Source organism: Klebsiella sp. WOUb02, assembly GCF_050058015.1.
Classification (GTDB): domain Bacteria; phylum Pseudomonadota; class Gammaproteobacteria; order Enterobacterales; family Enterobacteriaceae; genus Klebsiella.
Genome location: NZ_CP170110.1, coordinates 1,785,812 through 2,016,497 on the forward strand (window position 1 = coordinate 1,785,812; position 230,686 = coordinate 2,016,497).

194 protein-coding genes, 2 tRNA genes and 39 pseudogenes (2 of these 235 cut by a window edge) are annotated in these 230,686 nt (G+C 57.0%); 89 read left to right on the forward strand and 146 right to left on the reverse strand.

Translation table 11 applies throughout. The features are described 5' to 3' along the window. The 6 genes from ABOC21_RS15505 to hpxU all read right to left on the reverse strand — a co-directional run. Positions 1-570: the 5' portion of a pyridoxal-phosphate-dependent aminotransferase family protein gene (locus tag ABOC21_RS15505; RefSeq protein ID WP_426815182.1), read on the reverse strand. Its footprint begins 672 nt before the window's first position; only the first 570 of its 1,242 coding nucleotides appear in the window; the start codon lies at positions 568-570; its stop codon lies off the left edge, out of view. Positions 571-717: 147 nt separating this feature from the next. Then, positions 718-1,455, reverse strand: a complete 738-nt coding sequence (locus tag ABOC21_RS15510; protein ID WP_426815183.1) for an amino acid ABC transporter ATP-binding protein — start codon at positions 1,453-1,455, stop codon at positions 718-720. Beyond that, on the reverse strand, positions 1,436-2,092 hold the full coding sequence (locus ABOC21_RS15515; protein WP_426815506.1) for an amino acid ABC transporter permease: 657 nt from the start codon (positions 2,090-2,092) through the stop codon (positions 1,436-1,438). The genes ABOC21_RS15510 and ABOC21_RS15515 overlap by 20 nt, the downstream gene beginning before the upstream one ends. Beyond that, positions 2,092-2,757, reverse strand: a complete 666-nt coding sequence (locus ABOC21_RS15520) for an amino acid ABC transporter permease (RefSeq protein WP_426815184.1) — start codon at positions 2,755-2,757, stop codon at positions 2,092-2,094. Before ABOC21_RS15520 ends, ABOC21_RS15515 begins: the two co-directional genes overlap by 1 nt. Before the next feature lie 8 nt (positions 2,758-2,765). Continuing rightward, the gene (locus ABOC21_RS15525; protein ID WP_426815185.1) at positions 2,766-3,551 is read right to left on the reverse strand and encodes a transporter substrate-binding domain-containing protein; all 786 of its coding nucleotides are present in this window, start codon (positions 3,549-3,551) and stop codon (positions 2,766-2,768) included. Positions 3,552-3,765: 214 nt separating this feature from the next. Beyond that, positions 3,766-4,605, reverse strand: coding sequence for a MurR/RpiR family transcriptional regulator HpxU (hpxU, locus tag ABOC21_RS15530; RefSeq protein ID WP_426815186.1), 840 nt, complete (start codon positions 4,603-4,605; stop codon positions 3,766-3,768). 240 nt (positions 4,606-4,845) lie between these two features. Between hpxU and hpxW the strand changes: the two genes are divergently transcribed. From hpxW to hpxZ, 4 genes and pseudogenes are all read left to right on the forward strand, one after another. Beyond that, positions 4,846-6,429 carry an oxamate amidohydrolase gene (gene hpxW / locus ABOC21_RS15535; RefSeq protein WP_426815187.1) on the forward strand — a complete coding sequence of 528 codons (1,584 nt, stop codon included), beginning with the start codon at positions 4,846-4,848 and terminating at the stop codon, positions 6,427-6,429. 9 nt (positions 6,430-6,438) lie between these two features. Further along, positions 6,439-6,627 carry an oxalurate catabolism protein HpxX gene (gene hpxX, locus ABOC21_RS15540; RefSeq protein WP_426815188.1) on the forward strand — a complete coding sequence of 63 codons (189 nt, stop codon included), beginning with the start codon at positions 6,439-6,441 and terminating at the stop codon, positions 6,625-6,627. Next, positions 6,624-8,022 (forward strand): annotated as a pseudogene (locus ABOC21_RS15545) (AtzE family amidohydrolase). Before hpxX ends, ABOC21_RS15545 begins: the two are co-directional and overlap by 4 nt. Further along, positions 8,019-8,405, forward strand: a complete 387-nt coding sequence (gene hpxZ, locus ABOC21_RS15550; RefSeq protein ID WP_143716984.1) for an oxalurate catabolism protein HpxZ — start codon at positions 8,019-8,021, stop codon at positions 8,403-8,405. The pseudogene ABOC21_RS15545 and the gene hpxZ overlap by 4 nt, the downstream one beginning before the upstream one ends. A 51-nt stretch (positions 8,406-8,456) precedes the next feature. Here hpxZ and puuE read toward each other — a convergent pair whose 3' ends face one another. From puuE to ABOC21_RS15565, 3 genes and pseudogenes are all read right to left on the reverse strand, one after another. Beyond that, entirely contained in the window at positions 8,457-9,401 is a 945-nt protein-coding gene (gene puuE / locus ABOC21_RS15555) for an allantoinase PuuE (protein ID WP_426815189.1), read from the reverse strand. Between the two features lie 21 nt (positions 9,402-9,422). Continuing rightward, positions 9,423-10,163, reverse strand: a complete 741-nt coding sequence (gene hpxA / locus ABOC21_RS15560) for an allantoin racemase (protein ID WP_426815190.1) — start codon at positions 10,161-10,163, stop codon at positions 9,423-9,425. Then, positions 10,163-10,880: pseudogene (locus tag ABOC21_RS15565) on the reverse strand (GntR family transcriptional regulator). Before ABOC21_RS15565 ends, hpxA begins: the two are co-directional and overlap by 1 nt. Positions 10,881-11,022: 142 nt before the next feature. Here ABOC21_RS15565 and ABOC21_RS15570 point away from each other — a divergent pair. Both ABOC21_RS15570 and guaD read left to right on the forward strand, forming a co-directional pair. After that, positions 11,023-12,519, forward strand: coding sequence for an NCS1 family nucleobase:cation symporter-1 (locus tag ABOC21_RS15570; protein WP_426815191.1), 1,497 nt, complete (start codon positions 11,023-11,025; stop codon positions 12,517-12,519). Positions 12,520-12,628: 109 nt separating this feature from the next. Then, complete coding sequence (gene guaD, locus ABOC21_RS15575; RefSeq protein WP_426815192.1) at positions 12,629-13,954, forward strand: guanine deaminase; 1,326 nt, start codon at positions 12,629-12,631, stop codon at positions 13,952-13,954. 27 nt (positions 13,955-13,981) lie between these two features. Here the strand turns inward: guaD and uraH are convergent, their stop codons facing one another. Both uraH and uraD read right to left on the reverse strand, forming a co-directional pair. Beyond that, positions 13,982-14,308 carry a hydroxyisourate hydrolase gene (uraH, locus tag ABOC21_RS15580; RefSeq protein ID WP_426815193.1) on the reverse strand — a complete coding sequence of 109 codons (327 nt, stop codon included), beginning with the start codon at positions 14,306-14,308 and terminating at the stop codon, positions 13,982-13,984. Next, positions 14,305-14,823 (reverse strand): 2-oxo-4-hydroxy-4-carboxy-5-ureidoimidazoline decarboxylase, encoded by a 519-nt coding sequence (gene uraD / locus ABOC21_RS15585; protein WP_426815194.1) that lies wholly within the window; start codon positions 14,821-14,823, stop codon positions 14,305-14,307. The genes uraH and uraD overlap by 4 nt, the downstream gene beginning before the upstream one ends. A gap of 300 nt (positions 14,824-15,123) precedes the next feature. On the opposite strand from uraD, the gene hpxO reads away from it, so the two are divergent. Next, positions 15,124-16,278, forward strand: coding sequence for an FAD-dependent urate hydroxylase HpxO (gene hpxO / locus ABOC21_RS15590; RefSeq protein WP_426815507.1), 1,155 nt, complete (start codon positions 15,124-15,126; stop codon positions 16,276-16,278). On the opposite strand, the pseudogene hpxR reads toward hpxO, so the two are convergent. Then, positions 16,275-17,220: pseudogene (gene hpxR, locus ABOC21_RS15595) on the reverse strand (LysR family hpxDE operon transcriptional regulator HpxR). The gene hpxO and the pseudogene hpxR overlap by 4 nt on opposite strands. A gap of 127 nt (positions 17,221-17,347) precedes the next feature. Here hpxR and hpxD point away from each other — a divergent pair. Both hpxD and ABOC21_RS15605 read left to right on the forward strand, forming a co-directional pair. Beyond that, entirely contained in the window at positions 17,348-18,385 is a 1,038-nt protein-coding gene (gene hpxD / locus ABOC21_RS15600) for a molybdenum cofactor-independent xanthine hydroxylase subunit HpxD (RefSeq protein WP_426815508.1), read from the forward strand. Between the two features lie 12 nt (positions 18,386-18,397). Then, on the forward strand, positions 18,398-19,369 hold the full coding sequence (locus tag ABOC21_RS15605; protein ID WP_426815195.1) for a PDR/VanB family oxidoreductase: 972 nt from the start codon (positions 18,398-18,400) through the stop codon (positions 19,367-19,369). A 379-nt stretch (positions 19,370-19,748) separates the two neighbouring features. Here the strand turns inward: ABOC21_RS15605 and ABOC21_RS15610 are convergent, their stop codons facing one another. From ABOC21_RS15610 to ABOC21_RS15625, 4 genes are read right to left on the reverse strand one after another with little or no spacing between them, the layout of a single operon-like run. Continuing rightward, a complete protein-coding gene (locus tag ABOC21_RS15610; protein ID WP_426815196.1) occupies positions 19,749-20,069 on the reverse strand; it encodes a hypothetical protein in 321 nt (106 codons plus the stop codon). Next, positions 20,066-20,305 carry a hypothetical protein gene (locus tag ABOC21_RS15615; RefSeq protein ID WP_426815197.1) on the reverse strand — a complete coding sequence of 80 codons (240 nt, stop codon included), beginning with the start codon at positions 20,303-20,305 and terminating at the stop codon, positions 20,066-20,068. The genes ABOC21_RS15610 and ABOC21_RS15615 overlap by 4 nt, the downstream gene beginning before the upstream one ends. A 17-nt stretch (positions 20,306-20,322) precedes the next feature. Next, positions 20,323-21,048 (reverse strand): DarT1-associated NADAR antitoxin family protein, encoded by a 726-nt coding sequence (locus ABOC21_RS15620; protein ID WP_426815198.1) that lies wholly within the window; start codon positions 21,046-21,048, stop codon positions 20,323-20,325. A gap of 4 nt (positions 21,049-21,052) precedes the next feature. Continuing rightward, the gene (locus ABOC21_RS15625) at positions 21,053-22,114 is read right to left on the reverse strand and encodes a DarT ssDNA thymidine ADP-ribosyltransferase family protein (protein WP_426815199.1); all 1,062 of its coding nucleotides are present in this window, start codon (positions 22,112-22,114) and stop codon (positions 21,053-21,055) included. Positions 22,115-22,498: 384 nt separating this feature from the next. On the opposite strand from ABOC21_RS15625, the gene ABOC21_RS15630 reads away from it, so the two are divergent. Next, positions 22,499-22,834 carry a gamma-glutamylcyclotransferase family protein gene (locus ABOC21_RS15630; RefSeq protein WP_426815200.1) on the forward strand — a complete coding sequence of 112 codons (336 nt, stop codon included), beginning with the start codon at positions 22,499-22,501 and terminating at the stop codon, positions 22,832-22,834. Between the two features lie 76 nt (positions 22,835-22,910). Here ABOC21_RS15630 and ABOC21_RS15635 read toward each other — a convergent pair whose 3' ends face one another. From ABOC21_RS15635 to ABOC21_RS15645, 3 genes and pseudogenes are all read right to left on the reverse strand, one after another. Then, complete coding sequence (locus ABOC21_RS15635) at positions 22,911-23,936, reverse strand: LLM class flavin-dependent oxidoreductase (protein ID WP_426815201.1); 1,026 nt, start codon at positions 23,934-23,936, stop codon at positions 22,911-22,913. A gap of 176 nt (positions 23,937-24,112) precedes the next feature. Then, positions 24,113-24,550: pseudogene (locus ABOC21_RS15640) on the reverse strand (DeoR family transcriptional regulator); the annotation flags it as partial. Positions 24,551-25,456: 906 nt separating this feature from the next. Then, the gene (locus ABOC21_RS15645; RefSeq protein ID WP_426815202.1) at positions 25,457-25,660 is read right to left on the reverse strand and encodes an ECs_2282 family putative zinc-binding protein; all 204 of its coding nucleotides are present in this window, start codon (positions 25,658-25,660) and stop codon (positions 25,457-25,459) included. A 190-nt stretch (positions 25,661-25,850) separates the two neighbouring features. Here ABOC21_RS15645 and ABOC21_RS15650 point away from each other — a divergent pair. Then, positions 25,851-26,211, forward strand: a pseudogene (locus tag ABOC21_RS15650) (hypothetical protein); the annotation flags it as partial. A gap of 123 nt (positions 26,212-26,334) precedes the next feature. Here ABOC21_RS15650 and ABOC21_RS15655 read toward each other — a convergent pair. After that, positions 26,335-26,422 (reverse strand) — tRNA-Ser (locus ABOC21_RS15655). A gap of 143 nt (positions 26,423-26,565) precedes the next feature. After that, positions 26,566-28,194 (reverse strand): ABC transporter substrate-binding protein, encoded by a 1,629-nt coding sequence (locus ABOC21_RS15660; protein ID WP_426815203.1) that lies wholly within the window; start codon positions 28,192-28,194, stop codon positions 26,566-26,568. A gap of 267 nt (positions 28,195-28,461) precedes the next feature. On the opposite strand from ABOC21_RS15660, the gene yccA reads away from it, so the two are divergent. Together yccA and tusE are read left to right on the forward strand one after the other, a co-directional pair. Next, a complete protein-coding gene (gene yccA, locus ABOC21_RS15665) occupies positions 28,462-29,121 on the forward strand; it encodes an FtsH protease modulator YccA (protein ID WP_426815204.1) in 660 nt (219 codons plus the stop codon). 87 nt (positions 29,122-29,208) lie between these two features. After that, the gene (tusE, locus tag ABOC21_RS15670) at positions 29,209-29,538 is read left to right on the forward strand and encodes a sulfurtransferase TusE (RefSeq protein ID WP_426815205.1); all 330 of its coding nucleotides are present in this window, start codon (positions 29,209-29,211) and stop codon (positions 29,536-29,538) included. Here tusE and yccX read toward each other — a convergent pair. The 3 genes and pseudogenes from yccX to ABOC21_RS15685 form a co-directional block, all read right to left on the reverse strand. Further along, on the reverse strand, positions 29,535-29,816 hold the full coding sequence (gene yccX / locus ABOC21_RS15675) for an acylphosphatase (RefSeq protein WP_426815206.1): 282 nt from the start codon (positions 29,814-29,816) through the stop codon (positions 29,535-29,537). The two genes, tusE and yccX, sit on opposite strands and share 4 nt — an antisense overlap. Before the next feature lie 51 nt (positions 29,817-29,867). Then, positions 29,868-30,657: pseudogene (locus ABOC21_RS15680) on the reverse strand (helix-turn-helix transcriptional regulator). 22 nt (positions 30,658-30,679) lie between these two features. Continuing rightward, entirely contained in the window at positions 30,680-31,234 is a 555-nt protein-coding gene (locus ABOC21_RS15685) for a YbhB/YbcL family Raf kinase inhibitor-like protein (protein WP_426815207.1), read from the reverse strand. Positions 31,235-31,453: 219 nt separating this feature from the next. Between ABOC21_RS15685 and rlmI the strand changes: the two genes are divergently transcribed. Both rlmI and hspQ read left to right on the forward strand, forming a co-directional pair. Further along, positions 31,454-32,629 (forward strand): 23S rRNA (cytosine(1962)-C(5))-methyltransferase RlmI, encoded by a 1,176-nt coding sequence (gene rlmI, locus ABOC21_RS15690; protein ID WP_426815509.1) that lies wholly within the window; start codon positions 31,454-31,456, stop codon positions 32,627-32,629. 59 nt (positions 32,630-32,688) lie between these two features. Then, the gene (hspQ, locus tag ABOC21_RS15695) at positions 32,689-33,006 is read left to right on the forward strand and encodes a heat shock protein HspQ (protein WP_041144837.1); all 318 of its coding nucleotides are present in this window, start codon (positions 32,689-32,691) and stop codon (positions 33,004-33,006) included. A gap of 32 nt (positions 33,007-33,038) precedes the next feature. Here the strand turns inward: hspQ and ABOC21_RS15700 are convergent, their stop codons facing one another. Continuing rightward, the gene (locus ABOC21_RS15700) at positions 33,039-33,452 is read right to left on the reverse strand and encodes a CoA-binding protein (protein ID WP_426815208.1); all 414 of its coding nucleotides are present in this window, start codon (positions 33,450-33,452) and stop codon (positions 33,039-33,041) included. 154 nt (positions 33,453-33,606) lie between these two features. Here ABOC21_RS15700 and mgsA point away from each other — a divergent pair, with 154 nt between their 5' ends. Continuing rightward, entirely contained in the window at positions 33,607-34,065 is a 459-nt protein-coding gene (gene mgsA, locus ABOC21_RS15705) for a methylglyoxal synthase (RefSeq protein ID WP_426815209.1), read from the forward strand. A 31-nt stretch (positions 34,066-34,096) separates the two neighbouring features. Here the strand turns inward: mgsA and helD are convergent, their stop codons facing one another. Beyond that, positions 34,097-36,151: a DNA helicase IV gene (gene helD / locus ABOC21_RS15710; protein WP_426815210.1), complete on the reverse strand. Its 2,055-nt coding sequence runs from the start codon at positions 36,149-36,151 to the stop codon at positions 34,097-34,099. 122 nt (positions 36,152-36,273) lie between these two features. On the opposite strand from helD, the gene ABOC21_RS15715 reads away from it, so the two are divergent. Together ABOC21_RS15715 and yccS are read left to right on the forward strand one after the other, a co-directional pair. Then, entirely contained in the window at positions 36,274-36,720 is a 447-nt protein-coding gene (locus tag ABOC21_RS15715) for a YccF domain-containing protein (protein ID WP_426815211.1), read from the forward strand. Between the two features lie 17 nt (positions 36,721-36,737). After that, the gene (yccS, locus tag ABOC21_RS15720; protein WP_426815212.1) at positions 36,738-38,873 is read left to right on the forward strand and encodes a YccS family putative transporter; all 2,136 of its coding nucleotides are present in this window, start codon (positions 36,738-36,740) and stop codon (positions 38,871-38,873) included. Between the two features lie 13 nt (positions 38,874-38,886). On the opposite strand, the gene ABOC21_RS15725 is transcribed toward yccS, so the two are convergent. After that, the gene (locus tag ABOC21_RS15725; RefSeq protein WP_426815213.1) at positions 38,887-39,486 is read right to left on the reverse strand and encodes a TfoX/Sxy family DNA transformation protein; all 600 of its coding nucleotides are present in this window, start codon (positions 39,484-39,486) and stop codon (positions 38,887-38,889) included. A 474-nt stretch (positions 39,487-39,960) separates the two neighbouring features. Between ABOC21_RS15725 and sulA the strand changes: the two genes are divergently transcribed. Then, on the forward strand, positions 39,961-40,470 hold the full coding sequence (sulA, locus tag ABOC21_RS15730) for an SOS-induced cell division inhibitor SulA (RefSeq protein ID WP_426815214.1): 510 nt from the start codon (positions 39,961-39,963) through the stop codon (positions 40,468-40,470). A gap of 352 nt (positions 40,471-40,822) precedes the next feature. Next, positions 40,823-41,890, forward strand: coding sequence for a porin OmpA (gene ompA, locus ABOC21_RS15735; protein ID WP_426815215.1), 1,068 nt, complete (start codon positions 40,823-40,825; stop codon positions 41,888-41,890). A gap of 108 nt (positions 41,891-41,998) precedes the next feature. On the opposite strand, the gene matP is transcribed toward ompA, so the two are convergent. Beyond that, the gene (matP, locus tag ABOC21_RS15740; RefSeq protein WP_095095789.1) at positions 41,999-42,451 is read right to left on the reverse strand and encodes a macrodomain Ter protein MatP; all 453 of its coding nucleotides are present in this window, start codon (positions 42,449-42,451) and stop codon (positions 41,999-42,001) included. Positions 42,452-42,636: 185 nt separating this feature from the next. Here matP and ABOC21_RS15745 point away from each other — a divergent pair, with 185 nt between their 5' ends. Further along, positions 42,637-44,394 (forward strand): AAA family ATPase, encoded by a 1,758-nt coding sequence (locus ABOC21_RS15745; protein WP_426815216.1) that lies wholly within the window; start codon positions 42,637-42,639, stop codon positions 44,392-44,394. A gap of 69 nt (positions 44,395-44,463) precedes the next feature. Further along, a complete protein-coding gene (gene fabA / locus ABOC21_RS15750) occupies positions 44,464-44,982 on the forward strand; it encodes a bifunctional 3-hydroxydecanoyl-ACP dehydratase/trans-2-decenoyl-ACP isomerase (RefSeq protein ID WP_095095783.1) in 519 nt (172 codons plus the stop codon). A gap of 64 nt (positions 44,983-45,046) precedes the next feature. Here fabA and rmf read toward each other — a convergent pair whose 3' ends face one another. From rmf to rlmKL, 6 genes and pseudogenes are all read right to left on the reverse strand, one after another. Then, entirely contained in the window at positions 45,047-45,214 is a 168-nt protein-coding gene (gene rmf, locus ABOC21_RS15755) for a ribosome modulation factor (RefSeq protein ID WP_004871568.1), read from the reverse strand. A gap of 256 nt (positions 45,215-45,470) precedes the next feature. Further along, a pseudogene (gene pqiC, locus ABOC21_RS15760) lies at positions 45,471-46,035 on the reverse strand (membrane integrity-associated transporter subunit PqiC). Beyond that, a pseudogene (pqiB, locus tag ABOC21_RS15765) lies at positions 46,035-47,673 on the reverse strand (intermembrane transport protein PqiB). Before pqiB ends, pqiC begins: the two co-directional pseudogenes overlap by 1 nt. Then, positions 47,663-48,933: pseudogene (pqiA, locus tag ABOC21_RS15770) on the reverse strand (membrane integrity-associated transporter subunit PqiA). The pseudogenes pqiB and pqiA overlap by 11 nt, the downstream one beginning before the upstream one ends. Positions 48,934-48,947: 14 nt before the next feature. Beyond that, positions 48,948-50,855 (reverse strand): ABC transporter ATP-binding protein, encoded by a 1,908-nt coding sequence (locus ABOC21_RS15775; protein WP_426815217.1) that lies wholly within the window; start codon positions 50,853-50,855, stop codon positions 48,948-48,950. 12 nt (positions 50,856-50,867) lie between these two features. Next, complete coding sequence (gene rlmKL / locus ABOC21_RS15780) at positions 50,868-52,973, reverse strand: bifunctional 23S rRNA (guanine(2069)-N(7))-methyltransferase RlmK/23S rRNA (guanine(2445)-N(2))-methyltransferase RlmL (protein WP_426815218.1); 2,106 nt, start codon at positions 52,971-52,973, stop codon at positions 50,868-50,870. Between the two features lie 98 nt (positions 52,974-53,071). Here rlmKL and ABOC21_RS15785 point away from each other — a divergent pair, with 98 nt between their 5' ends. Continuing rightward, positions 53,072-54,181 (forward strand): YcbX family protein, encoded by a 1,110-nt coding sequence (locus ABOC21_RS15785; RefSeq protein ID WP_426815219.1) that lies wholly within the window; start codon positions 53,072-53,074, stop codon positions 54,179-54,181. 47 nt (positions 54,182-54,228) lie between these two features. On the opposite strand, the gene zapC is transcribed toward ABOC21_RS15785, so the two are convergent. After that, complete coding sequence (zapC, locus tag ABOC21_RS15790) at positions 54,229-54,771, reverse strand: cell division protein ZapC (RefSeq protein ID WP_426815220.1); 543 nt, start codon at positions 54,769-54,771, stop codon at positions 54,229-54,231. Between the two features lie 167 nt (positions 54,772-54,938). Continuing rightward, positions 54,939-55,949, reverse strand: a complete 1,011-nt coding sequence (gene pyrD / locus ABOC21_RS15795; protein WP_426815221.1) for a quinone-dependent dihydroorotate dehydrogenase — start codon at positions 55,947-55,949, stop codon at positions 54,939-54,941. 252 nt (positions 55,950-56,201) lie between these two features. On the opposite strand from pyrD, the gene ssuE reads away from it, so the two are divergent. From ssuE to ssuB, 4 genes are all read left to right on the forward strand, one after another. Further along, a complete protein-coding gene (ssuE, locus tag ABOC21_RS15800; RefSeq protein ID WP_426815222.1) occupies positions 56,202-56,777 on the forward strand; it encodes an NADPH-dependent FMN reductase in 576 nt (191 codons plus the stop codon). An 81-nt stretch (positions 56,778-56,858) separates the two neighbouring features. Beyond that, on the forward strand, positions 56,859-58,004 hold the full coding sequence (ssuD, locus tag ABOC21_RS15805) for an FMNH2-dependent alkanesulfonate monooxygenase (RefSeq protein ID WP_426815223.1): 1,146 nt from the start codon (positions 56,859-56,861) through the stop codon (positions 58,002-58,004). A 10-nt stretch (positions 58,005-58,014) separates the two neighbouring features. Then, positions 58,015-58,806 (forward strand): aliphatic sulfonate ABC transporter permease SsuC, encoded by a 792-nt coding sequence (gene ssuC / locus ABOC21_RS15810; protein ID WP_426815224.1) that lies wholly within the window; start codon positions 58,015-58,017, stop codon positions 58,804-58,806. Then, positions 58,803-59,576: an aliphatic sulfonates ABC transporter ATP-binding protein gene (ssuB, locus tag ABOC21_RS15815; RefSeq protein ID WP_426815225.1), complete on the forward strand. Its 774-nt coding sequence runs from the start codon at positions 58,803-58,805 to the stop codon at positions 59,574-59,576. The genes ssuC and ssuB overlap by 4 nt, the downstream gene beginning before the upstream one ends. A gap of 51 nt (positions 59,577-59,627) precedes the next feature. On the opposite strand, the pseudogene pepN reads toward ssuB, so the two are convergent. The 24 genes and pseudogenes from pepN to ABOC21_RS15935 all read right to left on the reverse strand — a co-directional run. Then, positions 59,628-62,246, reverse strand: a pseudogene (pepN, locus tag ABOC21_RS15820) (aminopeptidase N). A gap of 905 nt (positions 62,247-63,151) precedes the next feature. Next, the gene (locus ABOC21_RS15825) at positions 63,152-63,817 is read right to left on the reverse strand and encodes a DUF7736 domain-containing protein (protein WP_426815226.1); all 666 of its coding nucleotides are present in this window, start codon (positions 63,815-63,817) and stop codon (positions 63,152-63,154) included. Positions 63,818-63,819: 2 nt separating this feature from the next. After that, a complete protein-coding gene (locus ABOC21_RS15830) occupies positions 63,820-64,095 on the reverse strand; it encodes a hypothetical protein (protein WP_426811934.1) in 276 nt (91 codons plus the stop codon). Between the two features lie 9 nt (positions 64,096-64,104). Beyond that, positions 64,105-65,466: a hypothetical protein gene (locus ABOC21_RS15835; RefSeq protein ID WP_426815227.1), complete on the reverse strand. Its 1,362-nt coding sequence runs from the start codon at positions 65,464-65,466 to the stop codon at positions 64,105-64,107. Positions 65,467-65,651: 185 nt separating this feature from the next. Beyond that, the gene (locus tag ABOC21_RS15840; RefSeq protein WP_426815228.1) at positions 65,652-66,026 is read right to left on the reverse strand and encodes a hypothetical protein; all 375 of its coding nucleotides are present in this window, start codon (positions 66,024-66,026) and stop codon (positions 65,652-65,654) included. Positions 66,027-66,049: 23 nt separating this feature from the next. After that, the gene (locus ABOC21_RS15845; RefSeq protein WP_426815229.1) at positions 66,050-66,628 is read right to left on the reverse strand and encodes a tail fiber assembly protein; all 579 of its coding nucleotides are present in this window, start codon (positions 66,626-66,628) and stop codon (positions 66,050-66,052) included. Continuing rightward, positions 66,628-67,353: a tail fiber protein gene (locus ABOC21_RS15850; protein ID WP_426815230.1), complete on the reverse strand. Its 726-nt coding sequence runs from the start codon at positions 67,351-67,353 to the stop codon at positions 66,628-66,630. Before ABOC21_RS15850 ends, ABOC21_RS15845 begins: the two co-directional genes overlap by 1 nt. Before the next feature lie 57 nt (positions 67,354-67,410). Continuing rightward, positions 67,411-68,088, reverse strand: coding sequence for a YmfQ family protein (locus ABOC21_RS15855; protein ID WP_426815231.1), 678 nt, complete (start codon positions 68,086-68,088; stop codon positions 67,411-67,413). Next, positions 68,085-69,230 carry a baseplate J/gp47 family protein gene (locus tag ABOC21_RS15860; protein WP_426815232.1) on the reverse strand — a complete coding sequence of 382 codons (1,146 nt, stop codon included), beginning with the start codon at positions 69,228-69,230 and terminating at the stop codon, positions 68,085-68,087. Before ABOC21_RS15860 ends, ABOC21_RS15855 begins: the two co-directional genes overlap by 4 nt. Next, the gene (locus tag ABOC21_RS15865; RefSeq protein WP_426815233.1) at positions 69,220-69,669 is read right to left on the reverse strand and encodes a phage GP46 family protein; all 450 of its coding nucleotides are present in this window, start codon (positions 69,667-69,669) and stop codon (positions 69,220-69,222) included. The genes ABOC21_RS15860 and ABOC21_RS15865 overlap by 11 nt, the downstream gene beginning before the upstream one ends. Next, positions 69,666-70,244 (reverse strand): phage baseplate assembly protein domain-containing protein, encoded by a 579-nt coding sequence (locus tag ABOC21_RS15870; protein WP_426815234.1) that lies wholly within the window; start codon positions 70,242-70,244, stop codon positions 69,666-69,668. Before ABOC21_RS15870 ends, ABOC21_RS15865 begins: the two co-directional genes overlap by 4 nt. After that, the gene (locus ABOC21_RS15875) at positions 70,241-71,320 is read right to left on the reverse strand and encodes a phage baseplate assembly protein (protein ID WP_426815235.1); all 1,080 of its coding nucleotides are present in this window, start codon (positions 71,318-71,320) and stop codon (positions 70,241-70,243) included. Before ABOC21_RS15875 ends, ABOC21_RS15870 begins: the two co-directional genes overlap by 4 nt. After that, positions 71,317-72,717: a DNA circularization protein gene (locus tag ABOC21_RS15880; protein WP_426815236.1), complete on the reverse strand. Its 1,401-nt coding sequence runs from the start codon at positions 72,715-72,717 to the stop codon at positions 71,317-71,319. The genes ABOC21_RS15875 and ABOC21_RS15880 overlap by 4 nt, the downstream gene beginning before the upstream one ends. A 67-nt stretch (positions 72,718-72,784) precedes the next feature. Next, positions 72,785-73,240, reverse strand: a complete 456-nt coding sequence (locus tag ABOC21_RS15885; RefSeq protein ID WP_426815237.1) for a hypothetical protein — start codon at positions 73,238-73,240, stop codon at positions 72,785-72,787. 6 nt (positions 73,241-73,246) lie between these two features. After that, positions 73,247-74,971: a transglycosylase SLT domain-containing protein gene (locus ABOC21_RS15890; RefSeq protein ID WP_426815238.1), complete on the reverse strand. Its 1,725-nt coding sequence runs from the start codon at positions 74,969-74,971 to the stop codon at positions 73,247-73,249. Positions 74,972-75,021: 50 nt separating this feature from the next. After that, positions 75,022-75,159 carry a hypothetical protein gene (locus ABOC21_RS15895; protein WP_168377448.1) on the reverse strand — a complete coding sequence of 46 codons (138 nt, stop codon included), beginning with the start codon at positions 75,157-75,159 and terminating at the stop codon, positions 75,022-75,024. Positions 75,160-75,173: 14 nt separating this feature from the next. Beyond that, positions 75,174-75,452 (reverse strand): phage tail assembly protein, encoded by a 279-nt coding sequence (locus ABOC21_RS15900; RefSeq protein WP_426815239.1) that lies wholly within the window; start codon positions 75,450-75,452, stop codon positions 75,174-75,176. 3 nt (positions 75,453-75,455) lie between these two features. Beyond that, positions 75,456-75,824 carry a phage tail tube protein gene (locus ABOC21_RS15905; RefSeq protein WP_200519123.1) on the reverse strand — a complete coding sequence of 123 codons (369 nt, stop codon included), beginning with the start codon at positions 75,822-75,824 and terminating at the stop codon, positions 75,456-75,458. A gap of 3 nt (positions 75,825-75,827) precedes the next feature. Next, positions 75,828-77,345 carry a phage tail sheath subtilisin-like domain-containing protein gene (locus ABOC21_RS15910; protein ID WP_426815240.1) on the reverse strand — a complete coding sequence of 506 codons (1,518 nt, stop codon included), beginning with the start codon at positions 77,343-77,345 and terminating at the stop codon, positions 75,828-75,830. Further along, positions 77,346-77,525: a DUF2635 domain-containing protein gene (locus tag ABOC21_RS15915; protein WP_426815241.1), complete on the reverse strand. Its 180-nt coding sequence runs from the start codon at positions 77,523-77,525 to the stop codon at positions 77,346-77,348. Positions 77,526-77,528: 3 nt separating this feature from the next. Continuing rightward, positions 77,529-78,074, reverse strand: coding sequence for an ATP-binding protein (locus tag ABOC21_RS15920; RefSeq protein WP_426815242.1), 546 nt, complete (start codon positions 78,072-78,074; stop codon positions 77,529-77,531). Then, a complete protein-coding gene (locus tag ABOC21_RS15925; RefSeq protein WP_426815243.1) occupies positions 78,071-78,433 on the reverse strand; it encodes a head-tail joining protein in 363 nt (120 codons plus the stop codon). The genes ABOC21_RS15920 and ABOC21_RS15925 overlap by 4 nt, the downstream gene beginning before the upstream one ends. A gap of 5 nt (positions 78,434-78,438) precedes the next feature. Continuing rightward, positions 78,439-78,819 carry a hypothetical protein gene (locus ABOC21_RS15930; protein WP_426815244.1) on the reverse strand — a complete coding sequence of 127 codons (381 nt, stop codon included), beginning with the start codon at positions 78,817-78,819 and terminating at the stop codon, positions 78,439-78,441. 1 nt (position 78,820) lies between these two features. Next, a pseudogene (locus tag ABOC21_RS15935) lies at positions 78,821-79,696 on the reverse strand (major capsid protein); the annotation flags it as partial. 480 nt (positions 79,697-80,176) lie between these two features. On the opposite strand from ABOC21_RS15935, the gene ABOC21_RS15940 reads away from it, so the two are divergent. Further along, on the forward strand, positions 80,177-80,449 hold the full coding sequence (locus ABOC21_RS15940) for a hypothetical protein (RefSeq protein WP_426815245.1): 273 nt from the start codon (positions 80,177-80,179) through the stop codon (positions 80,447-80,449). 125 nt (positions 80,450-80,574) lie between these two features. Here the strand turns inward: ABOC21_RS15940 and ABOC21_RS15945 are convergent, their stop codons facing one another. The 9 genes from ABOC21_RS15945 to ABOC21_RS15985 all read right to left on the reverse strand — a co-directional run bounded on the left by ABOC21_RS15945 (position 80,575) and on the right by ABOC21_RS15985 (position 85,437). Further along, entirely contained in the window at positions 80,575-81,213 is a 639-nt protein-coding gene (locus ABOC21_RS15945) for a hypothetical protein (protein WP_426815246.1), read from the reverse strand. A 40-nt stretch (positions 81,214-81,253) separates the two neighbouring features. Then, positions 81,254-82,105, reverse strand: coding sequence for a hypothetical protein (locus ABOC21_RS15950; protein WP_426815247.1), 852 nt, complete (start codon positions 82,103-82,105; stop codon positions 81,254-81,256). Between the two features lie 315 nt (positions 82,106-82,420). Then, complete coding sequence (locus ABOC21_RS15955) at positions 82,421-82,804, reverse strand: hypothetical protein (protein ID WP_426815248.1); 384 nt, start codon at positions 82,802-82,804, stop codon at positions 82,421-82,423. An 86-nt stretch (positions 82,805-82,890) separates the two neighbouring features. Continuing rightward, a complete protein-coding gene (gene lysC / locus ABOC21_RS15960) occupies positions 82,891-83,235 on the reverse strand; it encodes an Rz1-like lysis system protein LysC (protein ID WP_426815249.1) in 345 nt (114 codons plus the stop codon). Positions 83,236-83,461: 226 nt separating this feature from the next. After that, on the reverse strand, positions 83,462-83,674 hold the full coding sequence (locus ABOC21_RS15965) for a hypothetical protein (RefSeq protein ID WP_426815250.1): 213 nt from the start codon (positions 83,672-83,674) through the stop codon (positions 83,462-83,464). Then, positions 83,671-84,123 (reverse strand): lysozyme, encoded by a 453-nt coding sequence (locus tag ABOC21_RS15970; RefSeq protein WP_426815251.1) that lies wholly within the window; start codon positions 84,121-84,123, stop codon positions 83,671-83,673. Before ABOC21_RS15970 ends, ABOC21_RS15965 begins: the two co-directional genes overlap by 4 nt. Then, complete coding sequence (locus ABOC21_RS15975; protein WP_426815252.1) at positions 84,107-84,427, reverse strand: phage holin, lambda family; 321 nt, start codon at positions 84,425-84,427, stop codon at positions 84,107-84,109. Before ABOC21_RS15975 ends, ABOC21_RS15970 begins: the two co-directional genes overlap by 17 nt. Positions 84,428-84,578: 151 nt before the next feature. Then, positions 84,579-85,088, reverse strand: a complete 510-nt coding sequence (locus ABOC21_RS15980) for a hypothetical protein (RefSeq protein WP_426815253.1) — start codon at positions 85,086-85,088, stop codon at positions 84,579-84,581. A 263-nt stretch (positions 85,089-85,351) separates the two neighbouring features. Continuing rightward, positions 85,352-85,437, reverse strand: a tRNA-Ser gene (locus ABOC21_RS15985). Positions 85,438-85,554: 117 nt separating this feature from the next. Between ABOC21_RS15985 and ABOC21_RS15990 the strand changes: the two genes are divergently transcribed. Next, positions 85,555-86,088, forward strand: a complete 534-nt coding sequence (locus tag ABOC21_RS15990) for a hypothetical protein (RefSeq protein WP_426815254.1) — start codon at positions 85,555-85,557, stop codon at positions 86,086-86,088. On the opposite strand, the gene ABOC21_RS15995 is transcribed toward ABOC21_RS15990, so the two are convergent. The 12 genes and pseudogenes from ABOC21_RS15995 to ABOC21_RS16050 form a co-directional block, all read right to left on the reverse strand. After that, positions 86,078-86,290 (reverse strand): hypothetical protein, encoded by a 213-nt coding sequence (locus ABOC21_RS15995; RefSeq protein ID WP_426815255.1) that lies wholly within the window; start codon positions 86,288-86,290, stop codon positions 86,078-86,080. The two genes, ABOC21_RS15990 and ABOC21_RS15995, sit on opposite strands and share 11 nt — an antisense overlap. Positions 86,291-86,381: 91 nt before the next feature. Continuing rightward, entirely contained in the window at positions 86,382-86,798 is a 417-nt protein-coding gene (locus tag ABOC21_RS16000; protein ID WP_426815256.1) for an antiterminator Q family protein, read from the reverse strand. A gap of 72 nt (positions 86,799-86,870) precedes the next feature. Next, on the reverse strand, positions 86,871-87,011 hold the full coding sequence (locus ABOC21_RS16005) for a YlcG family protein (RefSeq protein WP_426815257.1): 141 nt from the start codon (positions 87,009-87,011) through the stop codon (positions 86,871-86,873). Beyond that, positions 87,008-87,292, reverse strand: coding sequence for a hypothetical protein (locus ABOC21_RS16010; RefSeq protein WP_426815258.1), 285 nt, complete (start codon positions 87,290-87,292; stop codon positions 87,008-87,010). The genes ABOC21_RS16005 and ABOC21_RS16010 overlap by 4 nt, the downstream gene beginning before the upstream one ends. Before the next feature lie 2 nt (positions 87,293-87,294). After that, positions 87,295-87,892 (reverse strand): annotated as a pseudogene (locus ABOC21_RS16015) (DUF1367 family protein). A 93-nt stretch (positions 87,893-87,985) separates the two neighbouring features. Then, positions 87,986-88,243 carry a DNA polymerase III subunit theta gene (locus ABOC21_RS16020; protein ID WP_426815259.1) on the reverse strand — a complete coding sequence of 86 codons (258 nt, stop codon included), beginning with the start codon at positions 88,241-88,243 and terminating at the stop codon, positions 87,986-87,988. A gap of 66 nt (positions 88,244-88,309) precedes the next feature. Next, on the reverse strand, positions 88,310-88,729 hold the full coding sequence (locus tag ABOC21_RS16025) for a hypothetical protein (protein WP_426815260.1): 420 nt from the start codon (positions 88,727-88,729) through the stop codon (positions 88,310-88,312). Positions 88,730-88,751: 22 nt separating this feature from the next. Then, positions 88,752-89,039, reverse strand: a complete 288-nt coding sequence (locus tag ABOC21_RS16030; protein WP_426815261.1) for a hypothetical protein — start codon at positions 89,037-89,039, stop codon at positions 88,752-88,754. Continuing rightward, on the reverse strand, positions 89,039-89,983 hold the full coding sequence (locus ABOC21_RS16035) for a replication protein (protein WP_426815262.1): 945 nt from the start codon (positions 89,981-89,983) through the stop codon (positions 89,039-89,041). Before ABOC21_RS16035 ends, ABOC21_RS16030 begins: the two co-directional genes overlap by 1 nt. Continuing rightward, positions 89,980-90,777 (reverse strand): ParB/RepB/Spo0J family partition protein, encoded by a 798-nt coding sequence (locus ABOC21_RS16040; RefSeq protein WP_426815263.1) that lies wholly within the window; start codon positions 90,775-90,777, stop codon positions 89,980-89,982. Before ABOC21_RS16040 ends, ABOC21_RS16035 begins: the two co-directional genes overlap by 4 nt. An 86-nt stretch (positions 90,778-90,863) precedes the next feature. Further along, complete coding sequence (locus ABOC21_RS16045) at positions 90,864-91,085, reverse strand: CII family transcriptional regulator (RefSeq protein ID WP_426815264.1); 222 nt, start codon at positions 91,083-91,085, stop codon at positions 90,864-90,866. Positions 91,086-91,125: 40 nt separating this feature from the next. Further along, a complete protein-coding gene (locus ABOC21_RS16050; protein WP_426815265.1) occupies positions 91,126-91,353 on the reverse strand; it encodes a helix-turn-helix transcriptional regulator in 228 nt (75 codons plus the stop codon). 68 nt (positions 91,354-91,421) lie between these two features. On the opposite strand from ABOC21_RS16050, the pseudogene ABOC21_RS16055 reads away from it, so the two are divergent. From ABOC21_RS16055 to ABOC21_RS16085, 7 genes and pseudogenes are all read left to right on the forward strand, one after another. After that, positions 91,422-92,145, forward strand: a pseudogene (locus ABOC21_RS16055) (XRE family transcriptional regulator). A gap of 142 nt (positions 92,146-92,287) precedes the next feature. Then, positions 92,288-92,542 (forward strand): hypothetical protein, encoded by a 255-nt coding sequence (locus tag ABOC21_RS16060; RefSeq protein WP_426815266.1) that lies wholly within the window; start codon positions 92,288-92,290, stop codon positions 92,540-92,542. Further along, a complete protein-coding gene (locus ABOC21_RS16065; protein WP_426815267.1) occupies positions 92,539-93,051 on the forward strand; it encodes a hypothetical protein in 513 nt (170 codons plus the stop codon). The genes ABOC21_RS16060 and ABOC21_RS16065 overlap by 4 nt, the downstream gene beginning before the upstream one ends. 296 nt (positions 93,052-93,347) lie before the next feature. Further along, positions 93,348-93,653, forward strand: a complete 306-nt coding sequence (locus ABOC21_RS16070) for a hypothetical protein (protein ID WP_426815268.1) — start codon at positions 93,348-93,350, stop codon at positions 93,651-93,653. Positions 93,654-93,801: 148 nt separating this feature from the next. Beyond that, positions 93,802-93,912, forward strand: a complete 111-nt coding sequence (locus ABOC21_RS16075; protein WP_426815510.1) for a hypothetical protein — start codon at positions 93,802-93,804, stop codon at positions 93,910-93,912. Beyond that, on the forward strand, positions 93,905-94,111 hold the full coding sequence (locus tag ABOC21_RS16080) for a cell division inhibitor protein (RefSeq protein ID WP_426815269.1): 207 nt from the start codon (positions 93,905-93,907) through the stop codon (positions 94,109-94,111). The genes ABOC21_RS16075 and ABOC21_RS16080 overlap by 8 nt, the downstream gene beginning before the upstream one ends. An 84-nt stretch (positions 94,112-94,195) precedes the next feature. Then, positions 94,196-94,660 (forward strand): annotated as a pseudogene (locus tag ABOC21_RS16085) (hypothetical protein); the annotation flags it as partial. A gap of 136 nt (positions 94,661-94,796) precedes the next feature. On the opposite strand, the gene tnpC reads toward ABOC21_RS16085, so the two are convergent. The 3 genes from tnpC to ABOC21_RS16100 are packed head-to-tail and all read right to left on the reverse strand — an operon-like array spanning position 94,797 to position 97,191. Continuing rightward, complete coding sequence (tnpC, locus tag ABOC21_RS16090) at positions 94,797-96,410, reverse strand: IS66 family transposase (RefSeq protein ID WP_426811793.1); 1,614 nt, start codon at positions 96,408-96,410, stop codon at positions 94,797-94,799. Positions 96,411-96,430: 20 nt separating this feature from the next. Then, positions 96,431-96,778, reverse strand: a complete 348-nt coding sequence (tnpB, locus tag ABOC21_RS16095; protein WP_426811792.1) for an IS66 family insertion sequence element accessory protein TnpB — start codon at positions 96,776-96,778, stop codon at positions 96,431-96,433. Next, the gene (locus ABOC21_RS16100; RefSeq protein WP_426811791.1) at positions 96,778-97,191 is read right to left on the reverse strand and encodes a transposase; all 414 of its coding nucleotides are present in this window, start codon (positions 97,189-97,191) and stop codon (positions 96,778-96,780) included. The genes tnpB and ABOC21_RS16100 overlap by 1 nt, the downstream gene beginning before the upstream one ends. A gap of 84 nt (positions 97,192-97,275) precedes the next feature. Here ABOC21_RS16100 and ABOC21_RS16105 point away from each other — a divergent pair. From ABOC21_RS16105 to ABOC21_RS16140, 8 genes and pseudogenes are all read left to right on the forward strand, one after another. Further along, positions 97,276-97,425, forward strand: a pseudogene (locus ABOC21_RS16105) (TraR/DksA C4-type zinc finger protein); the annotation flags it as partial. Positions 97,426-97,428: 3 nt separating this feature from the next. Next, positions 97,429-97,668, forward strand: coding sequence for a DUF4222 domain-containing protein (locus ABOC21_RS16110; RefSeq protein ID WP_426815270.1), 240 nt, complete (start codon positions 97,429-97,431; stop codon positions 97,666-97,668). Between the two features lie 13 nt (positions 97,669-97,681). Further along, positions 97,682-97,930: an excisionase family protein gene (locus tag ABOC21_RS16115; protein ID WP_426815271.1), complete on the forward strand. Its 249-nt coding sequence runs from the start codon at positions 97,682-97,684 to the stop codon at positions 97,928-97,930. A 42-nt stretch (positions 97,931-97,972) separates the two neighbouring features. Further along, positions 97,973-99,262, forward strand: coding sequence for an Arm DNA-binding domain-containing protein (locus tag ABOC21_RS16120; RefSeq protein WP_426815272.1), 1,290 nt, complete (start codon positions 97,973-97,975; stop codon positions 99,260-99,262). A 258-nt stretch (positions 99,263-99,520) separates the two neighbouring features. Continuing rightward, positions 99,521-100,723, forward strand: coding sequence for a nicotinate phosphoribosyltransferase (gene pncB, locus ABOC21_RS16125; RefSeq protein ID WP_426815273.1), 1,203 nt, complete (start codon positions 99,521-99,523; stop codon positions 100,721-100,723). Between the two features lie 166 nt (positions 100,724-100,889). Continuing rightward, positions 100,890-102,290: an asparagine--tRNA ligase gene (gene asnS, locus ABOC21_RS16130; RefSeq protein ID WP_426815274.1), complete on the forward strand. Its 1,401-nt coding sequence runs from the start codon at positions 100,890-100,892 to the stop codon at positions 102,288-102,290. A 590-nt stretch (positions 102,291-102,880) separates the two neighbouring features. After that, positions 102,881-103,937, forward strand: a pseudogene (gene ompF / locus ABOC21_RS16135) (porin OmpF). A gap of 191 nt (positions 103,938-104,128) precedes the next feature. Beyond that, positions 104,129-105,320: pseudogene (locus tag ABOC21_RS16140) on the forward strand (amino acid aminotransferase). Positions 105,321-105,384: 64 nt separating this feature from the next. Here ABOC21_RS16140 and ABOC21_RS16145 read toward each other — a convergent pair. The 7 genes and pseudogenes from ABOC21_RS16145 to cmoM all read right to left on the reverse strand — a co-directional run bounded on the left by ABOC21_RS16145 (position 105,385) and on the right by cmoM (position 116,131). Further along, positions 105,385-106,032 (reverse strand): MBL fold metallo-hydrolase, encoded by a 648-nt coding sequence (locus tag ABOC21_RS16145; protein ID WP_426815275.1) that lies wholly within the window; start codon positions 106,030-106,032, stop codon positions 105,385-105,387. A gap of 13 nt (positions 106,033-106,045) precedes the next feature. Then, complete coding sequence (locus ABOC21_RS16150; RefSeq protein WP_045855436.1) at positions 106,046-106,597, reverse strand: YcbK family protein; 552 nt, start codon at positions 106,595-106,597, stop codon at positions 106,046-106,048. Positions 106,598-106,901: 304 nt separating this feature from the next. Continuing rightward, positions 106,902-108,693: pseudogene (ldtD, locus tag ABOC21_RS16155) on the reverse strand (L,D-transpeptidase). A gap of 184 nt (positions 108,694-108,877) precedes the next feature. Continuing rightward, positions 108,878-113,326, reverse strand: coding sequence for a chromosome partition protein MukB (gene mukB, locus ABOC21_RS16160; protein ID WP_426815276.1), 4,449 nt, complete (start codon positions 113,324-113,326; stop codon positions 108,878-108,880). Further along, a pseudogene (gene mukE, locus ABOC21_RS16165) lies at positions 113,326-114,031 on the reverse strand (chromosome partition protein MukE). Before mukE ends, mukB begins: the two are co-directional and overlap by 1 nt. Next, positions 114,012-115,334, reverse strand: a complete 1,323-nt coding sequence (gene mukF / locus ABOC21_RS16170; protein WP_426815277.1) for a chromosome partition protein MukF — start codon at positions 115,332-115,334, stop codon at positions 114,012-114,014. The pseudogene mukE and the gene mukF overlap by 20 nt, the downstream one beginning before the upstream one ends. Further along, a complete protein-coding gene (cmoM, locus tag ABOC21_RS16175; protein ID WP_426815278.1) occupies positions 115,331-116,131 on the reverse strand; it encodes a tRNA uridine 5-oxyacetic acid(34) methyltransferase CmoM in 801 nt (266 codons plus the stop codon). Before cmoM ends, mukF begins: the two co-directional genes overlap by 4 nt. Before the next feature lie 120 nt (positions 116,132-116,251). On the opposite strand from cmoM, the gene elyC reads away from it, so the two are divergent. Beyond that, the gene (gene elyC / locus ABOC21_RS16180; RefSeq protein ID WP_426815279.1) at positions 116,252-117,031 is read left to right on the forward strand and encodes an envelope biogenesis factor ElyC; all 780 of its coding nucleotides are present in this window, start codon (positions 116,252-116,254) and stop codon (positions 117,029-117,031) included. On the opposite strand, the gene ABOC21_RS16185 is transcribed toward elyC, so the two are convergent. The 13 genes and pseudogenes from ABOC21_RS16185 to ABOC21_RS16245 form a co-directional block, all read right to left on the reverse strand. Beyond that, entirely contained in the window at positions 117,008-117,901 is an 894-nt protein-coding gene (locus tag ABOC21_RS16185) for a YcbJ family phosphotransferase (RefSeq protein ID WP_426815280.1), read from the reverse strand. The genes elyC and ABOC21_RS16185 overlap by 24 nt on opposite strands. 141 nt (positions 117,902-118,042) lie before the next feature. Beyond that, positions 118,043-118,790 (reverse strand): annotated as a pseudogene (gene kdsB / locus ABOC21_RS16190) (3-deoxy-manno-octulosonate cytidylyltransferase). Beyond that, positions 118,787-118,969, reverse strand: coding sequence for a protein YcaR (ycaR, locus tag ABOC21_RS16195; protein ID WP_426815281.1), 183 nt, complete (start codon positions 118,967-118,969; stop codon positions 118,787-118,789). The pseudogene kdsB and the gene ycaR overlap by 4 nt, the downstream one beginning before the upstream one ends. Positions 118,970-119,113: 144 nt before the next feature. Beyond that, positions 119,114-120,344: pseudogene (locus ABOC21_RS16200) on the reverse strand (winged helix-turn-helix domain-containing protein). A gap of 57 nt (positions 120,345-120,401) precedes the next feature. After that, a complete protein-coding gene (gene lpxK, locus ABOC21_RS16205) occupies positions 120,402-121,382 on the reverse strand; it encodes a tetraacyldisaccharide 4'-kinase (RefSeq protein WP_426815282.1) in 981 nt (326 codons plus the stop codon). Continuing rightward, positions 121,379-123,128, reverse strand: a pseudogene (gene msbA, locus ABOC21_RS16210) (lipid A ABC transporter ATP-binding protein/permease MsbA). Before msbA ends, lpxK begins: the two are co-directional and overlap by 4 nt. A gap of 36 nt (positions 123,129-123,164) precedes the next feature. Beyond that, positions 123,165-125,431 (reverse strand): annotated as a pseudogene (locus ABOC21_RS16215) (ComEC family protein). Between the two features lie 209 nt (positions 125,432-125,640). Continuing rightward, a complete protein-coding gene (gene ihfB / locus ABOC21_RS16220) occupies positions 125,641-125,928 on the reverse strand; it encodes an integration host factor subunit beta (protein WP_004100704.1) in 288 nt (95 codons plus the stop codon). Between the two features lie 151 nt (positions 125,929-126,079). Next, positions 126,080-127,753 carry a 30S ribosomal protein S1 gene (gene rpsA / locus ABOC21_RS16225; RefSeq protein ID WP_010429251.1) on the reverse strand — a complete coding sequence of 558 codons (1,674 nt, stop codon included), beginning with the start codon at positions 127,751-127,753 and terminating at the stop codon, positions 126,080-126,082. Positions 127,754-127,888: 135 nt separating this feature from the next. After that, a complete protein-coding gene (cmk, locus tag ABOC21_RS16230; protein WP_041144795.1) occupies positions 127,889-128,572 on the reverse strand; it encodes a (d)CMP kinase in 684 nt (227 codons plus the stop codon). Positions 128,573-128,765: 193 nt separating this feature from the next. Further along, positions 128,766-130,049: a 3-phosphoshikimate 1-carboxyvinyltransferase gene (gene aroA, locus ABOC21_RS16235; protein WP_426815283.1), complete on the reverse strand. Its 1,284-nt coding sequence runs from the start codon at positions 130,047-130,049 to the stop codon at positions 128,766-128,768. Positions 130,050-130,121: 72 nt separating this feature from the next. Further along, the gene (gene serC / locus ABOC21_RS16240) at positions 130,122-131,210 is read right to left on the reverse strand and encodes a 3-phosphoserine/phosphohydroxythreonine transaminase (protein WP_426815284.1); all 1,089 of its coding nucleotides are present in this window, start codon (positions 131,208-131,210) and stop codon (positions 130,122-130,124) included. Positions 131,211-131,521: 311 nt separating this feature from the next. Continuing rightward, a complete protein-coding gene (locus ABOC21_RS16245) occupies positions 131,522-132,214 on the reverse strand; it encodes a DUF421 domain-containing protein (RefSeq protein WP_426815285.1) in 693 nt (230 codons plus the stop codon). A 138-nt stretch (positions 132,215-132,352) separates the two neighbouring features. Here ABOC21_RS16245 and ycaO point away from each other — a divergent pair, with 138 nt between their 5' ends. The 4 genes from ycaO (at position 132,353) to pflA (ending at position 138,728) form a co-directional block, all read left to right on the forward strand. After that, positions 132,353-134,113 carry a 30S ribosomal protein S12 methylthiotransferase accessory factor YcaO gene (gene ycaO, locus ABOC21_RS16250; protein WP_426815286.1) on the forward strand — a complete coding sequence of 587 codons (1,761 nt, stop codon included), beginning with the start codon at positions 132,353-132,355 and terminating at the stop codon, positions 134,111-134,113. Between the two features lie 383 nt (positions 134,114-134,496). Continuing rightward, on the forward strand, positions 134,497-135,354 hold the full coding sequence (gene focA, locus ABOC21_RS16255) for a formate transporter FocA (RefSeq protein ID WP_426815287.1): 858 nt from the start codon (positions 134,497-134,499) through the stop codon (positions 135,352-135,354). Positions 135,355-135,405: 51 nt separating this feature from the next. Next, a complete protein-coding gene (gene pflB / locus ABOC21_RS16260; RefSeq protein ID WP_426815288.1) occupies positions 135,406-137,688 on the forward strand; it encodes a formate C-acetyltransferase in 2,283 nt (760 codons plus the stop codon). Between the two features lie 299 nt (positions 137,689-137,987). Further along, on the forward strand, positions 137,988-138,728 hold the full coding sequence (pflA, locus tag ABOC21_RS16265) for a pyruvate formate lyase 1-activating protein (RefSeq protein WP_426815289.1): 741 nt from the start codon (positions 137,988-137,990) through the stop codon (positions 138,726-138,728). Between the two features lie 92 nt (positions 138,729-138,820). Here the strand turns inward: pflA and ABOC21_RS16270 are convergent, their stop codons facing one another. Beyond that, the gene (locus ABOC21_RS16270; RefSeq protein ID WP_426815290.1) at positions 138,821-139,669 is read right to left on the reverse strand and encodes a MurR/RpiR family transcriptional regulator; all 849 of its coding nucleotides are present in this window, start codon (positions 139,667-139,669) and stop codon (positions 138,821-138,823) included. A gap of 122 nt (positions 139,670-139,791) precedes the next feature. Here ABOC21_RS16270 and ABOC21_RS16275 point away from each other — a divergent pair, with 122 nt between their 5' ends. From ABOC21_RS16275 to ABOC21_RS16295, 5 genes are read left to right on the forward strand one after another with little or no spacing between them, the layout of a single operon-like run. After that, positions 139,792-140,067: a PTS sugar transporter subunit IIB gene (locus tag ABOC21_RS16275; protein WP_015584798.1), complete on the forward strand. Its 276-nt coding sequence runs from the start codon at positions 139,792-139,794 to the stop codon at positions 140,065-140,067. 17 nt (positions 140,068-140,084) lie between these two features. Then, positions 140,085-141,350 carry a PTS ascorbate transporter subunit IIC gene (locus tag ABOC21_RS16280; RefSeq protein WP_426815291.1) on the forward strand — a complete coding sequence of 422 codons (1,266 nt, stop codon included), beginning with the start codon at positions 140,085-140,087 and terminating at the stop codon, positions 141,348-141,350. Positions 141,351-141,362: 12 nt separating this feature from the next. Beyond that, entirely contained in the window at positions 141,363-142,160 is a 798-nt protein-coding gene (locus tag ABOC21_RS16285) for a transketolase (RefSeq protein WP_426815292.1), read from the forward strand. Continuing rightward, a complete protein-coding gene (locus tag ABOC21_RS16290) occupies positions 142,160-143,071 on the forward strand; it encodes a transketolase family protein (protein WP_426815293.1) in 912 nt (303 codons plus the stop codon). Before ABOC21_RS16285 ends, ABOC21_RS16290 begins: the two co-directional genes overlap by 1 nt. A gap of 52 nt (positions 143,072-143,123) precedes the next feature. Beyond that, positions 143,124-143,564 (forward strand): PTS sugar transporter subunit IIA, encoded by a 441-nt coding sequence (locus ABOC21_RS16295; protein WP_426815294.1) that lies wholly within the window; start codon positions 143,124-143,126, stop codon positions 143,562-143,564. Between the two features lie 56 nt (positions 143,565-143,620). On the opposite strand, the gene ABOC21_RS16300 is transcribed toward ABOC21_RS16295, so the two are convergent. From ABOC21_RS16300 to lrp, 9 genes are all read right to left on the reverse strand, one after another. Then, positions 143,621-144,772 carry an MFS transporter gene (locus ABOC21_RS16300; protein WP_426815295.1) on the reverse strand — a complete coding sequence of 384 codons (1,152 nt, stop codon included), beginning with the start codon at positions 144,770-144,772 and terminating at the stop codon, positions 143,621-143,623. Between the two features lie 273 nt (positions 144,773-145,045). Beyond that, entirely contained in the window at positions 145,046-145,909 is an 864-nt protein-coding gene (locus ABOC21_RS16305; RefSeq protein ID WP_426815296.1) for a dimethyl sulfoxide reductase anchor subunit family protein, read from the reverse strand. A gap of 1 nt (position 145,910) precedes the next feature. Further along, on the reverse strand, positions 145,911-146,528 hold the full coding sequence (locus ABOC21_RS16310; protein WP_426815297.1) for a DMSO/selenate family reductase complex B subunit: 618 nt from the start codon (positions 146,526-146,528) through the stop codon (positions 145,911-145,913). A 10-nt stretch (positions 146,529-146,538) separates the two neighbouring features. Then, positions 146,539-148,977 (reverse strand): dimethylsulfoxide reductase subunit A, encoded by a 2,439-nt coding sequence (gene dmsA / locus ABOC21_RS16315; RefSeq protein WP_426815298.1) that lies wholly within the window; start codon positions 148,975-148,977, stop codon positions 146,539-146,541. Positions 148,978-149,178: 201 nt separating this feature from the next. Beyond that, positions 149,179-150,471, reverse strand: a complete 1,293-nt coding sequence (gene serS / locus ABOC21_RS16320) for a serine--tRNA ligase (protein ID WP_426815299.1) — start codon at positions 150,469-150,471, stop codon at positions 149,179-149,181. Positions 150,472-150,563: 92 nt separating this feature from the next. Then, entirely contained in the window at positions 150,564-151,907 is a 1,344-nt protein-coding gene (locus ABOC21_RS16325; protein WP_426815300.1) for a replication-associated recombination protein A, read from the reverse strand. Between the two features lie 8 nt (positions 151,908-151,915). Next, a complete protein-coding gene (lolA, locus tag ABOC21_RS16330; RefSeq protein ID WP_426815301.1) occupies positions 151,916-152,527 on the reverse strand; it encodes an outer membrane lipoprotein chaperone LolA in 612 nt (203 codons plus the stop codon). A 132-nt stretch (positions 152,528-152,659) separates the two neighbouring features. Beyond that, complete coding sequence (gene ftsK / locus ABOC21_RS16335; protein WP_426815302.1) at positions 152,660-156,850, reverse strand: DNA translocase FtsK; 4,191 nt, start codon at positions 156,848-156,850, stop codon at positions 152,660-152,662. Positions 156,851-156,985: 135 nt separating this feature from the next. Then, positions 156,986-157,480 (reverse strand): leucine-responsive transcriptional regulator Lrp, encoded by a 495-nt coding sequence (gene lrp / locus ABOC21_RS16340; protein ID WP_000228469.1) that lies wholly within the window; start codon positions 157,478-157,480, stop codon positions 156,986-156,988. A gap of 531 nt (positions 157,481-158,011) precedes the next feature. Here lrp and trxB point away from each other — a divergent pair. The 5 genes and pseudogenes from trxB (at position 158,012) to infA (ending at position 164,197) form a co-directional block, all read left to right on the forward strand. After that, the gene (trxB, locus tag ABOC21_RS16345) at positions 158,012-158,980 is read left to right on the forward strand and encodes a thioredoxin-disulfide reductase (protein WP_426815303.1); all 969 of its coding nucleotides are present in this window, start codon (positions 158,012-158,014) and stop codon (positions 158,978-158,980) included. A gap of 113 nt (positions 158,981-159,093) precedes the next feature. Further along, positions 159,094-160,860: a heme ABC transporter permease/ATP-binding protein CydD gene (cydD, locus tag ABOC21_RS16350; RefSeq protein WP_426815304.1), complete on the forward strand. Its 1,767-nt coding sequence runs from the start codon at positions 159,094-159,096 to the stop codon at positions 160,858-160,860. Next, the gene (gene cydC / locus ABOC21_RS16355) at positions 160,861-162,582 is read left to right on the forward strand and encodes a heme ABC transporter ATP-binding protein/permease CydC (protein WP_426815305.1); all 1,722 of its coding nucleotides are present in this window, start codon (positions 160,861-160,863) and stop codon (positions 162,580-162,582) included. Positions 162,583-162,762: 180 nt separating this feature from the next. After that, a pseudogene (gene aat / locus ABOC21_RS16360) lies at positions 162,763-163,468 on the forward strand (leucyl/phenylalanyl-tRNA--protein transferase). Between the two features lie 510 nt (positions 163,469-163,978). Next, positions 163,979-164,197 carry a translation initiation factor IF-1 gene (gene infA / locus ABOC21_RS16365; RefSeq protein ID WP_002211347.1) on the forward strand — a complete coding sequence of 73 codons (219 nt, stop codon included), beginning with the start codon at positions 163,979-163,981 and terminating at the stop codon, positions 164,195-164,197. 136 nt (positions 164,198-164,333) lie between these two features. Here the strand turns inward: infA and clpA are convergent. Both clpA and clpS read right to left on the reverse strand, forming a co-directional pair. After that, positions 164,334-166,615: pseudogene (clpA, locus tag ABOC21_RS16370) on the reverse strand (ATP-dependent Clp protease ATP-binding subunit ClpA). A gap of 30 nt (positions 166,616-166,645) precedes the next feature. Beyond that, positions 166,646-166,963 carry an ATP-dependent Clp protease adapter ClpS gene (clpS, locus tag ABOC21_RS16375; protein WP_095095606.1) on the reverse strand — a complete coding sequence of 106 codons (318 nt, stop codon included), beginning with the start codon at positions 166,961-166,963 and terminating at the stop codon, positions 166,646-166,648. Positions 166,964-167,288: 325 nt separating this feature from the next. On the opposite strand from clpS, the gene cspD reads away from it, so the two are divergent. Beyond that, positions 167,289-167,510: a cold shock-like protein CspD gene (gene cspD, locus ABOC21_RS16380; RefSeq protein WP_426815306.1), complete on the forward strand. Its 222-nt coding sequence runs from the start codon at positions 167,289-167,291 to the stop codon at positions 167,508-167,510. A 68-nt stretch (positions 167,511-167,578) separates the two neighbouring features. Here the strand turns inward: cspD and macB are convergent, their stop codons facing one another. The 3 genes and pseudogenes from macB to ABOC21_RS16395 form a co-directional block, all read right to left on the reverse strand. Beyond that, the gene (gene macB / locus ABOC21_RS16385) at positions 167,579-169,525 is read right to left on the reverse strand and encodes a macrolide ABC transporter ATP-binding protein/permease MacB (protein WP_426815307.1); all 1,947 of its coding nucleotides are present in this window, start codon (positions 169,523-169,525) and stop codon (positions 167,579-167,581) included. Next, positions 169,522-170,637: a macrolide transporter subunit MacA gene (gene macA / locus ABOC21_RS16390; RefSeq protein ID WP_426815308.1), complete on the reverse strand. Its 1,116-nt coding sequence runs from the start codon at positions 170,635-170,637 to the stop codon at positions 169,522-169,524. The genes macB and macA overlap by 4 nt, the downstream gene beginning before the upstream one ends. A gap of 101 nt (positions 170,638-170,738) precedes the next feature. Further along, a pseudogene (locus ABOC21_RS16395) lies at positions 170,739-172,398 on the reverse strand (ATP-dependent endonuclease). Positions 172,399-172,783: 385 nt separating this feature from the next. Here ABOC21_RS16395 and aqpZ point away from each other — a divergent pair. The 4 genes and pseudogenes from aqpZ to hcr all read left to right on the forward strand — a co-directional run bounded on the left by aqpZ (position 172,784) and on the right by hcr (position 177,285). Then, positions 172,784-173,480 (forward strand): annotated as a pseudogene (gene aqpZ / locus ABOC21_RS16400) (aquaporin Z). A gap of 127 nt (positions 173,481-173,607) precedes the next feature. Further along, a complete protein-coding gene (locus ABOC21_RS16405) occupies positions 173,608-174,507 on the forward strand; it encodes a lysine exporter LysO family protein (RefSeq protein WP_426815309.1) in 900 nt (299 codons plus the stop codon). Between the two features lie 145 nt (positions 174,508-174,652). After that, positions 174,653-176,305, forward strand: coding sequence for a hydroxylamine reductase (gene hcp / locus ABOC21_RS16410; protein ID WP_426815310.1), 1,653 nt, complete (start codon positions 174,653-174,655; stop codon positions 176,303-176,305). Positions 176,306-176,316: 11 nt separating this feature from the next. Further along, the gene (gene hcr, locus ABOC21_RS16415; RefSeq protein ID WP_426815311.1) at positions 176,317-177,285 is read left to right on the forward strand and encodes an NADH oxidoreductase; all 969 of its coding nucleotides are present in this window, start codon (positions 176,317-176,319) and stop codon (positions 177,283-177,285) included. 46 nt (positions 177,286-177,331) lie between these two features. Here the strand turns inward: hcr and ABOC21_RS16420 are convergent, their stop codons facing one another. Next, the gene (locus ABOC21_RS16420) at positions 177,332-177,766 is read right to left on the reverse strand and encodes a DoxX family protein (protein WP_426815312.1); all 435 of its coding nucleotides are present in this window, start codon (positions 177,764-177,766) and stop codon (positions 177,332-177,334) included. A 151-nt stretch (positions 177,767-177,917) separates the two neighbouring features. Between ABOC21_RS16420 and poxB the strand changes: the two genes are divergently transcribed. The 4 genes and pseudogenes from poxB (at position 177,918) to ABOC21_RS16440 (ending at position 183,310) form a co-directional block, all read left to right on the forward strand. Then, positions 177,918-179,636: a ubiquinone-dependent pyruvate dehydrogenase gene (gene poxB, locus ABOC21_RS16425; RefSeq protein WP_426815313.1), complete on the forward strand. Its 1,719-nt coding sequence runs from the start codon at positions 177,918-177,920 to the stop codon at positions 179,634-179,636. Between the two features lie 116 nt (positions 179,637-179,752). Beyond that, the gene (gene ltaE, locus ABOC21_RS16430; protein ID WP_426815314.1) at positions 179,753-180,754 is read left to right on the forward strand and encodes a low-specificity L-threonine aldolase; all 1,002 of its coding nucleotides are present in this window, start codon (positions 179,753-179,755) and stop codon (positions 180,752-180,754) included. Between the two features lie 10 nt (positions 180,755-180,764). Continuing rightward, positions 180,765-182,200 (forward strand): annotated as a pseudogene (locus ABOC21_RS16435) (DUF2867 domain-containing protein). A gap of 96 nt (positions 182,201-182,296) precedes the next feature. Beyond that, positions 182,297-183,310 carry an NAD-dependent epimerase/dehydratase family protein gene (locus tag ABOC21_RS16440; protein ID WP_426815315.1) on the forward strand — a complete coding sequence of 338 codons (1,014 nt, stop codon included), beginning with the start codon at positions 182,297-182,299 and terminating at the stop codon, positions 183,308-183,310. Positions 183,311-183,317: 7 nt separating this feature from the next. Here the strand turns inward: ABOC21_RS16440 and ABOC21_RS16445 are convergent, their stop codons facing one another. Together ABOC21_RS16445 and ABOC21_RS16450 are read right to left on the reverse strand one after the other, a co-directional pair. Beyond that, on the reverse strand, positions 183,318-184,148 hold the full coding sequence (locus ABOC21_RS16445; RefSeq protein ID WP_426815511.1) for an N-acetylmuramoyl-L-alanine amidase: 831 nt from the start codon (positions 184,146-184,148) through the stop codon (positions 183,318-183,320). 2 nt (positions 184,149-184,150) lie between these two features. Continuing rightward, positions 184,151-184,472: pseudogene (locus ABOC21_RS16450) on the reverse strand (heavy metal-binding domain-containing protein). Between the two features lie 117 nt (positions 184,473-184,589). Here ABOC21_RS16450 and ABOC21_RS16455 point away from each other — a divergent pair. The 6 genes and pseudogenes from ABOC21_RS16455 to artJ all read left to right on the forward strand — a co-directional run bounded on the left by ABOC21_RS16455 (position 184,590) and on the right by artJ (position 189,117). Further along, on the forward strand, positions 184,590-185,108 hold the full coding sequence (locus tag ABOC21_RS16455) for a lipoprotein (RefSeq protein ID WP_426815316.1): 519 nt from the start codon (positions 184,590-184,592) through the stop codon (positions 185,106-185,108). A 223-nt stretch (positions 185,109-185,331) separates the two neighbouring features. Next, positions 185,332-186,060, forward strand: coding sequence for an arginine ABC transporter ATP-binding protein ArtP (artP, locus tag ABOC21_RS16460; RefSeq protein ID WP_426815317.1), 729 nt, complete (start codon positions 185,332-185,334; stop codon positions 186,058-186,060). Positions 186,061-186,080: 20 nt separating this feature from the next. After that, positions 186,081-186,812: an arginine ABC transporter substrate-binding protein ArtI gene (gene artI / locus ABOC21_RS16465; protein ID WP_045855432.1), complete on the forward strand. Its 732-nt coding sequence runs from the start codon at positions 186,081-186,083 to the stop codon at positions 186,810-186,812. Between the two features lie 6 nt (positions 186,813-186,818). Next, positions 186,819-187,535, forward strand: coding sequence for an arginine ABC transporter permease ArtQ (gene artQ, locus ABOC21_RS16470; protein ID WP_426815318.1), 717 nt, complete (start codon positions 186,819-186,821; stop codon positions 187,533-187,535). After that, positions 187,535-188,204, forward strand: a pseudogene (artM, locus tag ABOC21_RS16475) (arginine ABC transporter permease ArtM). The gene artQ and the pseudogene artM overlap by 1 nt, the downstream one beginning before the upstream one ends. 181 nt (positions 188,205-188,385) lie before the next feature. Then, the gene (artJ, locus tag ABOC21_RS16480) at positions 188,386-189,117 is read left to right on the forward strand and encodes an arginine ABC transporter substrate-binding protein ArtJ (RefSeq protein WP_426815319.1); all 732 of its coding nucleotides are present in this window, start codon (positions 188,386-188,388) and stop codon (positions 189,115-189,117) included. Between the two features lie 55 nt (positions 189,118-189,172). Here the strand turns inward: artJ and ABOC21_RS16485 are convergent. The 12 genes and pseudogenes from ABOC21_RS16485 to ABOC21_RS16540 form a co-directional block, all read right to left on the reverse strand. Beyond that, positions 189,173-190,648 (reverse strand): annotated as a pseudogene (locus ABOC21_RS16485) (sensor histidine kinase). After that, the gene (locus ABOC21_RS16490) at positions 190,645-191,361 is read right to left on the reverse strand and encodes a response regulator transcription factor (RefSeq protein WP_426815320.1); all 717 of its coding nucleotides are present in this window, start codon (positions 191,359-191,361) and stop codon (positions 190,645-190,647) included. Before ABOC21_RS16490 ends, ABOC21_RS16485 begins: the two are co-directional and overlap by 4 nt. Before the next feature lie 77 nt (positions 191,362-191,438). Continuing rightward, a pseudogene (gene rlmC / locus ABOC21_RS16495) lies at positions 191,439-192,570 on the reverse strand (23S rRNA (uracil(747)-C(5))-methyltransferase RlmC). A 42-nt stretch (positions 192,571-192,612) separates the two neighbouring features. After that, positions 192,613-193,102, reverse strand: a pseudogene (locus ABOC21_RS16500) (YbjO family protein). 60 nt (positions 193,103-193,162) lie between these two features. Further along, entirely contained in the window at positions 193,163-194,008 is an 846-nt protein-coding gene (gene potI, locus ABOC21_RS16505) for a putrescine ABC transporter permease PotI (RefSeq protein ID WP_426815321.1), read from the reverse strand. Continuing rightward, positions 194,005-194,958 (reverse strand): putrescine ABC transporter permease PotH, encoded by a 954-nt coding sequence (potH, locus tag ABOC21_RS16510; protein WP_426815322.1) that lies wholly within the window; start codon positions 194,956-194,958, stop codon positions 194,005-194,007. The genes potI and potH overlap by 4 nt, the downstream gene beginning before the upstream one ends. Positions 194,959-194,968: 10 nt before the next feature. Continuing rightward, entirely contained in the window at positions 194,969-196,102 is a 1,134-nt protein-coding gene (gene potG, locus ABOC21_RS16515; RefSeq protein WP_426815323.1) for a putrescine ABC transporter ATP-binding subunit PotG, read from the reverse strand. A gap of 168 nt (positions 196,103-196,270) precedes the next feature. Next, a complete protein-coding gene (gene potF / locus ABOC21_RS16520; RefSeq protein WP_426815324.1) occupies positions 196,271-197,383 on the reverse strand; it encodes a spermidine/putrescine ABC transporter substrate-binding protein PotF in 1,113 nt (370 codons plus the stop codon). Positions 197,384-197,730: 347 nt separating this feature from the next. Further along, positions 197,731-198,213, reverse strand: coding sequence for a YbjN domain-containing protein (locus ABOC21_RS16525; protein ID WP_426815325.1), 483 nt, complete (start codon positions 198,211-198,213; stop codon positions 197,731-197,733). A gap of 88 nt (positions 198,214-198,301) precedes the next feature. Then, the gene (gene rimK / locus ABOC21_RS16530; protein ID WP_426815326.1) at positions 198,302-199,204 is read right to left on the reverse strand and encodes a 30S ribosomal protein S6--L-glutamate ligase; all 903 of its coding nucleotides are present in this window, start codon (positions 199,202-199,204) and stop codon (positions 198,302-198,304) included. A 116-nt stretch (positions 199,205-199,320) separates the two neighbouring features. After that, entirely contained in the window at positions 199,321-200,043 is a 723-nt protein-coding gene (gene nfsA, locus ABOC21_RS16535) for a nitroreductase NfsA (RefSeq protein ID WP_426815327.1), read from the reverse strand. Further along, on the reverse strand, positions 200,027-200,317 hold the full coding sequence (locus tag ABOC21_RS16540) for a YbjC family protein (RefSeq protein ID WP_426815328.1): 291 nt from the start codon (positions 200,315-200,317) through the stop codon (positions 200,027-200,029). Before ABOC21_RS16540 ends, nfsA begins: the two co-directional genes overlap by 17 nt. 206 nt (positions 200,318-200,523) lie before the next feature. Here ABOC21_RS16540 and ABOC21_RS16545 point away from each other — a divergent pair, with 206 nt between their 5' ends. After that, positions 200,524-200,787: a GrxA family glutaredoxin gene (locus tag ABOC21_RS16545; protein WP_004859945.1), complete on the forward strand. Its 264-nt coding sequence runs from the start codon at positions 200,524-200,526 to the stop codon at positions 200,785-200,787. 6 nt (positions 200,788-200,793) lie between these two features. On the opposite strand, the gene ybjM is transcribed toward ABOC21_RS16545, so the two are convergent. Further along, positions 200,794-201,177 carry an inner membrane protein YbjM gene (gene ybjM / locus ABOC21_RS16550; protein ID WP_426815329.1) on the reverse strand — a complete coding sequence of 128 codons (384 nt, stop codon included), beginning with the start codon at positions 201,175-201,177 and terminating at the stop codon, positions 200,794-200,796. A gap of 269 nt (positions 201,178-201,446) precedes the next feature. On the opposite strand from ybjM, the gene ABOC21_RS16555 reads away from it, so the two are divergent. Beyond that, the gene (locus tag ABOC21_RS16555) at positions 201,447-203,132 is read left to right on the forward strand and encodes an aspartate:alanine antiporter (RefSeq protein WP_426815330.1); all 1,686 of its coding nucleotides are present in this window, start codon (positions 201,447-201,449) and stop codon (positions 203,130-203,132) included. 213 nt (positions 203,133-203,345) lie between these two features. On the opposite strand, the pseudogene ABOC21_RS16560 reads toward ABOC21_RS16555, so the two are convergent. Further along, a pseudogene (locus tag ABOC21_RS16560) lies at positions 203,346-203,892 on the reverse strand (TetR/AcrR family transcriptional regulator). A gap of 150 nt (positions 203,893-204,042) precedes the next feature. Here ABOC21_RS16560 and ABOC21_RS16565 point away from each other — a divergent pair. Both ABOC21_RS16565 and ABOC21_RS16570 read left to right on the forward strand, forming a co-directional pair. Then, a pseudogene (locus ABOC21_RS16565) lies at positions 204,043-205,246 on the forward strand (MFS transporter). Continuing rightward, on the forward strand, positions 205,246-206,058 hold the full coding sequence (locus ABOC21_RS16570; protein ID WP_426815331.1) for a Cof-type HAD-IIB family hydrolase: 813 nt from the start codon (positions 205,246-205,248) through the stop codon (positions 206,056-206,058). Before ABOC21_RS16565 ends, ABOC21_RS16570 begins: the two are co-directional and overlap by 1 nt. A gap of 41 nt (positions 206,059-206,099) precedes the next feature. Here ABOC21_RS16570 and ABOC21_RS16575 read toward each other — a convergent pair whose 3' ends face one another. After that, positions 206,100-207,335 carry an MFS transporter gene (locus ABOC21_RS16575; RefSeq protein ID WP_426815332.1) on the reverse strand — a complete coding sequence of 412 codons (1,236 nt, stop codon included), beginning with the start codon at positions 207,333-207,335 and terminating at the stop codon, positions 206,100-206,102. A gap of 323 nt (positions 207,336-207,658) precedes the next feature. On the opposite strand from ABOC21_RS16575, the pseudogene ybjG reads away from it, so the two are divergent. Further along, a pseudogene (gene ybjG, locus ABOC21_RS16580) lies at positions 207,659-208,253 on the forward strand (undecaprenyl-diphosphate phosphatase). Between the two features lie 120 nt (positions 208,254-208,373). Further along, positions 208,374-209,132, forward strand: coding sequence for a DNA-binding transcriptional repressor DeoR (gene deoR, locus ABOC21_RS16585; protein ID WP_426815333.1), 759 nt, complete (start codon positions 208,374-208,376; stop codon positions 209,130-209,132). 28 nt (positions 209,133-209,160) lie between these two features. Here the strand turns inward: deoR and dacC are convergent, their stop codons facing one another. Beyond that, the gene (gene dacC, locus ABOC21_RS16590) at positions 209,161-210,363 is read right to left on the reverse strand and encodes a serine-type D-Ala-D-Ala carboxypeptidase (RefSeq protein WP_426815512.1); all 1,203 of its coding nucleotides are present in this window, start codon (positions 210,361-210,363) and stop codon (positions 209,161-209,163) included. 256 nt (positions 210,364-210,619) lie between these two features. Between dacC and ABOC21_RS16595 the strand changes: the two genes are divergently transcribed. Then, complete coding sequence (locus tag ABOC21_RS16595; protein WP_426815334.1) at positions 210,620-211,240, forward strand: glutathione S-transferase family protein; 621 nt, start codon at positions 210,620-210,622, stop codon at positions 211,238-211,240. Between the two features lie 2 nt (positions 211,241-211,242). Here the strand turns inward: ABOC21_RS16595 and ABOC21_RS16600 are convergent, their stop codons facing one another. Together ABOC21_RS16600 and bssR are read right to left on the reverse strand one after the other, a co-directional pair. Beyond that, the gene (locus ABOC21_RS16600; protein ID WP_426815335.1) at positions 211,243-212,358 is read right to left on the reverse strand and encodes a PQQ-dependent sugar dehydrogenase; all 1,116 of its coding nucleotides are present in this window, start codon (positions 212,356-212,358) and stop codon (positions 211,243-211,245) included. 102 nt (positions 212,359-212,460) lie between these two features. Further along, entirely contained in the window at positions 212,461-212,844 is a 384-nt protein-coding gene (bssR, locus tag ABOC21_RS16605; RefSeq protein ID WP_426815513.1) for a biofilm formation regulator BssR, read from the reverse strand. A 1,163-nt stretch (positions 212,845-214,007) separates the two neighbouring features. On the opposite strand from bssR, the gene ABOC21_RS16610 reads away from it, so the two are divergent. Then, entirely contained in the window at positions 214,008-214,286 is a 279-nt protein-coding gene (locus ABOC21_RS16610; protein ID WP_426815336.1) for a hypothetical protein, read from the forward strand. A gap of 315 nt (positions 214,287-214,601) precedes the next feature. On the opposite strand, the gene ABOC21_RS16615 is transcribed toward ABOC21_RS16610, so the two are convergent. Then, complete coding sequence (locus ABOC21_RS16615; protein ID WP_426815514.1) at positions 214,602-215,081, reverse strand: hypothetical protein; 480 nt, start codon at positions 215,079-215,081, stop codon at positions 214,602-214,604. 282 nt (positions 215,082-215,363) lie between these two features. Here ABOC21_RS16615 and rimO point away from each other — a divergent pair. Further along, a pseudogene (gene rimO / locus ABOC21_RS16620) lies at positions 215,364-216,690 on the forward strand (30S ribosomal protein S12 methylthiotransferase RimO). Between the two features lie 87 nt (positions 216,691-216,777). Here the strand turns inward: rimO and gsiD are convergent. From gsiD to iaaA, 5 genes are all read right to left on the reverse strand, one after another. After that, positions 216,778-217,689: a glutathione ABC transporter permease GsiD gene (gsiD, locus tag ABOC21_RS16625; RefSeq protein ID WP_426815337.1), complete on the reverse strand. Its 912-nt coding sequence runs from the start codon at positions 217,687-217,689 to the stop codon at positions 216,778-216,780. Between the two features lies 1 nt (position 217,690). Then, the gene (gene gsiC / locus ABOC21_RS16630) at positions 217,691-218,611 is read right to left on the reverse strand and encodes a glutathione ABC transporter permease GsiC (protein ID WP_426815338.1); all 921 of its coding nucleotides are present in this window, start codon (positions 218,609-218,611) and stop codon (positions 217,691-217,693) included. A gap of 99 nt (positions 218,612-218,710) precedes the next feature. Next, a complete protein-coding gene (gene gsiB, locus ABOC21_RS16635; RefSeq protein ID WP_426815339.1) occupies positions 218,711-220,252 on the reverse strand; it encodes a glutathione ABC transporter substrate-binding protein GsiB in 1,542 nt (513 codons plus the stop codon). Between the two features lie 37 nt (positions 220,253-220,289). Continuing rightward, positions 220,290-222,146, reverse strand: coding sequence for a glutathione ABC transporter ATP-binding protein GsiA (gsiA, locus tag ABOC21_RS16640; protein WP_426815340.1), 1,857 nt, complete (start codon positions 222,144-222,146; stop codon positions 220,290-220,292). A gap of 13 nt (positions 222,147-222,159) precedes the next feature. Continuing rightward, positions 222,160-223,101, reverse strand: a complete 942-nt coding sequence (gene iaaA / locus ABOC21_RS16645; protein ID WP_426815341.1) for a beta-aspartyl-peptidase — start codon at positions 223,099-223,101, stop codon at positions 222,160-222,162. Between the two features lie 216 nt (positions 223,102-223,317). On the opposite strand from iaaA, the pseudogene moeA reads away from it, so the two are divergent. The 6 genes and pseudogenes from moeA to ABOC21_RS16675 form a co-directional block, all read left to right on the forward strand. Then, positions 223,318-224,554 (forward strand): annotated as a pseudogene (moeA, locus tag ABOC21_RS16650) (molybdopterin molybdotransferase MoeA). Next, positions 224,554-225,309, forward strand: a complete 756-nt coding sequence (moeB, locus tag ABOC21_RS16655; protein ID WP_426815342.1) for a molybdopterin-synthase adenylyltransferase MoeB — start codon at positions 224,554-224,556, stop codon at positions 225,307-225,309. The pseudogene moeA and the gene moeB overlap by 1 nt, the downstream one beginning before the upstream one ends. A 152-nt stretch (positions 225,310-225,461) precedes the next feature. Beyond that, entirely contained in the window at positions 225,462-226,361 is a 900-nt protein-coding gene (locus tag ABOC21_RS16660; protein WP_426815343.1) for a glycyl-radical enzyme activating protein, read from the forward strand. Positions 226,362-226,365: 4 nt separating this feature from the next. Continuing rightward, a pseudogene (locus tag ABOC21_RS16665) lies at positions 226,366-228,799 on the forward strand (formate C-acetyltransferase/glycerol dehydratase family glycyl radical enzyme). Between the two features lie 185 nt (positions 228,800-228,984). Further along, on the forward strand, positions 228,985-229,800 hold the full coding sequence (locus ABOC21_RS16670) for a Cof-type HAD-IIB family hydrolase (RefSeq protein ID WP_426815344.1): 816 nt from the start codon (positions 228,985-228,987) through the stop codon (positions 229,798-229,800). Between the two features lie 142 nt (positions 229,801-229,942). Then, positions 229,943-230,686 carry the 5' portion of a DUF1479 domain-containing protein gene (locus ABOC21_RS16675; protein WP_426815345.1) on the forward strand. 522 nt of this gene lie beyond the right edge of the window, so 744 of the gene's 1,266 nt are visible here — the first part of the coding sequence; its start codon is at positions 229,943-229,945; the stop codon falls past the right edge of the window.

Genomic DNA, 230,686 nt, shown 5'->3' on the forward strand with positions numbered 1-230,686 from the left:
CCCCCAGGCGTCGCTTTCGAGGGCGTTACCGCCCAGCGACGCGGTGGCGTCGGTATAGAACAGCACGTCGTAGCGGCGGCAGATTTCGCCCAGCTCGGCCAGCGGCTGCAGCATGGTGGTGGAGGTATCGCCCTGCACCGTTAACAGCAGGCGCGGGCGGACGCGCCTGATCGCCTCTTCAATTTGGTCAGGGGTGAAGACTTCGCCCCACGGCACCTCAATGGTATGGACCTCGGCGCGGCAGCGGCGGGCGATTTCACACAGCAGGTGGCCAAAGCGGCCGAATACCGGCACCAGCACCCTGTCGCCGGGACGAATAGCGGAGACCAGAATCGCCTCAATGCCCGCGCGCGAGGTGCCGTCCACCAGCATCGTCCAGCGGTTATCGGTGCGAAACACGCCGCGATACAGGGCCATCACTTCGTTCATATAGTGGGTCATCGCCTGGTCATACTGACCGATAAGCTGGCTCGACATGGCGCGCAGCACGCGCGGGTCGGCGTTGATCGGCCCCGGCCCCATCAGCAGGCGCGGCGGCGGGTTGATTTGCGAAAACTGAGCGATATCCATCTTACATTCCTTAGTATGCCTATCCCGGTAGGCGTAATTATTGCAGGCAGTTCGAACACGGACAGCGCGGAAAAACCGGAGCGTACAGGTAGTACGTGCGGATTTCGGGCCGCGCCGCGGTGCAAAACGGCGAATAGGGCCAGACGCTTAATTCAGGCCGCGCACGGAGGAGATAAACTGCTTCAGCTCGAGAGTCTGCGGGTTGGCAAACAGCGTTTTGCTGTCGCCCTGTTCCCAGACGCGCCCCTGATGCATAAACACCACGCGGTCGCCCACTTCCCGGGCAAAATTCATTTCATGAGTGACGAGGATCAGCGTCATCCCTTCGGCGGCCAGCTGTTCAAGCACCTTGAGCACTTCGCCAACCAGCTCGGGGTCCAGCGCCGAGGTGATCTCGTCGCACAGCAGAACCTTCGGCGACATCGCCAGCGCCCGGGCAATCGCTACCCGCTGCTGCTGGCCGCCGGAAAGATTGGCCGGATAGTAGTCCAGGCGGTCGCCGAGCCCCACTTTTTCCAGCATCTGCCGGGCCAGCTCGCGGCACTCGGCGGCGCTCTTTTTCAGCACCCGCCGCGGGGCCAGCATCACGTTTTCCAGCGCCGTCATGTGCGGGAACAGGTTAAAGTTCTGGAACACCATCCCGATGGAACGGCTGATCTCGCGGGCCTGCGAATCGCGGTCGGTAATGGTCATCCCGCCGAGCTTAATGCTGCCGTCCTGATACCCTTCCAGGCCGTTGATGCAGCGCAGCAGCGTGCTTTTCCCCGAGCCGCTGCGGCCGATAATCGAGATCACCTCGCCCATATCGATATCCAGATCGACGCCCTTGAGCACGTGGTTGTCGCCGTAGTACTTCTGCATCTGATTAATGGTGATGAGAGGCATTGAATTTGTTCTCCAGATAGCGGCTGTAGCGGGACAGCGGGTAGCACAGAATGAAGTAGCCCAGCGCCACCAGCGCAAAGACCTTAAACGGCTGGTAGGTGACGTTAGTCAGCATCGTGCCCGCTTTGGTCAGCTCGACGAAGCCGATAATCGACGCCAGGGCGGTGCCTTTGACCACCTGCACCGCGAAGCCCACCGTCGGGGCGATGGCGATGCGCAGCGCCTGCGGCGCCACCACGCGATACAGCGTCTGGGCGAAGCTCAGCCCGAGGCAGCGCGAGGCTTCCCACTGCCCTTTCGGCAGGGCGCGGATGCTGCCGAACCAGATATCGAGCAAAAAAGCGCTGGTGTAGAAGGTCAGCGCCAGCGACGCGGCGGTCCACGGCGAGACGTCGATGCCGAACAGCGCCACGCCGAAGAAGGCCAGGAACAGCTGCATTAACAGCGGCGTGCCCTGGAACAGCTCGACGTAGCCGCGGATCAGCCGCTTAACCTGCCGCCCGCCGGTCAGACGCAGCAGCAGCAGCGGCAGCGTCACCAGCGCCCCGCCGAGAAACGCCGCCAGCGACAGCAGCACCGTCCAGCGCCCGGCCAGCAGCAGATTGCGGATAATGTCCCAGTCGGTAAAGGTGGCCATCATGCCTGTACTCCCAGCCATTTTCGCCCCGCCGCCATCAGCAGCTGACGCATTGTTATCGACAGCGCCAGGTAGATCCCCGTCGTCACCAGATAGACCTCAAAGCTGAGGAAGGTGCGCGACTGGATCAGGTTCGCCGCGAAGGTCAGCTCCTCATAGGAAACCTGCGACACTACCGACGATCCCAGCATCACGATGATGCACTGGCTCACCAGCGCCGGATAAATCCGCTGCAGCGCCGGCGGCAGAACCACCTGAATAAAGGTCTGCGTGCGGCTAAGCCCCAGCACGCGCCCGGCCTCCCACTGCCCCCTGGGAGTAACCTGAATCCCGGCGCGCACGATTTCGGTACTGTAAGCCCCGAGGTTAACCACCATCGCCAGCAGCGCGGCCTCGCCGGCGGTCATCTTTAAGCCTAAATTGGGCAGGCCAAAGACGATAAAAAACAGCTGCACCACGAACGGCGTATTGCGAATCGACTCCACGTAGCCGCCCCAGATGCGGCTAAACCACGTCGGACGCCCGCTGCGAATCGCGGCGCCGAGAATGCCCAGCGCCAGGCCCCCCGCCGTCGCCAGAGCCGTCAGCTGCACGGTCACCCACAGCCCTGCCAGCAGCTCTGGCCAGTGCGGCCAGAGTGCAGAAAAATGAAGTTGTTCCGTCATTCCGGGACCTATGCGCCAAAGCCTGCGGGCAGCGGCGCCTTCAGCCACTGCTGCGACAGCGCGTTGAGCGTGCCGTCCTTAACCCCTTGCTCAATCAGCGCGTCCACCTTCTCCTTCAGCGCCGGCTCGTTCTTTTTCAGGCCGATAAAGCACGGCGAATCCTTCAGCATAAAGCTCGCGACCGGCGCCTTCTGCGCATTTTGCCGGGAGATCGCCGCCACCACGAGGTTACCGGTCGCCAGGTACTGCACCTGCCCGGAGAGGTAGGCCGACAGCGTGGTGTTGTTATCCTCGTAGCGCTTGATCTGCGCCTCTTTCGGCGCCAGCTCGCTCAGCACCATATCCTCCACCGCGCCGCGGGTAACGCCGACGGTTTTCCCGCTCAGCGCCGCCGCGTCCTTCAGCTCCTGCCCCTTCGGTCCGAAGACGCCGAGGAAGAACGGCGCGTAGGCACGGCTGAAATCAATCACCTTCTCACGTTCGGCATTCTTGCCGAGGCTGGAGATCACCAGATCGACCTTATCGGTTTGCAGGTAAGGCACCCGGTTGGCGCTGGTTACCGGCACCAGCTGCAGCTTGAGCTTCATCTGCTTCGCCAGATAGCGCGCCATATCGATGTCATAGCCCTGGGGCTGAAGATCGGTACCCACCGAGCCAAACGGCGGGAAATCCTGCGGCACCGCGATACGGATAACGCCGCGCTTTTCGATATCCTGCAGCTGGTCGGCTTTGGCCGCGCTCATTTGCGTGAACAGACAGGCGGCCCCGGCCAGTGCGATCAACAGTTTTTTCATGATGTTTACCCGTTACGTTAGTATGAAACAAAAGATTCTTTAAATAAACTTTTGCAACTAATGTGCCAGATATACGTTACGCCGACCCCAACGCGGAAGGCGCCATTAACTAGCGATTAAACAAGGAAAATAGAGAGAAAGCGGGGAAATATCGCCCTCTCTCACCGGCGTAAATACGCACCAAAATAATGCAAAGCACCAGACTGACGCCCCATTATCGCTGTTCGAGCTCGTCCAGCTGCTGATAAAGGGTGGCGATTTCGTGAATGCGCGGGCGACCTTTATCGAGGATCTCATGCAAAAAGGCGTTGGCCAGCAGATTGATCAGGCTGTTGACCGACGCATAGCTATCGTAGGCCGAGACGCTATCGAGCGGCGCGCAGAGCTGCCAGCGGGCCAGCGGGAACAGGCCGTGCGCCTGCGGCTCGCACATCAGCAGCACCGGAACGCCGCTGGCCTGGAGCTGCTGCAGCAGCGGGCGAATAAGCCGCGGGCGGCGGCGAAAGGCCATCACCACCACCACATCTCTGGCCGACAGATCCACCAGTTCCTCGCTTAAACTTTGCCCCGGCTGCGGCAGCACCTGCACCTGACCACGCGCCTGCAGCAGCTGCTGGCGCAGGTGTAGCGCCGCCGGATAAGCGTTGCGCATGCCGATGATAGCCACCCGCTCGGCGGTGACCATCGCGTTAATCGCTTCGGCAAACTGGCGCGCGTCGAGAGCGTTGACCCACTGGGTCAGGTTGGCCATCTCCTGCTTATAATGGCGCGCCAGCAGCGTGTTGCCCTGCACCGCGTCGCGGTTATCGGTCAGCGGCATCCCGCTCTGGCGCAGGGTACGCAGCTCGTCGCGCATATCCTTATACTTCTCATACCCCAGCCGCTTGAACAGGCGGCTCACCGTCGCCTTCGACACCCCGCTCAGCTGCGCCAGCTCGGCGCTGTTATAGCTAATCAGGTCATCGAAGTGATCGAAAATAAAATCCGCCACCCGCTGCTCCTGGGGCGACAGGGCGGCGTACTGCCCTTTCAGTCGTTCATCAAGCTGTTGCATAAGGCCCCTGTAACTTTTGTTTCACCAAACTATACCCGTGATACTCAGCGCTGGCGATGCGTCCGCCGCGGTTTTCGCTATATATGCCCGGCCAGCAGCGCACATAACGTTGCATCTCCTTCCTTTCACGATGCGTGCCAGTGCGGAAAACAGCGTCGGCGGCAGGGAATGAAACTTTGGGTTCAGAAGTGGAACGGCTTTTGCACTCTGAAAGAATACATCGCGTCACGAGGACAACGAATGCACAGTCATGTATCCACCCGGGGGATGGCGGTCGCCCCCCATCACCTGGCGAGCCAAAGCGCGCTCGCCGTGCTGCGCGAAGGCGGCAGCGCAATCGAAGCGATGGTCGCCGCGGCGGCCACCATCGCCGTAGTTTATCCCCATATGAACGGGCTCGGCGGCGACGGCTTCTGGCTTATCGTGCCGCCGGAAGGGGAACCGATCGCGATCGACGCCAGCGGCGCGGCGGGCTCGGGAGCAACGCTGAGCGCCTATTCCGACCTGCGGCAGATCCCGCACCGCGGCCCGCGCGCCGCGCTGACCGTCGCCGGCACCGTCAGCGGCTGGGACGAAGCGCTGCGGGTGTCGCGATCCCTGAGCGGAAAAGCGCTGCCGCTGACGCGCCTGCTGGAAGATGCTATCGGCTACGCCAGCGGCGGTATTCCGGTCACCGAATCCCAGGCCAGCGCCACCGCCGGCAAGCTTGATGAACTTCGCGAACTGCCGGGGTTTGCCGGGACCTTTCTGATCGACGGCCAGCCGCCGGTCGCCGGCAGCCGCTTTCGTCAACCGGCGCTGGCCAACACCCTCAGACGGCTGGTCGATGAGGGGCTGGATAGCTTCTATCGCGGCCCGCTGGCCGCAACCCTGGCCGATGGTATGGCGCAGTACGGACTGCCCATTACCCTCGACGACCTCCGGCAGCATCGCGCCCGCCGCCCTGCGCCGCTGAAACTTACGCATCAGCACGGCGAGCTGTGGAACCTGGCGCCGCCGACCCAGGGGCTGGTGTCGCTGGCGATTCTCGGCATGACCGATCGCCTGGCGATGGCCGAGGCCGATGAGGCCCTGACCGTACACCGCATCGTTGAGGCGACCAAGCTGGCCTTTAGCCTGCGCGACGCCCATATCACCGACCCGCGCCACCTTGATGTCGATATCCAGAGTCTGCTCGAACCCGAGGCGCTGCAGGCGATGGCCGGGCGGATCAGCGATCGGCGGGCCGCCCCGTGGGGCGCCGGCAAGGGGCCTGGCGATACGGTGTGGATGGGGGTCATGGACAGCAGCGGGCTGGCGGTCTCCTTTATTCAAAGCATCTACCATGAGTTCGGCAGCGGCGTGGTGCTGCCGGAGAGCGGGATTGTCTGGCAGAACCGCGGCGCTTCGTTCAGCCTCGATCCGCAGCACCTGCTGGCGCTGGCTCCCGGCAAGCAGCCGTTCCACACCCTTAACCCGGCGGCGGCCCGCCTCAGCGATGGCCGGGTGATGGTGTACGGTTCGATGGGCGGCGACGGCCAGCCGCAAACTCAGGCCGCCCTTTTCACCCGCTACGTCCTGCAGGGGGTGCCGCTGCAGGAGAGCATTTCCCGGCCGCGCTGGCTGCTGGGGCGGACATGGGGACAAACCTCCGACTCGCTGAAGCTGGAGGGCCGCTTTACGCTGCAGAGCATCGCCCATCTGCAGGCGCTGGGGCATGAGGTCGACGTGCTCGACGATTTCAGCGAGGTCATGGGCCACGCCGGCGCCATCGTCCGTCATCCGAATGGCCTGCTTGAAGGGGCATCCGATCCGCGCAGCAACGGCTCAGCCGCCGGTTATTAGGAGTTCAGCATGCAAAAAGTGACGCTCGACTGGAACACGTACCTGGCGCAAATGGAGCAGATCCTCGGGATGGAGCTGGATGAAGCCCGCCGCGCCGAGCTTCAGCTACAGTTCAGCCGCATCGCCGCCATGGCCGAACCGCTGATGGCCTTCCCCCTTGATGAACGCCTGGAGATCGCCGGAGTGTATAAAGCATGATGCTTAACCAAATGACGATTAGCGAGATCCAGCGCGCGCTGCAGGCCGGAGAGCTCAGCGCCCGGGAGATCGCGCGCCGGACCCTCGACGACATTGCGCGGGTCAACCCGCACATCAACGCCTGGACCACGGTGACGGAAGCGCGAATGCTCGCCGAAGCGGAGAGTATTGATACCCTGCGCCGGGGCAAGCAGCCGCTGCCGCCGCTGGCCGGAGTCCCCTACGCGGTGAAGAATCTGTTCGATGTCTCCGGGCAGACCACCCTCGCCGGCGCCCGGCTGTTTAGCGAACGCGCGCCCGCCGCCGCCGACGGCTGGGCGGTGCGCCAGTCTGCACGCCGCCGGCGGACTGCTGTCGGGGATGCTCAATATGGATGCCTACGCCTACGGCTTTACCACCGAAAATAGCCACTACGGCGCGACGCGTAACCCCCATGACCTGGCGCGTATCGCCGGCGGTTCATCCGGCGGTTCGGCGGCGGCGGTGGCGGCCGGGCTGGTGCACTTCGCCTTAGGCAGCGATACCAACGGCTCCATCCGCGTACCGGCCTCCTTATGCGGTATTTTTGGCCTTAAGCCGACCTTTGGCCGCCTGTCGCGATCCGGCAGCCATCCGTTCGTCGCCAGCCTCGACCACATTGGCCCCTTAGCCCGCAGCGTTGGCGACCTCGCCGCGGTCTACGATGCGCTGCAGGGGCGCGATCCCGGCGACGGTTTCCAGGCCGATAAGCCCAGCGAACGCGCCAGCAACCTGCTGCCGCGCGGTCTGGATGGCCTGCGCTGCGCGGTGCTCGGCGGCTATTTTAGCCGCTGGTGCGATGACGACGCGCGGGCCGCCGTTGTCCGGGTGGCCCAGGCCCTCGACGCTCGTGAAGAGCTGCTGTTCCCCGAGGCCGAGCTCTCCCGCTCGGCGGCGTTTATCATCAGCGCCTCCGAAGGCGGCAATCACTACCTGCCGGCGCTGCGCCGCGAGCCGGAACGCTTCGAACCCCACTCCCGGGAGCGGCTGCTGGCCGGGGCGATGATCCCGGGAAGCTGGTATATTCAGGCCCAGCGTTTTCGCCGCCACGCCCGGCAGGCGTTTCAGGCGCTGTTTGCCCACGCCGATATTCTGATCGCCCCGGCAACGCCGCGCAGCGCCACGCTCATCGGCGAGCAGACGATGGAGATCAACGGCCATATGCTGCCGGTGCGCGCCAGCATGGGAATGCTCACCCAGCCCATCTCCTTCGTCGGGCTGCCGGTCGCTACGGTGCCGCTGCGCAGCGCCGCCGGGCGGCCGATTGGCCTGCAGCTGATCGCCGCTCCGTTTAATGAACAGGCCTGCCTGCGGGCAGCGCGCGTACTGGAAGAGATGGGGCTTACCGATGCCAGCCCTGCGGAGGTAATAGCATGATCGATCAGGATAATATTAACCGGCCTCGCGTTCTGGCCGAGGTCACGGCCGCCTTTTATCGCTATGAAGAGGCGCTGGTCAGCAACAACGTCGCGGTGCTCGACGAGCTGTTCTGGGAGGATAAACGCACCGTGCGCCTCGGCGCCGGGGAGAATCTCTACGGCGCCGACGAAATCCGCGCCTTTCGCGCCGCCCGCCCGGCGGCCGGGCTCCAGCGCGAGCTGCGCCACACGGTGATCGTCAGCTTCGGCGAGGATTACGCGGTGTGCAGCACCGAGTTCACGCGTGAGGGCAGCGATCGCGTGGGCCGCCAGCAGCAGACCTGGGTGCGCTTTCCCTTCGGCTGGCGCATCGTCGCCGCCCATGTGAGCCTGATGAGCTAACCAACGCGGCCGGTACAACCGGACCGGAGCAGGCTCCGGTCCGGTCATCGGCTAGCGACGAAACGGAAACGCCTCCCGCCAGCGGTCGGCAATCTGCTGGCGGGTGCAGACCCACACCTGCTCATGCTGCTGGACGTAATCGAGGAAGCGCTGCAGGGCCCGAAAGCGCCCCGGCCGGCCCAGCAGGCGGCAGTGCATGCCGATAGACATCATCTTCGGCGCCTCGCTCCCCTCTTCATACAGCACGTCGAAGCTATCTTTGAGGTAGGTATAAAACTGCTCCGCGGTATTGAACCCCTGGGCGGTAGCAAAACGCATGTCGTTGGTATCGAGGGTATAGGGCACGATCAGATGCGGCCTGCGCGAACCGTCGCCGCACGGCACCTCGACCCAAAACGGCAGATCGTCGCCGTAGTAGTCGCTGTCGTAATCAAAGCCGCCGTGTTCGACCACCAGCCGGCGAGTGTTGGGGCTGTCGCGCCCGGTATACCAGCCGGTGGGCGCCCTGCCGAAGAGATCGGTTAAGACCTGCACCGCCTGCTGCAGGTGCGCGCGCTCGGTCTCGATATCCATCTGCTGATAGTGGATCCAGCGCCAGCCGTGGCTGACCACGTCGTAGTCGGCGGCCCTGATCGCCGCCACGATATCCGGATGCCGCGCCAGCGCCATCGCCACGCCGAACACGGTCAGCGGCAGCCCGCGCTGGCTGAACTCGCGGTGAATGCGCCAGAACCCGGCGCGGCTACCGTACTCATACAGCGAGTCCATCGACATATGCCGGTCAGGGTAGCTGGCGGCGCCAATAATATCGGAGAGAAACTGCTCGGAGCCCGCGTCGCCGTGCAGGACGTGGTTCTCCGCTCCCTCCTCATAATTTAAAACAAACTGTACGGCGATACGCGCGTTCTGCGGCCACGGCGCGCGCGGCGTCTGGCCGGCGTAGCCGCGCAGATCGCGAGGATAGTCCTGATTAAAAAGCGCTGACTGCTGATCCATCTCCCACCTCTTCACTAATCGCTATCCGTTAAATGACTGAAATCTGCCGCCTAAATCTTTCGCTTCCGGAAAAGCTAAGTCCCCCTGCTTGCTGGTCGACAGGCCGAGCGCCACCAGCGACTCGACCATTTTTACCGCCGCGCTGACGCCGTCGATGACCGGAACGCGCAGCTCGCGAGTGAGCTCCTGCGCCAGCGTCGCCATCCCGCCGCAGCCCAGCACAATCGCCCCGCAGCCATCCTCCTTCAGCGCCTGAACGCAGCGCTGACGCACCAGCTCCTGCGCCCGCCCGCTGCCGTCCTCCAGCGCCAGCACCGGCAGATCGATGGCGTGCAGCCCGGCGCAGTGGTGATAGAAGCCATACTGGTGCAGCAGGTGACGGGCGATAATCAGCGTGCGCGGCAGCGTGGTGACGATGGAAAAGCGGGTGGCCACCAGCGTCGCCATATGCATCGCCGCTTCGGCGATGCCGACAACCGGCCCCTGCGCCAGCTCGCGCGCCGCCAGCAGCCCCGGATCGCCAAAACAGGCGATCACGTGGCCTGCGACGCCCTGCTGGCGCCCGGCCTTAATTTGTTCGAGCACCCCGACCGCAGCGATGGCTTCATCGAAGTGCCCTTCGATGGAGGGCACCCCCTCCGTCGGGCAGACCGCCAGAATCTCGGTTCCCGGCGCGGCCGCCGCCCGCGCGGCGGCGCCGATGGTCTCGGTCATGGCGCGGCTGGTGTTGGGATTAATCACTTGTATACAAAAGGCAGACATTACGGCTCCTTGTAGCCGGCAAACAGCCGGGCGAAATCGGGCAGGGAAACGCCCGCCCGGTCAAAGCGCAGGCTGGCAACAATATGGGCAAAGTGGTGGGTCAGCGCCTCGCTCAGGGGCCGCAGATCCCCGGCGCGCAGCAGCCCGATCAGCTGCCCGTGATCGTCGCAGCGGCAGCCCTGGCGCCACGGCGAACCCCATGCCGCAATGGCTAATGACGAGCGTTGGCTCAGGCGGGTTACCATATCGGTAAGCACCTGGTTAGCGGAGATCGCCTGCAGCTGAATATGGAATTCGGCGGAGTAGCGGATCGCCGCCGGACCATCGCAGGCTTCATGCGCCTGCTGCTCCTGGCGAATAATCGCCTCCAGCGCCGCCAGATGCGGCGGCCGGCAGCGGGCCAGCACGTCGGGCAGATTGGCCACCTCCAGCAACTCCCGCGTACGGAAAATATCCCGCGCCTCTTCCTCCGTGGGGCTGGCAACCTGTGCACCACGTTTGGGCGCCAGGGTGACCATTTGCACAGCGGCGAGTCGCTGTAGCACCTTGCGGATCCCGGTGCGGCTGACGCCAAAGACCTCCGCCAGCGCCTCCTCCGGCAGCTTGCTGCCCGGCGGCAGTCTGATGTTCAACGATGGCGGTCATCAGCGCCTGATAGATGGCTTCATCCTTGTCCTGCAGGCCTGGCGCGGCGTGCAGACGATTTTGGTGACTCATTAACCGGCTCCGTATTCACGTTTCGATATCAGACTGTATACATAAAAATTAAGTATTGCATACAAGATTAACTATTTTGGCCTAATTCCTGCAACAGCCTCAGCAATCCATATCAGGGGTTTCATCAAGAGGAGCAGGTTTCATGCCACATTCACAAAATACGCATCAGGTTAAGGCCGCGGGCTCCAGCGCCGGCTACAGTCCACGGCTGTGCAATGAGGATCTGGCGCCGACGCGCGATCAGAACTGGAGCTGGTACAACATCTTTTCCTTCTGGATGTCGGACGTGCATAGCATGGGGGGCTACGTGGTAGCGGCGAGTTTCTTTACTCTGGGCTTAGCCAGCTGGCAGGTGCTGCTGTGCCTGCTGGTCGGCATCTGTATCGTTCAGCTGTGCGCCAACCTGGTGGCCCGCCCCAGCCAGATGGCCGGCGTGCCCTACGCGGTGATCTGCCGCCAGGCGTTCGGCGTCTTCGGCGCCAATATTCCGGCGGTGATCCGCGGGCTTATCGCCTTTGCCTGGTACGGGATCCAGACCTATCTGGCCGCCAACGCCCTGATGCTGGTGCTGCTCAAGTTCTGGCCGTCGCTGGCGACGCTTACCGCCGGCAGCTTCCTCGGGCTGTCGCATCTCGGCTGGCTGTGCTTCGCCACCATGTGGCTGCTGCAGGCGATGGTGTTCTGGCACGGGATGAGCGCCATCAAGCGCTTTATTGATATCGCCGGTCCGGCGGTCTACGTGGTGATGCTGGCGCTGGCGGGCTGGATTGTATACCAGACCGGCTTCGACGGGATCTCCTTTACCCTCGCCAGTAAGTCGCTGAGCGCCGGGGAGCAAACCTGGCAGATGATCACCGCTACCGCGCTGGTGGTCTCCTATTTCTCCGGCCCGCTGCTTAACTTTGGCGACTTCTCGCGCTATGGCAAAAGCATGGGCGAAATCCGCCGCGGCAACCGCTGGGGCCTGCCGTTTAACTTCCTGCTGTTCTCTATCGTCACCGTGGTGATTGTCTCCGGGACGCAGTCGCTGTTCGGCCGCATGATAACCGACCCGATCGAGACCGTGAGCCGCGTGGGTAACGACCTGGCGGTGGCCATCGGCCTGCTGACGATGATCACCGCGACCATCGGGATCAACATCGTCGCCAACTTTGTCTCCCCGGCCTTCGACTTCTCCAACTGCTCGCCGCAAAAAATCAGCTTCCGCACCGGCGGCATGATCGCCGCGGTGGGGTCGATCCTGCTCACTCCGTGGAACCTGTTCAACTCCCCGGAGCTTATCCACTACACCCTCGACGTGCTGGGGGCGTTTATCGGCCCGCTGTTCGGCATTCTGCTGGTTGATTTCTACCTGATTAAGCGCGGGAAAGTTTCGGTTGACGATCTGTTTGACGACACGCCGAAAGGAGAATACTGGTATCGCAACGGCTTTAACCCGAAGGCCATCGCCGCGCTGGTGCCATCCGTGGCTATCGGCCTGGTTATCAGCTTTATCCCCGCCCTGCATGAGGTTGCCAACTTCAGCTGGTTTATCGGCGTGTTCCTGAGCGGCGCCGCCTACCGCTGGATTGCCCGCGACGATCGCGCCGCCGTCGCCACCGCGCGCTATGACGCCCGCGCCGTGGCGCAGAAAGAGTAATTTCCCCTCTCTGGCCGCGCCCGCCGGCGCGGCATACCCCTCACCCACTACGGCTGGCATCAATATTGCTTTAAATTTTGCTCAATGCGCGATGCAACAGGGAGCCAACATGACGGAAACCATCAGGTCGTACGACGCCGCAGTTCGCGGGGCGTTTTTTGATATTGCCCGGGTCGCCGACGGCGCTGACGATATCGCCCGTCACGCGCGCTATCTTGCCGACGGAGTGCTGTTTATTAAGGACGGAACGATCCAGACGCTGCTGCCGTGGCAGGAGGGAGAGCAGTTTCTCCACCCGCACAGGGGCTATACCGACCTGCGCGGCCGGCTGCTGCTGCCGGGCTTTATCGACGCCCACGTCCACTATCCGCAAACGGAGATGATCGGCGCGTACGGCGAACAGTGGCTGGAGTGGCTCACCGCCTACACCTTCCCGGTGGAGAGCCAGTTCGCGGATGAGGCCTACGCCGCGGAGATCGCCCAGTTTTTTGTCAACCAGCTGCTCAGCCACGGCACCACCACCGCGCTGGTCTTCTGCACGCTGCATCCTGAGTCGGTCGATGCGCTGTTTAGCGAAGCGCTGCGTCTGAATATGCGGCTCCTCGCCGGGAAGGTGATGATGGACCGCCACGCGCCGGATTATCTGACGGAGACGGCGGCGCAGAGCTACCGGCAAACCCGCGAGCTGATCCAGCGCTGGCACCACCGCGGGCGCCTGGGCTACGCCATTACCCCGCGCTTTGCCCCCACCTCCACGCCGGAGCTGCTGTCGGCCGTTCAGCAGCTGAGGGAGGAATTTCCGGACACCTGGCTGCATACCCATCTGAGCGAAAATCTCAACGAGGTGGCGTGGGTGAAAAGCCTGTGGCCGGAGCATGAGCACTATCTCGACGTCTACCACCACTATCGGCTGACCGGCGAGCGCAGCGTGTTTGCGCACGGTATTCATCTGGCCGACGCGGAGTGGCGCTGCCTGCACGAGACCGGTTCCGCGCTGGCCTTCTGCCCGACCTCGAACCTGTTCCTCGGCAGCGGCCTGTTTCGCCTGCCCGCCAGCTGGCAGCAGCGGGTGCGGATCGGTATCGGCACCGACGTGGGGGCGGGAACTACCTTCAGCATGCTGCGCACGCTGGGGGAAGCCTATAAAGTCGCGCAGCTACAGAGCTATCGCCTGCCCGCCTGCGAGGCCTTTTACCACGCCACCCTCGGCGGCGCGCACGCCCTGCGCCTCGACGATAAAATTGGCAATTTCCAGCCGGGGAAAGAGGCCGACTTCGTGGTCATCGACCCGGCAGCCACCCCTTTGCAGCGGCTGCGCATCGGCCGCTGTAAGGATATCTACGAGCAGCTGTTTGTGCTGATGACCCTCGGCGACGAGCGCAATATCAGCGAGACCTGGGTCAACGGCGAGCCCGTCTGGCGCCAGCAGGGCTGACGCCGCAGGCCGGGCCGCAAGGAAAAGTTAGCTCCCCCGATAGGTTGACCAGCCGCCGGGGGCGATCAAAAACGGCAGGTGAAAGTGCTCATCGTCATCTTCGCCGATGGCGAAATCGATCTGCGCGCTAAGGTAGAGCGTTTCCCGCCCGTGGCGCGTAAACCAGTCGCCAATCTCCGCCACCAGACGATAGCGCCCGGCAATCAGCATACCGGGCGCCAGCAGCGCAATGCGGCCCTGCTCATCGGTCAGGCCGCTGGCGATCGTTTGCCCGCCCAGCAGCAGGTTCACCGCCACGCCCTCGGCGGGCCTGCCGCTGGAGATATCGAGAATATGGGTACTCAACGTATTCATTCGCCTATGACTCCCGTCAGTCTTAATAAGGTAATTTCGCGGAGCTGCGCCAGCGCCTCTTCCGCTTCCTGCGCCTCGTCGTGCTTTAGCCGCTGCGTCAGCGCCCGCAGGATCTCCTCCCCGCTGCGGCCTTTGGCGCGGATCAGGAACACCCGCCCGAAGCGGGCTTCGTAGCGGGCGTTGCCCTCTTTTAGCGCCTGAGCAAGGCGCGCATCCTTCTCGTTGACCGCCGCCTGCTCCCGCCGCGACAGCGCGGCGTGCGCCCCACCTGCGGGCGGCTTTTCGCCGATGCGCGGATGGGCGCTCAGCGCCCGATCCAGCTCGGCCTCTCCCCAGCGCTGCGCGGCCTCCCCGGCGGCGGCCAGCAGCGCGGCAAGGTCAGGATAGGGGCGGCCCCGCACCAGCGCCGCGGCCCAGGCGGGGATCGCCACGCAGGGTCGCAGCAGGCCGCAGGCCGCCTCTTCATCCAGCCGGTTAAACTCCTCAATCGCGATCGTCGCGGCCTCTTCGGACATAAAGTTTCGCCCCCTTTTTCGTCATCAACAGCATTAGCGCAGTATTGCACAGAGCGGCTTGCACAAAGCAGGCCACATTCCCGTTCGACGGGCCTCGCCGCCGCGGCCAGGTGAAACGGTTGATTCGCCGCTGCCATATTTACAATTTTTGATGCAAAAAAAGGCAATTACGGCCCGTTAATGCACCACTTTAGCGCATACCTCCCGCCGGCGCGTCCGTCGGCTGCCCCTTCGGCGCCCGGCGGCAAGCTGGTACGCAAATTGCTCGGTTCTTCAGGACGCATGCCACAGGAGAAGATGATGAAAGCATTAGTGATGGGCGCCGGTATCGGCGGCCTGAGCGCGGCCGTCGCGCTGAAAGAGGCCGGGATTAGCTGCGAGGTGTTTGAGGCGGTGCAGGAGATTAAGCCGGTTGGCGCCGCCATCTCAATCTGGCCCAACGGGGTGAAGTGCATGAACCGGCTGGGCATGGGCGACATCACGGAGACCTACGGCGGCCCGATGCGCTATATGGCCTATCAGGATTACCTGGAGGGAAAAACCCTGACCCGCTTTAGCCTTGCGCCGCTGGTCGAACGCACCGGCGGCCGTCCCTGTCCGGTCTCGCGCAGCGAACTGCAGGGCGAGATGCTCAATTTCTGGGGCCGCGACGCGGTACGGTTCGGCAAGCGAGCCACCCGCGTGGCGGAGGATGACGACGGCGTAACGGTGTGGTTCAGCGACGGAACCACCGCCCACGGCGATATGCTGATTGCCGCCGACGGCAGCCACTCGGCTCTGCGCCCCTACGTGCTCGGCTTTACCCCCGAACGGCGCTACGCGGGCTACGTCAACTGGAACGGTCTGGTGGAGATTGACGAGTCCATCGCCCCCGCCGACCAGTGGACCACCTTTGTCGGTGAAGGCAAGCGCGTCTCGCTGATGCCGGTAGCCAGGGGGCGCTTCTATTTTTTCTTTGACGTCCCCCTGCCGGCCGGACTGGCGGAAGATCGCAGCACCCTGCGGGCGGATCTTAGCCGCTATTTCAGCGGCTGGGCGGCGCCGGTGCAGAAGCTGATCGCCCGCCTCGATCCGGTCACCACCAACCGTATCGAAATTCACGATATTGAGCCCTTCGACCGGCTGGTACGCGGGAAGGTAGCCCTGCTCGGAGATGCCGGGCACAGCACCACCCCGGATATCGGCCAGGGCGGCTGCGCGGCGCTGGAGGACGCGGTGGTGCTGGGCGAGGCGTTGCGCGAAGGCGGGGATATCGCCGCCGCGCTGCGCCGCTACGAAGCCCGGCGCTGCGAGCGGGTTCGCGATCTGATACTGAAGGCGCGCAAGCGCTGCGATATCACCCACGGCAAGGAGATGGAGCTGACCGAGGCCTGGTATCGGGAGTTGCAGGAGGAGAGCGGCGAGCGGATTATCAACGGCCTGTGCGAGACGATACAGGGCGGCCCGCTCGGCTAACCGCCGCCTTCAGGGCGCGCAACCCGACTTTCGCCAACGGCGCGCATCTCCTCCATCACCGCCGTTAGCTTCTGAATCACCATCTGCGCCGGACGCGAGAGCTGGCGCGATGGCGCGGCGCACAGCGCGAGGGTCAGCGGCCGCAGCAGCTTATTGCGCAAAGGGATAAACGCCAGCTGCCCGCTTTTGACCTCATCCAGTACGTCCAGCAGGCTCAGCACCGTCACGCCGCTGCCTTTGAGGATCAGCGATTTAATCAGGCGAATATCATTGCAGCTGACGCCGTTGGCCGGCGAAAAGCCGTAGTGCCGGTAGAGCATCGCCACCCGGTCGTGCACGATCAGCGGCGCGCCGGGAACGATGTGCCGCTGCTGGCTAAGGTCGCCCAACGACAGCGTCGCCGCCTGCGCGAGGGGGCTGTCCGGGCGCATCACCACCCCCATCTCCAGCTCGACGAACGCCAGCACGCTGAGCCCCGCCTGCCCTTCCGGGTCGAGGATCAGGCCAAAATCGACGTCGGCCTGACGAACCTTTTCGCTCACCGCGTGGCTCTCCGCCACCCGCAGATTAAGCTCCAGCCACGGCCACCCGGTAATGATATCGGCCAGCGCCGCGGCAAAGCTGCCCTCCGCCAGCGCCTGCACCATGCCGATGCTGACGCTGCCGCGCTTTAGCCCCTGCAACTCGTCAAACTGCTGGCGGGTAAGCTGAAACTCTTTTTGCCAGCGCAGCAGATTGTCATAGAGCAGGCTCTCCGGCGGTGGTCATGCGCAGCCCTTCCGGCAGCCGTTCAAACAGCGGCGTACCGAACTCCTCTTCGGCCTGCAGGATCTGGCGGTTAATCGCCGAGGCCGAGATATGCAGCTTTTCAGCCGCCCGGCGCAGGCTGCCGCTGCGGGCCACCGCGGCGAAATAGATAGCGAAACGCGAAAACGGACTCATATCCCACCTGTTCTCTTTTTTGCAACGGGTTAGTGAATTAATGGCGATGGATGTCAACACCCTAATATGACAACAATAAAGTCACAACAATTAAACAAATGCTTTTCCGTGAGCAGGAAGGAACATGATGAACAGAATCAACCCCACCCCACCGGCCCGCTGCACCTTCGAACCGGACGACTGGCTCAGGCTGGCGAAATGCTGGCACCCGGTAGCCCGCGCCGAGGACGTCGGCGGCGCCCCGCTAAAGGCGACCCTGCTGGACGAACCGCTGGTTATCTACCGGATTAAAGGCTCGGTGGTGGTCGCCCGCGACGTCTGCCCCCATCGCGGCGTACCGCTGACCCTCGGCTCTCACGACGACGAAGGGATTATTTGCCCCTATCACGGCCTGCGCTTCGGCGAAGAGGGGCGCTGCAACCGAATCCCCTCCAGCCCCGACCAGCCGGTTCCGGCGAGGCTCCACCTGACCCACTATGCGGTGGAGGAGCGCTTTGGGCTGGTCTGGGTGTGCATGGCCTTCGACCCGGAGAACCCGATGCCGCTGCCCACCATGCCGCACTGGCACGATGAGGGGTTTCAGCAGATCAACTGCCCGGCGTTTGAAGTCAACGGCTTTGCCGGTCGTCAGGTGGAGGGGTTTCTCGATGTCGCCCACTTTGCCTGGATCCATACCGATACCTTCGCCGACCCGGATAATCAGGAGGTGCCGGCCTACAGCCCGCAGGAAACCTCTTTTGGCTTTATTGCCGATTACTGGAGTTCGGTCGGCAACTATCCGGCCAGCGCCGGATTCCGCGCGCCGGAGGGATTTCAGTGGCTGCGCCATTTCGAGATGCACCTGCCCTTTACCGCGACGCTGACCATCCACTTCCCCGGCGAAGCCCGGCTGGTGATTATGAACGCCGCTTCGCCGGTATCGTCACGCGTCACCCGCATGTTTGCCCCGATTGCGCGCAACTTCGATCTCCACGTTCCGGTTGCGGACGTGCACGCGTTCAATCTGCGCGTCTTCGAGGAGGACCGGCTAATGGTCGAAACCCAGCGGCCGGAGAGGCTGCCGCTGGACTTAACCCTTGAGGCGCATATTCCCGCCGACCGCAGCTCAATTGCCTATCGTCGCGGGCTGCAGAAGATGGGCTTTGGCGACTTTTTCCTCGTCTAGACGGAGGCGTAAATGAGCGAACTGCTGCAGGTGGTGGTTGACGGAATGTGGCGCGAGGGCGATGCCAGCCTCGCCGTCAGGCTGGTGGTCAGGGACGGAAAGCCGCTGCCCGAGTGGCGGCCGGGGGCGCATATCGATCTCCATCTGCCGGATGGGATGATGCGCCAGTACTCGCTGACCGGCCCGACGAGCGGCGCGGAGGGCTACCTGATCTGCGTCGCCCGGGATCGCGCATCGCGGGGCGGATCGCGCTATATCCACGAGACGCTGCGCCCGGGCCAGGCGCTGCGCATCTCTCCCCCGCGCAACCTGTTTACGCTGCAGCCGGCGGAACGCGTTGTGCTGCTGGCCGCCGGTATTGGCATTACGCCGCTGTACGCGATGCTGCTGCAGCTCGAAGCGGACGGCGTGCCGGTTGAGCTGCACTATTACGTCAAGCGCCGCGAGAACGCGGCCTTTATCCGACCGCTGGCGCAGCGCTTCAGCCAGGGAACCTGCGCCCTGTACTGCTCCGAAGAGGGGCAAAGCCCGCGTCAGCATCTTACCGCGACGCTCGCCGGGGGGGGCGCCGGTCAGCATCTGTATCTGTGCGGGCCCCACGGGTTTATGACCTGCGCACGCGAAGTCGCGGCGGAAAAAGGCTGGCCGGAGGCGCAGATCCATAGCGAAGCGTTTCAGGCGACGCCGGCGGTCGCCGACGTCGGCGGCGAGGCCGACACCTTTACCGTGACCCTCGCCTCGTCAGGCGCGCGGTGGCCGGTTCCGGCGCACCAGACTATCGCCCAGGTGCTCCAGCAGCAGGGAGTTGCGGTCCCGCTCTCCTGCGAGATGGGGATGTGCGGCGCCTGCCTCACGCCGGTGATCGAGGGCGTTGTCGATCATCGGGATACGGTGCAGTCCCCGGCGGAGAAGGCCGCCGTCGCGCAGCGTATCGCGCTCTGCTGCTCCCGCAGCCGCTCGCCCAACCTGCTGATCGACCTCTAGCGGAGCCGCTTTCCGCCGGCGCCGGGCTGCCAGAGAGCAGACCGGCGCCCTGCCTGCCGACAAAATCCCGCTATAGCAAAAGTTAACCCATCATTCCCTAATGGCATAATTTTTATAAAAATTATTCATTTTCATTCTGAAACAAATACCGTCATATTTGTATGACAAATCCGGTGTCGCCGGACGCAGCCTGCTGGCCGGGAGTATGAAAAGAACTCCTCAGGCGGACGCCGCGCGCGAGGATCCTGACCAGCCGTCTGGGCACTGCCTGGCGCAGCCTCCAGACCGATGCTCAGGAATCATTCTGAACATCCACAATAAAATTGAGTACTATCCGAGCATTTGCCAGCCAGGCTTTTGGCTGGCTTTTTTTTGGCCGCTACTGGCCTGATTTTTCGCTTTTTAGCAGCTCGCTTAGCCGGGCGTGGTTTTGCGCAAAGAGGGCGTTAAACGTCTCGCGGCTCTGTGGGTCTAAACCCGCCAGCAGCGCCTCATGCTGCTCGTGCCTGCGGATACTCTCCTGCACCGACTTCAGCGCCGCCTCCATCGCAATCAACTCTCCTGCCAGCTCGCTCTCCAGCTTTGAGCGATAGAGAGACTCCCGCGCCAGCAGGCTCATTTTACGATTGGCGTGATCAATCGCGGCGCTGCTTTTTTGCAGCGATTCGGCGACGGCGGCCAGTATTTTATTCTCGCTCATTGCTCCGTTCCCCCCGCCGGGAGCAGCCTCAGCGCCTCTGTCAGCTGGCGATGAAACATTTCCCGCTGGGTGACGCTCAGCGCATCCACCTGTTTTTTCACCGCGTTCACGCGGTCGAAGTACGCTTGCCGCACTTCCGCCTCAATCTCCCGTCGACGCTCGGCGGGAATATCGGTAAAGGCATCCGTTGATGCAGAGTCGGTGGTGAAAACCGTGCCAGGGAGTCGCCTGACCATAAGAGCCTCCTGATAATTTAAAACAGACGCATATTGCGCGGATCGCCGTCGCTGGTGTTGTGAATGGTGAATCTCTCGATCAGTGCAATAAACTCGTCGCGCGGCGGGATCGCTTTATCCAGCAGCCTCCGCTGGCGCAGAGCGCACCACAGCGCCACGGAGTAGGCCTGGCAGTTCACCGATTTTTCCGGGTTGAATTCAATGTCGGTAAACGCGGAGAACTCCAGCACACTCTCTTTAAGCGGCGAATGGCTGAGCGCGTTGAGGTACAGCCAGTCATAGAAGGCGGTTTTCGGCTCTAATTCCCAGATGATGGCCGCGCGCTGTTCGCTGGGCTGGAAAGAAAAATGCGCCAGCCGCCCGGACGTTTTCAGCTGTTCCGCACGCCGGGCCTCTTTCGGCGCCATGCGCATCAGTTCGCGAAAGGGCCCGCGCAGCACCCCGTTATCCATAAAGACTTTCGAAGACTGAAACAGCGATTCCACGCTAATAAACTGTCCGCCGCTACTTCGCACCCCCATATTAAAGGCGCTCAGCGCCCTGCCCGTCTCCTGCGTGGACTTACTGGAAACTTCGAGAATTTTCGCTTCCGGGACGCTTTGCCGATAGTTCTCGTGCAGGGAGGCAATAGATTTCTGCTTTTGCGACACCGCCAGTCCGGCCGACCAGCTGAAGTCTACGTTAGCGATATCGACCAGGGTATCCCCCTGGCCCCTCGGGATAAAGACGGGACGTACGGCCATAAATTTACCTGAAAGAAAAACGGGAAGGATCGACGGTGATTATCACCGGACTCTCGCGTAACCATAAAGGAATACTCGCGGCGCTGTAGAAAATAACCTCGCTAATAAACCCGGGCGCAATATTGCCAAGATAGAGGATCTCGGCCTGAATATCATACGGACGATCTCCCGACTCTTCGCCGTTATCCCCGACAAACATGGTCTGAGAGGCCGCATGTTTTTTACGCTCGCCAAGGCTTACCGCCTTAACCGCACTCGACGCCGCGTTGCTGCGGCAGAACACCGCCCGGTTTAGCAGCTGTGGAAAGTCAAAAGAGGGTTCGATGGGTCCGCTGAGCAGCTCATTTTTGATTTTCAAAATCACCCAGTCGCTATCGCTTAACCCATGAGAATATTTGTAGAACATTTTATTATTAATATGGCCAACCGAGAGAGATATTGAGTCCCTCACGCCATCCAGCCGCAACTCATCATTATAGTGAAAAGGATAGCCTTTATTTTCAATTTGCTGGCGGGTCATAATACCCGATGAAAATATTCCCTGCAGATTATTCAGGTGGGTGAAATGATACAGCGAAGAGATATTCCGCCGCCTGACCTGCGAAAAGTCGATGGCCCTTGACCAGTTAAATTGCTGAATTGCATAAAAGGGCTTACCCGGAACCTGCTGCATAAATGCGTAGTGTAAATCGGACGTATAGGCCGGCGCCAGATGAGTTAGTCCGGTTATCGCATATCGCGTTAGCATATAATCCTTGAAGCCGACGACATGCATAATAATAGCCAACGCCTCGCTCATCGTAATCGACACCGGTATATTATTAAGCTCGCTAATTCGCGGCGATTTTTCTTTATTAACGTTCTCGGGAGCATGAAATAACGAATTGCGCCTCAGCGCCGCTTCGCGTAAAAAATCTCGCTCCGGCTGGCGCGACTCGGGCCTTGTGAACGTCGTCTGCGGCGCGGCTGGCGGTTGACTACCTGATTTAGTAGGGGGCGTTTCCTTTTTTTTTATTAAATTACCAATAACCGCCAGCACAATTAGAATGCCAATTATCGTCCACATATGAACTCCAGCAGCCGCATTATGATTTTGTTGTGTGTAAAAACGCATCGCGCCGTCGCTCTGATAAAAAGGACGGGCAAGTATTATCTTATTAGTATTTTTACGCCGGTTGTCGGATCCACTGAACGTGCAATAAACAGGCGCGCTCTACAGTAATCCATTCATTGGGTGAACTCAAGCGGCATCAATATGTCGAATTTTTATCACCAAAGGGGCCGTAAAAAACAGCAGCCCGTCATGCCATTATGCAATCAGACAGAATAAGCCCCTGTCCACGCGGATGACCGACCGGGCCGCAGCGCTTTTAAAAACGTCGCGATTGCGCCAGTATGGGCGCTCTCCCCCGCCCGCCGGGGAATTCAACACTTTGCTTAATGAGGGATAATGGAACGCTTATTTGTCTACGGTACGCTGCGTCCGGGCCACGCTAATGCCCATATTCTGGAAAATATCGGCGGCGAGTGGCTGCCGGGCGCGGTGAGAGGCACCTTTTACGAGCGCGGCTGGGGCGCTGCCGCTGATTTTCCGGGGATCGTCCTGAGTGAAAACGGGCCGCAGGTCCACGGCTATCTGTTTTTCTCCGCCCGGCTGGCGGAGTTCTGGTCCGCGCTGGATGAATTTGAAGCGGGCTACGACCGGGTGGAAGCTGAGGTGACGACGGCCGATGGGCAGCGCCTGTCCGCGTGGATCTATCAGCTACAGCCGCAGACGCACCCGTAGGGTCGTGCGTGCAGCGTATCGATGATTAACGCCCCGCATGGCGCAATGCCTGCGGAGCGTTTTGCCTTACAGCCAATTAATCACGCCAGCCCAGCGCCGGCGCAACGTGTTTGAGAATCGACTCGATAACGTGCACGTTGTAATCCACGCCGAGCTGATTCGGCACGGTCAGCAATAAGGTGTCGGCTTCGGCAATCGCTTCATCTTTCTTCAGCAGCTCGACAAGCCTGTTCGGCTCTGCGGCATAGCTGCGGCCGAATATCGCGCGCGTTTTCTCATCAATCAGGCCGATCGTATCGCCGTCATCGCGGCCGGAACCGAAATACATCCGATCGCGATCGTCCATCAGGGCAAAAATGCTGCGGCTGACCGAGACGCGCGGCGTACGGGAATGCCCCGCCTGCGCCCAGGCCTCGCGGTAGGCTCGAATCTGTTTTGCCTGCTGAATATGGAAAGGCTCGCCGGTCTCGTCATCTTTCAGCGTCGAGCTTTGTAAATTCATGCCCAGCTTCGCCGCCCATACCGCGGTGGCGTTGGAGCCCGCGCCCCACCAGATGCGCTCGCGCAGCCCTTCGGCATACGGCTCGGGGCGCAGCAGGCCCGGCGGGTTGGGGAACATGGGCTGCGGATTCGGTTTGGCAAAACCTTCGCCTCGCAGGACGTCCAGCAGCACTTCGGTATGGCGACGCGCCATATCGGACTCGTTTTCTCCGTCCGCGGGCACGTAGCCAAAATGACGCCAGCCGTCAATCACCTGCTCCGGAGAGCCGCGGCTGATGCCAAGCTGCAGGCGACCGCCGGAGATCAAATCCGCCGCCCCCGCGTCCTCGGCCATATACAGCGGGTTTTCATAGCGCATATCGATAACGCCGGTGCCGATTTCAATGCTGCGGGTTTTCGCGCCTATCGCGGCCAGCAGAGGAAACGGCGAGCTGAGCTGGCGGGCAAAATGATGCACCCGAAAGTAGGCGCCGTCCGCGCCCAGCTCTTCGGCGGCAACGGCCAGATCGATGGATTGCAGCAGCGCGTCAGCGGCCGAACGGGTTGCGGACTGCGCCGACGGCGTCCAGTGACCAAATGACAAAAATCCAATCTTTTTCATGACGTATTCATCCTGGTTTGCAGGGAAATGATCCGCAGGCCGGCATTAACCACGATGCCGTCAATCAGCGCCTGCCGAGACTAACCTCTACTTTACGCATTCGCTGCTGAGGATAAATATCGTTTGTTTAACATAATGCATCAAATAAATTGACCGAGTGATGCGGGGCCTTGAGCCGCAAATTCTGCGGCCTGCGCCTGGTTCGCCCCCTTTCCACCGGGGCCAAGAGAGCTGCCCAATGCCATCAGGGATTCTCCCCCCTTAGGGAATCGCGCAACTTTCGCCACAATATCCACGTTAAATGAACCAAGAATGCAGACCTTATTTTTCATATTATCCACTGAACCTTTCTCATATTTTCCCTGTCCGATATGCTTCAACAGAACTTCAAAATCATTGTCCGTTTCAGCAATGAGCTTTGATTGTAGACTTTTACGTATAATCATGGCTCCGCCATGACAGCGCTGGATATATCCCTGCTGAGCCAGGATTCTCAGGTCGCTGCGTATTGTTTCTTTGGTGACATTAAAATGCTGAGCAAGATATTTTACCGTAGCGCTAGTATGTTTATACAGAAAACTAAGGACATGACTCCTCCTCTCGTCCATAAACATGTTTGACCTCCCGTTGCTGGATAAAGAATAGGTGAGCGGGACTGTTTAAAAAGTGATTCATATCGTGTAACAATCAAAAAAACAAAAACAAACAAAAATGAAACACTCATAATCCGTATCGAAGGTTATGAAGGTACAGGATGGTTATCACACAGCATCAGGTACATTACCTTATTCTTTGAACTAGTGAACCATCACGCTTTAATTAATTAAAAAGCAAAGAGTTACACTAGGCTCACAACAAAAGTCACCGTGGTGATATCATCATTGACGCCATCGCTGCATCATGCAGGGGCCAGGGATGAAATCTATATACGCTTCCAGCTTTACACACCCATGTCTCTGCCCTCAGTGCTCTGCAATACCGTATCCACGACAGGTATCCTCGGGTTCATCGGTTTATAGCGATGTTTCCACTCAGGGAAAAATCGAAAGGGGATCTCGGACTACGGAAAATAATTCAGCTCACGCTGAACGAAAGAAATTTCACCGACCGAAGAGTCGCTTCTGAACTGACGTACTCTGACTTTTCGGTAGCACAATCGGTGTTGAATCTGGACAGCCTATCGCCTTATTCCGGAATTAATGGCAGTTGCGCCAATGGTCAATATTAACTATTTAAACCAACGAGTCCCGGTAGTTCGGAAAACATTTCTTTCATCACGTACTGTTCTCAGAGGGATGATAAATAATCCACGAAAACTTGTTCATGGCAACGAAATATAGGCTACCGGTCAAGGATCAGACCAACCACTGTGGCTCAAAAGATGGTTCACAACACTATTAGGTACAATAAAAAGAATCCAACTTCCTTAACCTCAACAAAGGATATTTCTAACATCCTGTTGAATTATAAAGAAAGATCAATATTGATAAATCCGGTCAAATTTATCGTAGCACATTCAATTAATAAAGCGCCTTCCCGAGCATATCTTTTAGAATAATTTCAGAATAATTTCTCGCCTGTTGAATAAGATCTGCCTTACAAATAACTAGACCACAATTAGTACAGGCCCGCCCCTCAACACGCTCAATATCTTTGATGTCAATGCCACTTGATGAAATAATTTCAAACTGGCAACCTGGACACTTCACAGTAAATTCATGCATAGAAATCTTTATCCCTGACGTGAAAACAAAGAACGCTGACTGATGTAAGTTCAAACACGACCATTTAAACTAGAAATATATCTCCACTCATAGCGCAATTAATGGATAATTAATGAATTAAATTGTTATATATATTTCAAAAAATTTCAAAAAAAACTACCGATAAAACCCCATGACTTACCGATAGTAAGTGTATGGTTGGGAATTTGAGCGGGGATATGTGAAAGGAAATCCATGTAAAGGCATCCGTAAACTTACGTTCGCTGACAGGGTTGTATACATTCCCGATAAGAACTATCTGGCAATTTATCAGCATGCGCACACAGCTTAACCGGAAAACGTTTAATACCTGGTGGAATGATGCAAAGCGGGAAGCGGGGCTAAAATTGGGACGAAAGATCCCCGGCACCTTTCACGACATCAAGGCAAAGGCGATTTCAGACTTTGAAGGGAGCAGTAAAGATAAGCAGATATTCAGTGGACACAAGACCGAACTGCAGGTGGCAACCTATGACAGGAAGGTGAAAATCTCTCCGACTCTCAACGTTCCACCGCTGCAGAAAGACGAGCGATCGGGAGTGTCAAGGCGGAAAATATACCAGGCGAATATACCAACACTATACCAGGATCCCAAAGCAAGAAGGGGTTACCTTTCGGTAACCCCTTCTTTTATTTGGCGGAAGCGTAGAGATTCGAACTCTAGAACCCTTTCGGGTCGCCGGTTTTCAAGACCGGTGCCTTCAACCGCTCGGCCACGCTTCCGGTATGGGGCGCACTATAAACACCTCTGTTCAGGCTGTAAAGCACGATTTTGTTCAACTGCCTTAAAAATAAACAAAAATGTGTTATTCGTCTGAAAATCAGGCGGTTTGCGCAGAATTTCAGCGTCAGGCGCCCTCTTTGCCTTAATGTTTTTTGATGTACATGTCCCTGGTGAAGTAATACCCCAGCTTATCCGGCGTAAATCCGCCGACCCACGGCTTCACCAGATGTGTGCGGACATAGTGATAAACCGGGACGGCCGGGACATCTTTGCCCAACAGATCTTCCGCCTGCTGATAAAACTTGCCGCGGGTGGCCACGTCCGGCGCTTTAGCCGCATTACGCAACGCTTCATCGTACGCAGGATTGCTGTACTGGCTGGTGTTTTCACTATCGCCGGTACGGAAGTTATTGAGGAAGGTAGCGGCATCATCATAATCGGCAATCCACGCATAGCGCACAGCATCAAAGTTATGCGTATGCATGGTGTCGAGCATCGTTTTCCACTCCTGGTTTTGCAGCTTCGCCTCAACGCCGAGGTTTTTCTTCCACATCGAGCTGGCGGCAATCGCCACGCGCTGATGCGATTCGGAAGTGTTGTAGAGCAAATTGAACACCAGCGGGTGGCCGTCATTATAACCGGCTTCGCTCAGCAGCTTTTTCGCCTCGGCAATACGCTTGTCGCGCGGCCAGCTGGCATAGTCAGGGTTCTGCAGCTTTACGCCGCCAATATCAGGCTGGCTAATTAGCCATGCCGGACGCTGACCCTGTCCCAATACCTTCTCGGCGATGATGTCTTTGTCCAGCGCCATATTCAGCGCCAGTCGAACCCGCGGGTCGTTAAACGGCGGCTTCGTGGTATTGAACTCATAATAGTAGGTCGCCAGCTGCGGCGAGACGTCCAGCTGCTCGCCCATGGTTTTTTTCAACTGAGCAAACTGGTTAATCGGCACCGTATAAACGATATCGATTTCCCCCGCTTTATAGCGATTAACATCTGCCGCCTCGGAGCTAATGGGCAAATAGGTCACTTTATTGATGACGGTATCGGCATTATCCCAATAGCGCGGATTGCGCTCGGCCACAATACGCTCGTTCACCACCCATTGGGACAATTTATAGGCGCCGCTGGTCACCATATGCTCGGGTTTGGTCCACTTCTCGCCGAAGCGACTAACCAGCACTTTATCAAGCGGTACCAGAGACGGGTGCGCCAGCATCGGTAAGAACGCCGCGTTAGGCTGGCTTAAGGTGACTTCCAGCGTAGCGTCATCGATAGCCTTCACGCCCAGCGTATCGGGCGTTTTTTTACCCTGCGCGATATCCTGAGCATTCACAATATGCATATTCCCCGGATAGCTGGCATAGGGTGATGCCGTAGTCGGGGAGACCAGCCGCTGCCAGCTCCAGACAATATCCTGCGCGGTAATCGCGGTCCCGTCAGACCACGTGATGCCCGGACGCAGATGAAACGTCCATACGGTGTTATTTTTATTTTCCCATTTCTCCGCCAGACGAGGCTGAATCTCGCCCCCGGGAGAGACGCTGACCAGCCCTTCGAAGAGATCGCTGATGATGTTGAATTCAACGTCGCTTTCGACTTTATGCGGATCCAGCGATGAAGGCTCGCTGCCGTTATTTCTGACCAGCTCCTGCTTCTCTGCCAGCACGGTCCCGGCCGGAACCTGTGCAGCGAGAGTCGGTGCCGCTGCGGCGAGTAAACCCACCATCATTAATGCCTGCGTGATGTCGTTATATTTTTGTAATTTCATATCCCTTGCCTTTATGACGCGTCGTTTGTACCCTATCCACACTTAGTCACAGAATGGCTATAAAGCAATATTTTTCAGTAACCTATCAGATTTCGATCTGGTTTCCGACGCTAAACACACAAACACACTGCAATTTGGTTATTTATCAGAACAATATGCTGGACACTAGCGTTGAGGTCTAAGTAAAGATGGGTAAAAGCACTATGGCTTCCGGCGTGGTTTTTTTATGCTGCGTTATTAATAACATCTGTCATAAGAGAGTGACTCATGGATCGTATAATTACGTCGTCGCGTGACCGTTCATCGCTGCTCAGCACGCACAAAGTTCTACGGAATACCTATTTCCTGCTCAGCCTGACGCTGGCATTTTCTGCCATCACGGCAACCGCAAGCACCGTCCTGATGCTGCCTTCTCCCGGGCTGATTCTGACCCTGGTCGGCATGTACGGGCTGATGTTCCTGACCTATAAACTGGCCGATAAGCCCTCGGGTATCCTCGCGGCCTTCGCCTTTACCGGCTTTCTGGGCTATATCCTTGGGCCGATGCTTAACGCCTATCTGTCAGCGGGCATGGGCGATTTGATCGGCCTGGCGCTGGGCGGTACCGCGCTGGTGTTCTTCTGCTGCTCGGCGTACGTGCTCACGACCCGCAAAGATATGTCTTTCCTTGGCGGCATGCTGATGGCGGGCATCGTGGTGGTGCTGATCGGTATGGTTGCGAATATCTTCCTGCAGCTGCCGGCTCTGCATCTGGCAATCAGCGCGGTGTTTATTCTGATTTCATCCGGCGCCATCCTGTTTGAAACCAGCAACATCATCCGCGGCGGCGAAACCAACTATATCCGCGCAACCGTGAGCCTGTACGTGTCGCTGTACAACATCTTTGTCAGCCTGCTGAGCATTCTGGGCTTCGCCAGCAAAGACTAATCTCTCTCGCGTTCTTCTCGGGCCCTGCTTATGCGGGGCCTTTTTTTTTGCTAAACTGCCGCCAGTTTTAGCGGTGTGTGAAGAATTATGTTGATCTTTGAAGGCAATGAAATTGAGACCGATAGCGAAGGCTATCTGAAAGATACCACCCTCTGGAGTGAAGCCCTGGCAACGGCCATTGCCGGGCAGGAAGGTATTGTCCTGTCGGCGGAACACTGGGAGGTTGTGCGTTTTGTTCGCGACTTTTATCTGGAGTTCAACACCTCGCCGGCTATTCGGATGTTAGTGAAGGCGATGGCGAATAAGTTCGGCGAGGAGAAAGGCAACAGCCGCTATCTCTACCGCCTGTTCCCCAAAGGCCCCGCCAAACAGGCAACGAAAATTGCCGGGCTGCCCAAACCGGTGAAATGCATCTAGTACAGAATGGCGAATTTTTGCCACTCTCTGGTGGGCTGATGAGGCTCCGTATGCACCCGGTCGACCCGCGCGCTGCGAGGCCCGCCCTCCTTCAGCCAGTTCACCAGCGCCGCCACCTGCTCCGCCTCACCGCAGGCCAGAACCTCTACGCTGCCGTCGTCAAGATTGCGCGCGTAGCCCGTCAGCCCTAAGCGTAGCGCCTCCCGCTGCGTCGTGTAGCGAAAGCCAACCCCCTGAACTGAACCATATACCCACGCCATCGTGCAGAGTGTCGCCATAATTGCTCTCCTTTGATGTCAATACCCTACGCTGAGAATAGCAAACTCCGGCTAGCGTACGTGCTTCGGCAGCAGGCCATAGTGCTGGCGAAAGCGCGCCGTGAAGCGCGAACCGGACTGATAGCCGCTGTTCAGCGCGATCTCACCTATCGGTAATGAGGTCGATTGTAGCTGGCCGAGGGCATAGGCCATACGCACCTCCTCAACAATCTGGCGAAAACTTTGATCTTCCTGCTGCAGGCGACGACGCAGCGTCGATTCGCCAAGAAACAGCATCTTCGCCACACGCGGGACGCTCCACGCCTGCGCCGGCGACAGCATAATAATTTGCCGCACCTGGCCGCTCAGATTCTGCTGCCTCTCATTAAGCAATGGCCCGGCGTAGCCCGCCTGATGCAGCGCCAGCAGCAGCCCCATCGCCTGGTGATACTGCAGCTCCGCCGACAGCCCGCCGCGCACCGCCTGCAGGACGTTTTGCCACATAAACAGCAGATCCGGCGTTACCGGCGCGCACAGGGAGGTGAGTCGCCCGGGCTGCGGCTCGCTCATATAGCGTGCTTTAAAATCCGCCAGTAGTTCTGGCGTCAGGGAGAGCAGATCGGAGCAAAACAGCCCGTTATCCGGCTGATTAATCACCTCAAGCTCAAGATCGGCCGGCAGAATAACCAGTCTGCTGCGGCGTGGCCAACATCTGGCTGACGCCCTGAACGATAATTTTGCTGCCGCGATTGACCCGGCACAGAGCGGGGGCAAATAGCGTCACGCGATGCAGTTTATACAGCCGCCGGGAGGTGATTTCCGCCGCGCTTAAGGCGTTATGGCGAAAGTTAATATTCTGCATCAGGCCATCCATCTTTATGGGGTTAGCGCCCCGCCCTTGCCGTCAGCTGCGCGCTGGCGATAGCGTGGCTATGCAACATAAATCCAACCAGCGCGCCGCTGGCCTGCGCATCAATGGGTAATGTCGGCGTATCAAGCGCCCACACGGTAAAACGGTAGCGATGAGGCCTATCCCCGACGGGCGGACAGGCACCGCCAAATCCGGCATAGCCAAAATCATTACGTCCCTGAACCGCTCCGTCCGGCAGTTTAGCGCCGTTTTTATCCCCGGCGCCAGCGGCTAAACTCGTCACGCTGCTGCTGATATTCACCACCGTCCAGTGCCACCAGCCGCTGCCGGTTGGCGCATCCGGGTCGTAGGCGGTGACGGCAAAACTACGGGTTCCCGGCGGCGCATTTTTCCAGGCCAGCTGCGGCGAGACGTTGCCGCCGCTGCAGCCAAAACCGCTGAACCAATGAGCCTGAGCGAGGCTTCCTTCATCGCGCATATCGCCGCTGGTCAGCTGAAACTGCGCCGCCGCCGCGCTGCCGCTCATCGCTAACATCAAGGCCGTTGCTAAGCCAAATCCTGTTTTCATTGTATTTTCCTCCGTTGGGTTGAGGAAAACACTGTAAGATCCGCGGGTGATTTTTATTGTGCCAAAGTGCCTGTGTTTTGTGCCGAAACGCTCACCTGCTCGCGTAGCGGGCATGGTGCTTGCCGCGGCCACATGTGCTAACCTACGCGCCATTTTTTCGGTGCCGACATTCCCGTTGCTAAAGGTAGCCCCATGACAGATTCCATTTTCCCCCGCTTAGTGTTGACCAAAGGACGCGAGAAATCCCTGCTGCGTCGCCATCCCTGGATTTTCTCCGGTGCCGTCGCCCGTATGGAAGGTAAAGCCCGTTCCGGCGAAACTATCGATATCGTTGATTCGCAGGGGAAATGGCTTGCCCGCGGCGCGTTCTCTCCGTCATCGCAAATCCGCGCGCGCGTCTGGAGCTTTGACCGCAACGAGGAGATCGATATTGCCTTTTTCGAACGCCGTCTGCAGCAGGCGCAAACCTGGCGCGAATGGCTGGCGGACCGCGATGGTCTCGACAGCTATCGTCTGATTGCCGGCGAGTCCGACGGGCTGCCGGGCGTAACGATTGACCGCTTCGGTAATTTTTTCGTTCTGCAGTTGCTCAGCGCCGGCGCCGAATACCAGCGTGCCTCCATCGTTAGCGCGCTGCAGACGCTGTTTCCGACCAGCTCCATTTACGATCGCAGCGATGTCGCGGTACGTAAAAAAGAGGGTCTGGATCTGGCACAGGGCCTGGTTACCGGCGAAATGCCGCCTGCGCTGCTGCCCATTACCGAGCATGGAATGAAGCTGCTGGTGGATATTCAGGGCGGCCACAAAACCGGCTTCTATCTCGATCAGCGCGATAGCCGCCTGGCGACCCGCCGCTACGTTGCCGGCAAACGCGTCCTCAACTGCTTCTCCTATACCGGCGGCTTTGCCGTTTCCGCCCTGATGGGCGGCTGCAGCCAGGCGATCAGCGTCGATACCTCCCAGGAGGCACTCGACGTAGCGAAGCAGAATATCGAACTGAACCAGCTCGATCTCTCCAAAGCTGAATTTGTCCGCGACGACGTCTTTAAGCTGCTGCGTAAATATCGTGACCAAAATGAAAAGTTTGACGTGATCGTGATGGATCCGCCGAAATTCGTTGAGAACAAAAGCCAGCTGATGGGCGCCTGCCGCGGCTATAAAGATATCAACATGCTGGCTATCCAGCTGCTCAATCCCGGCGGAGTCCTGCTGACCTTCTCCTGCTCGGGTCTGATGACTACCGATTTATTTCAGAAAATCATCGCCGATGCCGCAATTGACGCCGGACGTGATGTACAATTTATAGAACAGTTCCGCCAGGCTGCCGACCATCCCGTGATCGCAACCTACCCGGAAGGTCTGTATCTGAAAGGGTTTGCCTGCCGCATCATGTAACTTGAAAAGTGGAACGTCGCCCGCATATAGCAGGTAATAACGTTTCCCAGGAGGTGCCTATGATTGCCAGCAAATTCGGTATCGGCCAGCAGGTTCGCCATACTCTGTTAGGCTTCCTCGGCGTGGTCGTTGATATCGATCCAGAATATTCGCTTGCAGAGCCGGCGGAGGACGAAATTGCGGCCAATGACGAGCTGCGGGCGTTGCCCTGGTATCATGTGGTGATGGAAGATGAGGATGGTCAGCCCGTTCATACCTATCTTGCCGAAGCGCAGCTCAGCAGCGAGCCCAGCGATGAGCATCCTGAGCAGCCCTCAATGGACGAGCTGGCACGGACCATTCGCCAGCAGCTGCAGGCGCCTCGACTACGCAACTAGTAGAAAAACCCCGCCGCTGCGGGGTTTTTTATTTACTTCGCCAGCCCTAACCTCGGGATTTCAATCGCCGGGCAGCGATCCATCACCACGTTTAGCCCAGCCTCTCGTGCCAGGACGGCCGCCTGCTCGTTAATCACCCCCAGCTGCAGCCACAGCGTCCTGGCGCCGATGGCAATAGCTTCCTGAGCGACGCCCAGCGCCGCGTCGGAGTTGCGAAAAACGTCGACCATATCCACTTTTTCCGCCACATCTGCCAGCGTTGCGTAGCCCTGCTGCCCCAGCAGCGTTTTACCCGCCACCTTCGGCGAAACCGGGATGACGTGATACCCCTGCTCCAGCAGATACTTCATCACCCGATAGCTTGGGCGGTCCGGTTTATCGCTGGCTCCCACCAGCGCAATAGTCCGTGTTGAGGTCAGAATGCCTGCGATATCGTTCTCTTTCATTTTATCCTCCCGCTATTTAGCCCAAGTGTAAGCTAAACCAGACTAACCGGCCATCCGCTCCGACTAACGGATACGTCAAAATTTTTCACCCTGAGGCTTGCAGCAGCAGTCACTTCCAGTAATCTGTCTGCAAACTAAAATGTGGAATAAAATTATGGAACTGACGACACGTACGCTGCCCGCGCGCAAACATATCGCCCTGGTTGCTCACGATCACTGTAAAGATATGCTGATGAAGTGGGTTGCTCGCCACCAGACGCTGCTGGCGCAACACGAACTCTACGCAACGGGAACTACCGGCAACCTCATCTCCCGGGCAACCGGGCTTGCGGTTAACGCGATGCTCAGCGGTCCGATGGGCGGCGACCAGCAGGTCGGCGCGCTAATTGCGGAAGGGAAAATTGATGTGCTGATTTTCTTCTGGGATCCGCTAAACGCCGTGCCTCACGACCCGGACGTTAAAGCGCTGCTGCGCCTGGCGACGGTATGGAACATTCCCGTTGCAACCAACGCCTCAACCGCCGACTTTATTATCCTGTCGCCAAACTTTGGCGAGCCTCTTGATATTCTGATCCCGGATTATCAGCGTTACCTGGCGGAACGTCTTAAGTAGACTCTGCTGCTGGCGGCCAGGCCGCCAGCCGTTACGGTTTTCTCGCGACCGGCACATCCAGCGCTTCCAGCATCTCCACAAACGCCGACGGCCGCTCTTTGTTGAACAGCAGCCAGACGCGAAGACGTGCACGCGTGATGGCGACGTACAGCAGGCGCCGCTCTTCCGCATCGGGAAAATCCTCCGGCTGCGGCAGCAGCGCCTCTTCCATGATCGACTCCCGTGCCGGAGCCGGGAACGCATCATCGCCGTCCTGAAGCCCAAGGACAATCACGAAATCCGCCTGCTGCCCCTTGCTGGCGTGAATCGTCATAAAATCGAGCTGCAGATGCGGCCATCGCGTAGCGGCCTTCTCCAGCGCGGCGGGTTTCAGATGATGGTAGCGCGCCAACAGCAGGATCCGCTGATCCGCTTTCACATAGCCGCTCAGCTTATCGAGCAAATCATCGAGCTTATCGTCCGCCAGCAGCGTGACGGCTTTTTTATCCCCGACGGTCAGGCTATTGAGCGGTTTGCTCAGCTGGTGCGGATTTTGTTGAATAAAGCCGTTCGCCACTTCACCAATGCGGCCATTAAAGCGATATGTGGTATCCAGCGCGCAGCAATCCCCTTCGCCAAAATAGTGGTTGAACGCGGTAGTCAGCGAAAGCTGGGCGCCGCTGAAGCGATAGATTGCCTGCCAGTCGTCGCCGACCGCAAATAGCGTGGTCTGGGTATTCTGCCGGCGCAGCGCGGCCAGCAGCGAGGCCCGCTGCGGTGAAATATCCTGAAATTCATCAACCAGAATATGCTTCCACGGGCTGACAAAACGACCCTTATCAAGAATATTGATGGCCTGATGGATCAGGCCGGAGAAATCAACCGCATTCTCCTCTTTCAGCGCCGTTTTCCACGCCTTCAGCAGCGGTGCCATCAATTTTACGCGCTTAGCAAAAAGCTCGCGTATCTCCTCCGGCGCGCCGGCGATCATCTCCGCCTGTGAGCCACCGTGCATACGCATCAGGCTGACCCAGCGATCGAGGCGGCTCGCCATTCGCCGCTGTATTTTTTTGTCCTGCCAGAAATCGCTTTCCGGCACCTGCCAGCCCATCTCGTCTTCCAGCCACTGTCGCCACCCCTTGGCATGCGCCTTTTTCTCCTGACACTGCTGCTGCCAGTTTTTCAGCAGCAGCGCCTGACGCGCCTGGCTTTCGCTCTCGAGCTGGCTAATAGACGGTACCTTTTTACTGCCCTGCTGAATAATATGCAGAGCCAGGGAATGAAACGTCCGCGCCGAAATATCATCCGAGCCCAGCCGCTCGCGAATGCGCTCGTCCATCTCCTGCGCCGCCTGACGACCAAACGCCAGCAGCAGGATCTGCTCAGCCGCCGCCTCCCCCCTTGTCAGCAGCCATCCGGCACGGGCAACCAGCACCGAGGTCTTGCCGCTGCCGGCGCCGGCGAGAACCAGCAGAGAATGCTCCCCGTTAACCACCGCTCGCGCCTGCGCCGGGTTAAGCGGCGACGACTCGACGCCCGCAAAAAATGCGCCATACTGCTCCAGCATCGACGCAGTGAAAGCCTGATTATGGGCCACTCTGGCCACCTCGGTGTCGCCCAGCCAGCGCTGACATTGGCGCCACGGCTCGCGACAGTTGTCGAAAGCGTCAAGCCGGCTGGTCGGTATCGGCAGCCCGGTGAGCGCCCGGCGAATTTTACCCTGCACTTCGCTGACCTGCTGACGGGTCAACCACTTGCCTTCTGCGCTGGAGCGGGCGATCTCTGCCAGCTGTTGGCTCAGTACGTCGGCGGCAATGGCGCTCATTTCCGCGCTCCACTGCTGCCATAGCGCATCCAGATGATGAAAGAAACGCTGGGTTTCATTCCATTCGGTACCATGCAAACGCACAACCTTACCGTCCGGGAGCACGAACTCCAGCTCGCCCCAGACCAGCCCGCGCCGACAATGAACTGACAATAACTGATTGAAAGGTATAAGATACTCGTGGCTATCGCCGGAAACTTTCACCCCGGCGTTAAGCAGCTGCACCCTGTCATAGGGATGCTGCGCCATGCGTTTGCCCAATGTTGTCGCTTTAAGTTCCATATCATGCCGAATTTCAATCAGGTTGGATGTTTTTAAGTTTAACCGCCAGTGACCGGGTGCTCCAGCGTAAAAAACGTTACAATGGCCGGGTCTTATTATCCACAGGAGTGAACGGAGGGTTTATGCGTACCATTCTGAATATTTTGAACTTTATCCTCGGCGGTTTCGCCACTACGCTGGGCTGGCTGCTGGCGACGCTGGTCAGCATCATTCTGATCTTCACGCTGCCGCTGACCCGCTCATGCTGGGAAATTACCCGCCTCTCCTTTCTACCCTATGGCAATGAAGCCATTCACGTCGATGAACTCGAGCCGCAGAGCAAAAACAGCCTGCTGAATGCAGGCGGTACCGTGCTGAATATTTTATGGTTTATTTTCTTCGGCTGGTGGCTGTGCCTGATGCATATCTTTAGCGGCATCGCCCAGTGTCTGACCATTATCGGTATCCCGGTTGGTATCGCCAACTTTAAAATCGCCGCCATTGCTCTGTGGCCCGTGGGACGTCGGGTTGTTTCCGTAGAAACAGCCCGCGCCGCGCGTGAAGCTAACGCGCGCCGCCGTTTCCAGTAATCGGACGGAATACTGACATGCTTAGCCCTCTGCTACGCCGTTATACATGGAACAGCGCCTGGCTCTATAACGCCAGGATTTTCGTCGCACTTTGCGGCACAACCGCCGTTCCATGGTGGCTTGGCGAAGTAAAACTGACTATTCCGTTAACGCTGGGGGTGGTTGCCGCCGCGTTAACCGATCTCGACGATCGCCTGACCGGACGGTTGCGCAATCTGGCCATCACCCTGGTGTGCTTTTTTATCGCCTCGGCTTCGGTGGAGCTCCTTTTTCCCTGGCCGTGGCTGTTTGCAATCGGTTTAACCCTCTCGACCACCGGATTTATTTTACTGGGCGGTTTGGGGCAGCGTTACGCCACGATCGCCTTCGGCGCGCTGCTGATCGCGATCTACACCATGCTGGGGGTTACGCTCTACGATCGCTGGTATCTACAGCCGCTATTTTTGCTGACCGGCGCCGTTTGGTACAACCTGCTGACCCTGGCCGGACACATTATTTTCCCGATTCGTCCGCTTCAGGACAACCTTGCGCGCAGCTATGAGCTGCTGGCGCGCTATCTGGATCTCAAGTCCCGCATGTTTGACCCGGATATCGAAGACGAAAGCCAGGCGCCACTCTACGATCTGGCCATCGCCAATGGCCAGCTGGTTACAACGCTCAACCAGACAAAAACGTCCCTGCTCACCCGCCTGCGCGGCGACCGCGGGCAGCGAGGCACCCGACGGACGCTGCAGTATTACTTCGTGGCTCAGGATATCCACGAACGCGCCAGCTCATCGCATATTCAGTATCAAACGCTACGCGACCGTTTTCGCTACAGCGATATCATGTTCCGCTTTCAGCGCATGCTGTCGATGCAGGCCCAGGCGTGTCAGAAATTATCCCGCGCTATTTTGCTGCGTGAACCGTACCAGCACGATGCGCATTTCGAGCGCGCGTTTATGCATCTTGATGCCGCCCTCGACCGCGTGCGTGCCAGCGGAGAGCCGCTGGAGCAGGTCAAAGCGCTGGGCTTTCTGCTGAATAACCTGAGGGCGATTGACGCCCAGCTGGCAACCATCGAGTCCGCTCAGGCTGCCGCACCCGCTCACGGAACGACGGAGAATTTGCTCGCGGAGGAGCATCTTAGCGGCCTTAGCGATATCTGGCTTCGCTTACGCCGCAACCTGTCACCAGAATCGGCCCTCTTTCGTCATGCGGTGAGAATGTCGCTGGTACTGTGCGCAGGCTATGGGTTTATCCAGCTAACCGGGCTCAATCACGGCTACTGGATCCTGCTGACCAGCCTGTTTGTTTGTCAGCCAAACTATAACGCTACCCGTCACCGCCTGGCCCTGAGGATTATTGGCACCCTGATAGGGGTGGCTATTGGTCTACCGCTACTGCTGCTGGTGCCCTCGGTCGAAGGCCAGCTGTTGCTGATCGTCCTTACCGGCGTCCTGTTCTTTGCCTTCCGCAATGTACAATATGCCCATGCCACCATGTTCATTACCCTACTGGTGCTGCTGTGCTTTAACCTGCTGGGTGAAGGCTTCGAGGTTGCCCTGCCGCGCATCTTCGATACCCTCATCGGCTGTGCGATTGCCTGGGCCGCGGTCAACTTTATTTGGCCGGACTGGAAGTTCCGTAACCTGCCGCGGGTTCTGGATCAGGCCATAAACGCCAACTGCCGATACCTCGACGCCATTCTTGAACAGTATCATCAGGGGCGCGATAACCGTCTGGCGTATCGGGTTGCACGGCGGGATGCGCATAGCCGGGACGGTGAGCTGGCTTCAGTGGTATCAAATTTATCCACTGAGCCACGGGCAAATGCCGATATTCGCGAAACGGCCTTCCGCCTGCTCTGCCTGAATCATACCTTCACCAGCTACATTTCAGCGCTGGGGGCGCACCGGGAGAAGCTCACTACGCCTGAAACGCTGGCGCTGCTGGATGACGCAGTCTGCTACGTGGACGATGCACTCCATCATTCCCCGGCCGACGAGCAGCGGGTACAGCAGGCGCTCACCCGCCTGCAGACCCGGATCCAACACCTTGAACCTCGCGCCGATAGCAAAGAGCCGCTGGTGCTCCAGCAAATCAGTCTGCTGTTAGCGCTATTACCGGAAATCTGCCGCCTGCAGCAGCAGGTGGTAGTTCAGCCCGAGTAAATCGCGGCCAGGCCTACCGCTGGTTGAGAGCCCACTCCTGCAGTTCCCGACGCCGCGCCGTCGGGAGCGCAGCGGCGTGAACGCCGGTAATTGCCCCTTCCAGCGAATAGAGAATATTCAGCGTCAGCGCCTTATTCGACTCCCGCAGCTTAAGCCACGCACGCTGTGCGCCAATAAGACGCAGCGCCTGCTGATCTATTACGCCCGAGTTAATTAACAGTAGCTCCATATGAAAACTAATATTTGGCAGATCTTTCAATCTGCCGGAATAACGCTGCTGGTGCTTTTCATTTTGCGCGGCCTGCAATGAAAGCGATGATAGTTTGAAAAGCATTTTGCTGTCACCCCAAAGCGTTTCGTTTATCTGATAATATTTAAGAAAAATTGGCCGCCCGTTTTTGCGCATTTTTAAAAGTGGATTTGCGTGGGCCACGCAATATGCGGCACCCTGCTCGCAAATCTTAAGATAGATTTCCCCCTCGGCAACCATCGCAAATACGGTATCGTCTATTGCCAGGCTATAGCCACCAAACAAAGGACGACAGATTATTTTTCCCAATGGTGACAAGCACTTCTGAAATTTATGAAAACGTAGGGATGATATTTTTTTCATGATTATTCCTTGGTTAATCATGCGAATACGGAGTTATTTAGTTAACGGATCCGTTAGTTCAGAAAATAAGTGAGTTCCTTTATTACAGCAAGATGATTTTAACGTTCCACGCAATTAACTCACCATTTTGCGAGGTGCTTTCAAGAAATTACGTCTGCGCGAAAGTGAATGTATTCAAAATAAAATATAAACGGGGCATTAATTAATAGTTGCACAAATAGTTGGTGCCCAGGGAGAGCAGCGCTAAGCCCGGGGCTGAGGGCAAATGTGCGGCCAGGATCGCGCGGTTTGACATTTATTGCGCAAAAATTTAGGCCGCAGCTTCACCACGGTGAAAGCCGTTCGTCGCGAGCGCGGCCGATGATGCCAACAATGTCGAACAAATTTCGCACGACAGCACGATAAATGAGGTTGATCTTTTCACTGGCTGGATATACTGTATATGCATACAGTAACCACGGGCGGGATTAGACAATGCTTACTTCAGCTTACGCAAATCGTTCATCACTGACTTCTGCTTCAGTACGTCGCCACTCCCATGACGCCGTCGAACAATCGGCTAGCGGGCTGATTAGCGAGATTGTCTACCGGGAAGATCAGCCAATGATGACCCAGCTGCTGCTGCTTCCTTTATTACAGCAGCTGGGCCAGCAATCCCGCTGGCAGCTCTGGCTCACGCCAAAGCAGAAGTTGAGCCGCGAGTGGGTGCAATCCTCCGGCCTGCCGCTGTCGAAAGTCATGCAGATAAACCAGCTCTCCCCGTACAACACGGTAGAATCAATGATACGCGCCCTGCGCACGGGTAACTATAGCGTAGTAATCGGCTGGCTGGCAGATGAGCTGACTGCCGAAGAACATGAACGGCTGGTCAGCGCCGCGGAAGAAGGTCATGCGATGGGGTTTATCATGAGGCCTGTAGGAAATACAAGCCAGCATGGGAGACAACTGAGCGGGCTAAAAATTCACTCTAATTTGTATCATTAAGCTAAATTAGGATTAATCCTGGAATTTTTTTTGCGCAGTCCACAGGCGTACTTTTATAAGGGTCGTTTTGGTGCGGATGCCTGTCTGATGCGGTCTCGCAGGTTTCGTTGGCGAACGAAAACCCACCATATTTGTTAAATATTGTGTATACAACCCTTTTTTTTCATATGCCTGACGGAGTTCACACTTGTAAGTTTCGAACTAAGTTGTAGACTTTACATCGCCAGGGGTGATCGGCTTACGCTGCATGTATCAGCATAGTTAACAACAAGTCACGCCCCGGGTGAAGGATCTAACCGTGAGGTCTTTTGTACCTTCATGGCGAATTTTGGATGATAATGAGGCGCAGAAAATGAAAAAGACAGCTATCGCGATTGCAGTGGCACTGGCTGGCTTCGCTACCGTAGCGCAGGCCGCACCGAAAGATAACACCTGGTATGCAGGTGGTAAACTGGGCTGGTCCCAGTATCACGATACCGGTTTCTACGGTAACGGTTTCAAAGGCAACAACGGCCCGACCCGTAACGATCAGCTGGGTGCTGGTGCGTTCGGTGGCTATCAGGTTAACCCGTACCTCGGTTTCGAAATGGGTTACGACTGGCTGGGACGTATGGCCTATAAAGGCAGCGTTGATAACGGCGCTTTCAAAGCTCAGGGCGTTCAGCTGACCGCTAAACTGGGTTACCCGATCACTGACGATCTGGACATCTACACCCGTCTGGGTGGTATGGTCTGGCGTGCAGATTCGAAAGGTAATTACGGTTCTACCGGTACTTCCCGCAGCGAACACGACACTGGCGTATCTCCGGTATTTGCTGGTGGTATCGAGTGGGCAATGACTCGCGACATCGCTACCCGTCTGGAATACCAGTGGGTTAACAACATCGGTGATGCAGGTACCGTTGGTACACGTCCTGATAACGGCATGCTGAGCGTAGGCGTTTCCTACCGCTTCGGTCAGGAAGAAGCTCCGGTTGTAGCTCCGGCTCCGGCTCCGGCTCCGGAAGTGACTACCAAGCACTTCACTCTGAAGTCTGACGTACTGTTCAACTTCAACAAATCTACCCTGAAACCGGAAGGCCAGCAGGCTCTGGATCAGCTGTACACCCAGCTGAGCAACATGGATCCGAAAGACGGTTCCGCAGTTGTTCTGGGCTACACTGACCGCATCGGTTCTGACGCTTACAACCAGCAGCTGTCTGAGAAACGTGCTCAGTCCGTTGTTGACTACCTGGTTTCTAAAGGTATCCCGGCTGGTAAAATCTCCGCTCGCGGTATGGGCGAATCTAACCCAGTTACTGGCAACACCTGTGACAACGTGAAAGCTCGCGCTGCACTGATCGATTGCCTGGCTCCGGATCGTCGCGTAGAGATCGAAGTTAAAGGTTACAAAGACGTAGTAACTCAGCCGCAGGCTTAAGTTTTACTACCGATAAAAAACCCCGCGAATGCGGGGTTTTTTTTATCTCAACTTTGCCGTCAACGCGCAAAGCGCTCGTGCACAGCGCTATCAGCCCTGCGTTGCGGGCTACTCTTTACCTAGCAATACCTGCAGGTCGCGCTTCAGACTGGACATCTTGCTGGCATACTTCTCTTTATGCTCAGCGTCCTCAATCAGCTGCACGATAGTTTCCGACAGCGTTTTCCCCCGTCGCTGCGCCAGACCCGCGAGACGCTGCCAGACCACAAACTCCAGATCGATAGACTTTTTACGCGTATGCTGATGCTCGGCGTTAAAATGACGCTTGCGGCGCGCGCGGATAGTCTGCTTCATCCGGTTCATTAGCTCCGGATTAATATGCTGCTCAATCCAGGCGTTCACCAGAACCGGTTCATTTTCGAGCGTCAGTAAGACATCGACCGCGGCTTGCGCTGCGCTGGCTTCAATATAGCGGGTAATCAGCTCACCTTCCCGGTGCTTTTTAACCAGATATTTCCATTTCCAGCCGCTTTCAAGATTTTCCAGTTGTTGATATTTCATTGCGATCTCAATGTGACCGTGTAACTCACTTCAGGATATCAGTTTTTTTCCGATGTGCTGAGAATAAATCATCATTCGTGATATACGTTGCGTCGTTATCGTTAATGCAAACACGATCCTCCGTGTGCTCGGACGCGGCATCAGGTATAATCGCGCGTTTTACATCTCACTAAAAAACAGCGACTTTGACCATTACGAAACTTACCCGAAACGACCTTGCTCCTGATACGGAAAGTTATCAGGCGCTGTTTGCACAAGCTGATTTAGCCCAGCCAGAGGCTTCTCTGTCAGGCGAACTGCAGCCCCGTCTATTCTATGCGTTGGAGCAGCTTCTGGTGACTCCGACCATTTCGCCGTTCATGCTGGTTAAGGCCCCTGAAGAGCCGGAATACCTGCAGTGGTTAGCCGCCGAAACCCGCAGCTTATACCAGCCAGCGGCGCCTCTTTACGGCGTACGCTACCAGGTTAACGGCGGAAACGTCACCCTTTCGCCGGCAAAAAGCGCCGATGATAATTTTGCCAGCACCGCGCCGGTTGAATCAGCCGACTGGATAGAAGCAGAGCAGCTTTTTGGCTGCGTGCGCCAGTTTAACGGTGAAATATCCCTGCAGCCGGGCCTGGTGCATCGTAGCAACGGCGGCGTGCTGATTATCGCCCTGCGCGCGTTGTTAGCCCAGCCGCTGCTGTGGATGCGCCTGAAGAACATCGTTACACGCCAGCGCTTTGACTGGCTCTCCATCGATGAGTCTCGCCCGCTGCCGGTCAGCATTCCATCGATGCCGCTCAATCTGAAGATAATTCTGGTCGGTGAACGCGATTCACTGGCTGATTTTCAGGATATGGAACCCGAGCTCTCGGCGCAGGCGATTTACAGCGAGTATGAAGATAATCTGCAAATCGCGGATGGCGACACCCTGAAACAGTGGTGTCAGTGGGTGTGGCAAAACGCGCAGCAGCTTGAGCTGCCCGGGCCGGACGCCGATGCCTGGCCGCCGCTGATTCAGGAAGGCGCACGCTATACCGGCGATCGGGAAACGCTGCCGCTGTGTCCTCTTTGGATTGCCCGTCAGCTGCGCGAAGCCGCCGCTTTCTGCGAAGGCGATCTTATCTCCGCTGAGGAGATGCAGACCATGCTGGCGCGTCGCGAATGGCGCGAAGGCTATCTGGCCGAGCGGATCCAGGACGAAATCCTGCAAGAACAGATTTTGATTGAGACCGAAGGCGAATGCATCGGGCAAATCAACGCGCTGTCGGTCATCGAATTCCCCGGACATCCGCGGGCCTTTGGTGAGCCATCGCGTATCAGCTGCGTCGTACATATCGGCGACGGCGAGTTCATTGACGTGGAACGCAAGGCCGAGCTGGGCGGTAATATCCACGCCAAAGGCATGATGATTATGCAGGCGTTCCTGATGTCCGAACTGGAACTCGAGCAGCAGCTCCCCTTCTCCGCATCGCTGACCTTTGAGCAATCCTACAGCGAAGTGGACGGCGATAGCGCCTCCATGGCCGAACTGTGCGCCTTAATCAGCGCGCTGGCCGGCGTGCCCATTAATCAAAGTATCGCCGTCACCGGTTCGGTCGACCAGTTCGGCCGCGTGCAGCCGGTAGGCGGGCTTAACGAAAAAATTGAAGGCTTCTTCACCATTTGCCAGCAGCGCGAGCTGACCGGCAAACAGGGGGTCATTATTCCTGCGGCGAATGTTCGCCATCTGAGCCTGGCGCCAGAGCTACAGCAGGCCGTCGCTGAAGAGAAGTTTTCCATCTGGGCGGTGGAAGACGTTACGGAAGCGCTGCCCATGCTGACCCAGCTGTTGTGGGATGGCGAAGGGCAAACTTTACGGCAAACCATTCAGGAGCGGATTGCGCAGGCGACGCAGCAAGAGAGTCGTCATCGTTTTCCGTGGCCGCTACGCTGGTTAGGTGGTTCAGGTTCTAACTGATCGGACTTGTTCAGCTTACACGTGTTAGCTATCCTGCGTCCCGAACTCAAAATAAGGCTTACTTAAAACATGGTAGATAAACGCGAATCCTATACGAAAGAAGACCTTCTTGCCTCTGGCCGTGGTGAACTGTTTGGCGCAAAAGGCCCGCAGCTGCCCGCACCGAGTATGCTGATGATGGACCGCGTCATCAAAATGACCGAAACCGGTGGTAACTACGATAAAGGCTATGTCGAAGCTGAGCTCGATATCAACCCGGACCTGTGGTTCTTCGGTTGCCACTTTATCGGCGATCCGGTCATGCCGGGCTGTCTGGGCCTGGACGCAATGTGGCAGCTCGTTGGCTTCTATCTGGGCTGGCTCGGCGGCGAAGGCAAAGGCCGCGCGCTGGGCGTGGGTGAAGTTAAATTCACCGGCCAGGTGCTGCCGACTGCGAAGAAAGTGACCTATCGTATTCACTTTAAACGCGTTGTTAACCGTCGTCTGATTATGGGCCTGGCGGATGGTGAAGTGCTGGTTGACGATCGTCTGATCTACACCGCGGCCGATCTGAAAGTGGGCCTGTTCCAGGATACTTCTGCGTTCTGATAAGCAGTAACGCTTAAAAAAGGCGAAGCCCCCGCTTGCGGAGGCTTCTTTTTTAAAGAGACAGTCAGGCAGTTTGTACCCTGTCCTCCATGGCTTCTCGCCAGCCTCCTAGCCAGTAGGACCTTTGATTCAGGGTCTGGTAGGGACACATTTCTTTCGATCTTCCGGTTATCCCGGCCTGATATCCACGTTGATGTGCCCGTTCCAGGCGATCTCGTTTTTGTCTCTTCATGCCTCGTTTCCCTCATTCTTTGATCTGGTGGAAAAGAAAACAGTGGTCACTAAATATGCAACCACGGTTAACGAATACCGCGAATCAGGGGTAACGTCAATGCGCAAAATTCACGCCATTGTCATAATTGTGAGCTACATGAAAGTTCATTTGTACAAAAACTGTGAACCAGCACAAGTAACAATCTGACGAGACAAATAAAAAAACCGCCGCGGTTTTGCAGACCACGGCGGCTATTTAGCTTCATTAATTTTACTTATGGCAGGCGATTCAGACTCGTTGGCAATAGCGGTCGCTTCCTGAGTCCAGGCCTGGGCCATCGTTTTCACCATCGCATCGTAACCGTCCTGCTGCTGCTTAAGCTCAATATTAAACGGCCGCTTAATCAGCTGCCCCTGATGCTTCAGCAGCCACTCTCCGCTGACGATAACCCGCCCGTCATACCGGCCATGGAAGCCGTTAACCGAGACGTTAAGCGTATCCTGATCGTTGCCCAGCGGCTGCGAGGCCACCACCCAGCCGGGCAGCTGATTGCTTAAATTCGCGACCAGGGTAGTGCGCAGCTGCTGATCGAGCGGGCTGGCCCACAGATTATTGCTCGCAATCACGTACTGCACGTCGGTGGTCTGGTAGACCACCCCGTTGCCCGCCAGATAGTCAGGAATAGTGACCTGTTCAACCCACAGCAGGTTCTTACCCTGATGGGCGGCGCTTTGCGCACCGCTTTGGGCGACGGGCAGCTGATAGTAGGTTTTATCCTCCCCGCTGCTGCTGCAGGCCGCCAGCGCGCATACCGCTGCCGCTACTAACCACTTTTTCATTATTTCGCTCCCTTCGGCTGCGGATCTTTTTTACCCTTGGCCTCAAATACCAGCGCGTTGCTCTTATCATTGAGCGTTTTTAGTACCGGCTGCAGTTCACGAAGAACCTGATCGAGTCGCTGCATATCCGCAACCATCTTATTGTACGCCGCGGACCCCGGCTGGAAGCCCTGCATACTGCGGTTCAGCTCGCGCAGCGTGTTCTGCATATCGCCAGGCAGACTGCTGCATCGACTGGCTTGAGGTGATCTTATTCAGGCTATCCAGCGTTGCCTGAACGTGCTGCATCGTTTTTTCGCTCTGCGCCAGCGTACTGGTCGCCTGCTCCAGCAGCGGGTTAATCGGCAGATTGTTAATCTTATCCAGCGCATCCATCAGGCGCTGCTGAATTTGCGCGAGGCCGCCGCTAACTGTTGGAATGATCGGATAAGAGCCAAACTCATGCATGCTGCCGCGCGGAGGCGCTTTGGGATAGAAGTCGAGATCGATATACAGCGCGCCGGTAATCAGGTTGCCGGTTTTCAGCGAACCGCGCAGGCCGCGATTGATCAGATCGTCCATATGGGTACGAATATCCGGATCGCTCCCAAGCTGGTTGATTAGTCGTTCCGGCTCAATGCGCACCTCTACCGGAATGCGATAATCGTCATTCAGCTGCTGCTGTAGCCCTGGAATGAAGAACGGTACTTTGCCGACCGTGCCCAGGCGTATGCCGCGGAACTCCACCGGCGCGCCGGGCTGAAGGCCGCGGATCGAATCTTTAAAGAACATCACGTAGTCGATGTGCTGGGTAAAGACCGAATCCTGAATGCTTTTTTGATCGTCAAACAGATGGTAGCCGGTCTTGTTCGCCACCGGTTCGCCCAGATCCAGCCCTTCCGGAATATCAAAGCTCACCCCGCCGCCAAACAGCGTCGACAGCGATCCCATTTCCACCCGCATCCCGGCGGAGGTCAGATCCACGGCGATACCGCTGTCTTTCCAGAAGCGAACGTTGGTGGTGACCAGCCGATCGTTCGGCGCGTTGATAAACAGACTGATAGGTAATACTGCGCTTTTGCGGATCGAAGGTGCTGGTCTCAACCGACCCGACCCGATAGCCGCGAAAGAGCACCGGATCGCCGGGAGAGAGCTGGCCGGCCTTATTGCTTTCCAGCAGGATGCGGATCCCCTTCGCGTCCGGCGAGGCCAGCGGCGGAGAATCCAGCAGCGGATACTGCGCGGAATCCTCCCCTTTCGTTCCGGGCTGCACTCAATATAGGCGCCGGATAATAGCGTCCCAAGCCCGCTGATCCCTTCGCGACCTACCTGCGGTTTTACCACCCAAAACACCGAATCCTGATGCAAAAGCTTCTGCATACCGGCGTTCAGGCGGGCCTTAATCTCTACGTGCGTCAGATCGTCCGTCAGGGTGGCGCTTTCTACCACGCCGACGTCAACGCTGCGGCTTTTAATCCGGGTTTTACCACCCTCAATGCCTTCGGCGTTGGTGGTGATCAGCGTCACCTCCGGCCCCTGATGGCTATAGTGATAAAACAGAATCCATGCGCCGATTAGCACAGTGACGATGGGGAAGATCCACACTGGTGACCAGTTCTTCACCTTTTGCACTTTTGCTTCTCCGCTATTATTTTCCATGCTGCTGTATTTCCTCATGGCTTGAATCTGGTTCACGGTCCCACAACAAACGAGGGTCGAACGTCATCGCCGAAAACATTGTCATCACGACAACCAGCGCAAACATCACCGCCCCTATCGCGGGATAGATATTCATCAACCCTCCCATGCGCACCAGCGCCGAGAGTACAGCGATGACAAAAACATCAATCATTGACCAGCGGCCAACAAACTCCACGACTTCATAAATCAAATGCATGCGCTCTGAATCACGCGAGCCGTTGCCGTTAGCGTTCCAGCACAGCCAGCCAATTGCGATCATTTTCAACGTCGGCACCATAATACTGGCGATGAATATCACCAGCGCCACCGGATACGATCCTTCACTCCATAGCAGGATCACCCCGGCCATGATCGTCGACGGCATTTTATCGCCCAGCAGGTCGGTTATCATAATCGGCATGATATTGGCGGGGAGGTAGAGCAGGCACGAGGTAATCAGCAGCGCCAGCGTCCACTGCAGGCTATGCTTGCGCCGCGCCGTCCCTTTCGTCTGGCAGCGCGGGCATGCCTCTGCATCGGCGGGTAAAATAGCCGTACAGCAGGAACAGGATCGCAGGCCCTGGCGGATCCCGGTGACGCCAACCTTCAGCGGCTGTTTCACCGCAGGCATTGGCGCAATATCGTCCCACAGCCAGCGCCGGTCCACACACTGCAGCGCGCGCAGTCTGCAGCAGGCAGAACATACACCAGGGGAAAAAGCTCAGGCCAACGCCAATATCGCCGTAGGCCATCAGCTTCACGAAGCTCACCAGCACCCCGGCGAGAAAGATTTCCGCCATCCCCCAGATCTTGAGGTTGAACAGAATGCGCGCCAGGAAAGCCTTCAGCGCGGCGGGCATCCGCACGCGGCTGACCAGCAGCAGAATGGTTATCAGGCAAAAAGCCGGAACCAGCTGCACAAAGAGGAGAAAGAAGGTGCCGAGGCTGGCGTAATCCTCGCTAAACAGCACGTTGGGGATCTCCAGCAGCTCAATTTCACTGTTGAGCCCGCCAACTTTCATGTAGACGAAGGGAAACAGGTTTGCCAGCAGCAGCATAAACAACGCGACCAGCGCATAGGCTGTGGGACGCTGCCGAGGCGCGTCCCATGACGTCGTTAAGGTTGTACCGCAGCGCGGACATCCGGCTTTCTGGCGATGCTCCAGCCTGGGGCAAAGCCACCAGCAGATCACATTGTGGACACAGGATATGCCGCGCAGCATGATGATGATCGCACATGAAAACTCCTCGGCTTATGCGCCGTTTTTTAATCCTTCGAGATATTCCCAGCGCTCAAAGGCCGTTTCCAGGGCCTGTTCCGCTTCGGCCAGCTGCGCCAGCACCTGCTGCGTATGGTCATGCGACTGGCCAAAGAAGGAGGCGTCAGCGACCTGATCCTGCAGGCTCTGCAGCCGGGCCTCCAGCTCTTCCAGACGCTGCGGCAGCTGCTCCAGCTCGCGCTGCAGGTTATAGCTTAGTTTGCTCGCCGCGCGTTTGACACTTTCCGTTTTCGGCGGCGTTGCTTCAACATTTTTTTTAGCCGCGGGCTGTTTTTGCGCCAACGACTGCGACTGCTGTCCGCGCGCGTCGTGGTAGCCGCCAACGTACTGACCGATGCGCCCTTCGCCTTCGAAGATCCAGCATTCGGTGACGGTGTTATCGACGAACTGACGATCGTGGCTGACCAGCATCACGCTGCCCTGGTAGCCATCGATAAGCTCTTCCAGCAGCTCGAGGGTTTCGACATCCAGATCGTTGGTCGGTTCATCGAGGATCAGCAGGTTGCTGGGTTTCAGGAACAGACGCGCCAGCAGCAGGCGGTTACGCTCCCCGCCGGAGAGCGCGCGAACCGGCGTCATCGCCCGCTTCGGATGGAACAGGAAGTCCTGCAAATAGCCCAGCACGTGGCGCGGCTTGCCGTTAACCAGCACCTCCTGCTTGCCTTCAGCGAGGTTATCCATCACCGTGCGATCCGGATCCAGCTCGGCGCGGTGCTGATCGAAGTAGGCTACTTCCAGCTTGGTGCCAATGTGCACCCGCCCGCTGTCGGCCTGCAGCTGGCCGAGCATCAGCTTCAGCAGCGTGGTTTTGCCGCAGCCGTTAGGGCCAATCAGCGCGATCTTGTCGCCGCGCTGAATCTGCGCCGAGAAGTCTTTTACCAGCACCTTGCCGCCAACCTGGTAATCAACGTTCTCCATCTCAAAGACGATTTTGCCCGAACACGCGGCCTCTTCTACCTGCATCTTCGCGCTGCCCATCACCTCGCGGCGCTCGCCGCGCTCGCGACGCATCGCCTTCAGGGCACGCACGCGGCCTTCGTTACGAGTACGGCGCGCCTTGATCCCCTGACGGATCCACACTTCTTCCTGCGCCAGCTTGCGATCGAACTCCGCATTCTGCAGCTCTTCAACGCGCAGCGCTTCTTCTTTTTCCAGCAGATATTGATCGTAATTACCCGGATAGGTCACCAGCTTGCCGCGATCGAGATCGACGATCCGCGTGGCCATATTGCGAATAAATGAACGGTCGTGCGAAATGAAAATAATGGTGCCCTTGAAAGTCTTCAGGAAGCCTTCCAGCCAGTCGATGGTTTCGATATCGAGGTGGTTCGTCGGTTCATCCAGCAGCAGCACGCGCGGGCCGCTGACCAGCGCGCGGCCGAGGGCCGCTTTACGCAGCCAGCCGCCGGATAGCGAAGCCAGCTCGGCGTTGGCATCGAGGCCCAGCTGATCCAGCACTTCGTTAATGCGGCTGTCCAGCTGCCACAGGCCGAGGTTATCCAGCAGATCCTGCAGACGCGCCAGCTCGTTTAAATTTTTGTTGCTCGGATCGGTCATCACCAGACGCGAAACGTCGTGATAGCCTTTGAGATACGCCGCCTGCTCTTCGATGCCTTCGGCGACGAAATCGTACACGGTGCCGGCAATATTGCGCGGCGGATCCTGCTGCAGACGCGCAACGACCAGATCCTGTTCATAAATAATGCGCCCGTCATCCAGACCCTGCTCGCGGTTGAGGATCTTCATCAGGGTGGATTTGCCCGCGCCGTTGCGCCCAACCAGGCACACGCGCTCGTTATCTTCGATATGCAACTCGGCGTTATCCAGCAACGGAGAGTCGCTGAAGGAGAGCCAGGCACCATGCATACTAATCAATGACATTCTTTATTCCTTTCAGGCTGCAGTAATCAGCCAGCAGTTGTGAATCTGACGGTTACGGGCAAAATCCTGAGACTGCGTTTTTTGCGTAATTTCCTGCGCCTTCAGCCCAAGCTGCGCCAGCCCGTCATGATCCATACGGAAACCGCGTTTATTGTTCGAGAACATAATCGTGCCGCCTTTACGCAGCAGACGTTTAAGATCGGTCAGCAGGCGCAGATGATCGCTCTGTACGTCGAAGGCCTCTTCCATCCGCTTCGAGTTAGAAAAAGTCGGCGGATCGATAAAGATCAGGTCAAACTGTTCGGTGCTCTCGCGCAGCCAGCCCAGCACGTCGGCCTGCATCAGGCGGTGCGGTCGGCCGGTCAAGCCGTTGAGGCGCAGGTTTCGCTCGGCCCACTCGAGGTAGGTGCGCGACATATCGACGGTGGTCGTCGAGCGCGCGCCGCCGAGACCGGCGTGAACGCTGGCGCTGCCGGTATAGGCAAAGAGGTTGAGGAAATCTTTGCCTTTGCTCATCTCGCCAAGCATGCGCCGCGCGATGCGGTGGTCGAGGAACAGACCGGTATCGAGATAGTCGGTCAGGTTGACCCACAGACGGGCGTTATACTCCTGCACCTCGATAAAATCGCCTTTTTCAGCCATTTTCTGGTACTGGTTCTTGCCTTTCTGCCGTTCGCGGGTTTTCAACACCAGCTTATTCGGCGCGATGCCTAATACCGAAATCGTCGCCGCGATAATATCAAACAGACGCTGGCGGGCTTTATGCGCATCGATCGTTTTCGGCGGCGCGTACTCCTGCACCACCACCCACTCGCCGTAGCGGTCAATCGCGACGTTATATTCCGGAAGATCGGCATCATACAGGCGGTAGCACTCAATGCCTTCCTGGCGCGCCCATTTCTCAAATTTCTTCAGGTTTTTACGCAGACGGTTGGCGAAATCTTCGGCCAGCGATACCGCTTTACCGCCTTCGTTTTCGGCAATGTGGTAGTTTTTCTGCACGCAGTCCAGCGGGCCGTTTTTAGCCTTAAACTGCTTGTCCGCCCGCAGCTGCAGGCAGCTCAGCAGATCCGGAGAAGCGCTGAACAGCGACAGATTCCAGCCGCCAAACTGGCTTTTCATCGTCCGGCCAAGCAGGCTGTGCAGGGCAATCAGCGCCGGTTCGCTTTCCAGACGTTCGCCGTACGGCGGGTTGCCGATCACCGTTCCGTACGGGCCTTTCGGCAGCGGGTTGCTAAGCTGAGCAACGTCTTTCGCTACAAACGTAATCAGCTCGCCTACGCCCGCGCGACGGGCGTTGCTGCGCGCGCGCTCAATGACCCGCGCGTCAACGTCAGAACCATAGAAGCGCGACTCATAGGCCGCCAGCCCTTTACGGGCGCGGGTCTGGGCTTCGGCCTTCACCTCTTTCCAGACCGCGTCATCGTGCTGAAGCCAGCAGCTGAAGCCCCAGTGGCCGCGATGCAGGCCCGGCGCGCGGTCGGTAGCCAGCATCGCGGCTTCGATCAGCAGAGTACCGGAACCGCACAGCGGATCGAGCAGCGGCGTCCCCGGCACCCAGCCGGAACGCATAACGATCGCCGAGGCGAGCGTCTCTTTAATTGGCGCCATACCGGTAGCGTCACGGTAGCCGCGCAGATGCAAGCCTTCGCTGCTCAGATCTAAAGAGATATGCGCCGTCTCTTTGTTCAGCCAGACGTTGATTCGCAGATCGGGATTTTCGCGATCGACGTTCGGCCGCGGCAGGTTTTTACGCGTAAAGCTGTCGACGATGGCGTCTTTTACCTTCAGCGCACCGTACTGGCTGTTACGAATCTCTTCGTTCAGCCCGCTAAAGTGCACGGCGAAGGTGGCGTCAGGGGTGAAAATCTCCGTCCAGGGAATGGCCTGTACCCCGAGGTAAAGGTCCAAATCGCTATACACGCTACACTGGCCTAACGGCATCATGATGCGTGAGGCCAGCCGGCTCCACATCAGGCTTTGATACAGCAGGCGCGTATCTCCCTGAAAATGGACCCCGCCCTGGACTACCTGGCACTCCGCTGCGCCAAGTGATTCCAGTTCAGTTTTTAACAGCTCTTCAAGCCCACGAGCCGTACTGGCAAACAGAGAATTCATATCGTCACTTTTACTAAAAGAAAATTGGTGCGCATTATAGCCAATATGCGCCCCATGTCATAAAGTTAAAGGCTTATTTTTAAGCCCAGAGACTCCGCATGACAACGCTATCGCGACTTTTTATTCATCCCGTCAAATCGATGCGTGGAATTGGCCTGACGCATGCGTTTGCCGATATCAGCGGCCTGGCCTTCGATCGCCTGTTTATGGTGACGGAAACGGACGGCACCTTTATTACCGCCCGCCAGTTTCCACAGATGGTGAGATTCACCCCCTCCCCGCTGCAGGATGGCGTGCACTTAACCGCTCCTGACGGCAGCAGCGCGATCGTGCGTTTCGCTGATTTCGCTCCGCAGGGCGAGCCGACCGAGGTGTGGGGAAACCACTTCACCGCCCTAGTTGCGCCATCGGCGGTTAACCACTGGCTTAGCGGTTTCTTTAATCGCCAGGTGCAGCTGCGCTGGCTGGGGCCGCAGCTGACCCGCCGCGTTAAGCGCCATGACGCCGTCCCGCTCACCTTTGCCGACGGTTTCCCCTATTTACTCACCAACGAAGCCTCGCTGCGCGATCTGCAGCAGCGCTGTCCGGCCAGCGTACGTATGGAGCAGTTTCGCCCTAACCTTGTGGTCACCGGCGCCGAGGCGTGGGAGGAAGATAGCTGGAAGGTGATCCGCATTGGCGAAGTGACTTTTGATGTCGCCAAGCCCTGCAGCCGCTGTATTTTTACCACCGTCAGCCCGGAACGCGGGCAAAAGCATCCGTCCGGCGAGCCGCTGGCCACGCTGCAGCGCTTTCGCACCGCGCTGGACAATGGCGATGTCGATTTCGGTCAAAACCTGATTGCCCGCAGCAGCGGCGTTATTCGCGTAGGTGACGAAGTCGAGGTGCTGAGCCGAGGCCCGGCAAAAGCCTACGGCGCGGGCGAAAGCAATGATAGTCAACCTTCTGCCGCTCAGCAGAATGCGACGGTGGATATTGAGTGGCAGGGACAGCGTTTTACCGGCAATAACCAGCAGATTTTGCTGGAACAGCTCGAGCAACAGGGGATCCGCGTGCCCTACTCCTGTCGGGCGGGCATCTGCGGCAGCTGCCGCATTCGGCTTGAGGAGGGGGAAGTCAGCCCGCTGAAGCACAACGCCGTTGCGGCGGATGGCACTATTCTGTGCTGCAGCTGCGTACCAAAAACCGACCTACGCCTGGCGCCCTGAGCTCTTCGGGAGTGCACCGGTCGGCGGAGCCAAAGAGGTTCGCCGGCCTAAACCGCCTCGCCGAGGCTGTAGCTGGAGATACGCGGGGCCGGCTGCAGTCTGTCGTTCATAATTTTAATCACGTCGCCAAGCTGCATCACCCGTCCCGCCAGGGTTAACCCCGGCTGCGCCAGCAGGCACAGCGCGGCATTTTCGCCAGGCTCCACCACCAGCAGATTAACCTGCTGCCCGGTATCGCTGAGCCAGGCGCTGGCGGCATCGCCGCCGCCGGGCTGCCAGCTCTCTTGATGGGTGGTGAAATGCCAGCTTTTCGGCATTTGAGGCTTCAGAAAACGAATGGCGACCAGCGCGTTAAGCACTAATTCCGCGCGCTGCTCTTTCGATAATTCTATATCCCGGCATTTTTCTTCAAAGGAAAAATAAAGCGCGGCGTCGTCAACGCAGAACCCGGATGGCGCGAATGCATCGGGCGTCAGCATCCGGCGCGCAAAGCGCGAGCGGAACAACATACCATTGGCCAAATCGAGCATCATGCGATCGTGCTCTTCATCGTAATACCAACGCCAGTTATCGTCAGGTTTAATCCGCATTTTTCCCCCGTCCTCTTTCACTTCTATCTGTAATGCACGGCATACGGCAACAGAATTATTTCCAAAATTAAGAAAAGACTAAAATGTCTAAATAAGCAACAATGAGGGAATATAAAACAACCAGGGCCGGAAATAAAGCCCTGGGGGTGTTTCAGAGGGGGAAAAGATTAGATATTGGTAACAATTTCTTTAATCAGCGGCGGGCCTTTAAAAATAAAGCCAGAATAAATCTGCACCAGCGTCGCGCCGGCAGCGATTTTTTCCCGAGCCGCAATCGGCGAGTCAATCCCGCCGACTCCGATAATTGGCAGGCGGCCGTTTAATTCTGTCGCCAGCATGCGGATAATCTCAGTGCTTTTTAATTGCAGAGGACGACCGCTCAGGCCACCGGTTTCATCGCAATATTGCATGCCCTGCACCAGCGATCGATCGAGGGTGGTATTGGTGGCAATGACGCCGTCAATATTATGGCGCACGAGGCTATCGGCTACCTGGATCAATTCCTCAAGAGAAAGATCCGGGGCGATCTTCACGGCCACGGGAACATATTTCTGATGCTTTTGCTGCAGCTCAAGCTGCTTATTTTTAATACCGGAAAGTAAATCATCGAGCGCGTCGCCATATTGTAACGTACGCAGGCCCGGGGTATTCGGCGAGGAGATATTAATGGCGATATAGCCGGCGTAGGGATAGACTTTTTCCATACAAATCAGATAATCATCTTTGCCCTGCTCGACCGGGGTATCTTTATTTTTACCAATATTAATCCCCAGAATACCGTCAAAATGCGCCTTTTTAACGTTCTCGACGAGGTTATCAACGCCGAGATTATTAAAGCCCATGCGGTTGATCAACCCTTCTGCCGCTACCAGACGGAAGATCCTCGGCTTATCGTTGCCCGGCTGCGCGCGCGGCGTCACGGTACCAATTTCGATGGCGCCAAAACCCATTGCCCCGAGCGCATCGATGCACTCGCCGTTTTTATCCAGCCCGGCGGCAAGACCCAGCGGATTTTTAAACGTAAGCCCCATGCAGGTCACCGGTTTAGCCGGCACCTTCTGGCGGATCAGCATTTCAAGCGGCGTTCCCGATACGCGGCGTAATTGTTGGAAGGTTACTTCATGAGCGCGCTCAGGATCGAGCTGAAAAAGAGCTTTACGAACGAAGGGGTAGTACATGAACTCTCCTGGATTCCCGGTGTGCAAACCGGGGGCGTATTATGTTCGATCCTCAGCGGAAAGGGAATTGACCTGTGACAAAAAATCGTCCATCCAACGCAAACGTTTACTTTTCCACCTTCCTTTATGCAAATTTTGACAAAACAAGGGTGGAAAAATCATTTAGGTAAATAAATCGCCTCTGTCACACTGTCGGTAAATGTTATCAATATTAGATAAATGCAAACATTTGGTTATAAGGAGAGAGAGAACATGCGCGTTATCACACTTGCGGGCAGCCCGCGCTACCCTTCCCGTTCCAGCGCCCTTCTGGAATACGCGAGGGAGACGCTCTCCGCCGCTGATGTCGAAGTCTGCCACTGGCATCTGCAAAATTTTGCCCCGGAAGACCTTCTTTATGCGCGTTTTGATAACCCGGCGCTGCATACCCTCAACGAACAGCTGGCCGGCGCGGACGGGCTGATTATCGCCACGCCGATCTATAAGGCCTCTTTTTCCGGCGCGCTGAAGACGCTGCTCGACCTGCTGCCGGAACGGGCGCTGGAAGGCAAAATCGTTCTGCCCCTGGCGACCGGCGGCACTATCGCCCATATGCTGGCAGTAGATTATGCCCTAAAACCGGTTCTCAACGCGCTGAAGGCCCAGGAGATCCTCCACGGCGTGTTTGCCGATGATAGCCAGGTGACTGACTATCAGCACAAGCCGCAGTTTACGCCCAACCTTCAGAGTCGCCTCGACCTTGCGCTGGAGACCTTCTGGCAGGCGCTGCATCGGCCAACCAGCCGCGCGCCGGCCCTGAAAGCCACCCGTGGGGTCGAACATGCGTAAACTCCTGGCGCCCGGCGGACTGCCGATGCTCTCCGCCCTGGGCCACGCGGCGCAGCCCGCAGCCCTTCAAGGAGCGAAATCATGAGTCTAAATATGTTCTGGTTTTTACCCACTCACGGTGACGGCCGCTATCTTGGCACCGATCAAGGCGCGCGTCCGCTTGATTACGGCTATCTGCAGCAGATTGCGCAAACCGCCGATCGCCTCGGATTTACCGGCGTTCTGATCCCCACCGGACGCTCATGTGAAGACGCCTGGCTGGTGGCCGCTTCGATGATCCCGGTAACTCAGCGCCTGAAGTTTCTCGTCGCCCTGCGTCCGAGCGTGGTTTCGCCAACGGTCGCCGCGCGCCAGGCGGCGACCCTGGATCGGCTCTCCAACGGCCGGGCGCTGTTTAACCTGGTGACCGGCAGCGACCCGCAGGAGCTCGCCGGCGACGGCGTGTTCCTCGATCACGCCGAGCGCTACGAAGCCTCGGCGGAATTTACCCATATCTGGCGGCGGCTGATGGAGGGCGAAACCGTCACCTTCAACGGCAAGCACCAGCGCGTGCGCGGCGCGAAGCTAATGTTCCCGCCACTGCAGCAGCCGCGTCCCCCGCTCTACTTCGGCGGATCCTCTGAAGTGGCGCAGGATCTCGCCGCCGAGCAGGTCGATCTGTATCTGACCTGGGGAGAGCCGCCGGCGCAGGTGGCGGAAAAAATCGCTCAGGTGCGCGAAAAGGCCGCCCGCCACGGGCGTAAGGTTCGCTTCGGCATCCGTCTGCATGTGATTGTGCGTGAAACTAACGCAGAGGCCTGGCAGGCGGCGGAGAGCCTCATTTCCCATCTGGATGATGACACCATCGCCCGGGCGCAGGCCGCCTTTGCGCAAACCGATTCCGTCGGCCAGCACCGCATGGCCGCGCTGCACAACGGCCAGCGCGACAGGCTCGAAATCAGCCCTAACCTGTGGGCCGGCGTCGGGCTGGCCCGCGGCGGCGCCGGAACCGCGCTGGTCGGCGATGCCGCCACGGTTGCCGAACGCATCAACGAATATGCCGCGCTCGGCATCGATAGCTTCGTGCTTTCCGGCTATCCGCATCTCGAAGAAGCCCTGCGCGTCGGCGAGCTGCTGTTCCCGCTGCTGGACGTCAATATTCCGTCAATCCCGCAGCCGCGGAGCCTGCTTCCACAGGGTGAAGCGGTGGCGAATGAATTTATCCCGCGTAAAGCGGCGCAGAGCTAAGGAGCGATATATGACAACTCCCGGGCAAAAACTCCTGGTCCGCCTTGCCCCCTGGTTTTTACCGATCGGCACCGTCATCGTCTGGCAGCTCGCCTCTTCGGTGGGCTGGCTCTCCACCCGGATCCTGCCTTCGCCGGAGGGCGTTCTGAAAGCCTTCTGGACCCTATCCGCCAGCGGCGAGCTCTGGCAGCATCTGGCCATCAGCTCGTGGCGCGCGCTGCTCGGCTTCGCTATCGGCGGCTCTATCGGCCTGACGTTAGGGATGATTAGCGGCCTCTCGCGCTGGGGAGAACGCCTGCTGGACACCTCGATTCAGATGCTGCGCAACGTGCCGCATCTGGCCCTGATTCCGCTGGTGATTTTATGGTTCGGCATCGACGAGAGCGCCAAGATTTTCCTCGTCGCGCTGGGCACCATGTTCCCGATGTATATCAACACCTGGCACGGAATTCGTAATATTGACCGCGGGCTGGTCGAGATGGCGCGCAGCTATGGCCTGTCCGGCTTTGCCTTGTTCCGCCACGTCATACTGCCCGGCGCCCTGCCGTCAATCATGGTGGGTATCCGCTTTGCGCTTGGCCTGATGTGGCTAACGCTGATCGTCGCCGAGACCATTTCGGCCAACGCCGGCATCGGCTACCTGGCGATGAACGCCCGCGAATTTTTGCAAACCGACGTGGTGGTCGTGGCCATCATTCTCTATGCCATTCTGGGCAAACTGGCCGACTTCAGCGCGCAGCTGCTGGAGCGCGTCTGGCTGCGCTGGAATCCGGCCTATCATCTGCAGGAGGCTAACGCATGACCACCGCCCGTCTGACCCCTGGGATCCCGCTGTTGCTCAACGGCGTGACCAAACGCTACGGCGAAAACACGATTCTTAACGCGCTTGATTTACACATTCCCAGCGGGCAGTTCGTCGCGGTGGTCGGACGCAGCGGCGGCGGTAAAAGTACCCTGCTGCGTCTGCTCGCCGGGCTGGAGAAGCCCAACGCCGGCGAGCTGCTGGCGGGCTCGACGCCGCTGGCGCAAATCCAGGACGATACCCGCATGATGTTTCAGGATTCGCGCCTGCTGCCGTGGAAAACGGTGATCGATAACGTCGGCCTCGGGCTGAAGGGCTCGTGGCGAGACGCGGCCCTGCAGGCGTTGGCCAGCGTCGGCCTCGAAAATCGCGCCAACGAATGGCCAGCGGCGCTTTCCGGCGGACAAAAGCAGCGTGTGGCGCTGGCCCGGGCGCTGATCCACCGCCCCGGCCTGCTGCTGCTTGACGAGCCGCTGGGCGCGCTGGACGCCCTCACCCGCCTCGAAATGCAGGATTTAATCGTCTCCCTCTGGCAGGAACATGGTTTCACCGTACTGCTGGTGACTCACGACGTGAGCGAAGCGGTAGCGATGGCCGACCGGGTGCTGCTGATTGAAGAGGGCAAGATTGGGCTGGACGTCACGGTGGATATTGCGCGCCCGCGGCATACCGGTTCGGCGCGGCTGGCGGAGCTGGAGGCGGAAGTTCTCAACAGGGTAATGAAGCGCGGCAGGCACGAAGCCTCGCCGCGCCTGTTCAGTCACGGCTAAACGGCTCCCGGAGCGCGGCGCTGTCGCCGCAATCCGGGAACGGAACGCCCTTTACGCCAGCGCTTTACTGATTTTCTCGAACAGATCGCCGGAGAGATTCTCCAGACCTTTCAGCTGCTCCAGCGCCGCGCGCATCAGCGCCTGGCGTTTGGCATCATAACGCTTCAGACGAATCAACGGCTCAATCAGACGCGAGGCCACCTGCGGGTTGCGGCTGTTGAGTTCGGTCAGCATCTCCACCAGGAACTGATAGCCGCTGCCGTCTTCGGCGTGGAAGGCCGCCGGGTTGCTGCTGGCAAAGGCGCCAATCAGCGAGCGCACGCGGTTCGGGTTGCTCATACTAAACGAACGGTGGCTCAGCAGCGCGCGTACCGTCTCCAGCGCGTTATCCGCCGGACTGGTAGCCTGCAGAATCAGCCATTTGTCCATCACCAGGCCGTCCTGATGCCACTTATCGTCATACTCCTGCATCAGCGCATCGCGGCACGGCAGACTGCGCCGCCACCGCCGCCGACAGGGCCGCCAGCGCGTCGGTCATGTTGTCGGCCTGATGATACTGGGCAGCGACCAGCTTATCCGCCAGCTCGGCATCGCCAAACGCCAGGTAGCGCAGACAGGTATTACGCAGCGAGCGTTTGCCAATATCGGCATGCTCTATGCGATAGCCGTCGAGCTTATTGGCGTGGTAGATAGCGAGGAATTCGTCCGCCAGCTCGTTCGCCAGCGTGCGGGTGAGCGCTTCGCGCACCGCCACGATGGCAAGCGGATCGATAATCGCAAATAGCTCGGCGATTTCACCGGCGGACGGTAGCGTCAGGATCTCTGCCGCCAGCGCCGGATCGATCTTCTCATCCAGCAGGATCGCGCGGAACGCATCGGCGACGTGAACCGGCAGCGACAGAGGCTGACCCTGCTGATGGCGGTTAACGTTAAGCTTGATATAGGTCGCCAGCAGGCTCTGCGCCGCATCCCAGCGGGAGAAGTCGTTGCGCGCGTGGCGCATCAGGAACGTCGAGCTGCTGATCGCTCCACTTATATTCCAGCTTCACCGGCGCGGAGAATTCGCACAGCAGCGCCGGAACCGGCTGGAAGTAGACGTTATCGAAGACAAAGGTCTGCTCGGCCTGGGTGACGTTCAGCACGTGATGCACCGGATGCCCGCCCTTCTGCAGCGGGATCGCCTTGCCTTCGTTATCATATAGCTCGATATCGAACGGAATATGCAGCGGCTGTTTTTCCGCCTGCTCGGAAGTCGGCGGCGTGCGCTGGCTGATGGTCAGGCGGTACTGCTCGGTTTCCGGATTGTAGTCATCGTGCACGCTCACCACCGGCGTACCGGACTGGCTGTACCAGCGGCGGAAATGCGACAGGTCAACGTTCGACGCGTCTTCCATCGCCTGGACGAAATCGTCGCAGGTGGCGGCGCTGCCGTCGTGGCGCTCGAAGTACAGCCTGCATGCCTTTCTGGAAGTTCTCTTCACCCAGCAGGGTATGCAGCATGCGGATCACTTCCGCGCCCTTTTCATATACCGTCAGGGTGTAAAAGTTGTTCATTTCGATAACCTTATCCGGACGAATCGGATGGGCCATCGGGCTGGCATCTTCGGCAAACTGCAGCCCGCGCATGGTGCGGACGTTGTTGATGCGGTTCACCGCGCGCGAGCCCAGATCGGAGCTGAACTCCTGATCGCGGAACACGGTCAGGCCTTCTTTCAGGCTCAGCTGGAACCAGTCGCGGCAGGTCACGCGGTTGCCGGTCCAGTTGTGGAAATATTCGTGGCCAATCACCCGTTCGATATCGAGGTAGTCTTTATCGGTGGCGGTATCGGTACGCGCCAGCACGTATTTGGAGTTAAAGACGTTCAGCCCTTTGTTCTCCATCGCGCCCATATTAAAGAAGTCGACGGCGACAATAATATAGATGTCGAGATCGTACTCGAGGCCGAAACGGGTTTCGTCCCATTTCATCGAGTTTTTCAGCGACGTCATCGCCCACGGCGCGCGGTCAAGGTTGCCGCGATCGACGAACAGCTCCAGCGCCACTTCGCGTCCGGAACGGGTGGTGAAGGTATCGCGCAGGACGTCGAAATCACCGGCCACCAGCGCGAATAGATAACACGGTTTTGGGAACGGATCCTGCCACTGCGTCCAGTGACGGCCGTTTTCCAGCTCGCCCTGAGCCACGCGGTTGCCGTTCGACAGCAGGTACGGGTATTTCGCCTTATCGGCGATAACTTTGGTGGTGAAGCGCGCCAGAACGTCCGGGCGGTCGAGGTACCAGGTGATATGGCGGAAGCCTTCCGCTTCACACTGCGTGCACAGGGCTTCGCCTGACTGATACAGCCCTTCGAGCGCGGTATTGGCCGCCGGGCTGATTTCATTGACGATAGTCAGGGTGAAATGTTCCGGTAATCCGCCAATAACCAGCTGGTTATTTTCTTCTCTATAGTCGCTCCACGGCTGACCGTTAACCTGCACAGAGACCAACGTCAGGTCTTCGCCATCCAGACGCAATGGCACATCAGACGCAGCCGCGTGACGGGAGACTTTACTCTCGGCCGTAACAACGGTTTTCGCGGCATCCAGGTCAAAGGTCAAATCGATATCGCTAATCAGATAGTCCGGCGCACGATAGTCGTGGCGGTATTTGGCTTGGGGCTGTTGTGTCATAAAAAACCTTTAGCATGTTCCATAAAGTGTCAAACCCAGTCTATTCCTGTTGTGATGTTCTCGCTATGCAGAATCTTCATCTTTTCAACGTCAAACACGAAAATCGCTACATTTTGATAATATAAGAGCGTAGTTTCTATTAACATCCAAGGTCGCCCAAGAGCGCATTCACAAACAACAGGTTATGGCCTTGATGGATACATGGTTGCTAAGTTCGCCCATGTTCACACTCATTTTATGCCCCATCCATGCCCCACGATCAAATAGGGCAGTCATCCCGACGCAGATCGTTAACGGAAAATGTGACTACGCCGTAAACACCCTCACCCTCGATCGCCTCACCATCCGCTGTTGTTAGCGCATCGCCCGCTACCTTTGTTTTGATGAAATATTTTAAACAAACAACTCCTTAAACCCTCCATTTTTCCACCAGTTTGATGAATTAACATCTGAAAACCTCGTTGCTATGAGGTCTGGAGCTACGATGGGGCTCCTGAATGTGTGTGTAGCATATTTCACTGTCGAATTTGACACCGCCTTTCTCTGGGCGGTTTTTTTCATTATCGATAAGGTTCCGTTTTGGGACTTTAAACAACCTTCGTCTGCATGCTGGTTCTGTTGGTAATGAGTTTACTTATCTCATGAAGTTAATGCCTTCGACGTCCATACCGCCTGAGCTATATCGCTCTTTTTCCATATTTTTTCCACATTCTTTTTGTATAAAGAGAGCGTTCACAGGGAAGTGAACACATTGAGTGAATGAACAAAAAATAGGTAGCACGTAAACCTGGTTCCCCTCGTTCCAACGAGGGGCTTTTTACCTTGCTCCGTCAGCGGGAAAATATTTGTAAACCGTTTTCACGCCCACCCCGATCACGTCCGCGACCTGCTGCTGGTCGCGCCTATCAATTTTCTGACAGGTGCAAGCTACTGATGTATGCGCTTATGCTGAGCATCCACAAGATTAGCAAAGAGACAGAAATTCCTCTTTGTAAAGGCAGTCTGATTTTATCCTGCCCGATTGACGGTAGTTCAGAATTAACGATTTTCCGGCCAAGGCGCTTTTCAAGGTCAGCATAGAACTTATCAACGTCGCCCAGAAGCATTCCCGTATAGCCAGTAACGATGACGGCCTGTTCTTCTGTCAGCCTGTTGTTACTTTCCGGGTGCGCGTATGGGCAGAGCTTTGCGTAATCATCTTTGTACAGGGCGCTGATTTTTTCCTGCCCCACGGCAGCCAAGGTAATATCTCCCACTGGCTCACCTAAGCGCTTTTCGATATCAGCTTTTAGCGCTGCTATGCTGCATGCAGCAAAACCGGTAAAACCAGAGATGATTAACGCCTGCTCCGGTGTCAGTTTTTTGACTCCGCCCTTCGCCGCCTTATTCTCTTCCTTCCTGATGAGCACCAGCGCCAGCTTTGCTTCGGCGAGTTGGTTATCGTTTTCCTCTTTGTCTCGTGAGAGCCTTTGCATGTGAGCATTGAGAAGCGCATTGCGGGTGGAATACAACTCGATTTCAAGCTCAACTTCGCGCTTGCTCTTTTTCAGTAATTCTTCTTTATTCGCCATTTTTATTCACCGTAGAATTTAGTCAGGAACGCCTCGGCCTCGGAAACGAGGTCGTCTTCATCTTCAAAATTAAACTGTTCAACCCGTTCGAGATAAACCCCACTGTCGATATCAAATTTAATCGTGTGCACGGCGTTGGCGATATTATTCGCGGAGTCGATTACTTCAGCGCTGATAACGTCAATGCTCAGTACGACATCAACATTGGAAGCATAGGGGGCGCCAAACCCCATATATGTGGTATGGCGCTCTATGCTCTTTGAAACTGAAATTGTCATATAAACCTCTTATGCGGTGTATTTAGCCAGGATGTACCAGTATGTACCGTCAGTCTCTAATATCACTCCGCCACGGGCAGGGATGCTGAATGAGCCTGCGCCAAATTCAAACGGGCCGGTCAGCGTCAGGGCGTACGTTACGCTCAAATTTTTAACTGTGAGTTTTTTGTTTTTCATGCGTGTCGGCATAATAATGGCGTCACCAGTTGCTGCGGGGGTCGCAAACGTCACCCCGGCAAAACCTGACACGGTCTCCCCGATAGATGTCGTGGTCGAGTACTCTTTTGGAGTCTGCCACGAGCCGGTTTCGTCCATGCCGGTGATGAAGTTGTTACTGTTATCAAGGACTCTCAGCGCATAGCTTTGAATATTTTTTGCAGTAAAACCGTATTGGGCACCCCAGGAATGAAAGCTCTGTGTGGAGTTGACGTCATAAAATCCAAAAGACGTGTTTCCGCTGGCCGGGGTGTTAGCAAATCCATAGCCGCCAGTGCCGTCAACATGGTTAGCCATATTACGAAAGGCGAATATCAGATTGCCCCTCGTCAGAGTCCCTGCGTTCATGTTATACGCGCCGTTGCTTATCAAATCCAATATGGTACCGTTGCCTGCGGCGGAGGCTTTGTTATTTCGGCCATTGATTTCACCGACGGTGAACGTGTTGGTGTCGGAAGACTCATTAAGCGAAGCAATAACGTCAAGGCCCCAGCTTTTATTATTTGGGACCAGTTTCATGGCTGAGCCGTCAGCAGGCGTGCCTGTTACATTGGTGCTACCAACACGGTACCAGGCATCCTCGATATAAATTGTTTTATCAATTACTCCCAGAACAAATGAAGACCATTTTATTGAGCCGTCAATAACATCAATAAATTGCTTCACCCTGATTTTAGAAATTACTTCTTCTGTTAAATCGGAACAGGTGACGGAATCGGCTGTAAAGGTGGTATTTGAACTGCCGAACAGGAGCGGCTGAGCGACGTGGTGAACGTAGAGCGACGCCGCACCGCGCTCCGGGTTGAGCGCCAGCGCTGACGAATTTGCAAACCCGGCAATGCTCGACTGCGGCTCGGGGTCATTCGGGTCCATCATATTTCTGATAGCGACGACCGGAGCCCGGTCATATGGGCCGTCACAGAATTTAAACGCCTTAAACCCCATGCCGGGCAGCATATACTGGTCATATCCGAGATATGGAATTCTCAAAGAAGTCGCCAATGCTCTTGCTGCAGTTTCGGTATCCAGCGGGTTAACTGCATCTCTGTCCCCGCCTAAATCCATCAGCGACATCGACTCAGCGTTTTTCGCCTGTTGAGTCCTCGCGACCGCTCCTCCAAATGTCTGTTTAAAGGCCAGGAGCCATGAACCCATACCCTCTTCGCCTGAACCCAGGTTTTGGCGAAGAGCAGCATCACCGACAGAGACAAAATGCGCAGAGTCAGTTGCTGTCCAGGTCTCGTCTGTTTTACCCGACGCAGTGAACGGGATATCCGTCGCCGCCGTGAGTTTGTAGAGTTCGTTGTTATAACGAATAAGCTGGTTATATTCGTTGATGGTCAGAGGGTCCCCCCCGGAATGCTCCCAACAGTGTAATCGCCAACAATGTCATAGCCAGAAGAAGCGATGAACGTATAGAAGCGCATATCCTGATCGGACAGTTGGGAGGTAAACCGACCTTCCTGGCTTGCCATGTGATTCAGAAAAATCGCTTCCTGCTCTGCCGTCTTCTCGGAAAAACGAGACTCAAAATCGATGAGCTTTGCCGAGAAACTAGACTCTATGCCATACCATGTCATCCGACTGCGACCTAGCCGATCAGCCCAGAGAATGGATGTAATGTCGTTGAGAGCCAGATCTAAATTTTGTGAATTGTCGCGAATGTCGAGCACACTTGCCGACGGAACAGGGTTGCCCGTTAAATAAAATGGCATAATAATTTTACCTCAGGGACAGATCAGGCAGGAATTTCAGGCCAGTCGATATCAGGTGCGGTAGCTGTATCAATGCGGCTCAAAGCAACGCGGTATTTTTTCCACTCAGTTAACTGTGTGACTTCTTCGTCGGTCTGGATACCAAGTTCTACAGCATCGTTTAGAGTGGCTAATTTTATGTTTGCCTCACGCATTAATTCGGTTAACAGCTCAGTAGCGCAACTCACATCAGCCTGGTGTTTAGCTTCCGTATCGTTAACCCAGTTAGCACCATCCCATTTTTGATAGCTGTCAGTAGGCGCTTTCGTCGTTACCCCTTCAGGTAACTCCCCGAGCGTTGAAATCTCAACAGGTTCTCCAGATGCAGTGCTGTAGACGATCTGCCCGCGATGGTCCTCGAAAAGAGACCATAGGCCCGCGGCGGTATTGAAAACCGCTGTTTCTCCGGTAGCTACTTCGGGCGGTGAACTTTGAGTGCTGCAGGCAGGCAAGCCAGTGTGAGGCGGGATCGACAATTCTTCAACGCCCACTAACTCCCCCGTGTCGTCGCTGATATGATAAACGGTTACCACCTGAGTTTTGTCAGACATTTCAAAAACCATTATGCGAGCCTCACGATGTAGTTAAATGCGATGTTTTTAACGGTGTTTTCTGCATTACCCGCAGCATCGACCGTGATTGTGTGTGAGTGGGCCCCAATAACGACGGAGTGTGTGTGCGCCCCTGCAGTGGATGTTGTGCCAAAGGTACTCCCACCGTTGCTACCAACCTCCTGATCGCTTCCGCCCTGCTTCTGCATTCCCGAGCCCCACGCGTGGGCGTGGTCCCCGTTGCTGCTTGTCGTTTTGGTGCCGAGATCTGTCGATGTAGCCGACGCTGTGTGTGAGTGGGATTTAACACCGTCTTGCTCCTGAGACAGTACCGCACGTCCTGTAGCCGGCTTCCCTTTGATGGTCCAGTTTCGCATATCTGGAATGACACCTGACGGGTACGCTGCAGCCAGTAACGGGTATGCCGTAAGGGTGAATGTCTGTCCTTGCATAAATGCGAAATTGCCGGTGGCAGGCAAGGTATCAGATGGCCAGGGAATAGGAGTACCCGTGGGTATAGTTGCGAACGATATCGTTTTTAATATCTGTAAAATCTGAGTAGAATCATCTGGATTTAATGTAACGCCAAACCCCTCGACTACATTTACCAGCTCAGTTTGAATTGCATTAAACCACTCAGCCACCAGTCTTGTTGGTGCAATACCGCTTGCTACTTTCCCATTAGTAAAAAGTCCATCAAGGGCAGTGAGAGGTTCTACGTCACTTATTTTTAGCATGGGGATACCTGTAAATTAAAATATCTACATTTAAATTCATTATTTCAGTGAAGTTAATCAGAAAACATGATGTTCAGGCCACTCTCTGTTCATGGCAATATCAAATATCATGCGATATTCCGGAGTATTCAGCTCAGCATCCAATCCATACGCGAAAATAATATTAATATGAGACGGTGCTATTTTCGTTATCGAGCACTCAAATTGCTTGTCCCCCCATGACGCCAGCGCATCACCGCAAAAGGTAGTGCCCGCATATGAATATCTTACCGATGAATCAGGAACGTTAATCTGCCAGGTAAACGGCCATTCCTCACCATTTATCGGCTCATCACAGACAGACATCCCGCACATCGCAGGCCGGAACTGGTTTATGGTGATTTCATAGCCCAGCGCGGCAGCCACAGTGATGTAATAAGCCCGATTCAGACCGCCGGTACTGATAAGCTTTGAAACAATGGCCCGCTGCCGTTCGCTGATACTTCCAATCTCACCAATGGCGCAATCATCGGGAAGGCCAAGCGTATTTTCCCACTCAGAAAGCATCATCAATGCAGTTGAGGGGAAGCCACTACTCAGCAGCGCCTGCGAATCGGTGTCAGAACGAGCGAATGAACCTCCCAGCGCCCTGAGTGTCGCATGCTGAGTACTTTTAACATCACGTGACCATGCGAGACCGGCTGGCAACAATGCACTTAATGCGCGCGTATAATCGTCTACGGAGTACAGGCTCATGTAAAGTTAACCTCACCCAGTAATGGCAATTCCCCCGTATCCAGAACAATATTCTGTGTAGGAGATTCAAGTACATATCCGGTTGAACCTTCTACCTGGCTCAGCGCGCCATTAACATCGGATAAATAAATCTTCCCTGATCCATCCGGATTGCCGTTATCAAAAAACAGTAAATTGATAGCATCTGTTATTGCCTGTATAGTTTCGCTGCTGGCATCAGGAATTCCTGAAATAGTGAGATCGACTATTTTTTTTATTGGTGAACAAACATAGATGATCGCAGTATCCGCCTGGAGCGGATAAATATAATCCGCCACCCTCCCCTGGTCTCCTGTCGCTTTTATCACGCCCCAGTCTTCCAGAGAAGAAATACCATCGGTCCCTGTGGGAAATCCGTTATTTGTCGTATCATTGCCATCACACATAATGTAAATAACAACACTCCCCATCCCCATTCCCCGGCGTTTTATCCATGCACGGGTCACGCCTGAGACTGCCAGCGCCCATTTTTTATAATCGGCGTCACTCCCCCCTTGTGGTGGATTTTGGTACGCCAGCAGCCCGCGCTGCCTGAAGTCCTCAACACTTTCTATGTCAGCACCACCGGTTGCCGGGTCAACCAACGTTAGTGAGTTGTCTACGCCGGATACATTCGCATCAAGAGTGAGGATTGTGCCTGCATCAGCGTTGCCATTACTTCCACCACCAGTTGAGTCATCAGTCAGGTCAGGCAAAATGGCAGTGATCGTTGTCGTACCTTTTTTGCCTGCACCAATAATCAGCTCGGAGTCAGTAACATACTGATATCCATCAGACCGATTAAGAACCGTTCCTGCAGGAAGTCTCGCCCCCGAGGTTCCTGTGGCCTCCACCGACGACTGTGAAGCTGTGGCGGCTTTGCGGTATGTCTGCTTCAGCGCCATCCAGCCCGCCAACCATTCATCCGTTGCCGTAAAAGGGTTTGTCTGAAGCGCAATATAATCCAGGTAGGCATAGTGCAGGTGGGCCATACCGGCATCCATATCAGCCAGAACCTTCAGGTTTCCGAAGCGAAGCAAGGCACCAACATTTTTTAGTTCTGCCTGCATAAACTGCCGGTTTTCTTCGCGCAGCTCACTCAGCGTTTTTCGTTTAAACGGCATTGTTTATTTGCTCCCAGATCCAGAAAAATGCGCTCTCCTGCCAGTCTCCATCCGGCGGCAGATAACGAATAATCAGGTTGAGCCTGTTCGGCATGACAATCTGCGTTGTGCAACTGATATCACTGACGACACCATCGCCTTTCAGCCAGTCAAGCGCCTCTTTTGCGTACTCTTCCGCCCGTATGGCAACATTGGTCGTCAGTTTTTCTCGACGCAGTAACCACAGCCGGCTACCCAGTAGCTTATCGGCGTCTGAGTCTCCCCACCAACCGCGGCGATCACTACCGTCATAAGCGTCGTCCCGGCGGGCAAGGCGATCTGTGAACAGACTGAGGATGATTGCAGTTTGCAGGTCGTTACCGGTTTCCAGCGCGCCGGGATCGGTACGCCAGTCAGCATGAAGCGCATCGACATTCCAGAATGATGAAATATCACTCATACCTGATCCCCCGGTTTCTCGCTGGTTACGTCGTCGTTACCTTGTTCAACCCCTTTCACTTCGTGGTCGTGCTCGTTATATGCGTCCCGCAGCTGTTTCAGCGTTTTGTCGTTGGTTTCACAGTTATCAATAACATCACCAGTAACCAGTAATTTAGGCGTAATGAGTTTCACCTGTTCTGTCGCGGTAGCTGACAGATTCTTTGCGTTATTGACGTTGACGTCCTGGCCTTTCGCATCAATGCTGATACCGTTCTCCGTCAAATGGACGTACAGCCCCCACTGGTTATAAATAACCGTCTCCCCCGGCTGAAGGTCGGCATGGCGAAACCCCTGATGGTTCGTCGCGATAACCACCGGGCTCGAACGATCACCGCCCAGGAACGCCAGCACAACATCTGTGCCGGCAGGCAGTCCGGAAGAAAAGCCAAATTCGGCCAGTCGGTGTGCGCTGGCAACTTCAAGCGGAGTCTGATACTGCACTGACTGGGTTGCTCCGGAATCATTCATTGCGGTAATTCGCCCCACGCCCAGCATGCTGGCTATACGGTTTGCAATATGTCGAAACTGGTTCATTGGCTGAATCCTGCTATCTGCTGGTAAAACGCATAGGGTTGCACCGCAAACGCCTCTGGTGGCATCAGCGTTAACCGGGCATGCGTACCATCGCTGTCCCGCATAAACGTGACTTCGGCTATCAGCAATTCAGTGTCCGGTAACCTGAGCGTGGGGAGATTCACGGGGATCAACGTATTAGGCTCCCACAGCTTCCCGGCCTTATCCCGCCAGCTGTCTACCGTGACGCTTAACTGCTTCGAACGGCCATAACGGCGGTTCATCTCCCAGTCGATGGCACGCTGCGCCTGCTTCGACGCCATTAGCGTGCTTTCAACGATAACGATGCGTTTGCGGTATCGCATACCGGCCGCTTCAGGATCACGGGCGGTGGCCAGCGTTACCGAGTCATAGGCCGTATCCGGAGAAAATCCGGCGATCGGCGACACGCTCATCGAGACTCCAACATAGTCAGAGAATCGTTCCGACATATCTGCTCGGTAGTACGCCTGCTCGACGTTCTCGCCTTCTGCCGCACCACTGGCCGCCCGTCGGGTTCCTGTGCGCGTAAGCAGCAGGTTTCCGTCGGGTAAATCGTAATAGAGCAGCGCAGACCACCTGGATACTCGCTCGATGATCTCCTGCGGAGATTCGCCCCAGTTAATCGTGAACTGAGGCACGTCGACCAGATCGTCAACATCGCAAGACACTTTGATGCCGTACCACGAGGCCAGGCGGGAAGCGATATTCAGCGCATTACTTCGGTTGATGACGTTGTTAGGCCACTCAGCAGAACAGTCCACCAGATCCTGACATTTGCTGCGTCCGTTCGCCTGTACCTCATGCCGGGCTCTCGTTATCGCGGGCTCCCAGTTGTCAACATAACCCGTTATCACAGGGTCCTCACCGAAATGAACCTCACAGGGTGCCCCCTCTACCACCAGCTGCTTTTCGTGGGTGCCCGGGTAATAGTCCAGAAGGCCCAGGCTAAAATCAGACGGGAAGCGCTCAACAGATCGCGTTACGCGGACTGAATCCCAGCCCTCTATTTTTTTGTCACCGACTGTCAGCGTGACTACATCCTGATCATCACTCATTGTCGTAACACCCTCATCGAAACTGGCATAAAGGCCGGGTGCGGTACGTCTGATTCCTGAATCAGCTCATCAGCGCGCCCGACATTCTGATATAACCGATTAGCCAGCGTCAGCGCGGGGAGTGGTTGCGCGGAATTGAACTGCATGAGCTCGCTTAAACTGGCTGAAAGCGACGACATGGTGTCGAGAAATGACGATCTGACCAGCAACAATGAACTGTAGAGTTCATCGTCGGCGCGGTCGCCTGTCGCCAGCAGAGCGGCATCCAGTTGATCCGACACCCGGCGGGTTATCTGCTCCGCCTCGTTGCGACTCGTCGGGTTTGATTCAGCGGCCGCTGCCGCCATTGCGCCGCTGCACAAAACAATAATCAGGACATTGACGCTTTCAGCTATATCCGCGCCTGCTGACGACTGCTGATATTCTGAACTGGTGGCGTTGGCTAGCTTTTCCAGCGCAGTTATCCGCTCATTCACACCGCCGGTGCAGTTGAGGATCGCGTTGATAACGTCAGCGGTACGTTGCACAAACTCATCAACCGTGGCGGAGCTATTCAGGCCGGTGACGGTTTCAAAAATCCCCTGACGGTCCATGATGGCGCTGGCAGATACCTGCGCGGAAAGTGATTCAAAATCATCGGTGTCATCGGCAGAGATGCTACCGTTAACTCCTGATGAGCTGCCGCCCACTTCCCCCTTACTATAGCGCCCGTAGCGCTGGTTACCGAACGTTGATTTGAGAACGTTGCTGACATTCGTCACTTCATTGGTGGTGCTCTCCACCATGTTCGACCAGAAAGCAATCGCGCTCTTGATGGTTTTGATCGCCTGCGTCACGCTGCGGATTTCACCTTTAATCCGTGCTATGGTGCTTAATACTGTGGTGCTGACCAACTTCAGGTAATTTGTACGAACAGATTTTCCTGCCGAACTGCTGCCAGTGACCGCAAAAACCTTTAGCCCTGACTCGACCGCCATCAACGTGAATTCAAAAACACGGCCGGCATCTGCTGAACCGGAAAGCCGAAGCCCGTTTTCCGGTATGGCCACCGTCATTTCCCCCAGCGTCGGGTGAATCAACGTGCCTGTGCCCTTCTCCTCGCATGCGGTGATGAGCGCCTGACGCTGGGTGATAACATCACCGCCTCCATACATCTGGCTGTCCTGAATGAGGAAGCCACGAATAACAATCCGCCGGACACCGCGCCCCATATCCTCTATCCAGGCAGTGTCACGATAAGGGTATTCGTGCACCGCCTGGCGGCGTCCGTGGCTGCCTTCCTCAGCAACAACGGCAAACGGGACACCCCGGAAACTGGAGGGTTGCAACTTACTCTGCCAGTCATCACTGGCGTCGCCGCCCATCAGCGACGAAATCGCATCCTGAATAATCGGCATTTGAACTCCAGGTATAAAAAACCGCCAACATTGTGGCGGTTTGTGGTGATGGTTATTTTTACTGAAATTAAAGCTGCGGAGAAATTGAGAAGCCACCAGGAGACTTGGCAACAATTATTGTTCGACCTTCTGTCGTTATTATCTCTGCTGTTTGCTCTGATAAGTACATAACTGCAGAAATATTAACCCCATGCCCTTCTAGGTAATCATGAGACACATTTGTTGTGTTGTAACACAAAGAATTACTGACATAAAAACCATAGTAGCTTTGTTTGCATTTATCCAATTCAGAGAATTCATTTTTGAACAAAACGAATACGCCGACAAATACCACAAAGATACATCCAGTGATAAATCTTGCAACGGTCCGTTTTCTGCCCTTTTCTTTTCCAAAAGACATAATCAGGCAGATAATGAACAATATCAACAAAACAAGGATACCTTGATAAACACTCACATCAACCAACCTTTTAATTAATACCCAGGGTGTTGATAGTTTGCCTCGCCCTGCAAACTTTGTCATCTATCACTAATAGCTCATAGGGAGCGTTATCCGCCCACCATTCTGGCTTTCAAAAACCTTTCGATCCCCCTTCTCATTGACCATGGTGATTTCGAGTTTTAGCTTGTTATCTTCCATGGCACTCTTGAACGATTTGGTAATATCGCTCACAGATACGGCACCTGTCCCGGGTGAAGGCTGAATGATGTTTGGGGTTGGACTCTGATTGACGCTACCCTGATTGTCGCTTTCGATAAGCCTTTGATAGCGAGCCAGGACCGCGCCGGGATATGCAGCATTTACACTACCCCATCGACGCTTGTCATAACCACCGTGATAGTAGCGAAGAGCCAGGGAGATATCGCCTCCTGCTTTTCGAAGGTTTTCAGCCAAAATCCCCGCGCCTCCATCAATGTTTTGGTTTGGATCTCTCCAGTTTGTAACTCCATATGCCTTCAGGTTGAAAGGCATGAGCTGCATCAATCCAAGCGCACCAGCGTCGCTTATAATGTTAGGGTCTCCGCCAGACTCCTGCATCATAATGGCCTTCAGAAGCTGCGGATCGACGCCGTGCTTTTTACCTGCAGCATTTAAGGCGTCGTCATACTGGCCGCCTGAAGTGTTCTGCTGGTAAGGGACGGGGTTATTACCCGGTACTTTTTTCGGCATAATCACCTCCATGTCGCTACGTAAACGCTCCGCAGCATCAATAGCCCCGTATTCTGCATCATAACGCTTACGCACGGCATCGGTCATAAAACCAGCATCGACCGCCCCGCGCTCCCGGCGAGTGAGTTTGTTATAAAGCTCTTTATTGCCCTGAATGCGGCGTAGCTTCTCAGCCTCGTCAGTATTTATAAAACCAACCGCATGGGATAATGCGGTAAAATCACCGTTAGTGAGTAAATCAGTGACGCCCTCCAGTCCGTTCTTAACGGAACCGTCAGACATAACAAATTTTAGAACCTTTTTTTCCGCCTTATTGATTAAGCCATCCCAAGCGGCACCCAGTTCACTCATGGTCACGTTGACATCTGAAAGCTGTTTATTCAGTTCTGGGTCAACAGTTAGGCCAAACTTTTCTGCTTTTGCCAGAAGCCCGGCATACTTAGAGCCTTCACGCAACAGTGTCAACATCTCAGGTGTTAGCCCGACGGCATTAGCGAAGGATTTTTGTTGCGATGGGTTCCAGTTTTGAAGGGCACTGGAAATAGAGTTAAGCGTACTCAGCAGATCAAGAGAACCATCTTTATTTTTGACTATCTGGGCGCCAATTTGCTCCATCGCGCCCGCAACTCCCGCATTAGACCCACTAGCGGCTTCATTCAGGGATTTAAAGACGCTCTCAATCGATGCGGCCGCTGTCTCACTGTCTGTACCAAGAATGCGTAAAGCCCCGGAAAGCGAAGAAAACTCCTTAGCACTCATAGCGGTATTTTGTGCATGGGTTTCGAGGTTGTAAGCCTCTTTTGCCGCGTCCCTGAAACCGTCGGCAACCTTTTTTATGCCGAATCCGACAACGCCGGCTGCACCAAAGGTAGCCATTTTACCAGCCAGCTCACCGACGATCTTCAGTGGAGGAATGATATCTCCGATGAACTGGACGTTATCCCGTGCACTACGGGCCATTTTATCCAGCCGGCCGCCGACATCATCCAGGTTATCAACCGTCTCATCACCGCCGAGGTTAAGCTTTTCCTGCGTCTCATCCAGGCTGAGGGAGCAGGTTTTTAATGGCCTCGTTGATTTCATCAATGGTGGCGCTGACCCTGTCGTCCGCTATCAGCTCGAAATCGAATGCATTACTCATCGTCCTGATCTCCGGACTTCAGTTTATTAATTCGTTTGGCCTGCGCCACCCACCAGAGCAGCCGCTTTTGGGTCATCCCCCACGCCCGTTCGTCGCTCCACCCGAAATAGAAGGTGACGTCTGCCGCCACCTCCTGCCACGCGGTCAGGGCTTCCAGTTCAAAAAACCGAGCAGATACTCCTTACATTTGCAAAAATCTACATAGTCCATCGGTGCCAGTATGCTTTCCCGGGCGTCTGTCACCAGGGCGATCAGTAAGCGCATTGCAGCAATCGAGGTGGAGGACTCCTGTTTTTCGTAGAACTTCTCAACCTGAGTCAGTGTGGGGGCCTTCAACTCCAGCTGCTCATAGCGTATTTTTTGTGCGGTATCTTCCAGGGGAATGGTCAGAATAATGGTCTTCGTACGTTCTAATTCAGCCATAGATTAATTCTCCGTCACTTCGCGGCCTTCCCAGCGAACATCGAACACCGCATCTTCGCTTTCCACTTCCTGGACGTTGACCGTCCAGAGTGCGCGACCAATAATCGTTTTCCCGTTCGCCAGTTCGGCGATCACGTTAACGTTGGTCTGCCCGTTAAAACCCCGGACACTGGTGCCGCCGCTGTCACGCAGGCGTGCTGAGATATACCCGGCAACCGGTTTTTCCTTATAACCATGCACACCATCCATACCCGTCAGCGTCGAGCGGTTAACGGTGGACGGCTGGTATTTAAAGGAACCTTCCACCATGACTGAAACACCGTCCACGGTGACGTAGGCGGTACCGGCCAGGCGGTTTGAGGTATCAGCCATGAGTTATGCTCCTGTATCTGTTGACTGCGCCTGCAGGCGGAACTGGTTAAGCAGCGCAAAAATACGCAGCTGATTGATAAGCGTTCCCGGCCATAGCACATCGACCCGGTTCGGGTTGGACGCATTTTGTTCAACGATAATATTTTTCGCGAACGCGTCAGCATCCTGGGCGTAACCGTTAAACACCAGCGTCTGGTATTCGGCGATCTGGTCAGCTTTGATGATGTTGGGCGTCACAATGGGCTGCCCGGGGGCAAAACGGGTTCCGTCAGCAGCCAGTTTCATGCGCCCGAACTTGCTGGTCACCGCTGTGCGGAGATAGCGGGTCACGAACATCAGGCTGAACAACGTTTCCACCTGCAGATAGCTGTCGTCTTCATCGCCGTAACTGTTTTTCTGGTAGGTGGTGATGATGTTTTCCACGTTCACCGTTCCGTCGTCGGCGACGGTGTACGTGGAAATACCGCTGTACAGCAGGTTGTTGCGTTCGGTCAGTTCGAAGCGGTCCTGCAGATCTGGCGCCAGTACGCCATAAACCGGCAGGCTCTGCAGCGGGCGACCCGGATCATTACGCAGGCTCGGGGCAATGGCGCCGGTCAGCGCGGCAGACCAGATATAACGAGGCGTTGGAGAGCGATAGACGCCCAACAGCGTTTCATGCTGGTTATTTCTGGCCTCGCCTTTCGTCCCCAGCTCGGCGTAGGTTCCCGACGTCGTGCTGAAGGCATGCCCGTACAACTGTTTATCCCACGCCCAGCGGCCGGAAGCATCGTTCAGAAACGTCTTCATGGCATCAAGAGAGGCCGTATCGTCGTAAGGGTTGATGATGAAATCGAACGTTTTATCCTGCAGGTTGCCGAGTGCATCCACAAAATCCGGCGCGCCGGCGCCGCCTGCCATCGAGGTAATGGTCAGGGTGAGACCTGCAGGCGTCGATTCCCCGCCCTGCGTTCCCAGATAGTTGAGGCGAATATCAATCCCGTTACCCAGAAGCCCCGCATTTTTAGCCGTCAGTTCGACCGTATCGGTCGCGTCTGATTTAACAGTTGCTGTAACAGGGAGGTCTGTTTTGCGCGCGATAGCGGCGACCAGTGCCGTCGCGATTTGCGCCGGCGTATCGGTTGCCAGCACAGTGAGCTGAACACGGGTACCGGCGAGGTAGAGAGAGATTACGCCCGTCTCAGACGTCTGTGACGCAACCTTGATACTCCCCTTCGCGGCCACCATTGACCCGGAGTCGTCCGCCAGCGGCAGGAGCCAGATTTCAGCGGCCGTGTCATTTTTCTGATAGGCGGTCATCATGCCATGCAGCTGTGACCCCTTACCGGTCAGCTCTCCCACGCCATTCGGCGAGGAGACTTTGACGGGGATATTGGCCTGCGTCGAACCAGCGGCCAGCATCTGGCCAATCAGCAAGGTTCGTTGCGTCGCCGTCGCCGTATTGGCCATAGAGTTGTCGAACTCGACATAAAACAACGACGTCCGGAGGTTACCGGGTACGCGTGAAAACGGAACGGTCATTTAAGCGTCCTCTTTTTTAGCGGTGCTCTTCACACCTTTTCCCAGCACCAGGCTGACATCGCCATCCTTCAGCCGACGTCGCCAGAACGTATTGTCCGGCACCTCAGCGCCTTCTGCGGGCAAGGCTTCTCCCCGGACAGGGCAGCGAACGCTAAGCCCGTCTTTTGGTTTTACAAACATGGATCACTCCTGCAGGTTAATACTGACGCCCGTCCGCGGTGTGCCATCCGGCATTCTGACGGTGATATCAATCCCCTCCAGCGGTGGCGGGTCGATCGGATAGAAGTCTTCCGGGCCCTGATAGTGTTCGATATCAATTTCGAACAGCAGCTGGCCCAGATGCGCTTCACCCTCGCCGTCAACGTTAATCGTCGAACGGATTTCCGCGTACTTCTGGATTTTACGGGTGAGCTCGTAGCTGTTGATGACCGCCCTTTCTACCTGCTCGCGCAGGTCCTCCAGCGCCTCCTCGGCCCGCATGGCGCCGTCATCATCGGTTTCCCCGTCATACTCCTGGACGCGGCCAGTGATGCGAACGGTGGTCACCGTAGTAAATGCCGGCGTATTCCGCCCCTGCGCCTTTTTATGATCAAACGGGGTCTGAACCAGCAGTGCCGGATAGAGCGCTGCCGATGTTGGCCAGTCCCGCGGCGAATAAACGCGGTCGCCGGCATCGGTGTGACCGGACAACGCCGTCACCACCATTTTGCGAATAGCTGATGCATTCATCGTGCTTTCACCACATTGAGAACAAGGCGGGATCCGCCATGACTGTCAGGCTCGACATTGGACACCACGAATAACTGATTAATGACGTGGCCGCCGACGGTCTTAATAAACACGCGGTCCGAGACCTCAGGCTGAGGTTTCCCCAGTTTGCGGAACTCGGCATCACGTACACCGAGCATCGGACTGGAGGTATTGATCACTGAATCCCCGTCGAGGTTTTCAGCAGCCTGGGCATACCCACGGTCAAAAATGCCGTTAATCGTGAAAGGAGCAGCACCGTCTTTGGGACGGTACTCGTGTTCATCGCCGAAGACGCCATGTAGCGGACTCAAAAGGTGTAAATCCCAGTCCACGCCCATAGTGATTACTCCGTCGTGACGCTTACGGCTGGCGCTGCAGAAAGCACGCGCTGGCGCAGCACCTGAACATCAGCAATCACGCCGACTGCCAGCAGGCGATCGGCATCCGTTCCTGTTACCGGGATACGCATGTTTTCGCGATAAACTTCACCGTTATGACGAATGCTGTTTCCCTTCAGAACCACAAATTCAGGCTCCGCAACAGCTTCGGCTGAATCATCCCCAGCGCCATCATCACCAGATGAACCATCAGCGTTTGTATCGCTATGCTGCTGGTTGTCCTGAGTGCCTTCTCCCGCGTTCAGATCCTCAGCGTTAAGGTCTTCTACGCCAGCGCCCCCCGCATTCAGGTCATCCACCAGCACTGATTTAGCTTCTTTCGCCATATCACACCACCGTTGCGCAAAGGGACGCGTTTACCCGGCTTGGAATAACCAGCGGGGAGGACTGCATCAGGATGAGGCGTTGTGCTGGATTCTTTTCAACCCAGGACTTGGGGGCGTACGCCAGCGGGCCATAGTTGAACTCCGGATCCAGAATTACACCAAAGGCGCGGGTCCCCATCAGGTCGGCGCCGCTCATAATGACAGCGCCATCCGGGATCATGGGTTTTTCAACATTATCCAGCGGGTCAATGTACCAGTCGTTATACAACCAGAGATCAAAGTTACCCCAGCGTCCTTTATAGACCGCACCTTTATTCACCTGAGCGCCAGCATTAACCTGGTTACCAAACGGACTCAGCGCCGGGAAAGTGATGGCGTTATCTTTGATGGTGGTATCCAGACGGAATGCCCGCCATGATTTGTTAGTGAAAACAAGGTCACTTGGCACTGCACCCGAATTCTTCAGGATGAGAGTCTGCCACTCTTCAATATCATCAGAGGGCTGGGTATTCGTTGCTCCGGCAGCGACAGACTGAGGCCATTTATCAGCGCCGCTCAAAGTAATCGTCAAATCTGAAGATCGCCCAAAGTTAACAACTTTGGTTTCATATCCTTCACCGGCGACAGTTACCGTACCAGATACCAGCGCGCTGGAGGCCATCCACTCCAGACGACGTTGAATCATGTCGATCTGGTCTGCCATTTCGAACTGCAGGTTGAGCATTTCACGCTCACCGGCAGTAAATTCACCACCAATGCGTTCACCAATCTGACGGCGAATGGGTTTGCGAAGGTCTGGCGCACGCAAATCTTTGATATAGGCAGGTTTAAAGGTATCAGTCTGGTATTTACGGCTTTCTACAATCTTGCCTTCTACCCGTGCGGTTAATTGTTTTTCTGTATTTTTCAAGCTGGGCATTAGAGGCACTAACATCGATATCATCGCCGGACATGATCAGCCACCCCCTGCTTTTCCACATCGTGACAGTTTTACGACTGACGCCGTGGAGCCTGGCAAAATCTGACTGATTCATTGTTACCTCTGTGTTACCTGAATCTGTTACCCAAATCTGTTACCCAGGAAGAAAGGTAACACCGCAGGTAACAGATTATTTTTCGATAAAGTTATTTATAAACAGCGACAAACCAGATATTGAAACAAAATGTAACTGTTACCTGTTACCCAAATTTGAAAACCTGTAGCTAGGAAAACACTGCGGCGCGCAATGCCCGTGCCTTACAAAAGTCTCAGGAAGGACCCATTTTTTGCAGGTGGTGATGAAAGCACTCATCGGGTCAGGTATTTTCAAGAGGCGCACCACGATCAGGTGAGGCGCCTCATTAAAAGGAAATTGCAATGACCAAAGAACAACTTGAAAACATCATAGCTATGTTTAACGCACAGCAAGCCGCAACAGTGCATCTGTCGCTTTTGTTTGCAGAACAGGCAGGTATCTCAAAGGGCCTGGTAGCCGATTCATTTCGGCAAATGGCAGAAGCGCTGCAGGAGAACGTAAATAACCGGGAAACCGTCGCTTTGGTATTGAACCAGATTGCATCAGGTATTGACTCACCCGCAGCGGAGCACCAGAAGAATATTGAAGAGATGATCAAGAACGTCCTGCATTAATCAGTAAATTCATTAGTTCGCTCTGTACTCTATTCAACCACTCTGAATTGAGCTTACATCCAACCGCAGAATTTGCAGATTCTGTGGTTTTCTTTTTCCTTTGTTTCGACATTTCATCACCTCGCTTATTTTGCAGTCCTGATCGCATCTGCGATGGCACGGCTCAGCGCACCAGGCATCAATGCTTCTGCCATAGCGCGTGAGCGGTCCATGTAGCCCAGCACTGGAGCTACGGGCAACGCATCACCAAACCTGACCAGCAGTTTAGGAGAGCGCTGTTTCGGCTTCGGCCTGCGCGTACCGTTCGCTGAACGTTTTGCCCGTTTCTTCTTCGCCTTCTTTGGCTTCCGGCGTTGCCAGACAGCATCGACGCCATTCACCTCACCGACGAACACATTCGGCTTCGCTTTCAACTGCGAAAGCTTATTCCGTGGCATATTGCCGTACTTGTTCAGCTTGATGTTCTTCGGGTTGAGCAGCGCCTGACTGTTCAGCTTATGATCGCCGCCAAACTCGAAGGGCTCCAGGTACTCAGCGGCGATATCACGTACATAAACTTTCGCGCGGAGGTTGTTCTTTCTGGCCCCCGATGAGCCCACAGCATTAACTGTGAACGACGTCGGCGACTCCAGCTTTCGGCCCAGTGCGACTTTTTGCGCTGCGGCAATTTCCCGCGCGACGCTTGTCATAGCCTGCGCCATCGCAAACGGTATTTGCTTCTGCAACTGCTGAAGCTGTCGGGATAAATCCTTAAGCGTAGCCATGCGATTCCCTCCTGGTGTAAGTTAAACTTACCCCTTTTTTTTAAATTTCCCGCTTACGCTGCCCCAGAATCTCGTCCCAGTCCATATGAGTTGGAACTTTAGCCTCAATGTCACTCAGCATCCCATCAATGCTGCTCAGGTCATCCGATACGTCACTTAGCCTGTCCAACGCCACCGCAGTGGGCGAGCGCGGTATATCACCATCATGAGCGCAAGTATGGTGAGATTGGTCTGCAATGATGATTTCATATAAATTCTTCATCCTGCGTTTCAGGTCGGATGATTTCTCAGAAAGCCTGTTGGCCATGTTGATAAAATCAGCCACGTTATTGAGGTTGTTATCCATAGCGGTAAAGGAGTTAAAAACGAAATTAGCCAGGCTCTCGCCTTTGCCTGTACTGATATCACCCTGTGACATGGATTTATAAAGCAGGTCTTTTAGTGAGGGCTGTGCTGTGTTTATCCACTCGGGATTTATCAGTGTACCGCTAAGCGCAGTCTGAAACACGGGCTCATGACCTTCCTGACAACCACCAACAATTCCGACAACCCGATCTTTCTGGGTATCAAGCCCCGCCGTCAGCAGGCAATGACAACCTTTATTCTTTGCAGGCTCATCTTCTTCATAGACCGGCGTTGCGAGCATTGAGTGAATATCGTCAATGCGAAACTGGCAAAACTCGCGATCATCAGAATTGGGGGAAGTAAACAACGAAATGAATTCGTTACGCCTTAAAAGCCGTTGTGGCTCAATGAGTGAATATCCTTCTGCAAGCAGCTTTGTTAACGGGCCCCCTGGGAAACCACCACGTGATGCTCCCCATGATAATGCCAAAGAAGATATATGGCTGAGCTGAAATAACTTAACGTGCCAGTATTTTACTAAACGCATGTTCATTTCCTTTTAGGCGTGAGCCTGTCGTACGGGAAGACCGCCCGATAAAGCGGAATGCCCCAGGCTCACTACTGAAAGATATCGTTAGATATGCGTGTACGAGGCGCAATCAAAAACCGCTATTTAGCGGTCTGCTGGTTTCTTTTTGGGGGTTCCGTATCGTGCACGCATTTCCCGGCAAGACATAAACGTCGGTTGTGCGCCATTTGAAGCGATCATTAAAATGACCGGGAGGGCTATGCAAATAATGAGAAGTAAGCCATTCCAGATGTAATAGGACATTAGCCCTCCGTTTTAGATGCTGTTAATGCCCTATTTCACGGTTTCAATAGTTGAGCCGTGGCTATTCATCACGTATACCTGATCGCCCGGATAGATGAACTGGTATCGTAAACCATCAAACGCAACTCGCTTGGGATAGTTCGGGCTTTCGAAATCCTCAACCAGAATGGCTAGAGCATCCTCATCAAGAACGTCTAAGCGCTCACTGACGATCAACTCCTCCTTCTGCAGCACATCTTTGCACTCAAGGTCCCGGTAAGCAGCCGGCAGCCAGATGGCGAAGTCAGGGTTTGAATGGTCATTGGTTCTGGCGAGAATGTCTTTGAATTGTTCACATCCCGCACGAGCAATTGTTACGCTCGGCTGCTCGCAGATGTGGGTCACACCGTTAATGATGGTCTTAACTGTAAACATGGTATTTCCTTCTTCTTCTGGTAGTAAAAAAAACGCTATTGCGGGCTGCTTATTGAGTTTATCCCTACGCGGGGATATGGAGTTATTTATCCCTTAGTGGGGTTAATGGTCTGTGCTGCCCTTTCATTCTCAGCTTGTCGGATATCGGCTTTATCCCGGTTGCACTGCCCCAGCGCCGATAGCAGGCTGACGTTTAAATCCAGGCTTTGCCCCCACGTCAGATTGTCAGGTATTTCTGGCTGCGGGGTTTCAGCTGTCAGGCTGGCCGGTAACGCCACTGCGGGCACTTTGACGTAAACCGTTCGCGTATTGCTGCAGCCGCTTAACTGCGCCAGCAGGCACAGGGCGATTAGTGCAATCATCATTCGCAACAGCAGCCCGGATGTCAGCCGAGGTTCCCGATGCGTCCAGTGCGATCTGCTCTTTTGCATGCTGATTAGCCTCGGCGATGGAGTTGAAAATAGACATGGTGGTCAGGACGTTTGCGGTGATGGTCTGAGCGCTGGTTACCTGCTGCTCTGCATCATCGGCTCGCCTTGCTTCGTTCTTAGCCTTGTCTTTGTAGTGACTGGCAGCGATAGCCAGTGCAGCAATCAGCAGGATAACCAACACCAGCAGCCAGAACTTTTTCACCAGCGCCAGAATGGCTTCAGTCTGTCATTGCGGCTTACCCTGCTGTACCAGACGCCCTAGCAGACCACATCCTGCCACCACCGCCGTTATGGCGCTCATGGCGCCGGGCGGGACTGAGGCTTTCAGGTCATCGGGCAGCTCCACCCACACCACCGGAATAATCCCTGCCAGCGTCAGTGCCCACGAGGAAAACCATTTCCAGCACCCTTTCCAGTCGTCCACCAGCTGTATTTTCATGATAAAAATAACTCCCGCTCTGCCTCACGCCGACGGGTCAGCCCCTTCAGCACTTTTCCGCCCGCTTTGTTCCAGCGTAGGAACTGGTCTGCCGCACCGGTGTAATCTCCGGCATTCAGCTTTTTCAGCAGGGTCGAGGTGGATAACGCCCGCGAACCCACGTTGTAGGCAAACGAGACCAGCGCATCGAACTGATTCTGGTTAAGCTTCACCCTGACCATCTTCAGCACGTCATTCTCAAAACTGACCAGCCCGGTTTTCAGCAGCCGGTCTGCGGTGCTCTGGTCAATGGTCATTCCCGGTCTGACCGGCCTGCCATTCACACTACCCGTCCAGCCGAAGCCAATCGTCCACGGGGCGCCGCCGGTTCCGGGGTCCGGATAGGCCGTCAGGCGGCAACCTTCAAAGCGCTTAATCAGCGCAACACCGTTCTCACTGACTTGCATCATCAACTCCTGCCTTTCTGGCGGTGAATTTCTTTATCAGGCTGCTAATGGAATCCGTGCCAAGGTAGCCAATGAACACGCTGGCGATGTAAGCCAGATTCGGACTCAGCCCCATAAAATCGAGCAGGTCACGCACGAACCAGGCAATCATTGCGCACATCAGTGCATCGGTTAATGTTTTGACGAACGCGCCGCCGTTATAGCGGCCCCGGAGGTACGCCATTACGAACGCCAGCATTGCACCTATACCCTGCTCACGCGAGGCAAGCAGAGCGGCGAGAAAATCATTTTTATAGGGCATTGGCATAAGCCTCACCTCCGTGGTTACGGATGGCGCTGTGTTTGAAAGGGGTCAGACTTCACGGGCTGGATTTATCAACAAAGCACGTCGTAGATGATTCCCGTGAGCCTGAAATAGTAAAGCCGCAATTAAGCGGCTTTGGAGTGATTTGTTTATTTTAATTGGGTGTGAAGGTATTGAAATGCTCTGTGAGTGCCAGAGCCGGGTCGTTGAGTGAAGAAAGAACCTGTAATTTTATCTCTTCGCAGACGTCTGCGTATTTGTTTTCTTTTTCTTCCACAAGAAAGGTTCTGTCATCGTTGACCACAACCTTAATGGTTCCTCTGGCGTCATAAAGGCGTAGGTCAATGTTCACCACGGAGTAGCTACCGCCACGCGGAGAATCATCCGTTACTGTCGATATTGCAAAATCAAACCCGTAATCTCGTTCAAGTTCGATCTCCATTAATCTGGACTTTCTGAAATCCTCGCCAATAACGTATCCTGTCGAGACATAAGGAGAAGCTACGCCCTTGATATCTGTCCACGACTCCCGCTCAAGGCCAAGGGATTTTCTATACTGCTCAACCAGTTGCTCAGCTTCCGAATAAACAATGTTTGACCTTTCGATTTGCGCCGCTTCAACATCTTCACGTTTCTTTTTGATTTCTGCGTAAGTGATGCCCATAGCCTTTCTCCACCCCCTGTTATGTCGAATTGGCATAGTAACTCACCTTGAAAGTGCATGGTTATATTTCGCGCATCAGCCTGCGCATTCACCACAACGGAAAGAGCACTGGCAGGCGGCACCGCCCTTGCTAATTGCCAGCGTCTGACTGGACACTCCAATGCTCTTACCTGTTGTGCGCTCCGTTTCGTGGAGCTGACGGCCAGCTGATCAATCTGGCACCTATCAGGACTTATTTAAGCGTTAATGCTCATGCCCGTGCCTGGCGGAAGATGGAGGAGTCGAACCCCTACCGTTACCAGCACCACCGGGTTCAAACCGGTTCGCCCACCACTGAGCGGCATCTTCCGGAAATGAAAAAGGCCACGCGAATGCGCAGCCTGTAAATGGTTGCCGCTCCGTGGCGGCGTTTTTCCGTATCTGATATCGTTAAATCGCCAAAAGTAACCACATCAAAAGGATAGATATGAGCATTTTTTATTCGCTGGACAGACTGCGCAGCTTCCGAACAGGAATGCAAATAAACCTGGAAAATGCAGAATTTCCCATCATTCCCATGCAGGATTTTATCCAGCAGAGATTTAACACAGGAGTAAGCAGACACGGAAAAATCTTCGCACTGGATGCCAGTACCCGTGTTTTTAATAATGCCTCAGCGCAGTGTGAGATTATTTTTGAACTGTATCGTCGAGCACATTATCCAGATAAACCCTCCCGGTTCCTGTCCATGTTCGGATGTGAGACAGTCAGAGAGACCGCCTACTTCAGAGGGCAAACACAATGCGGAATTGATATCGATATTTTTGAAGTTTATTCAGAAATCGGATATCACCGCGCTGATATGAAGTTGCTTAACTCCAACTGCCCGCCAATTGAAATGGAGTTCAGAGCCGATCTTTACTGGTCAGGAAGGACTGAAGTAATGCACGATGACTACAAGCCATTTTGGGAAATATTGATTCCCCTCCCTGCCACTATCGGGGAAAAAATTAACGAATAACATGGCAGGTAGCGCGCACTCCATCCGAAGATCGTTCTGGCAAAAAATGACGCTGCGCTAACTTAATCTGTAGTATCGCCTTCTCAAGCGCAAACAGCGCGTCTTCAGTTCGATAGCTGTCGACTTCAAGGACAAACGTTTTGAGGTTGTCGCTATCGATCCCGGGGAAAAGCGAGTAGCTGGGTTGGCCAGGTTGATTCATACAAACCTCCAGAAACACAAAAAAACCCTCCGAGTGGCAGGGTTTCGATGGTTAAGCTGTGTGTCGAAGTGACCACTCTTAACACGTTATACTAAAAAATGCGGACCGCACTAGCGCTTTTTTGACTATTTTGAATGCTCACTACTGCGTCCATTTCAAGCCGAACATCCAGCATCGACAAACATCCCTCGATAAACCCTTCAGCAAGCAGCATCTCTATGCGTATCTGCTTCTCGCTTTTCTTCCTGTGCTTAGCCATCTGCCGTTTAGAGAACCGGAGAATGTAATGCCCGACCAACAAGTGGTAATCATACGGACATTTTTTTAACAGACGCGCCATGCAGCCTTCGATAATCAGTCCGTCGTCGTCAGTACACATGATCCGCGTTCTGCTGGTTTGTGGAAGCAACCCTTTAAAACCTGCCGCAATGGAAGAATAATTAATATTGCATGAGTCGCTTTCCGCCCATGCGCCCCACATATCGAGAACCTTTTGCATATCACGCATTGTTGTTATCTCCCGCGCTGTCGCTACTCTGCATACCCTGGGGGCTGAAATGTTTGAGTGACGATTCCAGTTTCATGCCTTCTCTCCCGGCACCTGATGCCTGCGAACAAAGTTTTTCAAAATGCGGTAATCCACCAGCACAGTGCCGCCCGGCCGGAACAGGCGGAGCATTTGCCAGCGCTGGCGGATATGTCCGATAAATTCCGGGTTCATGCCGGCACCACCAGACCACGGCGGGCGATCTGAATAACCGTAAGGACAATCGCGCGGTCCATCAGCTGGCGGCGTTCATCAAGGGTCAGGTGTCTGCCGTTATCGATTTCGGTGTGGCAATGGACACAGATGGCCGCTGTGGCGCAGTCATCGGTTTTTAGCCCCATGCCTTTGGACTCATTACGATGAGCAACCTGAACGCCCCATGCCCCGCACAATACGCACTGCTCTATCTGGGAGACGGCGGCGAGCCATTTTTTGCTTCGGTATGTTTTACGCACAGTCATCCCGCGAAGCTCAGCAGCTGACTGGCGGCATTTTCAGCCTCAGGCTGGCGAGTGGAATTTGCGGCGCAGAATGTAATTCCAGAGCACATTCAGCACTGATTTGTAGACGCCGTTAAACTGGCTGTCATCCATGCTGGCGAAGGAGATCGACTTTGCGACACGACGACGGCTACCGTCAGGCATCTGGTACTCTTCGTAAAATCCCGCCTGAATGGTGGCCCATTCGCGGAAAGATTCGAAATGCTTCAGCAATGCCATATCGCGAGATCGAGAAATGCCGACCGATGATAGATACATCTCTGCGGCATTCTGGAGCGCAGCGCGTTGGTCGAAGTCTGATGAGAGGAAGTCAATAAACCCGGATATGAGGGTGCGCTCTGCCGGCTCAATGAGTCCACCAGAAGGAGTCCAGTAGTGATATCCGAGGGTCAGAAGCCTGAAGAGCTTTTTGTGGAATGCGTAATTCCGGGGCTTGCGGAACTCACCGCAAAGCAATTGCCCTACGGGGATAAGTTGCAGGTATTCGCTGGTTCCAGGCTCTGCCGGAATCAGTACGTTTTGATAACTTTTCTCAAATTGCAGTGTTTGCGCCATGTGTCCCCACTTGGCGCCGGTAATCGTGTCAGTTGCTCAGGCTGACACTGGTATTATGAACAGGTAGCCTTTAAAAATCAAAACGCGCATAGCCTATTTTTTGGTATTTTGTTCTGCCATTTCGATGTAGCGAGGATCGGAGGCTTTTGGAAGTTCAATGCTTTGCTCCCGGTAAAATCGCACTCTTTCCATGAAATACTCACGCAGATGCGCAGGCTGCTCTCTCGCCACTATTTCAGCAACAACAGGGATATTGAGACGCTCTTTGTACGCTACGGCCGAAGCAGCAAGATCAACGTTGATTTTTTCCTGTTCTTCCGGGCTTTGGGCTGCAATGTTGTATTTCGACATATGAAAATCCCCTCTGATGTAGAGGGGATTATATATCACTATCGGGACAACTGCCCGAAAGGAACGTCAGTTACGGTTAACCAGCGCAATGATGTCATTTTCGTAAACCTTATGCAGCATCAGCATGCCGTTGCGTTCGCGCTCACTCAGCTCCAGCAACTGCTCCTGCATTTGCTGTATCAGCGGCTCAATATCGCCGCGTTTTCTCACGGCAAGGCGGATAACGTCTTTCTCGAAGTTGTAGATCGCTGTGTTATATGTCGTGGTGATTTTCAGCAGCCTGCGGCATTCATCGCCAAGGGCTGGCAGGTCTTCGACTGAATACGGCTGCGGTGAAGGTCTGCCGGTAACGGAGCGCAGGCAGTACCACATTCCCTGATTCCAGGCATCACCTTGCTTCATACCGTTTGACATGTGCCAGACAAGGCGCTTGAGGTTCATCATATCTTTATGGGAGAGAGGTTCGGCGGAGGGTTTTGGATTCACCGAGTTTTGCAGCAGTTGCTTTTCACACTCGATAGCTGCAAATGGCTTTGTAGGCCTTAGACCAGGCAAGCAGCGCCCGACCGTCTTTGTTGCCTTCGATATGGCGCAGAAGGTCAGCAGGCTTTGGAAAAAACTGGCCGTTGTCGGTATCTCGGGTATGCCCCTGGAAAGAGCGCATTACGTCCTCAACCGGGTACGGCTTCAGCGCGTTCCAGTAAATCCCGATCATCACTTCGGAGATGTCCTTCCCGTAAATCTCCCCAATTGCCGCCATGGACTGGGCGAATTTTGGTTTTTCAGTGTCGTTCATCAGAAAAGCTCTCCTGAATCAGATCCGCCAGCCCAGCGCTGGAGGGTTTCGAGGTTACGTGCGGTTGTTGCTGAGTACTGCCCTTGCGCGATTGCCATGGCATGAGCATCTCCAGCCAGGTCACGCAACTTTTCGACCTGCGCGGCGTCACGCAGAAGTGTTTCAATGCCGTCATAGCGTTTTCTGGAAGGATTCTTGCCCATGAGCCACGGATCACCTTTGGCTCCGGATATTGCCCGGCAGAGTTCATCTGCGGTGAAACCTTCTGCCAGTCGGGCCTTGATGCGCTTGCGGCGTTTGTCGTCAAGCTTTGCTGTTGGGTGGTGGTGTTCGGTCTGCCAGTGAGTAAAAACCAGTCTTACAGGGTCGGTCCTGGGTTCTTCCTGAATCACGTCATCGCCAGGCGGTTTTTCACACTCGTCCCCGGTGGGGACTATAGGGGTAATATTGTCTTTCTTGTCTTTTGTAATATTGTCTTTTGTGTTTACCTGATTTGGGTAATGAGCGTTACCTGATTCGGGTAAACTTTTCTTACCTGATTCAGGTAAAGTTACCTTTTTCAGGTAAGGTTTTTTTTCTGTACCTTTTACAGGTAAAGATGACCATTCGCTGACCGTTTTATTAATCCCGATAACGCGACCGTTTTGGGTTAATATCCCACGCTTAACCAGGGCGCTTTTTGCAGCTGAACACTTATGCGGGAGAATGCCGGTCAGCTCCGAGAGCTGCTCGTTACTGACCCAGTCAGATTTCTTGTTGAAGCCGTATGTTTTGCGCATGACCGCCAGGAACACCAAAAGCTGATGCTGCGACAAACCTGCATGCATGACAGCTTCAAGGAGCTCATTGGCTATGCGCGTAAACCCATCGTCGAGATCTGCCACGCGAGACTCCTGTAATCCCCGCCCGGCGGCGGGGAATTTGATTAGCTCTGCAGTATTCATGACTCACTCTCCCATCCGGCTTCTTTCAGAAAATTTCGGTAATCATTCAGAATAAGGCTCGCATCTTCCGGTAGTTCCAGCCCGACGCAATCTGCAACACACTGGATGAATTGTCTGGCCTTCACTGCACTGAACTGCGGTAACGCCGCGCTGCGGGTTAATTTCGACTTACCTGATGCTCTGGCCTTATCCATCTGACGAACAGCCACAGAGGCGGCCTGAGTTCCATGCTCACGCGATAACGCCACCGCTGTAGTGGGAGATACTTCTCCCGCGCGGACCATCTCAATAAGCTGGTCACCGCACGCCAGCAGTTGCAGGTGATAATCAACATCAGACAGAGAGCGCTTAACCTTCTTCGCAATTTCAGCCGGTTCCCATCCCTGATTACTCAGGCGCTGGTATGCGGCGGCTCTTTCCAGTGCTGTGAGGGGTTTCCCCTGGCTGCTGGTCACCATAAACGCAATGCGATCAGCTTCAGTACCAACAAAATCCTTACACTCAAGACGAGCTATTTCAGCGCCTTGCTCATTTGCGGCAATGGCGCCGTAGTAGCGGTGATGACCATCAATGATCTTCACCCCCATCTCAGTAACCTGAACGGCCAGAGGCGGTACAAATTCGCCAGCCACGAAGGCGTCACGGAATTCACCAACATGCTCATGGTCAATTTCGCGAATGTTGAAGCCAGGCTCCACATACAGCTCATTAACCGGGACGAGGAAAGTTTTACGGGTGGTTGTATCCGTCCCGTTTTTATCCTTCTGCTTGTACAACTGAGAAAGTGTTGACATAATTACTCCTGTGAATTGATCCAGTTAATTCGCGTAGAAAGCCGTTAGTGTTACAGCACTGCGGCTTTCGCATTTTCTGTTACCTTTCATGCCTCAAAATCCCCCTTCTCTCCCGACCTGTTAGAAATCAGGATGGCCAGCAGCAGAGACATGTTCGGCAGCAAACTTTCCCGCCACCGACTCACCGTTGACTTGTTGACGCCAGCCACCTTCGCTATTGCCGTGGCGCCCAGGTCGTTTATCTGGCTGTGTAACCAGCTCTCTATCCTCCGGGCCTCCACTTTGTTGCGTGCTGTTGATGTCTTCATTTTTGATACTTCCTCTGGTGGTGTTTGGAATGGCCGCCGGTTAGGTGGCTTTAGGCTTGCTGACTTCACGAATTTGGTCGGCGGTGAACTGCCCTTCAGATGCAAGGGCAATCCGTTCCGCATAATTGGTTTCGTCGGTGTAGTCAGTTCTTGGAAGGGTGCCGCTGGCGATCCATTTGTAGATAGCGCGCGGAGATCGCCCGCATGCCTTTGCCACAACCGGCACGCGAATCTTTTTAATGATTTCGGCAAGACTGTTAGGTGCCATGTTTAACCCTCAATAATGAACTGTGAGTACATATTATGTCGGAACTGATAGTTCACGCAAGAGATATTATGATTGAACAGATGGTTCACGAAGAAAAAGCGCGAAAAGAATTCTCCCAAAGGCTTGCGCTGGCCTGCGATAAAGCCGGGTTGCAATCACATGGTCGTCAGGCTGACATAGCCAAGAGAATGAAGCTGACACCAAAGGCAGTGAGCAAATGGTTCAACGGGGAGTCGATACCGAGACGCGGAACGCTGCATGCGCTTGCTGCGCTTGTAGGCACGTCTTCATCGTACCTTCTCGGAGATAATCCGTCAGATGGCATCGAGCAGGGTCATCTATCGCAATCAAATGAGCGATTTAGAATTGATGTTCTGGATATTGCTGTTAGCGCAGGCCCTGGCGTAATCAATAGAGAATTTATTGAAGTTCTTCGTTCTGTTGAGTACCCGCCAGATGAGGCTCACCAGATGTTCAATGGCAGAAGGCCTGAGCAGATCAGGATTATCAACGTCCGTGGCGATAGCATGTCTGGCACCATCGAACCCGGAGATCTGCTTTTCGTAGATATCAGTGTCCAGCACTTTGATGGAGATGGCATCTATGCTTTCGTTTATGACGAGACAGACTCATGTGAAGCGTTTGCAAAAGATGAAAGACCGCTTGATCGTGCTGTCAGATAACAAAATTTATCCGGCGTGGGAGCCAATTGAGCGAGATGAAATGAATCGGGTTCTCATCTTCGGGAAAGTCATTGGCAGCATGCCGCAAGCGTACAGGAAGCATGGATAGGGGCCTTGCCCGGCGGCTTGCAGCCCAGAAGGAAAATAAAGATTAAACCCAGAAAAGCGATAAGGTATTTGGGTTGTGGGTGCAGTGATTCATGATGCCAGGCATTGTTATTGCAATAACTAGCTGTTTATAAGGGATTTTAATGGGTTTTTCTCTTTTTAAACTGGATGTTGGCGACGATATCGTTTCTAAATCTATTTACGCCCTCAGCAATGCTTGGCAGAAAGTTGATGATAGACATCCTCTTTTGGGTTGTTTACTGATTCTTTCTTTGCCAACGATCGTTATTTACTTCATCTACACTTGGGGTAAACTCAAAACGACTGAAACCGATTTGGATCGACGAGCAAGAGATTCAAACGAGAAACGGAAAAGGAAAAAGGAGGGCAAAAAATGACAAACTGGCTGTATGCACTGGCTATATGCATTGGTGTTTTTGCCTACTGGATCCTGTGTCGTAAAAGTGCGTTGAAACATCAGAAGCTAGCGGTTGAAATGCTGGAAGGCTTCCTGGATGACGATAACATCTCTGAAAAAGAGAAAACAAAAATGTTTCTTAACTATCGTCTGTTCAGAAATTGGTTTGCACTGCCTCTATTTGCGGTGATTACCCCGTTTTTCGTCATTTTTGCTCTGGTATCCAACAAGTTTCAACCAGAGCAGTTGGCGAAGGAAAATAGCAAAGAATTTGATGATTTTTTTAGCGTACTGATGCAAATGTACATGGCAAGAAACCCAATAATTTCAGTTTTTGTTCTTTCTGGAGTTGGGATATCGTTAGCTATATCTTTAGTTATTGGTACTATGCTCAATAAGGCATCAAAGATCCCTAATCATACCTTGCTAGTAACTGGCATCGCGATGAAATTACTAGCTTTGAAGAATAAATTCAGACACGCGCATTAGTTATGCATTTCTAAACCCGGCCACCGCGCCGGATTTTTTATTGCAGGCATAACCTTCCCCCTACTTCCGAATAGAGTTAAAATAAATATACTTATAGTTCATGAACTTACATTAAAGTGAACTATTTTTACGATTAAAATGTACTTTTGGTACTTTACATTGATGAACCATTAGTACATCATAAACTCATCCAAACAACACCGGCAACGCCGGTAATCGTAACAAAGCTCAGCTGGCCTTCTATAAGGGCTAATCAAGCGAGGAATGACATGTCACAGCAATCAACAGGATCCGACATGAGCAGAAAAGTAACGATTAGCTATCTCGGGAAGCGTGGCGGGGAGTGGTTCATTGTCTCCCCGTTAACGTTTGCTGCCGGGAATCAGCTACTGCTGGGACTTGAGGTAAGCGAAATCGAATCGGGCTTTGTCATCGGCGATGTACCCAAAGACCCGACAAAATTCGATGAATTCCTCTTTGGTGTCAGCATACGCGCGATAAACAACAACCCCCTGGTTCTGGAGCACCTGAATCGTTATTTCGGTGTTTCTCTGCCAGGCCTCGAAAGTTGCTGGCAGTGCGTGTGCGTCGGTAAAAACTGACAGAAATTCTTTGTACTGGTTTTCGTCCCTCTAACAAAACAGGGGAATGACTTTTTGGGACATGTCGAACCTCCTTCGATTCTTAGTTGTGGAAAACCAAGGATATACCGGGGGAAGGTTCGGCACCAATAAAGGGGGGGGTAAGAATATGAGCAGAAACGGCATTCGTTCACTGGTGATTGTCCTGGCTATCTGCCCTGTTGCCTGGTCAGCGACAATTATCAAAATTCTTCACGTAACGGGGGTGTTCAATGGTTAGCCATCACTACGGAACCCAGACTCTTAATCGCGGAGCCGTTCAACCCGGAATGCTCGTCAGACACCGGAAAAACATCTGGACAGCATCAGATAGTGCCCGTGGTCGCCTCTACCTGAATCGCGGGATTGAGCGCACTTACACCACCGATTTGCTGGTTGAGGTGCTCCTCAACGATTCAGGTCACAGCCTGAGCCAGTAAGCCGGGTCAGGCAACAAACGAATTTAACTGAACGGGCAGCTATTACGGTGCCGGGATTCTTACAACCAAATTTCAGGGGAAACCATGAGCGAAATAATGGATTTAACCGTTATCGAAATTAAACCGGATCAGGCGCCAACGCTATATATCGCGGGCGGTCTTGATGCCTACCTTGAGCAGATCCGCCAGGCAGTAAACGAAGTTCCGGACCTGACAACGAAAAAAGGCCGTGACCGTGTCGCTTCTCTGGCCGCTCAGGTTTCGCGCAGCAAAACGGCAATCGAAAAGCCGGGGCGCGAGTACCTGAAACGCCTGAAAGAGGCTGTACGCCCTGCTGAGGCCGAAATTAAGCGGTTCGTTGACGCTTGTGACGAATTGCGCGACGCCACCCGCCGCCCTCTCACCGAGTGGGAAGCCGAGCAGGAACGGATCAAAGCCCAGGAGGAAGCCCGCATTGCTGCCGAGGAACTGGCTAAAAAAATTGAAGTCGATCATGAGCTGGCCCTGCTGATGAATGCCGCTTTTGACCGAGAGCTGGCTGAGTTGAAGCGGACTGGCGCTCTGGAGGTAGCATGACAGCCGAAATTATCGATCAGGCCAACGAGTTAGCGGAACTCCCTCGTGAAGCCGCCATTGCGAAATGTCGCATCAACGTAAGCGCCCCATAATGAACGTGGCGTAAGGATTATTTTACGGAGGATAGGTTCCAGGGCAGCAGCTCATGTACCCGGTTTGAAGGCCAGTCGTTGATCTTGCTTATCACCTCGCACAACCAACCTTCCGGCTCCACACCGTTCAGTTTGCAGGTGCCAAGCAGGCTGTAGATGATGGCTGCTGCCTCACCCCCGTTGTCAGAGCCGAAGAACAGGTAGTTCTTTCTGCCAACCGCCACCGCGCGCAGCGCGTTTTCTCCGATGTTATTGTCGATTTCCACCTGACCGTTACGGCAGTACTCATTCAGGGCGTGCCACTGTTTCAGTATGTACGCGAACGCCTTCGCCGTCTCCGCGTGAACCGACAGCGTCGTCATTTGCGCCTCTATCCACTCGTGCAGCGATGTCATCAGCGGAACCGACCGTGCTTTTCTTATCTGCAGCCGTTTCCCGGCCGGGCTGCCGCGTATTTCCGCCTCGATGGCATACAACGCACCTATACGGTTCAGCGCTTCATTCGTCATTTCTGTCGGGCGTCGAACATGCTCATCGTGGATTTTCCTTCTGGCATGCGCCATGCACGCTGCTTCTCTGATGTGCCCGGACTCATACAGCGTGTCGTAAGCACCGTACGCATCTGCCTGAAGCACGCCTCTGTACCCTGAGAGATGTCGCTGAGGATGTTCCCCCTTACGGTCCGCTGAGTACGAGAACCAGACTGCCGGCGGTTCTGGCACCCCGGCGTTACGGTCATCCCGGACGTAGACCCACAGCCGACCGGTTCGCGTTTTACCACTCCCGGGCTCCAGCACCCTGACCGGCGTGTCATCAGTGTGCACCTTGCCAGCCTGCATAACGTACTGGTTGAGCGCCTCATGCAGCGGACGAAGCCGGTTGCCCATCATCGCGACCCAGCGGACCATCGTGTTACGGCTCAGCGCCAGTCCATGACGGGCGTAGATTTCTGTCTGCCGGTACAGCGGCGTATGCTCCACATATTTTCCGACCAGGATGCGGGCCAGCAGGCTGCTGCCCACACGACTGCCTTCTACCGGCTTTGCCGGGAGCGGGGCCTGCACGATAACGTCGCACCGGCTGCACGCCAGCTTCGGTCGGACCGTTTCGATGATTTTAAAGGCGGTTTTGATGATCTCCAGTTGCTCAGAGAGAGTTTCTCCCATCACCTTCAGCTCTCCACCACATGACAGGCAGACGCTGGTCGCTGGCAGTAAGGTCTGTGTTTCCCGAGGCAGGTCGGCTGGCAGCGGTTTTCGGGCGGTGTGGCGGGTGGGTTTTTCTGGCGTCGTTTGCGACACGACAACACTATCTGCTGGTATATCCGGTACCGGCTCGTTGCCATTCAGGCAGGTTTTTGCCGCCTCCAGTCGGCTTTCCAGCTCTGACAACCGTTTCTCTGCCTGGCGGATTTTGTTTTCCAGCTTATTACGGCTCTTTTCCGAACTCTGACCGAACAGCATTCGCCGTAGTTTATCCAGCTGTGCTTTCAGGCGGTTGATTTCCTGCTCATAACCCGCCACCTGGCCTGCATACTGGCGCAACCGGGTCTGCTGGTCGTTCAGCATCGCCCGCTGTTTACGCAGCATGGCTTTTAACTGGTCGATATCGTCAGGGAGTTCATTTTTCATACACCCGACATTACAACAGGTTACACCCGCAGGCCAGGACGTTGTGATGACTGTGGATGTTTCCAGTTGAGGCCTTCCAGCAGCATAGCCAGTTGCGCCGGGGTCAGATGGATCTTCCCGTCGCTGACAGCGGGCCAGACGAAGTGTCCACGCTCAAGACGTTTGATGAACAGGCACAGACCATCCTCATCGGACCACAGTAGCTTTACCATATCACCACGGCGCCCCCGGAAGATGAACAGGTGGCCGCTGAATGGGTCCTCGTTGAGGACATTCTGCACGCGGGAGGCCAGGCCGTTGAAGCCGTTTCTCATGTCGGTAACGCCCGTCACCAGCCAGATGCGGGAACCCGCAGGAAGGGATATCATCAGCCACCTCTCTTCAGTTCGCGAACCAGAGCCGACAGCATGGCCGGGGTGAGGTTGCCGGACAGCTTCAGGCGTGCACGGCCGATACTGACCTCACAGCATTGCCCGGCATCCGGTGGCAGGCTTTGCGCTGATGCTGCCGGGAGCTCGGGCAGCGCGGGTCGTGAGTATTCGGTGGTCACAACAGGAACGATATCGTCACTGATAATGGCCGGTGCTGGGGGTGTATCAGATGGCTCATCAACCAGATGACGATAGCGCTGACGCCAGGTGAACAGCAGGTTGTCATTAATCCCGTTCTGGCGGGCAAGCCGTGCCACGCAGGCACCGGGTTGCAGTGATCGCTGAACCAGGTCGAGTTTGAACGGCATGGAGTAGGTAGCCCGCTGGCGTGGGACTGTCGGTTGGGTCATTTGTGATAGAGTCCATTTAAAAATTAAGTGGACTCTATCATCACCGGATTAAAGGTACGTCGACAGACGTCGTTGCCGGGGCGCTTACGCATCAACCATAACGCAGTTTCAGCTACTCACTGCTGTTGCTGCGGCGACGAAATACCGGAACGGCGCCGGGAAGTGGTGGCGGGATGTCAGCGCTGCGCGGAGTGTCAGGAAGTGGTTGAAGAACGCGGAAAGCATTGGAGGTGACAGGTGTTCAAGCTTATTCAGCGCGGCCAGATATTCGCAGACAGCCACGGATGGCCGGTGCTAATCCACAGTAGCGACAGCCAGACGGTGCGCTACTGGCGTCAGGGTCGCGTTAACACAGCAAGCATGGATCGATTTAATACCGATTTCGAACCGCTCTCCCACGTAGAGGCGCAGCAGATACGCGCAGAACTGGAGCAGAGCGAACATATTAAAAAACTTCGCGCTCAGCGTGCAGCTTGAATCAGGAGAGTTTATGAGCGACTTAATTCAACTGGTGCCTAACAAATGGGTTACAGAAAAGAAACTCACAGAAATTACCGGCATTCGTTCTGGAACAATCGAGAGAGCCAGAAAAAACTCCTGGTTCGTTGGTCGAGAGTACATGCATGTATCACCTGATGGTGATCCTAACCCTAACAGCCAATGCATGTATAACCTGGAAGCAATAAATCAGTGGATAGAGCGTCAGTCGTCGAAACAGCCAGGTGCTCATTCATGCTGAAAGAGATATTCTTAACATGCTCTTGGGCGCCAGGGAGGAAGAATGGCTAAATCGTCATACCCAACTGGCGTTGAGAACCATGGTGGATCGCTTCGCATATGGTTCATTTATCAGGGCGTCAGGGTTAGGGAAAACCTTGGCGTCCCTGATACACCAAAAAACAGAAAGACGGCTGGCGAGCTAAGAAGCTCAGTATGTTTCTCAATTAAAATGGGGAATTTCAACTATGCCAGTCAGTTTCCTGAATCCCTCAACTTGAAAAAATTCGGGGTTGATAAAAAGGAAATAACAGTAAGCGAAATCGCTGAGAAATGGCTTGAACTCAAAAGGATAGAGATGAGTAGCAACGGATTTGTTGGTTATGTGTCCATTGTGAAAAACATGGTGCCAAGGATTGGTGGTGACAGGTTCATTTCCTCAGTTAACAGGGAGGATTTGCTGCTTATCAGGAAGGAGCTTCTCACGGGGTGGAAGGTGCCTAAAAAAGGGCATAAGCCATCAAAAGGAAGAACGGTACCCACTGTTAACAACTATATGACCATTATTTCAGGAATGTTCAATTTTGCTGTAGCAAGTGGGTACACGACAGAAAACCCGTTTAACGGTATATCAGCTTTAACGAGAAGTCGCCCAGACCCGGATCCTCTTTCGAGAGATGAGTTTCTGAGACTGCTTGATAGTTGCAAGCATACTCAGATAAGGAACATATGGGCCCTTGCAGTATACACCGGCATTCGTCATGGAGAGTTGGCTTCACTGGCCTGGGAGGATATCGATCTAAAAGCAGGGACGATGATGATCAGAAGGAACTTCACGCCCACCAATGAATTTACTATGCCAAAAACTAAAGCAGGTACAAACAGGGTTGTTTTCCTGATTGAACCAGCAATAGAAGCACTTCGCAGCCAGGCTGAGATGACTAGGTTTGGTAAACAGCACGAAGTAGAAGTAAACCTCCGGGAGTACGGACGCAAAGAAAAACACGAATGCACGTTTGTGTTTGATCCACGACTAACAGGGAGAAACTACCTTGCAGGAGACCATTATGCTGTCGGGTCGATAAAAAAAATTTGGGATGCTCACATTAAGCGTGCCGGCCTGCGACACCGTAACGCTTATCAGACGAGACATACTTACGCCTGCTGGTCATTGTCAGCTGGCGCAAATCCAAACTTTATCGCAACGCAAATGGGTCACGCTGATGCGCAGATGGTTTACAAGGTTTATGGAAAATGGATGGCGGAAAAAAACACGGAGCAGGTGGCGCTTTTGAACCAGAAACTAGCTGATTTTGCCCCATCCCTGCCCCACGACATTGCATTGAATGGTTAATACATAAATATATCATTATGTTACATATCGCCATGCTACATATTGATAACACAGGAGGCACGAAATGCGCTCGACCCGGCGCAAAGCTTGTGGTGTGATCCGTGTTCAATATATTAAACTAGGCCTCGCAAATGACCGTCAGCGTCGCCATCGACCTTCACTGCGGGACAGAGTCGGGGAATAAAGCTATACTCCGCCTCCTTTTTTCTGCCCAGGTTTTGATGGCAACGCTCCAGTGAGAGGATGCTACCGCGCACCATGACACAATTCACTTCTCCTGTACTGCACTCGCTGCTTGATACGGATGCCTACAAGCTGCACATGCAGCAGGCCGTCTTCCACCGCTATGCCGATGTACAGGTTGCGGCGGAGTTCCGCTGCCGCGGGGATGATTTGCTCGGCATCTATGCCGATGCGATTCGCGAGCAGGTTGAGGCTATGCGCGATCTGAAGCTGCAGGACGATGAGTATCACTGGCTGTCGACCCTGCCGTTCTTTACGCGCGATTATCTCGACTGGCTGCGCGACTTCCGTTACGACCCGCATCAGGTCAGCGTCAGCAACGACAACGGCAAGCTGAACATTCGCCTTTCCGGCCCCTGGCGCGAAGTCATTATGTGGGAAGTCCCGCTGCTGGCGGTGATCAGCGAGCTGGTTCACCGCTACCGCTCGCCGGAAATCGGCGTTGAGCTGGCGCTGGAGACCCTCGAACGCAAGCTGAGCGACTTCCGGGAAATCACGGCCGATATCGATATGAGCCGCTTTCGCTTAATGGACTTCGGCACCCGCCGTCGCTTCTCGCGCGAAGTCCAGCAGGCTATCGTCGAACGTCTGCAGCAGGAGCCGTGGTTTACCGGCACCAGCAACTACGACCTGGCCCGGCGCCTGCATCTGACGCCGATGGGCACTCAGGCTCATGAGTGGTTCCAGGCCCATCAGCAGATTAGCCCGAACCTTGCCAGCAGCCAGCGCGCGGCCCTTGCCGCCTGGCTGGAAGAGTATCCGGACCAGCTGGGCATCGCCCTGACCGACTGTATTACGATGGATGCCTTCCTGCGTGATTTCGGCCCGGAATTCGCCGAACGCTATCAGGGTCTGCGCCACGACTCCGGAGATCCGGTTGAATGGGGCGAGAAAGCCATCGCCCATTATCAGAAGCTGGGTATCGACCCGCTGAGTAAAGTGCTGGTCTTCTCCGATAACCTCGACCTGACGAAAGCCGTCGATTTGTATCGTCATTTCTCATCGCGGGTGAATCTCAGCTTCGGCATCGGTACGCGCTTAACCTGCGATATTCCACAGGTTAAGCCGCTCAATATCGTGATTAAGCTGGTGGAGTGCAACGGCAAGCCGGTGGCCAAGCTCTCTGACAGCCCGGGCAAAACCATCTGTCACGATAAGGCGTTCGTGCGCGCCCTGCGCGAAGCCTTCGACCTGCCGCCGATTAAAAAGGCCAGTTAACCACCATAAGGAGCCGTTCTGGCTCCTTGTTCCTTATTTATTTCCGAAAACTCCCGCTCCCGGTGCGAAATCTGCTTGTCTGATGGAAGATGACAGGTAACATAGATATCCCCCGATTGCCGGGGGATACAGATATTTTTATTGGACTACGAATAGAGAGACTATTATGAGCGTTGTGCCTGTAGCCGACGTACTCCAGGGCCGTGTTGCGGTTGACAGCGAAGTCACCGTCCGCGGATGGGTACGTACCCGCCGAGATTCAAAAGCTGGCTTTTCCTTCCTGGCCGTCTATGACGGTTCCTGCTTTGATCCTCTACAGGCCGTCATTAGTAATTCTCTTCCCAATTACAATCAGGAAGTGCTGCGTCTGACCACCGGCTGCTCGGTCATCGTCACCGGTAAAGTCGTGGCCTCACAGGGCCAGGGCCAGAGCTTCGAAATTCAGGCCAGCAGCGTAGAAGTTACCGGCTGGGTCGAAGATCCCGATACCTACCCGATGGCCGCCAAGCGCCACAGCATCGAGTATCTGCGCGAAGTCGCCCACCTGCGTCCGCGCACCAACCTGATTGGCGCGGTTGCCCGCGTGCGTCATACCCTGGCGCAGGCGCTGCATCGCTTCTTTGACGAGCAGGGCTTCTTCTGGGTTTCTACCCCGCTGATCACCGCCTCGGATACCGAAGGCGCCGGCGAAATGTTCCGCGTCTCCACGCTGGATCTGGAAAACCTGCCGCGTAACGACCAGGGCAAAGTGGATTTCGATAAGGACTTCTTCGGCAAAGAGTCGTTCCTTACCGTATCCGGCCAGCTGAACGGCGAAACCTACGCCTGCGCGCTGTCGAAAATCTACACCTTCGGCCCAACCTTCCGGGCGGAAAACTCCAACACCAGCCGCCATCTGGCGGAATTCTGGATGCTGGAGCCGGAAGTGGCGTTCGCCAACCTGAACGATGTTGCGGGCCTGGCGGAAGCGATGCTGAAGTACGTCTTCAAGGCCGTACTGGAAGAGCGCGCGGATGACATGAAATTCTTCGCCGAGCGCGTGGATAAAGATGCGATCGATCGCCTTGAGCGTTTCGTCTCTGCCGATTTCGCCCAGGTTGATTATACCGACGCGGTAACGATCCTCGAAAACTGCGGTAAGCCGTTCGAAAACCCGGTTTACTGGGGCGTGGACCTCTCTTCCGAGCACGAGCGCTATCTGGCGGAAGAGCACTTCAAAGCGCCGGTGGTGGTCAAAAACTATCCGAAAGACATTAAGGCGTTTTACATGCGCCTTAACGAAGACGGGAAAACCGTCGCCGCAATGGACGTTCTGGCCCCTGGGATCGGTGAAATTATCGGCGGTTCCCAGCGTGAAGAGCGCCTGGACGTGCTCGACGCACGCATGGCGGAAATGGGTCTTAATAAAGAAGACTACTGGTGGTATCGCGACCTGCGTCGCTACGGCACCGTTCCGCACTCCGGCTTCGGGCTGGGCTTTGAGCGTCTGATTGCTTACGTAACCGGCGTTCAGAACGTTCGTGACGTCATTCCGTTCCCGCGTACTCCGCGCAGCGCAACGTTCTAAATATTATTCCCGCTTGTAAAAAGGGTCGGCGTAAGCTGGCCCTTTTTTATGTCAACTTTCGTTAACAAACATTAAGAAATTTAAACATCAAGCCTTTCGCGTCACATTTATGTTACTCACTATTTCGACACCTACCGAAACGAGAAAGCGCATCTTATGTTCATTCATGGGCGAAATGTCTGATTATTTTGCTCATTTTTTAACCACCAACCGCACAACATGCAAAGAAAAACGTTGCGTAAAAAAAAAGCAAAAACCAGCCACAAAATGCACAAATCGGTACTTATCTAAATTAATCATAATTAATTCATATAGATATATAAGGCACGGCGGTTTTATACGCAAAGTGGAACGGAATTTTGATTGAGTTCACAAAGTTCCTCAAAATTCACATTTTGTTACATACAGTTTCTAATTGTTACCCATATGCGACATTGGTAGCATTTTCCGGCTAGCGAAACGATGTCGCGGATGGAAAGATGCCTTCAGACACCAAACTATCATCAATGGTTCTGTAAATTTTCATTGACAGAATGTATTGGCGGCAGTGGCAAGTGTTCATATAAAAATACTAATGAGGGTAATAAATAATGATGAAGCGCAATATTCTGGCAGCGGTGATCCCTGCCCTGCTGGTAGCCGGCGCAGCAAATGCTGCAGAAATCTATAACAAAGACGGCAACAAACTCGATCTGTACGGGAAAACCGTAGGTCTGCACTATTTCTCTGACAACAAGGGTAATGACGGCGACCAGACCTATGCTCGTTTAGGTTTCAAAGGCGAAACTCAGATCAACGATCAGCTGACCGGTTTCGGCCAGTGGGAATATAACTTCCAGGGTAACAACACCGAAGGTAGCGACGCTCAGAGCGGTAACAAAACCCGTCTGGCTTATGCTGGTCTGAAATTCGGCGATGCAGGCTCCTTCAACTATGGTCGTAACTACGGCCTGGTTTATGACGCAATCGGCGTTACCGATATGCTGCCTGAGTTTGGCGGCGACACCGGCTCCAGCGATAACTTCTTCGCAGGTCGTACCGGTGGTCTCGCAACCTACCGTAACACCAACTTCTTTGGTCTGGTTGACGGCCTGAGCTTTGGCGTACAGTACCTGGGCAAAAACGAGCACGAAGACGCTTCCCGCTCTAACGGCGACGGCTGGGCAACCTCTCTGAGCTATGACATCGACGGCTTCGGCATTGTCGGCGCATACGGCGCAGCGGATCGTACCGATGCACAGCAGGCTCTGACTCGCGGTAAAGGCGATAAAGCTGAGCAGTGGGCAACCGGTCTGAAATATGACGCGAACAACATCTACCTGGCAGACTCTGTACGGTGAAACCCGCAATGCGACCCGCATTACTGACGGTTTTGCTAACAAGACTCAGGACTTCTCCGTCGTTGCGCAATATCAGTTCGATTTCGGCCTGCGTCCGTCCATCGCTTACTACAAATCTAAAGCGAAAAACGTCGAAGGTGTGGGTAACGAAGACTACATCAACTACATCGATGTCGGCGCAACCTACTACTTCAACAAAAACATGTCTACCTATGTCGATTATCAGATCAACCAGATCGATAGCGACAACAAACTGGGCGTGAATTCCGACGACACCGTCGCCGTGGGTATCGTTTACCAGTTCTAAGTTTTAATCACTACACCCCTTCGTGATATGCCTAAAAAGCAGGACTTCGGTCCTGCTTTTCTGCGTTACTAAGGCAAAGATCGTAACTTTGCAAAACCTTCGCGCTTTTTGTCGCAAACGGTTGGCAATTGGCCATTCTCCCGTTACCCTGATAGCGGAACTCCCTTCAGTAATCACAATGGAACCTCGTCATGTTTGAGAACATTACTGCCGCCCCTGCCGACCCTATTCTGGGCCTGGCCGATCTGTTTCGTGCCGATGACCGTCCTACAAAAATTAACCTCGGGATTGGCGTTTATAAAGATGAAACGGGTAAAACCCCGGTCCTGACCAGCGTGAAGAAAGCAGAGCAATATCTGCTGGAGAATGAGACCACCAAAAATTATCTGGGTATCGACGGTATTGCGGAATTTGGTCAATGCACGCAGGAGCTGCTGTTCGGTAAAGGAAGCGCTATCGTCAACGATAAGCGCGCGCGTACCGCCCAGACGCCTGGTGGCACCGGTGGCCTGCGCGTGGCCGCCGACTTCCTGGCCAAAAATACCGACGTTAAGCGCGTTTGGGTGAGCAATCCGAGCTGGCCGAACCACAAGAGCGTATTCAATTCCGCCGGCCTCGAGGTTCGCGAGTACACCTACTACGATGCGGCTAACCGCACTCTCGACTTTGCCGGCCTGCTGGCAAGCCTCAATGAGGCCCAGGCGGGCGACGTCGTTCTATTCCACGGCTGCTGCCATAACCCAACCGGTATCGATCCGACCCTGGAGCAGTGGCAGCAGCTGGCGCAACTCTCCGTTGCTAAGGGCTGGCTGCCGCTGTTCGACTTCGCCTATCAGGGCTTTGCCCGCGGCCTGGAAGAAGATGCTGAAGGCCTGCGCGCGTTTGCCGCGCTGCACAAAGAGTCTGCTGGTTGCCAGCTCCTACTCGAAGAACTTCGGCCTGTACAATGAGCGCGTGGGCGCCTGTACGCTGGTAGCGAGCGATAGCGACACCGTCGACCGCGCGTTCAGCCAGATGAAGTCGGTGATTCGCGCGAACTACTCCAACCCGCCGGCGCACGGCGCTGCCGTTGTGGCGACAATTCTCAGCAACGATGCGCTGCGCGCTATCTGGGAGCAGGAGCTGACCGACATGCGCCAGCGCATTCAGCGTATGCGCCTGCTGTTCGTGAATACCCTGCAGGAAAAAGGCGCTAACCGCGACTTCTCCTTCATCATTAAGCAAAACGGCATGTTCTCGTTTAGCGGCCTGACCAAAGAGCAGGTTCTGCGCCTGCGCGAAGAGTTCGCCGTTTACGCCGTGGCTTCCGGGCGCATTAACGTTGCCGGCATGACGCCGGACAATATGGCGCCGCTGTGTGAAGCGATCGTCGCCGTACTGTAACGCCGCAGTCGCCTAAAAAAGAAGGCCGCATCCGCGGCCTTCTTCTATTTAGCGTCCGGTATGGTTACCAGACCGGCATTTCATCCTGCAGGAAGGGATTATGCAAACGCTCATGACCCAGCGTTGACATCGGCCCGTGGCCGGGGATAAAGGTTACGTCATCGCCCAAAGGCAACAGCTTGCGTTTAATCGCCGCGATCAGCTGGCCGTGGTCGCCGCGCGGGAAGTCGCTGCGCCCGACGCCGCCTTTGAAGATAACGTCGCCGGAAACCAGCAGCCGCGACGCGTCGTCAAAGAAAACAACGTGTCCCGGCGTATGACCCGGGCAGTGCAGGACCTGCAGAGAAACGTTCCCCACGCTGACGACATCGCCTTCATTAAGCCAGCGGTCAGGACGCAGCGGCAGGCACTCATCCAGGCCGAACATACGGCTTTGCGCAGGGAGTCCTTCCAGCCAGAACTCATCTTCTTTTTCCGGCCCGATAATCGGCACGCCATAGTGTTGCGCCAGCTCGGCTGCCGCACCAACGTGGTCGAGATGACCGTGAGTGAGCAAAATCTGCATCAGGCTGACGCCTGCTGCCGTCACTTCCTGTTTGATTCGCTCTGCATCACCGCCGGGATCGACCAGCGCAGCAAGTCGGGTTTGTTCACACCAGATTAAAGAGCAGTTCTGGGAGAACGCGGTGACCGGAATAATACGATAGTTCATGACGCTCCTTTCGTTACCAGTGCCTTACCGGACCGGTATCAATATGCACAAAGTTGCTACGTGGGTAATATCCTACACCACCCGCGCCCATAGATAACGCCGCTTTGCGAACATTGCTCAACGAAATGCCTTCAATGTGAAAATCCATAGCCTGGCCTTTGGTGTGGTAGCTATGTTTAGCTACACCGCGGCTTCGTGCACGTAGCTCATCGTTGGTATCGAGGGAACGATAGCCGGAGATCAGCTGGACAGGCTTATTGGTGCCAAGTAATCCCTGCAGGCGATAAAGATGATCGAATAAACTCGGGTCGATGGACTTTATTTTATTCGCGCGGAAATCACGGAAAAAATGGTTAAGTCTTGCTAATTCATCCTGAATATAGCCTCTGCCATCGAAGAACTCCGCTTTGAGTGATTCACCAGTATGCAGGTTATTCAGCGTCAAAATACGCGGTCGGGGGGTCGAGAGGGTGGCAAATGCCGGCGCAGGCAAAATGGCAGCGGCACCTAGCGCAGCGCCACCCAGCGCCAGCAGTTTGCGGCGATTAGCGTCAAATTTGTCCATGATAATCAGGTCTACAAGTAAATGAATCGAAATATACACGCCATCCTTCAAGCTGCCTCTTTATTGGCGATGTCTATTCCCCCGCGCGCTTACTAAAGCCAGCGTCAGGAGGTTCCCGGACTCATCACCTCAATGCAGTTTTAATGGTGTTGTGTAATATGCACTTCTGGCGCACGAAAGGCACCTTACCGGGCATTATTGCCAACGTCAAGGCGGCCTAACCCCAGAGAAAACGGGCCCTGTAGACGAACAGCGCCTGTTTTCATCCAGAGTTAGGACAACGAGATCCGTTGAACTACTTCATTTACCTGATTAATTGTTCAGCTTTTGCCAGAATTTGTGCGCCAGATCGCGCGGTGAGATCGTAATTGTAAATATCTGTTCTATATTGTGTCCGTCCATCAGCGCCAACAAACGCGGTGAGATAATAAAGATTCACCGGGATATTGTTGCGGATATTCACATAGCGGGTATCGCCCTGCTTAAGCGCGGCGGAAATTCGCGTATCGTTCCAGCCCGCGTCCTGCAGCAGCATATTCGCCAGTTCGGAGGCCTTATTCACACGCACGCAGCCGGAGCTCAGCGCCCGTACGTCTTTCTGGAACAGATTGTGGTTCGGCGTATCGTGCAGATAGATAGCGTCCGAACTCGGCATGTTGAACTTGTAGCGCCCCAGCGAGTTGCGCGCGCCCGGAGCCTGCTGGAAACGGAACGGCAGATTGTTCTCGGTGATGGTTGACCAGTCGACGCGATAAGGATCGATCGCCTCTTTACTGTTCCAGCCGCGCATCAGGGTATAGCCATGCTGTTCAAGATAGCCCGGATCGTTACGCACCTTCGGCAGGATATCTTTACGCGCCAGCGTCGGCGGCACGTTCCACGGCGGATTGACCACCACGTTATTCAGCGCGCTGCTCATCATCGGCGTTTTACGGTCCGGACGACCGACGATCACCCGCGATGCCAGCACCTGGCTACCGTCCTGGTAATAAACCAGCGAAAAGGCCGGAATATTCACCATAATGCCGGTCGACAGATTGCCCGGCAGCAGGCGCAGGCGCTGAATATTGAGCGCCAGAACGCCGGCGCGCTGCGCCGCCGAGACGTTCAGCCCGTCGCGCGTGGATTGGCCGATCACGCCGTCCGCCCCCAGCCCCTGCCAGGCCTGAAAGCGTTTTACGCCCTCAACCAGCTGGCGATCGTAAATGCCGCGCGTGGCCGGTTTGCCTTTCTTGCCCGCCGATGGGCTGACAACGTCGCCCGGGAGGGTAATTTTCGCCGAATCATCCAGCATGCCGGTACGCTGTAATATCTCGCGCAGCGCGCCGATATCATTGCTCCACTCCCCCGGACGCAGCGACGCGCTGCCGGTCATCTGCGGCCACGGGCGCGAATCGGCTACCAGCTGCAGCAGCGCCTGATGCATAGCCTCATACTGCGGATGACGCGGCGTGAGGCCGGCAATAAACTGCGGCAGAGAGCCGTTATCCAGCGCCAGCTGCCACTGATTAATAACCGATAGCGGCGGCGTGGCCATGACGTAGGGTATAGTTCCGTACAACCAGCGGTTACCCTGAATCGGAATACCGCTAATAAAATGCAGGTAGCCCATCATGGCGTCGGACAGCACGATATCGCGCGCCATACCGCTCACCGCGGGATCGGTCAGCAGGCTCACCCAGGTGGTGAACTGCGGCTGGAAACCGGCGATGGCGACTTCGGCCAGTCTGCTGCTGAAACGCCTGTACCGCCTCACGGCTATCCCACATCGGCTTCATATCCCTGGCCGCGTACAGCGAGACCAGCGGATTCATAAAGACGGGCTTATAGTCCGCCGGAAGCAGCGCTTCAATCTCAGCCCGGCTTTTCGCCGCGACGTCGGCCGCCAGCGGCTGCTCGCCGGCCATTTTCGCCACCGCGGCGGACTGACCGTTAGTTTGCATCAGCGCCGACGAGGGCTCTCCCAGCGTTGCGGAGCTGTCCGTCGGTACGACTTCAGGCTCTTCGGCCTGGACATTAAACAGTGGAGCAAATGCAAAAGCCAGGCTCAAGCTCAGCGCTGACAATTGACGACCATACCGTTTTTTTAGCAACATCCCTTGCCCCCTGTTAACACATTGCTCCCCACAAAATGGGGCTTATTCACAGTATATAAAGGCGGTAACGCTTTTGCCTTACCAAATGTAAAGAAGTTTAAAGATTATCCAACCTTACCATACCAGATTAGATAACAAAAAGGGCAACACATTGTTGCCCTTTTATTCGCTAATTTAACCGCCGCTAAGAGGCGTCAGCCGTGCCCGGCAGCGTAGCCGGCAGCTGGGCCGCAAAGCCGCGCAGGCCAACCACGTGCACGTGTTCATGGTTATTGAACACCTTACGCACCAGCTTATAGGTGGTACCTTTTTCCGGGCTGATATTTTCCGGGGCGGCGATAATCAACTGCATTTCCAGACGTTCGCACAGTTCAAACAGGGTGGCGATAGAGCGGGCATCCAGACGCGCCGCTTCGTCGAGGAACAGCAGACGACACGGCGACAGGTCTTTACCGCGCAGGCGGCGGGACTCGTCTTCCCAGCTCTGCACGACCATCACCAGAATCGACATCCCGGTCCCGATCGCTTCCCCGGTAGACAGCGCGCCGGACTCCGCGCGCAGCCAGCCGTCGGAGCCGCGGTTAACTTCCACTTCCATCTCCAGATAGTTGCGGTAGTCCAGCAGCTCTTCGCCGATGGTTTGCGGGGTACGCTGGCCCATATCAATCTGCGGATTGAGGCGCTGATAGAGCTTCGCCAGCGCTTCCGAGAAGGTCAGGCGATTGCTGTTGAACAGATCCTGATGCTGCTCGTGCTGTTCAGACAGCACGTCAAGCAGCGTCGAGTGGGTCTCCCGCACGTTGACGTTCAGACGCACGCTGTTGACCTGACCAAAGGAGACGCTCTGCAGACCCTGGTTGAGCATGCGGATACGGTTCTGCTCGCGCTGGATGGTCTTGCGGATGATATTGGCCACGCTGCGGGAGCTGATCGCCAGCTTCTGCTCGCGGTTGGTCAGTTCTTCGGTCAGACGGCTGAGCTCGATCTCCATCTGCTCAATCGCCTCGACCGGATCGTCGGTGCGGATAATATCCTGACGGATACGCTCGCGCAGATGCTGGTAGACGGCGACGAAGAACTGAATTTTGCGCTCAGGGCGCTTCGGATCCTCAGAGATGCGCAGCACGTCGCGCAGGTGTTCGTTATCGGAGACCGCCAGGCGTAGCGCGCCGAGCGCTTTATCCGACATCGAGCGCAGCTCATCGGCCGAGAGATAGGCCAGCTCGCGGCGGTGCAGGCGGCGCTCAACGCCGTTGTCTTTCACCAGCCGCATCACCGCGCACCAGCCGGCTTTGGCGCTGACCACCTGCTCGCGCATCTCGCAGTAGTCGCGCTCAAGCTTGCGCAGCTTACGCGTCAGGTTGTCCATCTCCGCTTCGCAGAAGGTCAGGGCTTTTTCCAGTTGATTGCGCCGCGAGCGGTTATTGCTCAGCCGCGTATGCAGCTCATCACGACGCACGCGGGCGCGCTCTTCCGCCCCGCTATCGGCGCGCACGCCGATATCCTGCAGCTCTTTATACAGATCGCCCAGCAGCTCTTTTTTGGTGTCATACGAGCTCTTCAGCGAGGCCAGAACCTGGTTGTACTGGTTCAGCTGCGCGGTATGCGTACGCATGGCGTCGCGGGCCCGGCTGCGTTCGCTCTCCGCCTGCTCCAGACGCTGGCGCAGTTTTTCGTTGAGATCGCTGTTGCCGCTGAGCATCTCTGCGGAGTCAGAGTAGCTAAAGTGGGCGCGACGCTGCACCACTTCGCTGAGCGCAAACGCCTGCTGGCGCGCTTCACGCTGGGTTTGCTGCGAGTAAGCGTAATCTTCTTTCAGCTGTTCGAACTGCTGCGGATCGCTCTGCAGCACCGAGAGCATCGGTTCCAGCTTCGCCAGCTGGCCGCCGTGCTGCTGGATAAAGCGGGCCGCTTCCTCGGCTTCGTCGAGGCGCTCCTGAATCTCGTCAACGCGATCGGCCAGCGTATCGTCCGCCAACAGGCTAAGGCGCGGCAGCAGGCGGTTAAGCGCGGAAACGCCCTCTTTCGCCTGCTCGTACTGCGCCCGGTTCTGCTGGTTGTCGCTCTCATGGGCGTTAAGCGCCCGCTCCAGCTCGCCGCGGCGGCCGTTCAGCTTACGGATCTCTTCTTCCGGATCGTCCTCAAAGGCCACCGCCAGGTGGCTACCGATAAAGCGGCTGAAGGCCTGGTGCTGACGCTGGGTCTTCTGCACGTCGAACGACAGGGTGGCGAAACGCTCGGAGAGATCCTCCCGCTCGGCGTGCAGGCTTTCAATACGGCTTTCGCGGGCGGCGCGGCCAAACAGCGGCAGCGTCGGGAAGCGCGAGTAGCGCCACTGCCGATCGGCAACCTTGACGACCACCGCTTTTTCCAGCTCGTCAACGCTAAATACGCTGTCATCGAACGACTGCGGATCGCCTTCGATCAGGTAGAGATCTTCCGGGCAATCTTCCAGCCCTTCAAGCTGCCCGGTGAGCTGCGACAGGTCGGGAACCACGATGGCGTGGCGCGACGGGCCGTACAGCGCGGAGAAGTACGGCGCATCGTCAAGGCTGACGTCGTCATAAATTTCCGACAACAGCACGCCGCCAAAACGCTCCGCCAGGGCATTCAGCCGCGGATCTTCCGAGCCGCCCGGCTGGCTAAGACGCTCAATCTCGTCATCGATGGCCCGCTTGCGCGCGCCGACTTCGTCGCGCTCAACGATCGCCTCGCGTTCGCGCTCCAGCAGCTGCTGGAGATATTCGGTGACGTCCTGGCTTGATTCAAACTGCTCGCCGCTCTGCTCGCAGAGCTGGCTGAGGCTGTTCTGCGCCGCCAGCCAGATTGGCGCCCGACGCAGCAGCGTCTGGGTGCGGGACTGCAGCTGCTCCAGCTCCTGACGCAGCGTCATTCGCTGTTCGCCGGCGGAGGAGACGCTGTCCGACAAGGAGGCGATCCGCGCCTCCAGCTCCTCGTGCAGCGTTTCCAGGCGGTCAATATCGTAACGCTTGCCCTGGCGCTTGCAGAATTCGTTCAGCTGGCGTTCAGCCTCCTGCTGCTCGCGCAGGCGCTGCTCCAGCTCGTTCAGGCGGCTGCGCAGCCCCGGAGCCTGCTCGGCGTGGTGGCGCTGGTTAACGCCGTCGCGCAGCAGCTCGCGCGCCACGCTCCAGGCTTCATCACGCGCCAGCGGGCCGTTGATGGCCGCCACCAGCTGGAAAGCCTGCTCGAACTGACCGTGCGCGGTTTGCGCCACGCTCATTTTTTGTTCCAGCGACAGCATTTTCTCCGTCGCTTCCTGCTCCTTCGCCTGGAACGTTTCCAGCCACTCGCCGGCGCTATCCGCAGTCAGATCCGGCAGATGGCACAGCGCCTTCGCGCGCTCCAGCGCCTGTAGCGCCTGGTTGTACTGAATCGCGCGGGTCTGTTGCACGTCCAGTGCCTGCTGGTAGTCGGCAAGCTGGCTTTTCAGCTCATCCACTTCCAGCTCGGCCGCCTCGGCGCGGGCCTCGTTCTCTTCCTGCAGGTCGGTCGCTTCCGCCACCACTTCGTTCTGCTCTTCAAGACGGATCTGCAGCTCATCGAGATCCGCTTCGTAGCGCTCGATTTTTTCCTGTTGGCGAAGCGCGGTTTGCACCAGGTTCAGATGATCGCTGGCGGCCTGATAGTCGGCTTCAAGATCGCCTTCCGCGCCGCTATGCTCCTGCAGTTCGCGGGCCATATCGACGTGCTTATACTGCTCGGCCGCCAGCTGCGCGCGGGAGGTGAACAGATCGCGGCGATACTCCAGCGCTTTATCCAGGTGGACGCGGCGCTCGTTGGCGTGACGCATATAGTCCGCCGCCACGTAGTTGGTGGCCTCGCTGATCAGATGCTTAAACAGATCGCGGTCGGACTGGGTGACACGAATCGCCTCCAGGGTCATGCGGTTTTCACGCAGCGCGGCTTCCATATCCTGGAACGCCTTGCGCACGCCGCTGTTTTCCGGCAGCAGGTAGTCGCGCAGCGAGCGGGTAATGGTGTTGGAGATCCCGCCGTACAGCGAGGCTTCGATCAGACGATAGTATTTACTGCGGTCAGAGGCCGAGCGCAGACGGCGGGCGACCACGCCCAGGTCGAACATCAGCGAGTGGTAGTCGGTGATCGAGTTGAACTGCCTGAACTGCACCCCTTCTATCTCTTCAAGTTTATCTTTCAGCTCGTTGAGGCTCAGGACGCGCGCCTGACGCTCGTTAAGGGTTTCCGTTAGCAGCTGCGTCGGCTGAATAGCGGTCGGCAGGCCCTGAATGGCAAACGGCTTGATATCGACTTTGCGGTCGCGACCGGCAATCTGCTGCAGGCGTACGCCCACCACCACGCGCTGGTGGTGGGAGTTAATCACGTCCAGCACCGAATAACACACCCCGGCGCGCAGCTTGCCGTGCAGGCCCTTATCGCGCGAGCCGCTGGTGGCGCCCGCTTCGGTGGTGTTACGGAAGTGCAGCAGGGTCAGGTCCGGGATCAGGGCCGTGACGAAGGCCGCCATGGTGGTTGATTTCCCGGCGCCGTTGCCCCCTGACAGCGTGGTAACCAGTTCATCCAGATCAAAAGTACGGGCAAAAAAGCCGTTCCAGTTAACCAGCGTTAGCGAGCGAAATTTACCGCGTTCAATCATTACTCTTCCTCCCCGCTATCCGGCTGATTCTCTTCATTCTCATCATTGAGCTGCAGGTGATTCTCCAGCGCCATCGCTTCGCCGTCGCGGATCAGGCGCTTCTGCGCCTCGCGCGGATCGTCGCCGGCGCGGACGTCGGCGCCGAAGCGGAACACCGATTCGGTAATGCGGAATTTGCTGCTGTCATGGCCCATAAACCACACCATGCCGAGACGGCGCAGGCGGTTAAGCGACGCGCGCATCTTTTCCTGCAGCTTCTGCCTGTCGAGGTCCGAACCGGTGGAGCGGTTATTCACCAGCTTCAGCAGTTTGGCTTCGTCCGCCAGGGTCAGCAGCTCGTCGTAGAGCCTCCTGCTGGGTGAAGATCCCCTCATTCGCCAGACGCTCCGGGCTAAGGTAGAGGTAGCAAAGAATTTTGCCGACCATCATATCCAGCTCTGACAGCACCGAGCGCGGAATCAGCGTGGTGGAGCGCGGGCGCAGGTAGAAGAACCCCTCCGGCGCGCGAATCAGCTCAACGTTATAGCGAGCGTAAAACTCTTCCAGGTAATCCTGAAAATCCATCAAAAATGCGTGATTATCCAGTTCGTCCAGGCCGATATGGCGGCCCGCACGCAGGGCGCTATCCAGCGCCGGAAATAACGGATTGCCCAACGCCTGCGCCAGCTTAACCGGCATCACTTGTTCAATATTTGTCGATGACATGCGCCTGTACCTTGGCTCCGTAATCATTAATCGGCTGCCATTGTGCCGGCAGTCCGGTGAAATCAGCTTGCGCTACGCCCAGGCGTACCGCCTGATCGACGACGATTCTCGCCACGTCGAAGTGCCGCGCGCGCGGATACTGCGCCAGATACTCGCGCACGACCAGGCCTAGATCCAGCGGCAGCCCTTTGTCTTTATAAATAACCAGCTGCGCTTCAATGAGGGCCGCCAGCTGTTCACGAATTTCATTAAACTCTTCGTATTCCAGATCCTCAGGGAGCTCCCCGGTGACCTCTTCATCGAGCAGCGCCATCTCTTCATCGCGCATATCGAGCAGGCGATCGGCGCTGGCGTGAGTCAAGGCCCAGGGCGCATCGAAGTAGGTCTGCACCGACTGGCGCAGGCGCTGGGCAAATACGCGGTTTTTATCCATATCAATGGCGGTACGGATAAATTTATGCACGTGGCGGTCGTAGCCGATCCACAGGTCGATGGCCTGCTGGCCCCAGCTCACGATGCGGTCGAGCTTGCTTTGCAGATCGAACACCAGGCGATCGACGAAATGCAGGTCGTCCCGCGTGATAGTCGCGTCCTGGATCCGCAGCAGGTTAGCCTGCAGCTTATCGCCCGCCGCGTCCAGCGTATCCTGCAGTTCGCGCAAAGTCCCGGAGGTTTCCGAAAGCAGCAGCTCGCAGCTGGAGATCGCCGCCCGCCAGTCTTTGTTCAGCAGCTGGGCGATGTCGTCCTTCACCAGCTGCTGCTGTTCATCCATGATTCTCTGGGTCAGATCGATGCTGTCAAAAATTTCCGCCACCGAATATTTCAGCGGCGCAAAGACGTTACGATGCCAGTGAAACTCATCCCCGCCCTCTTCCGCAGAGTCGGCGGCGCGCTTGAGCTCGCTGGCGACGATCGATAGCTGCATCGACAGGCGCAGGGTGGAGAACTCGCGCTGGCGAATATAGTAGTCGGTAATCCCAATACCTAACGGCGTCAGGCGATAAATGGCATTGCCTTCCGTGAGTTCGCTGGTAAAGCGGTTCAGCAGACGCTGGCGCACCATATCGTTAATCGCGTTATTAGCGCGCTGGCTGATGGTTTCGCTGGTCTGCTCAAACGCATCACTGACGTGGCGGAACGCGTCCACCAGTTCTCCCTCGGTCATTTCCCCTTCAAGCCGCTCGCCGTTCAGCGTGGCAACCGCCAGCAGAAAAGAGAGTCTGTCGACCGGCAGCGAAATAGAAAAATCATTTTTTCTGGCCCAGGCAACCAGTTCGGGGACTGTCTGGGAAAATTCACTCATACTTTATCCTTGCATCGGCAGCTCTGAGCCTGGTTCTTAATCGCGGTGACGTGAATATAGCGACCCAGGCTGATATACGGCTCCTGGCGACAGTAGCGCGTCTCCAGCTCCAGCAGCGCCGCAAAATTGTCGCGCTGTCTGCGTTTTTCACGCAGATAGTCATGAAACACCCGCACGCCGGTTTTGCCGGTAATTTGCCAACCCTGCTCTTCCAGCCAGCCGTACACCTGCTCCGGGGAGCGCGGATAGTCCGGCGATAGCGTGCGTTTTTTCTTTTTTGGCATCCCAATCTGCACGTAATCGAAGTTTCCGACAACCATGTTGTGCATCAGCAGACCGTTAGCATTGTAGAACATTAGCGACAGCCCGCCGCCGGGACGCAGCACCGACCACAGAGCCCGCAGCATCTCTTGAGGCTCGGCCACCCACTCCAGCACCGCATGAAACAGTACCAGATCGACCGGGCTTTCCAAATGCTGCGCAATATCCTGAGCCGCGCATTGTACAAAATGCATGTTGTCGATCACACCTTTATCGACAGCCGCCTGCCGGGCGCGAGCCACCATCCCGGCAGAAAGATCGCACAGCGTGACGTGATGACCCATCTGCGCGACCTTTATTGCCGTTTGCCCCTCGCCGCCGCCGGCGTCGAGAACGCGCAGCGGCCCTGGGCCCAGCCGCTCCAGCAGCGGCTGCAGATCCTGCCAGAGGATGGCCTGACGCAGTTCGCCCTTGGTGGTGCCGTATATATTGCGCGAAAACTTTTCGGCAATGTCATCGAAATTGCGATCCTGCACGGGCGACTCCACAAACCAACACAAAGCCGCTATTTTGTCATACCCGCGCTGAGAGTGAAGCGATCTGTTATAAGATCGGGGCATAAGTTTGGTTATATGGTTAAAAAGGACCCATCTGGCATGCTTTTTACGCTGAAAAAGTATCTGGGCGGCATGATGCTGCCCCTTCCCCTGCTGCTGATGCTGATCGCTTTCGGCATCGCGCTGCTGTGGTTTAGCCGTTGGCAAAAAACCGGCAAGGCCTGCGTCAGCATCGGCTGGCTGCTGCTGGCCCTGCTCAGCCTGCAGCCGGTGGCCGACGGTTTACTTAAACCGATAGAAGAGACCTATCCGACATGGCGCGGCGCAGAGCGCGTTCAGTACGTGGTGGTGCTCGGCGGCGGATATACGTGGAATCCGGCGTGGGCCCCCAGTTCGAACCTGATTAACAACAGCCTGCCGCGGCTGGCCGAAGGGATCCGCCTGTGGCAGGAAAACCCGGGATCGAAGATGATCTTTACCGGCGCTGCGGCGAAAACCAACCCGGTCAGCACGGCGGAGGCCGGCGCCCGCGTGGCGCAAAGCCTTGGCGTACCGCGCAGCGAGATTATCGTTCTCGATAGCCCAAAAGATACCGAAGAGGAAGCCGCGGCGGTGAAGCAAACGATCGGCGATGCGCCTTTCCTGCTGGTCACCTCCGCGTCGCATCTGCCGCGGGCGATGATCTTCTTCCGCCACGCCGGACTCAATCCGCTACCGGCGCCGGCCAACCAGCTGGCGATCGAATCGCCGTTAAATCCGTGGGAGCGCGCGATCCCGTCCCCCTTCTGGCTGATGCACAGCGATCGCGTCGGCTATGAAACCCTCGGGCGCATCTGGCAGTGGCTAAAAGGCGCGTCAGGCGAGCCAGGGCAGGAGTGATTTGGCGGCTAAATCAAAGCGGGCGCGATCGAAGCGCCCGGTATTGACCAGGCTGTCGACCTCGTCCCACAGCAGATAGAGCCAGCGCCGCCAGAGGAAGGATTCCGCTACCGGCGCGCGGTGCAGATAGTGCCACAGCAGCTGCTCCGCCTGCCCGCCGTCGCAGAGGCGGAAAAGCTCATATTCACGCGGCGCCCACAGCATCATCCCCGGCCCCACCATGGCCAGCAGCTGGTCGCTACGCGCGTCCTTCAGCATGCTGCGCAGCGTGAAGCTGCCGTGCACCAGTACACAGTTGTCGTTGAAACTTTTAAATAATTCGCCAAGGCACTCTCGCGAACGGAAGAGGATCCGCTTGTCCTGCATCGTCAGGCCGGTATCCTGATAGAGGTTAAGCGTTCCCCATAGCACCTCCACCCGCTGACGATACCAGTTTGGCCACAGGTTTTCCTGCGTACTATCAACTACCCCGACGCAGCCGCCGCTATCCTGTCGGTGCCACGACAGCAGCGCTTCGACGATCTGCTCCTGCAGCTGCTCCCAGCGCTGCGGGGTGCGGGTCGGGGCTTCGACGGAGACGCCGCGCAGCCGCTCGATCAGCAGGACATCCGGCCCGGGATGCTCTTCATGCGTCATAACGCCGTACACCACCGGCATACGCACGGAGCCGCTGCGGGCCAGCGTCGATATCTTCCACGCCAGCTGGCGCGCGATGCCGGGCGTGGTGAAGCTTCTCGCCAGCAACGGCAGCGGATTTCCCTGCGCATCGTAGAGCGCCCACAGCGCCGTCAAGGGCTTCTCGCTAACGCACTCTACCCGGCTGAGCTTCTCCCCCAGCAGGTGGCTCAGCTCGGTTCGCAACTGTTCCATTTGAATTACCCTCATGAATACTACTGGCTTCATCATGAGCGCCGGTCGCGAGGTTGTCATCGGGTGAGATCAAAAATTACGGCAAAAAGTATGGAAAAATAGCCTGAGGATATCCCCTCCTGATGGAGGGGATCGGGGGAGTTAACGCAGCTCGGCGCGAACGCGCTCCAGATCTTCCGGCGTATCGACGCCGGTGCCCGGGACAACCTCAGCCACCGCGACATGGATTTTTTCGCCGTACCACAGCACGCGCAGCTGCTCGAGCATTTCGATCTGCTCCAGCGGGCTCGGCGCCCAGCTCGACATAGCGGCGAATAAAGCCGGCGCGATAGCCGTAGATGCCGATATGGCGCAGCAGCGAATCGCCGATGGCGTCGCGGGAGTGCGCAAAGCGATCGCGATCCCAGGGAATCGTGGCGCGGGAGAAGTAGAGGGCGTAGCCTTCGGCATCCATCACCACCTTCACCGCATTCGGATTAAACGCCTCTTCGGCGTCGTGGATCGGCACCGCCAGCGTCGCCATCCCGCCGGTGCTGGAGGCCAGATTCTCGGCCACCTGACGCACGATCGCCGGCGGGATCATCGGCTCGTCGCCCTGAATATTGACGATAATCGTCTCATCGCTGAAGGCGCACTTTTCGACAACTTCCGCCAGGCGTTCGGTACCGGATTGATGGTCAGCGCGCGTCATGCACACTTCGCCGCCGGCGGCTTCAACCGCGCGCGCCACCTCCTGATGGTCGGTGGCGACGATAATACGTTCGGCCCCGGACTCGCGCGCGCGCTCAAGCACGTGGACGATCATCGGTTTGCCGTTGATATCCTGCAGCGGCTTGCCGGGCAAACGCGTAGAGGCAAAGCGCGCAGGAATGATGACCACAAAACTCATGAGTGGCTCTCTCCAACGGCTAGCGAGCGGGCTTCGGTTTCCAGCAATACGGGAATTCCGTCGCGCAGAGGAAAAGCCAGGCTGTCAATTTTGCAGACCAGCTCTTGCTTATCCTGGCTGTAATACAGCTTACCGTTACAAACAGGACAGGCGATAATTTCAAGTAAACGGTGATCCATGTTTCCTCCTGATGGACCGAATAGATTCCGCAGCAGCATAGCACAGGATACCTGACACCGGGATCCGTTTGCGCTCGCGGCCAGGGAGGTGAAAACCCGCCGACGTGCCGCGTTTGGCGACGCAAGCGGGCGGATATCGGACGCTCAGATAGCGCCGAGCTGCCAGCCCTGTCGGCGGTCGGCAAAGAGCGCCTCCGGCAGGAGGCCGAAGCTCACCCGCTCGGCCTCCTGCCAGCGGGCAAAATCGTTAATGGCCCGCTGCAGGCCGCTCTCCAGACCGGAGGTCACCTTGACGCCCTCCTCCAGCCATAGCGAGAAAATTTCCAGCACCCCGGTTTTGCGATGCATTTTGCTGTCCATTCGCCCCACCAGCCTGCCCTGATGCAGCAGCGGCAGCACAAAATAGCCATACTGGCGCTTTGGCGCCGGCGTATAGCACTCGAGGCGATAGCTAAAATTAAACAGCTGCTCGGCGCGCTTGCGGTCCCAGACCACAGGGTCAAACGGCGACAGCACCGCGCTATGGCTCGCCGCAAGCTTACCGCCCGGCGCCGCTTCCAGCTGCTGCAGGGCCTCCCGGTGCAGCCACATATCACCCAGTTCCTCGACGTTCACCGCCGTCACCAGCCCCTCTTCCTGCCAGCTGGCCAGCAGGCCGGCGAGCGCCGGTTGCCGCAGGCGGTAATAGTCGGCCAGCCACTGCGGGCGAAAAATACCCAGGCTGCGGGCGCTATTGCGCAGCATCAGCTCTTCAGCCTGCGCCTGCGACAGCGCATCGCGCTCATCATCCCAGTGCGGCATCACCCGCTGCGTCAGGTCATACACCCGCTGAAAGTTGCGCCGTTCCACGACCATCACTTTACCGGCGGTAAACAGCCCCTCCAGATGACGCTTGTGCGGCTTCCACTCCCACCAGCCGCTGGCACCCTTACGCGGATGGCTAAAATCAGCCGAGCGTACCGGGCCATTTTGCGCGATGTGCTCCAGCAGCAGACTGAATATCATCCGCATGCTCCGTCATCCACCCTTGATGATATTTCCAGCCCATATTATCCGGCGTCAGCATGCGGTGGCGCACCAGCGAGAAATCGCTGCGCGGTAAAAAGCAGGCCTCATGGGCCCAATACTCCATGAGTTCCCCCACGCGCAGCGCCTCATCCAGCCAGCTTTGCGGATAGCCGCCGAGGCGGCTGAAAAGCACCAGGTAAGGGCTGCGGGCGACAACGTTGATGGTATCAATTTGCAGCAGCGACATCTGGCGGATAGCCTGCAGAATATCGGCCGAGCGGGCGCGGCGGCGGGGCTTTTTCAGCAGGCCCTGCGCCGCGAGGTGAAGATGGCGGGCTTCTTTAAGCGAAAGCGATAGTACCGACATGCAGGTTCTCCGTTAAGGATCCCAATACAGCGGCACCGAAGGCTGGCGTGGCGAAAACTAACGTTGCGCCAGCGTCACCAGATCCGTAAGCAGCCGCTGTGCGCGTTCATCCGTCATTATGGCGTCGACGGGCAGATACCACCAGCCGGCTTCGGCAAACGCCCGACATTTCACCGCGTCTTTCTCGGTCATCAGCAGCGTCTGCCCGGCACTCACCAGCGCGGCAACGTCGGCCCGGGTGAGGGCCTGATGATCGGCCAGCGCCACGGTTTTTACCGGCCGCAAGCCGCAGCTTTCGAGAGTGGCAAAAAAGCGCGGCGGATGGCCGATCCCGGCCATCGCCACGACGTTATTAAAGCTCGCCACGTCACGCCGTTCGCCGTTTAGCAGATTTACCGCCTGCCCGGGACGCAGCTGCATGGCTATCTCTCCCGGCCGCGCGACGCCGCCGTTAACGATGATGGCGTCGACGCTGCGCAGGCGTGAGGCGCGTTCGCGCATCGGCCCGGCCGGCAGCCACCAGCCGTTGCCAAAGCGGCGTACGCCGTCAATCACCACAATTTCTTTATCGCGCGCCAGCGCGTAGTGCTGCAGGCCATCGTCGGTGACGATAAGCTGCAGGTCGTGGGCGGCCAGCAGCGCCTTCACCGCATCGCTGCGTCGGGGGGAGACCGCCACCGGCGCGCCGGTGCGTTGGTAAATCAGCACCGGCTCGTCGCCGGCTTCCGCGGTGGCGGTGGAGCTGTTGAGCACCAGCGGATAGCTCGCCGCCTTGCCGCCGTAGCCGCGGGAAACCACGCCAACGCGGATCCCGCGCTGCTGCAGCTGCTCCACCAGCCAGATGACAACCGGCGTCTTGCCGTTACCGCCGGCGGTAAGATTTCCGACCACCACCACCGGGACCGGCGCCCGCCAGGCCTTGTTCAGCCCCAGCCGATAGCTGAGCCGAATCAGGCCGCTCACCAGGCCGTAAAGCCAGGAGAGCGGAAGCAGCAGCCGCCATAAAGGCGACTCACCGGACCAGATGCGCGCGATCATTGGCCAAATTGCATTTTATGCAGCTGAGCGTAGACGCCGCGATGTTCCAGCAGGTCAGCGTGGCTGCCGCGTTCAACGATGCGTCCGTCTTCAACAACCACGATTTCATCCGCCTGCTCAATGGTCGACAGACGGTGGGCGATAACCAGCGAGGTGCGGTTTTTCTGCAGCTCGTCCAGCGCCGCCTGGATGGCGCGTTCAGATTCGGTATCCAGCGCCGACGTTGCCTCATCGAGGATCAGAATCGGGCTGTTACGCAGCAGCGCGCGCGCGATGGCGATACGCTGACGCTGACCGCCGGAAAGCAGCACGCCGTTCTCACCGATGACGGTATCGAGGCCGTTATCCATTTTGCTGATAAAGTCCATGGCGTAGGCCATCCGCGCCGCCTCTTCGATCTGCTGACGGCTGTACTCTTCGTTGCGCGCGTAGGCAATGTTGTTGGCTACGGTATCGTTGAACAGGTGCACGTTTTGCGAAACGAGGGCGACCTGATCGCGCAGCGAGGCCAGGGTGTACTCCCGCAGATCGTGACCGTCGAGCAGAATCTGGCCTTCATCGATATCATAAAAGCGCGTGATCAGGCTCGCGATTGTCGATTTACCCGATCCCGAACGACCCACCAGAGCAACGGTTTTACCTTGCGGAATATTCAGGCTGATATCACGCAGCGCCGGCGTTTCACGGCCAGGGTAGGTAAAGGTGACGTTCTTGAACTCAAGGCTCCCCTTCGCGCGCTCGATGACCAGCGTGCCTTCGTCTTTTTCCTGCCCGGAATCAAGAATAGCAAACAGCGTCTGGCAGGCGGCCATCCCGCGCTGGAACTGCGCGTTGACGTTGGTGAGCGACTTCAGCGGACGCATCAGGGCGATCATAGAGGAGAAGACCACGGTAATCGTACCGGCGGTCAGCGTTTCCATGACGCTTGGGAAGCTGGCGGCGTACAGCACAAACGCCAGCGCCAGGGAGGCGATCAGCTGAATGATAGGGTCAGAAATCGACGATGCGGAGACCATTTTCATCCCCTGCAGACGCATTTTGTTGCTGACTTTATCGAAACGCTTGGTTTCCACGGCCTGGCCGCCAAACATCAGCACCTCTTTATGCCCTTTGAGCATCTGTTCCGCGCTGGTGGTCACCTGGCCCATGGTGTTCTGCATATTCTTGCTGATATTACGAAAACGCTTCGATACCACGCGGATCGCCACGGAGACGATCGGCGCCAGCACGATCAGAATCAGCGACAGACTGCCAGCTGTAGTAGAACATCATGATAAACAGGCCGATGATCGACGCGCCTTCGCGCACAACGGTAATCAGCGCGCTGGATGAGGACGACGCAACCTGTTCGGAATCATAGGTAATACGCGACAGCAGCGTCCCGGTGGACTGCTTATCGAAGAAGGAGACCGGCATCCCCATCATGTGGCTGAATAAACGGCGTCGCATGGTCATCACCACCTTGCCGGAAACCCACGAGATACAGTAGCTCGAAATATAGCTAGTGACGCCGCGCAGCAGCATCAGCCCAATCACCACCAGCGGCATCCATAGCAGCACTGAGCGATCCGTTTTACCAAAACCATCATCCAGTAACGGTTTAAGAAGCGATAGCATGAAGGTATCACTAGCGGCGTTAAAGACTAACGCAACTGCCGCGACGATCAGTCCGGTTTTAAATGGCGCAATAAGCGGCCAGAGGCGGCGGAAGGTCTGCCACGTGGAGAGATCTTTATCATTCTGCATTCAGTAAACCAGCTTATGTTGAAATAGCCGCATATTCTACCCGTTATCCTCGGTCTCGCCAAACCACTGATGGTACCAACGAGGTAAAAGTTGATCTCGTAAGCTAAGGATTTGCCAGCCGTCTGCGGAAAAAATAGCCGTAATTTGCCCCTGATGGGGCGTGTCGAACCAGCGGTAACCCTGCTGTCGGTAGCGCTGGATCACCTTATCCGAGGGCATACGCCATGCATTATAGCGGGATACCGACGCCAGCGCCGCCTCGCCGCCGGTGCGCTGCAGCAGCGCAACGGTCGAAGAGGTATTGCTGCCATGATGTGGAACCTGGATAAGCGTGGACGCCAGATGCTGCCAGTAGCGGCTCAGCATTGCCTGCTCTGCTACCGCTTCGATATCGCCGGTGAGCAAAATGCTGCGCTGGCCGTCATCGATGCGCACCACGCAGGAGCGATTATTGCCGATCGCCGTCGCCCCCGGCAGCGGCCAAAGCGCGCGAAAGGTTAAGCCACGCCACTGCCAGCGCTCTCCTCTGCGGCATGCCTGATGCCCCGCCCATCCCAGAGGGCTGCGTATCCAGGCCGCGGGCCAGACTTTGCGTATCGAATTCAGGCCGCCGCGGTGGTCAAGATGCTCATGGCTCAAAATAATCCCTTCCACCCGCAGATGATGCCAGCGTAGCCAGGGAATGATAATCGAGCTGGCCGCTGTCGCCCTCGGGCCAGGCCAGACCGGTATCATAGAGGATCGCCGCCCCCTGCCGTTCGATGACCATCGCCAGCCCCTGCCCGACGTCCAGCATCGTTACCCGCCACTCCGCCTTCGCCACCGGTCGCCAGAAGGGCCAGCTCAGCAGCACCATACTGCAAAGGCACAGCGCCGGAAGCGAGCGCCAGGCGTGAAAGCGCCAGACCAGCAGCAGCAGCCAGGGCAGCGCGCTGACGCCCGTCCAGCGAGAATCCAGCGGCAGCCAGCCCTGCGGTAGCGCGCGCAGGAACCAGAACAGCGCCGCCAGCAGACGATCTGCCGATAGCCATAACGCCATCTCCACCGCCTCAGGCCCGCAGAGATGCAGCAGCATCGCCGCCAGAATCAGCGGGACGATAGCAAAAGTGACCAGCGGCACGGCAACCAGGTTCGCCAGCCACGAGGTCAGGCTGATACCGTGAAAGATAACAATCTGCATCGGCAACAGCAGCAGCATCAGCCCAAACTGCAGGTGGCTTAACCCCAGTAGCTGGCGCAGCAGCCAGCCCCGAGAGGTCCGGGGCAGCGGCGCCAGCTGGTACCAAAAAATGAGCGTCGCTACGGCAAATACCGAGAGCCACAGGCTGTCGGATAACACGGCCAGCGGATCGGCAAACAGAATGGCGCCCACGCAGCATATCCCTATCTGCCATGACGACCAGCGCCTGCCGGATAATCGCAGCCCGCAGCCGACGGCGAGTGCGACGCAGGTTCGCAGCGCGGGTGGCTGCATGCCGGTAAGCCAGGCATAAAACAGCGCGCAGGCCAGGCCAATCAGCAGCGGCAGTCTGCCAGACAATCCAGCGGCAGGGGAAGAAGAACTGTACCCCGCGAGTCAGTAGCCCGCCCAGTATGGCGCCCAGCGCAATGTGCAAACCGGAGATGGCCATGAGATGAGCGGTCCCCGTTTCCTGCATCAGGACCTTGATTTCTTTCGGCACCACCAGCCGCTCTCCCATCCCTAACCCTAATATCACCGACCGCCACGGCAGCCTGTCCAGGGTACGGGTCAACGTACGCAGATAGGCCGCACGTCGGCTGCAGCGCAGGTCGAGGGGCTCTGCGGAGGTGAAGCGCCCGGTCACGGGGCGATATTGCGCCAGGGCAAAACGCTGGCTGTCAAAACCACCATCGTTAAGCTGGCCGTGTACCGGCCGAATATGGACGGTCATCATCCAGCGCTGGCCTGCGCACGGCGGTTCGGGAAGCGCCTGACCATAAAGCGCGATCCCCGGTGCCGGAAATAGCCGTCGCCCGTCCACCCGGATGATATTCCCCTGATGGCGGGTTCCCTCGTCCGTCGCCGTCAGCTCAATTTCAATCCGCCGGGGGCTGCCGGGTAAGGCGTGCGTCGGCCAGAGTACCTGATGAGCGCTCAGCACGCCCCAGAGGAAAAAAAGCAGCATCAGCGCCACGAAGTGTAGGGGCCGCCAGCGCAATAGCGACGCGGCAAGCGCCAGCCCCATAAGCCACCACACCGTAGACAGCCCGGGCAGTCGCGCTAACAGTAGCAGCGGCAGGATCCCGACAATCGCACAACCAGCAAGCTGTGGTAAACGCATGCCAACCTCCCTGTTTCAGGAAAGTATCGCGTCGGACTGGCAGGCCGTCATCCAGCAACGCGGCGGCTTGGGTTCCGGCTTCCAAAGATATCGGGGCGTTGCGCTAAAGCAGATTGACGTTTGCGAGGAGGGTCGGGTTACGGGCATAAAAAAAGCACCCTCAGGTGCTTTTTTTATCTTCGGAGTACGTTAACGCCGTTCAGCGCAACTTACTCTTCGTAAATATTGGCGCGGTCGCGTAATTCTTTCCCGGGCTTAAAGTGCGGAACGTACTTGCCTTCCAGCTCGACTTTGTCGCCAGTTTTCGGGTTACGCCCGGTGCGAGGTGCTCGGTAATGCAAAGAGAAGCTGCCGAAACCGCGGATTTCAATGCGCTCACCTTGAGCAAGCGTTGAGGCCATATGCTCCAGCATTTCTTTAACAGCATCTTCAACCGCTTTCGCAGGAATGTGGGATTGCTGGCTGGCAAGTCTTTCTATCAATTCTGACTTGGTCATTTTTCCTCCGGTTTCCTTCAAGGCCAAATTAGCTAACAGCGTTAAACAAGGGCGGCCGTAGCCGCCCTTTGTGCTTGATTACAGGACGAATCCTGCAATCTGTCAAGTAAACTCGTCGTAATTCAGGTTGTTGTAACCCGAAAGACTAAGATTACTCGCCTTTAGCTGCTTTGAAAGCTTCAGCCATTGCGTTGTTAGAGAAGTTTGCATCTTCCTGTTTGTTAACAGTTGCGATTGCATCTTTCTCATCAGCTTCGTCTTTCGCACGGACAGACAGGCTGATTGCGCGGTTTTTACGATCAACGCCGGTGAATTTAGCTTCAACGTCATCGCCAACGCTCAGAACCAGAGTCGCATCTTCAACGCGGTCACGGGATGCTTCAGAAGCACGCAGGTAACCTTCAACGCCGTCAGCCAGTTCTACGGTTGCGCCTTTAGCGTCAACTGCAGTGACTTTACCGTTTACGATTGCGCCTTTCTTGTTCAGTGCAACCCAGTTGTTGAACGGATCTTCTGCAAGCTGCTTAACTCCCAGAGAGATACGCTCACGTTCTGCGTCAACCTGCAGAACAACTGCTGCGATTTCGTCGCCTTTTTTGTATTCACGTACTGCTTCTTCGCCTGCAACGTTCCAGGAGATGTCAGACAGGTGAACCAGGCCATCGATGCCGCCGTCCAGGCCGATGAAGATACCGAAGTCAGTGATAGACTTGATTTTACCTTCAACACGGTCGCCCTTGTTGTGGGTTTCCGCGAACTGCTGCCATGGGTTGTTTTTGCACTGTTTCAGGCCGAGGGAGATACGACGACGTTCTTCGTCGATATCCAGAACCATAACTTCCACTACGTCGCCAACGTTAACAACTTTGGACGGGTGGATGTTTTTGTTGGTCCAATCCATTTCGGAAACGTGAACCAGGCCTTCAACGCCTTCTTCGATTTCAACGAAGCAGCCGTAGTCGGTCAGGTTGGTCACGCGACCGGTCAGTTTGGTACCTTCCGGATAACGTTTAGCGATAGCTACCCACGGATCTTCGCCCAGCTGTTTCAGGCCCAGAGATACACGGGTACGCTCGCGGTCGAACTTCAGCACTTTAACAGTGATTTCGTCGCCAACGTTTACGATTTCGCTCGGATGCTTAACGCGTTTCCACGCCATGTCGGTGATGTGCAGCAGGCCATCGACGCCGCCCAGATCAACGAATGCACCGTAGTCAGTGAGGTTCTTAACGATACCTTTGACTTCCATGCCTTCCTGCAGGTTTTCCAGCAGCTGATCGCGTTCTGCGCTGTTCTCGGACTCGATAACGGCACGACGGGAAACAACAACGTTGTTACGTTTCTGGTCAAGCTTGATGACTTTGAACTCAAGCTCTTTGCCTTCCAGGTGCAGCGTGTCGCGAACCGGACGAACGTCAACCAGGGAGCCCGGCAGGAACGCGCGAATACCATTCAGCTCAACAGTGAAGCCACCTTTAACTTTGCCGTTGATAACACCGACTACAGTTTCAGCTTCTTCGTAAGCTTTTTCCAGCGTGATCCAAGCTTCGTGACGTTTAGCTTTTTCACGGGACAGCAGGGTTTCACCGAAGCCGTCTTCTACTGCATCCAGAGCAACGTCAACTTCGTCACCGACCTGGATTTCCAGCTCGCCCTGGGCGTTTTTGAACTGCTCTGCCGGAATGGCGGACTCAGATTTCAGACCGGCGTCAACCAGTACGACATCTTTGTCGATAGCAACAACAACACCACGAACGATGGAACCCGGACGGGTTTCGATTGTTTTTAAGGATTCTTCAAATAGTTGAGCAAAAGATTCAGTCATGTTTAATCTTCAGGTTTCATATTTAACGTCCACCTGGCTCCGTGCCGGATGGGGTTGTTTAACATACCCGCTAACACTCCGTTGCTGCGGGGGTACTGCTATAATTCGGAGGCCACTGCGCTTTGCCGATAACGGCTAAGCGACTGCCAATTTTTCGCGCGCATATTGTAGCGCTTTTTCAATTACTTGCTCAATGTTTAGTTCAGTAGAATCGAGAACTAAAGCATCGGCAGCCGGGACCAGCGGCGCCACGCTGCGATTACGATCGCGGTCGTCACGCTCTTTTATCTCGGATAAAAGGCGGTCAAAGTTAACACTAAAGCCCTTTTCCTGCAACTGCAGCATGCGCCGATGCGCACGTTCCTGCGCGGACGCATCAAGGAAAATTTTCACCGGCGCATCGGGGAATACCACGGTGCCCATATCTCGCCCGTCGGCAATCAGGCCCGGCAGTTCGCGAAACGCGCGCTGCCGGCGCAGCAGAGCTTCACGCACCCGGGGAAAAGCCGCGGCTTTCGAGGCGGTATTCGCCACTTCCTGCGTGCGGATCGCCGCGCTGACGTCCTCACCTTCCAGGATAACTTCGAGGCTGCCGTCGGTGGAAATAAAGCGCACGTCCAGATGCGCGGCCAGCGGCACCAGGGCTTCTTCAGATTCAACATCCACATGATGATGCAGCGCCGCCAGCGCCAGAACGCGATAGATAGCGCCGGAATCCAGCAAATGCCAGCCCAGAGCTTCCGCCATCGCCTTGCACAAGGTTCCCTTACCCGCACCGCCAGGGCCATCAATGGTGATTACCGGAATAGCTGCCGTCATCTTTTTCTCCTTCAGCAAGGCGCATAGAATATAAACGCCGCGCATTATACGCATCTATACGACGGAAAGTGAGCACTGGATGCAAAATACGGACGACCGGAAATGAAATGCAGAATAATTGCGCAATTATAGCGGGCTAACGGAATATCAGCCCGCAGATGACAAAGCTTTACGTTGGCGCAACCGCAGGCGCTTACGCCTGGGTGCTAATCCGCGCCAGCTGCTCGAAGTAGTCAGGGAAGGTTTTCGCCGTGCACTTCGGATCGAGGATCGTCACCGGCGTGTCGGACAGCGCCACCAGCGAGAAGCACATCGCCATGCGGTGATCGTTATAGGTGCCAATCTCAGCAAACTGCAGCTCCGCCGGCGGCGTAATGCGGATGTAATCCTCGCCCTCTTCCACTTCGGCGCCGACTTTGCGCAGTTCGGTGGCCATCGCAAACAGACGGTCGGTCTCTTTTACCCGCCAGTTATAAATATTGCGCAGCGTGGTGGTGCCTTTGGCAAACAGCGCCGCGGTGGCGATAGTCATGGCCGCATCCGGGATATGGTTCATATCCATATCGATGGCGTTCAGCTCGCCGCGGGTGCAGGCAATATAGTCATCGCCCCAGCTCACGATTGCGCCCATTTTTTCCAGCACGTCGGCAAAGCGAATATCGCCCTGCACGCTGTTACGGCCGATGCCGGTCACTTTTACCGTACCGCCCTTAATCGCGCCCGCCGCGAGGAAGTAGGACGCCGAAGAGGCATCGCCCTCAACCAGGTAGTCGCCCGGAGAGCGATACTGCTGGTTGCCGCGGACGACAAAACGCTGATAGGCGTGGTTTTCAACGTCCACGCCGAAGGTCTTCATCAGGTGCAGCGTAATATCAATATAGGGTTTGGAAACCAGATCGCCTTTAATGGCGATGACGGTATCCTGCGGCGCCAGCGGCGCAGCCATCAGCAGAGCGGTAAGGAACTGGCTGGAAACGCTGCCGTCAACCTCAACGCTGCCGCCGGCGAAGCCGCCGCGCAGGCGCAGAGGCGGGTAGTTTTCCTGCTCCAGATACTCAATTTGCGCGCCCCCCTGACGTAGCGCATCAACCAGATGACCAATCGGACGCTCTTTCATCCGCGGTTCGCCGGTCAGCACAATATCGCTGCTTCCGAGGCACAGGGCCGCCGCCAGCGGGCGCATTGCGGTCCCGGCGTTGCCAAGGAACAGCTCCAGCGCGCTATCTGCCTGCAGCGGGCCACCGTTGCCGGTCACTTCGCAGCGGGTACGATCGGAGGACAGGGTGTAATGAACTCCCAGGGCGCTTAGGGCATTCAGCATGTGGCGTACATCGTCGCTATCCAGCAGGTTGGTCAGCACCGTGGTGCCACGGGCTAATGCCGCCAGCAGCAAAGCGCGGTTAGAGACACTTTTAGACCCGGGCAGGTTCACGGTGCCATCCACGCGCGCGATGGGTTGTAACGTCAGGGATTCCATCAAACTCAACTCTCAAAAAAACGGAATAAAAACCCCGCAGACCGGCTGCGGGGATGAAAAGCACAACGATGATTAGCCGTGACGACGTTCAAAGTCCTGCATAAAGTCGGTCAGCGCTTTTACGCCAGCCAGCGGCATTGCGTTGTAGATAGAGGCACGCATACCGCCAACCACCCGGTGGCCTTTCAGCGCGTGCAGGCCGGCGGCGAAGGACTCTTCGAGGAACAGCTTGTCCAGCGCGCTGTCGGCCAGCTGGAACGGGACGTTCATGCGCGAGCGGTTGGCCGCCGCCACGTCGTTACGATAGAAGCTGCTGCCGTCGATGGCGCCGTAGAGCAGATCGGCTTTTTGCTGGTTGATTTTATCCATTGCCGCCACGCCGCCCTGCTCTTTCAGCCATTTGAAGACCAGGCCAGAGAGGTACCAGGCGAAGGTCGGCGGCGTATTGAACATCGAATCGTTGGCATCAAGCACGGAGTAATCGAGGATTGACGGGCAGGCGACGCTCGCTTTGCCCAGCAGATCTTCGCGAACGATCACCAGCGTCAGCCCCGCCGGACCGATGTTTTTCTGCGCGCCGGCGTAGATAACGCCAAAACGGCTGACGTCGATCGGCGCAGACAAAATAGTCGAGGAGAAATCGGCGGCAACAACGACGTCATCGCCGAAGTTCGGCGTTTCATCAATGGCGATGCCGTCGATGGTTTCATTCGGGCAATAGTGCAGGTAGGCCGCGCCCGGCGTCAGCTGCCATTCGCTCATCGGCCTGACGGCCCGCAGACCATCAACGGTGACTTTGGCGTCGATGGTATTTGGCGTACAGTATTTTTTTGCTTCTTTAATGGCGCTTGCCGCCCAGTAGCCGGCGTCAACGTAGTCAGCGGTGGTTTTATCGCCGAGCAGGTTCAGCGGGACGCCGGCGAACTGGCCGCGACCGCCGCCATGGCAGAATAAAACTTTGTAGTTGGAGGGGATGTTGAGCAGATCGCGAAAATCCTGCTCCGCCGCCTCGGCCACCTGGATAAACTCCTTACCACGGTGACTGATCTCCATTACCGACGTTCCCAGCCCCTGCCAGTCGCAAAGCTCCTGCTGAGCCAGTTTGAGAACTTCCGCCGGCAGCATTGCCGGGCCCGAACTAAAGTTATAGACCTGAGCCATTTCCCCTCACCACGTTGCTATGTTATTTGCCCGCGAACCGTCGCGTGCATAAGTTATTCCGGTATCTAAACCCCGATCGTTCGAGCTGCGCGCGGGCGTCCAGTGGATTAATCCGCTGGGACCTGCTGAAGTATGCGGGCGAATTGAATGAATGCAGCCAGCCCCCATGCAGCCTGAAGTATGACGGGAACATCGGTTTTATCATTCAGCGACACGCATCGCAATGCCTAAAACTTATGAGCGGAAAAATATGATCGGCTTCACACAAAACAATTCACTCCCCCTTCGTAACAAAACCGACAAAAAGGCTGTCAGGTAACGCGTTTAGCTTTGCTAACCCTCGCCCATTCTGGATTTTGACAGCGTGGACATAATTGCTTTTGCCCGGCCTGCAGCGCGATCACCTGGCTACAGCGCACGCAAGCATATTCGCCGCTCTCAGGGATGGTCACAAAACGCTCATCGCAGCCGTCCGGCAGAATACATAAACCCGGCTTCACCTCTTCATCAGCGTAATAGTACATACTGATTTGGCCGTTCGCTTCCATTATCGCCAGCCGCACCTGGCCGAGCTGCTCCACGCTGTAGAGGCGAAGCTCCATAAAAAACTCGAACTCGGTCATGTTGGCGCTGCGGACTTTCTCCCACGCCAGCTCGCCCTCCTCGACGATGATCACCGGCTTCCCTTCCAGCAGGTTTTCCAGCTTCTCGCTTTTGGACATCAGCCACATCACCAGGCGGTAGAGCAGCGCCAGAGTGACAAAAACGACAAATACCGGGACCAGCGGCACGTCGTCATAAAAGGCGACGTCTCCGGCCGCAGAGCCGAGCGTCAAAATAATCAGCACTTCAAAGAGCGACATCTGGCGGACGCCGCGCCGCCCGGTAATTTTAAGGAACAGGAAAACCAGCAGGAAGGTATAGAGGCTGCGCAGCGCGACTTTCCCTAAAAACTCCGGCGGAACTTTATCAAACGCCATGCGATGAAGATCGAACGCTTTCATTTTTTAATGCCTTAACAGTAGGTTACTGGCTGTAAGCATAGTCCAGGCTTTTATTTTCGCCGGGGCCCTCACGAAGATAGCGCCTGACACACAAACCCCGTATCATTGCGCGCTTTACGTACGATAAAAGTGACCGCTATGACTCAAACGTTTATCCCCGGCAAAGACGCCGCCCTGGAAGATTCCATCGCTCGCTTCCAGCAGAAATTGCTCGACCTCGGATTTGATATTGAAGAGGCCTCGTGGCTGAATCCGGTACCGCACGTATGGTCAGTTCATATCCGCGATAAAGCCTGCCCGCTGTGCTTCACCAACGGTAAAGGCGCGACCAAAAAAGCGGCGCTGGCCTCTGCGCTGGGCGAGTACTTCGAACGTCTGTCGACCAACTATTTCTTCGCCGACTTCTGGTTAGGCGAAACCATCGCCAACGGGCCGTTTGTTCACTATCCAAACGAAAAATGGTTCCCGCTGACCGAAGATGACGAAGTGCCGCAGGGGCTGCTCGATCCGCGCCTGCGCGCCTTCTACGATCCTGACGATCAGCTGACCGCCAGCATGCTGGTCGATCTGCAGTCCGGTAATGACGATCGCGGCGTTTGTGGCCTGCCGTTCACCCGCCAGTCCGACGGCGAAACGGTCTATATTCCGATGAATATCGTTGGCAACCTGTACGTCTCTAACGGGATGTCCGCGGGCAACACCGCCAACGAAGCGCGCGTTCAGGGGCTGTCGGAAGTCTTTGAGCGTCATATCAAGAACCGCATCATTGCGGAAAGCATCAGCCTGCCGGAAATCCCTGCCGAGGTGATGGCCCGCTATCCGGGCGTGGTGGAGTCGATTAATAAGCTGGAAGCGGAAGGTTTCCCGATTTTTGCCTACGACGGCTCGCTGGGCGGCAAGTATCCGGTGATCTGCGTAGTGCTTTTTAACCCGGAAAACGGCACCTGCTTCGCCTCCTTCGGCGCGCATCCTGACTTCGGCGTCGCGCTGGAGCGCACCGTCACCGAACTGCTGCAGGGCCGCAGCCTGAAGGATCTCGACGTCTTCACGCCGCCCACCTTCGATGACGAAGAAGTGGCCGAACACGCCAACCTTGAAACCCACTTTATCGATTCCAGCGGCCTGATCTCCTGGGATATGTTCAAACAGGATGCCGACTATCCGTTCGTTGACTGGAACTTCTCCGGTACCACGGAAGAGGAGTTCGCCACCCTGATGGCCATCTTTAAACAAGAAGATAAAGAGGTCTACATCGCCGATTACGAGCACCTGAGCGTCTATGCCTGCCGGATTATCGTCCCGGGGATGTCGGATATCTATCCGGCAGAAGACCTGTGGCTGGCGAACAACAGCATGGGCAGCCATCTGCGCGAAACGCTCCTCTCTCTGCCGGGCAGCGAATGGGAGAAAGAGGACTATCTGGCGCTGATTGAGCAGCTGGACGATGAAGGTAACGACGACTTTACCCGCGTTCGCGAGCTGCTGGGCCTGGCAACGGGCAAAGACAACGGCTGGTATACGCTGCGCATTGGCGAACTGAAAGCGATGCTGGCGCTGGCCGGCGGCGATCTGGAGCAGGCGCTGATCTGGACGGAGTGGACCATTGAGTTCAATGCGTCAATCTTCAGCGCCGAGCGCGCGAACTACTACCGCTGCCTGCAAACGCTGCTGCTGCTAAGCCAGGAAGAAGAACGTCAGCCGCTGCAGTATCTGAACGCCTTTGTCCGCATGTACGGCGCAGACGCGGTGGAAGCCGCCAGCGCTGCGCTAAGCGGCGAAGCGCCGTTCTACGGCCTGCAGGCCGTCGATAGCGATCTGCGCGCGTTCCCGGCCCATCAGTCCTTACTGGCAGCCTATGAGAAGCTGCAGCGCGCTAAAGCGGCCTACTGGGCGAAATAGCCCTCAGCGCCGTCGGAAGTGTCCCATCACGGAGTCGTTTACGGCTCCGTTTTTTTATATTTAATTCACGGGGCCAATAACTTGTAGTTGCAAAGTTAATTTACGGTGAAATTTGATCGCACAGCACTTTGGAGATGTTAATTTTAATAAAAATACCCCATTTTAATTAACCGTTACTCTGGCCCCAAAATGAAAAAAATCAACATAATTTGTAAATATTAAAATTTATTTTTTAATTAAAAAACATACAGTTACAACCAATTACCCCAAAAACCATACGTTAAACGGGCTTATAGTTCCGGTGGGATATGATCTACATCAATTTCCCTTCTATAATGCTTTGTTAGTATCTCACCGCCGACTTATATAAAGAGAGAGTTAGTGTGAAAGCTGACAACCCTTTTGATCTTTTACTCCCCGCAGCGATGGCGAAAGTCGCCGAAGAAGCGGGTGTCTATAAAGCGACAAAGCACCCGATGAAGACCTTTTATCTGGCGATTACCGCTGGCGTCTTTATCTCCATTGCTTTTGTCTTCTACATCACCGCGACGACCGGTACTGCCGCGATGCCTTTCGGTATTGCCAAGTTTATCGGCGGGATCTGCTTTTCATTGGGCTTGATTCTGTGCGTCATCTGCGGTGCTGACCTGTTTACCTCCACCGTGCTTATCGTCGTGGCGAAAGCCAGCGGACGAATTACCTGGGGTCAACTGGCGCGAAACTGGCTCAACGTCTATGTTGGTAACCTGATAGGCGCACTGCTGTTCGTCTTACTGATGTGGCTGTCGGGTGAATATATGACCGCCAACGGCGGCTGGGGACTCAACGTCCTGCAAACCGCTGACCACAAAATGCATCATACTTTTATTGAAGCCGTCAGCCTGGGTATCCTGGCGAACCTGATGGTCTGCCTCGCGGTGTGGATGAGCTACTCCGGCCGCAGCCTGATGGACAAAGCAATGATTATGGTTCTCCCCGTAGCCATGTTTGTCGCCAGCGGCTTCGAGCACAGTATCGCTAACATGTTTATGATCCCGATGGGTATCGTAATCCGCGACTTTGCAAGCCCGGAATTCTGGACCGCCGTTGGTTCAACTCCGGAAAGTTTCTCTCACCTGACCATCATGAACTTCATCACTGATAACCTGATTCCGGTAACTATCGGGAACATTATTGGCGGTGGTCTGCTGGTTGGGCTGACATACTGGGTCATTTACCTGCGTGGCGACGACCATCACTAAGGGTTGTTTCAGGCAGTAAATAAAAAATCCACTTAAGAAGGTAGGTGTTACATGTCCGAGCTTAATGAAAAGTTAGCCACAGCCTGGGAAGGTTTTGCGAAAGGTGACTGGCAGAACGAAGTCAACGTCCGTGACTTTATCCAGAAAAACTACACCCCGTACGAAGGTGATGAGTCCTTCCTGGCTGGCGCAACTGACGCGACCACCAAGCTGTGGGACAACGTAATGGAAGGCGTTAAACAGGAAAACCGCACTCACGCGCCTGTTGATTTTGACACTTCCCTTGCATCCACCATCACTTCTCACGACGCAGGCTACATCGAGAAAGCGCTCGAGAAAATCGTTGGTCTGCAGACTGAAGCTCCGCTGAAACGTGCGATTATCCCGTTCGGCGGCATTAAAATGGTTGAAGGTTCTTGCAAAGCGTACGATCGCGAGCTGGACCCGATGCTGAAAAAAATCTTCACCGAGTACCGTAAAACTCACAACCAGGGCGTTTTTGACGTTTACACCAAAGACATCCTGAACTGCCGTAAATCCGGCGTACTGACCGGTCTGCCGGACGCCTACGGCCGTGGCCGCATCATCGGTGACTACCGTCGCGTTGCGCTGTACGGCATCGACTTCCTGATGAAAGACAAATACGCTCAGTTCCTCTCTCTGCAAGAAAGACTGGAAAACGGCGAAGATCTGGAAGCTACCATCCGCCTGCGCGAAGAGATCTCCGAGCAGCACCGTGCGCTGGGCCAGATCAAAGAAATGGCGGCCAAATACGGCTGCGATATCTCTGCTCCGGCACAAACCGCGCAGGAAGCTATCCAGTGGACCTACTTCGGTTACCTGGCTGCCGTTAAATCTCAGAACGGCGCAGCAATGTCCTTCGGTCGTACCTCCAGCTTCCTGGATATCTTCATCGAACGTGACCTGAAAGCCGGTAAAATCACCGAGCAGGACGCTCAGGAAATGATTGACCACCTGGTCATGAAACTGCGTATGGTTCGTTTCCTGCGTACTCCTGAATATGATGAACTGTTCTCCGGTGACCCGATCTGGGCAACGGAATCAATCGGCGGTATGGGCGTTGATGGCCGTACTCTGGTTACCAAAAACAGCTTCCGCTTCCTGAACACCCTGTACACCATGGGGCCGTCTCCGGAGCCGAACATCACTATTCTGTGGTCTGAAAAACTGCCGCTGAGCTTCAAAAAATACGCGGCTAAAGTCTCCATCGATACCTCTTCTCTGCAGTACGAGAATGACGATCTGATGCGTCCGGACTTCAACAACGATGACTACGCGATCGCTTGCTGCGTAAGCCCGATGGTTGTTGGTAAGCAAATGCAGTTCTTCGGTGCTCGCGCTAACCTCGCGAAAACCATGCTGTACGCGATCAACGGCGGCGTTGATGAAAAACTGAAAATGCAGGTTGGTCCTAAAGCTGAGCCGATCAAAGGCGACGTTCTGAACTTTGATGAAGTTATGGATCGCATGGATCACTTCATGGACTGGCTGGCTAAACAGTACGTCACCGCGCTGAACATCATCCACTACATGCACGACAAGTACAGCTACGAAGCCTCTCTGATGGCGCTGCACGACCGTGACGTGATTCGCACCATGGCATGCGGTATCGCCGGCCTGTCCGTTGCCGCTGACTCCCTGTCGGCTATCAAATATGCGAAAGTTAAACCGATTCGTGACGAAAACGGTCTGGCCGTTGACTTCGCAATCGAAGGCGAATACCCGCAGTTTGGTAACAACGACTCTCGCGTAGATGACATGGCCGTTGACCTGGTTGAACGTTTCATGAAGAAAATTCAGAAACTGCACACCTACCGCAACGCTATCCCGACGCAGTCCGTTCTGACCATCACTTCTAACGTTGTGTATGGTAAGAAAACCGGTAACACCCCTGACGGTCGTCGCGCTGGCGCGCCGTTCGGACCAGGCGCTAACCCGATGCACGGCCGTGACCAGAAAGGCGCCGTTGCCTCTCTGACCTCCGTTGCAAAACTGCCGTTTGCTTACGCTAAAGATGGTATCTCTTACACCTTCTCTATCGTTCCTAACGCTCTGGGTAAAGACGACGAAGTTCGTAAGACTAACCTCGCCGGTCTGATGGACGGTTACTTCCACCACGAAGCTTCTATCGAAGGCGGTCAGCACCTGAACGTCAACGTTATGAACCGTGAAATGCTGCTCGACGCGATGGAAAACCCGGAAAAATATCCGCAGCTGACCATCCGCGTATCCGGCTACGCAGTACGTTTTAACTCCCTGACTAAAGAGCAGCAGCAGGACGTTATCACTCGTACCTTCACTCAGACCATGTAATGGGTTTGACTGAAATCGCGATATAAAAAGCGTACAATAAAGGCTCCACGCAAGTGGGGCCTTTTTAACAATACTTCCCTGCCCTCCAGTCTCTTTTGTCCGCTATCTATACTGAATGGATAACTGCCAAAACAGACTTAGAGCCTATCCCATTAGGCGTAATTGTCGCAGCCAGTTTGAGCACTGCCCAGGTTCAAAATGGCAAGCAAAATAGCCTAATGGGACTGGCTCTTAAACACAGCCGGTTTGAGCTGTGCATCACAGGTCCCGGACGGACCGAATCTGGAGATATCACCGCAATGTCAACTATTGGTCGCATTCACTCCTTTGAATCCTGTGGCACCGTCGATGGTCCAGGGATCCGCTTCATCACCTTCTTCCAGGGCTGCCTGATGCGCTGCCTGTACTGCCATAACCGCGATACCTGGGATACCCACGGCGGCACGGAAGTGACCGTCGAAAGCCTGATGAAAGAGGTCGTAACCTACCGTCACTTTATGAACGCTTCCGGCGGCGGAGTGACCGCATCCGGCGGTGAGGCTATCCTGCAGGCCGAATTCGTGCGCGACTGGTTCCGCGCCTGCCACAAGGAGGGCATTCATACCTGCCTCGATACCAACGGCTTCGTTCGACGCTACGATCCGGTGATTGACGAGCTGCTTGAGGTGACCGATCTGGTGATGCTTGACCTTAAGCAGATGAATGATGAAATCCACCAAAATCTGGTCGGCGTCTCTAACCACCGCACGCTGGAATTTGCCCGCTATTTGTCACAGAAGAATATCAACGTCTGGATCCGCTACGTGGTGGTGCCCGGCTGGTCAGACGATGATGATTCCGCGCATCGCCTCGGCGAGTTTACCCGCGATATGGGCAACGTCGAAAAAATCGAGCTGCTGCCGTATCACGAGCTGGGCAAGCATAAATGGGTAGCGCTGGGCGAAGAGTACAAGCTTGACGGCGTGCATCCGCCGAAGAAAGAGACCATGGAGCGCGTAAAAGGCATCCTCGAGCAGTATGGTCATAAGGTTATGTACTAAGCCGACGGGCGGCAGCCGCCCGGTTAAGCAGCATTTCCCCCGGATAGCGGCGCAGAACCTCTTATCCGGGCGGGAAAGCGCTTCGGCAAGCATTACGACATAAAGTATTGCGACAGCTTATTCGCCACGCTTTCAATCGAGAAAATGCGTTTCTGATGCGCTTTACGATACTCCGCATAGCGCTCATCCTGCTCCTCCAGCGCGCGAAGCATTCGATCGGCAACCATCATTGCTCCCGCAATTTCGGCAAAGCCTGATTCACCTTCTCCCAGTAAAGCCACCGCGGCCTGCAGGTTCCAGTCCGATAAACGAGCCAGCGGCGTAAACGTGCCGCGGGTCAGCGACAATATTTTCACCCCCTGCTGCTTCGCCAGCGTCAAAGCCTGCATCATATCCGCCGAAGCCTGTTCGGTATGCACGACGATAATTCCCGTCTTTTGCCGATCGGTTGCTATCGGGATCGCCGCCGGATAAGAGCGATCGACGAAGCTGGCAACTTTGCCCATGTTGATTAAATTCATTTGCAGAAACAGGGCAACGGGCACCGCCGTACCCACCGCATAAATAGCGATGTTATTCAGCGCATTCAGCCAAACCGCTGCGCTTTGCAGCTCCTGAGCATCGATAATGGTATTGCTATCGCGAATGCTCGCCAGCACCGGCGCAATATCGTCGTCATCGCCGGCTTCCGGGCGGGCAGCCCCCTGCTCAACCGCCAGCGCCGTTCTGAAATCGGAAAAACCTTTAAATCCAAACGCCCGACAAAAACGGGTGATGCTGCCTTCGCTGGTAGCAACAGAGTCGGCCAGTTCTGAAATCGTATGCCGCATCACAAAATCAGGATTTTCCGCAATAAAACGGCCCACTTTCTCCAGTATCGGGCTGAGTTCTGAAGAACCATTCCGTATGTTTATCAAGAGGTTGTTATCTATCTGGCTCATTTTTTGCCTTTCTTGCTCAAAATGCAAACACAGTCACATCTTTCGCCCCACGCTAAAGATAATGATTATTATCTCACAAAAGAAAATAAAAATAATTATTTTTACAAACAGGAGAACATCTCATGAAAGGTCTCATCGTCTGTCGCACCGGTATGGGCAGTTCCTTAATGCTCAAAATCAAAGCACAAAAAATCATCGATAAACACGGCTGGGATATCGAGCTGGAACACGACGTCCTCTCCGGGTTACGAACCTGGCGAGATATTGATTTCGTGATCACGATGCGCGATCTCACCGAGGAAGTCGAAGCTGCCGGATTTAACGCTATCGGTATCACCGACCTGATGAACAGTGAAGAAATGGAATCAGCGCTTATCCGCGTAATCCAGCACAACTAACCTCTCCCGGAGGCAATATGGATTTCCTCAGATTTATTGTATTCGACATTCTGGGCGTCACCCCACTTTTAGTTGGTTTTATCGCATTAATTGGCTTATTGATCCAACGAAAGCCCATTGAAAAAGTGCTCTCCGGGACTTTCAAAACCATTGTCGGCTTTCTGGTTTTTGCCGGTGGGGCCGGGCTGGCCGTGACCTCTCTCGGCAATTTTCAGACATTATTCAGCGATGGCTTTGGTCTGAAAGGCGTGATGCCGCTGGCGGAAGCGCTGACCGGGCTGGCGCAAACTAAATTCGCGATGTGCGTCTCGCTGATTATGGTGATTGGTTTTGGCTGGAACCTGTTCTTTGCCCGCGTTACCCCTTTCAAATACATCTTTCTCACCGGACAGCATAACCTCTATCTCTCGGCTCTGCTGACCGTCACCCTGAAAGCGCTCGGCTATAGCGACATGACCACCATTATTGTCGGTTCAATTCTGCTGGGGCTGGCCGCCTGCCTGTACCCGGCAATTGCCCAGCCGTGGATGAGAAAAATCACCGGTAATGATGAAATTGCGATGGGGCACTACGTGACGCTGGCCTACGCGGCGTCCGGATGGATCGGTTCGAAGGTGGGCGATCCTAAGCAGTCGACCGAAAAGCTAAACCTGCCCGGCTGGCTGGGGATCTTTAAAGATTACATCGTCTCCGTGTCGATCTCGGTCAGTATTTTCTATTACATTGCGGCATTCGCCGCCGGGAAAGCGGCGGTCACGGCGGCGGCTGGCGGCATGCACTGGCTGGTTTACCCTCTGTTCCAGTCGCTCACCTTCACCGCCTCGCTGTATATCATCATTACCGGGGTGCGCCTGCTGCTGTCAGAAATCGTCCCGGCCTTCCTCGGTATTTCGGAGAAGTTCATTCCCAACGCCAAACCCGCCCTCGATTGCCCGGTCGTTTTCCCGTATGCGCCAACCGCCACGGTACTGGGATTTATCTCGTCATTTGTTGGCGGGCTGGTGGTGATGGGCTTTCTGGCGATCCTCGGGCAAACCGTCATTATTCCGGTAGCGATCCCCTACTTCTTTATCGGCGCCACCGCGGCGGTATTTGGTAACGCCTCGGGCGGCTGGAAAGGAGCTATCGCCGGCAGCTTCGTCACCGGGATCCTGATCGGCATCGGCCCTGCGTTGATCTACCCCATCATGGAGTCCGTCGGCCTGTCGGGAACCAGCTTCCCGGAAACCGACTTTGTCGCCCTGGGCCTGGTTGTGTACTACATCGGCAAAATGCTGCCATAAGAAGGAAACCACATGAACATTGATCAACTGAAGTCCCATGCGCTCGCCGCTCGCCGCGATATCGTCACGATGATTTATGAGTCCGGCATTGGCCACCCGGGCGGCGCCTTATCGATAATCGATATTCTCACCTGGATCTATTATCAGGAGGTTGACCTGGCGGCCTCGCCCCGCGCGCGCGTCGTTATGAGCAAAGGGCACGCCGTTGCCGCGCAGTACGCCATGCTTTACCAAAAAGGCAAAATCGATCGCAGCGAGTTCAATACCTTCCGCCAGATCAATTCGCGCCTGCAGGGGCACCCCAGCATAAAATCGCTGCCGGATGTCGACGCGACGACCGGTTTGCTCGGCCAGGGGTTATCCGTCGCCTTCGGTATGGCGGCCGCTAAAAAGCGCCGCGACGAGCCTCATCGGGTATTTGCCATCATCGGCGATGGCGAAATGCACGAAGGGCAAATCTGGGAAACCTTACAGCAGGCCGGGCATATGAAAATGGATAATCTGGTCGCGATTATCGATTACAACGGCTTCTCTTCCCACGATCCGGTTAATGAAGTGGTTAATCTCGAGCCGCTGGCGGATAAGATCCGCAGCTTCGGCTGGCACGTGCTGGAGCTGCATAACGGTAATGATATGCACCAGGTGGCCGACACCCTGATGCTCTCCCGCCATCTGAAAGGCAAGCCGGTAGCCATCGTCGCCCATACCACCAAGGGCTCCGGCGTCAGCTATATGGAAAATAACGGCGACTGGCACTCAAAAACCCCGACCACAGAACAATACCAGCAGGCAATGGAGGAGTTACAGTGATGAAAGCACCGCGTGATGAGATCGGTAATGCACTGATTGCCCTGAAAGAAAAAGGTTACCCCATCGTCGCTATCGATAGTGACTTAGCCAGTTCAACCCGCACCGACCAGTTTCAGGCGCGCTACCCGGAGGCCTTCTTCGAAATGGGGATTGCGGAAGGTTCAGCGATGAGTTTTGCCGTGGGTCAGTCGCTTGAGGGCTATATCCCCTTCTATGTCAATTTTGCGATGTTTGTAACGGGGACGGCATGGACCCAGCTGCGACAGGCCTGCTACGCCAAAGCCAACGTCAAGCTGGTGGGTAGCCATCCGGGAATGGATGACGGCCCGGACGGCGCCTCGCACCATGCGCTGGAGGATCTTGCCCTGACCCGCGTGCTGCCGGGCCTGACGATCCTGACGCCGGCCGATGCCGAAGAAATAGCCGACGCCTTTGAGCAGGCGGCAAAAATCAAAGGCCCGGTTTATATCCGCGTGGCGCGTGAACCGATGCCGGTGCGCGATAAGAGCGTAATCCCGCGGGTCACCGATATCGCGGCCATCGCCAGCAGCGGCAACGAGTTCGCCATTCTCTTTGAGGGCACGGTGCTGGAACAGGCCAGCGAAGGCTATGAAAAGCTGGTTGCCAGCGGCAAGAAAGGCAAGCTCATCCACGTGGCGACGCTCAAACCGTTTAACCAGCAGGAGTTTTATGCGCTGGTAGCAGACTGCCCGCAGATCGCCACGCTGGAGAATCACACGGTAAACGGCGGCCTTGGCGGTCAGGTAGCCGAAGCGATGGCCCAGGCAGCCCATCCGGCGCGCCTGACGCGCCTGGGAACGCAGGATACCTTCACCGAGTCGGGCAACAGCCGGCAGCTCAAGGCAAAATACGGCATCTCCGGCGAGGCGCTGTATAACGCGCTTCGCTGACCGTCGCACGAGCCGGTCGCCCACTGACCGGCTCGCTATTTGAGGAGCCGACATGGATGAGAAATTATTTGCCGCTTGTCAGTACACCGCGCATAGTCTGGACTGGCGCGGCGCGATTAAGCTGGCCTGCCGTCCGCTGGCACAGCAGGGAAAAATCAGCGCCGGCTATGCGGATGCCATCATCAGCACCACCGAGGAGAATGGTCCCTGGTACATACTCACTCCGGAATTTGCCCTCCCGCACGCCCGCCCGGATGAAGGGGTTCTGAGCCCGCACAGCGTGCTCTCACTGGTTTGCTGCGCCGAAGCCGTGGCGTTTCCCGCACACCCCGATGTGCGGCTGATTATCGTCCTGGCCGCCGCCGATAGCGAACAGCATATTCAGACGATCCAGCGATTAGTCTGCTGGCTGGATGAGGGGGATCGGCTGAATCAGCTCACCAGGGTGGAGCATCAGAACCAGCTTGATGCGCTCGTCGCTGGCGGCCAATAAATCAAAGGGGACAACGTCCCCTTTGCTTATCACCGTAGCGAAGGCCGGAAGAAAAATTACGCGTGCGCCACCGGCGTCGGATGGTGCCCCGCTTTACGCAGCAGCGTCAGCAGATAAATAAACGACACGCTGGCGATCATAATAAACAGCAGGTTATCGGAGAAATTCTGCATCAGCATCGCGGTAAGCGTTGGCCCGAGCAGGCTGCCGATGGTGTAGCTCATCAATAGCGCCTGGTTCATCGCCACCAGCTGATGGCGCTCAACTTTTTCGCATGCCCACGCCATCGCCACCGGGTACAGCGTAAAGCCCGAGGCGCCAAGGATAAACAGCGCCGGCGCCATCGCCGCCTGGCTGAGCATTGCCAGACAGCCGAGAATAACGATAAACACCTGAACGCGCAGCACCAGCAGACGCCCATAGCGATCCGCCAGGCGGCCCACCGGCCACTGCCCGAGGATCCCGGCGCTCACCATTACCGCCATCCAGAAACCAATCCCGGCGTCGCTCACTCCCTGATGGTTCAGCCACAGCGGCATAAGCCCGTACAGCGAGCCGAGGACGATCCCGGAAATAATGCAGCCGTTAACGCCGTGACGAGCCTGACGCAGCCTGAGCATCGGCCAGATGCGGGCCGCAGCCTCATGCGGCTCATCCGTCTGATTGACCACGCGCGTAAACAGCAGAGGAAGGATCGCTGCCAGCGCCAGCCCGGTCACCCAGGGCAGAACGCTCATCAGATCCGTCGGCAGCTTGCTCACCATCAGCTGGCCCAGCACGGTACCGACATAGTAAACCATCATGTACGCCGCCAGCAGGCGACCGCGGCTGCGGGTAGTTCCGCTGCACACCAGCGCGCTTTCCACCACCACCCAAATCATTGCGCAGCCTACGCCGGCGATAAAACGCCAGCTAAACCAGGTCCAGAAGCCAATGGTGACGCCAAGCCCAACGCAGCCGACGGCAAAAATCAGCGAGGCAAGATAGTAGCTACGGTTAAATCCCAGATGTTTAATGACCCATCCGGCCAGCAGGGTTCCGACCAGGTTACCGGTGAAATAGGATGAGCCAACCATCCCGACCTGCCAGGTAGGCATGTTTTCATGGGCGAGCCAAAGCGGGACGAGGGTATTTAAAACCGCTATCGCCAGCGTCAACAAAAGCAGGCCGCAGAGCAACATTTGCACCGGCCGGGTGTAGATGGACATGGATGTAAACCGTGAGGAAGTTCAGATTTCGTGCGCATCATGCCACCGCTATAAACATTGTCAATCCACCAGAAATCAGGCAGGACGCGGTTTCTCGGGCAACGATTGAAGTTTTTTATCCATCGACCAAACGGCAGAATTATTCTTTATATTATTCCATTGTTTTTATTAATTTATTGCAATTAACAGGCGGGAATATCAGTTGAAATATTTCATGAAGAGAGCGCATTTTTTATCGCGCCAGAACCGCCAGGTTCCGGCGCGAATAGCGGCCTAGCTGGCGATAGCCATGCCAACCGTCATATGCAGACCGTAGAAGACCCCGCGGCCCACCATCTCGCCCGCCAGCACCAGCACAAATGCCAGGCCCAGCAGCGGTACCGCCGGCTGATAACCTTTAAGCATCGGCGCAACCCAGCAGGCCAGCGCCAGCGCCAGGGCCCCAACGCGCCAGGCCATCAGCGAGCCGTAGTCCGGAACCAGCGCGGACGCCTGCTGGATGGAGCTATGGATAGTCGACAGCTCGCTGCCCTGCATCAGCGCCACGGCCACGCTCGCCACCAGGGCCACCAGCATTACGGCGGGCAGCAGGCGCATCGCCCAGCCGTCCACGCCGGCCACGCGCAGCAGCAGATAGCCGAGCAGCGGTCCGCCGATAAACAGCGTCAGGAAGAAGCTCAGCGGCGTCCAGACGCTATACCAGGTCGGCACCGTATCAATGGTGTTGTACACCCGCACCATCATCCAGACGAAGATGACGCCCAATACCATCGTGACGATCAGCCACAGGCTGCGCAGCCCGGCCGGCAGCTTCTTAACCGCCGCCAGCAGCCAGCCAATACCGCCTACGGCGAAGAAGAGAGCTCCGCTGGCAATTTCGTTACTCAGCGACGATGCGCCAATGCGGTTTAGCGAATTGAAGGCCCGCATCGGCGATCCCAGGTGCAACGTCGAGGCGATAAAGCCAATCCCCATCAGCACCCAGAGGCCAAACATGCTCAGCACCACGCGCTGCTGCTGCTCACGCGACAGGCCACCTTTTATTAGAGCCAGCGCCAGGACGATAAAACCGCCCACTACGCACTGACCAAAGACCGTGAAGATCATCAGCGGCCATTCATGCCATCCACTTCCCATCTCACACCTCCTTCGGGTTGGCCAGATAGCCGGTTGTATCGCCGCACGGGCGACTGTTGGCGTTCGGTTTAATGACAATACTGGGTTGCGTAAAATGCGCCGACGGCAGCGGCGCAACGGCGGCCAGCTTGCCGTGCTTCTGCCGCAGCTCCTCGATTGGGCCAAAGTCCAGCGCCCGCAGCGGGCAGGACTCGACGCAGATCGGTTTTTTACCTACGGCGACGCGCTCGTAGCAGCCGTCGCACTTGGTCATATGCCCTTTCGCCGCGTTGTACTGCGGCGCGCCGTACGGACAGGCCATATGGCAATAGCGGCAGCCGATACAGACGTCTTCATCAACCACCACAAAGCCATCATCACGCTTATGCATTGCGCCGCTCGGACAGACCTTGATGCAGGCCGGGTCTTCGCAGTGGTTACAGGCGATAGAGAGGTAGTAGGCAAACACGTTCTGCTGCCAGACGCCGTTATCCTCCTGCCAGTCGCCGCCCGCATATTCATAAATGCGACGGAAGCTGACGTCCGGCGTCAGGTTCTTATAGTCTTTACAAGCCAGTTCGCAGGTTTTACAACCGGTGCAACGGGCGGAATCGATAAAAAATCCATATTGAGTTGTCATCGGTTATTCCTTACAGCTTTTCAACCTGGACGAGGTTGGTATGCGACGGATTTCCTTTCGCCAGAGGCGACGGGCGTTGAGTGGTGAGCACGTTAATGCTCCCTGCCTGATCCACGCGGCCGGCGTCCGGGTTATACCAGGCCCCCTCACCCAGCGCGACAACGCCAGGCATCATACGCGGCGTCACTTTGGCTTCGATATGCACTTCACCGCGGGCGTTGAAAATACGGATACGATCGCCGTTGGCGATACCGCGCTTGTTCGCGTCGAGCGGGTTCATCCACATCTCCTGACGACAGGCGGCCTTCAGCACATCGACGTTGCCGTAGGTCGAGTGAACGCGGGATTTATAGTGGAAGCCGGTCAGCTGCAGCGGGAATTTCTCGATCAGCGGATCGTTATAGTTTTCAAAGCCTGGGGTATAAATTGGCAGCGGATCGATCACGTCTCCTTCCGGTAGCTCCCAGGTGGCGGCAATTTTTGCCAGCTCCTGCGAATAGATCTCGATTTTTCCCGACGGCGTGGTCAAGGGATTCGCCTGCGGATTTTCGCGAAACGCTTTATAGGCAACGTGGTGCCCCTCCGGATCGCGCTGCTTATAGATCCCCTGCTTACGGAAGGTATCAAAGTCCGGGAGGTCGGGGATCGCCTGACGGGAAAGCTCATGCAGATAGCGCATCCAGCCTTCCTGGCTACGGCCTTCGGTAAACCGTTGCTCCACGCCCATGCGTTTTGCCAGCGCCGTCGTCATGTCATAAATCGTTTTGCATTCGAAGCGCGGCTTAATCACCTCATCGGTGAAGATAACGTACGACATGTTGCCGCAGGAGGCGTCCAGCGCGAAGTCCATCTGTTCGGAGGCGGTGCAGGCCGGCAGCAGGATATCGGCGTATTTCGCCGACGAGGTCATATGGAAATCGATCACCACGATCATCTCGCATTTCTTGTCGTCCTGCAGAATTTCGTGGGTGCGGTTAATATCAGAGTGCTGGTTAATCAAGCAGTTGCCTGCATAGTTCCAGATCATCTTGATCGGCACATCGAGCTTGTCTTTACCGCGGACCCCGTCGCGTAGCGCCGTCATCTCCGGGCCGCGCTCAATCGCATCGGTCCACATAAACATGGAGATGCTGGCCTCAACCGGATTATCCAGCGTCGGCATACGCTCAAACGGCAGATCGTATGAGCCCTCGCGCGCGCCGCTGTTGCCGCCGTTAATGCCGACGTTGCCGGTCAGAATCGACAGCATTGAGATCGCCCGGGTCGCAATTTCACCGTTAGCATGGCGCTGCGGTCCCCAGCCCTGACTGATATAGGCAGGCTTCGCGCTGGCAATCTCACGCGCCAGTTTCACAATGCGATCGACCGGAATCCCGGTGATGGTTGACGCCCATGTCGGCGTTTTGGCAATACCGTCGCTGCCCTGACCGAGGATCCAGGCCTTGTAGTGGCCGTTTGCCGGCGCATCGGCAGGGAGCGTTTTTTCATCGTAGCCAACGCAGTATTTATCGAGGAACGGGATATCGACCAGGTTTTCGGTAATCATCACCCAGGCCAGCGCGGAGACCAGCGCCGCGTCGGTACCCGGACGGATCGGGATCCACTCGTCTTCGCGACCGGCGCCGGTATCGGTATACCGCGGATCGATGATAATCATCCGCGCATTGGATTTTTGTCGCGCCTGCTCCAGATAGTAGGTCACCCCGCCGCCGCTCATCCGCGTTTCGCCGGGGTTATTACCGAACAGCACCACCAGCTGGCTGTTTTCGATATCCGACGGGCTGTTGCCGTCGGCCCAGCCGCCGTAGGTGTAATTCAGCCCTGCGGCGATCTGCGCGGAGGAGTAGTCGCCGTAGTGATTAAGATAACCGCCGCAGCAGTTCATCAGGCGGGCGATGAGCGTTTTTCCCGGCGGCCAGGAACGGGTCATGGTCCCGCCCAGGGTTCCGGTCCCGTAGTTCAGGTAGATAGATTCATTACCATAGTCTTTGATCAGACGCTGCATATTGCCGGCAATGGTATCGAACGCCTCTTCCCAGCTGATGCGCTCAAATTTCCCCTCGCCGCGTTTACCCACGCGCTTCATCGGGTACTTCAGGCGGTCGGGATTGTAGACGCGACGGCGCATCGAACGTCCGCGCAGACAGGCGCGCACCTGGTGCAGGCCGTCGTAGTTATCATCGCCGGTATTATCTGTTTCAACGTATTTAATTTCGCCATCAACAACATGCATGCGCAGCGGGCAGCGGCTACCGCAGTTAACGGTACAGGCGCTCCAGATTACCGTTTCGCTTGCCGGTGACAGGCTCTCTGCGGCATGGGCTATGCGCGTGAAGGGTAAAGTAAATGCGTTACTGGCCACTGCCAGGCCGCCAATCGCCGTGGTTTTCATTAAACCACGCCGGCTTACTTCGGCAGCCAGTAAAGCATCGGGGGCTTTAGTTTTCATGGATACTCGCTTTGATTGCTCACAATTTACTGACAATCGTTATATAGTTTTATATATAACGCATTTATGCTTTATTAGTTTTTTATGCTGAATTAACTCAAAGGGAGTATGGAAGGGTTAAACAGACGAGTTATTGCCCGGCATCAAGAAGGAGATGAAAAAAAAGCGCCCGTAGGCGCTTTTGAGAAGGAGGTAGAAAAATCAGCCGATGAATTCAAGGCCGCGCATATACGGGCGCAGAATTTCCGGGATTTCAATACGGCCATCGGCCTGCTGATAGTTTTCCATCAGCGCAACCAGAGTACGGCCCACTGCCAGGCCAGAGCCGTTCAGCGTATGGACCAGACGCGTTTTCTTATCAGACTTGCTGCGGCAGCGTGCCTGCATGCGGCGCGCCTGGAAATCCCAGACGTTCGAGCAGGACGAAATTTCGCGGTAGGTGTTCTGCGCCGGCACCCACACTTCCAGATCGTAGGTCTTGCATGCGCTGAAGCCCATATCGCCGGTGCAGAGCGCCACCTTACGGTACGGCAGGCCCAGCAGCTGCAGAACTTTTTCCGCATGGCCGGTCATCTCTTCCAGCGCCGCCATGGAGTCTTCCGGACGGACGATCTGCACCATCTCAACTTTGTCGAACTGGTGCATACGGATCAGACCGCGGGTATCGCGACCGTAGGAGCCCGCTTCAGAGCGGAAGCACGGGGTATGCGCGGTCATTTTGATCGGCAGATCGTCTTCATCGATGATCTCATCGCGAACCAGGTTAGTCAGCGGAACTTCGGCAGTCGGGATCAGCGCGTAGTTGCTGCTATCCGCCTCTTCTTCCAGCGGACGCGTATGGAACAGGTCGCCGGCGAATTTCGGCAGCTGTCCGGTGCCGTACAGCGTTTCCTGGTTCACCAGATACGGGACATAGTTTTCACTATAGCCGTGCTGTTCGGTATGCAGATCCAGCATAAACTGCGACAGCGCGCGGTGCAGACGAGCCAGCTGACCCTTCATGACCACAAAGCGCGAACCGGTCAGTTTAACCGCCGCAGCGAAGTCCAGCCCGCCGTGCATTTCGCCCAGCGTTACGTGATCGCGCACGGCAAAATCGAACTCGCGCGGGGTGCCCCAGCGGCTCACTTCGACGTTGTCGTTTTCACTTTTGCCCTGCGGAACGTCATCATGCGGGACGTTAGGAATAGTCAGCGCGATGTCGCGGATCTCGACCAGCAGCGCGTCCAGATCGGTTTTCGCCGCATCCAGCTGTTCGCCAAGCTTGTTCACTTCCAGGCGTAACGGCTCGATATCTTCCCCACGCGCTTTCGCCTGGCCAATGGATTTCGATCGGGAGTTGCGCTCCGCCTGCAGATTTTCAGTTTCAACCTGCAGAACTTTACGACGCTCTTCCAGAGCGCGCAGTTTATCTACATCCAGCTTAAAGCCCCGGCGTGCCAGTTTTTCAGCGACTGCGTCTGGCTCGGTACGCAGCAGATTGGGATCGAGCATGCTTATCCTGTGCTTATCGAATTAATAAAATGAAAAGTGGCCGCAGACTACGACCACCGGAATATCCTCGTAACCTTACCGCATCGCCTCTGTTAGCGGTAGCGTTTTGTGGGGCTATTTTGATCCTGTTCGCTAAGCCAGGCGAGCTTTTCGCCAATTTTACCCTCAAGCCCTCGGTTTGTTGGCCGATAATAGCGCGTTTGCGCCATTTCCTGCGGGAAGTACTCCTCGCCGGCGGCATAAGCGTTGGGCTCATCGTGGGCGTAGCGATACTGCTGACCATAGCCCATCTCTTTCATCAGCTTCGTCGGCGCATTGCGCAGATGGACCGGCACGTCGTAGTCCGGACGTTCGCGGGCATCGGCCATCGCCGCTTTGAAAGCGGTGTAAACCGCGTTGCTCTTCGGCGCGCAGGCAAGGTATACAATCGCCTGAGCAATCGCCCGCTCGCCCTCCGCCGGCCCTACCCGGGTAAAGCAGTCCCAGGCGGAGATAGCGACCTGCATGGCCCGAGGATCGGCGTTGCCGACGTCTTCCGAGGCAATCGCCAGGCAGCGGCGGGCAACGTACAGCGGATCGCCGCCGGCGCTGATGATCCGCGCATACCAGTACAGCGCGGCGTCCGGCGCGCTGCCGCGCACGGACTTGTGCAGCGCCGAAATTAAATCGTAAAAACGATCGCCCTTGTTATCAAAACGCGCGCTGCGCTCGCCGGCGATTTCGGTCAACAGCCCGGCCTGCAGCACCCGCTGACCGGCGGGGTCGGTTTCGGCCATATCGGCCATCATCTCCAGCGTATTGAGCGCGCGGCGCGCGTCGCCGTTTACCAGCTCGGCTATCGCCCGACGCGTCTCGTCAGGCAGCACAATATTCTGCCCGCCGTAGCCGCGGCCGGTATCGTTCATCGCCTGCGTTAATACCTGCTCAATATCTTCCGTGGTCAGTGATTTCAGCAGATAGACGCGCGCCCGGGATAGCAGAGCGGAGTTGAGTTCAAAAGAGGGATTTTCCGTGGTCGCGCCGATAAAGGTGATGGTGCCATCTTCGATATGCGGCAGAAACGCGTCCTGCTGGCTTTTATTGAAGCGGTGGACTTCGTCGACAAACAGGATCGTGCGCCGACCGGCATTACGATTCTGTCGCGCGCGTTCGATGGCCTCGCGGATCTCCTTAACGCCGGAAGTCACGGCCGAAATCCGCTCGACGTCGGCGCTGGCATAGCGGGCAATCACTTCCGCTAAAGTGGTTTTTCCGGTGCCTGGCGGGCCCCATAAAATCATCGAATGAAGATGCCCGGCCTCAATTGCCCGCGGCAAAGGTTTACCCGGTGCCAGCAGGTGCTGCTGGCCGATGTACTGCGCTAAATTTTCTGGCCGCATACGAGCGGCCAGAGGTTGAAACGCATTGTCGGAAAAATCGAGCGACAGATTGCCCACATTCGCCTCTATTTACGTTGATCGTCCACCGTAACCCCTTGCGGCGGCGTAAAGGTAAACTTAGATGCATCGACCGCACCGTTTTGCTGCGACTTCAGCTGATAGCTGCTGCGCTGGTCGTCCTGCTCTACCGCGCTGAACTGATGAATGGTGCCGTCACGCCCAACGTTAATGGTGAACTGCTTCAGGTTACCGCTGCCGCTTTTTGGCGTCAGGACAAAATCATCGCCGTTTTGCTTAATATTATACTGCTGCCAGTCGTTAGACTGGTTACGCGCAATCAGCATAAACGGCGTGTTGCTGGTGGCGTCTTTCAGCCAGGTGACGGTCGCCTGCTCAACGAACGGGTTATAGAACCACAGCGTTTTACCGTCAGAAACCAGAATACTTTCATCCGGCTGGGTCATGTGCCAGTTGAACAGATTCGGCCGCTTCACCCACAGGTCGCCCTGTCCGTCCTGTACCGCATTGCCGCTGCCATCGGTCACTTTCTGCGTAAAGCTGGCGTGGAAGCTGCTCACCTTATCCAGACGGCTTTTCAAATCGCCGGCGGCATCTGCCCACACCTGACTGACAACAAATCCAGACAGTAATGCACAGGTGATTGCGAGTTTTTTCATTGTTATTCCTTAATGTCTGTCAATGTGCGTCGCTCCCTGCCCGGGAGCCTCTTCTGCCCCTAATGTAGGACCGCCTGGCGCGGCGGGACAGAAGAATAGGCTGATTTTGCTCTTATTTACCCAACTTTGCACTCACTCGAAGGGCGGCGGCGCCAGCACTTCGCGGTTGCCGTTGTGGCCCTGCTCGCTGACGATGCCCTGCGCTTCCATCTGTTCGATGATGCGCGCGGCGCGGTTATAGCCGATACGGAACTGACGCTGAACGCCGGAGATAGAGGCTTTGCGCTTCTCGGTGACGAAACTGACCGCCTGGTCGAACAGCGGATCCAGCTCTTCTCCGCCGTCAAATCCACCGCCGCCGCCTTCGCTTTCGCTATCCGAAGTGATGCCGTCGATATACTGCGGACGCCCGCGCGCTTTCCAGTCCTGGACGACTGCATGGACCTCCTGGTCACGGACAAATGCTCCGTGAACGCGTACCGGGATCGTGGAGTTCGGTCCGGAGTAGAGCATATCCCCCATTCCCAGCAGCGATTCGGCGCCGCTCTGGTCGAGAATGGTGCGCGAGTCAATTTTGCTCGACACGGTGAAGGCGATACGCGTCGGAATGTTGGCCTTAATCAGGCCGGTGATCACGTCAACCGACGGACGCTGGGTCGCCAGCACGAGGTGAATACCCGCCGCACGCGCTTTCTGCGCCAGACGAGCAATCAGCTCTTCCACTTTCTTACCCACGGTCATCATCAGGTCGGCGAACTCATCCACCAGCACCACGATATAAGGCAGTTTTTCCAGCACCGGATGAACCGCATCCATGCTGTCGCCCGGCTTCCAGTACGGATCCGGAATTGGCCGCCCCATGCGCGCCGCTTCGGCAATCTTCTCGTTGTAGCCCGCCAGGTTACGCACGCCCAAAGCCGACATCAGCTTGTAGCGGCGTTCCATCTCGTTCACGCTCCAGCGCAGGGCGTTGGCGGCGTCTTTCATATCGGTGACCACTTCCGTCAGCAGGTGCGGGATCCCTTCATAGACCGACAGTTCGAGCATTTTCGGGTCGATCATAATGAAGCGCACATCTTCCGGCTGCGCCTTGTAGAGCATGCTAAGGATCATGGCGTTGACGCCGACCGATTTACCGGAGCCGGTGGTACCGGCAACCAGCAGGTGCGGCATTTTAGCCAGATCGGCAACCACCGGATCGCCGGCGATATCCTTGCCCAGCACCACGGTCAGCGGCGACGGGTTATCACGGAACTTGGTGTTATCCAGCACTTCACGCAGGTAGACGGTCTGGCGCTTCTTATTCGGCAGCTCCAGGCCAACGTACGGCTTGCCCGGGATAACCTCTACGACGCGCACGGCAACCGTGGATAGCGAACGGGCCAGGTCGCGCGACAGGTTAGAAATACGCGCGGCCTTTACGCCCGGCGCCAGGTTCAGCTCAAAGCGGGTAATAACCGGGCCAGGCGAGTAGTTCACGACGTCCGCTTTAATACGGAAATCGGCGAGGCGAGCTTCCACCAGGCGCGCCATTTGCTCCAGTGCGAAGGTATCAACCGGCTCGACCTCGCTCGGCGGCGGCGTCAGCAGATCCAGCGACGGCAGCGGCGTTGTCGGCCGCGGCACCGGCTGGCTGTTGCCGTTGCGCATCAGGAGCGGGTGAATCAGGCTCTCCTGCGGCTGCGGTGCCGGCTGCTGGACCGGCGGTTGCATATGCACCTGAGGGGCCTGCGGCGGCTGATAGCCCTGCGCTGGCGCAGACTGTATCGGCTGCTGAACCTGCGGCTGCTGATACGCAGGCTGTGGCGGCTGATAGTGCTGCGTCGGCTGCTGCTGCGCAGGCTGTGGCGGCTGATAGTGCTGCGTCGGCTGCTGCTGCGCGGGCTGCTGATGCGCCACCGACGGCTGAGCCTCAGGCATCGGCGTAAACAGCGGCTCGCTCGGGCCGTCGTCCACCAGCGCTTTCATCGGCGAGAAGTCATAATCAGCCGGCGAGAACGGATTCGCCCCGCGCGGCTGCTCGCTGCTGTAGCGCTGCTGCTGGGAGGCGGCAAACTGGCGAGCCAGCTCGGCTTCGGCGGCCACATCGTCATCATCGGCTTCGTCAGCCTGGTAGACCTCACCGTAGCGCTGCTGCTGGGTTGCGGCAAACTGACGCGCCAGCTCCCCCTGCTCCAGTTCGCTAACTTCTTCATCGGTGAGCGGCTCATCGTCATAATTCTGATCAAGCTCCGCCTGACGAGCGCGCTCTTCCGCGATGCGCTGAGAGGGCAGCTTGATACCGTACGATGCCAGCTCGCGGCGCGTCGGGACGCGGACGCGATTAGGACGCGGCAGCTTCGGACCAATGCCCTCTTTGACCTGCACGCGCGGCCCGCCCGCTGCCGGACTGAACAGCGGCTCGGCGGATGACGCTGCGGAGGCCACCGCAGCGGCGGCTGCGCCAGCGCCCCTGGCCTGGTGTACGCCGGCGGCCAGGGTGGTCACCGCGGCGGCATCAACGGGCGACGATGGCGGCGGCGAAGAGATCGGTTTAGTCGCCATCGGGCTGGCAGGCTCCGGAATTGGCTGATACCAGGCGGCAAGCTGTTCGCGTTCACGCGCGCGCTTCTCTTCGACTTCTTCGAAATAGTACATCGGCGGACGCTGCGGTTTGAGCTCTTCCTGCGGAACTTCGGGCTCAACAGCAGGCGCAGCGGCATAGGGTTCAGGCTGATAGGCGGACTGCTGTACCGGCGCCTGTTCAGGCTGATATGCCTGCTGCGGTTGATACTGTGGCTCAGGCTGATAGTGGGGCTGCTGCACCGGCGCCTGTTCAGCCTGATACGCCTGCTGCGGCTGATACTGTGGCTCAGGCTGATAGTGAGGCTGCTGCACCGGCGCCTGTTCAGCCTGATACGCCTGCTGCGGCTGATACTGTGGCTCAGACTGATAGTGAGGCTGCTGCGCCGGGGCCTGTTCAGGCTGATACACCTGCTGCGGCGGATACTGTGGCTCAGGCTGATAGTGAGGCTGCTGCATCGGCGCCTGCTCAGGCTGATATGCCTGCTGCGGCTGATACTGTGGCTCAGGCTGATAGTGAGGCTGCTGCACCGGCGCCTGTTCAGGCTGATACGCCTGCTGAGGCTGACACTGTGGCTCAGGCTGATATGCCTGATGCGGTGGATATGTTGGCTCAGGGCGATAGTGAGGCTGCTGCACCGGCGCCTGCTCAGGCTGGTAAGCCTGCGCCTCCGGCTGCCAGCCGGCCTGCGGAGTCTGGCCAGCTACCGGCTCGGCCCACGCCTGGGGCGCCGCGGTGGCTGCCGCTGCCGCGCTAACAGGATCGGCAATACTATGGCCGTTCAGCAGCGGATCGTAGGGGTCAAAGTCCCCCGGGCGCGCGGCGCTGGCACCGGAGAATAAGACATCCTCCGCCTCTGCCGGACGCGCGGCACTGGCGCCAGAAAACAGCACATCGTCTGCCGCAACCGGCGCGCCGTTGGCGCTGAACTGAACGTCCTCCTCGGCATCATCCATGCGCTTACCGGAGAACAGCGCGGCGTCGGTCTTGCGCCCCATCGGGTTGGAAAACTTCTCAGCCAGACGCTGGCGGCGCGCTAAGGCGCTGCGTAGAATCCGAGCGCGACGCGATCCCTGCGGTTTAGCGGTATCGTCGTCTTCATCATCTTCATACTCCTCCTCATCAACCCAGGTATCGTCCCGACGGGTACGGTTGCTGGCAAAGGTAAGAACAGAAAGAATTACGCCGCCGAGTTTTTCGGCAATGCTGACCCACGACCAGCCGGTAAACAGGGTTAAACCCGCCGCCCAGATGCAGAGCAGCGCGATAGTTCCACCGCTGCTGTGCAGCAGCGGTTGCAGAGTGGTGCTCAGCAGGCTGCCAATGACCCCGCCTGAGGCGAAATACCAAATATCATCGGCATTGATAGAGGCCAGGCCACAGGAGGTCAGGATCAGCGCCAGCGCGCCAATTAAGCGCAGCGAAACGGCGAAATAGTCGATGTACTCGTCGTTAGTTTGATTGCGCCAGGCAAACCAGCAGCCGCCGATGATAATCACGGGAATGGTGTAAGCCATTACGCCAAAAATGAAAAATAGCGTATCGGCAAGCCAGGCTCCCGGCGTGCCGCCGATGTTGTGGATAGGCTCGTGCCAGGCCGTTTGCGACCAGCTTGGATCCGAGGGATTAAAGCTGAGTAAGGCCGCCATCAGCCAGATGGCAAAAAGGGCGCAAAGGATAAGTAACGCCTCAAGGAGTCGGCGCCCGCTGCTTAGCTTCGTCAGTTTGACTTCTTTGTCTTCGGTGTATTCCTGGCTCAAAAAAGGCTCTCCAGGTATCAGGCTGTTTCCTGCCTGCTGCTAAAACGGACAACAGTGCCGGGTCTCCCCGGCACTGTTGCTGTATGGATTAACAGGAGTGTAATCAAACTACGTCGATTTTGCACCTGTTCCGTGTTAGCGCGTCTTAATTACCAGACGATTGCTCTGCTTGACCTCTTCCATGACCACGTAGGTACGGGTGTCGTTTACGCCCGGCAGGCGCAGCAGGGTTTCGCCCAGTAGTTTACGATACGCTGACATGTCCGGTACGCGGGTTTTCAACAGGTAGTCGAAATCGCCGGATACCAGATGACACTCTTGAATTTCTTCAAGTTTTTGCACAGCGGCGTTAAATTGCTCAAACACATCAGGCGCGCCACGATTCAGAGTAATCTCAACAAATACCAGAAGTGATGCATCCAGATAATGCGGGTTAAGCAGCGCCGTATAGCCCTGAATAAAACCCTGTCTTTCCAGACGACGCACGCGCTCAAGGCAAGGCGTCGGAGAAAGTCCCACCCGTTTAGAAAGTTCGACGTTAGAAATACGTCCATCTTTTTGTAACTCATTCAGAATGTTACGATCGATGCGGTCGAGATCTTTGCCAGGGCGCTTCTTGCTATCTACCATTATTATTGTCTCTCTGTATTCCTTCCCTACTCCTGTTCTGACTCTGAGCCTTCACTGCCAGAGCCCATCCTGTTCTTACCCGTACGACTTGGGTAACCCAGGGGTACGTGAGAAGCCCGTTGCCTGACGGCAGCCACCGACATCACGCATGGCGTCTGTCCACACCATGCGTAGATTTCGCTAACCCGGATAAAAATGGCATTTGCATGCATGAAAATTCGCCACACGCAAAACGCTGCTTTTCTTCTTCCATGAATGTTTTCGCAAAAGCACAGGGGATTGTCAAAGCAAAACATCGATTTTTAGTACAAGATGCCAGATATTCATTATCCACCCCCGTTGATTCTCATGTTTTCCTCTTATAATTGTGCTGCTGACAGTAGAATTAGTTATATTCTTCGTTCGTTAAATCGCCAGTTCATCGGCGGGTGCTATTGCACATATCGTTAACAAAATCGCTATGCTCTTTTTTTACGTCAACAAATTCCCTACAATCCAGCCCAATGTATGCCAATAAATTATGGGGTTCTCATGGGCACGGCCAAACACAGTAAGCTGCTAATTCTTGGTTCTGGACCTGCGGGATACACCGCTGCGATCTATGCCGCACGTGCAAACCTGCATCCGGTGCTGATTACCGGAATGGAAAAAGGGGGTCAGCTGACCACCACCACGGAAGTGGAAAACTGGCCTGGGGATCCGAACGATCTGACCGGCCCGCTGCTAATGGAACGTATGCACGAGCATGCGGCCAAGTTCGAAACCGAAATTCTTTTCGATCATATCAACAGCGTCGACCTGCAGAACCGTCCGTTCCGCCTGGTCGGCGATAGCGGCGAATACACCTGTGACGCGCTGATTATCGCTACCGGCGCTTCCGCTCGCTATCTCGGCCTGCCGTCTGAAGAAGCCTTTAAAGGCCGCGGCGTTTCCGCCTGCGCTACCTGCGACGGTTTCTTCTACCGTAACCAGAAGGTCGCGGTTATCGGCGGCGGCAACACCGCGGTTGAAGAAGCGCTGTATCTTTCTAACATCGCGGCTGAAGTCCACCTGATCCACCGTCGCGACTCCTTCCGCGCGGAAAAAATTCTCATCAAACGCCTGATGGACAAAGTGGAAAGCGGCAACATCGTGCTGCATACCCACCGTACTCTGGAAGAAGTGACCGGCGACCAGATGGGCGTCAGCGGCCTGCGCCTGCGCGATACGCAGAATGCCGACAATGTCGAGTCGCTGGAAGTCGCGGGCCTGTTTGTCGCTATCGGCCACAGCCCGAACACGGCGATTTTTGAAGGTCAGCTGGAGCTGGAAAACGGCTATATCAAAGTTCAGTCCGGCATTCACGGCAACGCGACCCAGACCAGCGTTGCTGGCGTCTTCGCCGCCGGCGACGTGATGGACCACATCTACCGTCAGGCCATTACCTCTGCCGGCACCGGCTGTATGGCCGCGCTGGACGCCGAGCGCTATCTCGACGGCCTGGCCGACGCTTGCAAATAATCTTTACAAGTCAGTAACAAAGGTAAAGAAGGCGACGAAAAGTCGCCTTTATTTTTTCCGCGTTGTAACATTGCCGTGCCCAAAAACTTATAACTCCACCTGCTAAGTGCGCAATGAATAAAACCCGTCAACAAGAGTTAACCCGCTGGTTAAAAGAACAGAGCATTCTCTCCCGTCGCTGGTTGATGATTTCCCGCGCGCTGGGCGTCGTCAGCGGCCTGCTGATCGTCGCTCAGGCCTGGCTGCTGGCGCGGATCCTGCACCGCATGATAATGGAAAATATTCCGGCTACGGCGCTGGTGCTGCCGTTTACCGTGCTGGTGCTGGTTTTCGTCCTTCGCGCGTGGGTGGTATGGCTGCGCGAGCGGGTGGGATTTTATGCCGGGCAGCATATCCGCTATGAGATCCGTCGCCAGGTGCTCGACCGTCTGCAGGAGGCCGGCCCGGCGTGGATCCAGGGCAAGCCAGCGGGCAGCTGGGCAACGCTTATCCTTGAGCAAATCGACGATATGCACGATTACTATGCGCGCTACCTGCCGCAGATGACCCTGGCCACGTGCGTCCCCCTGCTCATCGTTATCACTATTTTCCCGATTAACTGGGCGGCAGCGCTGATTCTTCTCGGCACCGCGCCGCTGATCCCTCTGTTTATGGCGCTGGTCGGCATGGGCGCCGCGGATGCAAACCGCCGCAACTTCCAGGCGCTGGCGAGGCTGAGCGGCCACTTCCTTGACCGCCTGCGCGGTATGGAAACGCTGCGAATCTTCGATCGCGGCGCTGCGGAAACCGACAATATCCGCGAGGCTTCGCAGGATTTCCGCCAGCGCACGATGGACGTTCTGCGTCTCGCCTTTCTCTCCTCCGGGGTACTGGAATTTTTCACTTCCCTCTCCATCGCGCTGGTGGCGGTCTATTTCGGTTTCTCCTACCTGGGCGAACTTAACTTTGGCCATTACGGCGCAGGCGTCACCCTGATGGCCGGCTTTTTGGCCCTGATCCTCGCGCCGGAGTTTTTCCAGCCCCTGCGCGATTTGGGAACCTTTTACCACGCGAAAGCGCAGGCCATCGGCGCCGCGGACAGCCTGAAAGCCTTTATGGAAACGCCGCTGGCGCAAGCCGAGCGCGGCGAGAAGGTGCTTAGCGACAGCGAACTGGTGAGCCTTGAAGCGCGCGATCTGCGCATCAAATCTCCGGAGGGTAAAGTGCTGGCAGGGCCGCTGAACTTTTCCCTGCCTGCCGGCAAGCGGGTGGTGCTGGTTGGGCAAAGCGGCTCCGGCAAAAGCTCGTTGCTGAATATGCTGGCGGGCTTTCTGCCCTACGACGGATCGCTGATGGTCAACGGCGTTGAGCTGCGCGATCTCGATAGCCAGCGCTGGCATCGCCTGCTGAGCTGGGTTGGACAAAACCCGCAGCTGCCTGCGGCCACGCTGCGTGAAAACGTTCTCCTGGCGTGGCCTGAAGCGACCGAAGCCCTGCTTCAACTGGCGCTGGATAAGGCCTGGGTAAGCGAATTTATCTCGCAGCTGCCGCAGGGCATTAATACGCCCGTTGGCGATCAGGCGGCCCGCATCTCGGTTGGGCAGGCGCAGCGTATTGCCGTCGCGCGCGCGCTGCTGGTTCCCTGCCGTCTGCTGCTGCTCGATGAGCCTGCCGCCAGCCTTGACGCCCACAGCGAACAGCGGGTGATGCAGGCCCTGTCAAACGCCTCTTCGCAGCAAACCACGCTGATGGTCACTCACCAGCTCGAAGGCATAGCCGGCTGGGACGCTATCTGGGTGATGCAAAACGGACAGATTGTCGAGCAGGGCGAATATTCGCAGCTTGCCGCCGCTGAAGGACCCTTCGCGACCCTGCTGGCCCATCGTCAGGAGGAGATTTAAATGCGCGCATTGTTACCTTATCTGGCGCTGTACAAGCGGCACCTGTGGCTGCTGATGCTCGGCGTGGTGCTGGCGATCGTCACCCTGCTGGCCAGCATCGGGCTGCTAACCTTGTCAGGCTGGTTCCTGTCGGCCTCGTCCGTTGTCGGCGTTGCCGGCATCTACAGTTTTAACTACATGCTGCCCGCCGCCGGCGTGCGCGGCGCGGCGATTATTCGTACCGCCGGGCGCTACTTTGAACGGCTGGTGAGCCACGATGCGACTTTTCGCGTCCTGCAGCATCTGCGCGTTTTCACGTTCAGCAAGCTGCTGCCGCTCTCCCCTGCCGGGCTGGCGCGTTTTCGCCAGGGCGAGCTGCTTAACCGCATCGTTGCCGACGTCGATACCCTGGATCACCTCTATCTGCGGGTTATTTCGCCGCTGGTAGGGGCGCTGGTGGTTATTCTGGTGGTCACCGTCGGCTTAAGCATTCTGGACGTCACGCTGGCCCTGACGCTGGGCGGTATTATGCTGTTGACCGTGCTGATACTGCCGCCGCTATTTTACCGGGCCGGTAAACCTGCCGGTGAGGCCATAACCCAAATGCGCGGCCAGTACCGCCAGCAGCTCACCGCCTGGCTGCAGGGACAGGCGGAGCTGATGCTGTTTAACGCCAGCGATCGCTACCGCGAGCAGCTGGAAAAAACGGAACAGCGCTGGCTGGATGCCCAGCGCCGTCAGGCCGAGCTTACGGCGCTTTCCCAGGCGCTGATGCTGCTGATTGGCGGCGTCGCGGTGATTGCAATGCTGTGGCTGACCTCCGCCGACGTGGGCGGCAACAGCCAGCCTGGCGCGCTGATCGCGCTCTTCGTTTTCTGCGCCCTGGCGGCGTTTGAGGCGCTGGCGCCGGTCACCGGCGCGTTCCAGCACCTCGGACAGGTCATCGCCTCCGCGCGTCGGATTACGCAAATCACCGAGCAGTCGGCGGAAGTCACTTTTGCGCAAAACGCGGATCAGACCTTCTCACGCGTGGCGCTGACGCTGAATCAGGTCACCTTTAGCTATCCGCAGCAACCCACCGCGGCGCTGGAGAATGTCTCGTTACAGGTTGCCGCCGGCGAGCATATCGCCATTCTCGGACGCACCGGCTGCGGGAAATCGACCCTGCTGCAGCTACTTACCCGCGCCTGGGATCCGGCCCGGGGAGAGATTTTGCTTAACGACCTGCCGCTTATGCAGCTCAACGAGACGACCCTGCGCCGCGCGATGAGCGTGGTTCCTCAGCGCGTGCACCTGTTTAGCGCAACCCTGCGCGACAACCTGCTGCTGGCGGCGCCGCAGGCGAGCGACGCGCATCTGGCAAACGTCCTCGAGAGGGTTGGGCTGGGCAAACTACTCGACGACGGCGGCCTCAACGCCTGGCTGGGAGAAGGCGGCCGCCAGCTTTCCGGCGGCGAGCTGCGCCGGCTGGCGATTGCCCGCGCCCTGCTTCACGACGCGCCGCTGATGCTGCTCGATGAGCCGACCGAGGGCCTGGACGCGACAACGGAAAGTCAAATACTTGATTTACTTGCCGAAGTCATGAAAGAAAAAACCGTGCTGATGGTCACCCACCGCCTGCGCGGGCTGGCGCGTTTTAATCAGATAATTATCATGGACAACGGGAAGATTATTGAGCAAGGTAGTCACGCAGAACTGCTGGCTCAACAGGGGCGTTACTACCAGTTTAAGCAGCGCCTGTAGGTCAATCGTTATCGGGCCATCGCCGCGGGGCACCCCGAATGATTTTGTGTATATACTCTATGAGTTTCAGGCAAGCGTGCTATGCGAGCCCCTGGCCCCCGGCCACGGGCGCAGATTGCACGCCGGCGCCTGAAAGACAGCGAATATACTGGACAATTACTGGTGCGTATTGAGGTTAAAATGCGTCTGGTTCAGCTCTCCCGTCAGTCCATTGCCTTCCCCGCTCCGGAAGGCGCCCTGCGTGAACCGAATGGCCTGCTGGCGTTGGGGGGCGATCTTAGCCCGGCGCGCCTGCTGATGGCCTATCAGCACGGCATCTTTCCGTGGTTTTCACCGGGGGATCCTATTTTATGGTGGTCTCCCGATCCCCGCGCGGTGCTGTGGCCCGGAGAGTTTCATCTCAGCCGCAGCATGAAGCGCTTTCACCAACGCTCTCCCTATCGCGTGACGCTGAACCATGCTTTTGGCGAAGTGATTGAGGGCTGCGCCACCGATCGCGATGAGGGCACCTGGATAACCGCCGGCATCGTCAAGGCCTATCACCAGCCTGCACGAGCTGGGGCACGCGCACTCAATCGAGGTGTGGCGCGGCGAGACGCTGGTTGGCGGGATGTACGGCGTGGCTCAGGGGGCGCTATTTTGCGGCGAGTCGATGTTCAGCCATGCGGAAAACGCGTCTAAAACGGCTCTGCTGGTCTTCTGCCAGGCGTTTATGCGCGATGGCGGCCAGCTCATTGACTGCCAGGTGCTCAATAATCACACCGCGTCGCTGGGCGCCGTCGAAATTCCCCGCCGCGACTATCTCGATCGCCTGGCGCAGTTGCGCAGCCGGCGTTTACCGGAACGATTTTGGGTACCGAGGGTGCTATTTACCGGCAATGCGTAAATGTTTTCAGCACATTCTTCGCCGGGATGGTATAATTGCGCGGTAGAGTAGCTTCTGCCCGTTGCCCCGCCGCCGTTTGGGAATAATAAGAGTCAGATAACGCCCATCGTTCTGTCACTCCCCCCTTTACGTTTGCGCCTGTCGTGCGGTTTATCCGCGTGCATTCCGGGCAATGCGCCAAAACTACTTCAGTGATTTAAACCCAAACTTATTCATGATGCGCCGGGACGACAAACCAAACGCCAGGCTGCATCAATAACTATGTGACCGTGAGAACTAAGGCAGCCAGCAAGATAAAGTCTATAGACACGCAATAGATCGGGTTGCAGGCGGGCGGCAAGTGAACGGCTCCCCAGCGCTTACCGAAACAGGTAGCCGGGGCCGATGAACGCAGCCAGCGTGGATGCAACGCGAAGTGTAGCGGTATAAACGTAAAACTTTACTTACTCGCTGAACTTCGGCATTATCTTGCCGGTTCAAAACTACGGTAGTGATACCCCAGAGGACTAGATGGCCAAAGAAGACAATATTGAAATGCAGGGCACCGTACTTGACACGTTGCCTAACACAATGTTCCGCGTAGAACTGGAAAACGGTCACGTGGTAACTGCGCATATTTCCGGTAAAATGCGTAAGAACTACATCCGCATTCTGACGGGCGACAAAGTGACTGTTGAGCTGACCCCGTACGACCTGAGCAAAGGCCGCATTGTCTTCCGTAGTCGCTGATAGTTTTCCGCCCTCGTGGCGTCCGATGCGAAAGGCCGGGATAATCCCCGGTCTTTTTACATCCTCTCTCCGCTAAGCGGCTGCGGACATAAAAATACCGGCCCACAGGCCGGTTTTTGACGTTTTAGAGTAAGAATTAATGCGCCGTTTCCGGTTTGTGCTTCTGCGCACTTTGGAAGTCATAGGTCAGCGAACTCTTCTCTTTATCCAGCGCGACGGTAACCTGTCCGCCATCAACTAACGAACCAAACAGCAGACTCGTTGGCCAGCGGTTTCTTCAGGTTATCCTGAATCACCCGCGCCATTGGACGCGCGCCCATTGCCCGGTCATAGCCTTTTTCCGCCAGCCAGTCTCGCGCTTCCTGGCTCACTTCCAGCGACACGCCTTTCTGATCCAGCTGAACCTGCAGCTCGACGATAAACTTATCCACCACCTGATGGATCACCGTCGTTGACAGATGATCGAACCAGATAATGTTGTCGAGGCGGTTACGGAACTCCGGCGTAAAGATCTTCTTGATCTCATCCATCGCATCCGGACTGTTATCCTGATGAATAAGGCCAATCGACTTACGTTCGGTTTCGCGCACGCCGGCGTTGGTGGTCATCACCAGCACCACGTTGCGGAAGTCCGCCTTGCGGCCGTTATTGTCGGTCAGCGTACCGTTGTCCATCACCTGCAGCAGCAGGTTAAAGACGTCCGGATGCGCTTTCTCAATCTCATCAAGCAGCAGCACCGCGTGCGGATGTTTAATCACCGCATCGGTCAGCAGCCCGCCCTGATCGAAACCAACGTAGCCCGGAGGCGCACCGATCAAACGGCTGACGGTGTGACGCTCCATATACTCGGACATATCAAAGCGCAGCAGCTCAATACCCAGCGCCTTGGCCAGCTGTACGGTGACTTCGGTTTTCCCGACGCCGGTAGGTCCGGCGAACAGGAAGGAGCCCACCGGCTTATGCTCATGGCCCAGCCCGGCACGCGCCATCTTGATGGCTTCGGTTAAAGCCTCGATAGCTTTACCCTGACCAAAGACCAGCATTTTTAGCCGATCGCCAAGATTTTTCAGCGTATCGCGGTCGCTCTGGGAGACGCTCTTCTCAGGGATGCGGGCAATGCGCGCCACCACCGATTCGATATCCGCCACGTTAACCGTTTTCTTCCGCTTGCTGGCCGGCATCAGCCGCGCCCGCGCGCCCGCTTCGTCGATAACATCTATCGCCTTGTCCGGCAGATGACGATCGTTAATATATTTCACCGCCAGTTCGACCGCCGCACGCACCGCTTTCGCCGTGTAACGCACGTCGTGGTGCGCCTCGTACTTCGGCTTCAGGCCGTTAATAATCTGCACCGTCTCTTCTACCGAAGGTTCAGTAATGTCTATCTTCTGGAAGCGCCGGGCCAACGCGCGGTCTTTTTCGAAGATATTGCTGAACTCCTGGTAGGTCGTCGAGCCCATCACCCGAATCTTGCCGCTGGAGAGCAGCGGTTTAATCAGGTTGGCGGCATCGACTTGGCCGCCGGAAGCGGCGCCCGCCCCGATGATGGTGTGGATTTCATCGATGAACAGAATACTGTTGGTATCCTGCTCCAGTCTGCTTCAGCAGCGCTTTGAACCGTTTTTCAAAATCACCGCGGTATTTCGTTCCTGCCAGCAGGGAGCCGATATCCAGCGAATAGATCGTGCAGTCGGCCATGATTTCCGGCACGTCGCCCTGCACAATTCGCCAGGCCAGCCCTTCGGCAATCGCGGTTTTACCGACGCCGGACTCACCCACCAGCAGCGGGTTGTTCTTACGGCGGCGGCACAGAACCTGAATGGCGCGCTCCAGCTCTTTTTCGCGGCCAATCAGCGGATCGATTCCGCCCACGCGAGCAAGCTGATTGAGGTTGGTGGTGAAGTTTTCCATACGATCCTCCCCGCCTGCTTGCTCTTCATTGCTGGGCTGGCTTCCGCTGTTTTCGGAAGGCTGGCTCGGCTCGTCTTTACGCGTACCGTGAGAGATGAAGTTCACCACGTCAAGGCGGCTGACTTCATGTTTACGCAGCAGATAGGCCGCCTGCGACTCCTGCTCGCTAAAAATAGCGACCAAAACGTTGGCGCCGGTCACTTCGCTGCGGCCAGAGGATTGTACGTGGAAGACTGCACGCTGCAGTACGCGCTGGAAGCTCAGCGTCGGCTGAGTGTCGCGCTCTTCTTCCGTGGCGGGTAGAACAGGCGTGGTCTGTTCGATGAAGGCTTCGAGTTCCTGACGCAGCGCCACCAGGTCCACGGAACACGCTTCCAGCGCTTCGCGGGCCGAAGGGTTGCTGAGCAGCGCCAGCAGCAAGTGCTCGACGGTCATGAACTCATGACGGTGCTCGCGCGCTCTGGCGAAAGCCATATTTAAACTGAGTTCCAGTTCTTGATTGAGCATAGGCACCTCCCCCAATTTTCATGCCTGTCTTCAGGCTTTCTCTAGCGTACACAGCAATGGATGCTCGTTCTCCTTCGCATACTGGCTCACCATCGCGACTTTGGTTTCCGCAACCTCTGCGGTAAATACACCACAAATCGCTTTACCTTGATAGTGAACCGTCAGCATCAGTTGCGTTGCACGTTCTACATCATAAGAAAAGAATTTTTGTAACACGTCAATAACAAACTCCATTGGAGTGTAGTCATCATTGAGCAATATCACTTTATACATCGATGGTGGTTTAAGCTCATCGCGCACTTCGTCTTCAAGCAGCTGATCGAAGTCCAGCCAATCTTTCTTACTCATCGTCAGTATTCATCATCGGTTGCTGTTGCCAACAGGCGGTGGCCTGTCGATGATCAAAAGTTATGTCCATCACAAATCTACAATAGAACATAGATAACTATCATCTATTACTTCCATCCGCGATGTCTGTCACATTCCCCGGCAATAGCGTTAACTGCTTCAAATTTTGACGCATTTTTCGCCTTCCCCTACCGTCAATCGCTTGACGCCTTTTCGTATTTCTCTAAATTGTACTGGCGAGAGTTGGCGAGCATTTGAACAACTCGTCACTCCACTACCGGTTCATTCCATCTTACTTAGAAAGAATTACGAAGGATGTCGAAGTATGGAAATGGGTACTGTTAAGTGGTTCAACAATGCCAAAGGGTTTGGTTTTATTTGCCCTGAGGGCGGAGGCGAAGACATTTTCGCCCATTACTCCACCATTCAGATGGATGGTTACAGAACGCTAAAAGCCGGACAATCCGTTCGGTTTGATGTTCACCAGGGACCGAAAGGTAATCACGCCAGCGTGATTGTTCCTGTAGAAGCGGAAGCGACTGCATAACTCTTTCGCTTCATTGTGTACATCCTGCCAGTAAAATGCCAGTCCTTCTGACTGGCATTTTTTTGTCGCTACTCGCGCGCCAGCGCATCCACCGGATCGAGACGGGCGGCGTTTCGCGCAGGAAGCCAGCCAAACAGCACGCCGGTTAGCGTCGAACACAAAAACGCCGTCAGCAGCGCCAGCGGGGAGAAGCCAATCTCCCAGCCGGGCAAAAACAGCTGCAGGATGAAGGCTATCATCAGCGAGAGCGTCACCCCCAGCGCGCCGCCTACCAGGCACACCAGAACAGCCTCAATCAGGAACTGCTGCAGCACGTCGCTGGCTCGCGCTCCGACCGCCATGCGGATGCCAATCTCCCGGGTCCGTTCGGTTACCGATACCAGCATGATATTCATCACCCCGATGCCGCCAACCACCAGCGCGATAATCGCGACCAGCGTCAGAAACAGCTGTAGAGTATGTGTGGTCCGTTCCGCCGTTTTCAAGATGCTGTCCATATTCCAGGTGAAAACATCTTTTTTACCGTGCCGCAGTTCGAACAGACGCAGCAGCTGCTGTTCGGCGGTGGCGCTATCGTATCCTTCGCGCACCCGCACGGTGATTGAGTTCAGCCACGACTGTCCCATCACTCTTCCGGCCATAGTGGTATAGGGCAACCAGACGCGGAGGATTTTGCTGCTGCCGAACATCGACTGCTTCTCATCCGCCACGCCAATCACCGTCGCGGGCATATTGCCGACCAGAATAACCTCGCCCACCACCCGCGCCTTGTGCGGAAAGAGCTGGCGCCGCGTATTGCTATCCAGCACTACCACCTGCGCCCGGCTGCTTAGCTGCAGCTCATTGAAGGTATTGCCTTCGCTAAAGGTCATGCCGTAGACGTTAAAGTACTGCGCGCCGACGCCCTCGGCGCTGGCGGCAACGTCGATATTATCGGCGCGCAGGCGCAGATTTTTCGATACCGCAGGCGTCGCCGAGCTGACCCAGGGCTGCTTTTGAATAGCCAGCAGATCGTCATACTTCAGCGCCTGCTGAAAGCGGGGATCGTCATCGCCGAAATCCTTCCCGGGATAGACATCGATCGTGTTGGTGCCGATGGCGCGAATGTCCGCCAGCACCATTTGCTTCGCCGCATCTCCCACCACCACAATCGACACCACCGAAGCGATGCCGATAATAATGCCGAGCATGGTAAGCAGGGTGCGCATTTTATTGGCGGTCATTGCCCGCCAGGCCATCACCAGCGCTTCGCGAAAGCCGCTGCTGAACTGACTCCAGGCGGAGGGTTCGGCCGCAGCGTTCTGGCGAATAACGCCGGCGCTTCCGCTCCCCTGAGGCGGCGGATTACTCACGATCTCGCCATCGTGGATCTCAATGATGCGCTCTGCCTGCGCCGCGACCAGCGGATCGTGGGTGACGATGATCACCGTATGCCCCTGCGATTTCAGCTGGTGCAGAATCGCCATCACCTCTTCGCCGGAATGGCTGTCCAGCGCGCCGGTCGGCTCATCCGCCAGAATAACTTCCCCGCCGTTCATTAGCGCACGGGCAATGCTCACCCGCTGCTGCTGGCCGCCGGAGATCTGCGAAGGCTGATATTCCGCCCGATCGCCAAGCCCCAGGCGCACCAGCAGTTCGCGGGCGCGCTCCAGGCGAGCCCGTCGCTCCGTTCCGGCGTAGACCGCCGGCACCTCGACGTTCTGTACCGCCGTCAGGTGCGACAGCAGATGATAGCGCTGGAAGATAAAGCCAAAATGCTCTCGCCGCAGCCGGGCCAGCTCATCGCCGCTGAGCCGCGACACGTCGGTTCCCGCCACCCGATAGGTGCCGCTGCTCGGCTTATCGAGGCAGCCGAGGATATTCATCAGGGTCGATTTACCTGAGCCGGAAGCCCCGACAATGGCCACCATTTCTCCGGCGGCGATGCTCAGCGTGATCCCCTTCAGGACATCGACGCTCCCGTCGCCGGAGAGATAGCTGCGGCGGATATCACGCAGTTCGAGCAGCGCCGTCATTTAGTCTTCCCGGGCGCGCTTTCCCCGATGATAACCTCATCGCCTTCGTCCAGGCCCTTCACTATCGCCACATCGATATCGTTGCGCGCACCGATAGTGACCTCACGCTCTTTGACTTCGCCGGCGCGCAGCAGCCGCACGCGATAGCGGTTTTCACCGACGGCGTCCCCCAGCGCGCTCAGCGGAATAGCGATCGTATTTTTCACCTCCGCCATCTGGATATGGACCTGGGCCGTCATATCGAGGCGCAGGATCCCCTGCGGGTTCGGGACCTCAAAGCGGGCATAGTAGAAAATGGCGTCGTTCACCTTTTCCGGAGTGGGTAAAACGTCCTTCAGGGTCCCCTCGTAGCGGGTAAGCGGGTCGCCAAGCACAGTGAACCACGCTTTTTGCCCGGCGCGCAGGTGGATAACATCCGCTTCAGAGACCTGCGCCTTCACCAGCATGGTGCTGAGATCGGCGAGGGTCAGAATATTCGGCGCCTGCTGGGCGGCAATCACCGTCTGCCCCTGCAGGGTAGTGATTTGCGTCACTTCCCCGGACATCGGGGCCACAATTTTGGTGTAATCGAGGTTAGTTTTCGCGGTATCCAGCGTGGCCTGGTTGCGCTTGACCTGCGCTTCAATGGTGCCAATTTGCGCCTCTTTGACCGCTAAATCGGTGGCCGCGGTATCCAGATCCTGACGGGAAACCAGCTGGCGCTGCGCCAGCTGCCGCTGACGCGCCAGGGTTACGGCGGCCAGCTGACGTTCGGCGCGGGCCTGATTCAGCTGCGCGCGCAGCTCCATCAGCGTCGCTTCGACTTCTTTAATTTGGTTCTCCGCCTGCTCGGGATCGATAACCCCCAGCAGTTGATCCTTCTGTACCTTGTCGCCGATACTCACCCGCAGCGTTTTCAGCTGCCCGCTCACCTGCGCGCCGACGTCGACTTTACGTACCGCGTCCAGCTTACCGGTTGCCAGCACGCTCTGCTGGAGATCGCCTTTACGCACTACCAGAGTCTGGTAGTTCGGCAGCGGCGCGTTCAGCACCCGCCATCCCCAGATCGCCAGAGCCAGTACGCCAATGGCCAGTAGCCACCAGATTTTCCTGCGTTTTCCATTGAGCTTCATAAAAATTCCTGATGTTTTAAACCGCAGCGCAAGACGATGATTCTATCTGGAGATCGCGAAAACATAACCCTGAATTTGATGCATTCTTGCCGTTAGCACACTTAATCCGCCCGGCCGCGCGCCAGCCACAGCACGCGGGAGAACATTTTCTTCAGCAGCGCCGGCACCGCTTCAATCCCGCGCCTCCCGGCTTCCATCGCCACTTCAATCGCCAGATCCGGTTTTGATGAACGATGGATAGCTTTGGTGATCACCCGCCGTATATTCATCGGCACGTTTGGCGGCAGCTGCGCCACCCGATGATAAACATCGTTAAAGCCCTGGCGATACATAAAGTGTTCCATGTCCAGCGCCGGGAGCGTCGTCAGATGGTCGCGTTCCAGATCGCGATCGTCGTTAAGCAGGCTTCGCACCGTCGCGGCGTATTTCTTCCCCGCCTCGTCGCCGTCGACCAGAACGTGCCACTGAATGCCCATCCGGCGGGCGAATTTAATCAGCGGTTTTAATCCCGACTGGGCAAACTCGATGACCTTCACCCCTTCCGCGTCAAAGTGATGTCCGCACTGCCTGGCCAGTTCGTTGATAACCCAGGTCTCGGTCTCCCCTTCTACCAGCAGCCAGCAGCGAGCAAACAACGACGACGCGCGGTTGAAGCGAATGTGAAAGGCGATGCGCCGGCTGTCTTCGGCATTCATTCCCCCCGGCCCAAGCCGCCAGGCCGAGACGCGCGACGATTCGCGCACCAGCCGGCAGACGTGCTCAACGGGGGTCAGCGACAGCAGCTCGCCGGAGTTGGTGGTGGTCACGCGCTGCAGCGGCAGCAGGTTGAGCAGATGCCAGGCAACGGAGAGCATAATCGGATGCAGCCGGGTTTCCGGGTCTTCAATCAGCAGCAGCGGCCGCGCGTCGCGATCGAGCTGGACCGTACCCTTGGCCTGCAGCAGCGTGGAGAACAGCCCCAGTAAGATGACCCGATGGCTGCGCCCGCCGGGCTTATCAATCATCCGGTTGATGATATCCAGATAGCGCCAGTCTGCGCTGCTCATCGTGTGAATGCCGGCGCATCAGGCGATTGCGGGACTGCGCGCTGCTCTGCTCGGCAAAATAGTGCTCAAGGAGCTGCACCATGGCCGACAGACCCTGACGGATCTGGCCATCGGTTAAATTTTGCGGATGGCTCACCAGCTCGCGGGAGAGATAATCCAGCTGGCGGGCGGTGATCTCAATTTGCGGCGAGTGCGGCACGCTGTCGTTATGGATGCGCCGCATAAAGCGGGCGTCGCGCAGGCGCAGGACCGGCATCAGGCGCACCAGATGGCGCACGATCTCGTCAATATCCTCCAGCTCCAGCGCTTCCCCTTTGCCGTCAATAAAGGTGCGCAGCGTCATCACGCTACCGTCATCGGCCAGTTCGCCCTCCAGACGATAGAAAATTCGCTGATAGCCGTCATCACAGGGTACCCAGCTGGCGCTGAGCGGGCGAAAGCGTCGTACCCGGTGGTGGCCAGGCTCGCTCTCGCGGAAGGTCAGAATAATGTGCAAATGGTGCTCGCGTCCCTGCACGTCGCCGGGCGGGAACCAGAAATCATCCCGGACAAAATGATAAAGCTCGAACTCTGGCGACAAGAGCAGCGACAGGGCATCCAGCAGGCTGGATTTTCCCCACGCATTCTCGCCGATCAGCACGTTATTTTGCTCCAGCATCAATGATAAACGATTGATACCGCGAAAACCGACGATCTCCACGCGTTCAAGAAGCATATCCCCTCCGCTCAGTAACCACTTTCTCCTTCAGTTATCAGCAGTATAGCGACACATGCTGGAACATGACACTGCCGCAAACGTCAATATCAGCAGGGGAGAAAAAAACGTTTTCTATATGGTTATTGATAGGGATATTCGTTTAAAAAATAATTCATTCGCCGCAGTGGTTAGATCTATTATTTTTGTACTACTCTTTTCTTGCACAATGAATGGTATAAGGATTAACATCACCCTGCCCTGAATCAAATTACAGCTATTTATTTAAGCGATTACGGGATGATGATGGTCCATAAAATAGCGGCGATTTATCTTCATCCTTTAGTTGATAAATAAAGACCGGCACGTTAAAGCGTGCTCATTAACATTATTATTTGAGGTGGTTATGTTTAGAAAATTAGCAGCGGAATGTTTTGGTACATTCTGGCTTGTGTTCGGTGGCTGCGGTAGCGCGGTTCTGGCAGCAGCATTCCCGGAGCTGGGAATAGGGTTTGCCGGGGTGGCGTTGGCCTTTGGTTTAACCGTATTAACGATGGCGTTTGCCGTGGGGCATATTTCCGGCGGGCACTTTAACCCGGCGGTGACCTTAGGCCTGTGGGCCGGCGGCCGTTTCCCGGCTAAAGACGTGATCGGTTATATTATCGCCCAGGTAGTTGGCGGTATTATTGCGGCCGGCGTTCTGTACGTGATTGCCAGCGGTAAGGCGGGCTTTGACGCAGCGGCCAGCGGCTTTGCCTCTAACGGCTTTGGCGAACACTCGCCGGGCGGCTACTCAATGCTTTCGGCTATTGTTATCGAAATTGTTCTGACCTGCGGCTTCCTGCTGGTTATTCACGGCGCAACCGATAAAAACGCCCCGGCGGGCTTTGCGCCGATCGCCATTGGCCTGGCGCTGACCTTAATCCACCTGATCAGCATTCCGGTAACCAATACTTCCGTCAACCCGGCGCGTAGCACCGCGGTCGCTATCTTCCAGGGCGGCTGGGCGCTGCAGCAGACTGTGGCTGTTCTGGGTTATGCCAATTATCGGCGGGATCCTCGGCGGCGTGCTCTACCGCACGCTGCTGGAAAAGCGCAGCTAATCTCCCCTTGCTATCGCGCTCAGGCCCGGCTATGCCGGGCCTTTCTTTTTGGCGACGGCTTTACTCGATTCAATGATTTGAGTAGTGTCAGTGGCGCTATTTTCACTCTGCAAGGACCACGTCGTTCATGTTTTCGGGATTATTGATCATTCTGCTGCCGCTGGTTATCGGCTATATCATTCCACTTCGTCAGCCATCAGCCCTAAAAGTCATCACGCGACTTTTGAGCTGGATTGTCTACGTTATCCTCTTTTTCATGGGGATCAGCCTCGCCTTCCTCGACAATTTAGCCAGCAACCTGCTTTCCATTCTTCATTACGCCGCGGTGAGCGTGGTCGTTATTCTGCTGTGTAATATTGCGGCATTAATGTGGCTTGAGCAGAAGATGCCGTGGCGCAGCCAGCATCGGCAGGAGAAATTACCTTCACGCGTGGCGATGGCAATGGAATCACTGCAGCTGTGCGGCGTAGTACTTATTGGTTTCCTGATTGGTTTGAGCGGTCTGTCATTTCTGCAGCACGCCACCGAGGCCAGCGAATATACGCTGATCTTCCTGCTGTTCCTGATTGGTATTCAGCTGCGCAATAACGGTATGACCCTGCGGCAAATAGTGCTTAATCGCCGCGGAATGATTGTGGCGATGGTCGTCATGGCCAGCTCATTACTCGGCGGCACGATCAACGCCTTTATTCTCGACCTGCCGCTAAAAGCCGGACTGGCAATGGCTTCCGGATTTGGCTGGTATTCACTGTCAGGGATCCTGATGACCGAATCTTACGGGCCGGTAATTGGCAGCGCCGCGTTCTTTAACGATCTCTCCCGCGAGCTGCTGGCCATTATGCTTATTCCCGGCCTGATTCGCCGCAGCCGCTCAACGGCATTAGGCCTCTGCGGCGCGACCTCGATGGACTTTACGCTTCCGGTATTACAGCGCTCCGGCGGCGTCGAAATCGTGCCGGCGGCGATTGTTCATGGCTTTATTCTGAGCCTGCTGGTACCCGTGCTGATGGCCTTTTTCGCCGCTTAATACCCTCGTGGCGGTAGTCAGCTACCGCCAAAATTGCGCTAAATCAATCTCCCTGTAAATTGTATTAGAAATACCTTTTATCCCTGTGCGCCCGGGCATAACCTTAAACATGTGTATTAAATATAACTTTAAAAAAGGTGTGACCATGTTTTGTGTGCAATGTGAACAAACCATCCGTACCCCGGCAGGGAACGGCTGCTCTTACGCGCAGGGTATGTGCGGTAAAACGGCCGAAACCTCCGATCTGCAGGATCTGCTGATCGCCTCCCTGCAAGGCCTGTCCGCATGGGCCGTTAAGGCTCGTGAATATGGCATTATTGACCATGAAATTGATAACTTTGCGCCGCGTGCCTTCTTCTCCACGCTGACCAACGTTAACTTCGACTCCCCGCGTATCGTAGGCTACGCGCGCGAAGCCATCGCGATGCGCGAGGCGCTGAAGGCCCAGTGTCTGAACGTTGACGCCGGCGCGGCTGTAGACAACCCGATGGCCAGCCTGCTGTTGGTTAGCGACGATTTGGGCGACCTCCAGCGCCAGGCGGCAGAATTTACCCCCAACAAAGACAAACCGGACATCGGCGAGAACATCCTCGGCCTGCGTCTGCTGTGCCTGTACGGCCTGAAAGGCGCCGCGGCCTATATGGAGCACGCTCACGTACTGGGTCAGTACGACAACGCTATCTACGCTCAGTACCACAAAATTATGGCGTGGCTGGGCACCTGGCCTGCCGACCTGAACGCTCTGCTGGCGTGCTCAATGGAAATCGGCCAGATGAACTTTAAGGTCATGAGCATTCTGGACGCCGGAGAAACCAGCAAATATGGCCACCCGACCCCGACTCAGGTCAACGTGAAATCGGTTGAAGGTAAGTGCATCCTGATCTCCGGCCACGACCTGAAAGATCTGTATAACCTGCTGGAACAAACCGAAGGCACCGGCGTTAACGTCTATACCCACGGCGAAATGCTGCCGGCGCACGGCTATCCTGAACTGCGTAAATTCAAACACCTGGTCGGCAACTACGGCAGCGGCTGGCAGAATCAGCAGGTTGAATTCGCCCGTTTCCCTGGTCCTATCGTGATGACCTCTAACTGCATCATCGATCCGACCGTTGGCGCCTACGACGATCGTATCTGGACCCGCAGCATCGTCGGCTGGCCGGGCGTGAGCCATCTGGAAGGGGAAAACTTCGCGCCGGCGATCGCCCAGGCGCAGCAGATGGCAGGCTTCCCGTATAGTGAAATTCCGCATCTGATTACCGTCGGTTTCGGTCGTCAGACCCTGCTGGGCGCCGCGGACACGCTGATCGACCTGGTCAGCCGCGAAAAACTGCGTCATATCTTCCTCGTCGGCGGCTGCGACGGCGCGCGCGGCGAGCGTAACTACTTCACCGACTTTGCCACCAGCGTTCCGGACGACTGCCTGATCCTGACCCTGGCCTGCGGGAAATATCGCTTCAACAAGCTGGACTTCGGTGCTATCGAAGGCCTGCCGCGCCTGGTGGATGCCGGTCAATGCAACGATGCCTACTCGGCGATTATTCTGGCCGTCACCCTGGCTGAAAAACTGGGCTGCGGCGTGAACGACCTGCCGCTGTCGCTGGTGCTCTCCTGGTTCGAACAGAAAGCGATCGTGATCCTGCTGACCCTGCTCTCCCTCGGCGTGAAAAACATCGTTACCGGCCCAACCGCTCCGGGCTTCTTCACCCCGGACCTGCTGGCTATTCTCAATGAGAAATTTGGCCTGCGCTCCGTGACGACCGTTGAACAAGACATGCAGCAACTGTTGAGCGCGTAAGGAGCGAACGAATGACTATGCCAACCCATCAGTGCCCGTGGCGGATGCAGGTACACCACATCCATCAGGAAACCCCGGACGTCTGGACGGTATCGCTGCTGTGCCACGATTACTATCCCTATCAGGCCGGGCAGTATGCACTGGTCAGCGTACGCAATTCGGCGGATACGCTGCGCGCCTACACGCTCTCCTCTACGCCGGGCGTCAGCGAGTACATTACGCTGACCGTGCGCCGTATTGACGACGGTGCCGGCTCGCAGTGGTTAACCCGCGACGTCAAGCGCGGCGACTACATCTGGCTGTCCGACGCGATGGGTGATTTTACCTGTGCAGATAAACCGGCGGACCGCTTCCTGATGCTGGCGGCCGGCTGCGGCGTGACGCCGATTATGTCGATGCGTCGCTGGTTGGCGAAGTACCGTCCCGAGGCGGATGTGCAGGTTATTTTCAACGTACGTTCGCCGCAGGATGTCATTTTCGCTGAGGAGTGGCGTCAGTATCCGGTGACGCTGGTGGCGGAAAATAACGCTACCCACGGTTTCGTGGCAGGACGTTTAACGACAGAACTACTGCAAAGCGTCCCGGATCTGGCCTCGCGTACCGTGATGACCTGCGGGCCGGCGCCTTATATGGAGATGGTTGAGCGGGAAGTCAGCGCGCTGGGCGTAACCCGCTTCTTTAAAGAGAAGTTCTTTACTCCGCTCGCCCGGGCGGCGACCAGCGGACTTAAATTTACCAGGCTGCAGCCGGCAAAAGAGTTCTATGCGCCGGTAGGCGCCACCCTGCTGGAGGCGCTGGAAAGCAACAAGGTGCCGGTTACCGTCGCCTGCCGCGCCGGCGTCTGCGGCTGCTGCAAAACCAAAGTGGTCGCCGGCGACTATACGGTCAGCAGCACCATGACGCTGACCGAGCAGGAGATCGCCGATGGCTACGTGCTGGCCTGCTCCTGCCACCCGCAGGGCGATCTGGTTCTGGCTTAACGCGGAACCATCCTTAACGGCAAGCCCCGCCTCGGCGGGGCTTTTTTTATTTCCACGCCGGGTCTTTTGCCAACGAATAGCGGCCGGCGCCCATAAAGGCGATCGCCAGCGCGCCAATAAAGAAATAGACCAGGCTCTCAATCGCCCACGCCCCGGTTTTATCCAGCTGCCAGGTTTCTCCCATGCCGACCATCAGCCACGCCACCACCATGGTAAACGCCAGCACCAGCGCCGCCGGACGGGTGAGGATCCCCAGAATCAGCAGGCACGGCGCCAGCACTTCCCCCACCAGCACGCCGTAGGCAATAAACCCCGGTAGCCCCTTCGCCACCAGCATCCCGCTGATACCCGCCACGCCATCAAACAGCTTATGCAGCCCGTGGAACAGCATCAGCCCGCCCACGGCCAGTCGTAACAAGAGTTTGCCGAAATCGTCGTGAGTTAGCATTTTATTAACAGCATTTAACAGAGATTTAACCATTTGAAATGATTCCTGTTTACTCTTTTAGTGGTAACAGATTATGCGGAATTGTCGCGCAATAATACCAGCGGAAAATGGGAGTAAGATGCGGGCGTAACGATGAGTTTCATCTAAGCTTGTAAGCGTTATCACATAAAGGAGATGGAGAACCATGAAACAAACTGTGGCCGCATACGTAGCGAAAACTCTTGAACAGGCCGGCGTAAAGCGCATCTGGGGCGTCACCGGCGATTCACTCAACGGATTGAGCGACAGCCTGAACCGCATGGGTACGATCGCCTGGATGCCGACGCGTCATGAAGAAGTTGCCGCCTTTGCCGCGGGCGCCGAAGCCCAGCTTACCGGCGAGCTGGCGGTATGCGCCGGCTCCTGCGGCCCGGGCAACCTCCATCTGATTAACGGCCTTTTTGACTGTCACCGCAACCACGTTCCCGTGCTGGCCATCGCCGCCCACATTCCCTCCAGCGAAATCGGCAGCGGCTATTTCCAGGAAACCCATCCGCAGGAGCTGTTCCGCGAATGCAGCCACTACTGCGAGCTGGTCTCCACGCCGGAGCAGATCCCGCAGGTATTGGCTATCGCCATGCGTAAAGCGGTCCTCAACCGCGGCGTTTCGGTGGTGGTGCTGCCGGGAGACGTGGCGCTGAAGGCCGCCCCGGAAGGCGCCAGCAGCCACTGGTACTCCGCCCCGCTGCCGGAGGTGACACCGCCGGCGGAAGAGCTCGCTCGCCTGGCGCAGCTGCTGCGCTACTCCAGCAACATCGCCCTGATGTGCGGTAGCGGCTGCGCCGGAGCCCATGCGGAGCTGGTGGAGTTTGCCGCTAAGCTCAAGGCCCCTATCGTCCACGCCCTGCGCGGCAAGGAGCACGTTGAGTACGACAACCCTTATGATGTCGGGATGACCGGGCTGATCGGCTTCTCGTCCGGCTTCCACACCATGATGAACGCCGATACCCTGGTGCTTCTCGGCACCCAGTTCCCCTATCGGCCTTTCTACCCCAGCAGCGCAAAAATTATTCAAATTGATATCAATCCCGGCAGCATCGGCGCGCACAGTAAAGTCGATATGGCGCTGGTCGGCGATATTAAATCGACTTTAAAAGCGCTGCTGCCGCATCTGGAAGAGAAGACGGATCGCCGCTTCCTCGACAAAGCGCTTGAGCACTACCGCGAGGCGCGTAAGGGGCTCGACGATCTGGCTCAGCCGAGCGATAAGGTCATTCATCCCCAATACCTGGCGCAGCAGATTAGCCGCTTCGCCGCTGACGACGCCATTTTCACCTGCGACGTCGGCACGCCAACCGTCTGGGCCGCGCGCTATCTGAAAATGAACGGCAGGCGCCGGCTGATCGGCTCGTTTAACCACGGCTCAATGGCCAACGCGATGCCGCAGGCGATTGGCGCCAAGGCAACGGCGCCGGAGCGGCAGGTCGTCGCGATGTGCGGCGACGGCGGCTTCAGCATGCTGATGGGCGACTTCCTCTCGCTGGCGCAGATGAAACTGCCGGTAAAAATCGTAATTTTTAACAACAGCGTGCTGGGATTTGTGGCGATGGAGATGAAGGCCGGGGGCTACCTGACCGACGGCACCGAGCTGCACGACACGAACTTCGCCCGCATCGCCGAAGCCTGCGGCATTAAGGGCATTCGCGTCGAAAAGGCCTCCGAGGTCGACGAAGCCCTGCAAACCGCATTTAGCACCGAGGGCCCGGTGCTGGTCGACGTGGTGGTCGCCAGGGAAGAGCTGGCGATCCCCCCGCAAATTAAGCTGGATCAGGCTAAGGGCTTCAGCCTGTATATGCTGCGCGCGATCATCAGCGGACGCGGGGATGAAGTTATCGAACTGGCGAAAACCAACTGGCTCAGGTAAAACATCCTTTTGAGCCCACACAACATCATTCATGGTGCATCGAAGGCCCCGCCGGGGTGATTTACGCGGCTAACGCGGATACAGCGTGAAGGATGAAACATTAACAAGGAAATGCCGTGATAGATCTCCGCAGTGATACCGTAACCCGTCCGGGGCGCGCCATGCTGGACGCCATGCTGTCAGCCCCGGTCGGCGACGACGTTTATGGCGACGACCCGACCGTTAACGAGCTCCAGCGCTACGCCGCGGAGCTGGCCGGGAAAGAGGCGGCGCTGTTCCTGCCGTCCGGCACCCAGGCGAATCTGGTGGGCCTGCTGAGCCACTGTCAGCGCGGCGAAGAGTATATCGTCGGCCAGGGCGCGCACAACTATCTGTACGAAGCCGGCGGCGCGGCGGTGCTCGGCAGCATTCAGCCGCAGCCCATTGACGCGGCGGCGGACGGCACCCTGCCGCTGGATAAAGTGGCGGCAAAGATTAAGCCTGACGATGTCCATTTTGCCCCTACTCGCCTGCTGAGCCTTGAAAATACCCACAACGGCAAGGTGCTGCCGCGCGAATACCTCAGGGAGGCGTGGGAGTTTACCCGCGAGCGCGGCCTGGCGCTGCACGTTGACGGCGCGCGCATCTTTAACGCGGTGGTGGATTACGGCTGCGAGCTGCGCGATATCGCCCAATACTGCGACTCCTTCACTATCTGCCTCTCGAAGGGGCTGGGAACGCCGGTGGGCTCGCTGCTGGTCGGCAGCCACGACTACATTCGCCGCGCCATCCGCTGGCGTAAAATGGTCGGCGGCGGCATGCGCCAGGCCGGAATTCTGGCGGCTGCAGGCCTGTACGCGTTGCAAAATAACGTCGCCCGCCTGCAGGAAGACCACGACAACGCCGCGTGGATGGCCGCGGAGCTGCGCGCCATCGGCGCTGAGGTGACCCGCCACGACACCAATATGCTGTTCGTGCGCGTTGGCGATGAGCAGGCCCCGGCGCTGGGCGCGTTTATGCAGCAGCGCGGCGTGCTGATCAACGCCTCGCCGATTGTGCGGCTGGTTACCCACATCGACGTCAATCGTCAGCAGCTGGCGGAGGTCGTTGGCCACTGGCAGGAATTTTTAAACCGCTAAGGAGTCTGGCGTGTCGCAACCTATTCTGGTGCTCGGCGCCAGCGGCTACATCGGCCAGCATCTGGTGCAGGCATTAAGCGAACGCGGTTATTCGGTGCTGGCGGCGGCGCGCCACGTTGAGCGGCTCAAGAAACGCAATCTCCCGGGGGTGAGCTGTCATGCCATTGACCTGACCCGCCCCCAGGGGCTGCCGGCCCTGCTGGCGCAGGCGGATACCGTTTACTATCTGGTGCACGGCATGGGCGAAGGCGGCGACTTTATTCGCCACGAACGCGAGGTGGCGCAAAACGTGCGCGACGCGCTGCGCGCGACGTCGGTAAAGCAGACTGATATTTCTCAGCTCGCTGCAGGTGCCGGCGGAGCAGCAGTCGGACCATCTGCGCGCCAGGCAGGTTACCGCCGACGTTCTGCGCGAATCCGGCGTGCCGGTCACCGAGCTGCGAGCGGGCATCATAGTGGGCGCCGGCTCCGCCGCGTTCGAGGTGATGCGCGATATGGTCTACAACCTGCTGGTTTTAACCCCTCCTCGCAGGGTGCGCTCGCGCACCACGCCGATCGATCTGGAAAATCTGCTCTATTATCTGGTGCAACTGCTCAACCACCCGGCCAGCGAACATCGGGTCTTCGAAGCCGCCGGACCGGAAGTGTTAAGCTATCAGCAGCAGTTCACCCGCTTTATGGCGGTCAGCGGCAGGCATCGCCTGCTGATCCCGATCCCTTTTCCCACCCGCTGGATTTCGGTGTGGTTCCTCAACGTGATTACCTCGGTGCCGCCCACCATCGCGAAGGCGCTGATTCAGGGGCTGAAGCACGATCTGATCGCCGACGATCGCATGCTGCGGGCGCTGATCCCCCAAAAGCTAATCTCATTTGACGAAGCCGTGCGCCGCACGCTGAAAGAAGAGGAGCAGCTCGTTAACTCCAGCGACTGGGGCTGCGACGCCCAGGCCTTCGCCCGCTGGCGCCCGGAATATGGCTACTACCCTAAGCAGGCCGGCTGTACGGTCAGCAGCTCCGCCAGCGCGGCGGCGATCTGGCAGGTCGTCAACCAAATCGGCGGCAAAGAGGGCTACTTCTTCGGCAACGCGCTGTGGAAAATTCGCGGCGCCATGGACCTGCTGGTGGGCCATCGCCTGGCGAAAGGCCGTCCGTCGCGCGACCTCCTGCAAACCGGCGACGCGGTAGACAGACTGGAAGGTGATTATTGTCGAACCGGAAAAACAACTCACCTTACTCTTCGGCATGAAGGCGCCCGGCCTGGGGCGCCTGAGCTTTACCCTCAACGATAAAGGCGAGCACCGCGAGCTGGACGTCCGGGCCTGGTGGCATCCCCACGGTATGCCGGGGCTGTTCTACTGGCTGCTGATGATCCCCGCCCATCTGTTTATCTTTCGCGGCATGGCGCGGCGTATTGCCCGGCTGGCAGAGCAAATCACAGTCAAATAGGAAGTATGTACGTCATTCTGCTATCATTCTCATTGCATCGTGAGGAGAATCACGGAAAAATGCGCACGAAATTCTTTTCTGGGACAGTAGGTTGATATGAAGGTACTGGTTACCGGTGCGACCAGCGGGTTAGGCCGCAACGCGGTGGAATATCTGCGTAATAAAGGCATCAGCGTAAGAGCGACCGGGCGAAACGAAGCGATGGGCAAGCTTCTGAGCAAAATGGGCGCCGAGTTTGTCCCCGCAGATTTAACCGAACTGGTTTCATCCCAGGCCAAGGTGATGCTCGCCGGTATCGATACCCTATGGCACTGCTCAAGCTTCACCTCGCCGTGGGGCACCCAGCAGGCCTTCGATTTAGCCAACGTCCGCGCCACCCGTCGCCTCGGTGAATGGGCCGTGGCCTGGGGCGTACGCAACTTCGTTCATATCTCCTCCCCTTCGCTCTATTTTGATTATCACCACCACCACGAGGTACGGGAGGATTTCCGCCCGCAGCGCTTTGCCAACGAGTTTGCCCGCAGCAAGGCGGCGAGCGAAGAGGTGATTAATCTGCTGGCCCAGGCGAACCCCAATACCCGCTTTGCCATTCTGCGCCCGCAGAGTCTGTTCGGCGCTCATGACAAAGTGTTCATCCCCCGCCTTGCGCAGATGATGCAGCACTACGGCAGCGTGCTGCTGCCCCGCGGCGGCAGCGCGCTGGTCGATATGACCTACTATGAGAATGCGGTGCACGCGATGTGGCTGGCCAGCCAGCCGCAGTGCGACCACCTGCCTTCCTCCCGGGCGTGGAATATCACCAACGGCGAACCGCGCACCCTGCGCAGCATCGTGCAAAAGCTGATTGATGAGCTGGGAATAAAGTGCCGTATCCGCTCGGTCCCCTATCCGATGTTGGATATCATCGCCCGCAGCATGGAGCATTTTGGCAACAAGTCAGCCAGGGAGCCGGCCTTTACCCACTACGGCGTCTCCAAGCTGAACTTTGATTTTACCCTCGATATTTCCCGCGCAGAGGAAGAGCTGGGCTACCGGCCGGTGGTGACCCTCGATGAGGGGATTATCCGCACCGCGGCCTGGCTGAAAGACCACGGCAAGCTGCACCGCTAGCGTCGAATTAACCCTGACCGTATTTCTCCAGCAGCGCCTCGGCGATGGCCTGGGTTTCCGCATCGGCGACGCCATCCCAGCGCGCCGGCCGGAAATGCATCTGAAAGGCCATAATCACCCGTTTCTGCTGCGCTGGCGTCATCTCCGGCGTCACCTGATAGCCGTAGCGGGCGAGTAGATCCAGCAGCTCTGCGCTATCGACCGGCTGCCAGGTCGGGCGACCGTTGAGATAAAATGCCACCCGGTCGGCATCCGGCCAGGCGCCAATCCCCTGCTCAGCCAGCCGCCGCCAGGGGAACAGCGGCCCGGGGTCGTCCTTACGCTGAGGCGCAATATCGGCATGGGCCACCACGTTTTGCGGCGCAATGTGGTAGCGGGCGATAATATCTTTTGCCAGGGGAATCAGCGCATCAATCTGCGGCGGATTAAACGGCGTAAAGCTTTTCACCCCCGCCGCTTTCTGCCAGCCGCGGTTCTCCAGCTCAATGCCGATCGAGGTGTCGTTAATCCGCGTGCTGCCGCGCCAGAAGCTAATCCCGGCATGCCAGGCCAGCTCCTCCTCCGGCACCAGCTGCCAGATGCGCGGCTTGCCGTGGTGCAGCGGCGGCCGTTCAGGGATCAGGTAGTGGGAGCTCACCTGGTTATCGGTCAGGGTCGCCAGCGAGACGTCAAAATCATCGGCGGTATAGTGAATGACCAGGATCTTCACCCGCGGGTAGGCGGCCTGCGCCGGATGGCGGGTATCCAGCTGGTAGCCGTCGCGATCGATAATTCCCTTTTCCGCCGCGCAGCCCGCCAGCAGCAGCGCCAGCAGCGACACGCTCAGGCCAGGGCGCATCCTCACCGGGTCTGCACCGCCGTGCCGCTGACGGTGACCATCAGCATACTGCCATCCTTGCCCACCGTCTCATAATCGATATCAATACCGACTACCGCGTTGGCGCCCAGCGCTTTTGCCTGCTCGCCCATTTCTCCGAATGCGATCTCCCGCGCCTTGCGCAGACTCTTTTTCATAGGACCCCGCGCGGCCGCCGACGATATCGCGGATGCTGGCGAAGAAGTCGCGAAACACGTTCGCGCCGAGGATCGCCTCTCCGGTCACGACGCCGCAGTATTTCACGATAGGCTGCCCTTCGAGGGTTGGGGTAGTGGAAAATTGCATCATAAAGCTCCTTCTTTAGCGTTCAAGGTGTTAGCTCTGAGAGTCAAGCACATTCCCGTATCGATACGCTATGCTTGAATGGTTATTTTAACGTAGTGAGCTTATAAGGAAATCATCATGCGCTACAAACTCGTTGCTTTACTTCTCCCCTGCGCACTGGCACTGAGCGCCTGTACCACCGTCACGCCGGCCTATAAAGATAACGGCACCCGCAGCGGCGCCTGCATCGAAGGCGGCCCGGATGAAGTGGCGCAGAAGTTTTACGATGTTCAAATCCAACAGCGTAATCACGACCTGACCGCGCTGCGCCCCTATCTGAGCGACGATCTGGCGAAGCTGCTCGACGACGCGCGCCAGGATCCGTCACGCAGCGCAGTGCTGCAGTCCAACCCGTTCTCCAGCTCGGCTACCCCGGCCGATAGCGCGGAAGTCGCCAGCGCCTCAACCATTCCGAACCGCGATGCGCGCAATATTCCGCTACGCGTTGAGTTAAAACAGGGCAGCAAAACCTGGAAAGATGAGGTGCTGATGATTCAGGAAGGCCAGTGCTGGGCGGTAGATGACGTTCGCTACCTCGGCATTAACGCCCACGCTCCGGCGGGTTCACTGCAACAGGGTCTCGAAAAACGCGGATAAGGGCGCTGAACCTGCTCTACAAAACCGATAACCCCGGTAAAATGTCGGTATTTCATGCGGTAATGCCGACATTTACTCCCGTCGCCCCCACTAACCCATATTTTGTGCTAAGTTTAGAGGTAAATGCGGGTCACATTTAACTTTTAACGCATAAATATTGCATAACTATTCTGTCAAAGGTAGTATTTGCGGCCTCAATAGCTATTCGTATCAGACTGCCCAGATGAGTATTAAACTAAACGGCATTAACTGCTTCTACGGCGCGCACCAGGCGCTGTTCGACATCACGCTGGATTGCCCGCAGGGGGAGACGCTGGTACTGCTCGGCCCGAGCGGCGCCGGGAAAAGCTCGCTGCTTCGCGTACTCAACCTGCTGGAGATGCCGCGTTCCGGTACGTTACATATCGCCGGTAACCACTTCGACTTTACCAAAGCGCCGTCTGACAAAGCCATCCGTGAGCTGCGCCAGAACGTCGGTATGGTTTTCCAGCAGTATAATCTGTGGCCGCACCTGACCGTGCAGCAAAACCTGATTGAAGCCCCCTGCCGGGTGCTGGGTCTCAGCAAAGAGAGTGCTCTGGACCGCGCCGGGAAGCTGCTGGAACGTTTACGCCTGAAACCCTACAGCGACCGCTATCCTCTGCACCTCTCCGGCGGCCAGCAGCAGCGCGTGGCCATTGCGCGCGCGCTGATGATGGAGCCGCAGGTGCTGCTGTTTGATGAGCCAACGGCGGCGCTCGATCCGGAAATTACCGCCCAGATCGTCAGCATTATCCGCGAGCTGGCGGGCACCGGCATTACGCAGGTCATCGTGACCCACGAAGTGGAAGTGGCGCGTAAAACGGCCAGCCGCGTGGTGTATATGGAAAATGGCCATATCGTTGAACAAGGGAATGCGGATTGCTTCGCGCATCCGCAGACCGACGCGTTTAAAAACTATCTTTCACATTGATGTTTTTCGGGGAAATGACGATGAAAAAAGTACTGATTGCCGCGCTTCTGGCCAGCATGAGCCTTTCTGCTACCGCAGCCCAGACCATCCGTTTTGCCACCGAGGCGTCCTATCCTCCGTTTGAAACGACCGACGCCAACAACAAAATCGTCGGTTTCGACGTCGATCTGGCTAACGCGCTGTGTAAAGAGATCGATGCCACCTGCACCTTTACCAACCAGGCGTTCGACAGCCTGATCCCCGGACTGAAATTCCGCCGCTTCGACGCGGTGATGGCCGGGATGGATATCACGCCGGAGCGCGAAAAGCAGGTGCTGTTCACCACGCCTTACTATGAAAACTCCGCGCTGTTCGTTGGCCAGCAGGGCAAATTTACCAGCATCGAACAGCTGAAGGGCAAAAAGGTCGGCGTCCAGAACGGGACCACCCACCAGAAGTTTATTAACGATAAGCATCCGGAAATCACCACCGTTCCGTACGACAGCTACCAGAATGCGAAGCTGGATCTGCAAAACGGCCGCATTGATGCCGTATTTGGCGACAACGCCGTGGTCACCGAATGGCTGAAGAGCAATCCGAAGCTGGCGGCGGTGGGCGATAAGGTGACGGATAAAGACTACTTCGGTACCGGCCTTGGCATTGCGCTTCGTCAGGGCAATACCGAGCTGCAGCAGAAATTTAACGCTGCGCTGGAAAAAGTGAAAAAAGATGGGACTTACCAGACCATCTATAGCAAATGGTTTCAGAAGTAACCCTCAATGAACGAACTTTTTCCATTAGCAAGCGCCGCCGGGATGACCGTCGGCCTTGCCGTTTGCGCGCTGATTATCGGCCTCGCCCTGGCGATGCTGTTTGCCGTGCTGGAGTCGGTCAAATGGCGCCCGCTGGCGTGGCTGACCACCGGCGTGGTGACGATTCTGCGCGGGCTGCCGGAAATTCTGGTGGTTCTGTTTATCTATTTCGGCTCTTCCCAGCTGCTGCTCACGCTCTCTGACGGCTTCACCATCAATCTCGGCTTTGCGCAGATTCCGGTGCAGATGCAGATTGACAACTTCGACGTCAGCCCGTTCCTGTGCGGCGCGGTGGCGCTGTCGCTGCTGTACGCCGCCTACGCTTCGCAAACCCTGCGCGGCGCGCTGAAAGCGGTGCCGCAGGGGCAGTGGGAGTCGGGCCAGGCGCTGGGGCTGTCGAAAAGCGCGATTTTCTTCCGCCTGGTGATGCCGCAAATGTGGCGCCACGCCCTGCCGGGGCTCGGCAACCAGTGGCTGGTGCTGCTAAAAGATACCGCCCTGGTCAGCTTAATCAGCGTTAACGACCTGATGCTGCAAACCAAGAGCATTGCCACCCGCACCCAGGAGCCGTTTAACTGGTACATCATCGCGGCGGCAATCTACCTGGTTATCACTCTGCTCAGTCAGTACATTCTCAAACGTATTGACCAGCGTGCGACGCGCTTCGAACGGAGACCTGGCTGATGCTCGACTACTTACCAGAACTGCTCAAAGGGCTGCATACCAGCCTGACGCTGACGGCGGCCTCGATCGTCGTCGCGCTGATTCTGTCGCTGATCTTTACCATCATCCTGACGCTGAAAACGCCGGGGCTGGTATGGATTATACGCGGGTATATCACGCTCTTTACCGGGACGCCGCTGCTGGTGCAGATCTTCCTGATTTACTACGGTCCGGGGCAGTTTCCGACACTGCAGGAGTACCCGGTGCTGTGGCATCTGATTTCTGAGCCGTGGCTGTGCGCCCTGATTGCCCTGTCGCTAAACAGCGCCGCCTATACCACCCAGCTGTTTTATGGCGCGATCCGCGCCATTCCTGAGGGTCAGTGGCAGTCCTGCGGCGCGCTGGGGATGAGCAAGAAGGACACGCTGGCGATCCTGCTGCCGTACGCCTTTAAGCGCGCCCTCTCCTCCTACTCCAACGAAGTGGTGCTGGTCTTCAAAAGTACTTCGCTGGCTTATACCATCACGCTGATGGAGGTGATGGGCCACAGCCAGTCTGCTGTACGGACGGACCTACGACGTGATGGTCTTCGGCGCGGCCGGTATCGTATACCTGATCGTCAACGGCCTGCTGACGCTGCTAATGCGTCTGGTGGAGCACAGAGCGCTGGCATTTGAGCGTCGCAGCTAACGTTGATAAATGCATAATTAGTAAATAGCAGGACGGGTAAGGATGATGACTTACCCGTCTTTTTTTACATAAATAAAAATACTTATACATCTTTATTGAATATAAATTCATTTAATGGCATTGTGAAACCCGGCCGCAAACACGGCACAACATCATAAGATTGACCGACGGGAGTTCGACGATGAAAAAGTTAGTTCTGGCTGCACTGCTTTCCACTTTCGCATTTGGCGCCGTTGGCGCAGAAAAAATCAGCTTTGGCGTCTCCGCAACCTATCCTCCGTTTGAATCCATGGATGCCAATAATCAGATCGTTGGCTTCGATCTCGACCTGGCGAAAGCGCTGTGCCAGCAGATGCAGGCGGAGTGCACCTTTACCAACCATGCCTTCGACAGCCTGATCCCGGCGCTAAAATTTAAAAAATATGATGCGGTGATTTCCGGCATGGACATTACCCCGGAGCGCAGCAAGCAGGTGTCGTTCACCGAACCGTACTACGCCAACTCCGCGCTGGTTATCGCCAAAAAAGATGCCTTCCACTCATTTGCCGATCTGAAAGGCAAACGTATCGGCATGGAAAACGGCACGACTCATCAGAAATACCTGCAGGATAAGCATCCGGAAGTGAAAACCGTCGCCTATGACAGCTATCAGAATGCATTTATCGACCTGAAAAACGGCCGTATTGATGGCGTATTTGGCGATACCGCGGTGGTCAACGAGTGGCTGAAAACCAACCCGCAGCTGGGCGCCGCCACGCCGAAAGTGACCGATGCGCAGTACTTCGGTACCGGCCTTGGGATCGCGGTACGTCCGGATAACAAAGCGCTGCTGGAGAAGCTGAATAGCGCCCTGAAAGCGATTAAAGCGGACGGCACCTATCAGAAAATCAGCAGCCAGTGGTTCCCTGAGTAAGCGCAGCCGCTCCCGGCCCCGGGCGTGAACGCCGAAGCGGACAGCCGGGAGAACCTTACAGCGGCAGGGTAAAGCGGAAGCTGGCCCCTGTCGCGGCCTCCTGCAGACGAATATCGCCCCCGTGCAGCCTGCAGCATGCGGCGCACGATCATCAGCCCTAATCCCCCCGTAGACTCCCGGCGCTGGCCAGGCTCAAGCACCGAAGGACGTTCAAAGAGAGTTGCCCGCAGCTCGCTGGCGACGCCGGGGCCGCTGTCCGCCACCTCAACGACGATCTGCGACGCCTGCTGGCGCGCCGTCAGGCGAATCAGCCCTCCTTCCGGCGTGTGGCGAATGGCGTTATCGAGTAAATTCGTCAGCACCCGCTCCATCATCGAGAGATCGGCCACCACCGGCGGCAATCCCTCGGCCAGCGAAAGCTGTAAACCGATGCCGCGGGTGGCAATGGTCAAATCGAACTTCTGCGCGACGTCCTGAACCAGCTCGGCGAAGATAAATTTTTCCGGCTGCGGCTTGATGCCGCCGTGTTCCAGCCGGGCCAGCTCAAACAGCTGCTGCGACAAATGGCGAACCTTATTGCCCTGGCGCAGCGCGATATTCAGATACTGCTGGCGATCCTCGGCGTTGAGCCGGTCGGCCTTCAGCGTCAGCGTCTCCAGATAGCCAAGCAGCGAGGTCAGCGGCGTGCGCAGATCGTGGGAGATATTAGCGATAAACTCGCGCCGCTGGCGGTCGCTATCGGCCAGCCGATCCCACTGTTCGGCAATCTGCCGGGACAGCTCAATAAAGCGATTATGCAGAATCGCCACCTCATTCCCGGGATGCGGGTCGGGCGCCTGCGCCGCCAGGGCTTTGATCGCCACCATGCTGTCCGGGCCGGAGATCGCCACCTGGGCAGTCAGACTGACGCACCGGCCGCGTGACCCAGAACCACGCCAGCCCTCCCGCCAGCAGACCAAACAGGGCCACCAGTAGCAGCGTCCACAGCAGCAGGCTCCACAGCGTCTTCTGCCAGGCGGTTGCCGCCAGACTCGTTAAAGGTTTCCCCCTGCAGAACAATGTAGAGATAGCCGCGCAGCTGGCCCTCAAGGCGCAACGGCGCGGCGCTAAAGACTTTCTGCTGTCCGAGGCTGCGGGGATCGTCGCCGTAGATCGGCCACGCGGCGCCGGAGAGGAACGCCTGCACCGGCGCCAGATCAATGCGCTGGCGTTTGATATGGCCCGGCGGCGCGGCATCGGCTAACAGCTCGCCGTCGGGGGAGACCAGATAGAGCTCAACGCTGGGGTTAAAAACCATAAGCCGATCGAACAGCGGCTTCAGCGCCCGGCGATCGACCTGCCCCTGCGCATCCAGCAGCGGCTCGCGGGCGACAATCTGCTGCGCCAGCCCGGCGGAAAGGCGCTGCACCATCGCGTTACCGTACTGGGCGCTGGTATAGAGCTGAACGAGACACACCGCCGCCGCGCAGAGCAGCAGCAGCGAGGTGAAGACCAGCGCCAGGCGCTGGCTCAGGCTGAGACGACGCATCATTGCCCCACCTCTTTACGCTCCACGGCAAACTTATAGCCCTTCCCCCACACGGTGAGGATAATTTCAGGCTCCGTCGGCTCGCGCTCGATTTTGCTGCGCAGGCGGTTGATATGGGTATTGACCGTATGCTCATAGCCTTCGTGCTGATAGCCCCAGACGCTGTCGAGCAGGGCCAGACGGGAAAAGACCTCTCCCGGATGACGGGCGAAGTAGTACAGCAGATCGAACTCGCGCGGGGTCAAATCGACCGGTTCGCCGCGTAGCCTGACCTCGCGCGACAGCGGGTCGATATTGAGGCCGTGGCAGGCGATGCGCCCGGCATCGTTCAGCAGATTGAGCCCCATCGCCTCCTGGCGGCGGAACACCGCTTTGACGCGGGCAATAAGCTCCAGAACGGAGAAAGGCTTGGCCAGATAATCATCCGCCCCCATCTCCAGCCCCTGCACGCGCTGGATTTCGCTGGATCGGGCGCTGATGATGATCACCGGCAGATAGCGGGTCATCTGACGGATGCGCCGGCAGATCTCCAGCCCGTCAACGTTCGGCAGCATCAGGTCGAGGATCACCGCATCCCAGGGGCTTTTTTCCAGCAGCGCCAGGGCCTGCGCGCCGTCCGCCACGTGGACAATCTGATACCCCTCGTCCTGCAAATTCAGGCGCAGCAGGGCAGCAATATCATCGTCATCTTCAACTAACAGGATTTTCTTCGCCACCGGTGCCGCTCCGCTAATATCATGCTCTTATTGCAAAGCTTACCCGATTTTGGCCGGCAGAAGAGTTCACATTTTGTTTAAACTTCGCGGACCAGCAGCGTCAGCACTTCATAGTGCGCGGTATGGGGGAACATATCGAACAGCTGCACCCGCTCGGCGCGATAGCCCGCCAGCCGGGCGATATCATTGGCCATCGTGCGGGCGTTGCAGCTGGAGTAGATAATATAGGGCGGAGCCATGCGGCTTAAGTAGTCGCACAGCTCGCTGCCAATTCCGCGGCGCGGCGGGTTCACCAGCACCAGCTGCGGAACTTCGCCCTCGCCGGTGGCAAAGCGGGTGGAGTCCAGCGCCTGGAAGCGGAGGTTGCTGAGTCCCAGCTCGGCGGCGGACTGCCGCGCGCAGGCGATGGCCTCCGGCGCAATCTCGATGCCGGTCAGCCGCATCTGCGGGGTGGCGCAGTGCAGGCCGAAACCGCCGACGCCGCAGAACAGATCCCACATGTGATCCACCGGCAGCTGGCGCACCCACTCCCGGGCGATGGCGTACAGCCGGCTGGCGACCGCGGGGTTGGTTTGAAAGAAGCTTTGCGGGCGGATCCACAGCGGTACGTCGTTAAAGCGCTCCGCCAGCGCCTGCTGCGGGGTGAGGAAAATCTCCTGCTCCCCTTCCATAATCGCCATATGCACCGGCTGAATATTGGCGGTAATCACCTTCAGCTGCGGCAGCTGCGCCTGCAGCCACGGCAGCGCGGCGCGCAGCTGGGCGAGCTTCGTCTCGGAGCGCAGCACGAAACGCAGCATCATGCCGCCGTCGAGCCGGCTTTCGGTGAGCAGCAGATACTTCAGCTCCCCGCGCCGGCGGGCCACCTGATAAGGGGTGAGGCCGGCGCGGGCGATAAACGGTTTCAGCAGCGCGAAGACCGGCGCAAAACTTGCCGGGTAGAGCGGACAATCGGTGAGGTCTTCAGGGTTGCCATCGCGGTGCAGCATGCCGAGCAGCGGGCGCTCAACGCTGCCGCTAACCACCATCTTGGCCTTATTGCGAAAGCCGGTTTCCGGGCCGGAGACCGGTTCGCACCACGTCGTCACCGGGCGTTCTGCCAGCAGCGATCGCAGATCGGCCATTTTATCGGCGAGTCTGTTGTTCCAACGGCAGTTCCAGCCACTGACAGGAGCGACAGCGGCCCGCGTCATAGAGTGCGCAGTGCATAAAAAGACCTTCCAAAAATCAGGGGCGGGGATTGTATCACCGTTATTGCAGTCGGAAAAAGCGTCGGCACGATGCCGGGACAAACAGCAGCAGCAGCACCAGCAGATCGGGCAGCTTCTGCAGCACCAGCGAACGGAAAATTTCCCGCTTCGATTCGCCGGCAATGCTAAACAGTTCCGGGTAGCCGTAGCCCAGCGAGGCGGCCCACAGATAGGCGCTGACGATAATTTGCGCCAGTAGATAGATCCAGCGCGCCCGGTTCAGCCCTTTGACCAGGGAGAACGCGCACCAGATTTCAATAAACACCAGCAGCAGGCTGGCGCAGAAGACCAGCGTCAGGGGCCACGTCTGCACGCTACGATGGATAAACTCACCGATCCCCCGCACGCCAAGCTGATTGAGGATCATCAGCAGGTCGAGGGCGCGGATTAAAATAATGGCGAACGCCGCCACCTGCACCAGCGCAGGGACGTTCAGGCGAGCATGAGAGGAGCGAGTTTTTGTAAACAATCCCAACGGTTAAGTCTTCCATGAAAACGGCGTCGCGCAATCGCGACGCCGGCACCAGGTCTTGCTATCGATTTTAGGGGCTTCAGCCGCGTCTTGCACGCTGGATATCGCGTACTCGCTGCTTTTCTGCGCGGGCCATCAAATACCAGGCGATAAAACCAACAATCCCGACCACGCCGAGGATAAGCGTCGCCAGGGCGTTAATTTCCGGATTGACGCCCATGCGCACGCTGGAGAACACCAGCATCGGCAGCGTGGTGGCGCCAGGGCCGGAAACAAAGCTGGCAATTACCAGATCGTCCAGCGACAGGGTGAAGGCCAGCAGCCAGCCGGAAATCACCGCCGGCATGATCATCGGCAGCGTGATGATGAAAAACACCTTCAGCGGCGCGGCGCCCAGATCCATCGCCGCCTCCTCGATGGAGTGATCCAGCTCGCGCAGCCGCGACGAGATCACCACCGCGACGTAGGCGGTACAGAAGGTCACGTGCGCCAGCCAGATGGTCAGCATCCCGCGATCCGACGGCCAGCCAATCGCGTGTCCCAGCGCCACGAAGAGCAGCAGCAGCGACAGCCCGGTGATGACATCCGGCATCACCAGCGGCGCGGTGATCATAAACGCAAAGCCGCTCGACCCGCGAAAGCGGCCAAAGCGCACCAGCACCACCGCGGCGATCGTGCCGAGGACCGCCGCCGCCGTTGCCGCGCAGGTGGCGATAGTCAGGCTCAGGCCCACGGCGCTCATCATCGCATCGTCGTGGAACAGCACGCCATACCAGCGCGTTGACCAACCGGCCCACACGGTCACCAGCTTCGAGCTGTTGAACGAGTAGATCACCAGCATCAGCATCGGCGCATACAGGAAGGTAAACCCAATCACGAGGATCAAAATTCGCCACGGCGAACGTACTACCGGCAAATCACTCATCCGTGTTCCCCTATCTGTTTTTGCTGATGCTTGTGGAACCACATAATCGGCACGATTAGCAGCAGCAGCATCACAATGGCCACCGCCGACGCCACCGGCCAGTCGCGGTTGTTAAAGAACTCCTGCCACAGCACCCGGCCGATCATGATGCTGTCCGGGCCGCCGAGCAGCTCCGGGATAACAAACTCGCCCACGGCCGGAATAAACACCAGCATCGAACCGGCGATAATCCCGCCTTTGGTCAACGGCACGATCACCTGGAAGAAGGTTTTCAGCGGACGGGCGCCCAGATCCAGCGACGCTTCCACCAGCGAGTAGTCGATCCGCGTCAGCGCGGTATAAATGGGCAGCACCATAAACGGCAGGTAGGCGTAAACAATGCCGATATAGACCGCCAGGTTGGTGTGCAGTATCTCCAGCGGCTGGTCGATGACCCCCAGCCACAGCAGAAAGTTATTCAGCACGCCGTTGCTTTTCAACAGCCCCATCCACGCATACACGCGGATTAAGAACGAGGTCCACGACGGCAGGATCACCAGCAGCAGCAGGATATTGCGCGTTGACGGCCTGCTGTGCGCCACCGCCCACGCCAGCGGATAGCCCAGCAGCAGGCAGCAGAACGTTGAGATCCCGGCCACCTGTAGCGACTGCAGATAGGCCTCAAAGTAGAGCGGATCGTCGGTTAGCTGCAGGAAGTTCGCCAGATTAAGGGTGACCGTCAACTGACCGTCGGCCCACTCCAGCAGGTCGGTATAGGGCGGAATAGCCCGCGCCATCTCTGCGAGGCTGATTTTAAAGACGATCAGGAACGGCAGCAGAAACAGCAGCGTCATCCACAGATACGGCAACGCAATCACCAGCTTGCGGCCGTGGGCCATTTGCAGGCGCGTCAGCCACGGCGTCACGGCGTCCGGTTTTTTCGCCCCTGCCGGTGGTTCTAATGTACTCATCGCCCTCTCCTTACACCGTCAGAACGACGCAGCTGTCCGCGTCCCAGCATAAACGGACCTCATCGCCCCAGGTTGGCGCGCCTTTGCGATGACGATGTTCATTCTGCAGCTGGGCGCTGAGCATCTGCCCGCTTTGCAGACGCACGTGGTAGATAGACAGATCGCCGAGGTAGGCAATGTGGATCACTTCTCCGACGGCAAAGTTATAACCATCCGCCGGCGGCTCGTCGCAGAGCATGATTTTCTCCGGACGCAGGGCGACCCACACCGGCACGTTATCGACGACGGAAGCATCAGGGTCGACCTTGAGCGGATGCACCAGCCCCGGCGACTTCAGCACCAGGCCATCTTCCAGCCGCTCCTGCACCAGCCCTTCGAAGACGTTGACCGAGCCGATAAACTCCGCGCTGTAGCGGGTGGTCGGGTGCTCGTAGATCTCCTCAGGTTCGCCGATCTGCACAAACTTACCGCGATTCATGATCGCAATACGCCCGGCCATAGTCATCGCCTCTTCCTGATCGTGGGTCACCATCACGCAGGTCGCCCCCACGCGTTCGAGGATGTCCACCACCTCCAGCTGCATCCGGTCGCGCAGCTTTTTATCCAGCGCGCCCATCGGTTCGTCGAGCAGCAGCAGCTTCGGCCTTTTTGCCAGGCTGCGGGCCAGGGCCACGCGCTGACGCTGGCCGCCGGACAGCTGGTGCGGCTTGCGCTTCGCAAACTCCTGCATATGCACCAGCGCCAGCATCTCCTGCACCCGGCTGGTGATTTCGGCCTTCGGCAGCTTGTCCTGCTTCAGGCCAAAGGCGATGTTCTGCTCCACCGTCATATGGGGGAACAGGGCGTAGGACTGAAACATCATGTTGATCGGCCGCTGGTACGGCGGGACGCGCGACAGGTCGACGCCATCCAGCACAATCTGCCCGGCGGTCGGCTGCTCAAAGCCCGCCAGCATGCGCAGCAGCGTTGATTTCCCACAGCCGGATGCGCCCAGCAGGGCGAAGATTTCGCCTTTATAAATAGTGAGATTGACGTCATCGACGGCGTGCTGGCCATCGAACGATTTGGTCAGGTTACGGATTTCCAGCAGCGGGGTAAGCGCTTTGGGGGCTTTCATTTGTGGGCGGGAAATTAGGTCATTCACTTAAGCGCTCTCCGGCAAAAACTCACCACCGTATGGCCCGGTTGCCATACATCATTCTTTCTTTATCGTGCAGTTGCACCATCCTGGTGCATTTTTTTTAGCCGGACATACTGCAATACTCCGGCTACTCGTCACCTGTTCAGGCCCGGCGAACCGGGCCATCAGGTTTTATTTCCCGCTTTTTACCTTCGTCCACGCGCGGGTGCGCACGCGGTCGATTTTCGGATCCTGAACCTTCAGGGTGAACAGCTTGGCGAACACGTCGGCCGGCGGATAAATCGCCGGATTGCTGCGGATGGCCTCGCTGACCAGCGGCGTTGAGGCCTTGTTGCCGTTGGCGTAGTACACCTGATCGCTGATCTTAGCGATAACTTCAGGGCGCATCAGATAGTTGAGGAACTGATAGGCCTCATCTTTATTCTTCGCATCCGCCGGCATCGCGAAGACGTCAAAGAACGCCATCGCCCCCTCTTTCGGAATAAAGTAGGAGACGTTCACGCCATTTTTCGCCTCTTTGGCGCGGTTGGCGGCCTGCCATACGTCGCCCGCCCAGCCGATCGCGACGCAGATATCGCCGTTGGCCAGATCGTTAATGTACTGCGAGGAGTGGAAGTAGCGGATGTTCGGCCGCAGCTTGAGCAGCAGGTCGGTCGCCGGGCCGCTATAGTCGTTGGCCTTGGTGCTGTTCGGGTCTTTACCGAGGTAGTTGAGCACGGTGGCAAAAATCTCTTCCGGTGCGTCAAGGAAGGAGACGCCGCAGCTTTTCAGTTTTTCGAGGTTTTCCGGCTTCAGCACCAGATCCCAGCTATCCAGCGGCGCGTCTTTACCCAGGATGGCTTTCACTTTATCGACGTTATAGCCAATCCCGGTGGTTGCCCACAGATACGGCATCGCATATTTGTTTTCCGGGTCGTGCTTCGCCACCAGCTTTAAGACGTCCGGGTCGAGATTTTTCCAGTTAGGCAGCTTGCTTTTATCCAGCGGCTGGAACACGCCCGCCGCCAGCTGGCGTTCGAGGAAGCTGGCTGACGGTACCACCAGGTCAAAACCGGTGCTGCCCGCCATCAGTTTGCCTTCCAGCACTTCGTTGGAGTCAAAAACGTCGTACACCACTTTAATGCCGGTCTCTTTTTCAAAATCGGCCACCGTGTCCGGGGCAATATAGTCAGACCAGTTATAAACGTGCAGGGTTTTCTGTTCAGCGGCGAGCGAACCGGCAGAGACGGCCATCAGCGCGCCGGTAATCACACCTGTTAACCATTTTTTACCAAAGGCGGTCATATCTCTTATTCCTTCTCCATGCCCGTTAACCACGGACTTAATATACGCAATTATCCGCATGCAAAAATCATGCATATTTTTTCATTGTCTAAGAAAAGGAGAGAGGACCTCTCCCGGAATGGTTGCCCGCAACTGGAAGCAGCGTCAGAATAACTGTAGCCAGAATAAGAGGCTATAGCCCAGGTAAAATAACGCCTTTTATCAATTTTTTATGCAATATGGGTCTACGTGATAAGCCGAAAGCGGCAGAATGGCGGTGAAAAATTCTTTAATGGCGGGCTAAAAGCAGAATAAAAGCGTGTAATACGCAGCCGCTCTGGCAGTGGCTGCGCTATTCATCGGCGGGGCTAGTGAAGAAAGTGGTGCTGAACCTCCTGCACCGCGAGATCCTCTTCCTCATCGGCTTTATACAGCAGCTGATTGGCCGCGGCTTCGAGGATAATCATTGAGATCTGCTCTTCGCCCAGGCGGAAGAACCAGCCGAACTGATCGATAGTAACACCGACGCCAACCGGCAGCGCCTGACAAACTACCAGCTTGGGCAGATTATCGTCCTGGACATCGAGGAAGGCTTTGGCGGTCAGCGAACTGGCGTTAATCGCCGAGAGATCCGCAGCCAGCGCCAGCAGCGCGGACGGCTTCACCTCCGCCAGCGCGGAAAAGAGCACCACGTTATCCACCAGATCGAGCTTGGCGTCAAAAATGCCGTCGAAGTTCTGCATATGCGGCAGGTGCAATGCCTGGCAGGAATCACACTCAAAAAAGCTGATGCCTAATTCGTCGAGCCAGTGACGTAACGTATCAAGACCCGGAACGACCAGTGAATCCATATGACCTGTAACCTCTTGCTGTGGAAAAACGACGTCATAGCTTACGCAAAAAACGCGGCGCATACCATGAAAGTGTCATCAATGCGCGCTATCCGCCCATTTTCAGACAAAATTCCGGCGTCGCCTGGCGCTCAATCCAGGCAATCATATGCCCGGCGATATCAACGCCGCTGGTGGTTTCAATCCCCTCAAGACCCGGAGAGGCGTTAACCTCCATCACCAGCGGCCCGCGGTTGGCGCGCAGAATATCGACCCCGGCAACGTCCAGACCGAGCGTTTTCGCCGCCTTAATGGCGATCGCCCTCTCCTGCTCGCTAATCGTCGCCACCGTTGCCACGCCGCCGCGGTGCAGGTTGGAGCGGAAATCGCCCTCTTTCGCCCGTCGCTCAATCGCCGCCACGACCTCATCCCCCACCACCAGGCAGCGAATATCCCGCCCTTTCGCCTCGGCGATATACTCCTGCACCAGAATGTGGGCGTTCAGCACGCGGAAGGCGTCAATCACGCTCTCCGCCGCCTGGCGGGTCTCTGCCAGCACCACGCCGATTCCCTGCGTACCCTCGACCAGCTTGACCACCAGCGGCGCGCCGCCGACCATGGCGATCAGGTCGCTGGTATCGTCCGGGGAGTGGGCAATACCGGTCAGCGGCAGGTCGATCCCCTGACGCGCCAGCAGCTGCAGCGAACGCAGCTTGTCGCGCGCGCGGGTAATGGCGACGGATTCATTCAGCGGATAGCTGCCCAGCAGCTCGAACTGGCGCAGCGCGGCGGTGCCGTAATAGGTAATTGCCGAGCCGATGCGCGGGATCACGGCATCGAAATGCGGCAGCTGGCGGCCTTTATAGTGAATCGATGAGGCCACCGGGCTGACGTTCATATAGCAGGAGAGCGGATCGAGGATCTCCACCTGGTGGCCGCATTTGTGCGCGGCTTCCGTCAGGCGACGACATGAATAGAGCGTCCCATCCCGGGATAATATGGCAATTTTCACCCTGCACCTCGGCAAAAAGGCCCGTTCAGACGGGCCGTTGATAGCTGACAAGTCTCAACATTCGCGCTGGCCTGGCGCAACGCCCGGATGCCAGTCCGGGTGCAGTTTACACGCAATCAGCGCGTTGCCCACCCCTGCTTGTGCAGATAGTCGAGAATAAACGGGCGGCTTTCTTTAATGATGGTGCGGCGGATATGATCGCTCCAGGTATCCCGGCGCGCGTTGCTGCTGCGCGACAGGTAGTACTGCGCCAGCTGCTCATCATACTGGGCCAACACGGCGTCATCGACCGGCTGATAGCCATTTTCATGGACCAGCATCGCCGCCGGCATGCGCGGCTTGACGCCCGGATCATCGGCCGGCCAGCCGAGGCACAGCCCAAATAGCGGCAGGACGTGCTGCGGCAGATTCAGCAGCCCGGTCACCGCCTCAATGCTATTGCGAATGCCGCCGATATAGACGCCGCCAAGACCCAGCGACTCCGCGGCCACCAGCGCGTTCTGCGCCAGCATCGCGGTATCGACGGCGCCGAGCAGGAGCTGCTCCGCGAGGCCCAGCTGAGCGTCCGGGCAGATTTGCAGCAGACGGTTAAAGTCGGCGCAGAATAGCCAAAACTCCGCCGCCTGCACGACGTGCTGCTGGCCGCCGCTCATCGCCGCCAGTTGCTCGCGCAGGCGCGGGTCGGTAATACGGATAAGCGAAGTACACTGTAAAAAGCTGGAGCTGGAGGCTCCCTGCGCGCTGGCGATAATCGCCGCGCGCTGTTCGTCGCTAATAGGTTCGTCGGTAAAGTGGCGAATGGAGCGGTGGCTACGCAGCAGCTCAATGGTCGGCGTCATCTCGTTTTTCTCTGTCAGACAATGAAGAAGGTGTTTTTTTGCTTTCGGTTAACTGGGGCGCAACGATCTTCGCCATCCGCCACACCAGCGCTATCGCGGCCGGGATCATCAGCAGCACGCCGACAAAAATCATTATCAGCGCCGCGGTTGGGCTGGCAAAGGGCGCCGGCAGCTGCAGGTACTGATTGAGCGAGAGCCAGGCCAGCGTCAGCAGCACGACGCCGACGATCTCTATCAGCAGAACGCTTTTGGGTAACGCCGCGGGCGATCGCATCACTCTCCTCCAGTCCGTGGGCTTAGCGCGGCGCAGCAAAAAATCGTCGCACAACAGGGTCAGTATAACGGTTCAAAAGCAAACCCATTTATCAAACATAGCCTTAAACCATCAAAGCAAAAGGCAGAACCTTCTTTTACTCGCCGACATAACCCGGCATCATAGCGCTCATTCGCCATCCGGCTGAGATTTAAGGAGAGAAGTTAATGTTTACCGTAATTTTTGGTCGTCCAGGTTGCCCCTATTGCGTACGAGCCAAAGAGCTGGCAGAAAAACTGACCAACGAGCGCGACGATTTTAACTACCGCTACGTTGATATTCACGCTGAAGGCATCAGCAAAAGCGATCTGGAAAAGACCGTAGGTAAACCGGTTGAGACCGTGCCGCAGATTTTCGTCGATCAGAAGCATATCGGCGGCTGCACCGACTTTGAAGCCTGGGCCAAAGAGAACCTCGGCCTGTTTGCCTGAGCCGGTTTATTGCTCCGATGAGCCGCTGCGTCTGGTATCGAACCAGGCGCAGATAAACATAAAGCACAGGGCGCCGAGCGCGCACCAGAATACCGCGCTAAACAGCCACGCCAGCTCCTGCCAGAACGCCCGCTGAGTAACGAAAAAAATCCGCATCATCGCCAGGCAAACCGGCGCCGCCAGCACCGCGCCGAGCAGCGGCAGCAGCACGCGTCGTCCCGGAGAGAGCGCGCTCGCCAGCGCGCCGGGCAGCAAAAAAAGCAGCAGCCCGAGCTCGGGGTTACCGCCAGCCCGAAAGGCGCCTTTCATATGCAGCAACAGCGATAAACAGACCACGATAAACAGAAAAAATCCGCAGACGACACCCGCCCAGGCACGCTCAGCTTTCACCACATCCTCCTGATTTTGCCTCTAACCCACTTCCAATTAGCCCAGTCAGATAAAGCATTCCGGCAATCCATGCCAATAAAGGCTCCCGATGGCGTAAATACGATTGCGACTAGCCGCAGCATCCAGGAAGGATTAAACTGTCGACTATATTTTTGCCGGTTATAACGGGATGCCAGAATAGGGTTCGGGACAACGCGAACACTGAAGCAACCTTAGACCAAATAACCATTTCCTTCAACAACTTACTAGTAAATGAGAAGTTGGTTTTCGTGAATATAAACGTCGCAGATTTGTTAAACGGGAATTACATCCTGTTATTATTCGTTGTCCTTGCACTCGGTCTCTGTCTCGGGAAACTGCGCCTCGGGTCAGTACAACTTGGTAATTCCATTGGCGTTTTAGTCGTTTCCTTATTATTAGGCCAGCAGCATTTCAGTATTAACACTGATGCGTTGAATCTGGGCTTTATGTTGTTTATTTTTTGCGTCGGCGTCGAAGCCGGGCCCAACTTTTTTTCTATTTTTTTCCGCGACGGGAAAAACTATTTGATGCTCGCCCTGGTGATGGTTGGCAGCGCGATGCTGCTGGCCTTAGGGCTGGGTAAACTCTTCGGCTGGGATATCGGCCTGACCGCCGGGATGCTCGCCGGCGCCATGACCTCAACGCCGGTGCTGGTCGGCGCGGGCGATACGCTGCGCCACTTTGGCCTGCCTGCCGACCAGCTGGCGCTTTCGCTCGATCATCTGAGCCTCGGCTATGCCCTGACCTACCTGGTCGGCCTGGTCAGCCTGATCGTCGGCGCGCGCTATATGCCTAAGCTGCAGCATCAGGATCTGCAAACCAGCGCCCAGCAGATTGCCCGCGAGCGCGGGCTGGATACCGACTCTAAGCGTAAGGTCTATCTGCCGGTGATCCGCGCCTACCGCGTTGGCCCGGAGCTGGTAGCCTGGGCCGACGGTAAAAATCTGCGCGAGCTGGGGATCTACCGACAGACCGGCTGCTATATCGAACGTATTCGGCGTAACGGTATTCTGGCTAACCCGGACGGCGATGCGGTGCTGCAAAAAGGGGATGATATCGCGCTGGTCGGCTATCCGGATGCCCACGCCCGCCTTGATCCAAGCTTTCGTAACGGCAAGGAGGTCTTCGACCGCGACCTGCTGGATATGCGCATCGTCACCGAAGAGATTGTGGTCAAAAACCACAATGCGGTGGGCCGCCGTCTCGCCCAGCTGAAGCTGACCGATCACGGCTGTTTCTTAAACCGCGTGATCCGCAGCCAGATTGAGATGCCCATCGACGATAACGTGGTGCTCAACAAAGGCGACGTTCTGCAGGTCAGCGGCGACGCGCGCCGGGTAAAAACCGTGGCGGACCGCATCGGCTTTATCTCCATCCACAGCCAGGTCACCGACCTGCTCGCCTTCTGCGCCTTTTTCATCGTCGGCCTGATGATCGGGATGATCACCTTCCAGTTCAGCTCGTTCAGCTTCGGCATCGGCAACGCCGCGGGGCTGCTGTTTGCCGGAATTATGCTCGGCTTCCTGCGGGCCAACCACCCGACTTTCGGCTATATCCCGCAGGGGGCGCTGAATATGGTGAAAGAGTTCGGCCTGATGGTCTTTATGGCCGGGGTCGGCCTGAGCGCCGGCGCCGGGATTGGCCACGGCCTCGGCGCCGTCGGCGGACAGATGCTGGCGGCGGGCCTGGTAGTCAGCCTGATGCCGGTAGTGATCTGCTTCCTGTTCGGCGCCTACGTCCTGCGCATGAACCGCGCGATGCTATTTGGCGCGATGATGGGGGCACGAACCTGCGCGCCGGCGATGGAGATTATCAGCGACACCGCGCGCAGCAACATTCCGGCGCTGGGATATGCGGGAACCTACGCGATAGCCAACGTGCTGCTGACCCTCGCCGGGACGCTGATTGTCATCATCTGGCCGGGGCTTCAGTAAATTTTTGCGAAAAAAATGCGCATTGGCAGAACTTTTCTCACGGGCATCAGTCATAAGTAGTGCCACTGCTTTTCTTTGATGTCCCCATTTTGTGGAGCCCATCAACCCCGCCACTTAGGTTCAAGGTTGATGGGTTTTTTGTTGCCTGAAATTCGCCATCCTGAATCACTCCGCTCTCCGCCGCCCGTTTTACAGCGCCGACGGCGGCGTGCGCTATGCCTCCCCGGCCAGGCGGCCGACCATCAGGCGAATAGCCTCTTTTGACAGCGGCGCGCTGTCGGTCACGAAATGCAGGGTCATGCCTTCAATAAACGCATCCAGCCCGCGGGCGGTTTGCGGCTCGAACCACTGCTCCAGCGTCTGCTGGCTGCGCCGCATCCAGCTCTGCATCACCGCCTTGAGCGCCGGACGGCTGCTGCAGAAAGCGTACAGCTGATACATCGAGCTCCATGTTGCGCGCGGTGGTCACCTGGGCGCTAAAAATCAGATCGGCGATGGCGTCGCAGGCCTCATCGCGATTGCTCACTCCGGCAAAAAACTGCTGATACTGAGCGGACATCTCGACGGTAAAAATACAAAACGCCTCCTCAATCAGCGCATCTATTCCGCTGAAATAGTAGGTCAGCGAACCCAGCGGGACTTCGGCGCAGCAGGCAATCTTGCGATGCGTGACCGCATGAATACCGTGGGCGGCAATCGTATCCAGGGTCGCGTTCAAAATGCGCTCCCGACGCTGGGGGTCGTTCGGTCGACGGGCCATATTCATCTCTTTCCATTGCGCCCCCATCACGGTCATGATGGGGATAACGACGGCCAATTATTCGCTAACCTGAAGGCCATCCGGTATATGTACAAATGTACACAAACTTGCTAGTGTTGTCTGCATCTTCTCTTTCACTGGCGTTTACGGATGACAACGCAAAACTCCCGCAGAGCCCTCCAGCTTCGGCTATGGGCGCTATTTATGTTCTTCTTTATCCCCGGATTACTGATGGCCTCATGGGCCACGCGCACGCCGGCAATCCGCGATCTGCTGACGCTATCGACGGCGGAGATGGGCATCGTCCTGTTTGGCCTGTCGATTGGCTCCATGAGCGGCATTCTCTGCTCGGCGTGGCTGGTTAAACGCTTCGGCACACGCAAGGTTATTCGCACCACCATGTCCTGCGCGGTGGCGGGCATGGCGGTGCTGAGCATTGCGCTGTGGCTCGCTTCAGCGCCCCTGTTTGCTATCGGGCTGGCGATTTTCGGCGCCAGCTTCGGTTCGGCAGAGGTGGCGATTAACGTTGAAGGCGCCGCCGTCGAACGCGAAATGAATAAAACCGTGCTGCCGATGATGCACGGCTTCTACAGCTTCGGCACCCTGATCGGCGCCGGTATCGGCATGGCGGTTACCGGCTTTGGCCTGCCCGCGGCGCCGCACATTCTGCTGGCCGCGCTGGTGGCCATCGCGCCCATTGCGATCGCCATTCGCGCGATCCCTGATGGCACCGGGAAAAATGCCGCCGATGCCGCTCAGCAGGGGGAAAAAGGCCTGCCGGTCTGGCGCGACGTTCAGTCTGCTGCTGATTGGCGTCGTAGTGCTGGCCATGGCGTTCGCCGAAGGCTCGGCCAACGACTGGCTGCCGCTGCTGATGGTGGATGGCCACGGCTTTAGCCCAACCTCCGGCTCCCTAATTTACGCCGGATTCACCCTCGGCATGACCGTTGGCCGCTTTACCGGCGGCTGGTTCATTGACCGCTACAGCCGGGTGACGGTGGTACGCGCCAGCGCGGTAATGGGCGCGCTGGGCATTGGTCTGATTATTTTTATTGATAATCCGTGGGTCGCCGGGATCTCCGTGCTGCTCTGGGGACTCGGCGCATCGCTCGGTTTCCCGCTGACCATTTCGGCCGCCAGCGACACCGGGCCGGACGCGCCGAAGCGCGTCAGCGTAGTGGCGATAACCGGCTACCTCGCCTTCCTCGTCGGGCCGCCGCTGCTGGGCTTCCTCGGCGAACATTTCGGCCTGCGCAGCGCCATGATGGCGGTGCTGGGGCTGGTCATAGTGGCGGCGCTGGTCGCCCGCGCGGTGGCAAAGCCGCAGCCTGAACCTGTCATGGAGAACAGCTAATGAGCATCAAACTGATTGCGGTAGATATGGACGGTACCTTTTTAAGCGATGCCAAAACCTATAATCGCCAGCGTTTCCTCAGCCAGTATCGGCGGATGCGCGAGCAGGATATCCGCTTTGTCGTCGCCAGCGGCAACCAGTACTACCAGCTGATTTCGTTTTTCCCCGAAGTGGCCAATGAGATTGCCTTCGTCGCCGAAAACGGCGGCTGGGTGGTCAACGCCGGCGATGACGTATTTAACTGCCGGATGCCGAAAGATCACTTTCACGCGGTCATCGACTTTCTGCAGACGCTGCCGGAAATTGAAATTATCGCCTGCGGCAAGCGCAGCGCCTATACGCTCAATCGATACAACGATGAGCTAAAAGCGGTCGCGGCGAAGTATTATCACCGCCTTGAACTGGTGGATGACTTCAATAACCTCGACGACGCGATCCTGAAGTTTGGCCTTAACGTGCCCGACAATCTGATCCCCGAGATGCAGCCAAAGCTGCATGCAGCGCTGGGCGGGATGGTCAACGCCGTCGCCACCGGCTACGGCAGCATCGACCTGATTATGCCCGGCGTGCACAAGGCCAACGGCCTGCGCATCCTGCAGGAGCGCTGGGGGATTGCAAATCATCAGGTCGTCGCTTTTGGCGACAGCGGGAATGATATTGAAATGCTGCAACACGCCGGCTTCGGCTATGCCATGGCCAACGCCGCCGCGCCGGTAAAGGCCGTCGCCGGCTACAGCGCGCCGCATAACAATGAGGAAGGGGTGCTGCATATTATCGATAAGGTGCTGAATCGCGAAGCGCCGTTCGCCTGACGGCTTCCCGGGCGCCGCGCCCGGGATATTATCAACATCATTTACTGCGCATCGTGGCCGCTACCGACGCTTTTATCGTGCAGAAAATAGATAATCATCGCCATCCACAGCGCGCCGCTTAGCAGGTTAAACAGGCTGAATATCCCGCTGCCCCCCAGCTCATAGGCGTGTTTACTGACCTCAATCCCGACGGTGAAAATCAGCATTTGCAGCATCCCCATCGCCGCCGACACCGTCCCTTTGCTCATGTCGCTGGCAAATAGCGTCAGGCGAACCAGGCCGGCGTTAGCCAGGCCAATGCCGAAGGCGTAGACGCTCAGCCCGGCGGTCATCCACAAATAGGCGTGGGCCGACACCATCGTCGCCACCGCGGAGAGCAGCAGGCCAAACATAATCGGCCAGCCGCCGAGAATAATCAGCGAGCGCACCGTGCGTCGGGAGGTCAGCCGCGCCAGCACCAGATTACCGGCAATCAGCGCGCCAAATACCGGCACCTGCAGCAGCCCGTACTCATAGCTGGTCGCCTGCTCGCCGCTGATAATAATGACCGGCGACTGGGCAATCCACGCCAGCAGCGGCAGGCTGACAAAACCGGTAGCCAGCGCCCCGGCGACAAAGCGCAGGTTCTTCAGCACCAGGCCATAGTCACGGCCCAGCTCTTTCATCGACAGCTTCTCGCCCATGCGGGTGGCGGTCTCCGGCATCGCCCGCTGCAGGCCGAAGAAGGCGACCGCCGCCAGCACGGCAAACAGCACGAACATCATCTCCCACGGCATGATATGAACCCAGGCGGCGCCGACCAGTGGCCCGAGCAGCGGCGCAATCAGCGCGACGTTAGCCATCAGGGCGGTGATTTTGATACACATCGCCTCGTCGAATGACTCCTGAATCGCCGCGTAGCCAACCGCGCCGATAAAGCACAGGCTGATGCCTTGCAAAAAGCGCAGCAGCGTGAACTGTTCGATGGATTGCGCCAGCAGCGTCGCCAGGCAGGTGACGATAAACCACACGACGCCGGTCAGCATCACCGGGCGGCGACCAATGCGGTCCGACAGCGGGCCGAGCAGCCACTGTAAAAACATCCCGCCCGCGAGGTAGGCGGTCATGGAGGTTGGCACCCACTCATTACCGACCTGAAACTCGGCGACCACCGCGAGCATGCCCGGCTGGATCATATCGTTGGCGATATAGGTGGAGAATTCGTATAAAACCAGGCACAGCGGAAAAAGCAGCGCCTGCCGTCCGAGGCGTTTGCCTGAAAGCGAATAATTCTGCATGAAGTCTCTTATTTAGAAAAAACCGCGCAAAGTTTAATGAAAGTCTTGCCGGGGAGATAGTGAATTGTGAGTGACAATAAAAAAAATAGCACAACCTCTCTTCCGCCCTCCCCGCCCGGCGCAATTTTATTATCCCTGTCTATATTTCGTTTATATTTCAATTAGGTTACAGGCATTATACTCATTCCTGCAGGCGCGTTAGCGAAGATGCCAGCCCTAAAAAACATAACAAACTGATAATTAAGACAATACTGCTTTATCTCATCGCCACCGTCTCTTAAGGTGGGCGGCTTAGTGTTAACGGACCCCAAGAGCCTGAAAGTATGCTGGAAAATATCAACTACGCGCTATTCGCCGCGATCAACGCCACGCCCGCCTCGCCGTCGTGGGCTATCGCGCTGGCCACCCTGATCGCCAAAGATTTGATTTTGCTTGTTCCTTTACTGGCCGCCGCGCTGTGGCTGTGGCAGCCGAATCAGCGCCAACTGGTATTTAAGCTGCTGCTGGCCCTGGCAATAAGCCTGACGCTGTCGTGGATCTTCGGCCTTCTCTTCCCGCATCAGCGCCCCTTTGCCGCCGACGTCGGCTATCAGTTCCTGCACCATTCGCCGAACAACTCGTTCCCAAGCAACCACGGCACCATCAGCTTTACCTTCGCGCTGGCCTTCTTATTCTGGCATCGCCTGCGCTCCGGGGTTGCGCTGCTGGCCGCGGCGGCGGCTATCGCCTGGTCCCGGGTCTATCTCGGCGTTCACTGGCCGCTGGACATGCTCGGCGGCCTGCTGACCGCCATGTGCGGCTGCCTGAGCGCGCAGTCTGCTGTGGCACAGCGGCGGTCGTGCGCTCTATCAATATCTGCAGCATCTCTACCGCCTCTGTTTCTCCCTGCCGATCCGCAAAGGCTGGGTACGCGAATAGCCCGCGCCGCGCGGTCCCTCATCCGGTGCGCATCGCAGACGCGTGACTAACCCCCTTCCGGCAGGTAACATTGCCTGGTGACGCCCTGCCAATGCGGGGCGATTTCAGCTTAGAGGGATTATGGAAACACGTCGTGATGAACGCATCAGCCAGCTTATTCAGGCCCTCAAACGCAGCGATAAGCTTCATTTAAAAGAAGCCGCCGCGCTGCTGGGCGTGTCTGAAATGACCATCCGTCGCGACCTGAACGGTCATAATGGGCCCGTTGTTCTGCTCGGCGGCTACATCGTCCTCGAGCCGCGCAGCGCCACGCACTATCTGCTTAGCGACCAGAAAACTCGCCTGGTGGATGAAAAACGCCGCGCCGCCCGCCACGCCGCCGGCCTGCTTGCAGCCCATCAGATGGCCTTTTTTGACTGCGGGACCACCACGCCGTGGATCATCGACGCGATTGATAACGCCCTGCCGTTTATCGGCGTCTGCTATTCGCTGAATACCTTTCTGGCGCTACAGGAAAAGCCCCACTGCCGGGCGATCCTCTGCGGCGGCGAGTTTCACGCCAGCAACGCGATTTTTAAACCGCTGAGCCTGCAGGATACCCTGAGCCATCTGTGCCCGGACATCGCCTTCTATTCAGCCGCGGGAATTGACTGCGAGCAGGGAGCGACCTGCTACAACCTCGAGGAGCTGCCGGTTAAGCACTGGGCGATGAGCAGCGCGCGCTACCACGTGCTGGTGGCGGATCACAGCAAATTCGGCAAGGTCAGGCCGGCGAGGATGGGCGATTTATCGCGTTTTGACGTGATTGCCAGCGACGTCTGCCCGGACGACGAGCTGCTGGCGCTGGCGAAGGAAAAACAGATTTCGCTGCTGTACTGATCGCGCCCCGTAGGGCGCGACCGGCAGATTACGAGAACCAGCCGCCGAACCAGCCGTGCAGCTTCATCAGCACGAAGTCGATCATTCGGCTAAAGAAGCCCCCTTCATTTACCGCTTCCATCACGATAAGCGGACGCTGTTCAATGGTTTTATCATTGAGTTTAAAGTCGATAGTTCCTACCACCTGCCCTTTGGTCAGCGGTGCCGTCAGCTGCGTATCCTTGAGGGCATAGCTGGCCTTCAGGTTCTTCAACTGGCCGCGCGGAATGGTAATCGAGCCGGCTTCGCCTGCGCCCAGCTTCGCTTCGCTGCTATCGCCAAACCACACGCGCTGGGTAATAAAGGTGGCGTCCGGCTTAATCGGCGTCACGGTTTCATAGAAGCGGAAGCCCCAGGTCAGCAGCTTTTCGGATTCATTAAAACGAATACGATCGGTCTTCGTCCCGAGGACGACGGCAATCAGACGCATATCGCCCTGTTTTGCCGAGGAGACCAGATTATAGCCCGCCCCGGCGGTGGTGCCGGTTTTCACGCCATCGGCGTTGAGGCTGGCGTTCCACAGCAGGCGGTTGCGGTTCGGCTGGCGGATCTTATTGAAGGTAAACTCTTTCTCTTTATGGATAGCGTACTCTTCAGGGACGTCGTGGATCATCGCTTTGGTCAGCAGCGCCATATCGCGGGCGGTACTGAACTGGCCCGGCGCATCAAGGCCGTGGACGGTCATAAAGGTGGTATTCGTCAGGCCCATTTTTTGCGCGTAGCCGTTCATCAGGCTAACAAACGCATCCTGACTGCCCGCGACGTAGTCGGCAATCGCAATGCTGGCATCGTTGCCGGACTGAATGATAACGCCCTTATTGAGGTCCTCAACCGAGACCTGCATGCCCGGCTTGAGGAACATCACCGATGAGCCGCGCAGCGCCGGATTGCCGGTGGCCCAGGCATCGCGACCGACGGTCACCATATCGGTGGACTTAATCTTGCCCGCCTTCAGCGCCTGCCCGACGACGTAGCTGGTCATAATCTTAGTCAGGCTTGCCGGATCGAGTTTTTCATCGGCATTGCCTTCGCTGAGCACTTTGCCGCTGGCGTAGTCCATCAGCACCCAGGCTCGTGCATCAATCGACGGGGCGTCGGGGAGTTGCTCGGCAGCCTGTACCGCAGGCGCAACGAGAATGAGAAGAGCGCAGCCTGCCGCGAGGCCGCGAAGGGAAAAAGCATCATGCGTCATAAGAGCCACCCAAGTATCCTTTCCAAACAAAATATGCCGCAGCACTCTGGCGGCGCAGCAGCAGCCGGTGAGTAAAGCGTACAAATGATCTTAAAGAAACAGCGAGTTGGTAAAGTTTTTAAAGTTTACGCAATAACCTCGCGTCTTGCTGAAAACAGAGCAATTTTTTTGATCGTGATTGCCTATATATTAACTTTATTCCAACATAATGGCTCATCTTGTTGCAACGACGGCTCAATAACTGACGGGAACCGATATGATTACGCTATGGGGCAGAAACAATTCAACTAACGTGAAGAAAGTACGCTGGGTGCTGGAGGAGCTGGACCTTCCCTATCAGCAGATTATGGCGGGGCTGGAGTTTGGCTTGAATCACGACGCAGAGTACCTGGCGATGAATCCGAACGGTCTGGTGCCGCTGCTGAAGGACGATGACCTTGTGCTGTGGGAGTCGAACGCCATTATTCGCTATCTGGCGGCGCAGTACGGGCAAAACCGCCTGTGGGTTGACGATCCGGTCCTGCGGGCGCAGGGCGACAAGTGGATGGACTGGGCCAACGGCTCGCTCTCTCCCGCCCACCGCCCGGTATTGATGGGGCTGGTGAGAACGCCGGTGGAAAAACGCGATCCTGCGGCGATTGCCGCCGGTATCGCCGGCTGTGAAGCGCTCTTCGCCATCCTCGACGCCGAGCTGGCGGTATTCCCGTGGCTCTCCGGCGAGTCGTTTGGCCTCGGCGATATTGCCGTTGCGCCGTTCGTCTACAACCTGATGAGCATCGTCACGACCTGGCAACCGCGCCCGAACCTGCAGCGCTGGTATCAGCAGATTAACGAACGCCAGGCCTGGCACAGCGTCGTGGCGATCCCGGTCACCTGAGGCTAGCTCTGCGGGCTGACCTTCAGCAGTTCGCCGTTGGATTCGTCGGTCAGAAGATACAGATAGCCATCGGGTCCGACGCGAACGTCGCGGATACGCTGGCCGCGATCGCGCAGAATTCGCGCCTCTTCGCTGACGCTATTGCCCTTTACGTCGAGGACAATCAGCGACTGGTCCTTCAGCGCGCCGATAAACAGCTTGTGCCGCCACTGGGGGAAGGTTGCGGAATCGTAGAAGGCCATGCCGCTCACCGCGGGCGACGTTTTCCAGACAAACAGCGGCGCTTCGGTTCCCTCCACCGCCGTTCCCTGCGCTTCCGGGATAGGCAGGCCGCTGTAATTTATGCCGTGCGTCGCCAGCGGCCAGCCGTAGTTCTTGCCTCTCTGCGGGATGTTAATCTCATCCCCGCCACGCGGGCCGTGCTCGTTGAGCCACAGGGTATCGCTCCACGGATTGAGCGCCATCCCCTGCGGGTTACGGATCCCGTAGGCCCAAATTTCCGGCCTGGCGTCGGCGCGGCCGACAAACGGATTATCCGCCGGAACCTCTCCCGCCTCGGTCAAACGCACCACTTTGCCCTGCAGCTTGTCGAGATCCTGGGCCGTCGCGCGCTGGTTATTCTCGCCTAAGCCAATAAACAGGTGCCCCTTACCGTCAAATACCAGACGTCCGCCAAAGTGGTTGCCGATGGAGAGCTTCGGCTGCTGGCGAAAGACCACCTGAAAATTCTCCAGCCGCCGGCGATCCTCACTCAGGCGGCCGTATCCTACCGCGGTTCCCGCTTTGCCATCCTCCCCGGCCTCCGCATAGCTCAGCCACACCTTGCGCGAATGGGAAAAGTCCGGCGCCAGCGCCACGTCAAGCAACCCGCCCTGCCCGCTGGCCCATACCTGCGGCACGCCGGAAATCGCCGGCGACAGCCCCTCTCCCTGGCGCCAGAGCTTCAGCTCGCCGCCGCGGAGGGTGATCAGTATCCCCTGCCGGTCGGGGAGGAAAGCCAGCGCCCACGGATGGTCGAGCTTGTTTTGCAGAACCTCGACGCGCACCTTCTCGGCGGCGACGGCGGCGGCAGGTAACAGCAGAGCGGCAAAGGCTAACAGGGCGACGGTCTGGCGCATGGCGAACTCCTTTTATCAGCAATGGGATAAGAGTAGTCAGCGAAGGAGAGCGGCAGGGGGAGTTTTACATAACATTAAGCAGGGGGGCATGCCCCCCTGAATTCAGACGCGGGTAATTGGCACTGATGCATTCAGTTTATGAATGTTCAGCGCCAATCCTGCCAGGCAGCGTTCTAGCGTCTCTACGTTAACCGCAATATAAGACGGACAATCGTGATGCCCGCTCATCAGGCAAACCGCCGCGGAAGCAACGGCTTCACCGGCAAGACGAAGAGCGTCCTTTTCCTCCGGCGTAACGGCGTGCTGCAACCGCGGCGCGCCTTCACGCATTTCACGACAAAGCTCAAACAGGTTATCACGCAGATGCTCATTCTCGCTGACTGACATATAGCCTTTAGCTTTGCGCAGCTGCAGATAAGCCTCGAGATCAATATTGGCATTAATCAGCTTATGCAAAAGGTTACGATACAGTCTGTCAACGGTCATCATCGTTCCTCCTCTGCTGTCCATTACCATAATTATAATATGGTCATTTTTTTGCGCAAAATCATGCGCGGGGTCAATAATTCCTGGTTAATTAACATCATTTACAATGTTGCGATAATGTTTAAATCTGCCTCAATGTTTCGTTAGCGCAACCGCGGCGGTATAGCGCAAAATCTGGCGCACAAAGGGAGCAAGCGGCCAATATTGCGGTATGAGAGAGGATGTTTCTTCGACACAATATAGGCAGGGGCCGATCGCCGCGGTGGGAAATAAGCACAGTTCCGCGAGCATAATAAAGCGGATATCCGCGAAACAGCGGCGGATATCAGCAGGATATTAAGGCCGCGATCCCAGCCTGCCGCTAAATATTTTACCGCCGCAGCTGCTAACAACTATATAAATAGTAATTTATTTTTATTTAACATTAACTCATTATTCGCACAAGATGCTAAATGGATAGCAAACGGAAGAGAGAAAACTATTTTTACAGTATACATACCCGGCACAACGCAGCAGAATATAGCCATCTATAAACCATGCCAGGCGTTCTTATGAAAATAATGATGATAATAATTGTGCTGTCCGCGCTCATTTTTATTTTCATAAATCCTCTGAATTCAGAGCCTGTTACGCCGCATGATTATTATTTTGATACATTCCACGTTAGCATTAACGACCGGCATCAGGAACCCGAGCTAAATCCTCGCGCCTTGCCACGGAGCCTGTAAACACAGTCCATAAATGGCGGAACAACTGCCGGTAGCATAGAGAGAATAACGCCCGTTAAATAGCCCACGGAATAAGTCAATATCACCTGCGATGCACAATCAGCCGGTGACCATCAACCTGTTTATCCACTGACTATGACAGAGAATATGAAACTTAAAAATAGTAAAAAAACACATACCGGTAGCATCGTATTTACATTATTTATCGTAATGAACGTTCTGATGCTGGCCGTCAGCATCTACGTACTCTATTTTAGCTCTGCGGCGCCCTTTGCGGATCACCGAATTATCCGCGACGCGACCTTCTGGATTAGCGCATTCAAGCACATCCTCTTTCTTAGCGGCCTGTGGATTTTCTTCGATGTCATTTTTTCAGTTTACTTTTTCTTCAAAAGAAAATAATACGCCAATCTTCTACCTATTACGGAAAGCAGCATGATATTTATCCTCGTCTGGCTCATTGCGATGGGCACCAGTGAATTATTACTTTGGTCATACAGTTATCTCCATATTCTGTCACCGGTTATCTACATCACCCTCTGTCTTATGTATTTGTATCAGCGTAAAAAAATCCGCCACTGTCCTGATTTAAGCAGCAATGAGCAAAAGATCAGGGTGCTGCGGTTAGGGATTGTGTTCCTTATCGCCATGCTGATTATGCTGGCGCTCACCGTACATATTAATGTGCTGATTAGCCTGTACGGCAATTTTTAATCCCGACGTATAAAGGCGGTTCGGCCAGCGCCCAGGGCCGGTAGTTGCCGAACCGTTGTATCGATATTACCGGCATGCCCGTCTTATCAGACGATATTCGGCGGAGGAAAGGGATAACGCCAGATATCGACGCCCGGCGTTCACTTTCAGGATCAATATATGCTCCGCCGTTTGCTGATGATCTGCTCTATTTTGCTACTTTGCAGCTGCTACCCTTTAGATAAAAAAGAGGACGACCTACCCGATATACGACTGAACAGGCCGCAGTGCGCAAGCCGAAATAATGTTATCACATGCGACTGGAGATAATGCTGCTTAGCGGAAGCGCCACTGAACGCTCATCACGAAAATCGCCGGAATAATAATTCCGCCCTCAACGCCAAAATAATCCGTAAAGTTATACTGCAGGCCATGATAAACATAGGGGGAGAAGCCTACCCCGGTTAACTTCTTCGCCGTCCGGTAGGCCCCCGAGTCGCCGCAGTGGCTAAATGCTTTAAAAAAGAATTCCCCGGTGTAGGCGTATACGCCTTTAAACGTCCAGCCGCCTGGGCCTGAAACCCAGTCTCTTCTCATCCCCAGCGACAGGCAGCGATCGTCAAAACTATTTTTCATCGTCCCGGCTAACGCGCTATATCTGGAATCCGGCGAAAACTTTCGCTCTACTGACAGAAACTGATTATTAAAATGCTCGTTATACTGGCCATGGTTTCCCGTCAGGTGGTAGACATACGACCCGCTATTTATCGAATATAAACTAAGCTCCCCGGCATACCCTGACCCTGCGGCCAGCATTGAAATACCTAATATACAACTGCGTTTTTTAAACATGGACCAACTCTGAAAACGGCAAACGGATAACCTGAAAAGAAAAGCATCACGCTAGCACAGCGCGTCTAAACCGATACTCAATCACTTTTTATCCCGCGTCTTCGGCCGCCACTGGCTTCCCGGGAAACGGCCGGCGATAAAGATCGCCCGCCCGATGGCGAAAACAGAGATACCAGTACAATTTTCCCGCCAACCTCTGTAGAATCCCTGCCCTGACCATTCCAATAATTGAACACTTTTTAAGCTATGAGCAATGTAACGCACCAGCCGAAGATCGGCTTCGTCTCCCTTGGCTGTCCGAAAAACCTTGTCGACTCAGAACGCATCCTGACCGAACTGCGCACCGGAGGGTATGACGTGGTTCCTACCTACGAAAACGCCGATATGGTTATCGTCAACACCTGCGGCTTTATCGATAGCGCCGTTCAGGAGTCGCTGGAAGCGATTGGTGAAGCCTTAAAAGAAAACGGCAAAGTGATCGTTACCGGCTGCCTGGGCGCGAAAGAAGACCAGATTCGCGAAGTTCACCCGAAAGTGCTGGAGATCACCGGCCCGCACAGCTACGAGCAGGTGCTCGAGCACGTCCACCACTACACGCCGAAGCCGAAGCACAACCCGTTCCTGAGCCTGGTGCCGGAACAGGGCGTTAAGCTGACGCCGCGCCACTACGCTTACCTGAAAATTTCCGAAGGCTGCAACCACCGCTGCACCTTCTGCATCATTCCGTCCATGCGCGGCGATCTGGTGAGCCGTCCGATTGGCGAAGTGCTGTCGGAAGCTAAGCGCCTGGCCGACGCCGGGGTGAAAGAGCTGCTGGTGATCTCTCAGGATACCTCCGCCTACGGCGTCGACGTGAAGCATCGTACCGGCTTCCACGACGGCATGCCGGTGAAAACCAGCATGGTCAGCCTGTGCGAAGAGCTGGCGAAACTGGGTATCTGGGTGCGCCTGCACTACGTTTACCCCTACCCGCACGTCGACGACGTGATCCCGCTGATGGCGGAAGGTAAAATCCTGCCGTATCTCGATATCCCGCTGCAGCACGCCAGCCCGCGGATCCTCAAGATGATGAAACGCCCGGGCTCCGCCGATCGCCAGTTGGCGCGCATCAAGCAGTGGCGTGAAGTCTGCCCTGACCTGACCCTGCGTTCGACCTTTATCGTCGGCTTCCCGGGCGAAACGGAAGAAGATTTCCAGATGCTGCTCGACTTCCTGAAAGAAGCCCGCCTTGACCGCGTCGGCTGCTTTAAATACAGCCCGGTCGATGGCGCGACCGCCAACGAGCTGGCGGATCAGGTGGCGGAAGAGGTGAAAGAGGAGCGCTGGAACCGCTTTATGCAGGCTGCAGCAGCAGATCTCCGCCGAACGTCTGCAGGAGAAGGTCGGCCGCGAAATCATGGTACTTATCGACGAAGTTGACGAAGAAGGCGCCATTGGCCGCAGCATGGCCGACGCCCCGGAAATCGACGGCGCGGTGTATCTGAACGGCGAAACCAAAGTCAAACCGGGCGACGTGCTGCGGGTCAAAGTTGAGCACGCCGACGAGTACGACCTGTGGGGTAGCCGGGTTTAATACGCTTCTTACTCCGGCTACGCGTCAGCGCCAGCCGGAGCCTTCCGGAGGCGGCGCGGCGCGCCCTCTCCGGACTCCTCTCTCAGCCTACCCCTTTATCTTCGGATCCAGCGCATCGCGCAGGCCGTCGCCCAGCAGGTTGAACGCCAGCACCGTCAGAAAAATAGCGATCGCCGGAAACAGCGCCACGTGCGGCGCCATCACCATATCCGCCCGCGCTTCGTTCAGCATCGCCCCCCACTCCGGGGTCGGCGGCTGCGCGCCGAGGCCGAGGAATGAGAGGCTGGCGGCGGAGATTATCGACACCCCGATACGCATGGTGAAATAGACCACAATCGACGACACCGTGCCGGGCAGAATATGGCTGAAGAGGATCGTCGCATCGCTGGCGCCGATGCTGCGCGCCGACTCGATAAACGTCTGCTGCTTGAGGACCAGCGTATTGCCGCGCACCAGGCGCGCAAAAGCCGGAATGGAGAAGATCGCCACCGCGATGATCACGTTCGACATCCCGCTCCCCATCACCGCCACCACGGCGATCGCCAGCAGGATCCCCGGGAACGCGAACAGCACGTCGCAGATGCGCATAATTATCCGGTCCCACCAGCCTTCATAGTAACCGGCCAGCAGCCCGAGTACGGTGCCGATTGCCGCGCCGATCAGCACCGCCAGCACCCCGGCAGCCAGCGAAATCTGCGCCCCGACCAGCACCCGGCTGAAGATATCCCGACCCAGCGAATCGACGCCGAACCAGTGCAGCGCCGACGGACCGTCGTTGAGGCGATCGTAGTCAAAGTAGTTTTCCGCATCGAACGGCGCGATCCACGGCGCCACGGCGGCTACCACGATCAGCAGCAGCACAAACACGCCGGCGCCCATCGCCACCGGCTGACGGCGAAAGCGCCGCCAGAACTCATGCCACGGCGTTCGTATCTGACCGGGTTTGATCCCCGGCATGGCGTTGATAACCGCCTGCCTTCTCCAGTTGAGCAATCGCACCTTACTTGTACCTGATAGCCGGGTTAATGGCGGCATACAGCACGTCCACCACTAAATTGATAAGAATAAATTCCAGCGAAAACAGCAGAACTTCCGCCTGAATCACCGGATAGTCGCGCATCTCGACCGAATCCACCAGCAGCCTGCCGAGCCCCGGCCAGTTGAAGACTTTCTCCACCACGATCGAGCCGCCGAGCAGGAAGCCAAACTGCAGCCCCATCATCGTCACCACCGGGATCATCGCATTGCGCAGGCCGTGCTTAAGCACCACCAGCGTCTCGCTGACCCCTTTCGCCCGCGCGGTGCGCATATAGTCCTCGTGCAGCACATCGACGAACGATGCGCGGGTAAAGCGCGCCATCACCGCGGCCACCGCCGCCCCCAGGGTCACGGAGGGCAGAATATAGTGCCGCCAGCTATCGGCGCCCACCGTCGGCAGCCAGCCAAGTTCGACGGAGAAAACCTGCATCAGCAGCATCCCGAGGGCAAAAGCCGGAAAGGAGATACCGGTCACCGCCAGCGCCATCCCCAGCCGGTCCGGCCAGCGGTTGCGCCAGACCGCGGCGGCAATCCCCGCCGCCATACCAAACACCACCGCCCAGCTCATGCTGGCAAGCGTCAGCCACAGCGTCGGCATAAAGCGGCTGGCGATTTCGCTACTCACCGGGCGGCGCGAGGCCATCGAGATGCCAAAATCCCCCTGCAGCACGCTGGTGATATAGTGCCAGAACTGGACGTGCAGCGGCCGATCGAGCCCCAACTGCTCGCGGACCATCGCGACGACCTGCGCATCGGCTTCCGGTCCGGCAATCAGCCGCGCCGGGTCGCCGGGCAGCAGATGCACAAACAAAAAAACCAGCACCGCCACGATCAGCAGGGTGGGAATCAGCCCCAGCAGGCGTTTAATCACGTAATTAAGCATCGCCTCTCCTCACCCGAACCCTCGGCGCGAACGGCAGAGGGAGCAAGGCCCGGCGCCCTCTCCCCGCGGGGGAGAGGGTCGGGATAAAGGTAACCACCGTCACTGGGCTAAATCCGCCTGCTCAAAGCTGAATCCGGTATCCGGCTGAATATAAAAACCGCTCAGATTCTTACTGTGCGCGGAGACCAGTTTTTCCACCACCAGCGGGACCCACGGCGACTCTTTCCAGATAATCTCCTGGGCCTGCTTGTAGAGCCGCGTTTTTTCCGCAGCGTCGGTCGTTTTCAGGGCATCGGCGAGGTCTTTGTCTACCTGCGGATTGCCGTAGAAAGCGGTATTAAACAGGGTCGGCGGCCAGTTTTGTGAGGCGAAAAGCGGCGACAGCGCCCAGTCGGCTTCCCCGGTCGAGGCCGACCAGCCGGTGTAGAACATGCGTACACCGCTCTCTTTCTGTCCTTTACCTTCCACTTCCGCCGCGCGCTGGCCGGCATCCATCGCCGTCAGCTGCGCTTTAATGCCCACCTGCGCCAGCTGCTGCTGGGTAAACTGCAGCACCTTCTGAGCGGTGCTGTGGTTGTGCGATGACCACAGCGTGGTGCTGAATCCGTTCGGGAAACCGGCCTCCTTGAGCAGCTCGCGGGCCTTAGCCGGATCGTACGGCCACGCTTTAAAGGTCTCGGCATAGGCGATAGACGGCGGCACGACGCCGGTTGCCGGCGTGGCGTACCCGGCGAAGGCGACCTTCACCAGCGCCTGGCGGTTGATGGCGTAGTTAATCGCCTCGCGCACCTTCGGGTTATCAAACGGCTTCTGCGTGACGTTCATGCTGATATAACGCTGCATGATCGACGGGCTGGCGACCAGCTCCAGCTTGTCGTTTTTCGCCAGCAGCGGCGCCTGCTCGTAGGGGATCGGGAAGGCAAACTGCGCCTCGCCGGTTTGCAGCATCGCGGCGCGGGTGTTGTTATCCACCACCGGACGCCAGGTGATGGAGTCGAGCTTCGGCAGGCCCGGCTGCCAGTAGCCGGCAAACTTCGTCACCTTCACAAAATCGGTCTGGTTCCAGGTATCTAGCTGATACGGACCGGTGCCGACAGGATGAAAACCAATCTCTTTGCCATATTTTTTCAGCGCCGCCGGGGAGATCATCGCCGTAGCCGGATGGGCCAGGACGTTGATAAACGCCGAGAAAGGCTGCCTGAGGGTGATTTTTACCGTCGTCGGGTCAACCGCCTCGGTGCTGGCGATATTTTTGTAAAGGTTATAGCGCTTGAGATGATTATCCGCATTGCTGGCGCGGTCGAGGTTGGCCTTCACCGCTTCAGCGTTAAAATCGGTACCGTCCTGGAACTTCACCCCCTGGTGCAGCTTAATGGTGTAGACCAGGCCGTCGGGCGAAACGGTATAGCTCTCCGCGAGGACGTTCTGCACCTTCATCTCTTTATCGAGGCCGAACAGCCCCTGATAGAATGACTTGGCAACCGCCTGGGATAAGGTGTCGTTGGCATCATAAGGGTCGAGGGTCGTAAAATTAGAACCGACCGCCACCACCACATCTTTTGCGGCCAGCGCCGGCGCCGTCGCCAGCGCCGAAGCGACGCCCAGCGCCAGCAACCATTTGCGTGATACGCGTTGTGTCATGTTGTTCTCCTGAAATGCTGCGTTATTGGTGTCGTTGTTATCTTCCCAACACGTCGGCGGCAGGTTCCCGGGCGACGAAATGTCCGGGCCCTACCTGTTGTAACGGCGCGCTGGCTACCTCTTCCCCTCGCTTATAGATATTGCCCGGTAGCTCGTCAGAGAGCAGTACGCGCTGCGGATGACGATGCGCCGGGTCGGCCACCGGTACGGCGGCCATCAGCTTGCGGGTATAGGGATGCTGCGGGTTTTCAAATACGGCGCGGCGCGGGCCAATCTCAACGATTCGCCCGCGGTACATCACCGCAACGCGATGGCTGATACGCTCAACCACCGCCATATCGTGGGAAATAAACAGAAAGGCGATGCCCATTTCACGCTGTAAATCGAGCATCAGGTTGATAATCTGCGCGCGAATTGAGACGTCGAGCGCCGAAACCGACTCGTCGGCAATCACCACCTTTGGATTCAGCGCCAGCGCCCGCGCAATGCATACGCGCTGGCGCTGGCCGCCGGAAAACTCGTGCGGATAGCGCCAGGCGTGTTCCGGCTGCAGGCCGACGCGCTCGAGGAGCCAGGCCACGCGCTGGCGGGCCGCCTCGCCTTCCAGCAGGCCGTGCACGCGCAGCGGCTCCATAATCGAGTAGCCCACCGTTTGCCGCGGATCGAGCGAGGCGTACGGGTCCTGGAAAATAAACTGAATATCGCGGCGCAGCGCCTGGAGCTTAGCGCCGGCCAGGGTATCGATGCGTTCGCCGTTAAATACGATAGTCCCGCTCTCGGCCGCCACCAGCCGCAGCAGCGCCCGGCCGGTGGTGGATTTGCCGCAGCCGGACTCGCCGACCAGCGACAAGGTTTCTCCCGACCAGAGGTCAAAGCTGACCTTTTCAACCGCGTGCACCTCGCGGGTAATCCGGTTCAAAATGCCGCTGCGCAGCGGGAAGCGCGCCACCAGGTCGCGGACCTGCAGAATCGGCTCGCCGGCGACAACGGTATCCTGTTCTCCGTCATCGGGCGCGCTTTGGTTGAGCAGCGGGAAGCGGCGCGGCAGATCGCTGCCGCGCATCGAGCCGAGGCGCGGAACCGCCGCCAGCAGCGCCTGGGTGTAAGGGTGCTCAGGCGCGCGGAAAATATCTTCGACCGTCCCGCTCTCCACCGCTTCGCCGCGGTACATCACCAGCACGCGATCGGCAATATCGGCCACCACGCCCATATCGTGAGTAATAAAAATAACCCCCATCTCCATCTCTTTTTGCAGCACGGCAATCAGCTGGAGGATCTGCGCCTGGATGGTGACATCCAGCGCGGTGGTGGGTTCGTCGGCAATCAGCACCGCCGGGCGACACGAGAGCGCCATGGCGATCATCACCCGCTGGCGCATCCCGCCGGAGAGCTGATGCGGATAGCGCGACAGCATCGTTTCAGCTTCCGGGATCCGCACCTGGTCGAGCATTTTTTTTGCTTCGCGCAGCGCCTCGTCATGGCCCAGATTCTGGTGCAGGCGAATGGACTCGGCAATCTGTTCGCCGATGGTAAATACCGGATTCAGCGAGGTCATCGGCTCCTGGAAAATCATCGCGATATCCGCCCCGCGCACGTGGCGCATTGCCGAAGCGGACTGTTCGCCAAGCGCAATGACCTGATTATTGCGCCGGCGCAGCCACAGCGCGTCGCTGCTGACCTGACCGGCGGCGGCGTCGAGCAGACGCATCAGCGCCAGCGCGGTAACCGACTTCCCCGAGCCCGACTCGCCCACAATGGCTAACGTTTCGCCGCGCCGCAGGTTGAACGAAAGATGCCGCACCGCAGAAAAGGTCTGCTGCTCCTGGCTGAACGTGACGTTCAGATCGCGCACCACCAGAACATCGCTGGCGTCGATTTCTTGACTATGCGACAACGTCCCCGCCCCCTTATTCACGATAAATACCAATAGTGGGCGTATCGCCCGCGTAGCACCAGGCCCGATACATGCCTTCGCTGTTAAACGGCAGCGCCACGTTGCCTTCCCGGTCGATGGCGATCAGCCCGCCGCTGCCGCCGAGCGCCGGCAGTTTCTCCATCACCACCCGCTCGCAGGCCGCATGCAGGCTCAGGTTCGCGTACTCCATCAGCGCGGCGATATCGTAGGCCGCGAGGGTGCGAATAAACACCTCCCCGGTGCCGGTACAGGAGACCGCCACGCTGGCGTTATTGGCGTAGCAGCCGGCTCCGGGCAGCGGGCTATCGCCAACGCGCCCGGGAAGCTTATTGGTCATCCCACCGGTGGAGGTCGCGGCGGCGAGGTTGCCGGCGATATCCAGCGCCACCGCGCCGACGGTGCCCATTTTATGCCGCTCGTCCAGCGGCGCGGCGCCGTGATCGAGGACGACCTCATTCTCTTCCTGCGCCTGCTGCAGCTGCAGACGGCGCCCGGTGGTCGAAAAGAGATCGTTTTCCACCCGCGCCATACCGCGCGAGGCGGCGAACGCTTCCGCCCCTTCGCCAATCAGCAGCACGTGCGGGCTCTGCTCCAGCACCAACCGCGCGGCCAGTACCGGGTTACGCAGATGCTTTACGCCGGCAACCGCTCCGGCATGCAGGCTGTTGCCGTCCATTACGCAGGCGTCGAGCTCATGGGTGGCGTCCCGGGTAAACACTGAACCGATGCCGGCGTTAAACAGCGGACACTCCTCCAGCAGGCGCACCGCCTCGGTGACCGTGTCCAGCGCGCTGGCGCCCGCCGCCAGCATTTTCTGCCCGCTATCGACAATCGCCGACAGCGCCGCCACGAACTGCCGCTCGCGCTCCGGCGTCAGCTGCGATCGGCTAATTGCCCCCGCGCCGCCGTGAATTGCTATCACCGCCTTGCTCATTCCGCCATTCCTTCATGCCGCATCAGGTCTCTGCCCACGCAAAGCAAGCTTAAATAATAAAGTGTATAGATATCATTATCGTGCTGACTGTCCTATACAATTTTTGAATATAGAAAGAGCGGGCGGTGATGTAAAGCCTGTACCCAGGTGGCATATAGCCGCCCGCACTTTTCTGCCATAATAGGCGCTTTCGATGTTTGCCCGCAGGAGAAACCCATGGATTTTACCGCCGGACTGATGCCTCTCGACACAGCCCTGACCCAGATGCTCAACCGTATTACGCCGCTGAACGCGCTGGAAACCGTGCCGCTGTTGCAGGCCTTTTCGCGCGTGGCCGCCCATGATCTCGTTTCGCCGCTGGACGTCCCCGGGTTTGATAACTCGGCCATGGACGGCTACGCCGTACGCCTCGCCGATCTTGCCGACGGCGCGGCGCTGCCGGTCGCCGGCAAAGCCTTCGCCGGCCAGCCGTTCCACGACGCCTGGCCTGCGGGCACCTGCGTTCGCATTATGACCGGCGCGCCGGTTCCGCCGGGCTGCGATGCGGTGGTGATGCAGGAAGAGACCGAGCAAACCGCCGACGGCGTTCGCTTTATCGCCGCGGTAAAGGCCGGGCAGAATATTCGTCGTCGCGGGGAAGATATCGCTAACGGCGCGGTGGTATTCCCGGCCGGTACGCCGCTGACCGTCGCGGAGTTGCCGGTGCTGGCGTCGCTGGGCATCGCCGAGGTCGAGGTGGTACGCAAAGTTCGCGTGGCGGTATTCTCTACCGGCGACGAGCTGCAGCTGCCGGGCCAGCCGCTTGGCGACGGGCAAATCTACGATACCAACCGCCTGGCGGTGCACCTGATGCTCCAGCAGACTGGGCTGCGAGGTGATCAACCTCGGCATTATTGCCGACGATCCGGCGAAACTGCGCGCGGCGTTTATCGCCGCCGACCAGCAGGCCGATGTGGTGATCAGCTCGGGCGGCGTCTCGGTCGGCGAGGCGGATTACACCAAAGAGATCCTCGAAGAGCTCGGCGAAATCGGCTTCTGGAAGCTGGCGATCAAGCCCGGTAAACCTTTTGCTTTCGGCAAGCTCAGCAACAGCTGGTTCTGCGGCCTGCCGGGCAATCCGGTTTCCGCCACCCTCACCTTCTATCAGCTGGTGCTGCCGCTGCTGGCAAAACTGAGCGGCAGCGCGGCCAGCGCGCAGCCGATGCGCCTGCGCGTGCGGGCGGCGACGCGACTGAAAAAATCTCCGGGGCGCCTCGACTTCCAGCGCGGCGTGCTGCAGCGTAATCCGGACGGCGAGCTGGCGGTGGCCTCCACCGGTCATCAGGGTTCGCACATCTTCAGCTCCTTCAGCCAGGGCAACTGCTTTATCGTGCTGGAGCGCGAACGCGGTAACGTGGAAGCGGGCGAGTGGGTCGAAGTCGAACCCTTTAACCACCTCTTCGGAGGGCTGTGATGGACGTCGAGCTGAGCGATGAGGAGATGCTGCGCTACAACCGGCAGATAATCCTGCGCAATTTCGATTTTGACGGTCAGGAGCGGCTGAAGGCCGCCCGGGTGCTGGTGGTCGGCCTCGGTGGCCTGGGCTGCGCCGCCGCCCAGTATCTGGCGGCGGCCGGCGTCGGCGAGCTGACCCTGCTCGATTTCGATAGCGTCTCGCTCTCCAATCTACAGCGCCAGACGCTGCACTGCGATGCCGCTATCGGTCTGCCGAAGGTCGATTCCGCCCGCGATTCGCTGGCGCGGATCAACCCCCACGTGCGGCTCACTCCGCTGAATGCGCTGCTCGACCAGCCGGCGCTGGCGGCGCAGATTGCCGCCCACGATCTGGTGCTCGACTGTACCGATAACGTCGCTATTCGCAATCAGCTCAACGCCGGCTGCTTTCAGCATCAAACGCCGCTGGTCTCCGGCGCCGCGATCCGCATGGAGGGACAAATCAGCGTCTTTATGTATCAGGATAACGCGCCCTGCTATCGCTGCCTGAGCCGGCTGTTCGGCGAGAACGCCCTCACCTGCGTTGAGGCCGGGGTGATGGCGCCGCTGGTCGGCGTCATCGGCTCCCTGCAGGCGATGGAGGCCATTAAAGTCTTAACTCAGTACGGCACGCCTGCCGCGGGCAAGCTGGTGATGTACGACGCCATGACCTGTCAGTTCCGCGAAATGAAGCTAATGCGCGACCCGCAGTGCGAGGTTTGCGCCAGCCGCTAGCCCTGCTCCGGCGGCGGCCGTCGCCGGAAAATTTGTGATCGACCGCGACTTTCCCCTCTTCGCCGCAGCGGCCCGCCCCGCTTGTTGATTTGCATCAATACAACTTTCATTCGAAAGTTATTTAATCTTCATATGCAAATAAAGGGGGTCCCATGATTTTCAACATTCAGCGCTACTCGACCCATGATGGCCCAGGGATCCGCACCGTCGTATTCCTTAAAGGCTGCTCGCTGGGCTGCCGCTGGTGTCAGAACCCGGAAAGCCGCTCCCGCACGGCGGATCTACTGTACGACCCCCGCCTGTGCCTTGCCGGCTGCGATCTGTGCCAGCAGGCCGCGCCGGATGCGATAACCCGTAAACTCGACGGCCTGATTATCCATCGCCAGAAGCTCACCGCCGACCACTACGATCGGCTGCGCGACTGCTGCCCGACCACCGCCCTCAGCGTATGCGGTGAAGAAAAAGAGGTGGAGCAGATTATGGCCACGGTGCTGCGCGATAAGCCTTTTTACGATCGCAGCGGCGGCGGCGTGACCCTTTCCGGCGGCGAACCGTTTATGAATCCCGAACTGGCGCGGCTGCTGCTGCAGGCCAGCCGCGCGGCGGGGATTCATACCGCGGTCGAAACCTGCCTGCACGTGCCGTGGAAATACGTTGAGCCCTCGCTGCCCTGGATTGACCTGTTCCTCGCCGACCTCAAGCACGTCAACGAAGCCATTTTCAAAGAGTGGACCGACGGCAGCGCCGGTCGGGTGCTCGATAACCTGCAGCGCGTGGCGCAGGCGGGGAAGAAAATCATCATCCGCGTCCCGCTGATTCAGGGCTTTAACGCCGATGAGGCGACGATCGCCGCGATTACCGACTTTGCCGCCGACCGTCTGCAGGTTGGCGAGATCCACTTCCTGCCGTATCACACGCTGGGAATGAACAAATATCAGTTACTCAGTCAGCCCTATACCGCTCCGGACAAACCCCTTGCTGCCCCCGAGCTGCTCGCCTTCGCGCAGACCTACGCTCAGAGCAAAGGTTTAACGGCTACTCTACGAGGATAAAATGATGACCACTCTGAAACTGGATACGCTAAGCCCCCGCATTCAGGCGCATAAAACCGCGCTGGTACATATCGTTAAGCCGCCGGTGTGCACCGAACGGGCGCGGCACTACACCGCCGCTTATCAGCAGCACCTGGATAAGCCGCTCCCGGTACGCCGCGCGCTGGCGCTGGCCCACCATCTGGCGGAACGCACCATCTGGATCAAACACGACGAACTGATCGTCGGCAACCAGGCCAGCGAAGTGCGCGCGGCGCCAATCTTCCCGGAATACACCGTCAGCTGGATTGAGAAGGAGATCGACGATCTTGCCGATCGTCCCGGCGCCGGTTTCGCGGTCAGCGAAGAGAACAAGCGCATCCTGCATGAGATCTGCCCGTGGTGGCGCGGTCAGACCGTGCAGGATCGCTGCTACGGGATGTTCACCGATGAACAAAAGGCGCTGCTCGCCGCCGGAATTATTAAAGCGGAAGGCAACATGACCTCCGGCGATGCCCACCTCGCGGTGAACTACCCGCTGCTGCTGGAGAAAGGCCTCGACGGCATGCGCGCTAAGGTCGCCGAACGCCGCTCGCGTATTAACCTGACCGTGCTGGAGGATCTGCACGGCGAGCAGTTCCTGAAAGCCATTGATATCGTGCTGGAGGCGGTAAGCAATCACAGCAGGCGCTTTGCCGAACTGGCGCGCAGCATGGCGGCGGAGGAAACCCGCGCCGCCCGCCGCGACGAGCTGCTGACCATCGCCGAAGGATGCGAGATCGTTGCCCACGAGCCGCCGAAAACCTTCTGGCAGGCGTTGCAGCTGTGCTACTTCATTCAGCTGATCCTGCAGATTGAATCCAACGGCCACTCGGTCTCCTTTGGCCGTATGGATCAGTACCTCTATCCTTACTACCGTCGCGACGTCGAGCTCCGGCAGTCGCTGGACCGCGAGCACGCCATCGAGTTGCTGCACAGCCTGCTGGCTGAAGCTGCTGGAAGTGAACAAGATCCGCTCCGGCTCGCACTCCAAAGCCTCCGCGGGCAGCCCGCTGTATCAGAACGTCACCATCGGCGGCCAGAACCTGCGCGACGGCCAGCCGCAGGATGCGGTGAACCCGCTCTCGTACGCGATCCTCGAATCCTGCGGACGCCTGCGCTCGACCCAGCCCAACCTCAGCGTGCGCTACCACGCCGGGATGAGCAACGACTTCCTCGATGCCTGCGTGCAGGTCATCCGCTGCGGCTTCGGCATGCCGGCGTTCAATAACGATGAGATAGTTATTCCAGAGTTTATCAAGCTCGGGATTGAGCCGCAGGACGCCTACGACTACGCGGCTATTGGCTGCATCGAAACCGCCGTGGGCGGCAAATGGGGCTATCGCTGCACCGGGATGAGCTTTATCAACTTCGCCCGCGTGATGCTGGCCGCGCTGGAAGGCGGCCGCGACGCCACCAGCGGCCAGGTGTTTCTGCCGCAGGAGCACGCGCTGTCGCAGGGCAACTTCGCCAGCTTCGAACAGGTGCTGGCCGACTGGGATACCCAGATCCGCTACTACACGCGGAAGTCGATCGAAATTGAGTACGTCGTCGATACCATGCTGGAAGAGAACGTGCACGATATCCTCTGCTCCGCGCTGGTGGATGACTGCATCGAACGGGCGAAAAGCATCAAACAGGGCGGCGCGAAGTATGACTGGGTTTCCGGTCTGCAGGTCGGGATCGCCAACCTCGGCAACAGCCTGGTGGCGGTGAAAAAGCTGGTCTTTGAGCAGGGCGTTGTTGGTCAGCAGCAGCTGGCGAAGGCGCTGGCGGAGGACTTCGCAGGACTGACCCACGAGCAGCTGCGCCAGCGCTTAATCAACGGCGCGCCGAAGTACGGCAACGATGAGGACAGCGTCGACGCCCTGCTGGCCCGCGCCTATCAAACCTATATCGACGAGCTGAAGCATTACCATAATCCGCGCTACGGCCGCGGTCCGATTGGCGGGAACTACTACGCCGGAACCTCGTCGATTTCCGCCAACGTGCCGTTTGGCGCCCAGACGATGGCTACCCCGGACGGACGCAAAGCCCACTCTCCGCTGGCCGAAGGCGCGAGCCCGGCTTCCGGCACCGACCACCTCGGGCCAACCGCGGTGATTAGCTCGGTCGGTAAGCTGCCCACCGGGGCGATTCTCGGCGGCGTGCTGCTGAATCAGAAGCTCAACCCGGCGACGCTGGAGAACGAGTCCGATAAGCAGAAGCTGATGGTGCTGCTGCGCACCTTCTTCGAGGTGCACAAAGGCTGGCATATCCAGTACAACATCGTCTCGCGCGAAACGCTGCTGGAGGCGAAGAAACACCCTGACCAGTATCGTGATTTAGTGGTTCGCGTCGCCGGCTACTCGGCGTTCTTTACCGCCCTGTCGCCGGATGCCCAGGACGATATTATCGCCCGCACCGAGCATACGCTGTAGGCCGCGCCCCGCTTCACACCGCACCCCGGCCGGGACAACGCCTGGCCGGGGTGTTTATCTTGCGGATTTTGCATAGCAGGAAACCTGCCAAAGACGCGGGTAAACTTTCATTCGAAATAAATTTGTGCTTTGGGTCACATTGTAATTAGAATGTTACTGGTCGCAGTTAAGCCAGGAGCACAGGTATGACCGTTAAAGTTATCGTCACCGATATGGACGGAACTTTTCTCAATGACGCCAAGCAGTATGACCGCCCGCGTTTTCTCGCGCAGTTCGCGCAGCTCAGGCAGCAGGGTATTGAATTCGTTGTCGCCAGCGGCAACCAGTACTACCAGCTGATCTCCTTTTTCCCGGAAATTCGCGAGCAGATCTCTTTCGTCGCCGAGAACGGCGCGCTGGTGTACGAGCACGGCCAGCAGCTGTTTCACGGCGAGCTGACCCGCCATGAGTCGCAGGTTGTAATCGGCGAGCTACTCAAAGACCCGCATCTCAACTTCGTCGCCTGCGGCCTTGAAAGCGCCTACGTCAGCGACCACGCGCCCGACAGCTTCGTCACGCTGATGTCAAAGCACTACCATCGTCTGCAGCGCATCGCCAGTTACCATGATATCGACGACACGCTGTTTAAGTTCTCGCTTAACCTGCCGGACAGCGATATCCCGCAGCTTATTGATAAGCTGCATATCTCGCTGGACGGTATTATGAAGCCGGTGACCAGCGGCTTTGGCTTCGTCGATTTAATTATCCCCGGCCTGCATAAAGCTAACGGTATCAGCCGCCTGCTGAAACGCTGGCACATCTCGCCGCAGGAGTGCGTGGCGATTGGCGACAGCGGCAACGACGCCGAAATGCTCAAGCTGGTGAAATACTCTTTCGCCATGGATAACGCCGCCGATAGCATCAAGGCCATCTCCCGCTTTGCCACCGATGACAATAACCACCACGGCGCGCTGAACGTGATTCAGGCCGTTGTGGACCGCGCCGCCCCCTTCAACGAATAGCCTGCCGCCGGGGCCTCTCCCGCCCCGGTTTTTTCCATTTTGTGCACCTCATCCAATTTTTAAACTTGCATTAACTTAAATTTAACCTAAATTAACGTTTGTAATATTTAATACTTTCGAATGAAAGAAAAGTGAGGCCATCATGACGGTTATCCATACCAGCGAAACGCTCCCCGCCGACCACAAAACGGCGATTCGACAAATAAAGCAGGATCTGCGCGCGCAGATTGGCAACGTGCAGGCAGTGTTCGATCGGCTGACGGCGCGGATTAGCGCGCGCCTGGACGAAATTGACGCCATTAAGGCGCGCGGGGAAGAGGTCTGGCCGATTATCCCGTTCAGCGATATTGCGCAGGGCAAAGTGAGCGAGGCCCAGCGCGAGACCATCAGGCGCCGCGGCTGCGCGGTGATCAAAGGTCACTTCTCACGCGAGCGGGCTCTGGCGTGGGATAACTCGATGCTGGAATACCTCGATCTCAACCGCTTCGACGACGTTTACAAAGGCCCCGGCGATACCTTCTTCGGCTCGCTTGACGCCTCGCGTCCGGAGATTTACCCGATTTACTGGTCGCAGGCGCAGATGCAGGCGCGGCAGAGCGACGAGATGGCCGCGGTGCAGTCGTTCCTTAACCGCCTGTGGACCTTCAGCCATGACGGCAGGCAGTGGTTCGACCCTGACGTCAGCGTTATCTATCCTGACCGCATCCGCCTCCGTCCGCCGGGCACCACCTCGAAAGGGCTGGGGGCGCACACCGATTCAGGCGCCCTCGAACGCTGGCTGCTGCCCGCCTATCAGCAGGTGTTCGCCAACGTCTTTAACGGCAATATTGACGCTTACGACCCGTGGGATGCGGCGCACCGGACCGAAGTGGAAGAGTATACCGTC

Bases quoted from the DNA above. Each gene is read 5' to 3' on its own strand.
- ABOC21_RS15510 (WP_426815183.1), bottom strand. From the start codon at position 1,455: ATGCCTCTCATCACCATTAATCAGATGCAGAAGTACTACGGCGACAAC.
- ABOC21_RS15515 (WP_426815506.1), bottom strand. From the start codon at position 2,092: ATGGCCACCTTTACCGACTGGGACATTATCCGCAATCTGCTGCTGGCC.
- ABOC21_RS15520 (WP_426815184.1), bottom strand. From the start codon at position 2,757: ATGACGGAACAACTTCATTTTTCTGCACTCTGGCCGCACTGGCCAGAG.
- ABOC21_RS15525 (WP_426815185.1), bottom strand. From the start codon at position 3,551: ATGAAAAAACTGTTGATCGCACTGGCCGGGGCCGCCTGTCTGTTCACG.
- hpxU (WP_426815186.1), bottom strand. From the start codon at position 4,605: ATGCAACAGCTTGATGAACGACTGAAAGGGCAGTACGCCGCCCTGTCG.
- hpxW (WP_426815187.1), top strand. From the start codon at position 4,846: ATGCACAGTCATGTATCCACCCGGGGGATGGCGGTCGCCCCCCATCAC.
- hpxX (WP_426815188.1), top strand. From the start codon at position 6,439: ATGCAAAAAGTGACGCTCGACTGGAACACGTACCTGGCGCAAATGGAG.
- hpxZ (WP_143716984.1), top strand. From the start codon at position 8,019: ATGATCGATCAGGATAATATTAACCGGCCTCGCGTTCTGGCCGAGGTC.
- puuE (WP_426815189.1), bottom strand. From the start codon at position 9,401: ATGGATCAGCAGTCAGCGCTTTTTAATCAGGACTATCCTCGCGATCTG.
- hpxA (WP_426815190.1), bottom strand. From the start codon at position 10,163: ATGTCTGCCTTTTGTATACAAGTGATTAATCCCAACACCAGCCGCGCC.
- ABOC21_RS15570 (WP_426815191.1), top strand. From the start codon at position 11,023: ATGCCACATTCACAAAATACGCATCAGGTTAAGGCCGCGGGCTCCAGC.
- guaD (WP_426815192.1), top strand. From the start codon at position 12,629: ATGACGGAAACCATCAGGTCGTACGACGCCGCAGTTCGCGGGGCGTTT.
- uraH (WP_426815193.1), bottom strand. From the start codon at position 14,308: ATGAATACGTTGAGTACCCATATTCTCGATATCTCCAGCGGCAGGCCC.
- uraD (WP_426815194.1), bottom strand. From the start codon at position 14,823: ATGTCCGAAGAGGCCGCGACGATCGCGATTGAGGAGTTTAACCGGCTG.
- hpxO (WP_426815507.1), top strand. From the start codon at position 15,124: ATGAAAGCATTAGTGATGGGCGCCGGTATCGGCGGCCTGAGCGCGGCC.
- hpxD (WP_426815508.1), top strand. From the start codon at position 17,348: ATGAACAGAATCAACCCCACCCCACCGGCCCGCTGCACCTTCGAACCG.
- ABOC21_RS15605 (WP_426815195.1), top strand. From the start codon at position 18,398: ATGAGCGAACTGCTGCAGGTGGTGGTTGACGGAATGTGGCGCGAGGGC.
- ABOC21_RS15610 (WP_426815196.1), bottom strand. From the start codon at position 20,069: ATGAGCGAGAATAAAATACTGGCCGCCGTCGCCGAATCGCTGCAAAAA.
- ABOC21_RS15615 (WP_426815197.1), bottom strand. From the start codon at position 20,305: ATGGTCAGGCGACTCCCTGGCACGGTTTTCACCACCGACTCTGCATCA.
- ABOC21_RS15620 (WP_426815198.1), bottom strand. From the start codon at position 21,048: ATGGCCGTACGTCCCGTCTTTATCCCGAGGGGCCAGGGGGATACCCTG.
- ABOC21_RS15625 (WP_426815199.1), bottom strand. From the start codon at position 22,114: ATGTGGACGATAATTGGCATTCTAATTGTGCTGGCGGTTATTGGTAAT.
- ABOC21_RS15630 (WP_426815200.1), top strand. From the start codon at position 22,499: ATGGAACGCTTATTTGTCTACGGTACGCTGCGTCCGGGCCACGCTAAT.
- ABOC21_RS15635 (WP_426815201.1), bottom strand. From the start codon at position 23,936: ATGAAAAAGATTGGATTTTTGTCATTTGGTCACTGGACGCCGTCGGCG.
- ABOC21_RS15645 (WP_426815202.1), bottom strand. From the start codon at position 25,660: ATGCATGAATTTACTGTGAAGTGTCCAGGTTGCCAGTTTGAAATTATT.
- ABOC21_RS15660 (WP_426815203.1), bottom strand. From the start codon at position 28,194: ATGAAATTACAAAAATATAACGACATCACGCAGGCATTAATGATGGTG.
- yccA (WP_426815204.1), top strand. From the start codon at position 28,462: ATGGATCGTATAATTACGTCGTCGCGTGACCGTTCATCGCTGCTCAGC.
- tusE (WP_426815205.1), top strand. From the start codon at position 29,209: ATGTTGATCTTTGAAGGCAATGAAATTGAGACCGATAGCGAAGGCTAT.
- yccX (WP_426815206.1), bottom strand. From the start codon at position 29,816: ATGGCGACACTCTGCACGATGGCGTGGGTATATGGTTCAGTTCAGGGG.
- ABOC21_RS15685 (WP_426815207.1), bottom strand. From the start codon at position 31,234: ATGAAAACAGGATTTGGCTTAGCAACGGCCTTGATGTTAGCGATGAGC.
- hspQ (WP_041144837.1), top strand. From the start codon at position 32,689: ATGATTGCCAGCAAATTCGGTATCGGCCAGCAGGTTCGCCATACTCTG.
- ABOC21_RS15700 (WP_426815208.1), bottom strand. From the start codon at position 33,452: ATGAAAGAGAACGATATCGCAGGCATTCTGACCTCAACACGGACTATT.
- mgsA (WP_426815209.1), top strand. From the start codon at position 33,607: ATGGAACTGACGACACGTACGCTGCCCGCGCGCAAACATATCGCCCTG.
- helD (WP_426815210.1), bottom strand. From the start codon at position 36,151: ATGGAACTTAAAGCGACAACATTGGGCAAACGCATGGCGCAGCATCCC.
- ABOC21_RS15715 (WP_426815211.1), top strand. From the start codon at position 36,274: ATGCGTACCATTCTGAATATTTTGAACTTTATCCTCGGCGGTTTCGCC.
- yccS (WP_426815212.1), top strand. From the start codon at position 36,738: ATGCTTAGCCCTCTGCTACGCCGTTATACATGGAACAGCGCCTGGCTC.
- ABOC21_RS15725 (WP_426815213.1), bottom strand. From the start codon at position 39,486: ATGAAAAAAATATCATCCCTACGTTTTCATAAATTTCAGAAGTGCTTG.
- sulA (WP_426815214.1), top strand. From the start codon at position 39,961: ATGCTTACTTCAGCTTACGCAAATCGTTCATCACTGACTTCTGCTTCA.
- ompA (WP_426815215.1), top strand. From the start codon at position 40,823: ATGAAAAAGACAGCTATCGCGATTGCAGTGGCACTGGCTGGCTTCGCT.
- matP (WP_095095789.1), bottom strand. From the start codon at position 42,451: ATGAAATATCAACAACTGGAAAATCTTGAAAGCGGCTGGAAATGGAAA.
- fabA (WP_095095783.1), top strand. From the start codon at position 44,464: ATGGTAGATAAACGCGAATCCTATACGAAAGAAGACCTTCTTGCCTCT.
- rmf (WP_004871568.1), bottom strand. From the start codon at position 45,214: ATGAAGAGACAAAAACGAGATCGCCTGGAACGGGCACATCAACGTGGA.
- ABOC21_RS15775 (WP_426815217.1), bottom strand. From the start codon at position 50,855: ATGTCATTGATTAGTATGCATGGTGCCTGGCTCTCCTTCAGCGACTCT.
- rlmKL (WP_426815218.1), bottom strand. From the start codon at position 52,973: ATGAATTCTCTGTTTGCCAGTACGGCTCGTGGGCTTGAAGAGCTGTTA.
- ABOC21_RS15785 (WP_426815219.1), top strand. From the start codon at position 53,072: ATGACAACGCTATCGCGACTTTTTATTCATCCCGTCAAATCGATGCGT.
- zapC (WP_426815220.1), bottom strand. From the start codon at position 54,771: ATGCGGATTAAACCTGACGATAACTGGCGTTGGTATTACGATGAAGAG.
- pyrD (WP_426815221.1), bottom strand. From the start codon at position 55,949: ATGTACTACCCCTTCGTTCGTAAAGCTCTTTTTCAGCTCGATCCTGAG.
- ssuE (WP_426815222.1), top strand. From the start codon at position 56,202: ATGCGCGTTATCACACTTGCGGGCAGCCCGCGCTACCCTTCCCGTTCC.
- ssuD (WP_426815223.1), top strand. From the start codon at position 56,859: ATGAGTCTAAATATGTTCTGGTTTTTACCCACTCACGGTGACGGCCGC.
- ssuC (WP_426815224.1), top strand. From the start codon at position 58,015: ATGACAACTCCCGGGCAAAAACTCCTGGTCCGCCTTGCCCCCTGGTTT.
- ssuB (WP_426815225.1), top strand. From the start codon at position 58,803: ATGACCACCGCCCGTCTGACCCCTGGGATCCCGCTGTTGCTCAACGGC.
- ABOC21_RS15825 (WP_426815226.1), bottom strand. From the start codon at position 63,817: ATGGCGAATAAAGAAGAATTACTGAAAAAGAGCAAGCGCGAAGTTGAG.
- ABOC21_RS15830 (WP_426811934.1), bottom strand. From the start codon at position 64,095: ATGACAATTTCAGTTTCAAAGAGCATAGAGCGCCATACCACATATATG.
- ABOC21_RS15835 (WP_426815227.1), bottom strand. From the start codon at position 65,466: ATGGGTTCATGGCTCCTGGCCTTTAAACAGACATTTGGAGGAGCGGTC.
- ABOC21_RS15840 (WP_426815228.1), bottom strand. From the start codon at position 66,026: ATGCCATTTTATTTAACGGGCAACCCTGTTCCGTCGGCAAGTGTGCTC.
- ABOC21_RS15845 (WP_426815229.1), bottom strand. From the start codon at position 66,628: ATGGTTTTTGAAATGTCTGACAAAACTCAGGTGGTAACCGTTTATCAT.
- ABOC21_RS15850 (WP_426815230.1), bottom strand. From the start codon at position 67,353: ATGCTAAAAATAAGTGACGTAGAACCTCTCACTGCCCTTGATGGACTT.
- ABOC21_RS15855 (WP_426815231.1), bottom strand. From the start codon at position 68,088: ATGAGCCTGTACTCCGTAGACGATTATACGCGCGCATTAAGTGCATTG.
- ABOC21_RS15860 (WP_426815232.1), bottom strand. From the start codon at position 69,230: ATGCCGTTTAAACGAAAAACGCTGAGTGAGCTGCGCGAAGAAAACCGG.
- ABOC21_RS15865 (WP_426815233.1), bottom strand. From the start codon at position 69,669: ATGAGTGATATTTCATCATTCTGGAATGTCGATGCGCTTCATGCTGAC.
- ABOC21_RS15870 (WP_426815234.1), bottom strand. From the start codon at position 70,244: ATGAACCAGTTTCGACATATTGCAAACCGTATAGCCAGCATGCTGGGC.
- ABOC21_RS15875 (WP_426815235.1), bottom strand. From the start codon at position 71,320: ATGAGTGATGATCAGGATGTAGTCACGCTGACAGTCGGTGACAAAAAA.
- ABOC21_RS15880 (WP_426815236.1), bottom strand. From the start codon at position 72,717: ATGCCGATTATTCAGGATGCGATTTCGTCGCTGATGGGCGGCGACGCC.
- ABOC21_RS15885 (WP_426815237.1), bottom strand. From the start codon at position 73,240: ATGACAAAGTTTGCAGGGCGAGGCAAACTATCAACACCCTGGGTATTA.
- ABOC21_RS15890 (WP_426815238.1), bottom strand. From the start codon at position 74,971: ATGAAATCAACGAGGCCATTAAAAACCTGCTCCCTCAGCCTGGATGAG.
- ABOC21_RS15900 (WP_426815239.1), bottom strand. From the start codon at position 75,452: ATGGCTGAATTAGAACGTACGAAGACCATTATTCTGACCATTCCCCTG.
- ABOC21_RS15905 (WP_200519123.1), bottom strand. From the start codon at position 75,824: ATGGCTGATACCTCAAACCGCCTGGCCGGTACCGCCTACGTCACCGTG.
- ABOC21_RS15910 (WP_426815240.1), bottom strand. From the start codon at position 77,345: ATGACCGTTCCGTTTTCACGCGTACCCGGTAACCTCCGGACGTCGTTG.
- ABOC21_RS15915 (WP_426815241.1), bottom strand. From the start codon at position 77,525: ATGTTTGTAAAACCAAAAGACGGGCTTAGCGTTCGCTGCCCTGTCCGG.
- ABOC21_RS15920 (WP_426815242.1), bottom strand. From the start codon at position 78,074: ATGAATGCATCAGCTATTCGCAAAATGGTGGTGACGGCGTTGTCCGGT.
- ABOC21_RS15925 (WP_426815243.1), bottom strand. From the start codon at position 78,433: ATGGGCGTGGACTGGGATTTACACCTTTTGAGTCCGCTACATGGCGTC.
- ABOC21_RS15930 (WP_426815244.1), bottom strand. From the start codon at position 78,819: ATGGCGAAAGAAGCTAAATCAGTGCTGGTGGATGACCTGAATGCGGGG.
- ABOC21_RS15940 (WP_426815245.1), top strand. From the start codon at position 80,177: ATGACCAAAGAACAACTTGAAAACATCATAGCTATGTTTAACGCACAG.
- ABOC21_RS15945 (WP_426815246.1), bottom strand. From the start codon at position 81,213: ATGGCTACGCTTAAGGATTTATCCCGACAGCTTCAGCAGTTGCAGAAG.
- ABOC21_RS15950 (WP_426815247.1), bottom strand. From the start codon at position 82,105: ATGCGTTTAGTAAAATACTGGCACGTTAAGTTATTTCAGCTCAGCCAT.
- ABOC21_RS15955 (WP_426815248.1), bottom strand. From the start codon at position 82,804: ATGTTTACAGTTAAGACCATCATTAACGGTGTGACCCACATCTGCGAG.
- lysC (WP_426815249.1), bottom strand. From the start codon at position 83,235: ATGCAAAAGAGCAGATCGCACTGGACGCATCGGGAACCTCGGCTGACA.
- ABOC21_RS15965 (WP_426815250.1), bottom strand. From the start codon at position 83,674: ATGAAAATACAGCTGGTGGACGACTGGAAAGGGTGCTGGAAATGGTTT.
- ABOC21_RS15970 (WP_426815251.1), bottom strand. From the start codon at position 84,123: ATGATGCAAGTCAGTGAGAACGGTGTTGCGCTGATTAAGCGCTTTGAA.
- ABOC21_RS15975 (WP_426815252.1), bottom strand. From the start codon at position 84,427: ATGCCAATGCCCTATAAAAATGATTTTCTCGCCGCTCTGCTTGCCTCG.
- ABOC21_RS15980 (WP_426815253.1), bottom strand. From the start codon at position 85,088: ATGGGCATCACTTACGCAGAAATCAAAAAGAAACGTGAAGATGTTGAA.
- ABOC21_RS15990 (WP_426815254.1), top strand. From the start codon at position 85,555: ATGAGCATTTTTTATTCGCTGGACAGACTGCGCAGCTTCCGAACAGGA.
- ABOC21_RS15995 (WP_426815255.1), bottom strand. From the start codon at position 86,290: ATGAATCAACCTGGCCAACCCAGCTACTCGCTTTTCCCCGGGATCGAT.
- ABOC21_RS16000 (WP_426815256.1), bottom strand. From the start codon at position 86,798: ATGCGTGATATGCAAAAGGTTCTCGATATGTGGGGCGCATGGGCGGAA.
- ABOC21_RS16005 (WP_426815257.1), bottom strand. From the start codon at position 87,011: ATGAACCCGGAATTTATCGGACATATCCGCCAGCGCTGGCAAATGCTC.
- ABOC21_RS16020 (WP_426815259.1), bottom strand. From the start codon at position 88,243: ATGTCGAAATACAACATTGCAGCCCAAAGCCCGGAAGAACAGGAAAAA.
- ABOC21_RS16030 (WP_426815261.1), bottom strand. From the start codon at position 89,039: ATGAACGACACTGAAAAACCAAAATTCGCCCAGTCCATGGCGGCAATT.
- ABOC21_RS16035 (WP_426815262.1), bottom strand. From the start codon at position 89,983: ATGAATACTGCAGAGCTAATCAAATTCCCCGCCGCCGGGCGGGGATTA.
- ABOC21_RS16040 (WP_426815263.1), bottom strand. From the start codon at position 90,777: ATGTCAACACTTTCTCAGTTGTACAAGCAGAAGGATAAAAACGGGACG.
- ABOC21_RS16045 (WP_426815264.1), bottom strand. From the start codon at position 91,085: ATGAAGACATCAACAGCACGCAACAAAGTGGAGGCCCGGAGGATAGAG.
- ABOC21_RS16050 (WP_426815265.1), bottom strand. From the start codon at position 91,353: ATGGCACCTAACAGTCTTGCCGAAATCATTAAAAAGATTCGCGTGCCG.
- ABOC21_RS16060 (WP_426815266.1), top strand. From the start codon at position 92,288: ATGGGTTTTTCTCTTTTTAAACTGGATGTTGGCGACGATATCGTTTCT.
- ABOC21_RS16065 (WP_426815267.1), top strand. From the start codon at position 92,539: ATGACAAACTGGCTGTATGCACTGGCTATATGCATTGGTGTTTTTGCC.
- ABOC21_RS16070 (WP_426815268.1), top strand. From the start codon at position 93,348: ATGAGCAGAAAAGTAACGATTAGCTATCTCGGGAAGCGTGGCGGGGAG.
- ABOC21_RS16075 (WP_426815510.1), top strand. From the start codon at position 93,802: ATGAGCAGAAACGGCATTCGTTCACTGGTGATTGTCCTGGCTATCTGC.
- ABOC21_RS16080 (WP_426815269.1), top strand. From the start codon at position 93,905: ATGGTTAGCCATCACTACGGAACCCAGACTCTTAATCGCGGAGCCGTT.
- tnpC (WP_426811793.1), bottom strand. From the start codon at position 96,410: ATGAAAAATGAACTCCCTGACGATATCGACCAGTTAAAAGCCATGCTG.
- tnpB (WP_426811792.1), bottom strand. From the start codon at position 96,778: ATGATATCCCTTCCTGCGGGTTCCCGCATCTGGCTGGTGACGGGCGTT.
- ABOC21_RS16100 (WP_426811791.1), bottom strand. From the start codon at position 97,191: ATGACCCAACCGACAGTCCCACGCCAGCGGGCTACCTACTCCATGCCG.
- ABOC21_RS16115 (WP_426815271.1), top strand. From the start codon at position 97,682: ATGAGCGACTTAATTCAACTGGTGCCTAACAAATGGGTTACAGAAAAG.
- ABOC21_RS16120 (WP_426815272.1), top strand. From the start codon at position 97,973: ATGGCTAAATCGTCATACCCAACTGGCGTTGAGAACCATGGTGGATCG.
- pncB (WP_426815273.1), top strand. From the start codon at position 99,521: ATGACACAATTCACTTCTCCTGTACTGCACTCGCTGCTTGATACGGAT.
- asnS (WP_426815274.1), top strand. From the start codon at position 100,890: ATGAGCGTTGTGCCTGTAGCCGACGTACTCCAGGGCCGTGTTGCGGTT.
- ABOC21_RS16145 (WP_426815275.1), bottom strand. From the start codon at position 106,032: ATGAACTATCGTATTATTCCGGTCACCGCGTTCTCCCAGAACTGCTCT.
- ABOC21_RS16150 (WP_045855436.1), bottom strand. From the start codon at position 106,597: ATGGACAAATTTGACGCTAATCGCCGCAAACTGCTGGCGCTGGGTGGC.
- mukB (WP_426815276.1), bottom strand. From the start codon at position 113,326: ATGATTGAACGCGGTAAATTTCGCTCGCTAACGCTGGTTAACTGGAAC.
- mukF (WP_426815277.1), bottom strand. From the start codon at position 115,334: ATGAGTGAATTTTCCCAGACAGTCCCCGAACTGGTTGCCTGGGCCAGA.
- elyC (WP_426815279.1), top strand. From the start codon at position 116,252: ATGCTTTTTACGCTGAAAAAGTATCTGGGCGGCATGATGCTGCCCCTT.
- ABOC21_RS16185 (WP_426815280.1), bottom strand. From the start codon at position 117,901: ATGGAACAGTTGCGAACCGAGCTGAGCCACCTGCTGGGGGAGAAGCTC.
- ycaR (WP_426815281.1), bottom strand. From the start codon at position 118,969: ATGGATCACCGTTTACTTGAAATTATCGCCTGTCCTGTTTGTAACGGT.
- lpxK (WP_426815282.1), bottom strand. From the start codon at position 121,382: ATGATCGCGCGCATCTGGTCCGGTGAGTCGCCTTTATGGCGGCTGCTG.
- ihfB (WP_004100704.1), bottom strand. From the start codon at position 125,928: ATGACCAAGTCAGAATTGATAGAAAGACTTGCCAGCCAGCAATCCCAC.
- rpsA (WP_010429251.1), bottom strand. From the start codon at position 127,753: ATGACTGAATCTTTTGCTCAACTATTTGAAGAATCCTTAAAAACAATC.
- cmk (WP_041144795.1), bottom strand. From the start codon at position 128,572: ATGACGGCAGCTATTCCGGTAATCACCATTGATGGCCCTGGCGGTGCG.
- aroA (WP_426815283.1), bottom strand. From the start codon at position 130,049: ATGGAATCCCTGACGTTACAACCCATCGCGCGCGTGGATGGCACCGTG.
- serC (WP_426815284.1), bottom strand. From the start codon at position 131,210: ATGGCTCAGGTCTATAACTTTAGTTCGGGCCCGGCAATGCTGCCGGCG.
- ABOC21_RS16245 (WP_426815285.1), bottom strand. From the start codon at position 132,214: ATGAAAGCGTTCGATCTTCATCGCATGGCGTTTGATAAAGTTCCGCCG.
- ycaO (WP_426815286.1), top strand. From the start codon at position 132,353: ATGACTCAAACGTTTATCCCCGGCAAAGACGCCGCCCTGGAAGATTCC.
- pflB (WP_426815288.1), top strand. From the start codon at position 135,406: ATGTCCGAGCTTAATGAAAAGTTAGCCACAGCCTGGGAAGGTTTTGCG.
- pflA (WP_426815289.1), top strand. From the start codon at position 137,988: ATGTCAACTATTGGTCGCATTCACTCCTTTGAATCCTGTGGCACCGTC.
- ABOC21_RS16270 (WP_426815290.1), bottom strand. From the start codon at position 139,669: ATGAGCCAGATAGATAACAACCTCTTGATAAACATACGGAATGGTTCT.
- ABOC21_RS16275 (WP_015584798.1), top strand. From the start codon at position 139,792: ATGAAAGGTCTCATCGTCTGTCGCACCGGTATGGGCAGTTCCTTAATG.
- ABOC21_RS16280 (WP_426815291.1), top strand. From the start codon at position 140,085: ATGGATTTCCTCAGATTTATTGTATTCGACATTCTGGGCGTCACCCCA.
- ABOC21_RS16285 (WP_426815292.1), top strand. From the start codon at position 141,363: ATGAACATTGATCAACTGAAGTCCCATGCGCTCGCCGCTCGCCGCGAT.
- ABOC21_RS16290 (WP_426815293.1), top strand. From the start codon at position 142,160: ATGAAAGCACCGCGTGATGAGATCGGTAATGCACTGATTGCCCTGAAA.
- ABOC21_RS16295 (WP_426815294.1), top strand. From the start codon at position 143,124: ATGGATGAGAAATTATTTGCCGCTTGTCAGTACACCGCGCATAGTCTG.
- ABOC21_RS16300 (WP_426815295.1), bottom strand. From the start codon at position 144,772: ATGTCCATCTACACCCGGCCGGTGCAAATGTTGCTCTGCGGCCTGCTT.
- ABOC21_RS16305 (WP_426815296.1), bottom strand. From the start codon at position 145,909: ATGGGAAGTGGATGGCATGAATGGCCGCTGATGATCTTCACGGTCTTT.
- ABOC21_RS16310 (WP_426815297.1), bottom strand. From the start codon at position 146,528: ATGACAACTCAATATGGATTTTTTATCGATTCCGCCCGTTGCACCGGT.
- dmsA (WP_426815298.1), bottom strand. From the start codon at position 148,977: ATGAAAACTAAAGCCCCCGATGCTTTACTGGCTGCCGAAGTAAGCCGG.
- serS (WP_426815299.1), bottom strand. From the start codon at position 150,471: ATGCTCGATCCCAATCTGCTGCGTACCGAGCCAGACGCAGTCGCTGAA.
- lolA (WP_426815301.1), bottom strand. From the start codon at position 152,527: ATGAAAAAACTCGCAATCACCTGTGCATTACTGTCTGGATTTGTTGTC.
- lrp (WP_000228469.1), bottom strand. From the start codon at position 157,480: ATGGTAGATAGCAAGAAGCGCCCTGGCAAAGATCTCGACCGCATCGAT.
- trxB (WP_426815303.1), top strand. From the start codon at position 158,012: ATGGGCACGGCCAAACACAGTAAGCTGCTAATTCTTGGTTCTGGACCT.
- cydD (WP_426815304.1), top strand. From the start codon at position 159,094: ATGAATAAAACCCGTCAACAAGAGTTAACCCGCTGGTTAAAAGAACAG.
- cydC (WP_426815305.1), top strand. From the start codon at position 160,861: ATGCGCGCATTGTTACCTTATCTGGCGCTGTACAAGCGGCACCTGTGG.
- infA (WP_002211347.1), top strand. From the start codon at position 163,979: ATGGCCAAAGAAGACAATATTGAAATGCAGGGCACCGTACTTGACACG.
- clpS (WP_095095606.1), bottom strand. From the start codon at position 166,963: ATGAGTAAGAAAGATTGGCTGGACTTCGATCAGCTGCTTGAAGACGAA.
- cspD (WP_426815306.1), top strand. From the start codon at position 167,289: ATGGAAATGGGTACTGTTAAGTGGTTCAACAATGCCAAAGGGTTTGGT.
- macB (WP_426815307.1), bottom strand. From the start codon at position 169,525: ATGACGGCGCTGCTCGAACTGCGTGATATCCGCCGCAGCTATCTCTCC.
- macA (WP_426815308.1), bottom strand. From the start codon at position 170,637: ATGAAGCTCAATGGAAAACGCAGGAAAATCTGGTGGCTACTGGCCATT.
- ABOC21_RS16405 (WP_426815309.1), top strand. From the start codon at position 173,608: ATGTTTTCGGGATTATTGATCATTCTGCTGCCGCTGGTTATCGGCTAT.
- hcp (WP_426815310.1), top strand. From the start codon at position 174,653: ATGTTTTGTGTGCAATGTGAACAAACCATCCGTACCCCGGCAGGGAAC.
- hcr (WP_426815311.1), top strand. From the start codon at position 176,317: ATGACTATGCCAACCCATCAGTGCCCGTGGCGGATGCAGGTACACCAC.
- ABOC21_RS16420 (WP_426815312.1), bottom strand. From the start codon at position 177,766: ATGGTTAAATCTCTGTTAAATGCTGTTAATAAAATGCTAACTCACGAC.
- poxB (WP_426815313.1), top strand. From the start codon at position 177,918: ATGAAACAAACTGTGGCCGCATACGTAGCGAAAACTCTTGAACAGGCC.
- ABOC21_RS16440 (WP_426815315.1), top strand. From the start codon at position 182,297: ATGAAGGTACTGGTTACCGGTGCGACCAGCGGGTTAGGCCGCAACGCG.
- ABOC21_RS16445 (WP_426815511.1), bottom strand. From the start codon at position 184,148: ATGCGCCCTGGCCTGAGCGTGTCGCTGCTGGCGCTGCTGCTGGCGGGC.
- ABOC21_RS16455 (WP_426815316.1), top strand. From the start codon at position 184,590: ATGCGCTACAAACTCGTTGCTTTACTTCTCCCCTGCGCACTGGCACTG.
- artP (WP_426815317.1), top strand. From the start codon at position 185,332: ATGAGTATTAAACTAAACGGCATTAACTGCTTCTACGGCGCGCACCAG.
- artI (WP_045855432.1), top strand. From the start codon at position 186,081: ATGAAAAAAGTACTGATTGCCGCGCTTCTGGCCAGCATGAGCCTTTCT.
- artQ (WP_426815318.1), top strand. From the start codon at position 186,819: ATGAACGAACTTTTTCCATTAGCAAGCGCCGCCGGGATGACCGTCGGC.
- artJ (WP_426815319.1), top strand. From the start codon at position 188,386: ATGAAAAAGTTAGTTCTGGCTGCACTGCTTTCCACTTTCGCATTTGGC.
- potI (WP_426815321.1), bottom strand. From the start codon at position 194,008: ATGAGTGATTTGCCGGTAGTACGTTCGCCGTGGCGAATTTTGATCCTC.
- potH (WP_426815322.1), bottom strand. From the start codon at position 194,958: ATGAGTACATTAGAACCACCGGCAGGGGCGAAAAAACCGGACGCCGTG.
- potF (WP_426815324.1), bottom strand. From the start codon at position 197,383: ATGACCGCCTTTGGTAAAAAATGGTTAACAGGTGTGATTACCGGCGCG.
- ABOC21_RS16525 (WP_426815325.1), bottom strand. From the start codon at position 198,213: ATGGATTCACTGGTCGTTCCGGGTCTTGATACGTTACGTCACTGGCTC.
- nfsA (WP_426815327.1), bottom strand. From the start codon at position 200,043: ATGACGCCGACCATTGAGCTGCTGCGTAGCCACCGCTCCATTCGCCAC.
- ABOC21_RS16540 (WP_426815328.1), bottom strand. From the start codon at position 200,317: ATGCGATCGCCCGCGGCGTTACCCAAAAGCGTTCTGCTGATAGAGATC.
- ABOC21_RS16545 (WP_004859945.1), top strand. From the start codon at position 200,524: ATGTTTACCGTAATTTTTGGTCGTCCAGGTTGCCCCTATTGCGTACGA.
- ABOC21_RS16570 (WP_426815331.1), top strand. From the start codon at position 205,246: ATGAGCATCAAACTGATTGCGGTAGATATGGACGGTACCTTTTTAAGC.
- ABOC21_RS16575 (WP_426815332.1), bottom strand. From the start codon at position 207,335: ATGCAGAATTATTCGCTTTCAGGCAAACGCCTCGGACGGCAGGCGCTG.
- deoR (WP_426815333.1), top strand. From the start codon at position 208,374: ATGGAAACACGTCGTGATGAACGCATCAGCCAGCTTATTCAGGCCCTC.
- dacC (WP_426815512.1), bottom strand. From the start codon at position 210,363: ATGACGCATGATGCTTTTTCCCTTCGCGGCCTCGCGGCAGGCTGCGCT.
- ABOC21_RS16595 (WP_426815334.1), top strand. From the start codon at position 210,620: ATGATTACGCTATGGGGCAGAAACAATTCAACTAACGTGAAGAAAGTA.
- ABOC21_RS16600 (WP_426815335.1), bottom strand. From the start codon at position 212,358: ATGCGCCAGACCGTCGCCCTGTTAGCCTTTGCCGCTCTGCTGTTACCT.
- bssR (WP_426815513.1), bottom strand. From the start codon at position 212,844: ATGACCGTTGACAGACTGTATCGTAACCTTTTGCATAAGCTGATTAAT.
- ABOC21_RS16610 (WP_426815336.1), top strand. From the start codon at position 214,008: ATGATATTTATCCTCGTCTGGCTCATTGCGATGGGCACCAGTGAATTA.
- ABOC21_RS16615 (WP_426815514.1), bottom strand. From the start codon at position 215,081: ATGCTGGCCGCAGGGTCAGGGTATGCCGGGGAGCTTAGTTTATATTCG.
- gsiC (WP_426815338.1), bottom strand. From the start codon at position 218,611: ATGCTTAATTACGTGATTAAACGCCTGCTGGGGCTGATTCCCACCCTG.
- gsiB (WP_426815339.1), bottom strand. From the start codon at position 220,252: ATGACACAACGCGTATCACGCAAATGGTTGCTGGCGCTGGGCGTCGCT.
- iaaA (WP_426815341.1), bottom strand. From the start codon at position 223,101: ATGAGCAAGGCGGTGATAGCAATTCACGGCGGCGCGGGGGCAATTAGC.
- moeB (WP_426815342.1), top strand. From the start codon at position 224,554: ATGGACGTCGAGCTGAGCGATGAGGAGATGCTGCGCTACAACCGGCAG.
- ABOC21_RS16660 (WP_426815343.1), top strand. From the start codon at position 225,462: ATGATTTTCAACATTCAGCGCTACTCGACCCATGATGGCCCAGGGATC.
- ABOC21_RS16670 (WP_426815344.1), top strand. From the start codon at position 228,985: ATGACCGTTAAAGTTATCGTCACCGATATGGACGGAACTTTTCTCAAT.